Source organism: Paenibacillus xylanilyticus, assembly GCF_009664365.1.
Lineage (GTDB): Bacteria > Bacillota > Bacilli > Paenibacillales > Paenibacillaceae > Paenibacillus > Paenibacillus xylanilyticus_A.
This window is the reverse complement of record NZ_CP044310.1, coordinates 1,331,714-1,562,399: the sequence shown is the minus strand read 5'-3', so window position 1 is coordinate 1,562,399 and position 230,686 is coordinate 1,331,714. Positions and strand designations below refer to the sequence as shown.

198 protein-coding genes, 6 tRNA genes, 2 riboswitches and 2 other annotated features (2 of these 208 cut by a window edge) are annotated in these 230,686 nt (G+C 47.0%); of the genes, 47 read left to right on the top strand and 157 right to left on the bottom strand.

Annotation, left to right across the window (positions count from 1 at the left end; genetic code table 11):
* Positions 1 to 893, bottom strand: the 5' portion of a protein-coding gene (locus tag F4V51_RS06950) for an L-cystine transporter (protein WP_153977398.1). It extends 505 nt beyond the left edge of the window; only the first 893 of its 1,398 coding nucleotides appear in the window; it begins with the start codon at positions 891 to 893; its stop codon lies beyond the left edge, outside the window.
* A 333-nt stretch (positions 894 to 1,226) separates the two neighbouring features.
* On the opposite strand from F4V51_RS06950, the gene F4V51_RS06945 reads away from it, so the two are divergent.
* On the top strand, positions 1,227 to 2,927 hold the full coding sequence (locus F4V51_RS06945) for a methyl-accepting chemotaxis protein (protein WP_153977397.1): 1,701 nt from the start codon (positions 1,227 to 1,229) through the stop codon (positions 2,925 to 2,927).
* 181 nt (positions 2,928 to 3,108) lie between these two features.
* Here F4V51_RS06945 and F4V51_RS06940 read toward each other — a convergent pair whose 3' ends face one another.
* The 11 genes from F4V51_RS06940 to cobD all read right to left on the bottom strand — a co-directional run bounded on the left by F4V51_RS06940 (position 3,109) and on the right by cobD (position 14,650).
* The gene (locus F4V51_RS06940; protein WP_153980599.1) at positions 3,109 to 4,671 is read right to left on the bottom strand and encodes a cobyric acid synthase; all 1,563 of its coding nucleotides are present in this window, start codon (positions 4,669 to 4,671) and stop codon (positions 3,109 to 3,111) included.
* A gap of 95 nt (positions 4,672 to 4,766) precedes the next feature.
* Positions 4,767 to 5,753: an adenosylcobinamide-GDP ribazoletransferase gene (cobS, locus tag F4V51_RS06935; RefSeq protein ID WP_268893531.1), complete on the bottom strand. Its 987-nt coding sequence runs from the start codon at positions 5,751 to 5,753 to the stop codon at positions 4,767 to 4,769.
* Positions 5,750 to 6,310: a bifunctional adenosylcobinamide kinase/adenosylcobinamide-phosphate guanylyltransferase gene (cobU, locus tag F4V51_RS06930; RefSeq protein ID WP_153977396.1), complete on the bottom strand. Its 561-nt coding sequence runs from the start codon at positions 6,308 to 6,310 to the stop codon at positions 5,750 to 5,752. Before cobU ends, cobS begins: the two co-directional genes overlap by 4 nt.
* On the bottom strand, positions 6,307 to 7,434 hold the full coding sequence (cobT, locus tag F4V51_RS06925) for a nicotinate-nucleotide--dimethylbenzimidazole phosphoribosyltransferase (RefSeq protein WP_153977395.1): 1,128 nt from the start codon (positions 7,432 to 7,434) through the stop codon (positions 6,307 to 6,309). The genes cobU and cobT overlap by 4 nt, the downstream gene beginning before the upstream one ends.
* 48 nt (positions 7,435 to 7,482) lie before the next feature.
* A complete protein-coding gene (locus F4V51_RS06920) occupies positions 7,483 to 8,316 on the bottom strand; it encodes an ABC transporter ATP-binding protein (RefSeq protein WP_201281186.1) in 834 nt (277 codons plus the stop codon).
* Positions 8,313 to 9,359 (bottom strand): FecCD family ABC transporter permease, encoded by a 1,047-nt coding sequence (locus F4V51_RS06915; RefSeq protein WP_095360590.1) that lies wholly within the window; start codon positions 9,357 to 9,359, stop codon positions 8,313 to 8,315. Before F4V51_RS06915 ends, F4V51_RS06920 begins: the two co-directional genes overlap by 4 nt.
* A complete protein-coding gene (locus F4V51_RS06910; RefSeq protein ID WP_390583509.1) occupies positions 9,356 to 10,357 on the bottom strand; it encodes an ABC transporter substrate-binding protein in 1,002 nt (333 codons plus the stop codon). The genes F4V51_RS06915 and F4V51_RS06910 overlap by 4 nt, the downstream gene beginning before the upstream one ends.
* Positions 10,358 to 10,764: 407 nt before the next feature.
* Positions 10,765 to 10,895, bottom strand: a riboswitch (cobalamin riboswitch).
* A 170-nt stretch (positions 10,896 to 11,065) separates the two neighbouring features.
* Entirely contained in the window at positions 11,066 to 11,713 is a 648-nt protein-coding gene (locus tag F4V51_RS06905) for a histidine phosphatase family protein (protein WP_153977393.1), read from the bottom strand.
* Positions 11,704 to 12,684 carry an adenosylcobinamide-phosphate synthase CbiB gene (gene cbiB / locus F4V51_RS06900; protein WP_153980596.1) on the bottom strand — a complete coding sequence of 327 codons (981 nt, stop codon included), beginning with the start codon at positions 12,682 to 12,684 and terminating at the stop codon, positions 11,704 to 11,706. Before cbiB ends, F4V51_RS06905 begins: the two co-directional genes overlap by 10 nt.
* A gap of 41 nt (positions 12,685 to 12,725) precedes the next feature.
* Positions 12,726 to 13,523, bottom strand: a complete 798-nt coding sequence (locus tag F4V51_RS06895; RefSeq protein WP_153977392.1) for an adenosylcobinamide amidohydrolase — start codon at positions 13,521 to 13,523, stop codon at positions 12,726 to 12,728.
* The gene (cobD, locus tag F4V51_RS06890) at positions 13,523 to 14,650 is read right to left on the bottom strand and encodes a threonine-phosphate decarboxylase CobD (RefSeq protein WP_153977391.1); all 1,128 of its coding nucleotides are present in this window, start codon (positions 14,648 to 14,650) and stop codon (positions 13,523 to 13,525) included. The genes F4V51_RS06895 and cobD overlap by 1 nt, the downstream gene beginning before the upstream one ends.
* A gap of 211 nt (positions 14,651 to 14,861) precedes the next feature.
* Between cobD and F4V51_RS06885 the strand changes: the two genes are divergently transcribed.
* Both F4V51_RS06885 and F4V51_RS06880 read left to right on the top strand, forming a co-directional pair.
* Entirely contained in the window at positions 14,862 to 15,863 is a 1,002-nt protein-coding gene (locus F4V51_RS06885; RefSeq protein ID WP_110821339.1) for a lipoate--protein ligase, read from the top strand.
* A 242-nt stretch (positions 15,864 to 16,105) separates the two neighbouring features.
* Entirely contained in the window at positions 16,106 to 16,909 is an 804-nt protein-coding gene (locus tag F4V51_RS06880) for a Cof-type HAD-IIB family hydrolase (protein WP_095289219.1), read from the top strand.
* 90 nt (positions 16,910 to 16,999) lie between these two features.
* On the opposite strand, the gene F4V51_RS06875 is transcribed toward F4V51_RS06880, so the two are convergent.
* From F4V51_RS06875 to F4V51_RS06860, 4 genes are all read right to left on the bottom strand, one after another.
* Positions 17,000 to 18,354 (bottom strand): IS3 family transposase gene (locus F4V51_RS06875; protein WP_153977390.1). Its coding sequence is split into 2 segments (ribosomal slippage): positions 17,000 to 17,901 and positions 17,901 to 18,354, totalling 1,356 coding nucleotides; the frame shifts between segments, so codons are not numbered across the junction.
* Positions 18,355 to 18,470: 116 nt separating this feature from the next.
* Positions 18,471 to 18,881, bottom strand: coding sequence for a hypothetical protein (locus tag F4V51_RS06870; protein WP_153977389.1), 411 nt, complete (start codon positions 18,879 to 18,881; stop codon positions 18,471 to 18,473).
* A 24-nt stretch (positions 18,882 to 18,905) separates the two neighbouring features.
* Positions 18,906 to 19,241: a hypothetical protein gene (locus F4V51_RS06865; RefSeq protein ID WP_153977388.1), complete on the bottom strand. Its 336-nt coding sequence runs from the start codon at positions 19,239 to 19,241 to the stop codon at positions 18,906 to 18,908.
* Positions 19,242 to 19,278: 37 nt separating this feature from the next.
* Entirely contained in the window at positions 19,279 to 20,217 is a 939-nt protein-coding gene (locus F4V51_RS06860) for a DMT family transporter (RefSeq protein WP_153977387.1), read from the bottom strand.
* A gap of 120 nt (positions 20,218 to 20,337) precedes the next feature.
* On the opposite strand from F4V51_RS06860, the gene F4V51_RS06855 reads away from it, so the two are divergent.
* Entirely contained in the window at positions 20,338 to 21,762 is a 1,425-nt protein-coding gene (locus F4V51_RS06855) for an aminotransferase-like domain-containing protein (protein ID WP_236146707.1), read from the top strand.
* 158 nt (positions 21,763 to 21,920) lie between these two features.
* Here the strand turns inward: F4V51_RS06855 and clpP are convergent, their stop codons facing one another.
* The 13 genes from clpP to cysT all read right to left on the bottom strand — a co-directional run bounded on the left by clpP (position 21,921) and on the right by cysT (position 34,660).
* On the bottom strand, positions 21,921 to 22,505 hold the full coding sequence (clpP, locus tag F4V51_RS06850; protein ID WP_153977386.1) for an ATP-dependent Clp endopeptidase proteolytic subunit ClpP: 585 nt from the start codon (positions 22,503 to 22,505) through the stop codon (positions 21,921 to 21,923).
* A 17-nt stretch (positions 22,506 to 22,522) separates the two neighbouring features.
* Positions 22,523 to 23,392 (bottom strand): RNA polymerase sigma factor, encoded by an 870-nt coding sequence (locus tag F4V51_RS06845; RefSeq protein ID WP_153977385.1) that lies wholly within the window; start codon positions 23,390 to 23,392, stop codon positions 22,523 to 22,525.
* 158 nt (positions 23,393 to 23,550) lie between these two features.
* The gene (locus F4V51_RS06840) at positions 23,551 to 24,333 is read right to left on the bottom strand and encodes an MBL fold metallo-hydrolase (RefSeq protein WP_153977384.1); all 783 of its coding nucleotides are present in this window, start codon (positions 24,331 to 24,333) and stop codon (positions 23,551 to 23,553) included.
* A 188-nt stretch (positions 24,334 to 24,521) separates the two neighbouring features.
* Complete coding sequence (locus F4V51_RS06835) at positions 24,522 to 24,971, bottom strand: hypothetical protein (protein ID WP_236146706.1); 450 nt, start codon at positions 24,969 to 24,971, stop codon at positions 24,522 to 24,524.
* A 47-nt stretch (positions 24,972 to 25,018) separates the two neighbouring features.
* Positions 25,019 to 25,954 carry an ABC transporter ATP-binding protein gene (locus F4V51_RS06830; protein ID WP_153977383.1) on the bottom strand — a complete coding sequence of 312 codons (936 nt, stop codon included), beginning with the start codon at positions 25,952 to 25,954 and terminating at the stop codon, positions 25,019 to 25,021.
* Entirely contained in the window at positions 25,951 to 26,976 is a 1,026-nt protein-coding gene (locus tag F4V51_RS06825) for an ABC transporter ATP-binding protein (protein ID WP_153977382.1), read from the bottom strand. Before F4V51_RS06825 ends, F4V51_RS06830 begins: the two co-directional genes overlap by 4 nt.
* Before the next feature lie 54 nt (positions 26,977 to 27,030).
* A complete protein-coding gene (locus F4V51_RS06820; RefSeq protein WP_153977381.1) occupies positions 27,031 to 27,876 on the bottom strand; it encodes an ABC transporter permease in 846 nt (281 codons plus the stop codon).
* 6 nt (positions 27,877 to 27,882) lie between these two features.
* Positions 27,883 to 28,833, bottom strand: a complete 951-nt coding sequence (locus F4V51_RS06815) for an ABC transporter permease (RefSeq protein WP_127538232.1) — start codon at positions 28,831 to 28,833, stop codon at positions 27,883 to 27,885.
* Between the two features lie 271 nt (positions 28,834 to 29,104).
* On the bottom strand, positions 29,105 to 30,712 hold the full coding sequence (locus tag F4V51_RS06810; RefSeq protein WP_153977380.1) for an ABC transporter substrate-binding protein: 1,608 nt from the start codon (positions 30,710 to 30,712) through the stop codon (positions 29,105 to 29,107).
* Positions 30,713 to 30,896: 184 nt separating this feature from the next.
* The gene (locus F4V51_RS06805; RefSeq protein WP_201281207.1) at positions 30,897 to 31,949 is read right to left on the bottom strand and encodes a sulfate ABC transporter substrate-binding protein; all 1,053 of its coding nucleotides are present in this window, start codon (positions 31,947 to 31,949) and stop codon (positions 30,897 to 30,899) included.
* A 35-nt stretch (positions 31,950 to 31,984) separates the two neighbouring features.
* On the bottom strand, positions 31,985 to 33,049 hold the full coding sequence (locus F4V51_RS06800) for a sulfate/molybdate ABC transporter ATP-binding protein (RefSeq protein ID WP_153977378.1): 1,065 nt from the start codon (positions 33,047 to 33,049) through the stop codon (positions 31,985 to 31,987).
* A 1-nt stretch (position 33,050) separates the two neighbouring features.
* Positions 33,051 to 33,848, bottom strand: coding sequence for a sulfate ABC transporter permease subunit (locus tag F4V51_RS06795; protein ID WP_153977377.1), 798 nt, complete (start codon positions 33,846 to 33,848; stop codon positions 33,051 to 33,053).
* A complete protein-coding gene (gene cysT / locus F4V51_RS06790) occupies positions 33,845 to 34,660 on the bottom strand; it encodes a sulfate ABC transporter permease subunit CysT (protein WP_153977376.1) in 816 nt (271 codons plus the stop codon). Before cysT ends, F4V51_RS06795 begins: the two co-directional genes overlap by 4 nt.
* A 303-nt stretch (positions 34,661 to 34,963) precedes the next feature.
* Between cysT and F4V51_RS06785 the strand changes: the two genes are divergently transcribed.
* On the top strand, positions 34,964 to 35,365 hold the full coding sequence (locus tag F4V51_RS06785) for a secondary thiamine-phosphate synthase enzyme YjbQ (RefSeq protein WP_153977375.1): 402 nt from the start codon (positions 34,964 to 34,966) through the stop codon (positions 35,363 to 35,365).
* 179 nt (positions 35,366 to 35,544) lie between these two features.
* Here F4V51_RS06785 and F4V51_RS06780 read toward each other — a convergent pair whose 3' ends face one another.
* The 5 genes from F4V51_RS06780 to tkt form a co-directional block, all read right to left on the bottom strand.
* Entirely contained in the window at positions 35,545 to 36,126 is a 582-nt protein-coding gene (locus tag F4V51_RS06780) for a TetR/AcrR family transcriptional regulator (protein ID WP_095289205.1), read from the bottom strand.
* Between the two features lie 5 nt (positions 36,127 to 36,131).
* Positions 36,132 to 36,764: a YigZ family protein gene (locus tag F4V51_RS06775; RefSeq protein ID WP_153980593.1), complete on the bottom strand. Its 633-nt coding sequence runs from the start codon at positions 36,762 to 36,764 to the stop codon at positions 36,132 to 36,134.
* 168 nt (positions 36,765 to 36,932) lie between these two features.
* Positions 36,933 to 38,288: a glucose-6-phosphate isomerase gene (locus F4V51_RS06770; RefSeq protein ID WP_095289204.1), complete on the bottom strand. Its 1,356-nt coding sequence runs from the start codon at positions 38,286 to 38,288 to the stop codon at positions 36,933 to 36,935.
* Between the two features lie 184 nt (positions 38,289 to 38,472).
* Positions 38,473 to 38,790 (bottom strand): pyrimidine/purine nucleoside phosphorylase, encoded by a 318-nt coding sequence (locus F4V51_RS06765; RefSeq protein ID WP_095289203.1) that lies wholly within the window; start codon positions 38,788 to 38,790, stop codon positions 38,473 to 38,475.
* Positions 38,791 to 38,935: 145 nt separating this feature from the next.
* Entirely contained in the window at positions 38,936 to 40,978 is a 2,043-nt protein-coding gene (gene tkt / locus F4V51_RS06760; protein ID WP_153977374.1) for a transketolase, read from the bottom strand.
* A gap of 423 nt (positions 40,979 to 41,401) precedes the next feature.
* Here tkt and F4V51_RS06755 point away from each other — a divergent pair, with 423 nt between their 5' ends.
* Positions 41,402 to 41,887 carry a hypothetical protein gene (locus F4V51_RS06755; protein ID WP_153977373.1) on the top strand — a complete coding sequence of 162 codons (486 nt, stop codon included), beginning with the start codon at positions 41,402 to 41,404 and terminating at the stop codon, positions 41,885 to 41,887.
* Between the two features lie 71 nt (positions 41,888 to 41,958).
* On the opposite strand, the gene purU is transcribed toward F4V51_RS06755, so the two are convergent.
* Together purU and F4V51_RS06745 are read right to left on the bottom strand one after the other, a co-directional pair.
* Positions 41,959 to 42,852, bottom strand: coding sequence for a formyltetrahydrofolate deformylase (gene purU / locus F4V51_RS06750; RefSeq protein WP_127538223.1), 894 nt, complete (start codon positions 42,850 to 42,852; stop codon positions 41,959 to 41,961).
* Positions 42,853 to 42,874: 22 nt separating this feature from the next.
* A complete protein-coding gene (locus F4V51_RS06745) occupies positions 42,875 to 44,002 on the bottom strand; it encodes a deoxyribonuclease IV (RefSeq protein WP_153980592.1) in 1,128 nt (375 codons plus the stop codon).
* Positions 44,003 to 44,169: 167 nt separating this feature from the next.
* Between F4V51_RS06745 and F4V51_RS06740 the strand changes: the two genes are divergently transcribed.
* Both F4V51_RS06740 and F4V51_RS06735 read left to right on the top strand, forming a co-directional pair.
* A complete protein-coding gene (locus F4V51_RS06740) occupies positions 44,170 to 44,640 on the top strand; it encodes a DUF2621 domain-containing protein (protein ID WP_095360610.1) in 471 nt (156 codons plus the stop codon).
* Positions 44,641 to 44,788: 148 nt separating this feature from the next.
* Entirely contained in the window at positions 44,789 to 45,700 is a 912-nt protein-coding gene (locus F4V51_RS06735) for a TIGR01777 family oxidoreductase (RefSeq protein ID WP_153977372.1), read from the top strand.
* On the opposite strand, the gene F4V51_RS06730 is transcribed toward F4V51_RS06735, so the two are convergent.
* From F4V51_RS06730 to F4V51_RS06655, 16 genes are all read right to left on the bottom strand, one after another.
* Positions 45,689 to 47,494 carry a DUF6382 and FHA domain-containing protein gene (locus tag F4V51_RS06730; RefSeq protein ID WP_153977371.1) on the bottom strand — a complete coding sequence of 602 codons (1,806 nt, stop codon included), beginning with the start codon at positions 47,492 to 47,494 and terminating at the stop codon, positions 45,689 to 45,691. The two genes, F4V51_RS06735 and F4V51_RS06730, sit on opposite strands and share 12 nt — an antisense overlap.
* A 55-nt stretch (positions 47,495 to 47,549) precedes the next feature.
* On the bottom strand, positions 47,550 to 48,062 hold the full coding sequence (locus F4V51_RS06725) for an A24 family peptidase (RefSeq protein WP_153980591.1): 513 nt from the start codon (positions 48,060 to 48,062) through the stop codon (positions 47,550 to 47,552).
* A 19-nt stretch (positions 48,063 to 48,081) separates the two neighbouring features.
* On the bottom strand, positions 48,082 to 49,113 hold the full coding sequence (locus F4V51_RS06720) for a TadE/TadG family type IV pilus assembly protein (RefSeq protein WP_153977370.1): 1,032 nt from the start codon (positions 49,111 to 49,113) through the stop codon (positions 48,082 to 48,084).
* A 30-nt stretch (positions 49,114 to 49,143) separates the two neighbouring features.
* Positions 49,144 to 51,372: a hypothetical protein gene (locus tag F4V51_RS06715; RefSeq protein ID WP_153977369.1), complete on the bottom strand. Its 2,229-nt coding sequence runs from the start codon at positions 51,370 to 51,372 to the stop codon at positions 49,144 to 49,146.
* A complete protein-coding gene (locus F4V51_RS06710; RefSeq protein WP_153977368.1) occupies positions 51,353 to 52,027 on the bottom strand; it encodes a TadE/TadG family type IV pilus assembly protein in 675 nt (224 codons plus the stop codon). The genes F4V51_RS06715 and F4V51_RS06710 overlap by 20 nt, the downstream gene beginning before the upstream one ends.
* Positions 52,011 to 52,199, bottom strand: coding sequence for a Flp1 family type IVb pilin (locus F4V51_RS06705; RefSeq protein WP_095289191.1), 189 nt, complete (start codon positions 52,197 to 52,199; stop codon positions 52,011 to 52,013). Before F4V51_RS06705 ends, F4V51_RS06710 begins: the two co-directional genes overlap by 17 nt.
* Before the next feature lie 11 nt (positions 52,200 to 52,210).
* The gene (locus F4V51_RS06700; protein WP_153977367.1) at positions 52,211 to 53,080 is read right to left on the bottom strand and encodes a type II secretion system F family protein; all 870 of its coding nucleotides are present in this window, start codon (positions 53,078 to 53,080) and stop codon (positions 52,211 to 52,213) included.
* A 12-nt stretch (positions 53,081 to 53,092) separates the two neighbouring features.
* The gene (locus F4V51_RS06695; RefSeq protein ID WP_153977366.1) at positions 53,093 to 53,854 is read right to left on the bottom strand and encodes a type II secretion system F family protein; all 762 of its coding nucleotides are present in this window, start codon (positions 53,852 to 53,854) and stop codon (positions 53,093 to 53,095) included.
* 21 nt (positions 53,855 to 53,875) lie between these two features.
* Positions 53,876 to 55,180, bottom strand: a complete 1,305-nt coding sequence (locus F4V51_RS06690) for a TadA family conjugal transfer-associated ATPase (protein WP_153980590.1) — start codon at positions 55,178 to 55,180, stop codon at positions 53,876 to 53,878.
* On the bottom strand, positions 55,180 to 56,400 hold the full coding sequence (locus tag F4V51_RS06685; RefSeq protein ID WP_153977365.1) for a nucleotide-binding protein: 1,221 nt from the start codon (positions 56,398 to 56,400) through the stop codon (positions 55,180 to 55,182). The genes F4V51_RS06690 and F4V51_RS06685 overlap by 1 nt, the downstream gene beginning before the upstream one ends.
* 181 nt (positions 56,401 to 56,581) lie before the next feature.
* Positions 56,582 to 56,965: a VOC family protein gene (locus F4V51_RS06680; RefSeq protein WP_095360620.1), complete on the bottom strand. Its 384-nt coding sequence runs from the start codon at positions 56,963 to 56,965 to the stop codon at positions 56,582 to 56,584.
* A gap of 234 nt (positions 56,966 to 57,199) precedes the next feature.
* On the bottom strand, positions 57,200 to 58,063 hold the full coding sequence (locus F4V51_RS06675; RefSeq protein WP_153977364.1) for a DUF6612 family protein: 864 nt from the start codon (positions 58,061 to 58,063) through the stop codon (positions 57,200 to 57,202).
* 95 nt (positions 58,064 to 58,158) lie between these two features.
* Positions 58,159 to 58,581, bottom strand: a complete 423-nt coding sequence (locus F4V51_RS06670; RefSeq protein ID WP_095289183.1) for a thiol-disulfide oxidoreductase DCC family protein — start codon at positions 58,579 to 58,581, stop codon at positions 58,159 to 58,161.
* Positions 58,582 to 58,730: 149 nt separating this feature from the next.
* Positions 58,731 to 59,009 carry a hypothetical protein gene (locus tag F4V51_RS06665; protein WP_095289182.1) on the bottom strand — a complete coding sequence of 93 codons (279 nt, stop codon included), beginning with the start codon at positions 59,007 to 59,009 and terminating at the stop codon, positions 58,731 to 58,733.
* A 150-nt stretch (positions 59,010 to 59,159) separates the two neighbouring features.
* Entirely contained in the window at positions 59,160 to 59,405 is a 246-nt protein-coding gene (locus F4V51_RS06660; protein ID WP_024629326.1) for a zinc ribbon domain-containing protein, read from the bottom strand.
* A 207-nt stretch (positions 59,406 to 59,612) separates the two neighbouring features.
* Positions 59,613 to 60,032: an organic hydroperoxide resistance protein gene (locus F4V51_RS06655; RefSeq protein ID WP_095289181.1), complete on the bottom strand. Its 420-nt coding sequence runs from the start codon at positions 60,030 to 60,032 to the stop codon at positions 59,613 to 59,615.
* 429 nt (positions 60,033 to 60,461) lie between these two features.
* Between F4V51_RS06655 and F4V51_RS06650 the strand changes: the two genes are divergently transcribed.
* Complete coding sequence (locus F4V51_RS06650; protein ID WP_153980589.1) at positions 60,462 to 61,757, top strand: Nramp family divalent metal transporter; 1,296 nt, start codon at positions 60,462 to 60,464, stop codon at positions 61,755 to 61,757.
* A 164-nt stretch (positions 61,758 to 61,921) separates the two neighbouring features.
* On the opposite strand, the gene F4V51_RS06645 is transcribed toward F4V51_RS06650, so the two are convergent.
* Both F4V51_RS06645 and F4V51_RS06640 read right to left on the bottom strand, forming a co-directional pair.
* Positions 61,922 to 62,605, bottom strand: coding sequence for an HAD family hydrolase (locus F4V51_RS06645; RefSeq protein ID WP_162009909.1), 684 nt, complete (start codon positions 62,603 to 62,605; stop codon positions 61,922 to 61,924).
* 170 nt (positions 62,606 to 62,775) lie between these two features.
* A complete protein-coding gene (locus F4V51_RS06640; RefSeq protein ID WP_095289178.1) occupies positions 62,776 to 63,171 on the bottom strand; it encodes a hypothetical protein in 396 nt (131 codons plus the stop codon).
* Positions 63,172 to 63,289: 118 nt separating this feature from the next.
* A riboswitch (cyclic di-AMP (ydaO/yuaA leader) is annotated at positions 63,290 to 63,462 on the bottom strand.
* A gap of 368 nt (positions 63,463 to 63,830) precedes the next feature.
* On the opposite strand from F4V51_RS06640, the gene F4V51_RS06635 reads away from it, so the two are divergent.
* Complete coding sequence (locus F4V51_RS06635) at positions 63,831 to 64,307, top strand: glutathione peroxidase (protein ID WP_095289177.1); 477 nt, start codon at positions 63,831 to 63,833, stop codon at positions 64,305 to 64,307.
* A 139-nt stretch (positions 64,308 to 64,446) separates the two neighbouring features.
* Here the strand turns inward: F4V51_RS06635 and F4V51_RS06630 are convergent.
* A tRNA-Leu gene (locus tag F4V51_RS06630) sits at positions 64,447 to 64,529 on the bottom strand.
* A gap of 424 nt (positions 64,530 to 64,953) precedes the next feature.
* On the opposite strand from F4V51_RS06630, the gene F4V51_RS06625 reads away from it, so the two are divergent.
* The 3 genes from F4V51_RS06625 to F4V51_RS06615 all read left to right on the top strand — a co-directional run bounded on the left by F4V51_RS06625 (position 64,954) and on the right by F4V51_RS06615 (position 66,831).
* The gene (locus tag F4V51_RS06625) at positions 64,954 to 65,655 is read left to right on the top strand and encodes an urease accessory protein UreF (RefSeq protein ID WP_162009908.1); all 702 of its coding nucleotides are present in this window, start codon (positions 64,954 to 64,956) and stop codon (positions 65,653 to 65,655) included.
* A 258-nt stretch (positions 65,656 to 65,913) separates the two neighbouring features.
* Complete coding sequence (locus F4V51_RS06620; RefSeq protein ID WP_095289174.1) at positions 65,914 to 66,117, top strand: Rha family transcriptional regulator; 204 nt, start codon at positions 65,914 to 65,916, stop codon at positions 66,115 to 66,117.
* A gap of 57 nt (positions 66,118 to 66,174) precedes the next feature.
* On the top strand, positions 66,175 to 66,831 hold the full coding sequence (locus F4V51_RS06615; RefSeq protein ID WP_153977361.1) for a nitrogen regulation protein NR(II): 657 nt from the start codon (positions 66,175 to 66,177) through the stop codon (positions 66,829 to 66,831).
* Positions 66,832 to 66,866: 35 nt separating this feature from the next.
* Here the strand turns inward: F4V51_RS06615 and urtE are convergent, their stop codons facing one another.
* The 5 genes from urtE to urtA all read right to left on the bottom strand — a co-directional run bounded on the left by urtE (position 66,867) and on the right by urtA (position 71,728).
* Positions 66,867 to 67,562, bottom strand: a complete 696-nt coding sequence (gene urtE / locus F4V51_RS06610; protein WP_095289171.1) for an urea ABC transporter ATP-binding subunit UrtE — start codon at positions 67,560 to 67,562, stop codon at positions 66,867 to 66,869.
* Complete coding sequence (urtD, locus tag F4V51_RS06605) at positions 67,540 to 68,349, bottom strand: urea ABC transporter ATP-binding protein UrtD (protein ID WP_153977360.1); 810 nt, start codon at positions 68,347 to 68,349, stop codon at positions 67,540 to 67,542. Before urtD ends, urtE begins: the two co-directional genes overlap by 23 nt.
* Positions 68,312 to 69,403 (bottom strand): urea ABC transporter permease subunit UrtC, encoded by a 1,092-nt coding sequence (gene urtC / locus F4V51_RS06600; RefSeq protein ID WP_397332446.1) that lies wholly within the window; start codon positions 69,401 to 69,403, stop codon positions 68,312 to 68,314. Before urtC ends, urtD begins: the two co-directional genes overlap by 38 nt.
* 21 nt (positions 69,404 to 69,424) lie before the next feature.
* Positions 69,425 to 70,330 carry an urea ABC transporter permease subunit UrtB gene (gene urtB / locus F4V51_RS06595; RefSeq protein ID WP_095289165.1) on the bottom strand — a complete coding sequence of 302 codons (906 nt, stop codon included), beginning with the start codon at positions 70,328 to 70,330 and terminating at the stop codon, positions 69,425 to 69,427.
* Between the two features lie 147 nt (positions 70,331 to 70,477).
* Positions 70,478 to 71,728 (bottom strand): urea ABC transporter substrate-binding protein, encoded by a 1,251-nt coding sequence (gene urtA / locus F4V51_RS06590; protein ID WP_095360630.1) that lies wholly within the window; start codon positions 71,726 to 71,728, stop codon positions 70,478 to 70,480.
* Between the two features lie 238 nt (positions 71,729 to 71,966).
* Here urtA and F4V51_RS06585 point away from each other — a divergent pair, with 238 nt between their 5' ends.
* The 6 genes from F4V51_RS06585 (at position 71,967) to F4V51_RS06560 (ending at position 76,929) form a co-directional block, all read left to right on the top strand.
* Entirely contained in the window at positions 71,967 to 72,290 is a 324-nt protein-coding gene (locus F4V51_RS06585) for an urease subunit gamma (protein WP_371859961.1), read from the top strand.
* An 18-nt stretch (positions 72,291 to 72,308) separates the two neighbouring features.
* Positions 72,309 to 72,698, top strand: coding sequence for an urease subunit beta (locus tag F4V51_RS06580; protein ID WP_153977358.1), 390 nt, complete (start codon positions 72,309 to 72,311; stop codon positions 72,696 to 72,698).
* Positions 72,695 to 74,413, top strand: coding sequence for an urease subunit alpha (gene ureC / locus F4V51_RS06575; RefSeq protein WP_153977357.1), 1,719 nt, complete (start codon positions 72,695 to 72,697; stop codon positions 74,411 to 74,413). Before F4V51_RS06580 ends, ureC begins: the two co-directional genes overlap by 4 nt.
* A 156-nt stretch (positions 74,414 to 74,569) precedes the next feature.
* A complete protein-coding gene (locus F4V51_RS06570) occupies positions 74,570 to 75,265 on the top strand; it encodes an urease accessory protein UreF (protein ID WP_153977356.1) in 696 nt (231 codons plus the stop codon).
* 64 nt (positions 75,266 to 75,329) lie between these two features.
* Entirely contained in the window at positions 75,330 to 76,052 is a 723-nt protein-coding gene (gene ureG / locus F4V51_RS06565; RefSeq protein WP_095360634.1) for an urease accessory protein UreG, read from the top strand.
* On the top strand, positions 75,967 to 76,929 hold the full coding sequence (locus F4V51_RS06560) for an urease accessory protein UreD (RefSeq protein ID WP_153977355.1): 963 nt from the start codon (positions 75,967 to 75,969) through the stop codon (positions 76,927 to 76,929). Before ureG ends, F4V51_RS06560 begins: the two co-directional genes overlap by 86 nt.
* 117 nt (positions 76,930 to 77,046) lie before the next feature.
* On the opposite strand, the gene F4V51_RS06555 is transcribed toward F4V51_RS06560, so the two are convergent.
* The 4 genes from F4V51_RS06555 to F4V51_RS06540 all read right to left on the bottom strand — a co-directional run bounded on the left by F4V51_RS06555 (position 77,047) and on the right by F4V51_RS06540 (position 78,012).
* Positions 77,047 to 77,463 carry a helix-turn-helix domain-containing protein gene (locus tag F4V51_RS06555; protein ID WP_153977354.1) on the bottom strand — a complete coding sequence of 139 codons (417 nt, stop codon included), beginning with the start codon at positions 77,461 to 77,463 and terminating at the stop codon, positions 77,047 to 77,049.
* A gap of 212 nt (positions 77,464 to 77,675) precedes the next feature.
* Positions 77,676 to 77,758: transfer RNA gene (locus tag F4V51_RS06550), tRNA-Leu, on the bottom strand.
* A gap of 17 nt (positions 77,759 to 77,775) precedes the next feature.
* A tRNA-Lys gene (locus F4V51_RS06545) sits at positions 77,776 to 77,851 on the bottom strand.
* Between the two features lie 89 nt (positions 77,852 to 77,940).
* Positions 77,941 to 78,012: transfer RNA gene (locus F4V51_RS06540), tRNA-Glu, on the bottom strand.
* Between the two features lie 320 nt (positions 78,013 to 78,332).
* On the opposite strand from F4V51_RS06540, the gene F4V51_RS06535 reads away from it, so the two are divergent.
* The gene (locus F4V51_RS06535; protein ID WP_095360636.1) at positions 78,333 to 79,109 is read left to right on the top strand and encodes a DeoR/GlpR family DNA-binding transcription regulator; all 777 of its coding nucleotides are present in this window, start codon (positions 78,333 to 78,335) and stop codon (positions 79,107 to 79,109) included.
* Positions 79,110 to 79,113: 4 nt separating this feature from the next.
* Complete coding sequence (locus tag F4V51_RS06530) at positions 79,114 to 80,010, top strand: Cof-type HAD-IIB family hydrolase (RefSeq protein ID WP_153977353.1); 897 nt, start codon at positions 79,114 to 79,116, stop codon at positions 80,008 to 80,010.
* A gap of 31 nt (positions 80,011 to 80,041) precedes the next feature.
* Here F4V51_RS06530 and F4V51_RS06525 read toward each other — a convergent pair whose 3' ends face one another.
* Together F4V51_RS06525 and F4V51_RS06520 are read right to left on the bottom strand one after the other, a co-directional pair.
* On the bottom strand, positions 80,042 to 80,713 hold the full coding sequence (locus F4V51_RS06525; RefSeq protein WP_153977352.1) for an MgtC/SapB family protein: 672 nt from the start codon (positions 80,711 to 80,713) through the stop codon (positions 80,042 to 80,044).
* A gap of 260 nt (positions 80,714 to 80,973) precedes the next feature.
* Positions 80,974 to 81,618: a flavin reductase family protein gene (locus F4V51_RS06520; protein WP_153977351.1), complete on the bottom strand. Its 645-nt coding sequence runs from the start codon at positions 81,616 to 81,618 to the stop codon at positions 80,974 to 80,976.
* 109 nt (positions 81,619 to 81,727) lie between these two features.
* Here F4V51_RS06520 and F4V51_RS06515 point away from each other — a divergent pair, with 109 nt between their 5' ends.
* Positions 81,728 to 82,426 (top strand): ArsR/SmtB family transcription factor, encoded by a 699-nt coding sequence (locus F4V51_RS06515; RefSeq protein ID WP_153977350.1) that lies wholly within the window; start codon positions 81,728 to 81,730, stop codon positions 82,424 to 82,426.
* A 223-nt stretch (positions 82,427 to 82,649) separates the two neighbouring features.
* On the opposite strand, the gene F4V51_RS06510 is transcribed toward F4V51_RS06515, so the two are convergent.
* From F4V51_RS06510 to F4V51_RS06500, 3 genes are all read right to left on the bottom strand, one after another.
* Positions 82,650 to 82,738 (bottom strand) — tRNA-Ser (locus tag F4V51_RS06510).
* Positions 82,739 to 82,744: 6 nt separating this feature from the next.
* Positions 82,745 to 82,820: transfer RNA gene (locus tag F4V51_RS06505), tRNA-Asn, on the bottom strand.
* Between the two features lie 153 nt (positions 82,821 to 82,973).
* Positions 82,974 to 83,444: a SprT family protein gene (locus tag F4V51_RS06500; RefSeq protein WP_095289073.1), complete on the bottom strand. Its 471-nt coding sequence runs from the start codon at positions 83,442 to 83,444 to the stop codon at positions 82,974 to 82,976.
* A 121-nt stretch (positions 83,445 to 83,565) separates the two neighbouring features.
* Here F4V51_RS06500 and F4V51_RS06495 point away from each other — a divergent pair, with 121 nt between their 5' ends.
* Together F4V51_RS06495 and cmpA are read left to right on the top strand one after the other, a co-directional pair.
* Positions 83,566 to 83,922, top strand: coding sequence for a hydrolase/acyltransferase (locus tag F4V51_RS06495; protein ID WP_095289072.1), 357 nt, complete (start codon positions 83,566 to 83,568; stop codon positions 83,920 to 83,922).
* A gap of 212 nt (positions 83,923 to 84,134) precedes the next feature.
* A complete protein-coding gene (gene cmpA, locus F4V51_RS06490) occupies positions 84,135 to 84,278 on the top strand; it encodes a cortex morphogenetic protein CmpA (protein WP_153977349.1) in 144 nt (47 codons plus the stop codon).
* 145 nt (positions 84,279 to 84,423) lie between these two features.
* Here cmpA and F4V51_RS06485 read toward each other — a convergent pair whose 3' ends face one another.
* The 6 genes from F4V51_RS06485 to F4V51_RS06460 form a co-directional block, all read right to left on the bottom strand.
* Positions 84,424 to 86,643 (bottom strand): Tex family protein, encoded by a 2,220-nt coding sequence (locus F4V51_RS06485; protein WP_153977348.1) that lies wholly within the window; start codon positions 86,641 to 86,643, stop codon positions 84,424 to 84,426.
* A 277-nt stretch (positions 86,644 to 86,920) separates the two neighbouring features.
* On the bottom strand, positions 86,921 to 89,110 hold the full coding sequence (locus F4V51_RS06480) for an alpha-galactosidase (RefSeq protein WP_153977347.1): 2,190 nt from the start codon (positions 89,108 to 89,110) through the stop codon (positions 86,921 to 86,923).
* 232 nt (positions 89,111 to 89,342) lie between these two features.
* A complete protein-coding gene (locus tag F4V51_RS06475; protein WP_024630714.1) occupies positions 89,343 to 89,693 on the bottom strand; it encodes a type II toxin-antitoxin system PemK/MazF family toxin in 351 nt (116 codons plus the stop codon).
* Positions 89,694 to 89,696: 3 nt separating this feature from the next.
* Entirely contained in the window at positions 89,697 to 89,978 is a 282-nt protein-coding gene (locus F4V51_RS06470) for a CopG family ribbon-helix-helix protein (protein WP_056699650.1), read from the bottom strand.
* Positions 89,979 to 90,237: 259 nt separating this feature from the next.
* Positions 90,238 to 91,428: an alanine racemase gene (alr, locus tag F4V51_RS06465; RefSeq protein ID WP_153977346.1), complete on the bottom strand. Its 1,191-nt coding sequence runs from the start codon at positions 91,426 to 91,428 to the stop codon at positions 90,238 to 90,240.
* 439 nt (positions 91,429 to 91,867) lie between these two features.
* Complete coding sequence (locus tag F4V51_RS06460; RefSeq protein WP_153977345.1) at positions 91,868 to 93,079, bottom strand: outer membrane lipoprotein-sorting protein; 1,212 nt, start codon at positions 93,077 to 93,079, stop codon at positions 91,868 to 91,870.
* Between the two features lie 289 nt (positions 93,080 to 93,368).
* Here F4V51_RS06460 and F4V51_RS06455 point away from each other — a divergent pair, with 289 nt between their 5' ends.
* Entirely contained in the window at positions 93,369 to 94,883 is a 1,515-nt protein-coding gene (locus F4V51_RS06455; RefSeq protein WP_153977344.1) for a serine hydrolase, read from the top strand.
* 34 nt (positions 94,884 to 94,917) lie between these two features.
* On the opposite strand, the gene F4V51_RS06450 is transcribed toward F4V51_RS06455, so the two are convergent.
* Positions 94,918 to 96,777: an ABC transporter substrate-binding protein gene (locus tag F4V51_RS06450; RefSeq protein WP_153977343.1), complete on the bottom strand. Its 1,860-nt coding sequence runs from the start codon at positions 96,775 to 96,777 to the stop codon at positions 94,918 to 94,920.
* 122 nt (positions 96,778 to 96,899) lie between these two features.
* On the opposite strand from F4V51_RS06450, the gene F4V51_RS06445 reads away from it, so the two are divergent.
* A complete protein-coding gene (locus tag F4V51_RS06445; RefSeq protein WP_153977342.1) occupies positions 96,900 to 98,168 on the top strand; it encodes an MDR family MFS transporter in 1,269 nt (422 codons plus the stop codon).
* A gap of 126 nt (positions 98,169 to 98,294) precedes the next feature.
* On the top strand, positions 98,295 to 100,472 hold the full coding sequence (locus F4V51_RS06440) for a serine hydrolase domain-containing protein (RefSeq protein ID WP_153977341.1): 2,178 nt from the start codon (positions 98,295 to 98,297) through the stop codon (positions 100,470 to 100,472).
* Between the two features lie 99 nt (positions 100,473 to 100,571).
* Here the strand turns inward: F4V51_RS06440 and F4V51_RS06435 are convergent, their stop codons facing one another.
* Together F4V51_RS06435 and F4V51_RS06430 are read right to left on the bottom strand one after the other, a co-directional pair.
* Positions 100,572 to 101,627, bottom strand: coding sequence for a hypothetical protein (locus tag F4V51_RS06435; RefSeq protein ID WP_153977340.1), 1,056 nt, complete (start codon positions 101,625 to 101,627; stop codon positions 100,572 to 100,574).
* On the bottom strand, positions 101,627 to 103,462 hold the full coding sequence (locus tag F4V51_RS06430; RefSeq protein WP_153977339.1) for an HSP90 family protein: 1,836 nt from the start codon (positions 103,460 to 103,462) through the stop codon (positions 101,627 to 101,629). Before F4V51_RS06430 ends, F4V51_RS06435 begins: the two co-directional genes overlap by 1 nt.
* 454 nt (positions 103,463 to 103,916) lie before the next feature.
* Between F4V51_RS06430 and F4V51_RS06425 the strand changes: the two genes are divergently transcribed.
* The 3 genes from F4V51_RS06425 (at position 103,917) to F4V51_RS06415 (ending at position 106,561) form a co-directional block, all read left to right on the top strand.
* A complete protein-coding gene (locus F4V51_RS06425) occupies positions 103,917 to 104,822 on the top strand; it encodes an ABC transporter ATP-binding protein (protein WP_153977338.1) in 906 nt (301 codons plus the stop codon).
* Positions 104,815 to 105,648 carry an ABC transporter permease subunit gene (locus F4V51_RS06420; protein ID WP_153977337.1) on the top strand — a complete coding sequence of 278 codons (834 nt, stop codon included), beginning with the start codon at positions 104,815 to 104,817 and terminating at the stop codon, positions 105,646 to 105,648. The genes F4V51_RS06425 and F4V51_RS06420 overlap by 8 nt, the downstream gene beginning before the upstream one ends.
* 115 nt (positions 105,649 to 105,763) lie before the next feature.
* On the top strand, positions 105,764 to 106,561 hold the full coding sequence (locus tag F4V51_RS06415; protein WP_153977336.1) for a MurR/RpiR family transcriptional regulator: 798 nt from the start codon (positions 105,764 to 105,766) through the stop codon (positions 106,559 to 106,561).
* Here F4V51_RS06415 and F4V51_RS06410 read toward each other — a convergent pair.
* From F4V51_RS06410 to F4V51_RS28940, 3 genes are read right to left on the bottom strand one after another with little or no spacing between them, the layout of a single operon-like run.
* Complete coding sequence (locus tag F4V51_RS06410; RefSeq protein ID WP_153980588.1) at positions 106,558 to 107,544, bottom strand: Gfo/Idh/MocA family protein; 987 nt, start codon at positions 107,542 to 107,544, stop codon at positions 106,558 to 106,560. The genes F4V51_RS06415 and F4V51_RS06410 overlap by 4 nt on opposite strands.
* A gap of 30 nt (positions 107,545 to 107,574) precedes the next feature.
* Positions 107,575 to 108,174, bottom strand: a complete 600-nt coding sequence (locus F4V51_RS28945) for a Gfo/Idh/MocA family oxidoreductase (protein WP_201281185.1) — start codon at positions 108,172 to 108,174, stop codon at positions 107,575 to 107,577.
* Positions 108,158 to 108,586 (bottom strand): Gfo/Idh/MocA family oxidoreductase, encoded by a 429-nt coding sequence (locus F4V51_RS28940; protein ID WP_201281184.1) that lies wholly within the window; start codon positions 108,584 to 108,586, stop codon positions 108,158 to 108,160. The genes F4V51_RS28945 and F4V51_RS28940 overlap by 17 nt, the downstream gene beginning before the upstream one ends.
* Positions 108,587 to 108,824: 238 nt before the next feature.
* Here F4V51_RS28940 and F4V51_RS06400 point away from each other — a divergent pair, with 238 nt between their 5' ends.
* Together F4V51_RS06400 and F4V51_RS06395 are read left to right on the top strand one after the other, a co-directional pair.
* Entirely contained in the window at positions 108,825 to 110,111 is a 1,287-nt protein-coding gene (locus F4V51_RS06400) for a DUF5050 domain-containing protein (protein ID WP_153977335.1), read from the top strand.
* 148 nt (positions 110,112 to 110,259) lie between these two features.
* Positions 110,260 to 111,888 (top strand): helix-turn-helix domain-containing protein, encoded by a 1,629-nt coding sequence (locus F4V51_RS06395; protein WP_162009907.1) that lies wholly within the window; start codon positions 110,260 to 110,262, stop codon positions 111,886 to 111,888.
* A 90-nt stretch (positions 111,889 to 111,978) separates the two neighbouring features.
* Here the strand turns inward: F4V51_RS06395 and F4V51_RS06390 are convergent, their stop codons facing one another.
* Positions 111,979 to 112,554: a GbsR/MarR family transcriptional regulator gene (locus F4V51_RS06390; protein ID WP_153977333.1), complete on the bottom strand. Its 576-nt coding sequence runs from the start codon at positions 112,552 to 112,554 to the stop codon at positions 111,979 to 111,981.
* 494 nt (positions 112,555 to 113,048) lie between these two features.
* On the opposite strand from F4V51_RS06390, the gene F4V51_RS06385 reads away from it, so the two are divergent.
* Positions 113,049 to 114,278: a quaternary amine ABC transporter ATP-binding protein gene (locus F4V51_RS06385; protein ID WP_153977332.1), complete on the top strand. Its 1,230-nt coding sequence runs from the start codon at positions 113,049 to 113,051 to the stop codon at positions 114,276 to 114,278.
* Positions 114,244 to 116,832 (top strand): glycine betaine ABC transporter substrate-binding protein, encoded by a 2,589-nt coding sequence (locus F4V51_RS06380; RefSeq protein WP_153977331.1) that lies wholly within the window; start codon positions 114,244 to 114,246, stop codon positions 116,830 to 116,832. The genes F4V51_RS06385 and F4V51_RS06380 overlap by 35 nt, the downstream gene beginning before the upstream one ends.
* A 186-nt stretch (positions 116,833 to 117,018) precedes the next feature.
* On the opposite strand, the gene F4V51_RS06375 is transcribed toward F4V51_RS06380, so the two are convergent.
* The 26 genes from F4V51_RS06375 to F4V51_RS06250 all read right to left on the bottom strand — a co-directional run bounded on the left by F4V51_RS06375 (position 117,019) and on the right by F4V51_RS06250 (position 158,169).
* A complete protein-coding gene (locus tag F4V51_RS06375; protein ID WP_153977330.1) occupies positions 117,019 to 117,231 on the bottom strand; it encodes an immunity 17 family protein in 213 nt (70 codons plus the stop codon).
* A gap of 213 nt (positions 117,232 to 117,444) precedes the next feature.
* Positions 117,445 to 123,000, bottom strand: a complete 5,556-nt coding sequence (locus tag F4V51_RS06370) for an S-layer homology domain-containing protein (RefSeq protein WP_162009906.1) — start codon at positions 122,998 to 123,000, stop codon at positions 117,445 to 117,447.
* Between the two features lie 548 nt (positions 123,001 to 123,548).
* Positions 123,549 to 125,216 (bottom strand): OmpL47-type beta-barrel domain-containing protein, encoded by a 1,668-nt coding sequence (locus tag F4V51_RS06365; protein WP_153977328.1) that lies wholly within the window; start codon positions 125,214 to 125,216, stop codon positions 123,549 to 123,551.
* 1,698 nt (positions 125,217 to 126,914) lie between these two features.
* Positions 126,915 to 133,055 (bottom strand): RHS repeat-associated core domain-containing protein, encoded by a 6,141-nt coding sequence (locus F4V51_RS06360; protein WP_153977327.1) that lies wholly within the window; start codon positions 133,053 to 133,055, stop codon positions 126,915 to 126,917.
* A 261-nt stretch (positions 133,056 to 133,316) separates the two neighbouring features.
* Positions 133,317 to 134,681, bottom strand: a complete 1,365-nt coding sequence (locus tag F4V51_RS06355; protein ID WP_153977326.1) for an ABC transporter substrate-binding protein — start codon at positions 134,679 to 134,681, stop codon at positions 133,317 to 133,319.
* Positions 134,682 to 134,973: 292 nt separating this feature from the next.
* Entirely contained in the window at positions 134,974 to 135,795 is an 822-nt protein-coding gene (locus tag F4V51_RS06350) for a carbohydrate ABC transporter permease (protein ID WP_153977325.1), read from the bottom strand.
* Positions 135,792 to 136,754 carry a carbohydrate ABC transporter permease gene (locus F4V51_RS06345; RefSeq protein ID WP_153977324.1) on the bottom strand — a complete coding sequence of 321 codons (963 nt, stop codon included), beginning with the start codon at positions 136,752 to 136,754 and terminating at the stop codon, positions 135,792 to 135,794. Before F4V51_RS06345 ends, F4V51_RS06350 begins: the two co-directional genes overlap by 4 nt.
* A gap of 428 nt (positions 136,755 to 137,182) precedes the next feature.
* Positions 137,183 to 139,000, bottom strand: a complete 1,818-nt coding sequence (locus F4V51_RS06340; protein ID WP_127538171.1) for an APC family permease — start codon at positions 138,998 to 139,000, stop codon at positions 137,183 to 137,185.
* A gap of 271 nt (positions 139,001 to 139,271) precedes the next feature.
* Positions 139,272 to 141,152: a beta-glucoside-specific PTS transporter subunit IIABC gene (locus F4V51_RS06335; RefSeq protein WP_153977323.1), complete on the bottom strand. Its 1,881-nt coding sequence runs from the start codon at positions 141,150 to 141,152 to the stop codon at positions 139,272 to 139,274.
* A 207-nt stretch (positions 141,153 to 141,359) separates the two neighbouring features.
* On the bottom strand, positions 141,360 to 142,190 hold the full coding sequence (licT, locus tag F4V51_RS06330; RefSeq protein WP_127538299.1) for a BglG family transcription antiterminator LicT: 831 nt from the start codon (positions 142,188 to 142,190) through the stop codon (positions 141,360 to 141,362).
* Positions 142,191 to 142,556: 366 nt separating this feature from the next.
* A complete protein-coding gene (locus F4V51_RS06325) occupies positions 142,557 to 143,996 on the bottom strand; it encodes a 6-phospho-beta-glucosidase (RefSeq protein ID WP_153977322.1) in 1,440 nt (479 codons plus the stop codon).
* 299 nt (positions 143,997 to 144,295) lie between these two features.
* Positions 144,296 to 145,156, bottom strand: a complete 861-nt coding sequence (gene rhaD, locus F4V51_RS06320; RefSeq protein ID WP_153977321.1) for a rhamnulose-1-phosphate aldolase — start codon at positions 145,154 to 145,156, stop codon at positions 144,296 to 144,298.
* Positions 145,157 to 145,479: 323 nt separating this feature from the next.
* The gene (locus tag F4V51_RS06315) at positions 145,480 to 146,037 is read right to left on the bottom strand and encodes a GNAT family N-acetyltransferase (RefSeq protein WP_153977320.1); all 558 of its coding nucleotides are present in this window, start codon (positions 146,035 to 146,037) and stop codon (positions 145,480 to 145,482) included.
* 124 nt (positions 146,038 to 146,161) lie between these two features.
* Positions 146,162 to 146,851 carry an MORN repeat-containing protein gene (locus F4V51_RS06310; protein WP_162009905.1) on the bottom strand — a complete coding sequence of 230 codons (690 nt, stop codon included), beginning with the start codon at positions 146,849 to 146,851 and terminating at the stop codon, positions 146,162 to 146,164.
* A 168-nt stretch (positions 146,852 to 147,019) separates the two neighbouring features.
* Entirely contained in the window at positions 147,020 to 147,307 is a 288-nt protein-coding gene (locus F4V51_RS06305; protein WP_153977318.1) for a hypothetical protein, read from the bottom strand.
* A 179-nt stretch (positions 147,308 to 147,486) separates the two neighbouring features.
* Positions 147,487 to 147,975, bottom strand: a complete 489-nt coding sequence (locus F4V51_RS06300; protein ID WP_153977317.1) for a DinB family protein — start codon at positions 147,973 to 147,975, stop codon at positions 147,487 to 147,489.
* Positions 147,976 to 148,019: 44 nt separating this feature from the next.
* Entirely contained in the window at positions 148,020 to 148,907 is an 888-nt protein-coding gene (locus tag F4V51_RS06295) for a helix-turn-helix domain-containing protein (RefSeq protein ID WP_153977316.1), read from the bottom strand.
* Positions 148,908 to 149,290: 383 nt separating this feature from the next.
* The gene (locus F4V51_RS06290) at positions 149,291 to 151,102 is read right to left on the bottom strand and encodes an ATP-dependent nuclease (RefSeq protein WP_153977315.1); all 1,812 of its coding nucleotides are present in this window, start codon (positions 151,100 to 151,102) and stop codon (positions 149,291 to 149,293) included.
* Between the two features lie 341 nt (positions 151,103 to 151,443).
* The gene (locus F4V51_RS06285) at positions 151,444 to 152,559 is read right to left on the bottom strand and encodes a DNA cytosine methyltransferase (RefSeq protein WP_153977314.1); all 1,116 of its coding nucleotides are present in this window, start codon (positions 152,557 to 152,559) and stop codon (positions 151,444 to 151,446) included.
* 259 nt (positions 152,560 to 152,818) lie between these two features.
* The gene (groL, locus tag F4V51_RS06280) at positions 152,819 to 154,450 is read right to left on the bottom strand and encodes a chaperonin GroEL (RefSeq protein ID WP_095289026.1); all 1,632 of its coding nucleotides are present in this window, start codon (positions 154,448 to 154,450) and stop codon (positions 152,819 to 152,821) included.
* A gap of 71 nt (positions 154,451 to 154,521) precedes the next feature.
* On the bottom strand, positions 154,522 to 154,803 hold the full coding sequence (groES, locus tag F4V51_RS06275) for a co-chaperone GroES (protein ID WP_153977313.1): 282 nt from the start codon (positions 154,801 to 154,803) through the stop codon (positions 154,522 to 154,524).
* Positions 154,804 to 155,196: 393 nt separating this feature from the next.
* Entirely contained in the window at positions 155,197 to 155,979 is a 783-nt protein-coding gene (tatC, locus tag F4V51_RS06270) for a twin-arginine translocase subunit TatC (RefSeq protein WP_110821396.1), read from the bottom strand.
* Positions 155,980 to 156,056: 77 nt separating this feature from the next.
* Entirely contained in the window at positions 156,057 to 156,311 is a 255-nt protein-coding gene (gene tatA / locus F4V51_RS06265; protein ID WP_153977312.1) for a twin-arginine translocase TatA/TatE family subunit, read from the bottom strand.
* A gap of 189 nt (positions 156,312 to 156,500) precedes the next feature.
* On the bottom strand, positions 156,501 to 156,986 hold the full coding sequence (locus F4V51_RS06260; protein WP_095289023.1) for a MogA/MoaB family molybdenum cofactor biosynthesis protein: 486 nt from the start codon (positions 156,984 to 156,986) through the stop codon (positions 156,501 to 156,503).
* Positions 156,987 to 157,023: 37 nt separating this feature from the next.
* Positions 157,024 to 157,530 carry a cyclic pyranopterin monophosphate synthase MoaC gene (moaC, locus tag F4V51_RS06255; protein ID WP_303621385.1) on the bottom strand — a complete coding sequence of 169 codons (507 nt, stop codon included), beginning with the start codon at positions 157,528 to 157,530 and terminating at the stop codon, positions 157,024 to 157,026.
* A gap of 15 nt (positions 157,531 to 157,545) precedes the next feature.
* Positions 157,546 to 158,169 carry a 5-formyltetrahydrofolate cyclo-ligase gene (locus F4V51_RS06250; RefSeq protein ID WP_153977311.1) on the bottom strand — a complete coding sequence of 208 codons (624 nt, stop codon included), beginning with the start codon at positions 158,167 to 158,169 and terminating at the stop codon, positions 157,546 to 157,548.
* Positions 158,170 to 158,451: 282 nt separating this feature from the next.
* Here F4V51_RS06250 and F4V51_RS06245 point away from each other — a divergent pair, with 282 nt between their 5' ends.
* The 3 genes from F4V51_RS06245 (at position 158,452) to F4V51_RS06235 (ending at position 161,719) form a co-directional block, all read left to right on the top strand.
* The gene (locus F4V51_RS06245) at positions 158,452 to 160,407 is read left to right on the top strand and encodes an ABC-F family ATP-binding cassette domain-containing protein (RefSeq protein ID WP_153977310.1); all 1,956 of its coding nucleotides are present in this window, start codon (positions 158,452 to 158,454) and stop codon (positions 160,405 to 160,407) included.
* A gap of 161 nt (positions 160,408 to 160,568) precedes the next feature.
* The gene (locus F4V51_RS06240; protein ID WP_153977309.1) at positions 160,569 to 160,895 is read left to right on the top strand and encodes a helix-turn-helix domain-containing protein; all 327 of its coding nucleotides are present in this window, start codon (positions 160,569 to 160,571) and stop codon (positions 160,893 to 160,895) included.
* The gene (locus F4V51_RS06235; RefSeq protein ID WP_236146705.1) at positions 160,883 to 161,719 is read left to right on the top strand and encodes an IS3 family transposase; all 837 of its coding nucleotides are present in this window, start codon (positions 160,883 to 160,885) and stop codon (positions 161,717 to 161,719) included. The genes F4V51_RS06240 and F4V51_RS06235 overlap by 13 nt, the downstream gene beginning before the upstream one ends.
* A 543-nt stretch (positions 161,720 to 162,262) precedes the next feature.
* On the opposite strand, the gene F4V51_RS06230 is transcribed toward F4V51_RS06235, so the two are convergent.
* The 7 genes from F4V51_RS06230 to F4V51_RS29000 form a co-directional block, all read right to left on the bottom strand.
* Positions 162,263 to 163,819 (bottom strand): 2-isopropylmalate synthase, encoded by a 1,557-nt coding sequence (locus F4V51_RS06230; protein WP_153977307.1) that lies wholly within the window; start codon positions 163,817 to 163,819, stop codon positions 162,263 to 162,265.
* Between the two features lie 191 nt (positions 163,820 to 164,010).
* Positions 164,011 to 164,319: a binding site (T-box leader), on the bottom strand.
* Positions 164,320 to 164,371: 52 nt separating this feature from the next.
* Positions 164,372 to 164,730, bottom strand: a binding site (T-box leader).
* Between the two features lie 86 nt (positions 164,731 to 164,816).
* Positions 164,817 to 165,872, bottom strand: coding sequence for a tRNA (adenosine(37)-N6)-threonylcarbamoyltransferase complex transferase subunit TsaD (tsaD, locus tag F4V51_RS06225; RefSeq protein WP_397332466.1), 1,056 nt, complete (start codon positions 165,870 to 165,872; stop codon positions 164,817 to 164,819).
* Positions 165,869 to 166,390, bottom strand: coding sequence for a ribosomal protein S18-alanine N-acetyltransferase (gene rimI / locus F4V51_RS06220; protein ID WP_167301687.1), 522 nt, complete (start codon positions 166,388 to 166,390; stop codon positions 165,869 to 165,871). Before rimI ends, tsaD begins: the two co-directional genes overlap by 4 nt.
* An 18-nt stretch (positions 166,391 to 166,408) precedes the next feature.
* Positions 166,409 to 167,260: a tRNA (adenosine(37)-N6)-threonylcarbamoyltransferase complex dimerization subunit type 1 TsaB gene (gene tsaB / locus F4V51_RS06215; RefSeq protein WP_095360854.1), complete on the bottom strand. Its 852-nt coding sequence runs from the start codon at positions 167,258 to 167,260 to the stop codon at positions 166,409 to 166,411.
* Positions 167,260 to 167,745 carry a tRNA (adenosine(37)-N6)-threonylcarbamoyltransferase complex ATPase subunit type 1 TsaE gene (gene tsaE / locus F4V51_RS06210; protein WP_153977306.1) on the bottom strand — a complete coding sequence of 162 codons (486 nt, stop codon included), beginning with the start codon at positions 167,743 to 167,745 and terminating at the stop codon, positions 167,260 to 167,262. The genes tsaB and tsaE overlap by 1 nt, the downstream gene beginning before the upstream one ends.
* 195 nt (positions 167,746 to 167,940) lie before the next feature.
* Positions 167,941 to 168,117 carry an H-type small acid-soluble spore protein gene (locus tag F4V51_RS06205; protein WP_095289132.1) on the bottom strand — a complete coding sequence of 59 codons (177 nt, stop codon included), beginning with the start codon at positions 168,115 to 168,117 and terminating at the stop codon, positions 167,941 to 167,943.
* Positions 168,118 to 168,121: 4 nt separating this feature from the next.
* On the bottom strand, positions 168,122 to 168,418 hold the full coding sequence (locus F4V51_RS29000) for a hypothetical protein (protein WP_236146704.1): 297 nt from the start codon (positions 168,416 to 168,418) through the stop codon (positions 168,122 to 168,124).
* A 196-nt stretch (positions 168,419 to 168,614) separates the two neighbouring features.
* Between F4V51_RS29000 and F4V51_RS06195 the strand changes: the two genes are divergently transcribed.
* From F4V51_RS06195 to ligD, 5 genes are all read left to right on the top strand, one after another.
* Positions 168,615 to 169,526 (top strand): non-homologous end joining protein Ku, encoded by a 912-nt coding sequence (locus tag F4V51_RS06195; protein ID WP_153977305.1) that lies wholly within the window; start codon positions 168,615 to 168,617, stop codon positions 169,524 to 169,526.
* A 279-nt stretch (positions 169,527 to 169,805) separates the two neighbouring features.
* Positions 169,806 to 170,675: a VOC family protein gene (locus tag F4V51_RS06190; RefSeq protein WP_153980585.1), complete on the top strand. Its 870-nt coding sequence runs from the start codon at positions 169,806 to 169,808 to the stop codon at positions 170,673 to 170,675.
* Positions 170,676 to 170,848: 173 nt separating this feature from the next.
* On the top strand, positions 170,849 to 171,952 hold the full coding sequence (locus tag F4V51_RS06185; RefSeq protein ID WP_153977304.1) for a GerAB/ArcD/ProY family transporter: 1,104 nt from the start codon (positions 170,849 to 170,851) through the stop codon (positions 171,950 to 171,952).
* 60 nt (positions 171,953 to 172,012) lie between these two features.
* On the top strand, positions 172,013 to 172,969 hold the full coding sequence (locus tag F4V51_RS06180) for an ATP-dependent DNA ligase (protein WP_153977303.1): 957 nt from the start codon (positions 172,013 to 172,015) through the stop codon (positions 172,967 to 172,969).
* A gap of 46 nt (positions 172,970 to 173,015) precedes the next feature.
* Positions 173,016 to 173,906: a non-homologous end-joining DNA ligase gene (gene ligD / locus F4V51_RS06175; RefSeq protein ID WP_153977302.1), complete on the top strand. Its 891-nt coding sequence runs from the start codon at positions 173,016 to 173,018 to the stop codon at positions 173,904 to 173,906.
* A gap of 76 nt (positions 173,907 to 173,982) precedes the next feature.
* Here ligD and F4V51_RS06170 read toward each other — a convergent pair whose 3' ends face one another.
* Together F4V51_RS06170 and cls are read right to left on the bottom strand one after the other, a co-directional pair.
* Positions 173,983 to 174,891: a YitT family protein gene (locus F4V51_RS06170; protein ID WP_153977301.1), complete on the bottom strand. Its 909-nt coding sequence runs from the start codon at positions 174,889 to 174,891 to the stop codon at positions 173,983 to 173,985.
* A 345-nt stretch (positions 174,892 to 175,236) separates the two neighbouring features.
* Entirely contained in the window at positions 175,237 to 176,676 is a 1,440-nt protein-coding gene (gene cls, locus F4V51_RS06165; RefSeq protein ID WP_153977300.1) for a cardiolipin synthase, read from the bottom strand.
* A gap of 368 nt (positions 176,677 to 177,044) precedes the next feature.
* On the opposite strand from cls, the gene F4V51_RS06160 reads away from it, so the two are divergent.
* Positions 177,045 to 178,391: a hemolysin family protein gene (locus F4V51_RS06160; RefSeq protein ID WP_153977299.1), complete on the top strand. Its 1,347-nt coding sequence runs from the start codon at positions 177,045 to 177,047 to the stop codon at positions 178,389 to 178,391.
* 103 nt (positions 178,392 to 178,494) lie between these two features.
* Here F4V51_RS06160 and F4V51_RS06155 read toward each other — a convergent pair whose 3' ends face one another.
* From F4V51_RS06155 to F4V51_RS06030, 26 genes are all read right to left on the bottom strand, one after another.
* Positions 178,495 to 180,084, bottom strand: coding sequence for an alpha/beta hydrolase family protein (locus tag F4V51_RS06155; protein WP_153977298.1), 1,590 nt, complete (start codon positions 180,082 to 180,084; stop codon positions 178,495 to 178,497).
* A 49-nt stretch (positions 180,085 to 180,133) separates the two neighbouring features.
* The gene (locus tag F4V51_RS06150) at positions 180,134 to 181,234 is read right to left on the bottom strand and encodes a DUF1648 domain-containing protein (protein ID WP_153977297.1); all 1,101 of its coding nucleotides are present in this window, start codon (positions 181,232 to 181,234) and stop codon (positions 180,134 to 180,136) included.
* 23 nt (positions 181,235 to 181,257) lie between these two features.
* Positions 181,258 to 181,653 carry a GntR family transcriptional regulator gene (locus F4V51_RS06145; RefSeq protein ID WP_095289006.1) on the bottom strand — a complete coding sequence of 132 codons (396 nt, stop codon included), beginning with the start codon at positions 181,651 to 181,653 and terminating at the stop codon, positions 181,258 to 181,260.
* 217 nt (positions 181,654 to 181,870) lie between these two features.
* Positions 181,871 to 182,944: an AI-2E family transporter gene (locus F4V51_RS06140; RefSeq protein WP_153977296.1), complete on the bottom strand. Its 1,074-nt coding sequence runs from the start codon at positions 182,942 to 182,944 to the stop codon at positions 181,871 to 181,873.
* A 176-nt stretch (positions 182,945 to 183,120) separates the two neighbouring features.
* A complete protein-coding gene (locus F4V51_RS06135) occupies positions 183,121 to 183,915 on the bottom strand; it encodes an ABC transporter permease (protein WP_153977295.1) in 795 nt (264 codons plus the stop codon).
* Positions 183,908 to 184,816: an ABC transporter ATP-binding protein gene (locus tag F4V51_RS06130; RefSeq protein ID WP_153977294.1), complete on the bottom strand. Its 909-nt coding sequence runs from the start codon at positions 184,814 to 184,816 to the stop codon at positions 183,908 to 183,910. The genes F4V51_RS06135 and F4V51_RS06130 overlap by 8 nt, the downstream gene beginning before the upstream one ends.
* Positions 184,817 to 185,369: 553 nt before the next feature.
* Complete coding sequence (locus F4V51_RS06125) at positions 185,370 to 185,888, bottom strand: hypothetical protein (RefSeq protein WP_153977293.1); 519 nt, start codon at positions 185,886 to 185,888, stop codon at positions 185,370 to 185,372.
* Between the two features lie 103 nt (positions 185,889 to 185,991).
* Positions 185,992 to 186,543 carry a VanZ family protein gene (locus F4V51_RS06120; RefSeq protein ID WP_268893542.1) on the bottom strand — a complete coding sequence of 184 codons (552 nt, stop codon included), beginning with the start codon at positions 186,541 to 186,543 and terminating at the stop codon, positions 185,992 to 185,994.
* Positions 186,544 to 186,585: 42 nt separating this feature from the next.
* Entirely contained in the window at positions 186,586 to 187,503 is a 918-nt protein-coding gene (locus F4V51_RS06115; protein WP_153977291.1) for an LCP family glycopolymer transferase, read from the bottom strand.
* Positions 187,504 to 187,538: 35 nt separating this feature from the next.
* A complete protein-coding gene (locus F4V51_RS06110) occupies positions 187,539 to 188,870 on the bottom strand; it encodes a UDP-glucose dehydrogenase family protein (protein WP_153977290.1) in 1,332 nt (443 codons plus the stop codon).
* Positions 188,867 to 190,261, bottom strand: coding sequence for a sugar phosphate nucleotidyltransferase (locus F4V51_RS06105; protein ID WP_153977289.1), 1,395 nt, complete (start codon positions 190,259 to 190,261; stop codon positions 188,867 to 188,869). Before F4V51_RS06105 ends, F4V51_RS06110 begins: the two co-directional genes overlap by 4 nt.
* A gap of 60 nt (positions 190,262 to 190,321) precedes the next feature.
* Positions 190,322 to 191,323 carry a polysaccharide pyruvyl transferase family protein gene (locus F4V51_RS06100; RefSeq protein WP_153977288.1) on the bottom strand — a complete coding sequence of 334 codons (1,002 nt, stop codon included), beginning with the start codon at positions 191,321 to 191,323 and terminating at the stop codon, positions 190,322 to 190,324.
* Positions 191,289 to 192,674, bottom strand: coding sequence for an oligosaccharide flippase family protein (locus tag F4V51_RS06095; protein WP_153977287.1), 1,386 nt, complete (start codon positions 192,672 to 192,674; stop codon positions 191,289 to 191,291). The genes F4V51_RS06100 and F4V51_RS06095 overlap by 35 nt, the downstream gene beginning before the upstream one ends.
* Entirely contained in the window at positions 192,674 to 193,570 is an 897-nt protein-coding gene (locus tag F4V51_RS06090) for a glycosyltransferase (protein ID WP_153977286.1), read from the bottom strand. The genes F4V51_RS06095 and F4V51_RS06090 overlap by 1 nt, the downstream gene beginning before the upstream one ends.
* A gap of 31 nt (positions 193,571 to 193,601) precedes the next feature.
* Positions 193,602 to 194,747, bottom strand: coding sequence for a glycosyltransferase family 4 protein (locus F4V51_RS06085; RefSeq protein ID WP_153977285.1), 1,146 nt, complete (start codon positions 194,745 to 194,747; stop codon positions 193,602 to 193,604).
* A 39-nt stretch (positions 194,748 to 194,786) separates the two neighbouring features.
* Entirely contained in the window at positions 194,787 to 195,869 is a 1,083-nt protein-coding gene (locus F4V51_RS06080) for a glycosyltransferase family 4 protein (RefSeq protein WP_162009903.1), read from the bottom strand.
* Entirely contained in the window at positions 195,862 to 197,016 is a 1,155-nt protein-coding gene (locus F4V51_RS06075) for a glycosyltransferase (protein ID WP_236146702.1), read from the bottom strand. The genes F4V51_RS06080 and F4V51_RS06075 overlap by 8 nt, the downstream gene beginning before the upstream one ends.
* A gap of 5 nt (positions 197,017 to 197,021) precedes the next feature.
* A complete protein-coding gene (locus F4V51_RS06070) occupies positions 197,022 to 198,326 on the bottom strand; it encodes a hypothetical protein (protein WP_153977283.1) in 1,305 nt (434 codons plus the stop codon).
* Between the two features lies 1 nt (position 198,327).
* Positions 198,328 to 199,521, bottom strand: coding sequence for a glycosyltransferase family 4 protein (locus tag F4V51_RS06065; protein WP_162009902.1), 1,194 nt, complete (start codon positions 199,519 to 199,521; stop codon positions 198,328 to 198,330).
* 25 nt (positions 199,522 to 199,546) lie between these two features.
* Positions 199,547 to 200,509, bottom strand: a complete 963-nt coding sequence (locus F4V51_RS06060; protein ID WP_153977281.1) for a UDP-glucuronic acid decarboxylase family protein — start codon at positions 200,507 to 200,509, stop codon at positions 199,547 to 199,549.
* Positions 200,510 to 200,528: 19 nt separating this feature from the next.
* On the bottom strand, positions 200,529 to 201,200 hold the full coding sequence (locus F4V51_RS06055) for a sugar transferase (protein ID WP_236146701.1): 672 nt from the start codon (positions 201,198 to 201,200) through the stop codon (positions 200,529 to 200,531).
* Positions 201,197 to 202,105, bottom strand: coding sequence for a UTP--glucose-1-phosphate uridylyltransferase GalU (galU, locus tag F4V51_RS06050; RefSeq protein ID WP_153977280.1), 909 nt, complete (start codon positions 202,103 to 202,105; stop codon positions 201,197 to 201,199). The genes F4V51_RS06055 and galU overlap by 4 nt, the downstream gene beginning before the upstream one ends.
* Before the next feature lie 255 nt (positions 202,106 to 202,360).
* Positions 202,361 to 203,044 carry a CpsD/CapB family tyrosine-protein kinase gene (locus tag F4V51_RS06045; RefSeq protein WP_095360708.1) on the bottom strand — a complete coding sequence of 228 codons (684 nt, stop codon included), beginning with the start codon at positions 203,042 to 203,044 and terminating at the stop codon, positions 202,361 to 202,363.
* Positions 203,025 to 203,774, bottom strand: coding sequence for a YveK family protein (locus F4V51_RS06040; RefSeq protein WP_095360709.1), 750 nt, complete (start codon positions 203,772 to 203,774; stop codon positions 203,025 to 203,027). The genes F4V51_RS06045 and F4V51_RS06040 overlap by 20 nt, the downstream gene beginning before the upstream one ends.
* A gap of 57 nt (positions 203,775 to 203,831) precedes the next feature.
* Positions 203,832 to 204,596 carry a tyrosine-protein phosphatase gene (locus tag F4V51_RS06035; protein WP_153977279.1) on the bottom strand — a complete coding sequence of 255 codons (765 nt, stop codon included), beginning with the start codon at positions 204,594 to 204,596 and terminating at the stop codon, positions 203,832 to 203,834.
* A gap of 153 nt (positions 204,597 to 204,749) precedes the next feature.
* Positions 204,750 to 205,184 carry a hypothetical protein gene (locus F4V51_RS06030; protein WP_153977278.1) on the bottom strand — a complete coding sequence of 145 codons (435 nt, stop codon included), beginning with the start codon at positions 205,182 to 205,184 and terminating at the stop codon, positions 204,750 to 204,752.
* Between the two features lie 331 nt (positions 205,185 to 205,515).
* On the opposite strand from F4V51_RS06030, the gene F4V51_RS06025 reads away from it, so the two are divergent.
* Entirely contained in the window at positions 205,516 to 205,884 is a 369-nt protein-coding gene (locus F4V51_RS06025; protein ID WP_095360712.1) for a helix-turn-helix domain-containing protein, read from the top strand.
* Between the two features lie 103 nt (positions 205,885 to 205,987).
* On the opposite strand, the gene F4V51_RS06020 is transcribed toward F4V51_RS06025, so the two are convergent.
* The 4 genes from F4V51_RS06020 to F4V51_RS06005 form a co-directional block, all read right to left on the bottom strand.
* Entirely contained in the window at positions 205,988 to 206,140 is a 153-nt protein-coding gene (locus F4V51_RS06020; RefSeq protein WP_153977277.1) for a hypothetical protein, read from the bottom strand.
* Between the two features lie 227 nt (positions 206,141 to 206,367).
* Positions 206,368 to 210,966 carry a glutamate synthase large subunit gene (gene gltB / locus F4V51_RS06015; protein WP_153977276.1) on the bottom strand — a complete coding sequence of 1,533 codons (4,599 nt, stop codon included), beginning with the start codon at positions 210,964 to 210,966 and terminating at the stop codon, positions 206,368 to 206,370.
* A gap of 670 nt (positions 210,967 to 211,636) precedes the next feature.
* Complete coding sequence (locus F4V51_RS06010; protein WP_153977275.1) at positions 211,637 to 213,928, bottom strand: YhgE/Pip domain-containing protein; 2,292 nt, start codon at positions 213,926 to 213,928, stop codon at positions 211,637 to 211,639.
* A 215-nt stretch (positions 213,929 to 214,143) separates the two neighbouring features.
* Positions 214,144 to 214,725, bottom strand: coding sequence for a TetR/AcrR family transcriptional regulator (locus F4V51_RS06005; protein ID WP_095288977.1), 582 nt, complete (start codon positions 214,723 to 214,725; stop codon positions 214,144 to 214,146).
* Between the two features lie 353 nt (positions 214,726 to 215,078).
* Here F4V51_RS06005 and F4V51_RS06000 point away from each other — a divergent pair, with 353 nt between their 5' ends.
* Positions 215,079 to 216,299, top strand: a complete 1,221-nt coding sequence (locus F4V51_RS06000; protein WP_153977274.1) for an MGDG synthase family glycosyltransferase — start codon at positions 215,079 to 215,081, stop codon at positions 216,297 to 216,299.
* Positions 216,300 to 216,599: 300 nt separating this feature from the next.
* On the opposite strand, the gene F4V51_RS05995 is transcribed toward F4V51_RS06000, so the two are convergent.
* Both F4V51_RS05995 and thpR read right to left on the bottom strand, forming a co-directional pair.
* The gene (locus F4V51_RS05995; RefSeq protein ID WP_153977273.1) at positions 216,600 to 217,460 is read right to left on the bottom strand and encodes a cell wall hydrolase; all 861 of its coding nucleotides are present in this window, start codon (positions 217,458 to 217,460) and stop codon (positions 216,600 to 216,602) included.
* A 131-nt stretch (positions 217,461 to 217,591) separates the two neighbouring features.
* Positions 217,592 to 218,197 (bottom strand): RNA 2',3'-cyclic phosphodiesterase, encoded by a 606-nt coding sequence (thpR, locus tag F4V51_RS05990; protein ID WP_153977272.1) that lies wholly within the window; start codon positions 218,195 to 218,197, stop codon positions 217,592 to 217,594.
* A gap of 187 nt (positions 218,198 to 218,384) precedes the next feature.
* On the opposite strand from thpR, the gene F4V51_RS05985 reads away from it, so the two are divergent.
* Positions 218,385 to 219,341, top strand: a complete 957-nt coding sequence (locus F4V51_RS05985) for a D-2-hydroxyacid dehydrogenase (RefSeq protein WP_153977271.1) — start codon at positions 218,385 to 218,387, stop codon at positions 219,339 to 219,341.
* A 125-nt stretch (positions 219,342 to 219,466) separates the two neighbouring features.
* Here the strand turns inward: F4V51_RS05985 and F4V51_RS05980 are convergent, their stop codons facing one another.
* The 4 genes from F4V51_RS05980 to F4V51_RS05965 form a co-directional block, all read right to left on the bottom strand.
* Positions 219,467 to 220,456 carry a TRM11 family SAM-dependent methyltransferase gene (locus tag F4V51_RS05980; RefSeq protein ID WP_153977270.1) on the bottom strand — a complete coding sequence of 330 codons (990 nt, stop codon included), beginning with the start codon at positions 220,454 to 220,456 and terminating at the stop codon, positions 219,467 to 219,469.
* A 41-nt stretch (positions 220,457 to 220,497) separates the two neighbouring features.
* Positions 220,498 to 222,210 (bottom strand): methyl-accepting chemotaxis protein, encoded by a 1,713-nt coding sequence (locus F4V51_RS05975; RefSeq protein WP_153977269.1) that lies wholly within the window; start codon positions 222,208 to 222,210, stop codon positions 220,498 to 220,500.
* A gap of 331 nt (positions 222,211 to 222,541) precedes the next feature.
* Positions 222,542 to 223,588, bottom strand: coding sequence for an MsnO8 family LLM class oxidoreductase (locus F4V51_RS05970; protein ID WP_236146700.1), 1,047 nt, complete (start codon positions 223,586 to 223,588; stop codon positions 222,542 to 222,544).
* 18 nt (positions 223,589 to 223,606) lie between these two features.
* Positions 223,607 to 225,022, bottom strand: a complete 1,416-nt coding sequence (locus tag F4V51_RS05965; RefSeq protein WP_153977268.1) for a deoxyguanosinetriphosphate triphosphohydrolase family protein — start codon at positions 225,020 to 225,022, stop codon at positions 223,607 to 223,609.
* Between the two features lie 265 nt (positions 225,023 to 225,287).
* On the opposite strand from F4V51_RS05965, the gene F4V51_RS05960 reads away from it, so the two are divergent.
* Positions 225,288 to 225,446, top strand: coding sequence for a hypothetical protein (locus F4V51_RS05960; RefSeq protein ID WP_153977267.1), 159 nt, complete (start codon positions 225,288 to 225,290; stop codon positions 225,444 to 225,446).
* Positions 225,447 to 225,717: 271 nt separating this feature from the next.
* Here the strand turns inward: F4V51_RS05960 and htpG are convergent, their stop codons facing one another.
* The 4 genes from htpG to F4V51_RS05940 all read right to left on the bottom strand — a co-directional run.
* Positions 225,718 to 227,598 (bottom strand): molecular chaperone HtpG, encoded by a 1,881-nt coding sequence (gene htpG / locus F4V51_RS05955; protein WP_153977266.1) that lies wholly within the window; start codon positions 227,596 to 227,598, stop codon positions 225,718 to 225,720.
* 573 nt (positions 227,599 to 228,171) lie between these two features.
* The gene (gene nikC, locus F4V51_RS05950) at positions 228,172 to 229,068 is read right to left on the bottom strand and encodes a nickel transporter permease (protein WP_153977265.1); all 897 of its coding nucleotides are present in this window, start codon (positions 229,066 to 229,068) and stop codon (positions 228,172 to 228,174) included.
* A 255-nt stretch (positions 229,069 to 229,323) separates the two neighbouring features.
* Positions 229,324 to 230,328 (bottom strand): ABC transporter permease, encoded by a 1,005-nt coding sequence (locus F4V51_RS05945; protein ID WP_095360724.1) that lies wholly within the window; start codon positions 230,326 to 230,328, stop codon positions 229,324 to 229,326.
* 177 nt (positions 230,329 to 230,505) lie between these two features.
* Positions 230,506 to 230,686, bottom strand: the end of a protein-coding gene (locus tag F4V51_RS05940) for an ABC transporter substrate-binding protein (RefSeq protein ID WP_153980581.1). It continues 1,469 nt past the right edge of the window; the window shows 181 of its 1,650 coding nt (coding positions 1,470–1,650); its start codon lies off the right edge, out of view; its stop codon occupies positions 230,506 to 230,508.

Here is a 230,686-nt window from a genome sequence, read left to right as displayed (position 1 = left end):
GGCAGAACCTTTTTCACATACGTCAACGGATTGAAACCGAACAGCGCGATAATAATCAGGTGGATGATAAACATCACAATCAAGGCAACGTAGGAAGCAATGACGAACTTGATGAGTTTCAGGATTTCATCCGGATTCGTGGTGGCCGTTACTTTCGTAATGAGCGCCAGAATCCCGTATGGAGTCAGCCTGAGCACCAGCGTTACGATCCGCATGACTACAGCATATACCGCATTCACCATGCCTCGGAACGTTTCCGCCTGCTGTGGTTTTTTGCGATCCAGTCCAAGTACTGCCACACCAATAAATGCCGAGAAGATAACAACAGCAAGCGTAGACGTACGGCGTTCACCGGTCATGTCTGCAAATGGATTGGAAGGAATGAATTCCAGAACCTGCTGCGGGATCGTCTGATCCTGTACATCAACAAGACGTTCCTCCATCTTCTGCCCCTGCGCGAGCTCTCTGTCCCCGCCTTCGATCTCAATGGAAGTCAGGTTGAAGCTCAGACTTGTTACGATACTTACACTTGCCGCAATAGCCGTCGTAATGAGCAGGATCGCAATGATCGAGAAGCTCATTTTGCCGAGGTTTTGCTTGCCTTTCAAATTCATGATGGCCGAAATAATGGAAACCATGATAAGAGGAATCACGACCATCTGCAGCAATTTAACATATCCTGAACCGACGAGATTAAACCAGTCAACAGACTTGGCAACAATGTCAGAATTAGACGAGTATATCAGTTGAAGAATGACGCCATACACAACCCCGATTCCGAGACCCGCGAATACACGCTTGGTAAAGGAAATATGTTTCTTTTGCATCCAATACAGGACGCCTAGAAGAACGAGCATAATCACTACGTTCAGAATGACTAGAAAAGTATCCATCTTGTAAAATCCTCCTCAGAATGTGCATACCGACTGAACGGTTTTCTATTCGCTTTAAGCGATATTGAACAATATATCATATAACAAACTATTCTGGTAGGTATTAATTGATATTATGTAATATGCATGTAATACATTCATGGATTTCTGAAAAAAATTCACCGATTAATGAAAATTTTTCTATTCAACCCCCGGTTAATTTTGTAATATAGGTATATCCGCTTATTCCCAAGTTTTCTCAACGTGAAAATTAGGCCTTTTTTCGTTGGTACATAGTCTTACGATATGGAAAAGCGACAAATGTTAATGAACATGACGTGAAAGGATGATCCTATGTTTCGTAATCGTACGGTTGCCGGCAAAATAAGAGGCACGCTGTTCCTCGTTCTACTGGTCGCTTCCCTGTTGTTTAGTATCAGTTTCTATGCTGTATCCATGAATATTATGCAGAGCTATGTGCTTCCACAGTTCGACAAGGTCCTGAACACGTCCATCCAGGATATATATAAGAACGTCTCCTCCTCCAAGATTTTGCAGGTGCAGAGTGGCGGTGCGGGTTCTGAAGGTGCCGCTCTGACGGTTGAATCCTATCTAGCTCAAAAAGCAAAAGAACATAACTTAGATGCAACCTACGTTGTATCCATCCAGGAAGGCAAAGCGACGGTTGTTATCGCTAACGCTGCATCAGAAATGAAAGCCGGGGATGAAATCAGCGTGCAATCCGCGATGAATACGGCGACTGAGAGCAAAGAAATGGTCATCAGTGATGTTTATTCCGATTCCTTCGGCGTACATAAAGCAGCCTTTATTCCGATTGCGGGCAGCAATATGATCATGGCAGTAAGTATGGATGCCCAGTTCATTCAGGATAAAAACGTTCAGATCTTCTGGTTATGCCTGGGTATCACAGCACTCGTCTTTGTGCTCGGTTGGCTGATCTCAGCCAGCATGATCAAAAGAGTAACCAAACCGATCATCCAGCTCGTACAACACAGCAAACAGATCTCCCAAGGTGACCTGACCGCCCAGCTGCAAATTAAGGGCAAAGATGAAATTGCTCAGCTCGCGGCAAGCTTCCAAACGATGACCCACAATTTGAAGGAAATGATCAGCCGTGCACTGTCTACCTCCAATGAAGTTGTTCAAGGCTCCGATGATCTGTTAAGACGGGTCGAGTCCATGTCCGGTATGGTCAAAAACTCCAGCCGCTCTGCGGAAGACGCGGAGAAAGGCAGTGTGACCATTGCTTCAAGCGCTGCCGAGAATGCAAGAGCCATGGAAGAAATTACGCAGGGTATTATGCATATCGCTTCTTCTGCTGCTGAAGTATCGGAGCAGATTGGTGAAGCTGCAAATGAAGCCGTCAACGGTAACCGTCTCGCACAGGATGCTGTGCAGCAAATGGAACGTGTCGGCCAGACAGCAAACGAGTCACTGCGTTACGTGGAGACGATGAATGAACGTTCCGTAGCGATCGGCACGATTGTTACATCCATTTTTGAAATTACAAAACAGATCAACATGTTATCCCTTAATGCTTCCATTGAAGCAGCACGTGCCGGAGAGCATGGCCGGGGATTCGCTGTCGTAGCAGGTGAAGTCCGCAAGCTGGCGGAACAGTCCAAAACAGCCACGGAGGAAATCGCCGATTATCTCGGAACCATTCGCGAGGATGCGGAACGTTCGGTGAGTGCCATGAACCGGGTAACCCAGGAAATCGGGTCTGGTACCCATGTCGTTCAACGAGCGGGAACGGCCTTCCAGCAGCTGAACGAACTGATCCAGAACGTCAACCTGACCATCCAGACCGTCTCTGCTTCCACAGAGGAAGTCTCCGCAGGTGCAGAGGAAGTGAGTGCATCCGTTGAAGAGACAGCACAGATTACATCCAGATCACGCGAGAGCATGCAGCAGATTGCTTCTACCGCCGAGCATCAGCTCAGTGAGATGGATTCCCACTCAGGTACGGTTCGTCATCTGCATGAACAGGCCATGGAACTGCAGTCTGCGATGAAGAAATTCAAAATCAACTAAAATACCAATCCAGGTATAACATTAAACCATCATTCCCTTAGGTGAACCACAATTAAACCACAGACAAGCAAATACCCCCATGCGTAACAGCAGCCCGTTTCCGGGTACTGTGTATACACATGGGGGTGTTTTTTTATTATATAGAAAGTTATCAATGGCTGATCATACACCAGCTTGCTAATCAATCATTAACAGTTGAGGCTGTATCTCCGTACTGGATACCCATAATTTCGTATACACGTTTCATGTCCAAGGCTGAGCGCAGAGACTCGGCCACCCGGTCGAATTCCATCTCCTTGCGTTCATGAGCACTATAGGTTTCCTGAAGCGGAGCGAGTCCTTTCCCTAGCCGAAGGCCATTAAGCCAGGAACGGCGGAACTGGTCACTTTCAAACAAACCATGCAAGTACGTTCCCCATACTTTGCCATCCGGGCTTCCCCAGCCCTCCTGAAAAGGCTGACCACCTGTATGAGCAATCTCAAACAGCGCAGTCACCTGCTTCGCATCGTGGCACTCGGTCACGCCCATATGAATCTCGTACCCATTCACCGGCATGGAATCAACTGAATCTTGATCCCCGTATAGACGAATCGGATGTCGCTGCTGCACTCGCCCCGAAGCTCTTACCGTCTGTTTATGTTCCAGAAAAGTGGTCGACAGCGGCAGCCATCCCAGACCCCGCGCCTCCTGAATCTGGTTCGCTTCCACTGCAAACGGATCCTTCAAATGCTGGCCCAGCATTTGATAACCACCGCATATCCCCACAAGCTGTACATGATCACGTTCGGTCTGACTCGCGATCGCTTGCTCGAGACCCGACTCTCTCAGGAATGCGAGATCACCAATCGTATCCTTCGTACCCGGAAGCAAAATGGCATCCGGCTGGCCCAGCTCTTCCGGTGAAGTCACATACCGTACATTGACATCCGGTTCACGGGACAGCGAGTCAAAGTCCGTAAAGTTGGAAATCCGCGGATAACGAATAACGGCAAGATCCAGCTCTCTTATCCCTGATCTGCCATGACGCATGGAGTCCAGCACCACGGAATCCTCAGCTTCAATCTGAATATCTCTTATGTATGGCAGTACGCCCAATACCGGAATGCCCGTCCGCTCTTCGAGCCAATCGAGTCCAGGCTGCAGCAGGGACAGATCCCCCCGGAATTTATTAATGATAAATCCTTTTACACGCTGGACCTCATGCGGCTCCAACAGCTCAAGTGTACCTACAATGGAAGCAAACACGCCTCCGCGATCAATGTCCGAGATCAGAATGACTGGCGAATCCGCCCAGCCTGCCAGATTCATATTGACAATGTCCCGGTCCTTCAAGTTAATCTCGGCCGGACTGCCTGCGCCTTCCATCAATACAATATCATAGGTTTTGCGCAGCCGATTCAGCGCATCCATGACTGTCTGCTTCGCTTCCGGCAGGAAATGCTGACGATAATCCGAAGCGCTCATCTGGGCAAAAGGTACACCGTGCACCACGATCTGCGAGTGCATATCCCGCACGGGCTTGATCAATATCGGGTTCATATCCGTTGTTGCTTCAATGCCGCACGCTTCTGCCTGCGCTCCCTGGGCTCTGCCAATCTCCTTGCCATCTTCGGTTACGTAGGAGTTGAGCGCCATATTTTGTGATTTAAACGGGGCCGGTCTGAAGCCATCCTGCTTGAATATCCGGCATAATGCCGTAGTAATAACACTCTTCCCCACATCCGATGCCGTACCTTGCAGCATCAATACCGCCGCTTGTCCTACAGGCGTACCCTGCACGTTCCAATCACCTCAGCTCTTTCGCGTTATGCTCCACATTACTCATTTCCGTTCGTTCCCTATATCAAAAATAATCCCTGCAGCAGACTTAACACCGTCAACAGAGCGGCTTCCAGCAGCTCATTCATCGCACCATAAGTATCTCCAGTAAGTCCGCCTAACCTCTCGCTAATGCGTCCGGCAACGAACTTGCCGATAAGATATGCCGCCAGCGGTACCAAAATGGCAGCTGCAATAGGATATAGCCACCAAGGTAATGTCCCAAGGCCCCTATCCATCGCCAGCATTTCTACCATACTGCTGCCTGGCTGAAAGATCCACACCGCGGCAAGTGTAATGACAGCCGCCAGGATGGTCAATCCAACCGCAGCACTTCGTGCCCGCTGGACTTCTTTTCGTTCACCAAGGCCCTTGAACAGGACAGCAAGTCCATCGTCCCCCCTGGCATTCGGCCAAGCCGAAATGGCATACACCATAAACCAGCGGCTCCAGATCATGGGCAGAATTAGCAGCGCTCCATACAGCCAGTTACCACGTGCGATAAAATCAGCAATTAAGGCTGCTTTCATCATGAGCAGCAGCACGCAGGCAATCACGCCCATAGCTCCAACGCGGCTGTCTTTCATAATCTCCAGCATTCGCTCACGGGTACGATAGCTGAGCAGGCCATCCGCTGTATCCATCCAGCCATCGAGATGGAGTCCCCCCGTAAGCCACACCCAAAGGGTCAGGGTTAATACGGCCGCCGGGAACGATGGCAGCAGTGCACCGGTAAGCGCGCCTCCAATCCAGACACTTAAACCAATGGCCGCACCGACCAGCGGATAATAGACTACACTTTCCCGCAGCAGTGGCGGAACGAAATCAATCTGCATTTTCACCGGGAAACGGGACAAAAATTGAAAAGCGGCCGCAGCCGCATGTTTTTGATCCAGTCGGTTTACATATTCCGCACCCTGAGCAGGCCCCTCGTTTACCTGATTTAGGTGGTCTTCATGGGTCATTTCCTCACGATTATGCTGGCTATCGTTACCGTCATGGCTCATAAGCGATACTCCTTGCTCTTCAGCTCCATTGCAATCCCTACCGTTACCAGGAAAACCTCGCGGCTAATGGCAGCAACTCGCTGATTCAATATGCCCGCCAGATCCCGATATCTTCTGCCAAGTGCATACTCCGGTACGATGCCGTCACCCACTTCATTCGTAACCAGGACAAGCAGCCCGGGATAGGACTCGATGGCGGTTACCAGTGCATTCATATGATCCTGAATAACTTGCTCAGGCTCATGCTCGTGGGTAAGCAGGACATTAGTCAACCAAAGCGTCAGGCAATCCACCAAAATGGTCGGAGCAGACGATCCTGTATGCGATTCCCCCATTCGGGTGATGAGTTCTGGCAGTGCCAAGGGTTCCTCCACGGTATGCCACAGGTACCCCACTTCATCACGCTGATTCTGATGCAGACGTATCCGTTCACGCATCTCGTCATCATACGCCTGTGCAGTTGCGACATACCAGGCTTCGGAGGAGCGCTGCATGCAGAGACGCTCGGCAAAGGAGCTTTTGCCGCTCCTTGCCCCGCCCGTTACAAGTACACTCATGGAGATACCTCTCCCCGAACTGCTCCAGCAGTTGTCGATGAGTCATCCACGGTCTCATTCTCATTCGAACTTCCCGATACACCAGCGCTTGCAAATGTGGCCATCTCATTCAAAATACGGCAAGCCGCATCGATTAAATGAAGACTGAGCACACCACCTGTCCCCTCACCCAGCCGCATGTCCAGATCCAGCATCGGTTTGAGGCCAAGTTCGCGCAGAAGCGCAGCATGCCCACTTTCATGCGAGGTATGGGAAGCAATCATATATTCCACACTGACCGGAGCAAGCTGTCTCGCAATCAGTGCAGCTGCAGTGGAGATAAACCCATCCACCACCACAGGGCAGCCATGAGCTGCCGCTGCGAGGATGACACCTGTCAGTCCGGCAATTTCCAATCCGCCCACTTTGCCAAGCACATCCAGGGCATCGTCTGCATCCGGTGCGTTCACACTAAGTGCCCGGCTGACTACAGCGGCTTTGCGCTGCAAACCTGCGTCATCCATTCCTGTTCCCCGACCAACCGCAGATGCAGGTGCCGTTCCGGTTAAAGCACACATGACTGCGGCACTCGCCGTAGTATTTCCGATACCCATTTCACCGGTGACAAACAACCGGGTTCCCTTTGCGACTTGAGTCGCTACGACCTCGGCTCCAGCAAGAATCGCCTGGATCGCCTCATCACGGCTCATGGCTGCGCCCTGCGCCATGTTGGCTGTACCTTTGCGTACTTTGCGGGAGACCAGGTCCGGGTGTTCCAGATCGGCATTCACACCAATGTCCACACAGATGACATCTGCCCCTGCATGGCGCGCCAGAACGTTGACGGCCGCTCCTCCTGCCAGAAAATTATGAACCATCTGCGGCGTTACCTCTGCCGGGAACGCACTGATGCCTTCGGCAACGACGCCGTGATCGGCAGCCATAACGATGACGGCCCTGCGATCCAGACAAGGCCGAGCCTCGCCGGTTATCCCCGCAAGTCGAATAACCAGCTGTTCCAGTTTGCCGAGACTGCCCGGCGGTTTCGTTAATGAATCCACATGAGCAGAGGCCTCTGCCGCCACTTCTTCATTAGGACCCACGATCCGATCAATTAACTGTTCCAACGTCTGTTCATTATTCATACCGCCAGCACTTCCTTCATCAAAATATAGGGTCGCCCCGCTTAACGTTCACTCGTGTTCTCGCCGCAGCAACAATTGCGGCAGTCCAGTATCGGGATGATTGACCATGGCCGGGTTCACCCGGAAGATATCCCGAATGTTCACTTCCGTCATCAACGAATGTGGTGTTCCACTGCTTACGCACATGCCCTCGCGCAGAGCGAGAATCTGATCGCAGAATTGCGCAGCGAGGTTCAGATCGTGCAGTACAGCCACAATGGTAATGTTGTTTTTTTGCCGCCAGGAAGATAATAGCTCCATGAATTGCAATTGATATCGGATATCAAGAAAGGTGGTTGGCTCATCCAGCAATAACAATTGGGGCTCCTGGGCCATCACTTTGGCGAGCGCCACCCGCTGCCTCTGCCCGCCGCTGAGTGCATCGAGCGGCCTGTCGGCCATTTCGGTTAGACCCAGTTCTTCCAGTACCCGGTTCACCACTTTCGCTCCGTCCGCCGATTCCCTGCCTAACCAATTCTGATAAGGATAACGTCCCATCTCCACCACATCCCGGACGGGATAGGAGATGGCAGGCAGGCCGTCCTGCTGTAATACTGCAATCATGCGGGACAGATCTTTGCGAGTGTATGAGGTAATCTCCCGTCCTGCAATCCGAATGCTGCCTGCGCCAGGCTGTTCGGTTCCTGCAATGAGCTGAAGCAGCGTTGATTTTCCGCTTCCGTTTGGACCAACGACACCCCACCATTCGCCCTCTGTGACATGCCAGTCCACGTTATGCAGCGCCCGGTGCTGACCATACATTTTGCCTGCTCCCGCAATTTCAATCAGCGGATCGTTTAAGGTAACGCTTGTACCCATGCTTGTACCCATGCTTTTACTCATGGCATCACCCCTTTTCGCAGCTTTTTATTCCGATGCAGCAGATACGCGAAGAAAGGAGCCCCTACAAAGGCCGTCACCACACCAAGCGGAATTTCGGTCGGGGCCAGCAGGGAGCGTGCTATCGTATCGGCCCATACCATGAAGATGGCTCCGCCAATCGCGGACAAGGGAACTAGCAAACGATAGTCAGGCCCAACGATCAGCCGAAGAATATGCGGGATGACAAGACCTACGAATCCAATGACACCCGAAACCGAGACCGCCCCGGCGGTAAGCAGTGTTCCTACGGCAAGGACGGATAGCTTCAGTCCATCCACCTGGACACCGATATGTGCAGCCTGCCGTTCCCCCAGTGCAAGCACATTCAAGGAACGGGCACGGCTCCAGAGGAAAATCAGACCGAGTATAAAATACGGGAAAAGGATGGCCGTATACGACCACCCACGCAGAGCCAGACTTCCCATCGTCCAGTATATAATTTCGTTAATTGTCTGTTTCGACATGGTCGACAGGAAGGAGACCACCGCTCCCAGAAAACTTTGCATCACCACACCAGCCAGAATCAGGCTGTGCGTCGGTATTTTGCGCCCTTCACGAGCCAGGGCGAGCACAAACCATAATGTGAGCACGCCCGTCAAAAACGCAACGAGCGGCAAGGTCCAGATTCCGATCAGTGCATACTGCAATCCGAAGAAAATCAGAAAAGCAGCACCCACCGATGCGCCAGACGATACGCCAAGCGTAAACGGATCTGCCAGCGGGTTACGAAGGACCCCCTGGAAGCCCGCTCCGGCGATGGCCAGCGATGCACCCACGAGTACAGCAAGCAGCACCCGCGGGAACCTGACCTTCCATATAATCTGCTCGGCTGCCGTACTCCAGTCGGGCGTGATCCAGTCTCCAATCCATGGCATGTGATGAAGCAGAATACCTGCAATGTCACGGACAGGCAGAGCCACTGAACCGATGCCCGTACAGATCAGCACAGTCAGCACAAGCAGCAGAATTCCGGCTGTTCCGTACACTGCCAGCTTTTTACTCATTGGAACAGGTCAGGATAGATCGCTTTGGCTACAGCTTTCAAACCTTCTGTTACACGTGGACCCGGACGGCTTAGCAGATTGGCATCCAGGCCAATGACTGCATCGTCTTTCACTGCTGTGATTTGATCCCAGCCGCTGCGCTCTTTGATGATCTGATCCAATGTTTTGGAGTTCTCATCAATAACATCATTGGCGTACAGAATGACATCCGGATTGGAAGCAATAATGTTCTCTTCGTTAATTTCATTCCAGCCCACGAGGTCGGAAGCAACGTTGATTCCACCGGCTACCGTAATCAGTTCATCCATGAATTCGCCTTTACCCACAGTCCAGCCTGGGGAGAATTCAACATATACCTTTTTCTGATCTTCCGACTTCACAGCCTTAACCGCTTCGGTTACGTCCGCTACATCTTGTTTCATCTTCGTGATGAGCTCCTGTGCCTGCTCCTGATGATCCGTGATTTTTCCGAACGTTTCGATGTTGTTCATGACATCGTCTATCGATTTCGGATCTGTTTTGAAAATGGTGATACCCAGCTCGCGCAGCTTGGTCACAGCCTCTTCGCTCATGGAGATGCCTGTAAATACGATGTCTGCTTCAGCTGCGATAATTGATTCTTCATTGGGCTTCGACACACCGCCCATTTTCGGTTTGGTCGTTGCAGCTTCCGGATAATCGTCATAGTCGGATACGCCTACGATCTGCTCGTCCAGTCCAAGGGCGAACAATGACTCAGTTTCTGCCGGAGACACGGATACGATTTTGGCTGGCGCTTTCTCAAACGTGAAGGATTCACCAGTTGCATCCGTTACCGTAAGTGGATATTGTGTTTTGAGATCCGTCTGCTCCTGGCCTTGGGATTGCTCCTGTGCCGGCTGCTGCGTAGACGTACCTGTTCCCTCGTTCGTTGTTGCATTTCCACATCCGGCCAAAGCCAGTGTGAGCATCGCTGCTGTCAGCAGGGACGCCATGCCTTTCCAATTCTTGATGTTCATTCTGTTCATTCTCCCCTTCTCTATTTGTACTATTTCTTGCGACATGCTCAAACTCTTACTCCCCATACTTTGGTGTTCCTATATAAGGTTTGAACTGCAACATTTACACGTTAACGGAGAGTGCAGAACCGATCTGGAGAAACGAAGTGTTCGCCTTTATCACCGGATTTCCCCTTTTAATAAGGGGATCAAAGAAATCTGGGGATAACAGCGATCGGAAGACGGTACTGCAATCGTAGTGGTCTAGTGTAAAGCTTACAGGTTCATCCTATATGAACAAAAAAATCCCCGATCCTTACGTCAGGATCAGGGATGACGTCTCGCATATGGCGATCTGCACATCTACAGCGTACCCGCTGTTCATGCACATAGAATTGCCCGAAACGCTGTCCTTTCCTCGAAGGAACACCGGTTTGTACGTCCAGGGCAGGTAACCTGACTTACAGGACTGCTTGTCCTGATTTACAGTGGCGGGACCGTGCCGGATTCACACCGGCTTCCCTATTTCACCCTTTGTGCCGTTCATCGTTTGCATTAACTCGATGAGCTCTTCTTGCGCACAAGGGACCCGTGGTCGCTGATATAGTAACCATTCAAGTGAGCATGTCCCATCCCTCAGCGCTTAAGCGCATAACGAGATATGTATTCATGCTGAAGTCACACTTCTGTTGTGATTATAGGTTATATTGCACATCCTTACAACCCGATTCACGGAAAAGACACCCTGCTTGAAACCCAGCGATTTCCGCTTTTTTCAAGCCGAACCTTAATGGCTTGCCCCGGAATGACCTGCGTATCCCAGAATCCCAGTTCCGGTATGAGACGTGACATGGCATACCGAATGACACCGCCATGGGTAACAACGGCAATCGCAGGAACATAATTTTCTTCGATATGTTCCTCTGGCGAAACGGACACAAGACACTCCTTCACGAAAGAGTCGATCCGCGCAGCAAAAGCCTGCCAAGGCTCGCCGCCCGGTGGCGTCACATCCTGCGGTGCATCAATCCAATTCCGGTAGAGCGGATTGCCCTTGAGCTCATTGTAAGTCATCCCTTCCCATTGCCCAAAATCAATCTCACGCAGACGCGGATCATACTGTACTTGTCCTGCTTGTACCGGAGCAATTCGTTCCACGGTCTGCCGGCAGCGCAGCAGATCACTGCAATATAGCGCATCCCATGTGATTCCGCGAATGGACTCGCGAAGCGGCGCCAGTTCCCGCTCTGCATCCGGCAGGAGACCGATATCGGTATGTCCGAGATATCTCTTTTCCACATTCCAAGAAGTTGTCCCATGACGGATAAACACGATCTCCCGCGCTCCTGTTCCATGCTTCCCGGATTCTACTTCCATAACAGCGCACCTCCAGCTGTCCAGATGCCGAACGTTACCAGCCAGCATAACAGCACAAAAGCTCCCGCCGACCAGAACATCAAACGCGTGGTCCGCACGATATCCTCTGCTTCCATTAGCCGTGTCTGATCGCCCATATAGGCTCGAAAAGAAGCCACACCGTGATAGACGTTATGCCCGCCAAGCCTGATGCCCAGCGCTCCCGCAACGGCCGACTCCGGGAATCCACTGTTCGGGCTGGGGTGCAATCGGGCATCCCGGCGAACCATGCGTGCAGCACCTTTTGCGTTCAATCTCATGAACCATGCACCCGTAATGAGCAGCAAGGCGGTAAGCCGCGCCGGAATCCAGTTCGCCCAATCATCCAGACGAGCAGAGGCCCAGCCGAGATGCAAGTACTTTTCATTTTTATAACCAACCATGGAATCCAGTGTATTGACGGCCCGATAGGCCATCGCAAGCGGAGCACCGCCAATCAGGGCATAGAACAGCGGTGAAACGATGGCATCCACGATATTTTCCGCTACAGTCTCCACAGTTCCCCTCACCACTTCCGGTTCATCCAGATGTGCTGTATCCCGCCCCACGATCATGCCGAGTGAACGTCTAGCCGCAGGCCAATCCCTTTCTCTCAGATGACGATACACTTCCATGCCTGCATCCTTCAGTCCTTTGGAAGCAATGGTGGTGGCAATCAGTACCACTTCAGCGATAACGGCAATCACTGGGTGAACAAGTCCCAGGATGTACAACACTCCCCAAGTAAGCACAAATGCACCACCAGCAATGACGATCGGAAAAAGCATCCCTGCCCGTTTAAGCCCCTGATCACTGCTCACTCGTTTTCTGATGGTCCGCTCCAGTGCAGAAATTCCTTTGCCCATGCCAATCACCGGGTGGGGAATCCAGCGCGGATCTCCTATGAGGCGATCCAGTATGTATGCTGCCAAAATAATCCATGCCCCTGTCATTCCTGCCCATATGGGCCAGTCTGCCCACTGACTCAGAGATATCATCGCTTGCTATTCCTCTCTTTCCACGCCTGTCCAGCTTGTAAACTTTCGGTAACGGCATCATAGACGACACGCCCAATGCCTGCCCCAATTACTGTGGCTGTACCCGCGTAAGAGATCAGTGGTTTACCCTTCACCTGACTTGTGGCCAGCACAATGGCATCTGTCGTCGTTCCTGTTGCAGTCAGTCCGTTTTCCGAATCCATTACACCGCAATCCGAGAGCGCTGCCGTTTTGGCTTCCACCGCTGTCTGAACGGCATTGACCATGGCTCCGGGCGTCATGCGGCCGTTGATCCATAACATGATATTAATGGTACCGGGAGTGTAGGGTGACTCTGCTGCTATTCCCTCTGAGCTAGTTATGTTCCCTGCAGCATCAAATACGGTTCTTGCGGAACCTGCCCGGGCAGCATTGGATACACCTGCCGTCGTACAGCACAAGATCCCTGCTTCATCGCCCACATATTCCTGAACCGATGTGTGCTCAAGCTTAACGGCTGTCAGTAATCCGGCACACGTTGTTGTGCGTTCCTCCCATCCTCTCAGGAGGTCTGCAATATCACGCGGCGGGTCGTCACAACGATAATGCCTGTCTACATAAATATTGAATATGCGATCCAGCTCGATCATACCCCCGCCGTACACAGCACTCGAAATGGCACTTACCCGGTTAGGGATGGCTGCTCGAATATGGCGTTCATGTGCGCTGATGGTTAACCCGGGCCATGCAGAAGAAGTATATTCATTTGGCTCTGCATTTGCATGGGTAAAGTACTGAAAGAATGGCAATGCCATTACTCCACCCCCTCACCCGTTGGCACCGGATTCATTTGTCCGCTCACACTTCTCATTTCGTTCACCAGACGAAGATTCGACTTCGCGTCCTTCACCGCCAGTCGGATATGTCTGTCCCCAAGTCCAGGGTACATGGCACAGCTTCGGATCAGAATTCCCCGCTCCCCCAGAGCCGCCTGTATGGTTGACGCTGTCCATGGCTGCGGCACACGTGCCAGCAGGAAGTTCGCTTCCCCGCGTGTCACTTCGCATCCACAGGCCTTCAGGCCGGATGCCAGTTTCTCTCGTTCAAGCGCCACCTGTTCCAATGTCTCCCGTTCAAAAGCTTCCCCGCTGCTTAGACAGGCTTCTCCCGCGATTAGTGCCAGTCCGTTGACACTCCAGGTTACCTGTTTCTCCGTCATGGCACGAATCAGATCCGGGCGTGCCATCGCATAGCCAAGCCGAAGACCCGGAACGGCATAGAACTTGGTCATCGAGCGAATGATGATCACCTGCGGGTAAACCTGTAACCGGGAAGCCAGGGATTGTCGCTGCGTTTCAGGAATGAAATCCATAAATGCCTCGTCGATCACCAGGACCGTATCTGTCTTCTCGGCATGACGGGCCAGCCGCTGCAATACTTCAACTGGATACTGTACTCCATTAGGGTTATTCGGCTGTCCAAGAAACAGCAAGTCCACCTGTTCCATCAGCCTCTCGATATCTTCAGGAGCTGCTCGCCATTCAAGCTCCTCCTTTCCCAGAACATGATGCATTTCAGCCCCAAATTGCTTGGACAAGGAACGATACTCCGAGAACCCCGGTTCCACAGTGCCCACCTTCCGGGGAGAGAGTCCGAGCAGGATCAGAGCCATGCTTTCCGCAGCTCCATTCCCTATAGATATATATTCCTCTGACAGGCCGAGGCGTTCGCCAAGCAATGATTTGAATGTCCGATGTGCAGGATCAGGATAACGAAGTATCGCCCGCATCCCTTGCTCCAACGCCTTCAGAACGTCCTTGGGTGGACCCAGAGGGTTAATGTTTGCACTAAAATCAAGGAAATCCTCAGGACTCCCGCCAAATCTTGACGCAGCAGTCTCCACGTCTCCACCATGTCCAAAAACTTCAATGATACCGCTCATTTTGTCCGTCATCCTTTCTGCATGTCATTTTTATTATGGATGGCGTAACTGTCACGGGTCAATCCTGATTTGCCTACACCATCCATTCCCTGCTTCAATTCCTTTGTGTCCAATCGACAATTCGATTACAATAGAAGAGGAATTTTGATTCGCAGACGCAACACTACATAAGGGATCATCGTCCCTCACATACATTAATGGAGGAATGACCATGCTGTTTGTTGATAACCAGGGCATTACAGATCCTTCTGTAAACCTCGCGATTGAGGAATACATTTTGAAGCATCTGCCGATGGATGACAGCTATCTGCTGTTTTACATTAACCGCCCTTCCATAATTATTGGAAAACACCAGAATACCATCGAAGAGATCAACATCGAATATGTTCAGGATAACGGTGTACAAGTTGTACGTCGTCTCTCTGGAGGCGGCGCAGTCTACCATGATTTGGGCAACCTCAATTTCAGTTTTATTACCAAGGATGACGGACAATCTTTCCACAACTTCCGCAAGTTCACCCAACCTGTCGTGGAAGCTCTGCAGGAGCTGGGTGTGAATGCCGAGCTGACCGGACGCAACGATCTGCAAGTCGGGGAAAAGAAAATCTCGGGTAATGCCCAGTTCTCCACCCGCGGACGCATGTTCAGTCACGGAACGCTCATGTTTGACCTTAATCTGGATCATGTTCAGGCATCCCTGAATGTTAATCCCGAGAAATTCAAATCCAAGAGCACCAAATCCGTACGCAGCCGGGTCGCCAACATTCGGGATCTGATTGACAGCAATCTGACCATTGAACAATTCCGGGACGAGCTGCTGCGCCACATCTTCCGCATGGAGCCGCAGGATGTTCCCCAATATGAACTCACGGAGAAGGATTGGGACAAGATCAAGGAAATCTCCGCTGAGCGTTACAGCAACTGGGACTGGAACTATGGGTTGTCTCCGGAGAGCAATGTGAAGCATACCCGCAAATTCCCTGTCGGCATTATCGATCTGCGCATGAACATCAAGGACGGACGAATCGAGGATATCAAAATCTTCGGTGACTTCTTCGGTGTAGGCGATGTGGCGGATATCGAAGATATGCTGCGCGGCAAGCGTTATGAGGAATCCGAGGTGCGCACGGCACTTGAGGGCCTTGATGTGAAACATTACTTCGGTAACCTGGAGCTGGAGGACTTTATCGGCCTCGTTTTCCTAGAAGAATAGATTTAGATGTAAGTATAGTTTTAGAACGAATTCCATTATTACACTTTAACGGGAAAAGCAGAATCAATCTGGAGAAACAAAGCGTTCGTCTTTATCCCTGGATTTCCCCCTTTACATAAGGGACTCAAAGAAATCTAGGGATAACAGTGATCGAAAGATAATTCTGCGTTTGGAGTGATCTGGTGTAATGATGGATCCATTCGTTCGTGTTTATAGATACAGATAAAAGGAGAGAAACTCAAATGGCTTACAAATTAATGGCAATTGACATCGATGATACCCTCATCAACGACAACAAGGAAGTAACTCCTGCAACACAAACGGCATTGGAGCAAGCGGTTGCTCATGGTGTAGTCGTTACCCTGGCAACAGGACGTGCCTATGCTTCTGCACAAGCACTTGCTCGCCAAACGGGATTGAACGTGCCAATCATTACGTATCAGGGTGCTTTGGTCAAAAACCTGCTGGACGAGAAAGTACTCTATGAGCGCTATGTACCGCAAGACGCTTCCCGCAAATTGTACGACTACTGCCTGGAGAACAATCTCCATCTTCAAACGTACATTGATGACAAACTGTATGCTCGCGAAGAGAACGACAAACTGCGTGATTATGCGAAGCTGAATGGTACCCAGTACCATATCGAGCCGGACTTCATCAAAGTTATTGAACAACAAACACCAAAATTGCTTATCATCGATGAGCCAGACTATCTGGATAAAGTGGCCGTTGACCTGCGTGAATTGCTTGGACCAGAAGTCCATATCACCAAGTCCAAACCATACTTCCTCGAGATCATGCATCGCGAAGGAACCAAAGGACATGCCCTTACCTTCCTGGCCGATCACTTTGGTCACCAATTGAGCGAGTGCATTGCAATCGGTGATTCCTGGAATGACCATGAAATGCTGGAAGTTGCCGGCCTTGGCGTGGCCATGGGTAATGCAATCCCTGCTCTCAAAGAGCTGGCAGATTACATTACGGCAAGCAACAACGAAGACGGCGTAAAACAGGTCATTGAGAAATTTGTGCTGAACGCGGAGTAACACGATAACGCTAAGCATACGGTAAAACAAAAACAGCCCCGGGTAGCGAATAAATGAAGTGACCCCTAAAAGTTAGACACGGTTATTTCATTAGGCAGCTTGATTAAAATGAGTTCGGTATTCTACCGGGCTCATTTTAAATTTTGCTTTCATTCGTTTCGTGTTGTAGTATTCGATATATTTTTTAAGTTCTTTTTTGAAATACTCTAAGCTTTCAAATTCCTTCAAATAGAGGAATTCTGATTTCATTATCCCGAAGAAATTTTCCATCACTGAATTGTCGTAACAATTACCTTTACGAGACATACTTTGTACAATTCCTCTAGATTCAAGCTTTGTACGATAGGGCTTCATTTGATAGTGCCAGCCTTGATCAGAATGCATCAGTAGCTGATGGTCCTCTGGCAAACGTTCTAAAGCTTGATCTAACATCTCTGAAACAAGGGAATACGTTGGCCTTGAGCCAATGGTATACGTAATAATTTCCCCATTAAATAAATCTAGTACAGGCGATAAATAAAGCTTCTCACCAAATAATTTAAACTCAGTAATATCGGTGACCCACTTTGCATTAGGTACTTCCGATGTGAAGTTTCTATTTAAAATGTTTGTTGCGATTTTACCTATCGTACCTTTGTACGATTTATATTTTTTCATGCGTACTAAGCACTTTAAACCTAACTCTTTCATAATGCGCTGGACCCTTTTATGATTCACTTTTTGCTGGCGATTCGCTAGTTCATCACAAATGCGTCGATAGCCATAACGACCTTCATGTTCATCATAGATTGCTTGAATCTCCACTTTTAAGTCCAGATCTGGATCTAGTTGATCCAACTTCTTTACTACATTGTAATACGTGCTACGTGGGATTTGTGCGAATGCTACAAGCGCCTTCACTGGGTACTTCTGCCTTAATTCATAGATGACCTTTACTTTGTCTTTCTTGGTGATTTTTTTTTGCTTTGAACTAAGGCATTTAACTTTTTTAAGTATTCATTTTCCATACGTAGACGTTGGATTTCTGCTTGAAGGGCTTCTGTAGAGTCTTCAGTTCGTGTTGGCTTTGTTGGTTTACTGGATTTTTTCTTCAAGGATGGACGCCCCTTTTTCTTCGAAATGAGCGCATCTAACCCTACCGTATTAAGCTTTATCCTCCACGTTCGAATTAATGCTGGAGAGGAAATATTAAAGATGACTGCAGCTTCGTTAGGAGATATCCCCATTTCGTTCATATTATTAAGTACGTCCATCTTAAACTGCATAGTGTAGGAAGTATAGGACTTTTTAAAGGCGGCTAACCCGTGATACTCAGCTTGTTTAATCCACATCCGTACAACTTCTTGATTCGCCCCAAGTGAATTAGCAATTTCCCTTACACTTTCCGATTTGCTTTGATATCTAATAACTGCATCCATTTTTTGTTCGTTTGTAAATTTAGCCATAGAAAAACTGCACCTCCAATTGTTGATAATGTCTAACAATTGGGGTGCAGTTCAAAACTCGCTGAACCAGAGGCTGTTTTTGTTTTGGTTTTATCTTCGGAATCATAGTATCATTACTATTGATATCGGGAATTCAACCATATTTTGCGAAAGTAACCCAATAATGAATTGAACATTAGAAATACCAGAGCTCCGACACCAAACAGCAATGCAATCATAATCGATTCGCTATGGGGACCTTTAATCTGCAGAAGCATTGCCAAGATGCCTACGACAGTACCAACAAGAAAATAAACGACTGTTTTCGATATCCCGCTTTTTCGCTTGAGACAACGGTCCAACACTGCCATGAGCGGCAAACCTGCAAACAGATAGAATGCCCACAAAATCAAAAAAACAGTCAGGAACTGATTGCGGAAAGGCACCATTACTGCTGCCGTTTCAACTTCATTCGGATAGCGATCCACCCAGGCAGCAAGGAGCGAGAGAGTAAATGCCGAACAGATCGTTGCGTAAAATTTGATCATGCTGCTCTCCCCTTTGACCTTCTTTTATCGATCTTGGCCGTCATATGAACTTCGTATGTTGCTTCCGTACTGCTCATCAAACTCACGGTTCCGTTCCCGGATCTCTTGTATCGTCTTCCCCATGTTCATACCCGGAATCAGACCTGTCAACAGAAGCACCATGCCAACAGTAAACAATAAGATCGCCACAACCAATCCAATGAGGCCACCTGTCTCGGACACAGCTTCCAAATAACGTCCCCATCTGGTGGACCAGACAGTCACTAAAGGAATGTGTATAACAGCAGCAATATGAATAATGCCATAAAGGACAATCCCCGCGGACAGAAATATTGCACCGAGTCTTTGTCTGTTCAACATGATTCCTCACCTCATTCCTATGTAAAAAAGGTAATACCTATTTTACCACAGGTTTGGAAGTTTGCACCAATGAATTGGTTCGTTTACCTCTCTTCAGCCAGCTCATCACTTTCTCATTCATCGCCAGCAAACCGGATACCACAAGCACAACACCGATCCAGGTGATCCAGCTTACATGTTCACCATACACAACCGCTCCAAGACCGACCGCAATCGGAGGAGAAATGTACAGCCAGGTTGCCGGGAACAGCGGGTTCGTACGTGACATGATCCAGTAGAACAGGCTATGCCCTACCATTGATCCAATCACCGTCAAGTAGATCAGGGACAAGATCGCCGGAGCCCAATCAAGTGTAGACGTGCTCCACGATTCCGTCACTGCCGAGAGCCCGGATAACAGCAATCCCCCATACATCATCTGTACGGCATTAATCGCTACGGGACTTGCTTCCTTGAACTGATTGATCACCTTCTTGGAGTACAGGGCGCCTGCTGAATAGCATACTTCTCCCACAAGTACGGCGATACACCCCCATAACCACAGTGAACTTCCACCAATGGATACACCGGGTAAAACGACAAGCACAACGCCTCCAAAACCGATCAGGCAGCCTGCAATCATGCGGGCAGAGGTTTTCTGCCGCAGCAAAGCAGTCTGCATTACCATAATCATCAACGGCCCGGTAGCTGATAAAATAGCCCCAACGCCTGAGCTGACATATTGCTCTGCCCAATATAACGTGGCAAACGTACCGAAGGTCAGCCCTGCTCCGGTCAGGAGCATTTCTTTTCTCCACAGCAGGGACAGATTGACCTTCCCTTTCATCCACATCCATGCAAACATCAATGCCCCTGCAATGATAAAACGTAATCCGGCCGATAGAAAAGGCGGCATGCCTGCCTCGACCCCAATTTTAATCGCCAGGAACGTTGTTCCAAAAATAAGACACATTACTGTAAATGCTGCTGCAACCATGCTAGCCCCTCCTTCATCTGCTCTCCATCATATAGCACTGTCTACAGAACAGAATGACGAAAACAGAACAGAATCTACTCATTTCCTGTTACAATAGAGTCCAAAAGGAGCGTGAGTCGGGTGGGCAAAGCCATGTTGATGACAGATAACAGCCTTAAACTATATGAACAGGTGGTTCATTATCTCGTGGTGCGTATTGAGGCGGGAGAGTGGGCGGAACATGAAAAGCTCCCTTCGGTGCGAAGCCTGTCCGAGCAGCTCGGTGTACATCGGCTTACGGTGTTCAAAGCCTATCAGGAGCTGAAGGAACGCGGGAATGTGTACGTGAAGGACAAGTCCGGTTATTATGTCAGTCCTGCTGACCCGTCGCCTGTAGCGGACCAGGCAGATGACCCTGCTGTATCCGCCTGGCTGCACTGGGACTCACTCGCGCGCGTGCAGTCCCTTGAAGCCGAATATCAATTTTCGAAGTCACTGATTGATCCTGCCCTGCTCCCTAACCGTTACTGGGGAGAACTCATGCGGGATTTGCTGGATCAGTATCCCCGGCTGCTCGGTACATATTCAACCATTCAGGGTGATATGGAACTGCGTAGTGCGCTGGCAAGCCATCTGACACTGAAAGAACGATTTTACATTTCAGCGGAAGAAGTACTCATTACTACGGGAGCCCAGCAGGCCATTGATCTGATCTCCCGAAGCCTGGTCAGACCAGGCGACCGTGTCCTGATGGAAAGGCCGACCTATGGCCCTGCCATGGAAATTTTCCGCAAACAGGGTGCACGCCTGATCTTCACGGATATACACCCGGCGGGTTATGATCTGGAACAGATTGAGCATCTGATGAAGACGGAGAAGCCCCGCGTATTTTACATGACGCCAACCTTCCAGAATCCGACCGGTATTAATATTCCAACCGAACAGCGGAAACAGCTTCCCGAACTTGCCGAACAATATGGATGCTTTCTCGTTGAAGATGACAGCACGTACGATATTTATTTCAAGGAGAAACCTCCGGCGCCAATCTTTACGTACGATACGACAGGACACACGCTCTACATTCGCAGCTACAGCAAATATGTTGCTCCGGGTCTGCGTATTGCGGCAATAATGTGCCGTCCCCGGTTTATGCCAGGACTGCAGGCGGTTAAAGCACTGGCTGATAACGGAACTCCCCTTCTGAACCAGAAGTTGTTTCTCCGTTACTTTCAATCTCCGCGCATGCATCAGCACCTGTCGAAGCTGCGTACCGCCATACAATTACGGATGGAAGTCATGGAAAAGTGTTTGCAAGAAACAGACTGGAATTGGACCCGGCCTGAGGGCGGACTCAACATCTGGGCGGAGCTTCCGGAAGGCATCGATACAGGACGACTGCTTCACCAGTGCATGGAGCATTCTGTGGCGTTTGTCCCCGGAACGGTATTTGATCCTTCGGAAGCTTCCGCAAGTCGCAAGCTGCGTTTGTCCTTCTCCTATACACACGAACAGCAGATTCGCGAAGGAATGAACAGACTCATGGAACTAGTTAAAAGGATGGATTAGCTCCCGGATGTTTCCACTAATGAACGGAAAACCACAATGGAATTACAATGGCATTACAGTGGAATTACAATAAACGAATCAAAGAGAAGAGCCCGGAAGATCATATGACCTTCCAGGCTCTTTAGATGTTTTAAGGTGTAAATTATACGGCTGCTTGCTTAATCTGTTCTGGATATGACTTTGTCCACCAGTCCATATTCCACCGCTTCCGCTGCGGTCAGGAAATAATCGCGATCCGAATCTCTCTCGATGCGCTCCAGTGGTTGGCCCGTATGGTTCGCTAACAGCTCGTTGAGCCGCTGGCGGTGCTGAATGATTCGGTTGGCATGAATTAGCATATCCGATGCCTGCCCGCGCGTACCCCCATGGGGTTGATGGATCATAATCTCACTATTTGGCAGAGCGAACCGTTTTCCTTTAGTTCCACCGACCAGCAGAATCGTACCGAAACTCGCGGCCATGCCAGTGCAGATCGTTGAAATATCCGGCTTCACAAATTGCATCGTGTCATAGATTGAGAATCCGGCTGTAACAGATCCACCCGGACTGTTGATGTACATCTGGATATCCTTTTCGGGGTCCTCTGCGGTCAGAAACAGAAGCTGGGCCACAATGGCATTTGCCATCTGATCCTCAATCTCCCCGGACACCATAATGATTCGATCTTTCAGCAAACGTGAATAAATATCATAGCTCCGCTCACCGCGGGCTGTCTGTTCAACTACATAAGGTACATGGTTCATGCCTGTCGCCTCCCGGTTTACGCAACCATGAGAGCGGCACATCCTCCTCCATACATCATTGAAGTCATGCCGGAATTGGAATATCCGTACATCATTGGCTGCGTTGATGAAGACGGCAAAGACTGCTGCAGAATCGTTCCTGCCACGGCCACCGGATCATCCGTACGGTTCAGGCACAGATCAATCAGACGCGCCGTATCTCCACTGCGAAAAGCCATCAAATAGCTTCGCAGCTGTTCTGCGCTCACTGAATCTTCATCTGCGCCACTCACTGCTTCGCCTTCCGTTTCCAGGCGGCTTCGTCTGACGCGTTCCAGAGCAGATCTGGCGCGATTCAGCGCGGCTTTGACCGCTCCTTCCGATGTATCCAGCATCTCCGCAGTCTCTGCCGTCGTGTAACCCATTAAATCACGTAATATATATATCGCTCGCTGCCACGGCGGCAGCTCATTGACAAGGATCTGAACAGCAGACTCGATCTCCTCGAATCGCTCCTCCTCCGCACATTCTTGCATAAATGGTTTCAGGCTATCCAATTTGCAAGCGAGCTTCTCCCGCTTGCGAATGACGTCAATCCATGTGTTGCGCGCAATCCGGATCAGATAGGCTTCCCAGTTCATCTCTTGCTTTGTATTACAGGACTGCATAGCCGAAGAAGCCAGCATTTTTACGCAGGTATCCTGAACCAGATCCTCGGCCTCCCAGGTTGAACCGGTCAGAGACAGACAATAAGCGTAGAGACTGCTTATCAGATCCGGCAGTACACTTTCCATCATCTGTTCCACGCTGTATTCAGCTTGATGACCAGTCTGGGTAGTTGGCTTGAGTTGGTTACGATGATCATGTGGTCTGTTGATTCTGCAATCCACGGACTTCACAAAGGCCATGTTTGGGGCCCCCCTTTGTTGGTTCCTGATTGATCTTGCTTCATGTCATGCTTTTTCGATGACTTGCTCTTGTGGTCTTACACTATGTAAACGAAGAACCTCCGGTAAAGGATACGCTCTTCTGTATTTATTTTTTTATATTCCAAATAGGTTCTAACTTAAACGCTGCCCAAAGGTACCTTCATGCCTGTAGCTGCCAGCGTAATACCTGGATCCAGATCGTAGTTTTGCTGTACATCCACGTCATGAGACATATGGGTAAAATAGGTGCGCCCCGGTTTCAGTTCCCGCAGCAGCGCCTGCGCCTCACGCATGTCGTATACGGATCGTGTGGAGAATTCCGCAAGCTCATGGACAAAGCTCGTTCCGAGCACCAGCAGATCCAGCCCGTGCAGCGGCTTCTTCTCTGCTTCCTTCAGATCGATGGCATCCGAACAATACGCCCAGCTGTACCCTTCCCGCTCAAGCCGATATGCATAGGAATAACCGTTTTTACCATGGCAGACCTTCCAGGAGTGCACGTTCCAACCGCCAAGCTGGATATCATCGTCCGTTTCCATAAAGTTCATGTGCGCGCTTAGCCAAGGAAATTGCCCCTGAATGGTTGTGATTACTTCGCGCGGTGCGTACAAGCTGCCCTTAACCCCCAGCCAGCGGCAGGCATCCGCCCATTCCGGCAAACCTCCAATATGGTCAAAATGCGCATGTGTCACCAATACTGTATGAACCATACGCAATCCCTGATCCTCCATCTGTGATCTCCAGTCTGGTCCGCAGTCAATCATAAACGGTTCGGATGTACCATCTGAATGGATCAGAACAGAAGAACGTTTACGCTGGTTGATCCCGGTCAGACGGGCCTCCGTACAGACTGCACAATCACAGTATACACGCGGTACGCCCATGGCATCCCCGGTTCCCAGAAATGTTAGCTGATTCAATACAGTGATCCCCTCTCTATCCGATGCTGTACTTTCCAAGAAGTTCTGTTTCCTAAATTGTATATCCTCGCCCCCTGCTTTTGCAAAAAAAAACTCTCCCTATGCAGTTCCAATCCTGCAGTAGGGAAAGCCTGATCTCTGACTACATGTAGTCAGCGTATGTAACTTCGACTTGGCCCGCTTGTCGCCTAGACCAAGGCACGTAATTTCAAGGTCAATTCCTGACCCTCGGGCACATCTCTCGAATCGGTAATGACCCAGTTTGATGCCAGGCGCTTCGCCAGCACTTCTGCCTGCTCCGGCTTCAACTTCAGGCCGGTTACTACGCCCTCACCGACCGTGAAATCACGCTCCGGTCGCAAACCAAAAGCTTTCTCGATCCAGATACCCAGCCCGCCCCGGGTATTGAATGTAATTCGGTAGCCCTCTTGAACGGCTGCCTCCAGATTTTCTCCATGCTCCTCCGCATACGAGATAAAGTCATCATACCTGTAGTGCTCTTCGGAAACCGCATCAAAAGCAGCCACGTCCTTGGCCTTGATAGCCTGTAGTATTTGGTCTTCAGGCATGCCTTTGCCACGGGCCTGTTCCAGGCGAATGGCCGTACTTTGGGATAATTTGATCTCTGTACTCATCATCTCTCACCTTCCTGTTCATCCATTCGGATGCTAGAATTATAACCCAATTATATCCTGTCCCGATATCCGGATACAAAGTGTCCCGGCGACACTTCCATCCATTCCGGTTCTTCATCCCCGCGACGTGCTGATGGGTCCGTGTCCCCGCTATAGATGGGTGGCATCTCGTTGCGAACGCTTGGATCCGGAACGGGTATTGCAGCGAGCAAGGCCTGGGTATACGGATGTACCGGATTGCGGTACAGTTCTTCGGTTGGAGCCACCTCAACCAGTTTGCCGCGATACATTACCCCAATCCGGTTGGAGATATGACGTACCATCGACAAGTCATGGGCAATGAACAAATAGGTCAGACCCATCTCTGCCTGCAGGTCTTCAAGCATGTTGACCACCTGGGCCTGTACGGATACATCCAGCGCAGACAACGGCTCATCACACAGTATAAACTCCGGATTGACCGACAGAGCCCGAGCAATGCTGATCCGCTGACGTTGTCCACCGCTGAACTCATGCGGATAACGTTCGGCATGTTCCGGCTTCAAGCCTACGCGGTTCATCAGGTCATACGCTCTCCCCTTCATTTCTGCCTTCGAACCATAGTTATGAATCTCCATTGGTTCACTGATGATTTGCAAGACATTCATGCCTGGATTCAGTGATGAGTACGGGTCTTGGAAAATCGTCTGCATCCGTTTGCGAAACGGCTTCAGCTGTCTTTCGTTCATCTTGGCAACGTCCTGTCCGCCAAACAGGATACTTCCATCCGTCACATCATAGAGTCTTACGATGCTGCGTCCAGTTGTTGATTTGCCGCAGCCGGACTCACCCACGAGTCCGAACGTCTCCCCCTTATGAATATGGAAGCTAACGTTATCGACAGCCTTAACGACTTCCTGACCCTTGTTTCTTCCACGCACGGGGAAATATTTTTTTAGTCCACGCACGTCCAGCAGCACTTCACGCTGATCTGTTATTGCACTCATTTCTCCACCTCCTCTGTACGTGTTCCAAGTTGTGCCTGGTGTTGGTTTCGATCTTCGTCATTCAGCAGCCAACATAAAGCGCGATGGCCCGGTGCTGTTTCGGTATACTCAGGCATCTGCTTGCAGACTTCCATCGCATGTGGACAACGTTCCATAAACGGACATCCCGTTGGCGGGTGCAGCAGGTTCGGCGGTGTGCCTTCAATCGTAGCGAGCCGTTGTCGTCCCCCTTCTTCACCCGGCTTCGGAATGGATCGCAGCAGTCCCTGCGTATAGGGGTGCTGGGGATGGGCAAATATGCGTTCTACCGGCCCTTCTTCCATAATCAATCCACCATACATCACGATCACGCGTGTACAGACCTGCGCGACGACACCAAGGTCATGCGTAATCATTAAAATAGATGTCTGTGTGGATTCCTTCAGCTCCTGCATCAGCTGCAAAATTTGCGCCTGGATCGTCACATCAAGTGCCGTCGTTGGTTCATCGGCAATGAGCAGCTCGGGCTTGCAGGACAAAGCCATGGCAATCATTACACGTTGGCGCATCCCGCCGCTGAATTCATGCGGATATTGGTCGATGCGTTCCTCTGGTGAAGGAATACCTACCTGGCGCAGCAGCTCAATGGCTTCCTTGCGAGCCGCGGACTTATCCATTTTCCGGTGACGGCGAATAACTTCAATCATCTGTTTGCCCACACGGACTACAGGATTAAGCGAAGTCATCGGATCCTGAAATATCATGGAGATCCGGTTGCCCCGAATTTTGCGCATTTCACTATCCGATTTGTTCAGCAGATCTTCTCCTCGAAACAAAATCTGTCCATCCGTAATCCGCCCCGGCGACTGGATGAGCCTGATCAATGAACGGGCTGTTACACTTTTGCCGCTGCCCGACTCACCAACGAGTCCAACTACTTCGCCCTCATTCAGGGTAAAGCTTACCCCCCGTACGGATTGCACCTCTCCTTCACGGGTGGCAAAGGACGTTCTCAGTTCTTTGACCGATAATAAATCTGTCATTGTTGTATTCACCCCGCTGTGTAAGTTCAACCAAAGAATATTAGTTAATATTATCTATCTTTTGTTTGCTTTAGGTTCAAAGGCTACACGGAATACATCACCCAGGAAGTTGAAGGATAGTACTGTCAGCAAAATGAACAATCCAGGGAAAATGGCCATATACGGCGCTTCACTGATGAAGCCCTGGGCATCATTCAGCATGCTGCCCCAGGAGGAATTCGGCTGTTTGACTCCCAGGCCGAGAAAGCTCAGGGACGATTCCATAAGAATAGCTCCTGCAATATTGATGGTTGCGGCTACGATAATGGTCGGCATGATGTTGGGGATGATGTGCTTCATAATGATGCGGAAGGGCTTCTGCCCCGATACCCGCGCATACAGAACATACTCCCGCTGCTTCACCGACATGGCTTCCGCCCTCACAATCCGGGCAATGTTCATCCAGCTTAACACCCCAATAATGACGATAATCGTGCCAATTCCCGGTTTGAGGTACGCGTTCAGGATCAACATGAGGAAGAATGACGGAATGGACATCAGTACGTCCACAATACGCATCAACGTATTATCCACCCAGCCTCCAAAATAGCCACTCACCGTGCCGACGAGTGTACCTACTATAACTGCGATGGCCATCGACAGGAAACCTACCGCAAGAGAAACACGGCCTCCGTACAGCGCACGAGCCAAATAATCTCGTCCATAATCATCCGTCCCGAACCAGTGATCCGCACTCGGCTGCTGCAATCGCTCCATGACCACAATCTCATTGGGATCATGCGGGGATAAAAACGCAAACAGGGATGCGAGCACAAATATGCCCAATATAATGACAGCCGCAATGCCCAGTTTCTGATGCCTGAACTGCGTCCGTAAGTTACGCCAGCGCATTGAATTCATGTTGTCTCACCCCGTTGTCTTAATTCGTGGATCTACCACGCCATATAGAATATCGGCTACCAGGTTACCGACCACCAGCAGCACGGAGGAAATCATCGTAATGCCCATAATAATCGGATAATCCAGACCATGCACGGCTGAGATTCCCAGTGAACCCATCCCTGGCCATGAGAATACAGATTCCGTAATAAACGCTCCGGCAATCAGCTCAGGCAAGGACATGCCGAGAATGGTGATGACCGGAAGCAGTACATTTTTGAGCACATGGCGAAGCAGTACTGTTCCTCGGGTAGCTCCATAAGCATACTGAATCTGAACATAGTCCTCTTCCAGCTGACTGATCGTATTTGAACGAATATAACGCATGTACACCGACACATTCATGAAGGTCAGTACGGTACATGGCAGAATACCATGTTTGATAATATCCCACGCCGAATCGACTCCGACGGTCCGCATGCCCATGCTGGGCAGCCAGTGCAGCTGTACGGCGAAAAAATAAATCAACATCATGCCGAACCAGAAGCTCGGAATGGAAATCCCAATGTAGGAAAGAAGACTGAGACCACGGTCAAACAAACTGTTCTGGCGCGAACCCGCAATCATGCTCAGTGGAATCGAAATAAGTAATGATAACAATAGCGACGCTCCCATCAATCCAAACGTAGCGGGAAGACGTTCAACAATTAATTCGGCAACCGGGCGGTGATTGACCAGTGAATAGCCGAGATCACCTGTCAGAACATTTTTCAGCCACACCACGTATTGCACATACATGGGCTGGTCCAGTCCAAGATTTTGCCGAATACGTTCCACATCCTCTGCTCCCATATTGGGAGTAACAAAGGAAAGCACCGGATCGCCCGGCGCCAGCTTGATCAAGGTAAAGGAAACGATGGAGATAACAAACAAAAGCGGGATCGCCTGTACGATCCTTCGGACAATATAGTTATTCACACGGGCACCTCCGAATCAACGCCGGCCTCGCGGCCGGCGTTATTGGCTTGTTATATAGAATGAACGCATGTGGATGGAACCAAGGATTCACAACAGCCACTCCGATGACAGAACAACCTTCCGATCGCTGTTATCCCCAGATTTCTTTGATTCCTTTATAAAAAGGGGAAATCCGGGAATAAAGGCGAACGCTTTGCTTCTTCAGGTTATTTCTGCTCTCTACGTTCTTGGTGAATCTCAAAGGTTCAAACCATGTTTTCATTCGATATAATTATTTTTTATAGATTTTAGACAGGTCTTCCAGCATAACTACCGGTTTCGGATTGGCATCCTCAACACCGCCGTACGTGTTGTCCACTGCTACCACTGCTTTTGTGTATGCAATTGGATATACGGTCATTTCGTTTGCTACGGTTTGTTGAATTTGTTTGTACAGCTCTCCACGTTTTGCTTCATCAATCTCAACCGCTGCATCACTCCACAGCTTGTCGAAATCAGCGTTTTTGTAGTGGGAGTAGTTATATGCTGCATCGCTCAGGAAGAGGGATTTGTAAGCATCCGGCTCATAACCCATGATGTATCCGCCAAAGGACAGTTCAAAGTCTGTATTGTTCATATCCAACGTACGGTTACCATAAGCTGTTCCGTCCATCGGCAGCAATTCCACTTCAATACCCACATCTTTCAGCTTTTGCTGAATGTACAAGGCTTGGCTTGTTTGTGGTTTATTTGTGTTTGTGTAAGCCAGGCGCAATTTCAGATTGCTTACGCCTGCATCGGCCAGCAGCTGCTTGGCTTTCTCGAGGTTGTAGTCATACTTCTCCACATCGTCGGTTTGATACAGCGTGTCGGGTGTCAGAATGGACGCAGCCGGTTCAGCAAAATCAGCCGAGGAATACGAAGCTGTGATCAATTCATTTTTATCCAAAGCATAGGCAATCGCTTGACGCACTTCTTTCTTTTGCATGGAAGGTACGTTCAGGTTAAACACCATGTACTGCAGGCGGCCTTCCGGATAAGTCAGCATGTTGAATTTGCCTGTATCATTCAATTTGTTGTAATCCTGTGTATCGACCATACGCATTTGAATCTCGCCATTTTGCAGAGCCAGGTTCGCTGCATTCGGGTCTTTGGCTACACGGTACGTCACGCTATCCAAGTGAGCTTTGCCTGCAAAGTAATCGTCAAAACGTTCCAGTGTCACATATTCACCTGGGCGGTATTCCTTGAATTTGAACGGACCGGAACCGATTGGGTTGTTGTTTTTGTCGCTTTTCTCAATATCCGCTTCGCCTTCAAAAATGTGTTTCGGGATTGGGGAGAAGGAAACCAACGCGCCTTCAAAAGCTGCTGATACTTCCGGCAGTTGGAATTCCACGGTGAGATCGTCCACTTTCGTAACTTTCACCGGTTTGCCATTGAAAACATATTGGCTGCGGGAAGAGCTATGCTGTTTCTCATCGAGAATGCTGTCCATGGTAAACACGATATCATCCGCCGTCAGCGGTTGTCCGTCATGCCATTTCAGTCCATCCTTAAGCTTCAATGTATACGTCAGGTGATCTTCCGAGAAGCTGTCGCTTTCGGCGAGCACATATGTTTTTTTGCCATCATTCACGTTAAATAGTGGAGCATATAAGGACTGATCAATCGTCAACGTGACACGGTCTCCCGCGTAGATCGGATTCATCACTTTGGGATCATCCTGTACTGCAATAATAATGCTTCCGCCATCTTTCGGCTGTCCATTATCCGTAGAAGCAGTACTTCCCTCGTTATTAGAAGAAGTATTTGCTCCATCACCACTGCTGCCGCATGCACTCATGATTGCAACAACCAGAACCAGCATCAATGACAGCCACATTTTTTTAGATTTCATTATGATATTTCCCCTCGCTGTAATTTATCTTCTGTTAGCTAGTATATCAAGGATTCGACAAAAAGCAATGACTTTTTCCAACTTAACCTATCGGATTTTATTTAAATCGCTTTATTGTCCAACAATGCAAAAAACCTCCAATTCGCTGACTCCAGCAAATCGAAGGTCTTTGTTTGTAATTCTTTTATAGTCCCGCTAGCACCTGATACCAGACTCCGCGTTTGGAATATAGCGTACTGCGCACTTCGTCCCAGCCACCAAGGTAGTTGATATCAAACAGTCCTTCAGGTGTTGGAAACGAGGATTCCGTCTCGGCAAATACTTTCGGATCTACCGAACGAAAACCATGCTTGGCAAATATGCGCTGAGCCTCCGGAGTTCGCAGGTAGTCCACAAACGCCTCTGCCAACTCCCTATTCCCATGTTTATCCGCATATTTATCTACCACAACGGCCGGATTTTCAATCAGGATTGTATTCTTCGGTACAACGATATCGTACTTAACACCCTGGGCAATACGGGCAAGCAATTCATTCTCATACGTCACGATGACATCGCCGACGCCATATTCAAAGGCTGCCATGGAAGATCGGCCGCTTTTATCCAGCGATTCGACATTTTCATGTACCTTCTCCAGAAATGCTTTGGCAGCGGCAGGGTCCTTCTGGCCCTTTTCTTCCGACATCTTCAGCCCAGCTCCGTAGATTGCATTGATATCCCACTGGGCTCCGCCTGACGTTTTGGGATTGGGGTACAGCACCTTGACGCCCGGCTTGGTCAAATCCTCAAAATCACGAATTCCAAGCGGGTTGCCATCCCTTGTTCCAAGAACAACAATGGAACGTGTAATCATGCCATCATTCGGCGTTTGTTTCCAATCGGAGGTCACGAGGTCGGCTTTGACCAGTTTATCGATGTCACTTTCCATGGCGAGCAATGCCACATCAGCCTCGAATCCGCCAACAATGGCTCTTGCTTGGGTACCTGAAGCTTCATAGGACTCCTGGAAATTGACCGTCTGTCCGGTTTTTGCTTTCCATTCCTCCTTGAACTTGGGCAGCAGCTCTCCGACAGCATCCTTGGCTACACTGTATGCACCAATGACAAGTGTATTGGATTGTTCAGCCGCAGAGGGTCCGTTCTGTTCGCCTTCCGCTTCCTGATTGCTGCAGCCTACGGTCATGCAGACGAGCAGAAGCATAAGGGCGGCGTATAAGGGGGTTCTTTTCTTCTTCATCGTCTGCATGGGGCAGCCTCTCTTTCGAGTGCATTTTAGATCATGACCGGCATTGGATCTTCCTTCAGGCGATTCTCGACAACCCAGCTATCCGTGTCATTAAACAGATAAGCGCGGTGTACAAGCACCCGAATCTGTTGACCAATCTCCAGTGTCGTTTTCTCAAGTGAACGATATGTGATCAGTTTGTGGCCCTGTACCTCGACTTCCACCATCCACTCACTACCACGGAAGTGAAGATGCTTCACTGTACCCTTTTCGGTAGCTGACAGCATGGAGAATTCGTTTTTCAGACCAATCTCGATGTACTCAGGCCTGATTAAGGCACGCGTGTGATCTCCTTGTACTGCATGTTCAAATCCTTTAAGCTGCGAGGCATCCTCTACAACGGTGGATTCACCAATAAAGGTTGCCACAAATGGAGTCTGCGGATTTTTGTAGATATCCCACGGTGTTCCTTTTTGCTCTAAACGACCTTGGCTGATAATCATGATCTCATCTGCAACTTCGATCGCTTCATCCTGGTCATGTGTTACAAATATCGAGGTAATGCCGACACGCTCAATCAGCTCTCTCAACCATGAACGCAGCTCTTGGCGAATCTTGGCATCGATGGCGGCAAAAGGCTCATCCAGCAGCAGCAGCTGCGGCTCAGGAGCCAAAGCTCTGGCAAATGCGACACGCTGACGCTGTCCACCGGACAGTTGATGCGGATAGCGCTGTTCAAAACCTTTTAGCCCGGTCAGCTCAACAAGTTCCATGACCCGATCGCGAATCTGGGCTTTGGGTGTCTTTTTGACCTTAAGTCCAAAAGCGATATTATCAAAAACTGTCATGTGTTTGAACAAGGCATAGTTCTGAAAAACAAACCCGATTCCCCGCTCCTGCGGAGGCAGATGATTCACAACCTTGCCGTGAAAGCGAATCTCTCCTGAGTCCGGGTTTTCCAGACCGGCGAGCATGCGCAAAATAGACGTTTTGCCTCCTCCACTGGGCCCTAGCAGACCGATCAGATGGCCTTTGGCAATATCGAACGAGACATCTTTTACCGCATGAAATTGACCGAAATGTTTGTTCAGATCACGAACTTCCACATGCATATCAATGCACTTCCTTTCGCTTCTTGGCCCATTCCATCATGAGCAGCAGCCCAACGGAAAAGGTAACCAGTACCAATGCCACACCATTTGCAGCAGAGACATTAAAATTCTCAACATCCTGATAAACAAGCGTTGTTGCCGTCTGTGTTTTGTTCATAATATTGCCCGATACCACCAGCACTGCGCCGAATTCTCCAAGCGATCGTGCAACGGTAAGTACAAGCCCGTATACGACAGCCCAGCGGATGGAAGGCCAGGTGACACTCCAGAACGTTCTCCACCCATACGCGCCAAGCGTTGAAGCTGCCTCTTCCTGCTGCGAACCGAGCTCCTGCAGGACCGGCATAACCTCCCTGACCATCAGCGGGAATGTGACAAACAGCGTTGCAATGACCATTCCAGGGAAGGCGTACACTACATTGAAGCCGATTCCTTCAAAAAAGCCACCCATAATGCTGTTCGGCCCGAGCAGCAATACAATCATTAACCCGCCAATGACGGGGGACACCGCATAAGGCAGGTCGACAATGCTGTTTAACAATCCTTTGATGCGATCACTAAGCCATCCGGCACGAACCAGGTAAATGGCCATCATAATGCCAAACAATGTATTTAACAGCGTGACTACCAGCACCACAAGTCCGGTCATCATCAAGGCATGCAGCGCCTCAGGGCGCATCAGCCCATCCAGAAAGCCTCCTGCACCATCTTCAAATGCTCCGATCAATATGCGTCCCAAAGGAATAATCAGAAGCACAATAAATACTGCAAACGTAAGTCCAATTAATAGCCGTCTCATCGTCTTCTCCCCCGCATCTGCACCAGATTAATCAGCCAGAGGATCAGGAAAGAAAGCGTGAGGAGCAGCACGGATACAGCAGCTGCACCCGTAGGATTGTCACTTTCAATCTCGCCGTAGATAAATACGGAAGCCGTCAGCGTTCTGCCCGGGATGTTGCCCGCCACCAGCACAACTGCTCCAAACTCTGCAAGTGCTCTGGAGAAAGCAAGCATACCACCGCTAATCATGCCTGGAGCCATAGAAGGCAGAATGACCTGCCTGAACGTACGCGCCTTCGATGCACCCATGGTATAGGAAGCCTCTTCCTCCGAAGGGTCGATCTCCTCCAGCAGCGGCTGCACCGCACGAATCACGAATGGAAACGTAACAAAGGTCATCGCAATGACGATCGCAGGCTGATGAAACACAATTTCAATTCCTATGGTTTCAGCCAGCTTGCCTACAGCACTGACCGGTCCAAGCAGCAGCATAATCATTAATCCGCCAACTGCAGTAGGAAGTGCAAAGGGCAGATCTACGAGACTGTTGAGAAACGATCTCCCAAAGAAACGATAACGCGTGAGCACCCAGGCAATCATGGTGCCAATTACCACGTTAATCAGTGTGGCGATAACAGCCAGTCGAACGGTCAGCAATACAGCTTTCCACGCGATTGGATCCATGATGCTCTCGGCAAAATTGCTCCATCCTTCAGAGAAGGAATTGACGTACACACCGATAATTGGAAGCACGATGAGTACAATAAAATATAGCAATACAGTACTGCGGAATCCCCAAGTCCATCCCTTGTGACGAAGAACGGTATTCATTGCTGCATTCCCTCCCAGCCTCCGGCTCCATATCCGGTCGGCAGTCTCCCTGCTTTGGTACATTCATTTTTCTAAGTTGGATTATATCACTTTAACATTATTCCCATTAGTCTACTTGGTTTTTTTGCTTATCTGATACTTTACCAGTTTGCAGTGCTAACCGTCAATGTTTTTATTGTATATCATTTGGGCGTTTAGCAGATGATTGGTTAACCATTTTACCCGTGAATTGTGGTTTGTTTGAATTGGAGTGGTTAAGGTACAATTTAGAAGAGAATTTACGAGGATAAGGAGTGCTGTTAGATGTTATATACGAAAAAAATATCAACCTCCAGACGGGATGAAATCAAGGATATCACAAGAGAAGTAGAGCAGGTTGTCCGCAATAGCGGTGTACAAAACGGAACTGTCCTTGTCTATTGTCCCCATACGACAGCAGGTATCGCCATTAATGAAAATGCCGACCCGGATGTTAAACATGATGTGCTGCTTCGTCTAGACGAAGTGTATCCTTGGGAACATCCCCAATATCGACATGCTGAGGGGAATACCGCTTCCCACCTGAAATCAATCACAACCGGTCCATCTCAAACGGTGATTATTCATGAAGGCCGATTATTACTCGGCAGATGGCAGGGGATTTATTTCAGCGAATTCGATGGCCCTCGTGAGCGGGAATATTTTATCAAGATCATGGAAGGCTAATTCAGCCAAACGCAAACAGGCGGACAACCCTGATTTAGGGCTACGATCCGCCTGTCTTGGTCTTTCGCGCCAATAAACTTTCGCGAGACAACGTTATAAAGAATTAATGTTATGACAATTCACCGCCCTGAAGTATAGGAGTGCGACAAAAGCGCCTTTTATAGGACGCCAGGCTGGTGTTATAGATTGCGGCATAGTACTTTGACATGAGACAATGCCGACGATTCAATCTCAGCAAACGTTACACGATCCTGAATATAATACGATATAAATCCGTGCATGGACAAAAACAGTGTGCGCGGCACACATTGGATATCTTCATCCGTACAGCCTTCCTCGTTCATGTACTGCCTGACAATGGAAGCAAATAATTCGAAGCATCTTCCCTGCTCCGTACGACAATAGGATAACAGCTCCTCATCCCGAATCATGAACATAATCTCGTATTGATACGGATTCTCCAGACCAAAACGAATGAATTCCAACATGATATGCTCTACCTTGCTCATACCGCCCACGACTGGCCTGACCATGGCTTGCAGCAGCAAATGTCCCAGATGATTGAAATCTTCTACCACAATGGCATAGAACAATTCTGCCTTTTCCTTGAAATGATAATACAGCGACCCATGACTATAGCCCAGATGCTGGCCGATGCTTCGCATCGAAATGGCGCGGTATCCTTTGGTAATAAAAAGATGTCTCGCCGCCTCCAGGATCCGCTCCCTCGACAACTCTTGTTCGACTGCTCTTCTAGCCATATATTTTATTCCCCTTCAATAAAATAAAGCCGCTGTCCCTCCGTGATCCGGGATTGCCCTTGCGTCAAATCCGTGATCCAGGCGATGAATGCCTCGGTTTCACTATCCGGCGGAAGACAAGTCAACGTAACCTTATCGGTGAATCCAGTTTCACCCGTACGGACTTCCCGGCTTCTTAATTCATTTTCCACTTTTCCCAGCCACGTATAATCCAGTTCCACAAACACTTCACGATGAAGCACTTTGGTTATGGCCTCTCCAGCTTCAATAGCCGCTACAGCGCCATCCGTATATGCACGGATTAAACCGCCAGCTCCAAGCATGATTCCCCCAAAATACCGTGTAACCACAATAGCCACATTTTTCAGTTGCTGATTTTTGATGACTTCAAGAATGGGTTTCCCAGCAGTTCCGCTTGGTTCCCCGTCATCGGATTGCTTCTGGATCTCATCTCTTTCCCCTATCATGTAGGCGGAGCAGTTATGAGTGGCATTCCAGTGTTTCTTCTTGATTTCATCAATAAAAGAAACTGCTTCTTCTTCCGTTGTAACTGGCATAATGTGACCGATGAAACGCGACTTCTTGATGACAATTTCCAGATTGCCCGGTCCTCGAACCGTGCGGTAACGTTCAAGCATTTCAATCCAACTTTCCGATTTAATCCATTTTACAAGAAAGCAGTTCCCCGCGCGGACGCGGATGAACTGCCTTGGTTTAAACATCCGGGGATCACTGCATTCAACCTCACAATGAAACCCGGGCGTCATTACACATGCTTTATTTAACTATATGAGTCAAACCAAGAATTATTCGGAAAGTCTCGCTTCAAGCGCAGCTTTCTCTTCTTCAAAGCCTGGTTTGCCCAGCAATGCGAACATATTTTTCTTGTAAGCTTCTACTCCTGGTTGGTCAAACGGGTTGACGCCCAGCAGATATCCGCTGATGCCGCATGCTTTTTCAAAGAAGTATACCAGATATCCGAAAGAATATGGAGACATATCCGGAATATTCACAATCAGGTTTGGAACTTGGCCATCTGTATGTGCAAGCAGCGTACCTTGGAACGCTTTTTTGTTGACGAAGTCCATTGTTTTGCCTTCCAGGAAGTTCAGACCATCGAGGTCATCCGGATCGGCTTCGATCGAAATATGCTCGGATACTTCAGCTACCTGAATGACGGTTTCGAAAATGTTCCGGCTTCCTTCCTGGATGAATTGACCCATGGAGTGCAAGTCCGTGGAGAAATCAACAGATGCAGGATAGATTCCTTTGTAATCTTTACCTTCACTCTCTCCGTAAAGCTGTTTCCACCACTCGGATACAAAGTGCAGGGATGGCTCGTAGTTAACGAGGATTTCTGTTCCTTTACCTTTGCGGTACAATGCGTTACGAACAGCAGCATATTGATATGCTTCATTCTCAGCTACATTCGGGTTGCTGTATTCTTTGGATGCGTCAGCTGCACCTTGCATCATTTCTTCGATGTTAATGCCAGCTGTAGCAATCGGCAGCAAGCCTACTGCTGTCAGTACCGAGTAACGTCCACCTACATCATCCGGAATAACGAAAGACTCGTAACCTTCTTCGTTCGCCAGTTTTTTCAGTGCGCCGCGCTCTTTGTCTGTTGTCGCATAGATACGTTTGCGAGCTTCTTCTTTACCGTATTTTTTCTCCAGTGCAGCGCGGAAGATACGGAAAGCAATGGCTGGCTCGGTTGTCGTACCGGATTTGGAGATAACATTCACGGAGAAGTCTTTGCCTTCAACCAGATCCAGCAAGTGAGTTACATAGGTGGAACTGATATTGTTACCTGCGAAATAGATTTCAGGCGTTTTGCGTTTATCTTTTGGCAGGTTGTTATAGAAAGAGTGTGTCAGCATTTCAATCGCTGCGCGTGCCCCCAGGTATGAACCACCGATACCGATAACGATCAGCACTTCGGAATCACTTTGGATTTTGGCAGCCGCTTTTTGAATGCGGGAGAATTCTTCCTTGTCATAAGCGGTTGGCAGGTCAATCCAGCCCAGGTAATCGGATCCGGTTCCCGTTCCGTTGTGGAGCTGCTCGTGAGCCAGACGAATCGGTTCAGCGAAATAGTCCACTTCATGCTGGTTTACAAATTGCAAGGCAGTGCTGTAATCAAACTTCACTTTTTTTGCCATGATCTAAAAACCTCCTGATATCGGTAGCTTATTTTTCCGTTTTCCATTCAAACAACTTAGCATAAGGATACTTCAAATCCACGGGGCTGACAAGCTTGCAGCTTGAACTTTGTCACTTCAAATTCAAGAAGCAAAAAGGGTAAACCAAACCCGCTGGTTGCGGGTTTTGGCTACCCTTCTTGTATTATTCCGCCGGGTACGAGCAGCAGTAGTCGGTAACGCTGCGTATCTCCAGTTTGAATTTGGATTCGGCAGGCACGTGGAACGTAGCTTGACCTTGAATCTCTTGCCAATCTTCTTCTCCGGGAAGCAATACTCTCAGATCGCCGGACAGAATCTCCATGATTTCACGGGAATCTGTACCGAACTCATAGCTGCCTGGGAGCATGATGCCCAGAGTCACTTTGCTGCCATCCCCCAAAATAACCGTTCTGCTGGTTACCTGGCCATCATAATAAATGTTGGCCTCTTTTACTACACTGACTTGATCAAACTGTGACATGCGTACCCGCTCCCCCTGAAGTTAATGAAAACAAAAGGCAAAACAGATCAGGATATATCCTCATCCTTACTCTGTCGGAAATAACTTTGCTGCCACGAACAGAACAGATTGGGCTGTTCCATTCGCAGCAGCGTTTTTCAAGCTATTACAGCAATGCTTTTACGCGGCTAACCACGTTATCAACTGTGAAGCCATACTCTTCGATAACACGGTCGCCAGGCGCGGAAGCACCGAATGTGCTGATTCCGAGAATGTCGCCTTGATCGCCAACATATTTCTCCCAGCCCATTGGATAAGCCATTTCAATCGCCAGACGAGCTTTAACATCCGGAAGCAGGACGGATTCTTTGTAAGCTTTGTCCTGTTTCTCGAACAGATCCCAGCTCGGCATGCTGATTACGCGAACTTGGATACCTTGTTCAGCCAGTGCAGCTTGAGCTTTGACAGCCAATTGCACTTCGGAACCTGTAGCGATGATTTGTGCTACTGGTTTGCCGTCTTTTGCATCCGAAACAACATAAGCACCGCGTTTAACGTTCTCACGGGAGCCTTCTACTGTTCCTTCCAGGATCGGCAAGTTTTGACGAGTGAGTACGAGTGCTACCGGGTTGTTCTTGTTCTCAAGCGCATAAGCCCATGCAGCAGATGTCTCATTACCGTCAGCCGGACGAATTACTGTCAGGTTAGGAATGATACGCAGGGACGCAAGTTGCTCAATTGGCTCGTGCGTAGGACCATCTTCACCAACAGCGATACTGTCGTGAGTCAGAACGTATGTCACAGGCAGACCCATCAGGGCAGCCAGACGAACAGCCGGACGCAGGTAGTCAGTGAACACGAAGAATGTACCACCGAATACTTTCACACCGCTGTGCAGTGCCATACCGTTCATTGCTCCAGCCATACCGAATTCACGGATACCGAAGTAGATGTTGCGGCCAGAGTAATCTTCTGGTGCAAAGTTTGCAATGTTGTTCAGGTGTGTCATTGTGGAGCTTTCCAAGTCAGCAGATCCACCAGTCAGATGAGGCACGTTGTGCGCCAAACCGTTCAGTGCATTACCGGAAGCAACACGAGTGGAAAGAGCTTTGTCTGTTGCAGCATATTTAGGAAGATCGCGGTCCCAACCTTCTGGAAGGTCACCGTTGATTGCTGTTTCGAACTGAGCTGCCAGCTCTGGGAATGCTTTTTTGTACTCGGCGAATTTCTCGTCCCAAGCTTTGTTTGCGGAGATACCACGATCTTTGACTTGAGCAAAGTGATCGCGAACTTCAGCTGGTACGTGGAAATCTTCCTCGTAAACCCATTTGTAAAATTCTTTGGTCAGTTTCGCTTCGTCAGCACCCAGTGGGGAACCGTGAGTACCGCCGTGGCCGCCTTTACCTTGTTTGTTCGGGCTACCATAACCGATAACCGTTTTCACTTCGATCAGTGTAGGACGCAGTGTATCTGCTTGTCCTTCCTGAATTGCTTTTTCGATTGCAGGCAGATCGTTACCATCTTCTACACGCAGCACTTGCCAGCCATAAGCTTCGAAGCGTTTTGCGATGCTTTCGGAAGAAGACAGGTTCAACTCACCATCAAGCGTGATGTCGTTGGAGTCGAACAACATGATCAGTTTACCCAGGTGCAGACGTCCAGCAAGGGAAGCTGCTTCGTGGGATACGCCTTCCATAAGGTCACCGTCACCACAGATTGCATAAGTGTAGTGGTCGATAACGTTGAATTTATCCTTGTTGTATGTCGCGCCCAGTTGCGCTTCAGCCATAGCCATACCTACAGCCATTGCAATACCTTGACCCAGTGGTCCAGTCGTAGCGTCAACACCTGCAGTATGTCCGAATTCCGGGTGACCCGGAGTTTTGCTTCCCCATTGGCGGAATTGTTTCAATTCTTCCATAGGAAGATCGTAGCCGCTCAGGTGCAGCAAGCTGTACAGCAACATGGAACCATGTCCTGCAGACAGCACAAAACGGTCCCGGTTAACCCAAGTTGGGTGGTCCGGGTTATGTGTCATCGTTTTTGCAAAAAGTTGGTACCCCATTGGAGCGGAGCCCATAGGCATTCCCGGGTGTCCCGATTTTGCTTTCTCGATTGCATCAATTGCCAGAGTACGTACAGTTGTAATCGACAGGTTGTCGATTGTGTTGTTCTCGTCCTTTTGAATCGCTTCGTTCTTGTCAGTCATGGTTTGTCCTCCTCATGTCTTTAGATAAGTCGGGTGCGCAAGCGAATCCCTCTCATCATACAAGCAAACCGTATATAACAATAAGTGAATCCGCTTGAATGTTTCATTTTGACTTATTCACTTTTGTATTGTATCACTTGGCGTGAAGCTTTTCCATAACCTTCTTTTAGAAGTTCCGGAAAATTCGGTTGTTTGTGGGTGAGGCGGGTTTATTCCAGCGCAGAATAAAAGGTGTTCGGTAGAGCATCTAAGCCCATGTCCGGCTTGGCAAGCCTCGCTAATCCATCGGATGAAGTATAACCTTTAACCGGAAAACCATACACTTTTTACAGCTCGAAGTTTTTTTTCATAGGGTATCGTTCATGTTTCTGATTCGAAATCCCCACGGTTGTGTTACTCTCAGAAAGAAAGGAGGCTTGCCGCATGTCAGGACCACAAGCTGTAGAGCCAAAGTCGTCAATTCATCCATTACCCTGGATTGCAGCAACGTTAACAGGCATCATCACCGGTTTATTTCTTGGCTTATCTCTTAAAGTGGTTCAGGCTTACACGGGTGAAAAGGTGTATACCCTGCTGCTGAATGTTGATTTTGTGCCCTGGCTTCCGCCCATCTTGCCTGAATGGTTCGAATTTACGCTCCATCTTCTTGTTTCTGTCATCATCGGCCTCTTCTACTTCTGGTGGATTCAACGTTCCGATTTCCCTTTGGTTAAAGGCTTTTTGCTCGGTGCGTTCTCTTCCCTGCTATATATTCCGCTCTCTCTGTTATCTGTACGAGTTCCAGGCTTATTGGATTTCAAGGCCATATCGCTTTGGATTATCGGACACCTTCTATTTGGCATTCTCCTTGGCGTCTGCGGACGGATATGGAAACGACAAAAAGGCGATTCCCATTCAGCTCGCAAATAGGAAGTCGCCTTTTCTTAACCGGCCGATTCACATGGTCCCGAATCAACCTTGCACAGTATTAAAGCATCAAGCTAAAATACAACGGTCTTGTTTTCGTGAACCAGAATCCGGTCTTCAACATGCCATTTAACCGCACGTGCAAGTACAACGCGCTCAATGGTACGTCCGATCCGTTTCAATTCGGTGACGTCATCTCCATGGCTTACACGCTGAACGTCCTGCTCGATAATCGGCCCGCCATCCAGTTCTTCGGTCACATAATGCGCTGTTGCTCCGATAATTTTAACACCACGATTATACGCCTGAGCATATGGCTTACCACCGACAAAAGCCGGAAGGAAGGAATGGTGGATATTAATAATCCGATTCCGGTAATGCTCAATAAACATTGGAGAGATAATTTGCATATAACGTGCAAGAATAATGACATCAATATCGTTACCGATGACGTCCAGCTGACGCTGCTCCGCTTCCTTTTTCGTATCAGCCGTTACCGGAATATGATGATAAGGAATGCCGAATGATTCCACGTAATCCTTCATATCCAAGTGGTTGCTTACCACGAGAGCGATATCGGCATCAAGGTCTCCGGCCTGCCATTGCCACAGCAATTCAACCAGACAATGATCTTCCTTGGATACAAAAATAGCCAGTTTCTTCTTGCGGCTAACCGCAGAGAGAGACCACTCCATCTTGAAGCGCTCGGCCACTTCCGCAAAATCAGCTTCCAGCTTGGCCAGACTCGCTGTCAGTTCCGGAAGATCGAATTCAATGCGCATGAAAAACATGCCGCCAGCCGGATCCATGGTGTACTGGTCAGACTGAACAATGTTTGCACCATGCTGGTGCAGGAAATGTGATACGGCAGCTACAATTCCTGGACCATCCGGACAGGAAATAAGCATCCGCGCCCGATCGGCGCGGTTTTTGGAATCAGGACGTGCTTGTTTTGCATGAATCTCCATCGGGCTATTCTTCCTCCTTCAATTAAGCCGTGACCAGCAGTTCTTTTCCTGCAAGCCAGGCGATCAAACGATGATTCAGTTGCTCTTCGTTCAAATGCGGGAACAACGCTGCTTCCGCTACCAGATCATACAACCGCTCCAGCGGTTCACGTGGATCAGCCTTTTTGGCTTTTGCATCATTCTTGAGCAGCGTCCAAACGTCGAGAATATAGGAACGCGAGTCAATCTCTTTCCCGTGGAAGAAGTGCTGCAGCTGCTCTACCTCTGTCAGGAATTCCGGACCAAACCGGCCACTCACATCTCCACGAAGCAATGCAATTTCCACCTCGTACATCGGGCGTTGTGTCTTGGCTTCCTTCCCGATCCAAGGTGTCTCCAAAATAAATGGACGTCCTTGAAGCGCCTCGTGATGAACGATGCGGTTAATCGCTTCAAAACCAATCCAGCCGGAACCAATCGGTGTATGACGGTCCTTGCGTGCACCTACTGCATTCTTACTATCATTAATATGCATTACGGTAATGCGGTCAAGCCCTACTGTGCGATCAAACTGCTCAAGCACACCATCCAGATCATTCACAATATCATAGCCTGCATCATGAATATGGCATGTATCCATACATACCGCGAGACGTTCGTTATGCGTAACCTTCTCCATGATTTGTGCGATCTCTTTGAAGCTGCGGCCCATTTCGGTCCCTTTTCCAGCCATTGTTTCAAGAGCAATCTTCACATCGGTCTCTTTGACACCGTCGAGCACTTCATTGAGCCCTTCGGCAATTCGTCCAATACCATAATGAGCATCCTTATCCGTAAAGGCGCCGGGATGCAGCACAATATTTTTGACACCAATGGCATGCGTGCGGCGGATTTCTTCCTGAAGGAAGCTTACAGCCAGTTCATACGTGTTTTCTTTGTAGGAACCAAGGTTAATAATGTATGGCGCATGGACAACAATATCTTCCATTCCGCCCTCTTGCATGGCAAGCTTGCCTTCCTCGATATACATGGACTCAATAGGCTTGCGGCGCGTATTCTGCGGTGCACCCGTATATATCATAAACGAACTGGAACCGTACGAGGACGCTTCCTTCGTTGCACTCAATAATCCCTTGTCCGAAAAGGACACGTGGGAGCCGATTTTCAGCATCATTGATCCCCCTTTTTCTGAATTATCCCTTATTCTAACGCGATTATCGAAATAAATCTAGAAATGCGCTATAATTCGGGTTACAGGCTATTTTTTACAGCTAATTTGGAACATGGTGGGCGGAATCCGTCTTTCCGTGAAAATCAATGAACCGAGGTGACTCCGCAATGATTTTCGGCTCCTACGCTATGACGTTAGTCAGCAGTTCCCCCAGCAATTGGTTTATGAATACGATCGCATTCTGGACGTTTCTTTTGCTTGGCAGCATGTGTATCGGTGGATTCTTTATGATGCGCAAGTTTTTGAAAGTGCTCCCAAAAGCGGACGGCAAATCCAAACTGGATTGGCAAAATTACTGGGTAGAAACAAGCCGCCACCTGTGGACGGACGAAGCCAAGGCTTTTCTGGATCAACTCGTAGAGCCTGTGCCCGGTCCGTTTCGCGATATCGCCAAACATTCAATTGCAGCAGAGATTGGTAAAATTGCTGTTGAAAACAAGGCAACCGAGGTGTCCCGAGATCACTGCATCAAAGGATACATTATAGCCACACCGAAGCGTGATAATAAGTTTTTGGTCAAATTTTTGGAGAAAAACCAAATTGATTACTCGCCTTATAAACATCTGATGAATAAATAAAAGAAGTTTCCATTATGGACGGAATCGCATACTCAACTCCAACACACGAGCTCCATCAGGTAAGTCATTTGCAGTCAGGCATTACTTACCGCCGGGGCTGTTTGTTGATCCGCCATATAAGAAATTCACAATACAGGAGGGCTGAAGCATGAAAATCGCCATATGTGGAGGAACAGGTTTTGTAGGAAGTGCACTTGTGGATTACTGGCTGCAAGCAGGTCATCAGGTTCAGATTATCACGCGCAAACTGCCTGATCTTCATGATCCCGGTGAACGCCTTACATATATATCTTGGGAACAGCTTGAAGAAAGGCCTCATCTGCTGGAAGGTTTGGATGCTCTGGTGAACCTTGCCGGGGAAACGCTGAATCAGCGCTGGACGACCAAGGCCAAGCTGGAGATTGTGGAATCGAGAGTAACGACAGTCTCCAAGGTAGCCCGGCTGCTGGCTAAACTTGCACATAAACCGGAGGTTGTCGTGCAGGCATCCGCCATGGCTATATACGGAACCTCTCCGTCGGAGACATTTGATGAAAGTTCCCCGCAAAAATCAATGAACTTTCCGTCCCGGGTTGCCGAGCAATGGGAGATTGCTGCAGATGCCATCCAGAATGTGAGACTGGTCAAAATTCGTGTCAGCCTCGTACTTGGTCATAAAAGAGGAGCCTTTCCGTTAATGAAGCTGCCCTATATGCTTGGTGTAGGTGGCAAAATTGGCAGTGGCAAACAGTGGACGACCTGGATACACATATTGGATATTGTAAGGCTCATTGATTTTACGATACATAATAAGGAAATCTCGGGTCCGGTGAATGCATCCGCTCCGAATCCCGTAACCAATGACGAGTTTGGACGCACAGTTGGCAAGGTCTATCATCGTCCACACTGGTTCCCGGTCCCCGGTTTCCTGATTAAAGCAGTGGTCGGAGAACTCTCTGTTGTATTGCTTCAGGGGCAGCGTGTCATCCCCCAGAAGGCGCTGGATCACGGGTTCGAATTCACCTTCCCAACCTTAACCGATGCCCTGGAAGATTTGAAACATCGCGGATTATCCGACTGAACGGTAGGTATAGACGGATTCTGCCAACATGAAGGTATCCCCGTCTTCCAGCGGATATTCTTTATAAGGTGCAAGAGGCTTCCCCTGCAGAATGGTGCCATTCACAGAACCCAGATCCTTAATGACATAGCCCGATTTGTTTCGGCTCAATTCCACATGAGCACGGGACACACCGGTTGTTGAATCCACCCATTGAACCATCTCTGCCGATCTGCCTATGACAAAAGAGGCTCCCTGTACATCCATCCGCTCATTCCGGTTACTTGCCCCTAAACGGCGTTCCAGATAATAGGATGGTGTTACTGGACCGACGCCCTTTGCTGCTTTCCCAGTCATACTTTGCAGATTTACTGTTGCCTCCGTTCCAGATTCAGTCCGAATCAGCTCAGACGTTGGTGCAGTAATGTGATCAAACTGCTGTTGGATCAGGGGTGATGATTCTGATTCTGGTTCGGTATGTAATTGTTGAAAGCGGGAATTCAGAGTTGTACTGGCAATACTCGCATATCCCTGTGCAGGTGGGTTATTGTCAGTTTTCGGCTCTGATTGGTTCCAGCGCCAGCTCTCCTGATATAGTTCTTCTGATTCCTCTTCATTTTCAGTTCGCTTATGACCTAATTTAAGAAATGAAGCTTGATCAATCCTTTTGAGCCCTGCCGCTTTGGATATACCGAATTTCCCTTTGCTAATCCACGCCCAGCAAGCAACCGCAAGTAAGGCAACACTTAGAACGATGGATATTATCATAGGTGTCTGACCGGGCTGCTCCATATATGCGAATCTCCATACCAGGGCTATACCGACCATGCAAATAAGAATAATATACGTCACTTTCGATGTCCCCGTCTTTTGTTCCATTTCCATGTTCTCATCAAATGAAGCTTCGTTAGAATTGTTCACCTCTGGGTCCGTCCTGTCTGTAAAAGGAGATGAGACTCCTCTAGAAGAACGTGTGCTCAGGAAGTTTGGACTTAACCTGTTACTGTTTGCCCCTTCCTGCTCCAATACTTGATCCGGCTGTTGACGTGAATTGGAGTAAGTTTCAGCCCGCATGTTGTCTTGGTCAGGCTTCGATCGGTCATGTTGTCTATGTAAACGTGGCAATTGTGCAAACTCAGATTCAGATTGAACATAAGCAGAACGTTCGTTCACATTCCCATTCTCTCTTGATTCGTTCACACGAGAAGACAAAAATGTAGAGCTACCGGGTCCTGCTTGTTCATCCGCGTATAGTTCCAGTAACAATTCCCGCAGCTGTCCAACATCCCACCGTTCGTCATCACATAGCTGCAGAACCCGCTGAATGCCTTCACCCTGCAACTCCTGCACATGAGCCATCAGCCGGATGACCAGTTCACGGAATTGCCCCGGGGTAGGATCCACAACTACTGAATCCTGAATCGGTACATAAACCATGCCCAGCTCCCCTTGTTCCAGTGAACCTTTTACAAATATGCTCTCTTCCTGCAGCATCAGCTTACGGGGTTCGAGCATGTATTGACGGCATTCCGTGAAGGTGTCTGCGAGTTGAAACAATAGACCGTACAGCACACGCAGTTTAATTTTGCCTGCCTTTAGGAACTGGGATAACATTTTATACCCGGAAATATCATATTGAAGAGTCACATTGCGATCCATCTCACGAATGTGGAGTGGAAGCAGGCGAGGAATATCATTTGAGGACATCATCCCCGTCTGTACACGGCTTAATTCATCCATCCGTAATCCTTCGGCTTTTTCCAGAACCATAAATGCTCCGCCGTTCCGTATAAAGTCTTTCGTTAATCCATACATGCCAATCCTCTCTTTCCGGTGTAAATTCAACTTCAACTTTCTTTCTTGTATTGATCTATGAAATCATATAAACATAGGCACTGATAAAACCTGGCAGTACAGCGAGCATAAACGGGAACTTCAGCGTTTTCTCCTTGCTGACCAGTTTGAGTGAACCGAGCATGAAAAAGCCTGCAAGCCCACCGGCCATGTTACGAATCCGTTTGGCTGAATCCCTCCGGAATAACAGAATAATTAAACCGATTGCGCCGGCATATAGAACGGAATACACAACAACGTGAATTCCAAAAGAAATGCCTGTCCATGCTCCAATCCCGCCAAACAGTTTTACATCTCCAGCTCCTACTGCTCCGATCGCGTACATCACTAGCAAAATGCCAAAACAGGCTGTAAACCCGGCGGCAGAGAAGATCAAGCCTTCCCATCCATCCCATATCCCATGGGCCAGCACACCCAGAGCGGTTACAGGCAACGTCAGCCGATTTGGAATTTTCATAGACCGCACATCGGTTACAAAGGCAATCAGCACGTATAGGCCACAAGCTGCAATGAACCATTCCACCCCCATCACTCCTCTATCCATGTCACTATTTTCTTGATGCTACATTAAACTCTGTTGTTGTCTTGCTGCCATCCGCAGTCTCCACTACAAATGTCCAGGTCCCTTCCGTCGTGCGAGTACCTACAAACCAGTTCCACTCGATCACGCCATTCTCATCGGCTGTAGCCCAGCCAATATGCTTCGCTGTACTTTCTCCCGACTTATAAAATATGGTTAGGTTTGCAGTGGCCCCTGGTTCCACCTGAACCTTGATTGTTGCATTATTCCCTATGTAGGCAGGCTCTGGCTTGGATAACACGGTTATTGAACCTGCAGCGTCTCCATCGCCCTCATTACTATTAGAACCCTCTCCCGTATCTCCGATCCATATGCGCTCAGCGGCAGCAGCCTGAATCCGTAGTGGTTTCCCGAGGAAAGGCACTTTAATCGGCAGTTCATAACTGAGCTCCAGCCTGAAATACGGATTCGTTTTGTTCTTGAGATCCGGCACAGATATCCCGTTAACATGTATACGCTCCATATCCAGCAATTCCGGATCTATAAAAGGTTGAAGCAAGGGTTTTATAGCTGGATCAAGTACAGTCTCGATAACGGAAGTCTTAATCTCCTGCAAGGGCTGCTCCCCACTGGCTGCTGCCGCACGCACCCAATTACTTAGCGGATCCGGCAGAGACGAAGCATACTCTTCAGCCCATTCCGTAAGAGACAACTCTGGTATGCTCCAGCCGCTTCCCTTCTCTCCACCACCAGCGGAATCCGATGGAGTGAAGACAAGCGAGACTGGATAGATTTTGGTGGAGAGCTGCTTTACGGCTTCGCCCGCTGTGCTTTGCAGGGCTGTCGAGATCAGTGTCATTTGTACGATGTAGACAAGGAACATGACAAAGAACAGAAACACAGGCAGAACGAGCGAAGCTTCCAATACGATGCTTCCCTGTTCCTTTTTCGAAGAGCTTGCCTGCTTCGGCAGAGATTTCAATTGTTCCATTTTGCGCAACCGTGTTAATCGAAGCAGCCATCGCGCATATTCTTTTGGGTATAGCTCCTGCTTCTCCATAATCCCTCCACCTGAAAAGGTACGGCTTATTCAATAGGAATAGTCCGTCCTCCGGTCTATGAATAATCGCCCATCTTCAACCTGGTCTGCATTCCCCATAACTGCACCTATACTTTTGATCACCCCTGGCAAAAACCATAACTTCACACTGCTGCGTATGTTCCCTGATGCATACGTTTGTTTTTCATCAGGATTAACGCCTGTATTCAGCCGAATCAATGCCAGCATTCTGGACATTTTCCGTTCATTGTTACTGTGCATTAAAAGGAATAGTCTTAGATGGTCCCTGTATGTAAGCTTAACCTTGATAAATTTGGACAACTCCACACTGCCCTCTTTAGAGAGCTTCACCATATCCGCTATGGCGTGGGTAATTCCGTATAAAATTGCAGCCGATAACACCAGAAGGGGATTACCGAGTTTACTGTTCTCAATTAATCCTTCTGCGGTTCGAATCGCCAAACGCATACCAAATATCTCTGCGTATGCAGCCGCAATGTTGCCTGAAGGATTGTGAAACCCGTAAATGATATATTCCAGCTCCTGATTCTCCAGTTTGAAGACCTCACTCGAATTCCCGCTCCCTTCAGTCCAATCGAGCAGCTGCCCAAAATCCATGGAATTGAAATAAGCGAGTGCGTATTCATTCTGGAATAATTCATCCCCGAGACTATCCAGCAGGCCAGACATCCCGCCAAATAAACTGTCCATTCCATTCATGGCGTCACCGCCTGAATCATAAGGATCGCCTGCAATCTCCGCCTTTTTGGACTCCTCCCGGCTAGCCTGGTTAAATGCAATGTTGGCATTATAATATTGCTCCAACTGCTTGAATGCTTCCGTTGATCCGGAATGTCCATTTTCAATCTGTGACAATATGCGCTTTAAGTCCTTTAATTTTGCCTTGGACTCCTTATCGTTGGCCTTGCGCTGCGCATCAGATCCCCGACCTTCCTCAAGCAGCTGTTTGCTCTGAAGAATGACATTGGAGGCACCACTTCGTACATAAGAGTCCATGTATCGTTCTGTGACCTGACTTGCCTGTCTCACAGCAGGCTTAACAGGCACACCGCTCTGACCCGTCACATTGCGAAGCTGTGTATTCAGGTCAAGGCTGTCTTTTCTAACCTGATTAAAGTCTGAGGTTTGGGAGCGGATCTGTTCTTTTAACTGATCAAACAATGCATCGGCTCTCACCAACTCAGAGGCAAGTGATCGTGTATCTTTGGCTTCGCTGCCTGATCCGGTAGATGGTGGACTCTGCCCAGGGAGGTTTGAATTCCCGACTTTTTCATAACTCGCATTCTGCGAACGGCTCTCCCCTTCAGCGATCACCCGCTTCATTTCCTCGTTAAGATTACGCGCTTCATCAATCAGAGTGTGTGCTGCCTCAAGCTTCGTCTGATGCACCTGTTGTGCCGGCTGCAGAACCATACTTATACCGGTGACCACATTACCAACGCCTGTCCGGTAACGAGCCAGCTCCAGGATATACTGCTGCTGGTTGAATGGTAGTCCTTCATCTGCTTGTTTCTTGCTTAGATAATCCGTATAACGTGCTGCGATCTCGGCAGCAGTCTCCGGCGTTTCTTCCATCATTTCATCGTAAATGGCAGGTGAGGGAGGGCTCATGATCTGGGCAGGGAGGTCTTTCAATGTATTGGCTGAATCGGTCTGATTGGCTATCGCCTCATCCAGCAAATCCTCACGCTTGTCATATAGCTTCTGTAATTTTTTGAGCAAGTCTACGGTATGCGCGGCTTCTTTCATTTCCTCCGACATTGGCTTGAAGCGATTCACCACCTCTAACGTAAAATCAACCGGAGCCCGATATTTCATGTCCTCCTGAATCTGGCGATTGAAAATATCATACCTGCCCAATTCCCGTTCCATGCTCAGGGTGCTTGTATCCCACTGTATATCCAGAATGGGGAATCCGTCCTTCACAGCCGATGGCTTCACACTATCATTCAGCACCTTGGCCATAATGGCTTCACCACTGCTATCTCCATAACCAAACAAGCCATACTCCCGGAGTGAAGTGTCGTATGCAGACATCACCGATCTCAACGCTGCATGAGCCATGCGTTCTGACTGAACTTTGAAGGCGGCTATTCGGGCATAATCGATGAATACCGCGACAAACATGTAGATTCCCGCCAGGATTAAGATCAAGAACAGGGTCACAGCACCTGATTCACCGTCTTTTTTTCTGAACAGCGCTGTTCTCCTCCTCTCTCTACTTTTTGGCTTTGCCAAAATGCTGCAGGACCTGTCCTGCTTCAGCTGCTGTACCGGTTGCCACGCCGCCTTTCCCTTTGAATTTGGCAGCATAATAACTTACCAGATCCACCGTTCGGATAAATTCCGCCGGCTCGACAACCGCTGATGAACCTTGTGTCAGAACACGGTTACCCGAATCAAACAAAAAAGAAGGAAGAGGCAAAGAAATAACCTGCTCCAGCTTGGTCGTAACCTTTCGCTGTATCAAGGAGTTCTGATACTCAATCGTTCCACGCATCCCACCTGGCATGTTCTGAACGGCTTGGGATAACTTCTGTTCAGTCAAACTCCCACCTTCACTAGCAGGCACGGGAACACTAATCTGATTATCCGCACCAGCCCAGCCAAACAGTGCTCCGAGCAATCGGTCATCCGTTAATCTCCAGTAGAGATTGTCATGTTCGCCTGCCGCTACTTCACCTGTCATGGCCTGCTTGTGACTGTTATCCCAACTGTAGGCGGCTCGTTCCGATGCAGCATAGGCATGCTGGTTCAAAAAGGTTTTTTGATACATGTACATCGTGAAAAACAGAATTAACACGAGAATGAACAGCACCACCGGGAAGACCAGGGAAGCCTCGATCGTGAAGCTTCCATCTTCCCTTTTGAATCGTTTACTCAAAGAATTCATCACTCTTCTTGCTAACTTGACCAAGTAAACGAGTTACCAGGGTTTTAATTTGATCTTTGAAAATCAAGGCGATAATAATGATGACGCCAATAATCAGAATTAGCTCCAGCGTACCCAGACCGTCCTCTTCGTTCCAAAATGTACTTGCTTTGCTTTTCAATATCTCCTGCATTTCCATTCCTCCTACATATTCATCATCATAAAAGCAGGTGCTCCGATCATAACCACAATCGTAAAAAAGATCAGAACCATCGGAAACACCAGTTTGGAAGATGCCTGTTCTCCCTTTGCCCGACTGACAGCCTTGCGTTTCTCCCACAACACATGGGACAGATCCCGCAGCGCGAGTACAAAGTCACCTCCCCCACGGCGGAAATTCAGCAGAACTGTCGTCGTAAAAATCGTAACTTCCTGCACACCACAGCGGCGGCTGAACTGTTCAAACGACTGTTGAAAAGAATACCCGTTATTCCAATCACCGACTGTTTTTCGCAGCTCGTTGTAGAGCGGATGGTCACGCTCCCCTTGACTTGCAACACAGTGAACGATAGCCCTTTGGACGGTTTCCCCCGCCCCAACAAGCAGCACAATCCGGTTTAACAGCTCGGGCAGCTCCATAAGAATATCCTGGTCTCTTCGCTGTACCTTGGTATGAAGATCTTTATAGAGCGCAAAAGGCAGTGCAACGGCTAGGGCAAGCCCACCTAACAGACCTCCGTTTCCGATATCGCCAACGAGTGACAGCAGACAGCCCACTAGCAGCATCAGCCAGGCATACGTCAGCATTTCAGCACTATAGAGCATCGTTTTCTCTCCGCTGTGCTGGATGCCGTGCATTTTCTGGATGGCATGCTGCATGCGGTACATCAGCACAGGCAATCTTCGGCCTACCTCATATCTGTCCAGTAAAAACAGAAAGGGTCCATGCAGTTTGTTCAGACGCAAGCCTTCCATATGAAGTTGGCGCAGATGGCGGTAGGTTTGTCCTCGCGTTCGATCCAGCACCAGCCACCCTGCTCCGAGCACCCCTCCGAATATAACGGGAAGCAGCATCGAATCAGCTCCTTATACTTTGATATCCATAATGCGTGTAATCCACAGATAACAGCAGGCGAGCAATACCAAAGCCACGCTGGAGATCAGATATCCCATACCGCTATACAGTGGTTCCATGAAATCCTTGGCCGTCAAATTCAAAAAAATAAGAAAAATAAAAGGCGCGGCAAACATCGCCTTGGACTCAAACCTTTTCTGTGCCACAGCGACCATGATATCCTGCTGGATGTCCAGCTTCTCGCCAATCACAGCAGAGGTTCGGCGAACCACCTCGACCAGGTCTCCACCCGTCCGCTTGCACGTGATGAATACGTCTGCAAAATTCGTTATATCCTCGATGCCAGCCCGGTCAGAAAAGTCCTGCAGCGCCTCCTCAATCGGTTGACCATATTCCATTCTTGTCCGCAAAATAGTGAACTCCCGAATGAGATCGGTATCCGCTTCAGGGTTGAGCATCCGCAGATCTTCTACCGATTCCTTAAATCCATTTTCCACGGATTTCCCCGCAGCCAGTGCGGAGGATAACGCATATAACGCTTGCTTAAAATGTAAACTCAGTGTCATTCTTCTTCGTTCCAGCAGTACCTTTGTCCAGTGTTTTGGCACCCATATGCATCCCGCAGCCAAGATCACCCCTGCCAACCAGTGTTGATAGAACAAAATACCCACACCGAAAAATAGCAGTCCACTAATCAACATGCAGACGGTTCGTTGTCTACCGGATAGCCTGTATACGGTATAATCCGTTAACACCTGTCTGGACTCACCCAACCTAATCACCTTCTAACCGCTTCAATTTACCCTGTTATCCGAATCCTCTAACTCATTATGGTACCGATCTATGTATTCGCTCAGCCACTCTCCAAGCCCGGCCATTTGGATTTTCTCAACCTGCTTCAACTTTCCGACCTGTACCAACCCTCCAATGATCCTACCTTCCCTTTCATCCCGCTCCTGGAAACGAAAGAGCGGGTTCAGCAGTACTTCCCCGTCCTTCATGCCAATGACTTCACTGATTTCCGTCACTCGTCTTGAACGGTCTCTCAGCCGTGATAGATGAACGAAGATATCAATTGCCGAGCTGATCTGCTGCCGCACAACCGAAATCGGAAGCTCGGCCCCGCTGAGTACCATCGTCTCCAATCTGCTGATCATGTCCGAGATGTTATTGGCATGGCCTGTAGATAATGAACCGTCATGACCAGTGTTCATGGCCTGCAGCATATCCAAGGCTTCCGCACCCCGCACTTCTCCGATTACAATGCGGTTGGGTCTCATCCGCAGTGAAGACTTGATCAGATCCCGGATGGAGATCTCACCCTTGCCCTCGGTATTGGCGTTCCGCGTCTCCAGCGACACCAGATTCGGCACCGTGACAATCTGCAGCTCGGCGGAATCTTCAATCGTAATAATTCGTTCATCCGGAGGGATGAACTGTGATAATGCATTCAGAAAGGTCGTTTTCCCTGACCCGGTTCCGCCTCCGATGAAGATATTGAATTTGCTGCGTACCAGCTGCTGCAGCAGCTCTGCTGCCTCCTCATGCAGGGCACCTTTTCCAATAAGGTCCGACATGGTCATCGGTTCACTTGGGAACTTCCGGATCGTCATGGTAGGACCTTTTAGCGCAATCGGCGGCAGCACAATATTGACCCGCGAACCGTCCTTGAGCCGCGCATCCACAATGGGAGAAGACTCATTCACGATCCGGTTCACCCCGGAGACGATCATCTGGATGATATCCTCCAGCCGTTCTCTGGATTCGAATTCGAGCTGAATTTGGCTAACTTCCCCTTCCTGCTCGACAAAGATCTCCCGATGACTATTAATCATAATCTCCGTAATGTCAGGATGATCCACCAGAGGTTGAAGAATATCCAACCCGCGAAACGAATCAAACAGCCTCTGCACCAGCGCATGTCTTTCTCCAGATGTCAGGTCACCCAGTTCCGGATCTGATAACACCTTCCGTTCAATCCCCTGCCACAGCTCCTTGTCCCCCGCTGAAGACGTTAAGTCAAGGCCTGCCCTGACTTCGCGGCGCATATTCTGAAATTGATCTTCACGTTCCAAAACTCTACGGGATGCATCACTCATCATGCCCACCCATCTCCCTTATGGATGCGCCCCGTCTGCTTCAGATCATCCTCTCCGTCCTGTACAAGCATGGCACACAGCCTTTTTACCTCACGCTGAAATATGGGAGAGCTTAGCAGCACTTCCTCCTGGTGAAGCTGCTTCCAGGAAGGAATATAAGGCAGCACTGCATCCAGCTGCAGCTCAGGTCGTGGAACGGCATTGACTACGCTGTCTCGGTATTTGTTTACCACAAAGCGGGCACGATCCAGTACACGTTCAACCAAGTCAGGCTCAGTCCGCTCTGCATGCGCCAGCCATTGGCCCCACCGGTGCATGGCAGACAGGTCATCTTCAACCAGCCATACCAAGGCATCTGCCGCTTTCAAAATGCCTTGACTGCGTTCGTCCCAACCGGAGTCTCCATCCAGAATCAACACGTCATAGTGCCCGGAAGCAGACAAATAATGAACGAGCCCTGTCGTATCTTCACACGACATCTGCAGCAGTTCCTTCCGGTTAGATAAGGGCCAGAACACGTCTGCCTTCAGTCCATCATGACGAAGCACGTAACCATCTATGCCCTTCGAGGGAGCCAGCGTAGTCACCTGCCCGCGCTTGCCCGACTCCTTCCTCCCGACCTTAAGATCATACAGCAGCCTAGACAGCCCGGTTTCGGCATCCGGAACACGCTGTATACTTCGGGATAATCCCTTCTCCAGGAACGGCTGCACGCTATCCAGCGCTTCCAGATTAAGATAGAGTACGGTGTAGCCTGCCAAACCGAGCTGCTTGGCCATATGCAGTGACACTGCTGTCTTGCCGCTTCCTCCCGAAGCTGACACCACTCCAATGGAAAGGGTTTGCTGCCCTGGACGGTGTACCTTTTTGCGACGAGGCTGCCGACTTGCATTCAGAACGGTATCCAACAATGCAGGCAGAGGTTGATATTTCATTAAACGTCTGTCTTCCTCCACCTCCTCATGACCTTCACTGAGAAGCAGCCAAGGCACACCCGGACTTTCACCCATACTTTCCAGCCAGGGATTCAGAAACTCAGGTTCTGCAATAACCAGATCCGGCTGTTCCTGTCCTTCATGTTCATGCATATACTCGTGAAACGATTCCCATTGTGAAAAGGCAGTAAATCGCATTGCTGCACCAAATGAACTCTCCTGAACAAAATCAAGCCAGGCACTGACATACTCCTTGTCTTTTGAAGCAAGTACTGCCTTCAGCACGATCAATTTCTCCTCCCCTCCCTGTAGAAAAGCACAAAAAAACACCGACCATGATCCGCATGTATTATGCAAGATTATGGACGGTGCTTCCGTCACGTGCTATGAATGTATGGATAATATAGCATACAATTTCTGGACGAGCAAGAGATTTATACAATTAACATTCGGATGCTTCCATCCTTTATGAATGATAAGGTGCATCAAATTCAATAATGTTACGATCCGGATCAAGAACGAAAATCTGTGCGAACCCTGCAACACTATCCGGTCTCGCTTCATACTCAATTCCCTGCTGTTCCAGCCAGGCTATCGTTTCGTTGTGACTTTTCACCCAGATGGCAAAGTGACCATCCGTCGTATCAATTCCCGCCTCACGCAGTGTATGTCCTTGCGGGTGCTGGAGCAGATGCAGCTGCTGACTGCCAATCGCGTACCATGTGCCAGTAGAGCGGAAAGGCGGACGTTCAATTTCCTGCATACCTAGCAGTCCGGTATAAAATTGTTTGGCAACATCCAGATCACGCACAGCCAGGCTAACATGATGTATATGAGCATATTCAATCATCGCGTAATTCTCCTTCCAATCATATGATATTGATAAGAAACGTCAACCGCTTACACGACTATACTATACCTTTGTGCTTCCTGACCAGTTGTGGCAAACAGAAAAACACCTTCGATCCAAGCGGGTAACCTCTCTGGGGTCACACAAACTTGAATCAAAGATGTTTTCAAATAGAACCACGTTGCATGGATTCAAAAAAGGACGTTTTTTGCTTGCAGCAAGTTTGAACTTTTCCTATTTCGCGCTGTCCAATGCTTCCTGTGGAATCTCAATCTCTTCTACCTGGTTATGGTTGGAGAAGGTGCTGGTCATCTTCATGTCCATGGTCATTTTCTGGCCTTCCTGCTCCATCTCCATCACCATATTCACGTCGGTACCAACCGGAAGATACGTCTCCTTGTTCACCATATATTTCATTTGCATGCTTGTAATATTCATCTGCTCAAGCATCGCTTGTGTCTGGGCGTCCGTTCCATTCTGCTCCATGACGGATTGAGCCAGTTCCTTCACGTTATCACCAGATACGTCCGCGGTAATGACATAATTGTCGCCCTCTTCGGTGATCTTGGTATCTTCCGCAATTTTATTGAATTGGTCCAATTCTTCTTCAGGGTTCAGGCTTGATTGCATTTGCTCAATCAGCTGCTTCGTTTGATCATCAGGGATTTTAACCCATTGTTCTCCTACCTGCGAATAGATGGCATCGGAAGTAATGTACTGCTTCACATTTTGTGCTTCCTGCCCCGACATTTCCATGTTCATCTCTTGATAGATCATCATCGGATCCTTGATGATGTCCATCTTCATTATTGTTTTTACCTGCTGATCCTGTGACTGTTCGCCAGCCTCCAGCTTCAAATTCTGATCAATGGTTGCATCGCTCGAGAAGCTTTTCAATTCCTTGGCTGCTTCATTCGTTTTGGTAATCAATTCTTCCAGTGTAGGGATCTGTGTTCCCTGCTCTGCAGGTGTATTGCCCTCGTTTGTTGCTTCGTTGCCAGCCGGCGGCGTTACAGTAGTGTTATCCGCATCGTCACCGCATGCTGTCAGGCTTACTGCCAATAATGCCCCGATAATGAATGTCATCCACTTCTTCAACTGTTTGTCCTCCCAAAATAGATGTGATCCGTATTCATTACCCAAATGTTTCCTTTATTAATCATGTTTGTGGTACATGCGTTCTCAAGTACGATTTACAAAAACCGATTCTTGATCTCGGGTGTCGGCAGCATACACGCTTCGTCCTTGCCAAACCACCGGTAACGATTACGAGCCACCCAGTTATATACGGCATTACGAATGAATTTGGGCACAATAATAAAGACATATAATAATGGATACGGAAATTTCAGACCTTTGGCCAGCCGCAGTGCAGCTGTCGAACGTGTATAGTAACGGCCATTTTCGATAAGTACAAACGTATCCATGCTGTCTGTAGACAGATTTCCTTTCTTCAGCAAGTCCTTGGCTACATCGGATTGGAGCGATGCAAAATGATATTTCCCTTCCGGATCACGTTTGATAATCCATTTGGTTAATCCTTGGCAAAAGTGACAAACCCCGTCCACGAGTACAATCGGGTGTCCCTCATGCTCATCCGCTCGAATTGATGTCATAATTGAAGCCTCCTCATTTATGCTGTTAGATTAACTTACCCACTTTTCACCTTCACGTTCGGCTATCCTCCAAATTTATACGACTCAATAGGAATTGAATAGAAAAAGAGCGCAGGCTCTAAAGCCTACGCTCGTATCTGTTTGGGCAATTACTCAGCAATTGCCTTTTCCATCCACTCATCTTCAATCATTTGTTGGTGCAGGTCTCCTGCCCATTGGTCCATGCATTTGCAAATGAAATCTTTGCGGCATACGGGACAAGGCGTTTTCTGCAGACGGCTGATCGCTGTCATCTTCCATTCCGGAGATTTGGAGTAGAATACGCGGCACTGTGTGCCATCTACCAGCTTCATCGTAAATTCATACAATCCGTCATTTTCGTTTTTGCTGGCTACTTGCAATTTTGCAATACGTGGTCTATAAGACATGGATATCACCTGTCAATTCAAATTTGTTTCCTGCATGACTTTTCTCAGTACTAAGTCATATTAAAGAAATTTTAGTTCGATGTCAACTCAGGGAGCACGAACCTCCCAGGTTATTTTGAATTGATTCCATACCCACCAAGTTATGCCACACTATCCGCCGAACAAAATATCCAATATCGTGCCTACCTGCCCCTGCTTTTTGCCTTTCAGTACATCGGGGTCGAATACTTCCACATAACCACAGGAGGAACAGGCTACGAACAAATAATGGTTATGCTGAATATCGAACATTTTGCTAAGACCAGCCCCGGACATGGATACTTCCTTGATGTTGCAATCCGTTCCCCGACATTTCGTACATACAAACCTTCGCTCAATCATCTCTTCAATACTCATTTGCATTCCCCCTTTTTCAGATGCCTGGCATGAAGCAAGAGTATAATTATGTAAAAGAGTACGCGATTAAACCTGCAATCTCCTGCATGTCTTCTGATTTTAAATACAAAACCCTGCCGTTAGCCAGCAGGGCTTGTACCAAACAACAGGTATCCATGATAGCCTGCTTCATTTACCTCTCCCGTTACTTCAGCGGGTTTTTTCGGTTTACACCACGTTCAATACGACATCAATATTCCCGCGAGTCGCTTTGGAATAAGGGCAAAAATCATGAGCTTTGCGAGCCAGATCCTCTGCCTGACTATGATCCACACCCGGCATGCTTACATCCAGCCGCACCGACAACTGGAATCCGTCATCCGCAGGGTCTTTTCCAATGGATACATTACTTGTTACAGTCACATCTTCCAGTTTAACGCCAGCTTTACGTGCCACGTTGGCAAGAGCACTTTCGTAACATGCACCATATCCTGCGGCAAAGAGCTGCTCAGGGTTCGTACCTTCACCGCCGGATCCACCCAGCTCTTTTGGCATTTTCAGATCATGTTTAAGGACTCCATCCGATGAAGTTACCGAACCTGTACGTCCACCTTTGACTGTCGCAGTTGCTGTATATAAAGCTTCCATTAGAATCTCTCCTTTTACACCAATATTTTTGCTGCCTACAATTCAATTTAAACTTCTGGCTCAATTTGAAACGGATTTGGGTTACTTCATCAGCTTCTGCATCTTTGTCTTTTTCATGCATCTGGCTTTCATCAGCATAACGCCACCTATGATATACAGGTAATTTTTTTGAAGTTGGGTAATATACTAAGAGCCTGACTCCACCCGCTTCTCATTTTGTCCATCTACATAAAAGTTGCACTAGACAAAAATTATTGAATGAGTACAATGTAAGTAACAACATATATTTTTAGACATATAAAAGTGAATGACCCAGGTCTTCATCATACGGAGCATCAATACGATTATTATTAAGAAGTCAGGTGAACATTTATGAGTAAAAAAAATCCATTCAGCTCTCCTTCGGCTGAACAATTGGCCGCAGCAGGCATGGCTCCCTCCCTCGGAGAAGCACACAGCTCTATGAAGGTTCCGAAAAACGCTGCCTGGTGGAAAAAATTCCTCGCCTTTGTCGGCCCAGGTTATCTGGTCGCTGTCGGCTATATGGACCCGGGTAACTGGGCAACAGATATTGCCGGGGGTTCCCAGTTCGGTTATACGCTATTATCCGTTATTTTAATCTCTAACCTTATGGCCGTCGTACTGCAGTCACTTGCAGGCAAGCTTGGTATTGTAACTGGACGGGATCTGGCTCAAGCCTGCCGCGAACGGTTCAGTATGCCGGTTGTCATTATGCTCTGGGTCTTGTGTGAATTGGCCATTGCTGCTACAGATTTGGCTGAGGTCATCGGTTCAGCAATCGCACTGAAGCTTCTATTCAACATTCCGATGTTATACGGCGTCATTATTACGGCTGTGGATGTTCTGATTATCCTTTTGCTGCAAAATAAAGGCTTCCGCGCGCTGGAAACACTGGTCATTGTACTGATGGCAACCATCGCCCTCTGCTTCGGGATTGATCTGTTTCTTGCCAAACCGGATATGGGCGGAGTGCTCACCGGCTTTGTTCCAAGTGCCGAGATACTAACGAATCCAGCGATGCTGTATATCGCCATCGGAATCATTGGAGCAACGGTTATGCCGCACAATCTGTACTTGCATTCGTCCATCGTGCAGACCCGGCAGATCGAACAGACAACTCAAGGGAAAAGAGAAGCCATTCGTTACTCCACTATGGATTCAACGATCGCTTTGACCCTGGCCCTGTTTATCAACGCTGCCATACTCATTGTGTCAGCCGCTGTATTTCACAGCGCAGGCATGACACAGGTTGCTGAGATTGCAGATGCTTATCACTTGCTCACACCTCTGCTGGGCACAACCATTGCAAGTATCCTGTTTGGTGTCGCTCTGCTGGCCTCAGGTCAGAACTCTACGCTTACAGGTACACTGTCCGGACAGATTGTTATGGAAGGTTTCCTGAACATTCGGATTCCGGCTTGGCTCCGCCGGCTCGTGACCCGATTAATTGCGATCATCCCTGCCGTTATTGTGACGGCTATCGCCGGCGAACATGGTACGGAAGAGCTGCTGATTTTGAGCCAAGTGATTCTATCCTTGCAGCTGCCTTTTGCCGTTATTCCACTTGTGATGTTTACGAGTGACAAAAAAAGCATGGGCGCATTCGCCAACAAACTGTGGCTCAAAGTCGTCTCTTGGATCATCGCTGCCGTAATTGTGGTTCTGAACGTTTATCTGATTATCCAAACCATCATGCTGTTTTAATCTATATATGCGCTAAAACCGTCTCCCTCTTACTATAGATTTATAAAAAAAGGCTGATCCCTCCTCAAGAATATACTTGAAGGGATCAGCCTTTTAGCTTTGCCGTACACTTGCCTTGTCCTTTATTTAATGACACGAAAGTCATCTTTTTTTAATTTTATCCACTAACCCTCAGAAGGCACAAGCAGTGGAATAAGCTGTTCCAACGCTTCGATGGTCCAGTCTGCACGCTCTTGGCCCTCCAGCTCAGGCTGAAATCGTCCATAGCCCTGCAAAATCCGAATCGTTCGCATCCCCAGCTTCTTGGCAGGAATGATATCGTTATCAATCCGATCCCCAATCATGACTGCTTCCTCGGGTTCACATCCCGCCTGCTTCAAAGCCACAGCATAGAGTTCCGGATCCGGCTTCGATACACCTTCTTCTGCCGAACATGCCAGTACATCCACGTACTTCCGCAGACCGTAGCTCTCCAGGCGCTCAGCTGTCCCTGGACTCTGATTGGCAATAATGCCAATTCGATAATGGTGTGACAATTCCTTCAACACCGCGTCAGCAGAAGCGAAGGGCTTCTCCAGTTCCTTCCGGAACTTCAACTTCTCCTGGATCTTCTCCCTATGACGTTCATCGCTGATCAGCGTTCGAATGGCTACCCTCATGGGCCACTGCTCATAATTTCGGTAACAGGAGGCAAATATCTCTCGCACTTCCTCTATTTTCACCGGATAACCAAGCAAGCAGGCTTCTTTTACAAACTGCCCTATAATATCATCTACCGGCTCCCATTCGTCCACCAGCGTATCTCCTACATCAAAGAACAACCATTTTAACCCCCGTACATCCGGCACGCCTATTCCTCCTTGTTAGCCATGAACGCAATCTCTACATCAGCAATGTACATTAATGCTCAAATAAAAAAGAAGACCCACCATCAAGCATGAGTCTCCTCAGAATTCCGTTTTTCCACAAGTTCAATTATAACAGGCACCTTACACCGGATCAATCGGCAGCTATCACATTAACCATTAAGCAAGAAGCCAACTTCTCCATTAAGAGAATACACAATACGGTCAGCTCCCATCCCGCGGTAAATGCCTTTGGGGTGACTCTGTTCCGTGATCACACATAGTGATTTGGAGGTCCAGGAACGGCAGATCTGCAGGTAGCGGCAGGTCAGGTTCAAACTGTTCTCGAAAATAAAAACGTTGCCTACGCTCGACTGCGGTAGAAACCACTTCTGAGCTTCAGCTGTATTCATGCGAATGACGTTCTCCACTCCGATTCTGCGGAGCTTCCGTTCTTCCCCTGCACTGTTGGTCAGAACGGCAAACGGCATTTTTTTGTACATCAACAGCTTGATAAACTTGCGGCCCGCTTCATTCGGTGCTGTTACTAAAATCATCTCATTATCCATCGTTCGTTCCTCCCTTGGCGTGAAAAGACAACAAAAAAGAAGCGTGGGGGACCAAGGCCTCCCGAACGCTTCTTGAATAACCCATGACAAAAACGCCATGAATATGCGTACGGCTTGTTGCCTCTCCCTTTAACGCTTACGAGGTTAGCTGACGGATTCGGGCGCGAGAGTCGCCCTATTTCCGGCTTGCACCGAAAAATTCACCCCATGGATCAGCTGCAATGACAGCCATTCCGATTGGTTCCCCCGTTTCCCACCCATGAATGAATGGAAACTCAGCGATTAAAACATCGTTCCTGTTTCATATATTGACCAGAGCGATATTATCGTTTGTTTCGTTGTTCATGTTAAGTTTAATTGAATTAGAAATTACGATATGAATCATACACCCGCGACATGTTAGTGTAAAGTACGATCAGATCACCGAATGGACGAATTTAAGGCATTACATATCAATGATATCGCTTACAACCTATCCATTCTCCATCCATCTCTGTGAAGCTCGCTAATTCTCGTCCTTATGAAAAACGGTTGTAATTTTAGATATCTGTAAGTCAACATAGGAATTCAGTCAATTAGTTTTGCATTATCTAATTGTAAGCAATATAATATAACTATAGGAATCATTAACCCATTATACGATATGGAGGCGACTGATCATGTCCGTTTATGACTACAAAGTCAATACCCTTCGGGGCCAGGAAGTCGAGATGTCCGATTATCGCAACAAGGTGCTGCTGATTGTTAATACGGCGAGCAAATGTGGTCTGACCCCGCAATTTGAAGGCTTACAGGAACTCTATAACAAATTCAAAGACCGACAGTTTGAAGTACTGGGCTTCCCAAGTAACCAATTCGCTCAGGAAAAGGGATCTTCCGATGATATTGCAGAGTTCTGCCAGATGAATTACGGTGTAAGCTTCCCTATGTTTGAGAAAATTGATGTCAATGGCTCAAGCGCTCATCCTCTATTCCAGCACCTGACAACAGAGGCACCGGGACTGCTCGGATCCAAAGCCATCAAGTGGAACTTTACCAAATTCCTTGTTGATCAGAACGGACGCGTTGTGAAGCGTTATGCTCCAAAAACAACTCCTGATCAAATTGAGGCTGATATTGAGAAACTTCTGAAATAGATCTACATGGAGAGGCCATCATCAACAGGGAACCAGAGAAAGTCCGGTTCTGTGTGAATGGCCTTTCTTTATGTTGTTCCAAACGCAAAAAAAAGAGGCTTTCCATATTCGGAAAACCTCTTCTTGTCGTACATTATGATGCGGTCGAGAGGACTCGAACCTCCACGGGCATACGCCCACTACCCCCTCAAGATAGCGTGTCTGCCATTCCACCACGACCGCATGTCGTAAATAATCGGCAACAAAATTGATTATACAGGATCACATTATAAAAGTAAAGCACTTTTATTAAAACTACTTTTGCACCTGTGTTTTTCCTCCAAATATCGGTTTTTATCGTCATGATCTTTTAACTGCCGCATACATTAAATTTCAAATCTTTTATACATCTTCATTTTCAATTTGAGCTCTTCATGAGAAAACATATCATATACATAACATTATTTTTATGTGGTTAACTATTTTCAGTCATATAATGTAACATTTAAATATAATTAAAACTTAAAAACAAGAAACCATTGACAGAATACGGATATTTATGTGATTATATATATCATATAATTCGGATTTTAAACATAAAAGCATTCGGAAATCAATATTAATGTTATATAATATAACATTTTACGAACATAGGAGGCGAAAGACCGTGAACCGTGGGAATAAGCTGCTCGATTATGTCAAACTGCTTGATTCCTCCATTCATGTCGGAGGTTTTACCCATTCATTTGGTATGGATGTACACATTGCTGAAGGCAGCATCCGAAATGCCGATGATCTGGAGTCCTTCATGCGCTGCCAGCTGCATCCCAGTATCGTTCGACTTGAGGGCATGGCGATTAAAGGTATCTACAGCGCAACAGATCATAATGACACATGGCGAACAGCACTCATTGACAAGTTGGTTCACGTTCAGCGGACTCCTTCTGATCAAAGGGAGCAAGCTGCTGCCATGGGTAAAAGACTGATCAAGCTGGCCCGGGCTCTCCACCCTTGGATTGAATTCAGCCAGCTCGAACACACCCTTGCCAAATACGAGTCTGTAGGCTGCCTCTCTACTGTTCACGCCTGGATTAACCACTACCTCGATATCCCCGTCGAGGAAGCGGTAATGGGTTACTTGCACTCAGCCATGAATGCATGCATAACCGAAGCTTCCAAAGTTCTCCCCATGCATAACAATACCACCCAGGAACTGCTGGTTCGCCTGGCCGCAGACCTGGAGCATGAATGGAACACCGTTAGCGCCTCCGCTGCGGATGGACCGGCACAGCCAACCTCCATGTCCATGAAATCGCTGTTCCCCAGCTTCCACATGCTTGGCGCAGGGCTGCATGCTTATCGCGCCTAATCTTACCGACTCCAAGCTCCCCTCATATTTCCCCAAACGAAAAAAGCACGCAGCAACCTCCTTGCTGACGTGCTTTTTCTTGTATGTCTATAGAACATCACGTTTTTACGTCATTATTTAATATTAATACACTATTTTTCATTGTTTCTAATTGTTACATGACGTAAATACGTATATAATGTAATGAACAGCTCGCATCTCCCACTATTATACACAGCCGAAGGCGGGTTGAAATACTTCTATGAGGGGTGAACCCTTTTGAACAAAAAGAAACCCGTAACTCCGTTCGGATGGGCCATCAAACGCCGCTTAACGGAGCTTCAGATGGACCAGAAAACGTTCTGCGAGAAGCACGACATCCCGCCGTATCGTTTATCCAATCTCATCCATGGCACACGAAAAGCCACCCGTTTCCGAAACCAGGTCGCAGACATTTTGCAAATTTCGGATGAACTTCGATGACACCACCATTACCCTGCCGTCCCGATCCTTTAACTGATTGCCAAGGAGGGCCTATTCATGAGCTTCTTTACAACCGACCTTGAAAGGTTATCCTTTCAATCCTTACGTCATCAACTCATCATCGTTGACCGCGACTGGAGAATCCGCAGCTGCAATACCGCATGGCAGAACGGACTCGGGCGATTGCATCTCTCGAAATATAAAAAATCCGACACCCACCGATCTTCTTGCGAAGCGTTTCATTATCTTCAGCTCCTGGAGATTTGGGCAGCCCAGGAAGAGGAAACGGAGAACTCATCGATTATTCAGAAGTTAGAGAAGATTCAATATCCCTTTGTTCACTGCCATACATATGACATATCCGTACAGTCTGCGAACCCGGACCTTCGATGGTTTCGACTGGAGCTTACCCCCTTGAATCAGACGGATCCTCCTTCTCCGATGGGACTAGCTCTGATCTCGCATACAGACATCACGGAACAGAAGCGAATTGAACAGCAATTGAAGCTTGCCCTATCCGAAGTGCGGACACTACGCGGACTGCTTCCCATTTGCGCTGTTTGCAAACAGATCAAGGACGAGCAGGACGTCTGGAATTCAGTCGAAGGTTATTTGGAGAGACATACCCATGCAGAATTTACACACGACATCTGTCCGGACTGCATCCGCAGATTATACCCGAAGTACTCTAATATTTTGGATAAACGCTCCTGAGCAAAGCAAAAAAAAGCAAAAAATAACCACCTCTCCTATACGGACAGGTGGTGTTCAAATTGAGACATATCCAGTTCCTCCGGCGATCCCTGCAGCGCAATTGCTCCCTTGTCCATGACATAGATAAAATCCGCAGCCCCGCGCACGAAGTCAATACTCTGCTCGACGAGCAGCACGGAAATATCGCCCTTCGCCTTGATTTGCAGAATGACCTGCCGAATATCCTCGACAATTGAAGGCTGTATGCCTTCCGTTGGTTCATCCAGCAGCAATAGTCCAGGTCTTGAGGCAAGCGCTCGTGCGAACGCAAGCTGCTGCTGCTGGCCACCACTCAAATCACCGCCCTGTCGTCCATACATGGTCGCAAGGACCGGAAACATCGCGAGCACATCTTCAGGAAACGTCTTCACCCCAGGCGCAGATGTCTCCAGACCGAGCAGCAGATTTTCCTTTACCGTGAGCTGAGGGAAAATCTCACGACCCTGAGGAACATATCCAATGCCCGCCTTGGCACGTTTGGCAGGCTCCAAAGCGGATATATCCTGCCCTTTCCAGTGGATGGCCCCCTTCCTTGTTTTGAGCAGGCCCATCAACGTTTTCATCAGCGTTGTTTTGCCGACACCATTCCGGCCCATGAGGCAGACCACCTGTCCCGGCAGGACATCCAGATTAACACCACGCAGCACATTGCTTTCCCCGTAGCCGGATTCAATTCGTTGCAGCGACAGCATGATCATCTCTCCTTTTTCCCAAGTAGACTTCGGCCACCCTGGGATCTTCCTGCACCTCAGCCATGGTACCTTCCTTCAACAGCTTGCCTTCATGCATCACGGTCACTTTTGCTGCGTACTCGCGGACAAACTCCATGTCATGCTCCACAACCACGACCGAACGTTCACGCGCTATCCCCTGTAACAACCTGCCTGTTTTATGCGTTTCCTCGTCCGTCATCCCGGCAACCGGTTCGTCCAGCAGCAACACGCGCGGTTCCTGAAGCAGCAGCATGCCAATTTCCAGCCACTGCTTCTCGCCGTGAGATAGCGCCCCAGCCCGTGTATACACGCGGTCTTGCAGTCCAATTTGCGCTATGACCTGTTCCATTGCCGTGTTGATTTTCCCAAAGCGCGGAATACCAAGAGTCCGAAGAGGTGAACGCTGATTTTCCGCCGCCAAGGCCAAATTCTCCTGTACGGTAAGACCTCCGAAGATGGATGGAGCCTGGAATTTGCGTCCCACACCCTTCCGGACGATCTGATGCTCCTTCAGACGTGTCAGCTCTGTGCCATCTTCCAGCCGCACCGTACCGGAGACGGGTTTGGTTTTTCCGCAAATGACATCCAGCATTGTCGTTTTCCCCGCACCATTGGGGCCGATCAGAAAATGCAAATCATGCTCAAGCAGCTTCAGGTTCATGCCGTTAACTGCGACGAATCCGCCAAAAGCTACGGTAATACTTTCAGCCATCAATACGGGTGAAGCTTCAGTAGACTTCAGGTTTTTCCTTACTGACAGGGACATGCACAACCTCTCCTCTCCGCTTCAGCAATCGAACGACATTTCGATAGACTCCAACGAGCCCGTGAGGCATGAACAATACTACCGTTACAAACAGCCCGCCGAGAACAAACAACCAGCCTTCAGGGTACGCCTCACTTATCCCGGTTTTGGCCGCATTCAGAACCACTGCCCCGATCACTGCCCCAATCAACGTGCCGCGACCACCCAAGGCAACCCATAACACCATTTCAATGGATGGAACAATCCCCATCATGGACGGCGAGATAATCCCCACCTGAAGAACAAACAGCATACCAGCTATTCCTGCAAGAGCCCCGGAGAGGGCAAACGTCAACGTTTTATAGCCCGCAGGATCATAACCCAGGAAACGTACCCGGTTTTCTCCATCCCGCGAAGCTTCAAGCACCTGACCAAACCGACTATTTACTATTCTTCTGCAGAGCAGGTACGTGAGCACCAAAATGGCAAGTGTAATATAGTAGAGCACAATTGTTGTTCCTGCAGAATGCAGCGTGAAGCCAAAAATGGAGTTATAGCCGGTTATACCGTTAGTCCCCCCGGTCCACTCCTGTTTGCCAATAAACAGGGTAACCGTGATTAATACAAGGGCTTGTGTCAAAATCGTAAAATACACCCCGGTAATTCGGTTGCGAAACGTAAACCACCCCAGCACAAATGCCAGCAAAGCCGGCAGAGCAATACCCAGAATTAACGCCACTGGAAATGAACGAAATGGTTCCCAAAACCACGGAAGACCTGACAACCCGCTCCACCCCATGAAATCAGGCAGGGATGTGCCGCTCGCCTGCAGTTTCAGATACATGGCCATGGCGTAACCACCAAGACCAAAGAACACCCCATGCCCCAGACTCAGAACCCCGCCGTAGCCCCAGATCAGATCCAGTCCGATGGCCAGAATAGCCAGTGCCAGGAATTTAGCGAGCAAGCTAAGCCGAAACTCGGTAGAGATCAGCGGGGCAAGACACATTAGAATCAGTACGACCGCCCAGATGATTCTCGTTTTTAAACTGCCTGACTTCAGAAGTGCTGACATCATATAACCCCCTTCTTCCTGTTAGTCGAGACTGCGGGTTCGCATGGCAACCAGCCCCCGCGGCTTCCATTGCAGAAAAGCAACGATACATACGAACACCAGCACCTTGCCGATGGAGGCAGATGTGTAGGTTTCAAACAACGTATTGAACATGCCAATCCCGAGCGCTCCGCATACCGTTCCTACCAGTTTGCCAACCCCGCCAAGAACGACAACCATAAATGCATCTACAATATAGTAGGTTCCCAGCGAAGGGCCAATTGGCCCAATGAGCGTCAGGGCACAACCCGCGATACCCGCGATTCCTGAACCAATGGCAAAGGTCATGCCATCTACCCGTCTGGTCGAAATCCCGAGACAGCCCGCCATGCTCCGGTTCTGCATGACAGCGCGCATCCGTCGTCCGGAAGAAGTGCGGTAGATGTACAGATACATACACAGCAGGACAACCGCGACAAGTGCGATGATAAAAATCCGTTTATACGGAAATACGATACCGTCAGAGATCGCAAGACCGCCGTTAAGCCAGGACGGACTGGACACCCCCACATTCGGCGCTCCGAAAATGGTACGTGCCAGCTGCTGCAGCATCATCCCCACTCCCCATGTAGCCAGCAAACTGTCCAGGGGTCTACCATATAAATGCCGGATCAAAATCACTTCAAGCAGCCAGCCGATAAGTGCTGCTACACCAAACGCGATCGGCAATGCCACGATAAAATAAACTTCGAACCACGCTGCCGGAGCATAGGAAATAAACAGATTTTGAGTCACATACGTTGCATATGCACCAATCATAATCAGCTCTCCGTGAGCCATGTTGATGACATTCATAAGACCAAACGTTACTGCAAGCCCCAGCGCAATCAATAACAGGATCGAGCTGATGCTAAGGCCATTGAACATTTGCAGAACAAACATATCCATCCCGATCACCCTTTCACATGCTAAAAGCCTCTTTCCGATCAAACACGTCACCAAGACTACGCATCAACGCTTTATCGCAATATTGGATGAGGGTGCGCTGTCCCACCCTCATCCGTAATCTAAGAAGTTTGGACATGAAGGAATTGCTTATTGATTGCTTAGGGAAGCTCCCCATTCGTAGGTTTTCAAATATGGATCTGGCTTGACAGGAGAACCGGAGTTCCACAATTCCTTGAATTGACCATCTTCCTGCACTTCTCCGATTCGGACGGTTTTGTAAATATGCTGATTCTCTCCGTCCACGGTTACTTTCCCCTCCGGAGCATCAAATTCCAATCCTTTTGCTGCTTCTCTGACCTTCTCCACATCGGTTGAACCCGCTTTTTCCACAGCTGCCTTCCAGAGGTACACTGCTACGTAACCCGCCTCAATCGGGTCAGCCGTCACCCGGTCAGCACCATATTTTTCTTTATATTTCTCAACAAATGTTTTGTTTTCTGGAGTATCTGTTGTCTGATAATAGTTCCATGAAGCCAAGTGCCCTTTCAGCACATCTGCTCCAATGCCCCGAATTTCTTCTTCCGCCACACTGACCGACAGCGTCGTCATCTGTTCTGAAGTGATTCCAGCATCCTTCAGCTGTTTGAAGAAGGCTACATTGCTGTCTCCGTTAAGCGTGTTATACACCACATCCGGCTTCGCAGCTTTGATTTTGCTTATGATGGTACTGTAGTCGGTATGGCCCAGCGGTGTATATTCCTCGCCAACCACTTCTCCGCCTTCAGCTGCCAATTGAGCCTTGATCACCTGATTGGCCGTTTTCGGGAAAACATAGTCTGAACCAAGAAGATAAAAGGTTTTGCCCCTATTCTCCAGCAACCAGGTTACAGAAGGAACAATTTGTTGGTTCGTTGTTGCACCTGTATAAAAAATATTGGGAGATGACTCCAATCCTTCATACTGCACCGGATAAAATAAAAGCCCTTTATTCTGCTCGAACACGGGGAGCATGGCCTTTCGACTCGCCGAGGTCCATCCGCCAAAAACAGCGGCCACCTTATCCTGTTGAAGCAGCTTTCCGGCCTTTTCCGCAAAAGTCGGCCAATCCGAGGCCCCATCTTCAATGACAGGCTCAATCTGTTTGCCAAGGACACCACCCGCTGCATTGATTTCTTCAATCGCAAGCATCTCGGCATCCTTGACAGACACCTCGCTTATGGCCATCGTTCCACTCAAGGAATGAAGAATGCCTACCTTGATCGTCTCATCGGACGCAGCAACTTCCCCGGTTCCACCGGAATTTGAAGTTTCAGGTGGCGTCCCACCTTCCACACATCCCGTCAAAGCAATGACCGCCCCAAGCAAAATTCCCCATAATCTGACCGACCTCTTCTTCAATAGCCTACACTCCCTTTTTTTGGTCTATTGACGAACATTAAGGTCATTTAACTCCGAAATGTTCGTTGATCCAAATTATGGAGGCTCCAACTCTTCATGTCAATAATGCTTACATAATTTTATTTTACGCCTACTTGTTTCATGCATGCTGCTAATATGTTTCAAACCTTATTGACAAAGGGTCACCCTGTGTGAGTATATTTAACATATAATATGATTCATGAAGATATATACTTTTATGGGAAAGGTCGGATGGCCCTTGCACTGGACGGAGCAGGAAAAAGAAAAACTGCTGATTACCGTAGCCGCCAATCTCGCCCGCGAACGCAGAGGACGCGGATTGAAGCTAAATGTTCCCGAAGCCATCGCTTTGTTAACCTCCGAGCTCATGGAACGAGCACGGGATGGAATGAGCGTAGCGGATTTGATGAGATATGGCGGTACAATCCTTACACGGGATGATTGTATGGAGGGAGTCCCCGATATGATTCCCGAGGTACAGGTGGAAGCTACATTCCCTGACGGGACCAAGTTGGTTACCGTGCATGAACCCATACGCTGAGAAAGGCAGGAGAATGCCATGATTCCAGGCGAATATCGATTGAAACCGGATGAGATAGTCTGTCATCCCGATCGCCAAACGATACGATTAATTGTCTTGAACCGCGGTGATCGCCCCGTGCAGGTCGGTTCTCATGTTCACTTCTATGAAGTAAATGCCGCTCTGGACTTCGACCGCACCGCAGCGTTCGGACATCGTTTGCATATCCCTGCAGGCACCGCCGTTCGTTTCGAGCCTGGGGAAGAAAAGCCAGTAGAACTCACCACTTTTGGCGGTAAACGGCAGATTTATGGATTTAACGGATTAACGGAAGGGTCGGCAGACCAGCCTCCAGATCCGCAGAAGCTCGAAGCCTTCCTGAAGGCTTTTGCCCCCACGCCATCAGAGGATGGAGGAGATCCAGCATGAAACGCATGTCTCGTGAACAATACGCTTCCATGTTCGGCCCAACAACCGGGGATGCCGTAAGACTGGCAGATACGGAGCTCTGGGCAGAGATTGAGCATGATTACGCAGTATACGGGGATGAGAGCAAATTCGGAGGCGGGAAAGTCATTCGGGACGGCATGGGCCAGTCCGCAACCGCTCTTCGCAGCCATGGCACGCCGGATACCGTCATTACAAATGCTATCATTATTGATCATTGGGGAATCGTAAAAGCAGATATTGGCATCCGTGACGGAATCATCTGTGCGATTGGCAAATCCGGTAATCCGGATACGATGGACGGAGTCGATCCACTCCTTGTGATTGGCGCTTCCACCGAAATCATCGCCGGCGAAGGCATGATTGTCACCGCAGGCGGAATCGATACCCACATTCATTTCATTTGTCCGCAGCAGATTCAAACTGCCCTGTCTTCTGGAGTAACTACCATGATTGGCGGAGGTACAGGACCAGCGACAGGCACCAAAGCAACCACCTGCACACCTGGAGCCTGGCATATCCATCGCATGCTGGAGTCCGCCGAAGCCTTTCCTATGAATATTGGTTATCTGGGTAAGGGCAATAGTTCAACCACCGCTCCACTCATTGAACAGATCGAAGCTGGTGTCATCGGCTTGAAATTGCATGAGGATTGGGGGACAACCCCAAGTGCCATTGACGCGTGCCTGACTGCCGCCGGAGAACATGATATCCAGGTAGCTATTCATACCGATACCCTGAACGAGACTGGTTTTCTGGAGAATACCCTTGCCGCCATTAACGGCCGCACAATTCACACGTATCATACGGAAGGCGCAGGCGGCGGACACGCCCCAGACATTATCCGCGCTGCCGGTGAATCGTACGTGATTCCTTCTTCAACCAACCCCACGCGTCCGTATACGCGGAATACAGTTGAAGAACACCTCGATATGTTGATGGTGTGCCACCATCTGGATCCGGCCATTCCGGAGGATGTTGCTTTTGCCGATTCCCGGATTCGCCCTGAGACCATTGCTGCAGAAGACATTCTGCACGATCTCGGTGTGTTCAGCATTATCAGTTCCGATTCCCAGGCCATGGGCCGGGTAGGCGAAGTCATCATCCGCACCTGGCAGACCGCAGACAAAATGAAAAAACAGCGCGGCAAGCTGGAATTGAATTCTGATTCCCCTTCCGACAATGACCGCATCAAAAGATATGTCGCCAAATATACGATCAATCCCGCCATCGCTCATGGCATCAGTCATATCGTCGGTTCTGTGGAAGTGGGCAAGCTAGCGGATCTGATCGTCTGGAATCCAGCCTATTTTGGGGTCAAGCCCGAAATGGTGATTAAAGGCGGTATGATCACTTTCGCTCAGATGGGTGATCCGAACGCCTCCATCCCGACACCTCAGCCCGTGTTCGGCAGACCGATGTTCGGGTCATACGGTGGAGCTATCGCCAAAGGGTCTATTACTTTCGTCTCCCAAGCTGCTGCTGATGCAGGCATCAAGGAGACACTTGGATTAAACAAGCGCGTGGAAGCCGTCAAAGGCTGCCGCGCGGTGAGCAAAAAGGATATGATCCACAACGATGTGACTCCTCACATTGAAGTGGACCCTGAGACGTATGAGGTTCGAGCCGATGGGGTACTGCTTACCTGCGAACCTGCAGATGAGCTGCCGATGGCACAGCGCTACTTCATGTTTTGACATCTAGTGATAAAAGCGAACGTTTCATTTTTTCAGGTTCGTACTGCCCTCTTCGTTATCGTGTAAAATCACGTCCAACCTGTATCCTTACACTATTTTTATATCGGATTTTGGTTGGAAGGGAAATAAGACAGAAGCAAAGAAAGGACGCTTGGCATGATGCAAAGTGGTACGAAGCTGCTTCGATATGTTCAACTGCTCGACTCGGCCCTGCCCATCGGCGGGTTCTCCCACTCTTTCGGTCTGGAAGCATACACGCATGACGGCACCATTCGAACAATCACCGAGCTTGAACAATTCATTCGCAGCCAGCTTCACTCCAGCCTGATTCGGCTCGATGGACTTGCTATCAAAGGCGTTTACCAAGCAATGGAGGAACAAGACTCCGCTCTACTCGCTCTCTATGATAAGCGGGTACACGCCCAGCGAACCCCCCGGGAGATCAGGGAAAGCGGCCATAAGATGGGAAAGCGACTGCTGAAACTTGCCCGTTCTCTTTATCCTTGGATGGACTTTTCACTTATAGATGAGGCTGTGCAAGCGCATGGTGCCTATTGCGGGATTACTACCATTCACGGTTATATCCTTTATCAGTTGAAAATTGGATTAGACGAGGCCGTTACCGGTCATTTGTATACTTCAGTGAACGCTTATGTCAACAGCGCACTGCGCCTCCTGCCGATCGGGCAAACCGAGGCACAGATGCTCATTCAGAAACTGCTCGATGATATCGAATCCGAATGGATTCGTATTCGGGATGACGACCCCGAAGATATGCACAGTTTCGGTATTGCCCAGGAAATCTACGCCATGCGGCACGAAAACTTACCTGCACGCCTGTTTATGTCCTGATACCCGTATTTATAAGCTACAACTTTCTGTTAAAATAAGCCGATAATCCAAGGAGGAATTTGTTATGTGTGGAGGAGCTAATCATACGCATCATCCGGAGTGGGAACGTAAGGCATTTGATCGCAGCAGACCAATGCGAATTGGTATTGGGGGTCCTGTAGGCTCCGGCAAAACTGCCCTTGTGGAGAAGCTGTCGAAGGCGCTGCGTACTCGCTATAGTCTGGCCGTCATTACGAACGATATTTATACCAAGGAAGATGCCGAAATCCTGCTGCGCCAGAACGCTCTTGCGCCAGAACGCATTATTGGCGTTGAAACAGGCGGATGTCCGCATACAGCCATTCGAGAAGATGCTTCAATGAATTTTGAAGCCGTAGACGAATTGGTCGAGCGTTTTCCCGATCTGCAATTAATCTTCATTGAGAGCGGCGGCGATAACCTCTCTGCTGCATTCAGCCCGGAACTTGCAGATGTGTTCATCTACATCATTGACGTTGCCCAAGGGGAAAAACTGCCTCGTAAAGGCGGTCCAGGCATTACCCGCTCAGACCTGCTGCTGATCAACAAAACAGACCTCGCACCTTATGTTGGCGCAAGTTTGCAGGTAATGAAGGATGATACCGAGCGCGTACGCGAAGGTCGCCCATATGTAATGTCGAATCTCATGAGCGGTGAAGGGGTATCCGAGATCATTCACTGGCTTGAGCACCAATACATGGATGACGATGCTGCCGCTGCGCATCTGCATTCACACAGCCATGACCACGGCTCAGCCCACAGCCATTAATTCATCTCCCGTATCGGAAGGAGCCGAAACAAAGTTGGGCATTCGTGCTGAAGGAGCGGTGATACGACGCAGCGAGCTTCGAGCCACATTTGCCCTTCAAGAGGGACGTACGATCATGACAGATCGTTATTACAGCGCCCCTCTCCGGTTCAGTCGCTCCTTTCGCCCACCGGGGAACAGCAATGGGTTATGCCTCTACACATCAGACGTCTCTCCCGGTGTTCTGAACGGGGATCATTACCATTCCGAGTGGCATTTGGGCGAAGGCACCCATGTGATGCTGAGCAGTACATCAGCGACACGCCTTCACCCTACGCCTTCACTTCCCTCGTCGGTCAACCATCACTTCCAGATCAGGAAAGGCGCAGTGCTTGAATACTTCCCGGAATGTGTAATCCCATTCAAAGGTAGTTCTTCTTCGCTTACTGCCACCTTCCATCTGGAGGAACAGGCCATTCTCGCTTATGCAGATGTCTGGTCAGCCGGACGAATTCACCGGGGTGAGGCTTTTGAGTTCAGCAAATATCGAAACTCAACCGAAATATGGCAAGGGGAGCAGCTTGCTGTGTGGGACCGATTCGGAATGGAACCCTCACGCGATGATCCACAAAAATCAGCTGCATTGCTGGATTTCACCCATACTGCAGCCCTGTGGATGATCGCTCCTGGGCTGGGGACAGCGGAACTGGAAAGCATCAGGTCTGCACTGCCTCCGGATGGTCGAATGCTCGCTGGTGCAAGCCTGCTCGCGAGCGGAGGGATCGGCGTCCGTTTGCTTGGCATGGCTGCCTGGGAACTTCAGGAACAATGCCTGCACATTTGGAACACCATTCGACCGCAGCTGTTAGGCAACGAGAATCTTACGTTCCGCAAATAAACCATATATCATGATTTCATGAGCCAAAGATGAAGACGACTGTAGTCATCTCACATGAACACAAAAAAACCTCTGAACATTTCCGGAAATCATCCGGGTTGGTTCAGAGGTTTTGCATTAGGGCGATTCATCCGTTTCGGGTTTATCATCTTCCTGATATCGAAAGTCAGCAGCATTTCTACTTTCCTTGGACTTGCGATAACGGGTAAATTCAATATATTCGCTGATAAAAGACTGCTCTTCGGTCGATAATTCACTCTCCTGGCAATCCAATTGCCGCAACACGCCAAAAAAATAATCCTCCCGTTTTTCCCGTACCATCGCTTCCTTGGATGGACGTCCAATCATGAGCCAGTCCAGACTCACATCAAAAAACGCAGCGATCTCAATCAGTTTATTCGTGCTCGGAATCGACTTTCCACGTTTCCAATCACCCAGATTCCCGGTGCTGATCTTCAGTTGTTGACAGAATGCTTTCTTTGTCATCCCTCGCTCGGCAATCAGGTGTTCAATTCGCTCATATATCGACTGCATACAGGACCGCCTTCCAACCATAATATCTAAAATCCATATCTTGCACCATAACGTAATTCTCCGGCGACATTATATAGACAATTATACCACAACAGATATCAATCCTCAGCCCTTCTTCATCCATGAGCAGTTTTCACATAGATATATATAAAAATAAAAATAGACTCTCATGGATATCCACGAGAGTCTATTTCCCTAACGTTTACATGTAATGCGGTCGAGAGGACTCGAACCTCCACGGGTATACACCCACTACCCCCTCAAGATAGCGTGTCTGCCATTCCACCACGACCGCATATTCAAATGTATAAATGGTGAGCCATGAAGGGCTCGAACCTTCGACACCCTGATTAAAAGTCAGGTGCTCTACCAACTGAGCTAATGGCTCTTGCTGTAACTTCACCGATGTGCCATATCATCTCTTGTTTTAAGAACAATGACTTGCGAGGTTTCCTTATTAAAAAGGTGGTGAAGATATGACCCGTAGGGGATTCGAACCCCTGTTACCTCCGTGAAAGGGAGGTGTCTTAACCCCTTGACCAACGGGCCTTGTTAACAAGTTGTCTTTCTTGGCGACAAGAATGAGTATACCACACCATATAAAAATAGTGCAACACTTTTTTTATTTTTTTATCTAGCGCTTTTTCATAGATCATTTTTCAAAAAAATTTAGGATCGTTTAACTGGCATATACTATCTGAGAGATCTGAATTTCATATCAATGTCATCAGAATCCTTACATCCTGTTGAAATAATATCAAAACACTTATAAAAACTTATGTTCACTTAAAATATTGCAAACTAAATTGCAAATACTTATACTTAGGTTATCAGTATTACGGTCACTCATTAGCAAGGAGGCGGCATGCTTGTTTCAGGAAGAACGAATGCAGCTCATTATCGAACATCTTCGCAAACATAATCGGATCTCGGCAGACGAGATCGTTACCCTTTTTGACGTCTCGCGGGACACGGCTCGAAGGGATCTGATCAAGCTGGAAGAACAGGACGCCATTATCCGAACACGGGGCGGCGCAATCCTCCCCTCTCCTCCCCGTGAATATATCTCATACAAGGATCGCCTGCTGCATGTTTCGGAAGAAAAAAGGGCTATAGGCAAACTCGCTGCAGCCATGGTCCGCCAAGGTGAAAACATCATTCTGGATTCTTCCACAACGGTGCAGGCTTGTGCTGAGCATCTGAATGGAAAGTCCTGTACAGTCATCACCAATTCCATTCATTCCGCAGATCTTCTCTCCAATCACTCGGCTGTCCATATTCGTTTACTTGGCGGCAAAGTCGACAAGGAACAACGCTATGTTTACGGTGCCTCGGTGATCGAAACACTCTCTCATTATTACGTGGATAAAGCCTTTATCGGTATTGGCGGGATTACGATGGATGGATTCAGTGCTTCCGAAGAAGAAGGCAAGATTAAGCAAAAAATGATGCAGGCGGCCAAAGAGGTCTTCGTGCTCGCAGATCATTCCAAATTTGATAAACGTTACGGGTACCGTTTTGCCGACTGGTCACTGATTGATGTACTGATTACCGACCAATGGCCATCAGACGAATGGCGTAACTTTTTGAATGAACAACAGGTTGAGATTCTCATTCCTGAACCAACAGAAGATAAGGAGTTGTAAAGTGATGAAATTATTTGCTACGGACTTGGATGGAACGCTGCTAAACAGAGACAGTCAGATTAGCCCGGAAAATGCTGCTGCCATTCACCGGGCCCAGCAAGAAGGATTGAAAGTTACCATTGCAACAGGGCGCGTCTATTCGGACGTTGTCGGCATTTGCCAAGAAGGCGGGATTAACACGCCTGTCATTGGGTCCAATGGAGCCACGATTCATGATGCTGACGGGAACCGTCTGTATCATCTTCCGCTCGAACGTGAGACAGCAGCATCCGTCATGCAGTGGCTCGAAGATCATGAGTGCTATTATGAAGCGTCCACTCAGCAGGGAATATACGCCCCGATCAGCAGTCATGATACGATGCTTGCCGAGATGGATCGAATCCTGGGAACAAGTCCTGGTGAGGACGTTGAGCGCCTGATTCGTGCCGTTAAGAAGCATTATGACAAGAAAGACTACCATCGCGTTCAATCCCATCAGGAGATTCCTGCAGAAGCCTACATTTACAACATTATGGCCTTCTCCCTCGACCCGGATCAATTACAGACAGGAAGAGCTCACTTTGCCTCCAGATCGGATGTCGCGATGGTCGTATCCTCTGAACACAACTTCGAGATGCAGCATCCCGATGTGTCCAAAGGTAATGCTCTCACTAAACTGGCTGCCCATCTCGATATTTCCATGGAAGATACGGCAGCTATCGGCGACAATTTCAATGATGTTTCCATGTTAAAAATGGCAGGACTCGGCATCGCCATGGGCAATGGTGAACCTGAGATTCAAGCCCTTGCCAAGGCTATAACATTAACCAACGTAGAACACGGTGTCGCCCATGCCATTCACGCTGTACTGGACGGCAAACCGATCTCCCGGCCCGAAATCGTTGCTGAAGGCGGTCAGTAAATTCGGTGCTGTTAGGAAATCGCACGATCTCTCACTTCAACTCGACGGATCTCACATGCGGTACGTCCTGCAGCAGTACAATCAACTGTTCTCCCCGGAAGGACCCGGGCATCTGAACGGTGAATTCAAGCACAGTCTCCTGAGCCGAGTCTGTGCTTGTTTGTTGTTCCGTCCTGAATCCGATGACCGAAATCTTCTCCTGCCCCAGCAGTGCCAATATGGCTTTCAGGCTGTCTGCTTCCTGCTCCAGGCGAATGGTTAACGTTTCGGTTCTCGCGGAAACCAACCAGCGTGTCGGCCGATGCAGCAGCATCTGTGCGAGCACGATTAGCAGGGTTACACCTACTCCTGTCCAATAGAGTCCCGCACCCACTGCCAGTCCCATACCTGCCGTTGCCCAGATGCCAGCGGCTGTCGTCAATCCCCGGACGGTATGGCGCTGCGTGAAGATCATTCCGGCCCCAATGAAACCTACACCGCTAACCACTTGCGCTGCGATCCGGGAAGGGTCAAGCGACAGATTAGCCCAGCCTGCCTGATCCTGAAATCCATACTTTGAGACAATCATCATTAACGCTGCACCAACAGCGACCACAAAATGAGTGCGTATTCCCGCTTCTTTCATCCGGTTTTTGCGTTCATACCCGATAAGGACCCCGCAGATCCCTGCTATGAGAACTCGCATCAAATATTCCATTTCCATTCTCAAGCCACCTCTCTTATGTCAGCATTTTGCAGATGGACCGTCACTTCCTGAATTAATGCAATATGCTTATGTATATGCTTACATGTATCCTCCTTTACTATTTACCCATTTCCTCTCCAATAATTAATCCACACAGCAACTTCCTGCTATATCAGGCGGCACAAAAAAAGAGACCTGTACGGTCTCCACTTCAATTTCCCTTATTACCCACCATTACAAAAATGGTCTGTTTCTATCCTTTCGGATTGCACTGATCCCTATTCAGCACGAAAGTTCTCCCCTTGTCGCTCTCCTAATCCGTAATAATGGCGGAAATTATAGATTAACGGGTTCCACTTTGCCGGATCAATTTTATTCAGTCCAGAGATAAGCTTCTTATGTGCATGTACCTCCAGCGATTTCACTTCGACTACGGCCATAAAAGGCGTATGCTCCGGCGTACGGATGTGCTGTACAGATGCCTCAATCTGAAGCGGACACTCGGCTATTCTCAGAGGTTTAACCCGATGCGAATCCTGAGCGGTCAACCCGGCTGCTTCAAATTTCTCCGAACAAAATTCATAACCCATCTGTCTTTTCTCCTCAGGAACCGGATATGTACCCGTATAACGCCCCAGAGATTCAACAGATCTCCACATGGACGCATCCGGCAAATTTATGACACATTCAGAATGTCTTTTTAAGTTCTCATAGGCTTTCCCCTGGATGCCCAAGCCGAGGACAAGACAATCCCCCAACGCCCAGGAAGAGGACAATGGCGACAGGTTCGTTGACCCATCCTCGTTTAAGGTGCTTAAGAGAAGTACGGGTGTTCCATAATATAAAATGCTTGGGTTTATCGTCTCATGCTGGTCCGTTACTACCTCCTCAGCAGATCGTTTACTCGCGTTCTCGAAATTCATCGGTTTGCTCCATCTCCTGTCTCACATACTTGGCCCCTCAATGCAAGTTTGAACTCCGCGGTGGCTTGTCCCAATTGTAATACGCCAACAGTTCAAGTATCATCGAAGTATGAATGCATATCCAAATATATCTGTTATCGCGTCATTAATTGCCGATCCGAGTCGCGCTGTCTTTCTCGAAGCACTACTGGGTGGACAGGCCCTGCCTGCAGGTGAGCTTGCCTATATGGCTGGTGTCACACCTCAAACCGCGAGCAACCATCTTGCCAAACTTGTGGACGGCGGGCTGTTAGTTGTTGAACGGCAAGGGCGGCATCGCTACTTCCGGTTAGCTGGCCAGGAGATTGCCTTTCTGATTGAAACGATGGGCAGTATCGCCCCTCCTGTTCAGGTGCGGTCACTCAAACAGTCCAATCAGCTCCAGCATTTGAGCTTTGCTCGCACCTGTTATGGACACCTTGCTGGTAAGCTAGGAATTGCTCTGTGCGATGCATTGTTGCGGGAGGAATACCTGCTGGAGCCGGAAGCAGATCAGGCCAAGGATTATCACATTACGGAGAAAGGAAGACAATGGTTTACTTCATTCGGAATTGATCTTCAGGTTAAACCGGGTTCAAGACGTGCCATTGCCCGCAAATGTCTGGACTGGAGCGAGCGGCGTCACCACATATCCGGACTGCTGGGTGAACAAATGGAACACAGACTTTCGCAGCTCGAGTGGACCCGGAAGAAGCCTGGCAGCCGCTCTGTTGAAGTTACGGATGCTGGCAAGAAGGGTTTATACGAGGTTTTGGGAATCTTGCTGTAGGCAGGTAACGATGCAGCTTTCACCGAAGGAAGATCTATACCAAAAAATCCCCTCCACGACAAACCGATCAACGGTTCGTGTGAAGGGGATCCTATTCATGTATTCAATACGGAGAGAGAGGGATACTCTCACTTCGTTCGAGACTGCGATGTATCGCTATCGAAGGCTATGCTCCGACGAACCTTTAGGGTTCTCATCCCTTTGCGGAGAAGTATAATCAGAACGGAGAGAGAGGGATTCGAACCCTCGCACCGCTTACGCAGTCTAACCCCTTAGCAGAGGGTCCCCTTATAGCCACTTGGGTATCTCTCCAAGAAATGGCTCCCCGAACAGGACTCGAACCTGTGACAACTCGATTAACAGTCGAGTGCTCTACCAACTGAGCTATCAGGGAATAATCTCGAATAAACATAATTTATCATGATTAATAAGCCAAGTCAACATCTTAACTATACTTTCTTGCTAACTGTAAAAAAGGGAGAAATTACAGCTCATAGAGGCATATTGCATCCCCTCTTCAAGCCGGCTATATCCACTAGGATAAACACTACTCGTTAGAGATGGTTTGAAGAGCCAGCTTGCCGGCGCATCGGCCGCATCTATAACGTTTGGGATCCATTTTTCGTTTACGCAGATATTCCGTTCCACAGCTCTTGCATACCAGCTTGTACCGATAAGGCTGCGGCTTCCTGCCCTTGCCATCCGGAAGGGACTGACAGAACCTCGAACCGCCTACCTTTTGCAGAAGAGCCTTGAATTCCGGGTCCCTGTGGCGATAGCCGCGTCCGCGAATATGCAGATGGTAGTGGCACAATTCGTGCTTTATAATTTTCTCGACCTCATCCCGCCCGTATGCCTCGAGCTGATGTGGATTAATCTCAATTCGGTGACTCTTCAGCATATATCGGCCGCCGGTTGTCGTCAAACGTCGATTAAACAAGGCCTCGTGGGTAAACGGAACCCCGAAATGATCCAGCGATACCTGCTCAATCCACTGCTGCAGCTCAGCATTATCCACCCGGTTTCCCCTCCTTTCTCACCCCTTGGACCGTTCCTTTTTCCGGTATAATACTTGAATTTTAACCGTTTCGTAGGCTACACTGTCAAGTAGAATGTATGAGGGGAGATTATTACACGTTATGCCTACAATGCGTTATGTCATCCTGCAGCAGGAACAGCAATTAGAGTTTGTTGAAATGCCCGCTGATTACGCCTATCAACTCAGTGCACTCAACCTGCGTCTGCACAAAGAGATTGATAAACTTACTGCAGCGGATGTACCTGTACTGCCCTGGGCCATCGCTGAATGTGACGACCTTGATCTTCTGAACGAGCAGCTCAGTATCACCGGAGGGCTGGATTACATCAATGCGCTTGAGCATAGCTTCGCCAAACTGCGCGAGACGCATTATCCCTTGATTTCCTTACTCACCGAGATTCGGGCGCTTCAAGCCCAGCTGGAACAATGGTACGAAGAAGAAATGGAAACACGCTGATTTATTTATCGTTTTCCGAAAGTGCACATCCTAACCTGTAAGCGCATTTCCGTAACCGGATTTGCGCTTTTTATTTTTCTTTCAATCGACAGGTCGTCGGTTGACAAGCCGGACATTGTTTTTACACGTTCCGCACGGCTTAATCCGCACAGTCCAGGCTATTGCCACATATGCTAACGTACAGATGAATTATGCAAGAGGAGGAGATCCCTTTGCCTCAATGGCTTTGCAATCAACTGATGCGTGCATTTCACAAGAAAGACAGCAGACAGATCAAGCTGCTGAACGAGTGCTGGTTCTTTTACCGGAACAAACCTGCTAATGGCACACCGCGCAGCGCGGAACGTGAACTCTAGAATTTAACCCCACTCTTCATGCATACAGCCCATTCTCTCTTCCTACATTAACTCATTCGAAGAATATGGAACGGTCGACAACACCATTCGAGCCGACAACAAACAGCCTTCCCGCAACTGGGAAGGCTGTTCTCGGGTCATGGGACTAGGAAGTCTGCTTCGACGCAGGCTTTTTCATAGTCAGGCCGACCCGGCCTTTTTTGGTATCCACATTCATTACCCATACCGTTACATTATCACCAACAGAAACAACATCCATTGGATGCTTGACGTAACCGTTGCTCAGCTGTGAAATATGGACAAGTCCATCACTCTTGATCCCGATATCGACAAAGGCACCAAAATCAATTACGTTGCGAACGGTACCTTGGAGCTCCATGCCTTCAACCAGATCCTCAATTTTAAGGACATCCGTACGGAAAATAGGCAGTGGCATTTCTTCCCGAGGGTCACGTCCCGGGCGCTGTAAGCTGTCGAGAATGTCGCGCAGTGTAGGCACACCCACGTCCAGTTTCACAGCCAGTTGTTCAGGCTGCTGTTCGGATAGAAGCACGGACAGCTCCTTGCTGCCCAACTTGTCCAGTTCCACCTGAAGTTCTTTGAACAACTGATCGACGACCTTGTAGGATTCCGGGTGAATCGGTGTACGATCCAGCGGATTCTCACCTTCACTAATGCGCATGAAACCTACGCATTGTTCATAGGTTTTGGCACCCAGACGCGGCACCTTCTGCAGCTGACGACGGTTCGTAAAGCGTCCGTTTTCCTCGCGGTACTTCACAATGTTTTTGGCAATCGTCGCATTCACGCCGGCCACATAGGACAGCAGCGATGGCGAAGCCGTATTCACATCCACGCCTACATGGTTAACCGCAGATTCCACGACCGCTTTCAGACTTTCCTCCAGAATCTTTTGAGAAACGTCATGCTGGTATTGGCCTACACCAATGGCCTTTGGATCAATTTTCACCAGTTCAGCCAGAGGGTCCTGTACACGACGGGCAATGGAAGCTGCACTGCGCTCGGCCACATCCAGATCCGGGAATTCCTCCTGCGCCAGCTTGGAAGCGGAATACACACTTGCTCCTGCTTCATTAACAATGAGGTACACCAGGCTCTCGTCGCCATTTTCCTGAATGATCTCGGCTACGAACTGTTCCGTTTCACGGGAAGCTGTACCATTACCGATAACGATCAGTCCAATGTCATACTGCTTGATCATCCGGTGGAATACCTCGGCTGCTTCGCGCTTTTTGTTGTGAGGTGGCGTCGGGTACGTAACAGCGACTTCCAGCAGTTTGCCCGTATCATCCACTACAGCCAGTTTGCAGCCTGTACGATAAGCAGGGTCGACACCAAGCACACGTTTGCCATGAATCGGCGGCTGAAGCAGCAGGTTACGCAGATTGGCAGAAAACACGGAGATTGCCTGGCTCTCTCCCTTTTCCGTCAGTTCTGCCCGGACTTCGCGCTCAATGGAAGGTGCAATCAGACGTTTGTAGGCATCTTCAATGACAGCCCGCAATACATCCTGTACTGCAGATGCACCCTTGATGACCTGACCTTCCATATGACGATGGGCCGGTTCAGGCGGAACCTCCAGACCTACTTTCAGAATGCTCTCGCGCTCCCCGCGGTTAATGGCGAGAATCCGGTGCGGAGGCATCTTTTTGGCCAATTCACGATAATCATAGTAGTTCTCATAGACCGATTCCTGATCCGCATCCTTCGCTTCCGAAGTCAACATGCCATGATCCAGCGTATAGCGACGAATCCACGCACGAATGGCAGCATCATCAGCGATGTTCTCGGCAAGAATGTCTTTGGCTCCCTGAAGGGCTGCTTCTGCATCGTCCACTCCAAGCTCTGCATTGATGTAACGCGCAGCTTCTTCGAGCACATCCCCCTGTTTCGGTTGACTCCAGATCCATACGGCTAAGGGCTCAAGACCTTTTTCCTTGGCTACGCTGGCACGCGTTTTGCGCTTCTGGCGATAAGGACGATACAGATCCTCTACCTCCTGCAGCTTCACAGCCTGGGTAATGGACTTTTTCAGTTCTCCCGTCAATTTACCTTGTTCTTCTATAATACGGATGACTTCCACTTTGCGATCCTCAAGGTTACGCAGATATACGAGACGTTCCTCAATCAGTCGCAGCTGGTTCTCATCCAGCTCTCCAGTCATTTCTTTACGGTAGCGGGCGATAAACGGAATCGTATTGCCTTCTTCCAGAAGCTCCGACGTCGTGCGCACCTGCTTCAAGGCCAGTGACAGTTCCTTGGCTACCTGTTTGATGATTCTTTCCTGGCGTTCCGCCTTTATTGTTTCTTCATTGGGTTCCAGAACCGTTCCCTGTTCAGACAAATAAATCCCTCTTTCCTTCCTGAATCGTTTCAGCTTAAGCATGTTCAGGGCAGCTATGCTGCTGTAATCACAGTATCGAATCTGCACTCAGGCAGATTGCTCTTCCCTATATTATCACAAAATTCCGTTCAGTTTTCCAGCATTCCTACTGGTTACAAGTTCTTACAGTGAGTTTTTATGGTTCATCGCTTCGCGTAACTCATAAGAAAAGACCGAAAACGTCACCCCGACGTATTCCGGTCTTCCCCGAAAAGCACTGCATTAAACGCAGGATTACCTATACCCGTTCGAAACGGAACATCTCGCTCAAATAATCTCCTGTGGCACGACCTACAGAAATTCCGCCATACATCAATGCATCGCCCGTGTACGTCTCGGTGCCGCCCTTCAGGCGGTAATCGGCGTCAGGATCCAATCCTTTCAGCTTCAGACGTTGGAGAGGCGCATTAGGCTCGGACAACACGCGGAAATAAAATACCACTGCTTCGCTTCCATCGGGTGCGATAAACATCCATGCCGTTTCGTTACCCTCAAACGGACTGAGCAGACGACGGAACGTGCCATACTGAATGGTGCCCCGAATCTCCTTGTACAGCTCCACTTGAGCCTTCACAATCGCATTCTCTTCCTCGGTGAAACGTGTCAGGTCAAGCTCGTAGCCAAAGTTGCCCGACATGGCAACATGTCCACGGATCTCCAGCGACGTAATACGGTTAACCTGATGATTCGGTACGGCCGAGATATGTGATCCCATGGAACTTACCGGATACACGAGACTTGTTCCGTATTGGATGCGCAGACGGGATACAGCATCCGTGTTGTCGCTTGTCCACGTTTGCGGCATGTAATACAGCATGCCCGGATCGAAACGACCGCCACCACCTGAGCAGCTTTCAAACAAAATATTAGGGAAGGATGACGTAATCCGTTCCATCACCTCATACAATCCAAGCATATAGCGATGAGCTGTCTCACGCTGTCTGTCCGCAGGCAGCTGTGCAGAGCCGATCTCCGTCATATTCCGGTTCATGTCCCATTTCACATACGAAATCGGCGCAGAACCCAATACGTCGCTCAGCATGCGTACGATTTCATCCCGAACGTCTTGGCGGGAGAAATCCAGCACCAACTGCTGTCTGCCCTCTGTCCGGCGACGGTCAGGGACATGCAGGCACCAGTCCGGGTGCTTGCGATACAACTCACTATCCGGCGAGATCATCTCTGGCTCGAACCACAATCCAAACTGCATGTCGAGTGCGGTTACACGGTTCGCCAGGTCATCCAGACCTTGAGGCAGCTTGTTCTTGTCCACAATCCAGTCACCCAGCGAGGAGTCGTCGTTGTCACGATGTCCGAACCAGCCATCGTCCAATACAAACAGCTCGATGCCGAGCTGCTTCCCTGCACGCGCAATCTGTTCAATCTTGTCTGCGTTAAAAGCAAAATACGTTGCTTCCCAGTTGTTCACCAGTACCGGACGCTCTGCATTGCGGAACTTGCCGCGAGCAAGCCGTTCCCGATAAAGTTCGTGATAAGACTGGGACATGCCGTCAAGTCCTGCATCCGAATAGACCATGACCGTCTCAGGTGTTTGGAAAGCTTCTCCGGATTCCAGCTTCCAGCTGAACTCAAACGGGTTAATGCCGAGTGATACACGCGTGGTGTGGAACTGATCCACTTCTGCTTGCGCTGTGAAACTTCCGCTGTATACGAGACTGAAGCCGTACACTTCTCCCTGATCTTCATCCGTACCTGGCGTCATCAATGCGATAAACGGGTTTTGTTGATGGCTGCTTGAACCACGTCGGCTTTCCACGCCTTGCAAGCCAGAAGCCAGTGGGCGACGAACAATATCGCGTTCCCGCGTCCATGCACCTGACAGCTGCAGCAGTTCATAATCAGCATGCGGGAAATCTACGGATGTGCTTAGTGCACGAGCCACATTCACCGAGGTAGCGCTCTCATTAATGATACGCATCGAGCGCGTAATTGCATTAAAGGACGAATAGGCTGTGTAGGAGAGCTCAATGCGGACTCCTGCCACGCGATCCTCCATTTCAATTACGAGCGTATCAGCTTCATCTGCAGCTTCCACATAAGTCGCTGGCAACCCTTGAAGAGCAGGTTTGCCTTTCTCCAACCGATGACCAACATACGTGAATTCCGAGACACTTGAACCATTCTCCAGTTGAAGCTGTACGGCCGGGTTACGGAAATCACTTGTTCCATAAACAGGCAGCTCCAATGGAAGTGTATCAAATGAGATCGTCCGGTCCTCAGGTACCGGATTCGGGCTGAAGGAAGCGCGTTCCGTCCGAACATGGAGCCAGCTCAGATCTGAGTTGCGTAATTTTTTGCCATAATACAGATGTACCAAATATCCCGAAGGAAGCACCTGGAATACGTAACTTGCCTTGCGAGTTTGTAAATGAAATTGTAGTTTCTCTTCATGGATATAAATGCTCATATGTCTCCTCCACCTCTATATACATCTTTGACGTAAACGGTTTCTCAGGTTCCATTATAGCGAAAAGCACGCCAATGTTCTACGCTTTCATTTTTGTTCAGACAAAAGAGCGTACCGCAGCCCTTGGGCCGCGATACGCTCCTCTGAAATGTTGTCTGCAATTGTGTGTTCCCCGCAAGGAACATCCCGCTACGGGCGGATTGCTGGCAGCCCAAACCCGGTGCCAGGCAACTTAAAAATCGATCAAACCCAGACTGATCTGCAACGCCTCATTGACCAATTTCATGGTCTCCTCGTCCAGATGGGTAATCTTGTCAGTCAGTCTTTGTTTGTCAATCGTCCGTATTTGTTCGAGCAAAATCACAGAGTCCCGGTCAAAGCCATGAGCCGCAGCATCAATCTCGACATGCGTCGGCAGCTTTGCCTTCTGAATCTGGGCGGTAATAGCCGCCACGATACACGTTGGACTGAACCGGTTACCGATGTCATTCTGGATGACCAGCACCGGCCTGACTCCACCTTGCTCCGAACCGACAACGGGAGAAAGATCCGCAAAAAAAACGTCACCGCGTTTTACGATCAATGTCTACACCCCGCTAACTAAGCGGTCCAGAGTGCTGTCCGCATCTTCCTCCGCGTGAAAGGCCTCGGATGCCATGGTCAGATTAATTTTTGCCATCTCCATGTACCCGCGCTGCATGGACTCACGGATGTAACGCTTCTTCCGTTCGGTCAAATACAGCTTCATGGCCTGCCTAATCAATTCGCTGCGGTTGGAATTCTCCAGCGCTACGATGCCATCCACTTCCTGCAGGAGATGATCAGGCAAACTGATCATAATCCGCTTGGTGTTCTGCAAGTTGGCCACCTATCTTCCACCCCCACAAACCTTTCGCCATTGTGAACCAGTATTACGTTTTTCCAGAACTTTTATACAAAGGAATATATATGCCCCGAGTATATCAAGTATGCTGTACTCCATTATAAACATGGGGGGCAATATTCGTACAGACCAAACATCTCTTTTCAGGATTTTTCATCCTCGTCAATATAACAACATTCGAGATGCTCCGACACTTTTCCTTCCGTTCCGAAAAAAAGTTTATTGGTAATAGCGTCCAGTTAGACTACCAGGATGTCAAAAGAGGATTAACCTTGGCGACTTCAACACCGTTCCGGAAATAGATTCGCGGAATCCGATGAGCCATCATGCAGATCACCTCATAGGCAATCGTATCAAGCTGGGAGGCCACTTCATCTGCGGTAATCACACCATCAGATTGGTGACCGATGAGGACAACCTCTTCGCCGGCTTGAATTTCTTCCGCCTCTTCAGCGAAAGATTGCAGCGACACCATACACTGATCCATGCAGATCGTACCGACGACGGGAACGCGGCGGCCACGTACAAGCACTTGAGCTTTACCTGTCAGCATTCTTGAAAATCCGTCTGCATAGCCGATAGGCAGGGTCGCAATTCGTTCGTTCCCTTGTGTCACATAACGGGTTCCGTAGCTGACCCCCCAATGAGGCGGCAGCGTTTTGACCAGAACCGCTTTCGTCTTCAGTGTCAATACCGGGACCAGTTTCACTACCTGATGATTCACCTCGGCCGAAGGGTACAGCCCATAGAGACTGATACCCACTCGTACCATATTGTAGGATAATTCCGGTGTATCAATGGCAGCTGCACTGTTCGCCGTATGTATAATCGGGATGACACATCCCTGATCCCGCAGCGCTTCAACCACGCTTTGAAACCGTCGATACTGCTCCAGTGTATAGGTCTTGTCTTCTTCATCCGCCTTGGCATAATGAGTGAACATGCCTTCGAGCAGGACCTGTTCCATTGCTGCTGTTTCCTGGATGAAAGCAATAGCTTCATCGCCGGGCAGCAGACCCAGGCGTCCCATACCACTATCAATTTTGATGTGAACCTTCAATGGGTTCTGAGACGATCCTGTATCCAGAGCACGAATCGCTTCAAGCACTTCCCTGCTGAACAGGGTTATGGTCACATTATGTTCCCTGGCTACAGCAACACCCTCAGGCGGTGTATAACCCAATACCAAGATCGGAGCCTTGATTCCGTGTTGTCGCAGTTCAAGCGCTTCGTCCAGAAAAGCGACACTCAGATAATCCACTCCGATTCGTTCCAGTTCTCTGGCCGTCTCCACAGCTCCATGTCCATAAGCGTTCGCCTTGACACAAGCTAGAAACTTCATGCCTTGGGGCAGAACCGAGCGGAAAGCATCTACGTTGCTACTCAAATGATCCAAGTTGATCTCCGCTTGGGTCGGCCGATATTGTCCTTGCACGTTCTGTCACCTTCTCTAGTCATCTTAATCCGGCTCACATATCAGACTCCATCGTAATGCTCAAGCATGTGACTGTCAAATGAGCAGAGGAACGGTGACTCAAAAAGTGTGCCCAGCATAATGTCGAAGCCGGAAGCGGATGAAGAAACAGGCTGATAAGCGATAGGGACATGAGTTCAAAATGCAGCCTCACGCCATCTCTCTCTGCCTATACCGATTACTTACCCGGTTCATCCCGCATATAAGCGTGTTTTGTATTTATTGGGTCAACCTGCCCATTTCACTGTTCAGTTTTCAAGCAATACCCATTACGAAACGTCCTGCTTTTCCTCTCCATCATATGCTGCGGCAGCCTAACTGTGTACATCAAAAAGCACCGGAGAACAAGTCCCCGATGCTCCTTAGCATTCCTAATGCCCTAACGACTATACCTATTACATCATTTGCCTGACTGCTCCTGCATGGATGTTGCAATCTGAACCATTTCACTCTCCGGCAGATCCGCACTCGTGATTCTGTATTCTATTCCATCGGTCATCCATGTTAACGTTTGTAACGCGTCTCCACTAATCATTCCCAAAGTGAATCCAAGATCCACTACGCGAGATGGTGCGAGTGAAACAGCTCTATCCTGCGGTCTGGCTTCGAAAATCGTATAATTATACGTTCCCTCGTAGCGAAGCATGACCGAGTAATCGCCGGATTCCTCCACAATTTGATCATCCTTCAGCTTGACGCCTTCCGGAGCGTATGTCGGTTCGATCACACCAAAGCTGCCGGCTCCTTCCGGTTCAGTCATGGTAGGCTCCTCTGTGCCTGGTTCACCACTCGCCGGGTCCTGAGCTCCCTGTTGTTCCGGGTTCTCGCTCACACCGGTTTGTCCATCAGTGACCCCTTCAGCAGAACCTGTAGTCGGTTCTTGACCTGGAGCTGTCTCGGAGCTTGCTGGCTCCTTGGTGCCATTTTCTCCTGCTTGCTCGGCCGGATTCGTTGCGTCTGTTCCGCTGTTTCCTTCCGTGCCTGCTGTCATGTTGCGCTGCATATCAAAGGCATCTTTGCTGAATTCTGCACCGAATTTGAAACTGTCAAATTTAACATCTACGACGACGTTTGCATTGGAATCTGAAACCTCCACCTGTTTGGGTGCATAATCACTTTTGTTCAGCCAGATTTTTTGTCTGACCAGTGCGTGCGTATTATAATTGGCAGCTACATCAAATACGTAGCTCTCCTTCTCATCTGCGAACTGACGTGTTGTATCACCTGTAATGCTGCGAATCAGTGTCTCATAGAGATAAACTTGACCCTGGTTATCCGGCCAGTTGCTCTGGAACCGGAAGCTTTTGTTCTGGCTTGGTGTCAGGACGAATACGCCCTCATCGTTGCGCAGTACAATCTGGGTGACATCCTTTTTGGCGTTGGTAAGCGCAATTCGGTAATACGAAGGCTTCTGATGCCACACCTCGACCTTATACTGCTGCGGCGTATCTCCGGTATGCAGTGTCATAACACCTGCTCCCTGGTAACTCTCCATCTCTCCTACGACTTCATTCAGATCTTTGACCACGGCTGCCGCATCCTTCTTCCCGCAGGCGGCAAGTAAGGTCGATAAGACCAATACCATGGCAAGCATCCATGATATTCGGCGCATGACATCATCCCCTTTAGCACAATGTTTTCACTTCAGGATTGTGCGTACGCAGAACCCCTACTTGATTAGTACATGTCTATGAGGGACTTGTTCGATTTATGCGGACTGGTTTGACAAGCTTTCTATCCCCTTGTTAGGACAAGTGATCATAGGCAAATCAGTCTCGGGTCCGATGTTAACTTTATCCAGAAAAGGCATAGTTGTAATGAACACTTCTTGGATGACAGCTACATACGAGTTTTGATGTCTTGATTGGAACTCACTTCATATTTTCATTGGAGGGATCATAATGACTACCACAAAACATCGATCATTACTGGACGGACTGGATGAATTTGTAGCTGAACAGCTGCAAACCTGGAAGGGTGTTGGCGCAGCGGTCGCTGTAATTCACAAGAATGAGGTCATTTGGCAAAAAGGCTATGGGTATCGCGACCTGGAATCCAAACTCGAAGTAACACCAAGCACTCTCTTTGCCATCGGGTCCAGTACAAAAGCTTTTACGGCAACAACTGCTGCCCTGTTAGTCGATCAAGAACTGCTGAACTGGGATAAGCCTGTTAAAACGTATATGGATGATTTTAAAATGTTCGACCCTGTGGCTACGGAACGTCTGACCATTCGTGATATGTTATGTCATCGCTCCGGACTGCCCCGGCATGAAATGGCATGGTACAACTCTGCACGGACCAGAGAGCAGCTCGTAAACGCTCTACAGTATCTTGAACCAAATGAGGATTTCAGAAATAAGTGGCAATATCAAAACCTGATGTACATGACTGCGGGCTTTCTCGTCGGGAAGTTGAAGGAAACAACCTGGGAGTGCGTCGTTCAGGATCACCTGTTTGAGCCGCTAGGGATGACATCCAGTTTGTTCTCTGTGGAGGAAATGCAGCTCCAGCCTGATTTTGCTGTTCCTTATATGGAGAAAGACGGCGAAAATGTGCGTATTCCGTATCGAAACATCGATGCAATTGGTCCGGCAGGCTCCATGAACAGCAATCTGGAAGACATGATAACCTGGTTGCGATTGCAATTGAATCAGGGGCAGCATGATGGACAGCAGCTCGTCTCCAAGGAACAAATGGAAACATTGCACAGCCCGCAGATGCCATGTGATACTCCGTTTCATGGTCCAGAGATGCCTGTCTGCACTTACGGACTGGGTTGGTTCATTGAACCTTATCGCGGACATTCGTTCATTCATCATGGGGGCGCTATTGATGGTTTTAGTTCGCAGGTCGCCTTTTTGCCGGAAGAAGAAATCGGGATTGTCGTACTGTGCAATACGAATGGAAGTATTGTCCCTTACACAGTCACCTTTAACATCATAGACCGATTGCTTGGAATGGAGCCTGTGGATTGGAGCAAAAGGATGGCCAAATTAATGAGTGGCGGGGAGTCAGCGGAATCTGCAGTTACGGATACGCCAGAAACGTTGGACCCCGCGGCAACACCAGTCGCTGATGCTGATGAAAAAATGGATGATGCACAAGATGATACAAAAATTATGCCCCTTGAGCGACCTCTAATTACCTACGCAGGTAATTATGTTCATGCCGGATACGGAGAATTGTCCATTCAAATGAAAGATGACGGCTTACAAGCGATATTCAACGAGATTGAAATGCCCATGGAATACACAGGCAATGATACCTTTTCCGTTCTGCTTGTTTTATTTGGACTCAAAATCACGTTTACTTTCCAGGTCGATCAGGAAAATAACACTCATTCCATTTCCATTCCTTTCTTGATGGAACCGGGGGCGAAACCTATTGAGTTTATGAGGAAAAACGAAGAATAGCGGCTCACTATAGGCTCATCCCGCTGTGTATCACTTACCACAGCGGGATGTAGGCCGGATAACTTGCTTCCTTATGATCAGCGTCCGGTTTGCGTTTCACCCACAGACGGCGCAGATCAGGCATCCCATACCCTACCACATTGTAATCACGAAGTGAGGCATGATGGGTATGCTCCTCCCTGAAACGATAGGCGGGCAGCAGCAGCGCATCCTCGATCAGTTTGGCCTCTAACGCCAGCAGCGCTGCCATTCGTTCGCCGCCTTCCCGAATGCCTACGATGCGCCTACATTCCATGTCTAAATCCTTTTTCCGATCATCATCCATGGCAACCAGGAACAATGTATTCTGAAAGGTAAACATGATGAACAGGCTCAGCAGGACATGATCATCAAACACTTCCCCCGTATACACGAGATCACATGACCTGAATTCATCATGGTACACCGCACTTACGGGATCACCTGGAACGATGTCGATATGCAGTCCGATCCGTTCACAGCGTTGTACAAACCAGAGCATGTCCGTCTCCATTTTCTGCCCATCCTCTACCCATAACCGCAGCGTCTGGCCCGTGTAGCTGCTTCGCTTAAGCAGTTCTTCCGCTAAGGCCAATGAGGAATCTGTGATGAAATCCCGTGTCCTCATTCGTTTCTCTCCTATAGGCAAGCTGCCCATCTCCACTTCCCTCGTATCCCCATAATTATCCCGAACCAGGCTGTATGCAGGCTGATTACGCGTATCCCGGAACGCATCCATCATCTCCTGTTGATTCAGCAGCTGCTGCACAGCCTGGCGGAAATACAGATCCTGCTGTGGGCCTTCTTTGCGCATATTAAACGTCATATATACTCCGCCCTGAACTTCATGCTGTACCGCATGAGGCGCTCCATCCGGAAACAAATCCTGCTTGATCACCGACTCTGCGAGTGCGGACTGCGGGAGCTGCCACACCTCAACTCGATCAATGTAGGCACGTCCTCTGAAATAGGAAGGAAATACATCCAAAACGAGCAGTCTGGGGTGATTCTTCGTTAAACGATAAGGACCTGTTCCAACAGGATGCATTCGGTCGAACGCCACATCCCACGGCAAAATCGAAGCACACATGCTGCTCATCAGATCCGGGAACATGAAGTTTGAGCTAGATAACATAAAGCGTACCGTCAGCTCATCAAATGTCTCGATCTTCGCAATGGTGCCAAACAGCGGCCGGCTGGGATTGCTGGTATCCTTAAGGATTCGTTCAAATGTGAATTTCACATCCTCTGCATCCAGTATTCGGCCATGATGAAATAGAACACCTTTGTGCAGATAAAATGTCCATTCTGTTCCTTCAAGATTGCTCTCCCATGCCACGGCAAGACTTGGCTCACAGATGCGACGCTCAGCATTATAGCGTACCAGCCGATCGAATACCTCTGCGACAATGCCCACTTCTCCCCACATGGCAGCCCGGGTAGGATCCAAGGTCTCAAACGGAAAGTTCTGTGGGATCCGCAGGATATCCATCCTTCCCATGGTACCCTGGTCTGAACGAAGACCAAACTGTTCCTGCAAACCCTGCATTAACATTTCCCGCAACGAAAAAGGCAGACTCGCGGCCAGCTGATAGGCTTCTTCCAGTCTGTTGCCCTGCAGCAGGCGATCAAAACGTTCACGGGCTATATCAAGCAGCGGTGCCTGAAAGACCAGCAAGGACTTTTTCCCTCTACCACGCCTCGGGCTCCACTCAATCCAGTCGTTATCCATAAATTTGTTCATAATCAAATTCATGTTACGCATCGTGCAGCACAACTGCTGTGCCAGCTCTCCAATCGTCGTTGGCCATTCTTCATCATCCTGAACGTTCGGAAACGCCATACGCAATTGAATATAATGGTCAGCTACTTCCACGACATTCCCTGCCTTCCCACTCTGCTAAAATACGAAATTCATTCATCCGCTTCTACAGTTTTTCTTCAGGTTTTCCTCCATTATACTCAGTAACATCTACATGACAATCCAGGAAGGAAGAAATGCAACTGATGAAATATGCTGATTTGCACCGCAACATTAAAATTCGTATCATCACTGACTTTTTTACAGACTTGACCCAGAAATCAATCATTCCGTTCATGGCCATTTATCTGAGTGTCCAGATGGGAGCTGGCTGGGCTGGTGTACTGCTGACAGTCAACATTGTATCCTCCATGATCGCTGGGCTGGGCGCAGGATACTGGTCGGATCGGATTGGACGCAAAAAAATGATGGTCATCGCTCAATGTGTGCAAGTAGTCGCCTTGTTCTGGCTGGCTGCAGCGAATTCGCCCTGGCTGAACTCGGTAGAACTGACCTGCATCATGTTTTTTCTTAGCAGTCTTAGCTCCGGTATCACTGTTCCCATCGCAGGTGCGATGATCGTGGACGTAAGCAGTGAACATGAACGACATTATGTATATGGATTACAGTATTGGACGACCAATGTAGCCATTACATTTGGCGCACTGATGGGCGGATTGTTATTCGATTCCTTCCGATTCATTCTGTTCAGTCTGGTGTGCATGGAGAGCTTGGTAACCTTGTTCATTTTGTTGTTTTTCATTCAGGAAACCATGGAAAGAACAGCAAAAACGGGCTCGGTGCAGACCATCGCGCCTGTCAGAAGAAATATGCTAAAGACCTATGGAAGGGTACTCAGGGACAGAAAATTCATGGTCTTCTTCACCGCCTCGGTTCTGGCTGTCTCTCTTGAATTTCAACTGGATAAATACATTGCTGTCCGTCTGAAAAGTGAGTTCAGTGCCCAGCTGTTCCACTGGAACATTTCGGGTCTGCAGATGTTCAGCCTAATCATGGCGATCAATACAGTACTGGTTGCCTTGATTGCTATCCCATTCTCCAAATGGATGGCACGTTTACAATCCAGTTCCATCATGACGGTTGGCATGTGTCTCTACACCGCCGGATTCGCTGTACTTGCATTTAGCAACTGGGCCTTACTCCTAATCGGCTCTGCCGTCCTGCTGACGATTGGCGAATTGATGTATTCTCCAGTTCGTCAGGTGCTTCTTGCCGGGATGATCCCCGATTCGGATCGAGCAGCATATATGGCTGCAGATGGCATGAGTTATAATGTCGCTGCCCTGCTGGGCAGTGTGGGGCTAATGATCGGAGCAGTGCTGCCTTCATATGCCATGGCCAGCCTGTATGTCATCATCGGGGCCTTTGCTCTTGTATTTTTCCGCCAATCACTCAGGCCGTCAGCCGAACCGAGCGAGTCCCTGCGATGTGCAGACGCCTCATAAGCTCCTCACCGTTAGGAAACCCTTCTAGTTTCGTGACTGAACTAATCATGAAACCTATTGAGCCGATTGGAAGTAATACATAGTGAACATGCTTTATTGCCAAAATTTGAGCAAGGGAGTGTTTACATGCATTTATTCAATCGAAGGAGCCGCTTCAAATTCACCTCACTAACGGGTGCATTTATGGCTTTCGTCCTGTCGCTAAGTCTCTGGGCACCAGCGGTTCATGCGGAAACCACATCACCTCAGGTCAATGAAAAAGGACAAACCAAAGCTCTCACCTCTGAATCAGCGGAGGCATTTCTGGACACGTTTTTTGATTCAGCCGAAGCCAAGGCACAATATGTAGGTGCTTCCGTTGTTGTCGTCAAGGATGGCAAAGTCCTGGCAGAGAAAGGCTACGGCTATGCTGATCAGGAGAGCAAAACGCCTGTCGATCCGAAGAGTACGGCTTTTCGCGTAGCCTCCGTCTCCAAAACATTTACGGCAGCAGCCGTCATGCAATTGGTGGAGCAGGGGAAGGTAGATCTGCAAGCCGATTTTCAAACGTATGTGAAGGGCCTTGAGTTTGATAACCCTTTTGACAAACCTGTCACTGTGGAAAACCTGCTTACGCACACTACCGGATTCGAGATTCGTGATCCGCAGCAGGAAGATATTCACGCCGACTTCGACAAAACAGTCTCCATGGAGGATTATGCACAGCAGCACATGCCCCCTGTCGTCAGAGAACCTGGCAGTGCCTATATGTACGACAATTTCTCATTCCTGCTGCTCGGCATGATTGTGGAGAATGTCAGCGATGAACCATTTGAGACGTACATGCAGCAGCACATTTTCAAACCACTCGGTATGGATAACAGCAGCTTCGTGCTGAATGACAAGTTCAAGGATCAGCTCGCGACAGGCTATGACGCGGTACATAATCAGCTCGATCTGTACACCCTCTCCCCAACACCGATGCCTCAAGGAGGCATGTTGTCAACGGCCGAGGATATCGGGAACTTCATGATCGCTTTCCTGAATGATGGTGTGAAAGATAACGAGCGTATACTGAAGGAATCCACCGTCAAAAGCATGGAGCAGTATCGCTCTTCCATTCATCCGGTACTCCCGGACACAACGTATGGATTTGAAGCAGCATTTCAGCTGCCTGGTGCGGGCAGCAGCCCTGAGATTATTACCAAGGCAGGCGACCTGATCGGTTTCAGCTCTTATCTCTTCCTTATTCCGGAGCAAAATACAGGCGTCTTCCTTACGTACAATCAGTCGGGAGCTCTTCGTAATCTGTTCTACCCGGCTTTCATTCAGACCTTCTTCCCGCAATATGCGGAGCCGGTCGTAATCAAGGATTTTACGCCTCAATCTACCAATGACCTACAGCGCTTCGCCGGACTCTATGCTGACCTAAGACTAAGCACGATCGTCAGTTCTCTCAAAAACGGTGGCACAGAACTCGGTAAATTGAGCATTTCAGATGCCTTCCTGGGCCCACGTACCCTGATTCAGGTGGATGAGAATCTGTTCAAGGATGAGTTAACAGGTCAATTCACAGCCTTTAAGGAACAAGCAGATGGAACAATCTACATGAAAGAACCCTATCTCAATCCGCTGGGATATGAGAAAAAGGGAGAGCAGCCTCAGGGATTCCGGGACGTTCGTCCGGATAGCCCTTATGCCGAGGCCATCTATGGATTACAGTCGCTCGGTCATTATGACAATGATGCAACTGAAGCATTCCAGCCCAAGTCGGCCGTTACACGCGCCGAATTCATAGAGAATGTACTGAAAATGAGCGGTCTCAAACCAAGCCAAACAACGCCGCCTTCGGATAGCGACTGGGCCAGTCACCCTGCAGCAGGCTACATTCAGCTCGGTTATGAAGCCGGCATGATTACGGGGGCGGATTCCAAACAATTCAAGCCGGATCAAGTCATTACCCGCCAGGAAGCCATGGTCATGATCTGGAGATCGCTGCAGGTGCAGTATCCGAGTGAGCTGTTCCAGGATGTGAAGCTTGCCGGACATGCGGATGAGTGGGCTGTACCTGCTATCCAGATGATGGTTAAGCTCGGCATTCATGGTCCGGAAGTGAAGGTATTGGAGGATGGTTCTGTGGATGTTCTTGCCCGCAAACCGCTTATTCGTCAAGAAGAGGCTGCCATTATGTATCAATTGTTTACTCAACCAACGGATAAGATTGTGGCTGAACTTATGGCTCAGCAGCCTCAACCAGAAGCCTCCTATGTGGATGATGCTGATGAGGATCAGCCTTCACCCACCAGTACGGAAGAAACACCTTAAATGACCGAAGTGTAGTAACACCATTCCAGACACGTCAAACAGGCTTGTTCGGAAGGAGGATAACCTTCTTCGAACAAGCCTGTTTTTTACCATGTTACGTTACACGTTGGCGAGCAACGAAGAGACATGATGGTTACCATTCCGTTGATCGTATTTCTCTGCTGCCGCCTTAGCATAACCCTCAAAATAATCAGCCATAGCATGCAAGTCTCCAGGGTCTCCTTCATACGGGAAAGAAGCAGGAAGGCGCAATCGGTACCCTGGCGATTCCTCTGCCCAGCGGCGCAGCAGCTGAGCTGCTCTGGCGTAGAACATCATTTTGGCAAAAGGATCTTCATGATCGGCAGCCAGTACCAGACTTTCTTCCAACACATCAATTCCCTTTGACGGGTTGGTTCGTGCCAGATAATCCATCTGTTCTGCAAAGCTCTGTACAAAATCATTTTGGCCCTTGATCATCCGGTAGCCCTTCTGCTGATGCTTGTTCGCTTCCTCAATCCGTCCAAGACGATATAGCGGCATCAGGACTTCGGATAACGTCAGGTGCGGAATTTCAGCGCAGCTCATCCGACCCTTCAAGATCGGTTTGGCCGCCTCCAGAACCTGCTCATCGTCTCCCTTGAGAATCCAGTAACGCATGATTTCATCCTGTTCGCAAGCTTCACAATCACTCATAAAGTCACGGTCCATTGTTCTGAACTTGGCATAACTGCTTCCTGCTTCCTCCAGGTCACCAAGATCCATGAATATGCGGAAACGGTAATACCAGTATGAACGATCACTATAGCCAAAGGATTTGAAACGTCGCCCAAAGTCCTCCAGCAGCTCCATCATCTTATCGCGAGAGACCTCGGGGAAACTGGAGAGTTCGCCCAGGATCCATTTGTACGACCACATTAATGTCTCTTCATCATAGCGTTCAGGCTGCTGGTCAAACTTGCCGAGCTGCCAGGAAAAAGCGATAAGTGCTTTCATGGGATATCCGCAGAACGTGGCTGTTTCCACAATCTCAGATCGTGCTTCGTATGCCTCTTCCTCCATGCCATTTACGTCGGCCACTCTGGCTGCTTCTTCAAGCATACCCAGTTTCGCTGTACCGTTAGGCAAGCCATAGGCCTCGTCCATCAATTCCTCAAAATCCATCTCTGTATTCATCAGGCATCCCCCTTACGATCCGTATTTGCGCGTAAACCCCAGTCAATAAAACGAACGATCCCTTGATTCAGCACCTCAAGCTCCTGCCGGTTCATGGCATAGTGGCCCATCATTAGCGCATTCACATAGAGCATCTCAATGGCAATCGGCGTCATTTGGCTATCTGGTGTCGTTAACACGCGCTGAATGATTGGATTATTTACATTCAGATACAAGGTGGAGTAGCCAGCAGAGCTGATGCCCGAGGATAATGAGCCCAGTACGGAAGAGAACAGTTCTGTACTCTCCTCACTCGCCTTTTCCAATGCACGAAGGGTAGAAGATTCCTGCGATAGCGTGAACAGTACAGGCAGGTCTTCCGGTTTAAACCCTTTCACCTCGGCACGGCAGCGAAACCGCTGAAGAGCCGAATCCGCCAGACGCAGTGCATCATAGTAATCATTGCGCTGGGCTGGAGACACATCCGTGAAGCTAAGCGAAACCTGATCCGGTTGCAGTCGCTCTGTATGCACATTTTGTACCGCAAGTGGCAGTGTCGCCATTAAATCGTTGTCATAGATGTATCCGCCATTAATAACGAGCAGGGATTGCGCAGACGCGACGTGGTGAATCTGACGATACTCATCCACCGTAGTCGTGAAGTATAACGTCTCTCCTTCCGCCATTAACTCTCCCAGTTCCCGGTGGCCCCGTGTGCTCTCAAATGGCAGCCAGCGATATATCATTGCATAAAAATCCTGATCCTGCACAGCCAGTGCCTTCATGGAGAGTGCATGCAGACGGATGAGCTTCTTCAGGCGCTCTGTCTGGTTCTCCGCCATATCAGACAGTCCTTGACGAAGGGCGTCGCCAAGTTCGGAGCGTACTTCTTCCAGCTTTTCATTCTCATAAAAATGTTCACGCGAAGCCGTTGGTTGAAGCTCATCGGTCCAGATCAGACATTTCACAAAGAAAGCCCAATCCGGCAAAATATTCTCTGCCTTCTCCGAGATCAGCATCCGCTTCAAATACACCCGGTGAGAACGCTTGGCATTCAGATTAACGGCATGTGGAAGCACAAATGCAATCCCTCCGGTACGCCCGGAAGCTGTCGTCAGTGGGATGAAATCTTCAAACGTCTCTCCAAGCAGGCGTCCACCAAATGCAAGCACCTCCGCTTTGCGCCCTTTGGCAAGTTCCGGCTGCGTAAGCCACACAGGCGAATCGGCATTGACGATGTCCTGTACACCTTCGCTCCGAAGCGTCACGGGATAAGGTAACAAGGCCCCATAATAGAACAAAGCTTCCTTTACATATTCCGGTTCGAAATAATGGGCGGCATCCGGCGTACAGCGCAAATATACTTTGGTCCCCGGGGATAACTGGGTCTCAAGCTGGCGAATGGTATAGGTTCCATCCGGCTTGCCGCGCCATTCCATCGAAGGTCCTCCCTTCGCCGATTGGGTCAGCATGACGATCTCATTGCTCACCATGAAGCAAGACAACAGTCCGATCCCGAATCGTCCGATAAAAGAAGTCTCTCCATCCAGCAGGGCTTGCTGCCCACGCTTCGAGGATTGTCCGATCATCGCCAGAAATTCATGAATATCAGCTTCGGTTAAGCCGATGCCGTTATCCTCCACCATCATCGTTAACTGCTCACCTATGCCTGTCAGCTCTACACGAACTTCGCCTTGAAATCCGGGCTCCGCCTCACTTCGTGCTGTAATGGCATCGGTCGCGTTCTGCATCAGCTCACGCAAGAAAACTTTGGGACTGCTATAGAGATGATTCGATAAGATCTGAATCATGCCACTCAGATTGACCTGAAAACGATACTCATTGGATGCTGCCATTTTTGTTCACCTTCCTGGTCCAACACACACAGAACCTCGACTTCATATGTGTACATACAATGTGTTAGACGAATTATAAAATATCAAATATGTAACTCTAAGACATCGGCATTTCACACCTGAAAATGCCAAACGACCACGCCAAGCCGGCCCTGGTGGTTACCAAGACCGGCGTTAGATGAATATTCAGGCATACATCATATGTATAAGGCCTTCCCTTTTATTACCTCATTATGGATGGCAATGAAACGGGATATTGCATCCTTTTTACCACAATACAATGAACAAGAGAATGAGAAAACAAACCTGAGACCCGATTTGCCCGGACTTTAGGGCGGAAATGCCCTTTTTCTCCGTGGGACTTTGGACCGAATAATATTTTTTACAATCCATTTGAACGATATTGTCCTGTTAAACGTATCATCTTCAAATGGAGAACGGATGGTGAAGGCATATGATTGAAGTTCGCAGCATATCCAAACAATTTATGGAGCACCAGGCCCTGCGTGATGTCAGCTTCACGATTGAACCAGGCAGTGTGACCGGATTAATCGGCCCCAACGGTTCAGGCAAAACGACACTGATCCGTATTATGAATGGTGTCCTTGGGGCAACAAGCGGATCTGTAACGATTAACGGATTGGATCCCTCCACCCATGCAGAGAAGGTGCTGGCCATGTGCGGCACACTCACGGAACAGAGTGGACTGTATGAAAATATGAGCGGACGCGACAATCTCGTTTTCTTCGCAGATGCCTTTGGTGTACAGCAGCAATCCAAACGAATTGACGAGCTGGTAGAGCTGTTCGAATTACAGGAGTATCAGCACCGCAAAGTGGGCACCTACAGCACAGGCATGAAGAAACGGCTCGGCCTTGCCCGAGTTCTGCTTCATCGCCCTTCCATTCTATTTCTGGATGAGCCGACCAATGGCCTGGACCCTGATGGGATTCAGATGGTACTCCGGATCATTCGCCGGATGAACCGTGAGGAGAATATGACCATTCTGGTCTCTTCGCATGTCCTGTCCCAACTCTCAGCCGTATGTGATCGATATATTTTCATGGAAAAGGGACGCAAGGTTGAAGAAGGCTCGGAGCAGGAGATTATACATCGTTATCTCACTGCGCCACGGCTTGAGGTAGAGGCCGTCCTGGATGATGGATGGAGTGCGGCTGCTGAGTTTAATCCGGAGATCCTCTCGGCGGACAAGGCTATTTTCCACCTCCAGTCCCGTGAGGAAATCCCCATGCTGCTCAGACATTTAACCACGAACGGCCAAGTCTATCAGGCTCGCCTAATCGGCAGTGATCTGGAAAGCATCTATTTTGCCATCAGGGAGGCACACCATCATGAATAATCGTCAAGCCATAAAAGCACTGGTACGCAAAGATATTCGGGCCATTACAGCCAGCATTCAGCTATGGCTCCCCATGCTGATCGTTCCGCTCATTATCGGGGTTACCATGCCCGCCATACTCATATGGCTCGCTTCCCGCGTTGAACTTCGTTCCATCGGAAATATCGGATTCCTGCTCGACAGTCTCGATATCTTAAGCAGCTCAGGACAGATCCCGGAACTGGCCTCCATGGCTACAGACAACCATCGCATTGTCTATTATCTGGCCTTATATATGTTCGCACCGCTGTTTCTGATCATTCCGGTGATGGCCTCCAGCATTCTGACAGCGAACAGCTTCGCAGGGGAGAAGGAACGCAAGACGCTCGAAGGTCTTCTCTTCACACCCATCAGCATGGATACCCTGTTCAAAGGCAAAGTACTGGCTGCTCTTATCCCTTCCATACTGCTGTCCTGGATTACCTTTTTCATCTATGGGATCATTGCCAATATTCTGATGTACCCCATGTTCGGAGCCATGATGTTCCCAAACTGGAATTGGATCATTCTTGTGCTGTGGGTGGTTCCGTCATGCAGTCTTATGGTCATTCTGCTCAATGTGTTGATCTCGGCCAAAGTTCGTGGATTTCAGGAAGCTTATCAGCTGGGAGGACTTATCGTTCTTCCTCTGCTGGCACTAATTGCTGGTCAGGCAAGCGGAATGCTGCTTATCAGCCCGGTATTGCTGCTGCTGATTGGAGCTGCGCTTCTGCTCATCAGCCTGGTCCTGCTTCGTCTGGTTTCACTCTGGAATAGTCGCCAGCAGCTGGCTGAGAGTCAGATCTGATCATGGTGACAGCAGTAGTGTTTCTATTCAACTGGCGCCCGATTGAGAAAACAAAAACGACAGGTTATGATAGGGAGACATGCACTTGGGGATGACCGGAGAAAGGATGGAATGAATGATGGAATACAGTCTGCTTCAGAAAATGAAATATGCACAGCAATTAACGGCACAGGAGAAGCATATTGTGGACCACATTCTGAACAATCCCGAAGTTGTTTTTGAATCTACGGCTCAAGAACTGGCTCAAGCCACCTATACAAGCTCATCAACCATTGTCCGTTTATGCAAAAAGCTGGGTACCCAAGGGTACCCAGACTTTCAATTAAAGCTTGCCCTCGATTATCAGCGGGCTCCTGCCACGCTTCCACCTGCGGATCATCCCTTTACCGAAATGGAGGATGTACGTTCCGCGATGGATTCCGTACCTTACCTTTATCATCAGGCATTGGAGGAAACACGTCGTCTGCTGAACGTTTCTGTGCTGCAGCGAGTCGCCAAGTGGGTGAAGGAATCCGGCCGGATTGATATCTACGGCAGTGATATGAACTACTACCTTGCACAGCAGGCCTGCACCAAGTGGAATGAACTGGGCATCTCCGCTATCGCGCACAACGGTCCGAATATGCATTATCTGAACACAATGAACCCCAATGTATCCACACTTTCCTTTGTCATTTCACATACCGGTGAGAATCAGTCGATGGTTGATGTCGCCAAAATTCTGAACGAGATGAACAAGAACGTCATTGCGATCACAGGTAATAACCATTCCAGTTTGTCCAGACAATCTACCGAAACCCTTCTCAGCTATGGCTACAATGAGCAAATGAGGCTTTCCAAAATGTCCTCTATGGTTTCTGTACTTTATCTCTTCGATATCCTGTACATGAGCAGCATTCGTGACAGCTATTAAACCCGATCGGCAGCAAATACAATCCCCGCATCCTTGCGCGCTTCTGTCAATATGTTCATCACAGATTGACTGTGGCTGAGGAGCTCATAACATTTCGTGTAATCCTTATTATTATAGATATTTCTAAAGGCTTCCCATTCGTAATAAAGCCAGTTTGACTGTGCCTGCACATTAATGATCTCCAAGGGCTCCTGCCCAATCTGGACCTTGATTTCCTGACACCCGTTGGCTCCTCCCACAACTTGAATATATCCCTTCTCCCCCTGGATCAGGACAAAATTAAAGCTGCTGGTATCTTTGCATCCCACACACTCCGCAATAAACTCGGGATACTTCAGAACCACCACCCCTGATGTATCAATTCCATTGACTTGTCGGTTGGCTGTATAGGATACGGTTTGCGGGCTGCCAAACATCTTCATGACAAAATGAAGATTGTAGATGTTGATATCCATCAGTGCACCACCGGAGAATTCGGGGTTAAATACATTGGGTGTCTCCCCGGCAAGCAGCAGATTGTATTTACTCGAATACTGGCTGTAATTGCACTGAATGAACCGGATGTTCCCCAGTTTGGACAGCTGCTCCTTCACTTTGTTGTAATTAGGAAGATGGATGTTTGAGATCGCCTCAAACAGGAACAGATTTTTTTCCCGGGCCAGCTCAATCAGCGTTTGGGCTTCCAAGGCCGTTGTTGTAAATGGTTTTTCACAGACGACATGCTTGCCATGTTGAAGCGCCTGATAGGCCTGCTCATAATGCATGCTGTTGGGTGATGCGATATAAATAAAGTCCACATTCGGATCAGCATAGAGCTCGTTCAGATCCGTGTAGATGGTCTGCACTCCATACTTGTCTGCAAGTGGCTCTCCTGTTTCCCTTTTTCGAGAATAAATGGCTGTACATTTCACTCCATCCACTTCATTGATTGCCGATAAAATGGCATCCACAATAAATCCTGTCCCAATCGTTGCTATATTCATCATTGTTCCACTCCTCTTCTTTATATCCATTCATCTGGCCTTTTTCGCGGCTTCGACTCCAGCATACAAAATGTCCAGTACATATAAAACCTCATGATCCTTGACGGGCTTCTCACCGTGATGACGGATAGCCTCAAGCAATTTCTCATATAACATGCCATAGTCCGTCACCTCAGACGGTACGTTCTCCGTATGGGCCCCCCCTTTCTCGTCCACATAACTCAAAGTTCCCCAATTCGTTTCGGGTTCAATGTCATAGGATACCGATGTTGGTCCGGCTTCGTTTTTCGATTGATGACCACTGCTGTGCTTCACAAAACTGCCTCGGTCTCCGTGTATGATAAATTTCGGATATTCGATTTTCACAAGCAGGCTGCACTTAATGGTCGCTTTCATCCGGCCGTACCTGAAATCAATATCGATATAGTCATCCGATTCCCCAGGCGCCACCAGACTTCGGACATCAAAATCAATCCAGTCTGCTTCACCGTATAACGATATTAACTGATCAATGGTATGCACCGCCAAACCATGCAATAACCCAAATCCTTTGCGATTGTATTGCGGATGAAAATAATCATAGTGGGACTGGATCTCTACAATATTGCCCAGCTTACCGCTCTCGATCACTTTTTTTCAAAGTAAGAAAGTCCCCATCATACCTGCGGTTCTGGTTTGCCATCGCGATCAGATGTTTACGTTCTGCCAGTTCAAAAATCTCCTTGGCTTCAGCCGAAGTTGAGGCAAACGGCTTCTCGACCAAAACATGTTTGCCATGTTCCAATACCAGTTTGGCGTATTCAACATGACTGTCCACATGAGTTGCGACGACAATCAGTTCGATATCTGGATCATGCAGTATATCATTAAGAACTGTAGTAAACGTAATTCCCGGGTAATAGCCTTCTCGCTCCGTATCACCCACCCGGTCTTCCTCACGTCGGTAGATTGTCTTCACCTGGATCTGCTCTCTTCCCTCCAGATAAGGCAGATGATAATTCACTACGGCATTTCCAAATCCAATGATAGCGATCTTCAACATATGGAATCACTCCTCTACTTTGGTAAGCGCAATGTTATCATGCAGCAGACTTGTGGTGAATGCTTCGGAGAAGGAATGGCCGCAGCATTCGAAAATGGATTCAAGGCTTGGGATAGCGTGAAATTCAATTTCAAACTGTGGGCATTGGCCAGCTGAGATATAACAATTTTTCCCTAGTTTACCGATATAACTTAAGAAACGAACTACATACATATGGATGAAGGGTGTCGATGGAGACATGAGCAAATGGTTTACAGGCATGCAGCGCAAGATCAGTACTTTCCTATTGTTTACACTGATCACTGCAGCAATGTTGGGTGGAGGTAATGCAGCACAGGCAGCTTCCCTCAATCAATCTACTGTGTATTACGAGTCAGACGGCGTACTGTACAAAGTATCCGGGGATGGCAGCAATACGACAGAAGTTTTACTTGATTTTCAGGGTGTGGACCTTGTAGCAGCAGGTTCTCACCTCTACTACACTTCATCTGAAACTTCCACAACACTGCTTCGGGTCCCCAATGACGGATCGCGCGATACCGCCGAGACGTTTGCAACCGAGGTTCTGCGTTACGATACGGATAACGGATTCATATATTATATGGATGCCAAAGGTTCGATCTATCGTGCGAGTGGTGATGGTGAGCCAACTTCCGTAAAAAAGATCGCGGACAAAGCAGATACGGATTTCCCGCTGCTGGCTGTCATTAAGGGCCGCGTTTATTACAACGCCCTCGTTAACGGCAATACCTGGATCGTCTCCAAAGCTACAAATGGCAGCGGAACGGTACAACGGATTGCTGAAGGCGCAGTGGAAAGCACTTATTTTATGAATCCGGCAAAAAACAAACTGCAGCTGATGGTTAACACCAATCCTTATGAAACCTACTACTCCACCAATGCTGTGGTCATGTACACCGTGAACTACAGTACAGGCAAGGCGAGTGCTGTGAATCCAAAAGCCAAGCTGGACGTGAACGCAGTATACTCCGGTGGCTGGAGCAGCTCGTTTTACGTGTATAACAAAGGAATCAGCTTGGACAGCAACAAGGATTATAACTACGCAACAGGCAAAGCCTTTGCCCTTACGACTTCAGGCAAGACATTCCAGCTTCATAGCAAAAGCATCCGAGAAATAAGTGCACTTGGCACAGACAAGGCAGTTATCATTGATGCAGACAAAAAAGCGTACGCAAAAACCGTGTCTGGCAGCAAGGTCTCCAAAACGACCAATCTAAATTTGTCTAACGTCAATTACGTTGGGGATCAGCTGACCAATGGCACAGCAACACTTGCCTACATTTCTGGCGACAATGGCCTCTACGCCGTAAGTTCGGCGCTCAAAGTAACCAAACTGGTCGGGGATGAATGGGACACCTTCCATTTCAGAGATGACGTTCCAGGCATCTTCTACATTAACGCCAAAGACCTCTATCGTTTGTATCATATCCAGGCGAATGGCTCAGGTAATAAAGTGTTAAGCGAAGTATTCCTGGACGACATTCTGTTGGTAACACCAAACTGAATTTCTTATTAAATAAAGAGGATTACCTTGCAGCCCTGCAGCTCCCGGTATCCTCTTTTTATATGTTCGCAACTATTTTTGAAAAACGTCTTCCATATGAGAATGATAATTGTTATCATTAAGAAAATGAGACAAAAGGATGGTCCGTATGAATGAACAGCTTCCCTTCATTTCTGAAACGTCAACTCTACCACTCCTCTCTTCCATGTGCCGTGTACGCCGTGGAGAGAATTTCCGTGTGCATGGCAAGACGGTTTCCCGGCCTATGCTGTGTCTTGTTTTGCAAGGAGAAGGTGTCCTGATTCTTAATGATCAAATACATAAAGCCCGCGCCCATCAACTATTTGTACTGGAAAAGGGGACCACGATTGAGGCTGCCTCCCGCTCCGGTATTACGGAATGTATTCTCCTATCGATGAACACGGTCCAGTTGAAGCAAGTACGTGGTGAATGGAAAATGATTTCTGATCCCTGCCTACCCTTCCAATGGTCAACGGGTCCTATGCCTGTTCGTCATGAACAGCAGATGGTCGCGCGCATGGAACAATTATATACAGCCTATCAGGGGGTTCAGCAGGAACATTTTATTAATATACACACGCAGCTCCACGAATTGTTGCAGTACATTTCCGAGAATCGTCTAGAAGCCAATCATGAGAAAGTCGACCCTGCCCTGGAGCGAAGCATTATGTATATGCACCGATTCATGGGTGAAGGCATAAGTATGGACCAGCTGGCCAAGATCGCCGGCCTGACTCCGAGCTCATATTCCCGCAGCTTCAAGAAGGCCAAAGACATGTCACCAACAGATTACCTGAATCGACTGCGGATTGAAGAAGCCAAACAACAATTGCAGCTGGATCTGTGTTCCATTAAAGATGTCGCTGAATCTGTAGGTTATGGCAATGAGTATTATTTTAATCGCAAATTTAAACAAGCTGTCGGTATCTCACCCACTATATATATGAAGAGAGAACAATTGCGAGTAGCAACGGCTTCCGTTCTGGGCCTGGAACATAACTTGTCTTCCCTGGGGCTTGAAGCGATTGCGACGCTAAACGGATTCACAGATCAGGAACTGAGCGAGAACGAACACCAGCATAAGCTCACTTTGCAATTCAACAAGCTTCGCCAATCCAAGCCTGATCTGATTATTGCTGACACCCATCATGAACCCTATTACGATAAACTGAAAAGTATTGCGCCAACCGTGCTCCTTGAGCCTGTTCAGGACTGGAAACACATTCATTTCCGTATTGCCGAGCTCGTTGGGCGGGAAAAACAAGCCTTGGATCATTTCAAACAGCTTGAATTCAGAACGCTGGATGTGGGCAAACGTCTGCAGCAGTTTTTTGACCATGAACGGGTTACACTAGTGGAGGTTAAGCCTCCAATGATCCGGTTGCAGGGTACGATCAATCATCCCCTGAGCCAATTGTTGTATACCGAATTAGGGCTGCAGCCTGCACAGATTGCTCCGCCAGAACACCAGTGGGTCGATTACCCTGCTGAGCGCATCCCTCTGCTGGATACGGATCACTTGTTCATCCATCGTCTCTCCATGCATCCTGCCAGCGAAAAACTGCTGCGACGGTTAAAACAGACGTCTTCATGGAATCGTTCGCCTGCTGTACTTGGTGGCAATGTACATGATATTTCAAGCTGGCTGATGATGAGCTGGACACCTTCGGGACGTCACCGGATTATGGATGAGCTTATACACATCGCAGAGCAGCACGCAGCCCTCTCTCATGCCGGACTGATCGGGCAATTCTAATGCATTTGGAACGAAATCTGATTTTTTTTCTTCATTATAAATACACAGCAAAAAGGCGCCTCCAATAGGAGAGCGCCTTTTGGGTTCTGCTTAAGAGTTATCTTGAATCTCTTCCCGCGGAACCAGCTTATAGATTTCTTCATCTTCCATGGTGTCGATCAGTCGGTCCAGCCATTTGTAATATGCTTCCGCTTGCAACACTTTATTTTTGTCTACCTTTAGAATGTGAAGAAGTTCGGCATCTGCTTGCTCGTCCAGGTCTTTAATCAAACGATTCAGCTCCTCAATGGACTTGCGCAGCACCTGAAGGTTACTCTCCACAGCTTTTCTCCATTTAATCGCAAAATAATCCGTAAACGTCTGATGCCAGTCATACTCCACTTCATATAGGTCTTTCCGAGAGCCCTTGCTCCATACCTTGTTTACCATTTTCAGATCCAGCAGTGTACGTACGCCGGTACTCATGCTCGTTTTGCTCATTTCCATTTCCCGGCCCATATCGTCAAGGGTCATTGGTTTGTCTGCAAAAAAAAGCAATCCATATAAGTGTCCCGTGGACAGCGTAACACCGTATAGATCCATATTACGTCCGATAGCTTCAATGACGCGTTTACGGATTCTAAGAACGGTTGCCTGCTGTTCTTCTTGTAAATGGTCCAAGCCCATGCTTGCAACCTCCATTCTGAACATTCCCAGTCTTGGCACAAATAATTGCAACCATACAAGATCCTGCTTACATGGGAAAGCATCCGGCCGGACATCCTATACGCCAGAGGGCTTTCATTCACCCAATGTATGAAAATGGAACCTTACCAGGTTGCATCTGCCTACGACTATCTTTAACCAAAAAACAGCTTAAATTAGCTCATTGTCTATTGTAGGAAAAGCAATATCAAATGTAAAGCTGCCTCATTAGGCAGAATAAGGAGTAAAACAGAGCATTTGGACGGAAAACTTTGTACAGTTTTTACTGTACAAACATTATGTACTGTTTATTCAGTTGATATACTGGTTAAGTATTGATACAATACAAAACGTTACCCAGAAAGACGGGAAGCGAAGCAACAATTACCGGATTTCGTGGCTGGGCGCACAAGTGTATGGGCTTGTGGATGCTGAAAGCCGTTCGAAGTGCACAACACATCAGAAGGGGTGAAAACATGACCATACTTGAAGTAAAAAATGTAAGTAAACTGTTTGGCCCCCAAACCGAGCAAGGTCTGCAATTACTGGAGCAAGGTTGGGGCAAAGAAAAGTTGGCCAAAGAAAAACAGATAACGGTTGGTGTCAACCGGGTCAACATGGAAATTAAGCAAGGTGAGATTTTTGTCATCATGGGACTTTCAGGAAGTGGTAAATCCACACTGGTTCGAATGTTCAATCGACTGATTGAACCAACATCCGGTGAGATTCTCGTTCATGGCAAGGATCTACGTAAAATGAACAAAGAACAATTGCGCGAAGTACGCCGGAAAACAATCAGCATGGTATTCCAAAAATTTGCGTTGTTCCCGCACCGTACCGTTCTTGATAATGTGGAGTATGGACTTGAAGTCCAAAAGGTGGACAAAGCTGTTCGCCGGGAAAAAGCGAAAACCTCACTTGAACTGGTTGGCCTCAAAGGCTGGGAAGATAAGATGCCAGATGAACTGAGTGGTGGTATGCAGCAGCGTGTCGGCTTGGCTCGTGCGCTAGCCAATGACCCGGAAGTACTTTTAATGGATGAAGCGTTCAGTGCACTAGATCCACTGATCCGCCGGGATATGCAGGATGAACTGATTGAGCTTCAGGATAAAATGAAAAAGACGATTATTTTCATTACCCATGACTTGGACGAAGCGCTGCGCATCGGTGATCGTATTGCCCTCATGAAGGACGGCGCTGTCGTGCAGATCGGTACTCCGGAAGAAATTATGATTCAACCGGCCAACTCTTATGTGGCCCGCTTCGTCGAAGACGTGGATTTGTCCAAAGTCCTCACTGCATCACATGTTATGCGGCGCCCTGAAACAATTACGCTTGACCGTGGTCCTCGTGTTGCCCTCGAATTAATGCGCGAACGTGGTATTTCCAACCTGTTTGTCATTGACCGTTCGAAGAAATTGCTTGGTGTCATTACAGCAGATGATGCATCCCGTGCGATGCGTGAAAACAAAGTACTGAACGACATTCTGATCACGGACGGCCCGACTGTGGCACCTGAGACCCTGATTCATGAATTGTTCGAAATGGTAAGTTCAGCACATGTGCCTCTCGCGGTTGTAGGTGAAAATGGCCGCCTGCAAGGTGTTATCGTCCGCGGTGCCCTGCTGGGTGCGCTTAGCGGAGAAGTTGCAGTAAAGGAGGAACTTGTGAATGATTCCCAAAATACCACTAGCGTCGTGGATTGAATCCATCGTTGACTGGATGAGCTCCTCGCTCTCCGGATTGTTTAGAGTTATTTCTGTTGTTATTCAGGAGGTTGTCGGATTTTTCTCCGGGCTGTTCATGCTCCCGCATCCGCTCCTGTTCATTGCGATACTGGGTGTTTTAGCGTTCCTCGTGGGTCGCCTCCCATTGACACTATTTACAGTGATCGGGTTCCTGCTCGTGGATAACTTGGGATACTGGTCCCAATCGATGGACACACTCGGTCTGGTTATCACATCAGGACTGATCTCCATTCTGATCGGTGTTCCGGTCGGAATCTGGCTGGCTTACAGCAAAACTGCAGCACGCATTATTACACCGCTGCTTGACTTCATGCAGACAATGCCTGCATTTGTTTACTTGCTGCCAGCCGTAACCTTCTTTAGTCTCGGTGTCGTTCCGGGTGTTATCGCATCTGTTATCTTCGCGATTCCGCCAACCATTCGTCTGACTCATTTGGGGATCAAACAGGTTTCTGGCGAATTGGTTGAAGCAGCTGATGCATTTGGTTCGACTTCCATGCAAAAACTGTTCAAAGTACAGCTTCCACTCGCCTTGCCTACCGTCATGTCGGGGATCAACCAAACAATTATGCTGTCGCTGTCCATGGTTGTCATTGCATCCATGATCGGTGCACAGGGTATTGGTGCGGAAGTATATCGTGCGGTAACACAGCTTCAAATTGGTAAAGGTTTCGAAGCAGGTCTGGCTGTCGTAGTACTCGCGATTGTACTCGACCGTTTCACGCAAAATCTGTTTATGCCTGGTCGGAAAAAGACCTCTCGTGTATCTTCTAAACAGAAAGCTTGGATTGCCGCAGCAGCTACACTGGTGGTGCTGGTTGCCGGTTTCTCCCAATACTTCACGGGCGGTAATACTACATCTGCCGGCGGTAACAACACAGCAGCCAATGCTGTAGGTGAAGAAGTCAATTATCAGATTATTGGTATCGATCCAGGGGCTGGTATCATGAAGTCCGCTGCCAAAGCGATCGAAGACTATAAACTGACTGACTGGACTCTTATTGAAGGCTCTGGTGCAGCCATGACGGCTACGCTGGACAAAGCGATCAAAAATGAGGAACCAATCATTATTACAGGTTGGACTCCGCACTGGATGTTCAACAAATATGATCTGAAATATCTGGAAGACCCTGAGAAATCTTTCGGTGATGCGGAAGAAATTCATACCATCGCCCGTAAAGGTCTGAAAGAAGATCATCCTGTAGCTTATGAATTCCTATCCCGCTTCGAGTGGTCTTCGGAAGATATGGGCGAAATGATGATTGCCATTCAGGATGGCACGTCTCCAGAGCAAGCTGCCGAAGACTACGCTGAGAAACATGCAGATCAGATTAACGAATGGACCAAAGGGCTGACTCCTGTTAACGGCGACACATTTAAACTCAGCTATGTTGCTTGGGATTCCGAAATCGCCAGCACCAACTTGCTGAAATATGTGATGGAAAACAAACTGGGTTATAAAGTAAACGCCCTCCAAGTTGAAGCTGGACCGATGTGGACCGGTGTCGCTTCAGGTGATGTAGATGCTTCTCCTGCAGCTTGGCTGCCACTTACGCATGCCGACTACTGGGAACGTTACAAAGACCAAGTGGAGGATCTCGGAGCCAACATGACAGGTGTACGTACTGGTCTCGTTGTTCCTTCATACATGACGGACGTAAATTCGATTGAAGATCTCGAAACAGGTGCTGCTTCCTCCTCCACTCCAACGGCTAACGTTGGAGAGGAAGTTAATCACCAGATTGTAGGGATCGACCCAGGTGCAGGTCTCATGAAAGCTACCAAAAATGCCATTGAAAATTATGAGTTGTCCAACTGGAACCTGATCGAAGGCTCTGGAGCAGCGATGACTGCTTCACTGGACAAAGCCTACAAAAATCAAGAGCCAATCATCGTTACAGGCTGGACTCCGCACTGGATGTTCAATCAGTATGATCTGAAGTATCTGGATGATCCTGACTTGATCTTCGGTGATGCCGAGGAAGTTCATACTGTAGGACGTAAAGGGATCAAAGAAGATCATCCCGTTGCCTATGAATTCTTCTCTCGTTTTAATTGGACTGCAGATCAAATGAGTGAAATCATGGTCGATATTCAAAAGGGCATCTCACCTGAAGAAGCTGCCAAGAATTATGCAGAAAAGCATCCGGACCAAATTGATGAATGGACCAAAGGGCTAACCCCTGTTAGCGGAGATAATTTGCGCCTTGGTTACGTTGCTTGGGACTCGGAAATTGCAAGTACGAATCTGCTGAAGTATGTGCTTGAGACGAAACTTGGCTATACAGTCAAAGCACTGCAAGTTGAAGCCGGACCTATGTGGGCAGGCTTGGCAGCAGGTGATATCGATGCATCCCCAGCCGTCTGGCTCCCACTTACACACGGAGACTACTGGGAGACATATGGAGACCAGATCGAAGATATAGCCGTCAGCATGACTGGCGTTAAACAAGGGCTGGTTGTTCCGACTTACATGGATATCGACTCAGTTGAAGATTTAAAAGATAATTAAACCATTTTGAGATGTTTAAACCTGATTATGGTAAAAAGACCACCGATAAATTTATCGGTGGTCTTTTGTATATACTTGTTTTTTCTGGAATTAGAGCAAACTGATTTCCTTAAGGCTGGATCTACATTTGAGATGCATTTCTAATGGAGCTATGCAGGTATGTATACTTTAAACTGAACTACTACCTTATCCAATAAGCAACAATAAGACACCAATTGTAATGAGTACGATACCCAAAATGCTATACACTACCCTTGCTGCCTGTCGCCCAATCGTTTTCACGAAAAGCCCTGCCTGAAAGGTACTCATAAACCAATCCCAATTCTTCATACCGCCCAACATGCTGAAAATTCCTGCGATTATGGCAACCAATGCAAGTAAAATCGGTTGATCCTGCACATCATCACTCCTTCCATTATAATCCTGTTTACTATACTCGCTCATGGTGAAAATGAACAGTAATTAAATAGTAAAAAAACGGCTTACAGATTGTGATCTGCAAGCCGTTCAAATCGAGTGCTAGAAGTTAAACTCATTCGTGGTTTGTAGGGATTTGAACAAACCTGATTTGTTTCTGATTGGGAAGCTTAACTTCTTTAATACAGATTCTAATTATAGTTCACTTGCCGAGATCAACAACGTCACCACTTCTGCACGGGTTGCATTCGCAAGCGGATTAAACATGTTATTGCCTGAGCCCTTAACCAATCCGGCTTCATAAGCTACAGCAATGTAAGGAACTGCCCATGCCGGAACTTTATGTGCATCTGTGAAGCTTAACGTTGCATTGGATTCAATCGGAAGTCCCAGTGCTCTTACCAGCATGACTGTCATTTCCACGCGTGATACTTTGCCTGATGCACGGAATGTCTCATCAGTGTATCCGCTGATAATGCCTTGTTCAACCGCCTGAGCTATAAAGGATTGTGCCCACGCCGGGATTTTATTCGCATCCTTGAACGTTAACGCCTTGTTGCTGGCTGGAAGTTTGAATGCTCTTGCTAGCATGACTGCAAATTCAGCACGTGTAGCCGGAGCATTAGGACGGAAATTACCGTCTGCATACCCGTTAACAATTCCCCGGGAAATGGCTTCCTGGATTGCAGCAGCTGCCCAGTGATTACCGATATCCTTAAGAATGACACCCGGATTCGGTGTTGTCGTTCCATCGCCATTTCCATTACCCGGAACAGATGGCGTTGTTGGTGTCGTTGGTTCTGTCGGATTGGTTGGCGTTTCCGGTGTCGTTGGTGTAGTCGGTGTTGTTGTGCCCCCACCACTATTGCCACTGCCCGGATTGCTACCATTGTTGCCTCCACCATTACCAGGATTACTTCCGTTTCCTTCACCCGGAAGCGGAGATCCTTTCAGATCCGTACTGCGTCCTTCTGTTGTCTGATTAACTACACCCACCCGATCCAAATGCTCATGGAAAATCTCATAGTCCACCAGATTCAGTTCATAGAAGCGGTTGTCATCCTTCGCTGCTCTCATGGCGCGGTAGAAGTCTCCGCCGCCAGCCATAAAGGAGTTGGTCGCCACAATGTAGTATCCGTTTGGATCAATATCTGTGTACGTACCATCCGCATTTTTGATTTGCACTTTCACTACGCGTTGACCTTCTTGCGTCACGGTATTGGTTGCAGAATCAATTTTCTCACCTGGTTTGGTGGAATCGTAGTAGAAGCGCATGCCCGATACTTGCGGGAAGCGTCCCTCTCCTGTTTCCACACCGCTCACACCATTTTCCAGAGCAGCTGTAATTTCCTTACCTGTCATTTTCAGTGCAGACAGGTTGTTACCGAATGGCATAACGGTGAGCAGATCACCCAACGTAATGTCACCTTTCTGGAACGATGCCCGGATACCGCCGCCGTTTTGGATGGCCACATATCCTTTCACGTCGTTTTCCTTGACGATGGCTTTCACTTTTTCCAGCATGCCGTCTGTCATCAGGTTACCCAGGTTGGTTTCCTGCTTGCGTACGTTACCACGTTCTCCATCGAGGAATACGTTCGTTTTGCCGATGACTTCTTTCTTGAACTCTTCCAGCTGTGGTGCATATTCTGCCAGCTTTGCTTTTGCTGCCGGGTCATCTTGATATACATAATTACCCGCAGAATCTTTCGCATCCAGACTCAGCAATTTGCCGTTCCACGTTTTCAACACACCTTCTGCATCGAACGTGACATCCAATTGACCCAGGGAAACATCATATTCTCCCGTTTGGACAACCAAAATCGGTTCAGCATGAGTCTCGACCACTACCGGCTCGCTTAGAATCGTGTGCGAGTGACCTCCGACTACAATATCGATGCCCTCCACAGCTTCAGCCAGCTTCAGGTCTTCCGAGTATCCCAGGTGAGTCAGTGCAATAATTTTGTTAATGCCTTCTTGCTCCAGCATGGCAACGGTTGCCTGTGCACTTGCAATGTAATTCTCGAACTTCAGATCATCTCCCGGTGAGGACAGAGATACGGTATCTGTCGTCGTTAAGCCGAAGATTCCCACCTTCTCGCCGTCTACTTCCGTAATGATAGCCGGATAGATCTCAGCCTTTTCAGCCGGTTGACCAATGGTATCTTTGTATAAGCTGCCCAAGTTGGCATCCTTCGTAAAGTCGATATTGGCACTTACGAATGGGAATTCCGCTTTCTCAATGAATTGCTTCAGCACGCCAGTCCCTTTATCAAACTCGTGGTTACCAAAGGTCATTGCGTCATATCCGATCATGTTCATGAATTCCAGATCCGCTTGACCGTTGAAGAGATTGAAATACAAGGTTCCAGAGAACACGTCCCCGGCATCCAGCACCAAGGTGTTATCGTTACGTGTTTCTTTGATCGCCGTTACGCGGCGAGGAATGTTATCCAAGTGCGCGTGCGTGTCATTGGTATGCAATACACGAAGGTTGAAGTCACCTTCCTCTGCGTTACTTCCAATGCTCAGCTGTGCAAGCAGTGGATCATGGTCACTGACGCGTCCATCAGCTGTTTCAAAATCCGCATTCACATGCACCACTTCAATGGCTGCTGTTTCAGACAGATTTTTGCTCACCAAAATGTGGTCCAGTGTTTGTGAATTACCGTCATAGATGTAGGAGTAACGTTTATTTTCTGGCAGCTTATTCACCAGATTGTCCAGTTCATTGCCTTCAATAATATTCAGTGTTTTTGAGAACTGGAAGTCGTTGAAATCTCCAAGTACAGCTACATTAACGTTAGGATCTTTGTTTATCAGTTCGGTTACAAAATCATTAACTATCGTCGCTTGCAGCGCTCGCTGTACTTCACTGCTGCGGGTTACAGGCTGAATATTTCCAAATGGCGCTAAATCCCCACCCTTAGAATTAAAGTGGTTAGCTATAACAATTACACGCTCACCATTAAATTCAAACTCTGCTGCAAGTGGTTTTCTGGATGCATCGAATGCAATATCATTCGGCTGAATTCGTCCTGGATTAAGCGAAAGATTCCCATTTGAATCAATAGCCAGAGCCCCAGTTGCATCACCCTTGGCACCTGTTTTTAATGATACCCGTTCGGGATTGAACAGAAAACCTACACGGATATTTCCGCCAGTTGAGCCGCCGTCCATATTATTTAGCGGTGCAATATCGGTATATTGATAACTTGGGCCATTATTACTTTTAATTGCTTCAAGAACTGTTTTGAAACTTTCACTCGCCTCTGTGTTTCCGCTATCTGTTGCGCCATCGTTATCCTGAACTTCCATTATTCCTATAATATCAGGACTTTTTAGATTGTTAACGATAATCTTACCAATTTTACTTCCACGTGTTGCATCCTTTTTACTGAAGTTCTCTACGTTGAACGTAGCAATAGTCAACTTTTCTTGTTGCGGCTCAAGTGAGGTTATTGCCTGCTTCAAACCACTGGACGTAATTGGAGGCAAGTCGCCTTCCAAGGTGACTTTATAATTACCACCTGAATAAGAAAGCACACCATTAATCGGCCCTGTAAATTTATCACCCGTAGTCACAGCTTGAGAAGGCTTTTTATTAATGAACAAGCGTTGAGGATTCAATGAACTCTCAAATTCTCCCGCTCCGTCTCCACGCAAGATCAACCCTCCTGCCGGAGTCTGCATTGGATTATTAGGTTCGTTATCAACCGTCACTGCTAGTCCAGGATTGTAGGAATAAGGTCCAAGAATAGTAGCATCATTTAACTGAATAAGCATGCCTTCCAGACTTTCATAAAAATCTATGGCATCCACATCCGGATTGAATTGACCCAATCCATCCGAATCAATGATATTAGGAATAACACGGCCGCCTTTCCCAATAATTACAGGTTGCGGTAATTCAGCATCGGGTTGTTCCAATGTAATCTCAGAAGCCACAATTTCAGTGGTTGGCAAATCAGACGCACTTGCCGCATACTCTTTGACTTGACCCGAAACTTTTAGTTGATGCCGGACTTTCATTCCATGATCTTTCTTATAGATTAGGATCCCCTCAGAAGTTGCTGGATTTCCATCTTCCTGACCAGGTAAGGATTGCATATAGAATGAATCTGCGTTAACTACAGAGGTAACCACACCTTCTACATTCTGAACTTTCAGACCATCATAGATAGAATGATGAGTTGCACCTTGAATTTCGTGAATACGTACACCATTCAATCGATCCACCGCAGTATACTCAAAAGAAAAGGTGGCGCTTACTCTGCTATCCGCAACAGCAACAGCTTTTATAGTCTGATCTTCAATTATCTTGATCGGTTGCGTGTATGCGTTCGAATCAACAGTTGGTTCAGAACCATCCAGTGTATAAAAAATTTGTGCACCTGCATACGGCGAAGACAACGTGACTTCAGTTCCCTTCACAATCCCCCCCGAAGGTGTGCTGGCTGTTACGGAGAGGAGGTCTTCCAGAATATCCGACGCCGTTCGAGGAATCAATTCCAGACCATACGTAGAATGGTAAGTCAGGACCCCTGTCACTTTATGATATGTTTTGCCTACTAAAAGAGCCGAAGGGCTATTTTTGGCATAGATGAGCATTTCCCCACCTTGTTCATCTGTCGCAGTGTAAGTTGGTGTGTTGCTTTTTGTCACCTTAATATTGTTTACTTCGACAAGCATTCCTTCATACTGTCCTCCAGAACCCGGAGTAAAATGGGATGCGTTGATTGTTACAGGTGAAGGTATGCTCTGTGATTTTTCGACAGTTTGAATATATCCAACCTGAAATCCGGATTTACTTGCTTCTACTTGTACAAGGCCGTTATATATCGTAATTGGACCGCGGGCTTCAATTCGGTCACCGACTTCCACACCAGAAGCATTGCCCCGAACTACGATCCCGGCATCGTCGTCCTGAATGTATAGGTTCGATACACTTCCAGATAACTCGCTGTAGGTTACAATCCCTTGAACGGTAACCGGAGTGTTCTCCAATTGGTTCCTGGCACTGGAGATGGAGATCGGAGTATTATTCACGATCGTATAATCGAAATTGGTAACATCACTATTTTCCAGACCGTCTTTTGCTGCGTAAGTTTCAATATAAGTTGCATCATTTACTGTAATGGGTACGGTGTATGGGAGATAATCGGTGTCGCCATTTTGCTTGTAGTAGACTGCGGCACCAACTGTAGTTGTTGCAAGAGTAACCTTTGCTCCAGCCGGAACCGTACCTGAGGAGGGATTAGCGGTGACGTTTGCCACCTTGATTTCAGGCGTCTCATCAATAAGTTGGAAGGTAGTTGAGTTATTGTAGTGTATACCTATCGAGCTGAAATACTCAGCTATGTTACCATTGCTAATACGAACTTTGGATTTATGCAGGGAAGGATTACTTTTCAGGCCGAAGATACTTCGGGGAGCAGAGGTGGGTACCTGTACAGGCATCATTTTGCTGATATTTGTTTCTTCGGGGCTATCGGCTATAGCAAAATTGGTATCCAATGTGAAATCAGGGTTCAGCCTCACATTTGGACCATTACTGTAAGTTCCTACGACATATCCTTCGATTGAAATGTTTGACACTCCGAAATCAAGTTCTAGTGCCTGAGCAACCGTTAACGGCTCGTCCGCAGCAGTTGCCTTACTGCTGAATAATCCAGCCGGAATAGCCCCTGTGATCAGCAGAACCATAGCCAAGAATAATCTGAGCAAACTCCTTATTTGCTTAATATGCATCCTTTTTCCTACCCCCATGTATTGAATTTGCAATCATTTGTTCAAAGAGCTTGTACATTGGTTCAAATATAAGATAACTGAACTTTTACTGGGTGTAAATAATAATTACGTATTTTGACATGAAATATTTCATAAGGAGATCTCATTTACGAAATATATTTTAAAAACTACTGATTCCCACATGAAAACAAATAATATCTAACTTATTATGTTATATTTTTAAACTGAATACGCTGCGCAAAACTTAGACACTACATAATTATCAATTCAAAACGAAAGGATATCTAGTCTGTTCCTAATATTAGTCCATCCACTTTTTTCAATATTCCAACAAAAAAGCATTTTGATTTTCCATACAAATTTCATTTTATAATTAGAGTATTAAAAACAAAGTCAAAACTCATCAAAAGGATGTTAATTTAGATCCTTTTACTAAAAAATAAAGAACCTACTACCATTTCCATCTCAGCATTATATAAAATATTAAAAAAAGTTAGCCTCTCCTATAAAAGAGAGATTAACTTTTTGTCAAGAAAAATTTAAAACATCTAAAAATTTTCAATTACTCTTATTAAATTCCCATTTTTGTCATAAATATATTTATAAATACTCTTTTTGCTATCATCATCTATAATTGCTGTCAACTTCCCATTCTCATCATATTCATAATTATATTGAAATCGAAGTTTAAGATTATTAGTGCTACTAATATTGCCGGCTTTGTCTATTGAACGAGCGTAAATTGCCTCTACCGACCCTCTCTTTATTTCAATCGTACCTTTATACTCTTTCCAATCACCATTCATTCCCATTTTGTACTCATTTCGTAAGATTCCACTCAATTGGTCATCACCCGATGTAAGGGATAACCTTGTTTTATTCTTAACTAATGATTCAACTAAAATTTTCGGAGCGGTAGGAGGTGTTAAATCAATCATGATTTCTGTGGTAGCTGAAACGCTTGTGTTTCCCCAGTAATCCATCGAAGAAGCATTAACCTTAGTAACTCCTTCTTTATAGATAGTTATTGGTCTACTATATGGGAATGAGTTCTCACCATCAATTGATATATAACTTACACTCACTCCGCTCCCAGTGTCATTTCCATGCGTCAGATTTATAACAACAGGTTCTTTACTCCATCCATCCTTTGATAGAATAAGCTTGGGAGGAGTAGGATTAATTTCATCTTCGCTATAAGTAACAAGTACTCTTACATCCATTGCTCTTTTTCCATACCCCTCTACCCTAAGGAAATATTTTTCCTTAGGGGAAAGCGAAGTACTTATTTCTGAAAAAACATTTGCCTGATCCACTTTGTCAGAGTTTGCTGCTAATAACTTATGATTGCGATCATAAAGTAATATTTCCGTATCCATCTGACTATTTCCTATTATTCCCCCATAATAATCTGTTAAAAAAGTATACATGCCATATTCACTTGGAATAAAACTGAACTCTCTATATTTCCCATTACTTATGGAGATATCCGTTGGTATTTCTTCAAATAGTACTTCCGTCTTAGGGTCAGTACTTAAATCTAATCTGCCACTTAGATATTTATAACTGTTATTCAAGTCTTTAATTTTGATATAATACTTTGTATTTTTTGTTAGAGTGAGATTTATTTCGGAACCAGATTGTATTATATCTTGAAAGTTTTCATTCAACGAAATGGATAATTCAATGTTTCCTGAGAATGTACCTAGGCCTCCATATGGTCCATATGTTAAAAAATACTCGTTCGTTTCTGAGGGAGTGTATTCAATAATTTTTGACTTCGCATTTCCTTCAAAGATATTCCAGCCATTATGTAATTGATAGTTCGGATTTTTCCCAAGTAATGCAATTGAAGATATGACAGGCGATATTTCAATATATACAGTCTCTCCTTTGACCATATAGAAAACAATTTCATTATTGTATGCCATCTGTTGTGCGATAGGATTCTTTCTACTACTATCGGGATATATTGTGACGGTTGAATAACTTTCTTCATCCAAAGGGTAGTTAGGGTTAACTAAAAGAGTGTACATTCCTTCTTCCATAGCAGTAAATTTATGCAAGTTCGTGGCCCCACCTCTATTTTCAACTATGAATGGGTTGTATGCATAAATTTCTATTTTATTACTAGCATTTAAAGCACTAACAGTACTCGCTTGAACTATATATGATAATAATGCGAATAAACCTAGCAGTTTTATGATTTTCATCATTTGCCTCATTCCTTTGAGTGTAGAATATGTTATCTAGAGAGAGCCTATATCTATCTAATAAGATAATTCATTGCCAATAAAGTTCAAATTAAGCTATTATGCCACTTCATATTTTCCACAATTAAACATTTGGTTCAAAAAAATGATATTTAATGTGTAAATGTATAAAAAAGAATATTTATACTTTCCGATTGCAATTCTTAAGGATTTCAACTTATTTCATCCTTAGCAATACTTTTCAGATACTGTGACTATTTTTTTGATAGTCGATTATTCACTCATAGTTCTAATAGGCTGTAATTTGAGTAGTATCCGTTGTAACCTCCTCACTCAACTACTCTACTTACTTTTTGTTAAGAATATTGGAGATATTGAGCCGCACACAAAAGGATTACGATTAAACTGATATATCCCTATACTAACTAGGAAATTATCCTTATTCTAGAGGGGCACTAGTCAATAAATTCAACAAAAATGATGGCGCGCCATGATAAAATAATAAACCGTTGAGACTAAATCCATATCTTTAAAATTTGCAGTTGTAGCAAAGATGAACCATAGAACAGCAGAGATATTAAAAGCAGACAGGTATTCATAACATTTTGATTTTGAAACTTTGTTTCTATATTATGTCATTCCCTTACTATAAACTTTTCCGGCGATCTCGAATTACGTTGAAAATTCCCACACCTATATTTTATATATCTTTCAATTAAATTGAACTAAGATAATTAAAAAAAATTTCCAATTATAAATTCGAAGTTTAAGTTATACGCGGGCTATTAATTATGCCCATGTATAACTTAAACTTAGAGGGTGGTCTGTTCACCCTCATATCTTTCCTCATTGTAAAATTTACCGGGTGAGGATCATACCAACATACTCAAAATATTGCAGATCCGTAGTATCGTCTCATAGTTCACCTGCATACCGGGATGGATTGTCCTCGGACAAAAATTTCGCCTCAGACATTATACTCATACCATTTCTGCAATATTCTCTGCTCATCTCGCAGTTCAGTGATATCACCTTGTCCGTTGGACTGCACAAAGACTTTACTTTCATCTTCATATTGGAAAAATCTCGAGTAGAGATCAACGAATTTGGTTCGCTTCAAGTGTAGCAACACCATTACAGTTCAACTTACGTAACAATTTGTGCGTTATCATCGGAATAATTAATAACGTTACTGTTTTCGGCACACTTCACCATAAACCACATCTGCCGTCTTTCAGATATCAATATCTAGAGTAGTGATTCCATCTATTTTCGCTAAGTCTCTTTTTATTCTATCGAAGTCAACCGTTTCGCAAGTTATAATACTTAACAAGTAATCATCACAATCTTCAAAGATTCTAAAAGAATATTTAATGGTGTCGCTAGCGCATATATTATCAAAAATTACGCAATTTACCGATCCCATTTCTTCCTTTAAAATCGTGTCAATCTCTTTTAAATCCTTAACTAAAAAACAGTCAACATTACCTGTTCTGGTACACAACTCGTTAAAATAGAGCTTGTCGGTTTGTAAAACCAGGTCCCTATCCCTACCTAATTTTCTGCTTAGTTCATAGGTATTATTATAAAAAATGAAGGCAATTTCTAACTCATGATTATGAAAACATTGAAGAACCTCAAAAACTTTCTCTGATATGTTCTTATCAACAGCAATTGAATATTCTATTGTTAACAGTATTGTTACCCCCCGTAATAATGATGATTATCATTATTATAATGAAAGTGCTTGAAAAACGTACCTATTCTCGTTTTTGGATTCCGTGTATATTGCGGTTGTTGTACGTGCACTTCTCCAACTTTTACCCCATCCATATTAACTACTCGGAACTTATACATATCACCAGTCCAAGCATCACCAGAATATACTGGGTAGTAACCATTTCTGTTGAGCCATTTATCAACATCACCGACATTCGTCCAATTATTAGGGTTAATACTAGCTGTTAAAATCAATTTTACATTAGTGATATTTCCTTCCGAATCTTTAAACACATCTATTAAACTTGTCTTACCACCACTATCCAAATAACTAATAGTGAGAGTACTTGTACTTCGATTGACAATTTTAGCTGATCCTCCATTACAACCATCAATAAGATAACTACAAGCATCATTTCGAAGTGCAAGCCCTTGAAGCTCAATTACTTTATTAAGACTAGCCCCACCCATATTAAAGGCTTTCTTAAGGGATTCAAGATTAGACTTTTGTGTACCATTTAAAAGTCCATCATAGCCAGAAAATTGATTTATCATAGCCTTCTTAAATAAGTATTGTAATTGACCAATATATCCTTTATTTTTCGAAAGTTCTCTTAATTTGTCGCCACTCGGAATAGAATAATCATATCCCGTTGGGTCCCAACGTGTTAACGGATTATTTCCGACATAGGTATATCCATTCAGACTTAAAGGATCATTTAACCCTCCTTCGTAAGGATCCTCATTTATGAATCGGCCTAATGCTGGATCATACCAACGTGCTCTCAAATATTGTAATTCCGTAGTATCATCCCAAAGTTCGCCAGAATAGCGGAATGGATTGTGAACTGTTTCTTCCTTGAACAGAATATTGCCCCAGACATCGTACTCATACCGATTCAGCAATATCCCCTGCTCATCTCGCAGTTCAGTAATATCACCATGTCCGTTGAACTGCACATAGGCTTTGCTACCATCTGCATACTGAATAGCCTCTAGCCTAGTACCACGAATGTAGTTCGCTTTCAGTATCGCAACATCATTACGAACTTCAGCTTCCGCAATAATCTGTGCGTTGTCATCATAATAATAACGAGTAACATTACTGTTTTCCACGCGCTCTACCAGTAAATTATCACCATTGTACTTATAATTTACTTGAACACCATTTTTTTCAACAGTAGTCAAACGATCCCTCATGTCATAGGTATAATCGCTATCCACTATATTTAAGTTCAAGCCGCTTGACAACGTCAATCTGTTCCCTTGTTGATCATAAGTATACTTTTCTTGATTGACGGTAGATGTGAGAATCCGATCAAGTTTATCATACGAGAACTCGTCCATCGTATCACCTTGAACCCGAGTTACGATATTTTTATTACTATCGTAGTCATAGGTAAAACTGTCCAACGACATCTGATTTCTCACCTGGTTTATTCTCACCAGATCTAAGCCCTGATACATTTTCAGATCTTGAACTCCGTTTTTTGCAGTCACTTCTCTTGTTAAACCGTTCAAGTAATAACTGTAATGTTTATCTGGATTGTTTTTTGATGTTCCTATAGAAGTAAGGCGGTTCATTGTATCATATCCGTAGTATACAATGATACCGAAGGGACCAGTCATAGAAGTACGATTACCGTTGACATCATATTCAAACGTCGTTTGCAAACCATCCGGATAGGTTATTTGCTTTAACTGTTCGGTGGCTTCATAGTATGCATAAGTTGTCGTTCCTGTTTGATCAATCATACTTGTCCGCTTACCCGCTCTATCTACAGTAAAGCGAATGCTTTCTTTAGAGCTGCTCTTTGCCAACAAGTTACCAAGCACATCATATGCATACGTAAATGTATTACCATTTCGGTCCACAAAGCGGTCCAACGTACCATCAGGGTTATAATAACTCTTCGTCGTATTCCCCTGTTTATCGGTTGTCTGAATACGGCGCCCCATTTCATCAAAACGGTTTTGTTCAACATTACCGGCCGCATCTGTTGTTGTAACGAGATTGCCTGATACATCATAGCTATAACGCGTTTGCTCACCGTTTGCGCTTGTTACAAGCGTTAACTGCCCCTGAATGTCATAGTCATATGCGGTTACTTGGCCTTTACCGTCCGTTTCTTTCAGCAACTTCCCACTAATCGGATCATAGGTCAATTTTTGCAAGACACTAAGTTCACTTTCTTGCTGTGCTTTTTCTTGTATCTGAACTACATGTCCCCACGGATCAAAAGTTTGTACTTGCATATACCCTTCTGCGTCCGTTATGGTTGCAGCCCGGTTGGCATCATTGTGTTTTACCGTTGTAGTTGAACCATCAGCCTCTATTGTGGACATAATTCGGTTCCACACATCATACTCTAAGCGTGTTCGGTTCCCCGAAGCATCCTCACTCCAAGTTGGACGTCCGTATGGATCGTATCCAATCCGTGAAAGGATTACATAGTTATCGCCTTGGTAATATCCGGTTTCGATTTGCTGGCCAAGAGCATTCCATTTCGTGACTCGTCTCTGACCATTTTCATCCGTGACTGTAATCCGGTTCACGACATCATCATAGGAAGCGCGAAGAACACTACCGTCTGTTTTAGTCACTTTAACGGTTCGTCCAAGGGCATCATATCTATATTCGGTTGATCTCCCAGATTCATCGGTTGAGCTGATCAAATTACCGGTTGCCGCTTCATATAAAGAAGATACCTTTATCGTACTTTTGTTACCGTCCACATCTGTTACAAAGGTACTTGTTTCGGTTGGGAAAGCTTGCTGATAAAGCGAATCGTATTGAATCGTGACGGCCTTCTCCTGGCCTTCTTTCTCTAATCGCTGCGTGAGCAGATTGCCATACTTATCATACGTATAATTGGCTTGATTGATAATATCACCGCTATTGCTATTTTTGCGGCTTATGATTTGCGTGATATCCCCTTGTGGATTATACGTCAGGATACTAACTTGTTTATTGCTTTGATCCACGGATTCCGTTACGCTGGTCAACCAGTGTCTTGACATATCGTAGGTAGCTATCATTGTTTTCCCAGTAGCATCTGTCTGCGATGTGATATTGCCATAATCATCATACTGGGTTGTTGTGGTCAAGATGTCTTTAGTTTGATTATCCGTTACCGTCACTGTTGTTGGTTCAGCTGCAGCATAATTGCGTCCTATAACCGTTTTTCCGTAAGTATAGTTTGTCGTTTGAGTTTTTCCTTCCCCACTCACGGTCGTACGATCCAGATAATATGCAGCTGGTGTCTCCGTGCTATGAACCTCTTTACGATACGTATATTGCGTCTCAGTCAATCCGTTACGAATCGTCGTTCCCAAGGTCGCCTTTTGTCCGAAACTAGCGCCCAGGTCAGAGGTGTAACTTACAGTTTGACGGTTATAGTCCTCGGTATTGCCATTTTCATACGTCAACTGATCTCTACGAGTCAGCACGCGATAAGCTTCATTTAATGAATCTGCTCCAATGTAGCGTTTTACTGGAGAGTTTTCATATTCATAAAAGGTCTTGGCCCCCGTCTGATGCTGGACAGATGTAAGCAACGCATATGGATTGGAAATCGCTCGTTCGGGACTGAAAGCAAGCAAGTTAAACTTGGCATCTGACAGTTTATAGGAATAAGTCGTTTTACGGCCAAGTGGATCAATTACTGAATCAAGAAGCTCAACTCCGTTTTGAGTCTTCTTTTGATATATAACGGTGCGCTCACTTTGCTTGATTGTTACAGCCGAAGATGTATAATCGATCCGGATAGTATTACCAATGGAATCCCTTACTTGCGTGAGTAACTTACTTTGATACGTAGCATTCTGTTCATAGAAGAACTGAATATCATTTTGATGAGAATCCGAAATCTGCAACAAACGTCCGTCTGCTGTATAGTACTGTTTGGACAGTCCATCCGCAGAGGTAATCACTTGCTGAGATGTCTCACCGTTTACCGTTACCGAAGAATTCTGTGTTACTGTTGTCCCTTCCCAATCGATCCCTTTAAGGGTATTACCTGTAATTTCGTACCGGCTTCCATCCGCAAGAACGGCGAATGATTTTCCTTTCTCTTTTTCAATATACGGTAGCTTCCAGGACCAACCTTTTCCGAGTGGTGCGCGTTTGTCGATAGCAGCAGGCACTGTTTTATTGTAATAGGTTACATCTGTACCGTTGCCCACTTGATATGCCCGTATTTCTGCAGCTGGATTGGAGGCGAAATAGTAGTTATACCCCTCGTCATAGGCGTAATATAATCCTGGATTAGAGTTAACAAATGTTTTCATGTCATTTGCTTCTAACCAGCCAGTTCCATCAGTAGCTAACGTCGCCGCCTCCACATTTCCCTCGGTAATTTCAATTTCAACCCAAGGTTTTTCGTTCACATTGTATACTCTACGCTGCTTAGCACCGTTCCCCAAATTCACCCAGGGGTCATATCTCCGAGATGAGTAGGATCCAGGCTTTTCTACAGTACCAGCATAAGCTTGTGAATAACTACGTGTATCAGAAGCGGGTATAATCACGGATCCATTGTAATAGGCTGTCCAAGACTTGGTGCATGGATAATTTGCCCCCGCTTTATTGGGTGAAGGACAAGCCTTAGTATTTGTGACGGAAGTACGAGTTAACGTAATAGTTTTTCCCTGCACCGTTGCGGTTTTCGTTTGTGGACATGGACTTTCCGTTCCAGTTTGTACCCAATTACCTTTAGAATCATACTTTCCTGCAATTTCATTGGTACATGTCTGTTGTGGCGCTGTGATTGTTTGGGCCGGTGTATATTGGCCAGAAACAACTTTTGAGCTTCCATATTTGCTCAAAGTACCAATAAATCCACCCTCGTTATAGGCCAAACTGGTAGGGAAGTTATCTTGGTTGTTGTATTGCGTCTTTTGTACGAAAAGCGTTTGAGGCTCAGTAAAGTACACGATTCTATGGCTGGCTACTTCATTTGCTTCAGCTTCTGTTGTGTAGGTTCCCTTCTTAAGTGTATTTGTTTCAATGATTGCCGTTTCGGAATCGACTATGCCATCCCCATTGTTGTCCCATTGAATCCACATATTCTCTGTGTACTTGACATGATAAAGTGGAATTATCTTTTTCTTAACAGCATTATACGTAACGAAGTATTGGTATATGGGATAGTCGTACGTATTATAGCCTACGTCCATATCATAAAATTGTGCTGAACCTGAGTTGTATTGCCTTTCGAGAGAAAACGACATACCCCCTCGTCCAGGCAAAGTAGCATCGGTATGCTCCAGAATGAGACCTCCGCTAAGTGTCGATATCGTTTCACCGTTTTGGCCTACCGTATATGGCGCTTCGTTAAACGACTTCCTATCAAAGACAGGTGCCTTTTCAGATACATGTTTTCCAGGATCGGGTACGCTTGTAGAGACGGCAAGAGACTGAATAACTGGTGCTTCTTTCTTCATCAATACCGAACTCTCTGTGTTATCCGTCGTTTGTGGTTCTTTCACATTTTCTTCTTTGGGCTGATATTCATTAGTTTCTGCAATCCTTTCTTCATCTGTTGAAGGAGACGGTTCCTGTAATGGCTCTGTTGAGGATTCATCCTCTTCCTCTGAAGTTTCTGTCGCAGGGTCCACGGGTTCCGAAGAATCTGGCTCAGTCACATCTAGTTCTTTTTCGTCTTCCACAGATGTACTGGGATCTTCCGCAGGTTTGGTATAAACTTCTTCAGTGACCGCAAACGTTTCGTAACGTTGCATAATTCCCGATTGATTTGCTTCAACGCTTACCATCGGCACCTCATTTTCAACAAGCAAATCTGTATAGACATCACTGGTCACGCTAGCTGACTCGTTAACTTCTTCGGGATGAATAGCCCGCAAAGCCTCTTCGAATGATATTCCGTTTTCTCTTGATTTGTAAAATGCTGCTACTACTTCATTAAGTTTATATCCTTTATTTAAATAGTCCTGAATAAAGAATTCTGTGGTATCAAATTCGTCGATGAGAATTTGAATAATTTCGGGCGACAGACTTTGCTCTTCGGCATATGTAATCATAGGTAAAATGTTTCCAATTAACTCCAATATAAGAATTGCACTAAGAATGATAGATAGCGTTTTTTTTATAAGAAGCTTCAAAATATTCCTCTCCGTTTCAGTTAGATAAATACAATAAGTAGATTTATAACAATTCCCATCTCTCCTATCCTCCTATTTTGTGCTAATCACCATTTTGATTATGGATGATTTACTATACTTTCGTAAATAGAATTTTTTGTCTATATTTGTCGTTTGTATACTTTTAAACAAAATTTAACACAATAATCCATTTTATTTTACTCAACAATAAAGAATGGATACAGCATTGTCGCCGCATCCATTCTTCTTTCCCATACGATCTTACTTCTTCACCGTGCTGTTATACTGCGCAATCTTGTCTGTAATTTGTTTCGCAGCTGCATCGAGTGCTTCTTGCGGTGTACCCTCTCCGTTCAGTACGGTCTCAATCGCTCCTTCGACAAGTTGTCGAGCTTCCGGGAATACGCCCATTACCGCCCCGGATGTTGCTGTCGAATCAGCGGAAGCGTGCAATTGGTCGACTGCTGTCTGGAATTGCGGGTACTTCGCCATATTATCCTTTAATACTTGCTGATCGTAGGCTGCTGTCGTAATTGGGAAGTATCCTGTCGCAACACTCCAGTTGGCTTGTACTTCAGGTGTCGCCAAGTACTTGATGAATTCCCAAGCAGCCTGCTGCTGTGCTTCCGACTTGTTGTTCATGATGTACAGGCTTGCACCGCCTACAACCACACCGCCTTCTTTGGCATCTGCCGGACGAGGCAGGAAGCCTGTTCCCAGTTCAAATTTGCCACCAGCACCTTCTACAATTTTGCGCAATCCAGCGGTGGAATCCAGTGTCATACCGATTTGCTCTGCGGTAAATGCCGCCGTGGTATCATCTGTGCTGCGCCCCAGATTGGAGAGTGTCTTCTCATCAATCATCTTTTTCCACCAAGTCAGCGTCTTCACACCCGCTTCGGAATTTAAGAGAGATTCCGTTGCAGCGCCATCTCTTCCGTTACCATTGTTTACATAATCTGCATTCTGGTTTGCGAAGAACTGCTCCATGAACCAGCCGTAGATGGCCATGGATGCACTCGGCTTGCCGTCTTTCGCCAGTGCTTTCGCCGCTTGTTCAAACTCTTCATACGTCTTCGGCGGATTCTCTGGGTCAAGACCTGCTGCCTTAAACATATCTTTGTTGTAGTATAGAATCGGGTTCGAAGTGTTAAAAGGCATGGCGTTCAGTTTGCCATCAATCGTGTAATAACGGATGATATTCGGCTCCAGTTGGGACAGGTCGAACTTGTCTTTGTCGATAAAATTCTGTACTGGTGTGATCATGCCTGAATCGATCATAAACTTGCTGCCAATCTCGTATACCTGGATGATATCCGGACCGCTGTCTGATCCCATGGATGCTTTCAGCTTGTTTAGACTCTCATCGTATTTCCCTTGATAGATTGCTTTAACCTGAATATCCGGATGGCTTGCATTGAAATCGGAAGCGAGCTGGTTAATGGCTTTCTCCCCTGCTCCGGACATGGAATGCCACCACGTCAGTTGAGTCGGCTCAGCAGCTGCCGCATCCGCTTGAGCTCCACTTACCGGACTGCTTGTATCTGTTTTGCCGCCGCAGGCGGATATCACCAACATGAGTGCAGCCAACATCAATGCAAATGTGCCTCTTTTTTTCAAACGCATAATCTCTCTCCTTTTATTTGTGGCTCATTTCAAAAATCAAGTGCTTACGTCCTGCAATTTAGTCGTTACGGTTACGAATCGTTCTTTCGATCGCTGTTGTCTCCAGATTTATTTGAATTAGTTTTAGTTGTTTAAATTTCGAGACAAAGGCGAACGCTCCGCTTCTACAGAATCGATTTCGTTCCCTTCACTAATTGCAGCCGTTGAAGAACTTAATTTTAAGAGTGCGCCTTATTTATTCGCTCCTGGGTAACAAAACCCGCCATCCTGAATGCACAACATATTTACTTAACTAACCCTTCAGCGCGCCTGCAGCCATACCCCGGACAAGCTGTTTCAACCCAAAAACAAGCAGCAGCAGCGACGGCAGGATAACTAGTGCCGTTCCGGCAAATACCAGGTTCCACGCCGTGGATTCCTGGAACTCCAGCATCGAAATTCCGATCTGTACCGTTCTCATCTCTGGGGTGTTGGTTACAAGCAGTGGCCAGAGATACGAGTTGTACATATTCAGGAATGAATAGATCGCCAGCGTTCCTAATGCAGGACGGGATAGCGGCAGAACATGGGATACAAAATAGCGGATATGTCCGCACCCATCGATCTTTGCCGCCTCAAATAGCTCCTTCGGCAGCTGCATGAAAAACTGTCTTAACAGGAATGTGCCGAATGCCGTGGCCAGAAATGGTACGGTAAGCCCTTGATAGCTATCCAGCCACCCCCAACTGCGGATGGTCAGATAATTGGGAATCATGGTGACTTCCCACGGGATCATCATCGTTGCGACAAACATGCTGAAGACAACGTTCTTCCCTTTAAACTGCATTTTGGCAAAAGCATACGCAGCCATACTCGCTGTTATCAGCTGTCCGAGCATCGTCAGACCTGCAACCAGGAATGTATTTCCGATGAAGGAACCGATGGGAACGATATCAAACACTTCGGTAAAGTTGGATAAATCGATCGACTTCGGAATGATATGCGGCGGATAGGCACTGGCATCCTCAGGCGTCATGACGGCCATGAAAAAGGTGTACAGCACCGGATACAGCACTAACGCCGCACAGATGGTAAGCAACACATACAATAGCGATTTCGTCCACGGTGTCTTCATTGGTAATGCACTTTCCTTTCCACCCACTTGAACTGAATCAGGGTCAGCAGCATAATGACCGCGAAGAGAATGAGTGCCTGTGCACTTCCCGTTCCGAAGCGGAAATTCACGAAGGCTTCCTGATAGATCGAATAGACGAATACATTGGTACTATCCATTGGGCCCCCACGGGTTAATATGTTAATCTGTCCAAACGACTGAAAGGCTCCGATAATCGAAACGACTGTAACAAAAAACAGCGTTGGTGAAAGCAGTGGCATGGAGATTTTGCGAAACGTAACCAGAGGTCCTGCACCATCAATCTTCGCACTTTCATAGATCTCATCCGGGATGCCCTGCAATCCGCTGGACAAGATAATGTAATTGAATCCAAGATTCATCCAGATCGTCATGATGGAAATGGAGACTAGCGCCCAATCCGGACTGGTCAGCCAGGGGATTGGATCGATACCCACCTTGCTAAGCAGATAATTCAACATGCCCAGAGTCGGGTGGAACAGGAACTTCCAGATGACAGCCGATGAACCAACCGATAATACAACAGGCAGAGAGAACACAAACTGGAACAAGCGCATGCCCTTGAAACGATTGTGAGTCAGCGCGGCCAGAATCAGGGCAGCCAGTATGCCGGTTGGCACCGTAAACAGGACAAACAGCAGCGTTACTTTCATGCCCTGTAAGAACAGTCCCGACTGAAACACAGCCTTGAAGTTGTCCAGTCCCACATAAGCCGCGATTTGGCCGGTTGGATCGGTTGAGTGCAAGCTCAGATAAACAGACTTGAACATCGGGTAAAACAGAAACACTGCAAACAAAAGCAGCGATGGTGCCAGGAAACCATAGGCCAGCAGATTCTCCCGCATCCGCTGTACTCGCAGCGAAGCTGTCCGGCGCTCTTTGGTATCGGATACGCGCCGTCTGGCGGCGGGCAAGCTGATCCGGTTGTCAAGCTCACTCATCGGATTTTCTTCCCCCTTGGTCTATGCATTCGGTGTGTGAATGTAACTTAAGCTTCATCAACACCACGTTATCTAGTGTAAAAGTCAAATGTCACAGCAGGATTCACTCAGAATCAACTTCACGTTAATCGTGGATTAGGGACTTTACATATGAACGATCATTCAGATCGACAGGTTGAAGGCTTATAAACGAACGAAAAAAACCGCAGTAATCCCCATTACGGGATATTGCTGCGGTTCGTTGTGTAAACGAAATATAAACAGGTATGCTGTAATATTACCATCCTTTTTTTACAATAATCTACAATACGTCCAAATGAACTTGTCGATTAGTTAAGATCATTGGCTAATTGCGATAGCATGGTAAAGGCAAAGTCATCGGTAGAATTCAGATAAGGCGCGACTGCCCAAAAGGCAGTGGCACAGCTCTATCGATTAAGATGATAAGGTACCGTCGTCACAATCACGTCTTTATAATTAATCAGATAAGCCCGGATCATGAAGCTGGTCTGGTTATGCAGTACATTTTGCCACCAATGCTTGGTGATGAACTGCGGAATCAAAATGGTGATATGGTCGGTCTCGGCCGTTTTCCACTCCACAGTATCGATGAATTTCTTCAGCGGGCCCATAATGCTGCGGTATCTCGATTTGATAACAACCAGTCGCACACCCGGGTTCCATTCCTCCCACTTCTGCTCCATCTTGCGGATGGACTCATCATCGAATCCGATATACAAGGCCACCACATGATCCGACATCGTCTGTGCATAACTGATCGTGTTCATGACCACCCGTGTAATCCCAGCAACCGGAATGACGATCGTATTGCCTTTTTGGGCTGGCTTATCAAGCTTAATATCAATGCGCAGCTCATCTGCGATATTGCAGTAATGGCGGTGAATACGCATAAAGACATATACAACAAGCGGCAAAAAGATAAAGATGACCCACGTTTGCGTGAACTTGGTGAAAATGAAGATCAAAGTGATCGACAGTGTGGTCAGCATACCAATCGTATTCACCAGCAGCTTCATCTGCCAGCCTGACGGCTTCACTTTGATCCAGCGAATCATCATGCCGAGCTGCGACAGGGTGAATGGGATAAACACACCCACCGCGTAGAGCGGGATCAGGCTTTCCGTATTTCCTTTGAATCCAACAACAAGCAAGGCAGACATGACACTCAGAAAAATAATCCCGTTCGAGAAGCCCAGCCGGTCTCCCCTAACCATAAACATATGAGGCATATATTTGTCCTTGGCCATCATGAAGGACAGCAGTGGGAATGCGGAATACGCCGTATTTGCTGCCAGGAACAAGATGAGTGCCGTTACACCTTGAATGATAAAATACATCCACCCTCTGCCGAAGGTTGCTTCGGCAATCTGTGATATCACCGTAGCATGGGGATCCGGCTTCACTCCGTAACCGAAGGCGAGCAAGGTGATCCCGATAAACATAACCCCGAGAATGCATCCCATGAGCATCAGCGTGCCAGCTGCATTTTTTTCGGCAGGCTGCTTGAAGTTCGGGATGGCATTACTAACGGCCTCCACACCGGTTAGAGCAGAGCAGCCGGAGCTGAATGCCTTCAGCAGCAGAAATATACTCACATGCGACAGACTTGTTCCGAATTCAGGCGCGGCTGCTTCCATGCCGCCTGTCAGAAACTTAATGCCGCCCGATATAATCAAAACCGCAATTGAAAAGATAAACAGGTAGATCGGAATGGCCAGTACGGAAGCCGATTCCGTAACCCCCCGCAAATTCATAATCGTCAGAAAAACAATCATTATTAGTGCAATCACTACGCTGTAATCATGAAGCACCGGAAAAGCCGATGTAATGGCATCCGTCCCTGCAGATGAACTTACAGCAACCGTTAGAATATAATCGACCAGCAGAGATCCTCCAGCAATTAGGCTGGATGTTGTCCCCAGATTATCCTTGGCTACGATATACGCACCGCCACCTGTAGGATAAGCAAATATCGTCTGACGGTAGGAAAAAATTAAAATGACGAGTAATCCGAGTACGGCGATGGAAATGGGCACAGAATACCACAAGGCGGCAAATCCGGCCGCTACGAGCACCAGCAAAATCTGTTCCGTTCCATAGGCTACAGAGGATAGCGCATCGGAGGACAGGATGGCGAGTGCCTTCCATTTCCCCAACTTTTCTGCATCCAGTTCAGCCGATTTCATCGGTCTGCCGATTAAGATTCTCTTCATTTTGCCAAGCATGATCATTACTTCCTTCCATCTCTCATCTGTGAAGCATTGTTATTATGCAAAATCCAAAGCTCCCTGACAATACGTCATTTCACCCGAAAATCGCCAGCGTGTGATAATGCATCCTACGATTCAATAATGGATAACAAAGCGGTTCTTTATCAGTGTTTTGAATTTTTTTGAACCAAAATGACGTTTGTTAGCCGAAAAATAAGAAATGGCCCTCGGTTCATTGAACCAAAGGCCATTCATTTTTAGAAGGTAAATGCATGTATTGATGAAGTTACTTTGTACCGTAAAGGCTCAGCAGCGAATCTTGGGCATTAACCTCTCCCTCTGCTTTTAGCGGCTGCACTTGCTGGTAATTAGCAGAGTTCGTCACAATAATCGGCGTTACCGTAGCATATCCGGCAGCCTTGATCTGGGCAATATCGAACTCTAGCAGCAGATCTCCAGCATTCACCCGATCGCCTTCCTTGATATGCGAGACAAAATGCTGCCCATCCAATTTGACGGTGTCCACACCAACATGAACTAATATTTCCGCACCACTGTCGGATACGACAGCCAGTGCGTGTTTTTTCTTGAAGGCCACCGTAACCGTACCATCAAACGGAGCTACCACTCTTCCTACACTTGGCTCAATGGCAATCCCCTGCCCCATAGCACCGGACGAAAAAGCCGGGTCCGGAACTTCCGTCAGATTAACGATTTTGCCCTGGATCGGGCTGAGCACCAGTTGGTCTGCTGCCTGCGTCGAAGGTTCCAATTGAGCGGCTTTCTCGGCTGTAGCGCCCTTGTTCTCTTCTTCACTCACCGGATCTTCGAAGCCCATAATATACGTTAATACGGCCGATACGATAAAGGAAACAACAATTCCGATAATTAATCCCGGGAAACCTTGACCGCCTGGGCCATAGAAGATCGGCAGGGTCAGCAACCCCGGCGCACCAGATGCGAAAGCTTGCGTCCCCGCTTGCCCGATAATCGCGCCTCCGATCGCACCTCCGATAAGACCTGCGATAAATGGGCGTTTCAGCGGAAGCGTAACCCCATAGATCGCCGGTTCAGTGATCCCGAACAAAGCCGTCAGCGTGGAGGACCCTGCAAGGGTTCTCAGCTTTTTGTTCTTCGTTTTAAGCATGACCCCAAATGCAGCTCCCGTCTGAGCGAATACTGAAGCTGTTGCAGCAGGCTTAATGCCATCACGGCCGTGAACCGCGACATTGTTGATGAAGATTGGCACCAGGCCCCAGTGCACCCCGAAAATGACGAACAGTTGCCAGCCCGCACCCATAACGGCTCCCGCAAGCAAAGGACTGAAGCCAAATGCGGCAACCAGAGCTGATGCGATGGCATTACCTATGTATACACCGAATGGTCCAAATGCAATTAGCGTCAGCGGAACCATGATGACTAAGAGCAATAGAGGCGTAATGAAGTTTTTGACACTCTGGTGGATCACTTTACTGAACCATTTCTCCAACAAACTCATCACGATAACCGATATGATGATGGGAATAACAGTCGATGAATAACTCATCATAATTACCGGAATGCCAAAGAAATCAGTTTGTGTACCTTCATTTTTCAGCGTAATAATGGTCGGATATATTAATGCGCCCGCAATGGTCAGCGCAACGAAAACATTCCCCTGGAATTTCCGCGCAGTTGTAACCGCTAACAGCATCGGCAGGAAGTAAAACAGACTATCTGCAGCAGCATAAAGGATAATATAGGTTGTGTCCGTTGTTTCAAGCCATCCTGCATTGCTGGCGATCAGCAGAAGTCCCTTCAAAATCCCGGCTCCCGCCATGACACCCAAAAGTGGAGCAAAGATGCTTGAAATCACGTCGATAATGCCGCCAAGACCTTTGACGGATTTCCCCGTTTTTTCCTTGGTTGAGGAATCATCCAAAATGTTGCTCACTTTTCCGATAGCACTGTAAACCTCGGGTACCGTATTGCCAACGACAACCTGGAACTGTCCACCGTTCTCCTTTACGGCAATGATACCATCCAATTTTTCCAACTTGCTCTTATCGGCTTTGGCGTCGTCTTTTAATACAAACCGCAAGCGTGTTGCGCAATGCACCAGAGAAACGACATTTTTCTCCCCACCGACCAGCTGAACGATATCTTTGGCCAGCTTTTCATGACTCATATTCTGCACCCCCATGTTTATTGACGACAGGTCTTTGATTTTTTGCACGCAAAAAACCTAAGCCTTGAAGAAAGGTGCACAAACGATGCATCCTTTTCATGGCTTAGGTTTTGCCTGCATAACCAGTAACAATCCCAGTTAAATCATATGTTTTTCCTGTTAATCACATAATATAATTATAAAACCATTTTTGTCAACATTTATTTATTAACGATTAACTACTCTTTCAATATGCACCGTCAGATACAGTTTTTCCTCGTTCGTCAGGTCGTGATCGTATTCCTTTTTGACAAACATTTGGATTTTTTCCGTGCAGGCCGCTGCTTCTTGATGCTTCTCTTTAATCATGTCGTAGATATGGTCATAGTTGTTGTTATAATGCGTTCCATTTAATACTCGCTGCGAGAAGAACTTCAGATGGGTGATGAACCGAAAATAGCTAAGGGATTCCTCGTCAAATTCCATCTTGAAATGATATTTCGCAATGTTGATGATTTGCTGAATGAATTTGGTCATGTTCATCGTGGTCACAACTTCTTCATTCATTTCTGCATTCACGATATGCAGCGCGATGAAGGCAGCCTCATCTTCGGGAAGCTCGTATCCAAGCCTGGATTTGATCTGTTCCAGCGTGTTCAATCCTAGAATAAATTCAGACTTATAGAGCTGTTTAATCTCCCATAACATCACATTTTTAATATCGACACCCTCGCGATAGCGTTCGATTGCAAAATGAATATGATCCGTCAAGGAGACGTAAATATTTTCATTCAGGCTTCTCCCCATGTTATCCTTAGCGTGGGTGATGACCTCCTCGACAATTTCGATCAGTTCGATCGGAACTTCACGCAGCAGCATTTTGAAATTATCAGAAGTCTGCTTATTCTTAAGGGCAAATACCTTCTGGATGCGGGTCTCGTCTACTTTATCTCCCGGTTTCTTCTTGAAGGCAATTCCTCGTCCCATCACGACAAGCTCAGCCCCGTCTGTCTGATATGTGCTGATTACATTGTTGTTAATGACCTTGGCTATTTTCACTTCCATCCCCCATTCACGATCCACTCGTAACTACAACCTATCGCATTTTGGAGATGCAAAAAAAACCTGAAGCAGTACAAAACGGAAAAACGTCCTGAAACGTTATTCTCGGAAGACGGACAGCTTTTTGCCTAAGGCAATTAACGCCCTTGAGAGCGTAACTACCCGGTACGAACGACAAATAAACCGACGCCTAATTTTGCATGCTTAGGTTTTGCCTACATGATATGTAGTAACAATCCCAAAACGATATAATTGCGTAAAGTATATCGCGAACTCACAGATATGTCAACGCTTTCACAGGAACCCTGTTACTCCGAAGATCCACCAGCCGAGGTGAACCTTCGGAATGAATAAGGTATTGTCTTACGCCTCCAAATCCGTACCTCCGGATGCAATGACTTTCTTATACCAATGAAAACTTTTTTTCTTGATTCGCTTCAAATCACCATGTCCTGTGTTGTCGCGATCTACGTAAATATAACCGTAGCGCTTTTTCATCTCGCCAGACGATGCGCTCACGATATCGATTGGCCCCCAGCTAGTGTAACCGATAATTTCAACGCCATCCTGCAGCGCTTCACCCATCTCGGCAACATGCCGCTTCAGGTAATCAATGCGATAGTCATCGTGAATTTCTCCGTTTGGCGCAACTTCGTCGTTGGCCCCAAGACCATTTTCGACCACGAAGAGTGGTTTTTGATAGCGATCATGCAGTTGATTGGCCGTTATGCGGAATCCCTTCGGATCGATCGTCCATCCCCAATCGGATTTCTCCAAATAAGGATTGGCGACTGATCCGAATACATTACCGCTGGTCATGTTCTTGACCACTTCCGGATCAGTACTTGTTGTTCGGCTGGAATAATAGCTAAATCCGATATAATCTACGGTATGATCTCTCAGAATGTCCGCATCCCCCGGTTCCATCACGATGTTCAGACCATGATCCTTAAAGAAGCGTTTCGCATACCCGGGATATGCCCCCCGCGACTGCACGTCGATGAAGAAATAAGACTCCCGGTCCTTCTCCATACCCTGGAACACATCGTCTGGATTGCAGGTATACGGATAGAAGCTGCCCGCTGCAAGCATACAGCCAATCATGGCCCCAGGAATGATCTCATGGCAGGCCTTAACGGCTAATGCGCTTGCGACCAACTGATGGTGAGCTGCTTGATACTGAATTTCTTTTATATTATCTCCTTCCTTGAAAGCCAAGCCCGCACCCAGAAACGGCAAATGCAACAGCATGTTGATTTCGTTGAATGTCATCCAGTATTTAACCTTATCCTTGTAACGTGTAAATACGGTTTTGGCATAGGTTTCGAACAAATTCACCAGCTTGCGGTTTCTCCAGCTCCCGTACTTCTCAATCAGGTTGACTGGTACATCGAAGTGGGCAAGTGTTACAACCGGTTCAATTCCGTGCTTCAGCATTTCATCAAAAAGATTGTCGTAAAACCGCAGCCCAGCTTCGTTTGCCGCCGACTCTTCCCCACTCGGAAAAATACGTGCCCATGCAATGGAAACCCGGAGTGCCTTGAATCCCATTTCAGCAAATAGCGCGATATCCTCCGGATAACGGTGGTAAAAATCAATTGCTTCATGTGAAGGATAAAATTCTCCGTCCTGTGGCTTAAATCCCTGTACGTTCCCCTTCATGATGCTTCTGCGATTCTCTCCGGAAGGCAGGAGGTCCACGATGCTTAGTCCTTTGCCATCCTCCAGGTAAGCCCCTTCGGCCTGATTGGCGGCAATGGCACCACCCCACAAAAAGTTTTCAGGAAATTTGAAATTGCCCATAACGAACTCTCCTTTCATCTGCATTAAGTAATGTACAACCACCTCTCCGATTCAGGGCAACAAAAAAACCCGAACCAGCCTGTCTACACACGTAGCGTAAACAAGCCAGCTCAGGTTATGCCCATATCGGTAACATTCCCAGAATGCATTATGCGGTTTTATAGAACTTTACCAAGATTTAGGACGGTTGTCAATTGCATTAATTTAGATGTTCTCCTAATGCTTTTCTCTTCAATTAGAAGCTTCTTAGGTATTTCCTGAGAGCCGTCCTTTCCATGTGCATCGCAATCTCTTTTGGTCTATCCGCTAATTTTTGTTGAATTCAGTATACCTGCACGCGGGGTAACCCCGAAGGCCTGGGCCAACGTGGTCAGCTGTTCATCCGTAATTCGCTGCTGAATCTCATGGCCCGCAACCAACATGTAAACCTGAGCTGCTTTCTCAATCGTCTCAATGAGACCGAAGGCCTCATCGATGGTTGTTCCGGTCCCGAAGATCCCGTGCTGTGGCCAGATGACCGCTTGAACTTCCTTCATTTTCTCCGCCGTCTCACGGCCGATCTCATTCGATCCAGGTATCATCCACGGGATGATGCCAACGCCGTCCGGGAAAACGACCACGCATTCTGTACACATCTGCCATAGGGTTTTCGTGAATTTCACTTCATCCAGTTCGTGGATAAACGTCATCGCCAGCACGTTAGTCGCATGGTTATGCATGACCACCCGGTGGTTCGGGTCCACTTTCAGACGCTCAATATGGCTCATAAAATGCGTTGGCAGCTCACTCGTTGGATTCGCCCCATTCTTCAATCCCCAGAGCACTTCCAGTTCTTCTCCATCATTCGAGACACGCAGCAAGCCCAGATTGCTCTCCGGATCCGCAAGTACATTTTTGAAATATTTGCCCGATGCGGTTACGATCACATATTTGCCTGCCAGTTCATGGACCGAAAACGCGGGTTTAATCCGCCTTATAACCTGATGAACATCAATGTATCTTGCCACTTCTTCTTCTTCCAGCAGATAACTGACATTCCCTCCGTTCCGCTCATCCCAACCATTTTTCCACATATGCTGCGTAATCTCCGCCATCTCACGGATAAAGGGAATATTCCATCCCGGTGCTTGCGTCGCTTCGTTTCTAAGGGTCACGTTCATGATCATTCTCTCCTTGTTTGGAAAATGTCGATACCATTCACGTACAAAGTAAGTTCCTTTTTTCACATTCATTATACCTTTGTTTATCTTTACTAGTCAATAAAAAACCACATTTAATCTTTATTTATTTTTGTTTATATTTGATTTAATCGATTATAAAACTACAACAAAAAAATACCCTGCCGGATTCCGGCAGGGCTAGTCACACATCTATCTAACACGAGAAGGGGTTTACAAGAAATATCTTACCCCCTCTACCTTAATAGAAGCTGAAAATCGCATAAAAAAACAATGAAAAACGGAACGTCGCCATTTAGGTACAACTACTTCATGTCTGTTTCCGACAATAAGTAAGACGGATGCATCTGGCCTGTCGGCTCGTAGAATTCATCTTTTTTATAAGTAAACCCCAACTTCTGCAGCAGCCGTTTGGATACGCCATTCTCTGGATGATGTCCTGCGAAGAGTGCATGAACACCCAATTGCTCAAATGCATAGCGGATAACGGCCTTCCCTGCTTCGAGTGCATACCCTTTCCCCCAGTGATCTCTGGTCAGATGCACACCAAATTCATAGATTTTCTCCTCTGGTGCATAAGGACGTAATCCGCAGCACCCTACGAACACACCTGTTTCCTTATCAAAAAGCGGCCAGTACTGCACCTCCATCTCCCGCTGCCGTTCCATTTCCTGCGCGAGTCTGGCTTCGATCTCATCCTCGCTCATGAACCCCTTGCTGCTAACCCACTTCGTCACCTCGGGATCTCCCCAGAGTGCAGAAGCCAAAGGTCGGTCCTCCTCGCTCCAGGTGGAGAATTGAAGACGTTCCGTTTCCAGAAATGTTTCTCTGCTTTTCACGCCTGTTTTATTGGTTCGATCCATATTCCTACCCCTCCTGCTTCTATGCATGCTTCTACGAATGACTCTACTATAAATTACTCGTATAGCTTCCCTCATAAACAGAACGATGTAATATGGTAGATTAAAACACCTAGTATCATAGTATCTATAGTTTCATAGCTAGCTTCTCAAAATGATCAATATAAGGTTTTATTTCTTTTTCAATATTCTTAATAAAAGAACTGAACTGCTTTTGGCTATATTCATCTCCAACACCAACGTCTCTAAACACTTTTCCTTTCTGATATGTAAAAGAGAAGAAATACCCTTTCTTTAAACCATTCAGTATATCCCCTGCTTCTCCTAATATTTTGAGACTCATTTTTGAATCTTTGTAAGCAAAATAATATGGGGGATCATATTCTCCATGTCGAACATCGTATCCTGAGATCCACTGATCTTTGTTAAACGTCCCGGTTTTTATTTGATCCTCCCTCATCTCACCTGTTAAAGAGGTTTCTGTAATACGCAGTTCTCCCTTCCCCTCTTTTTTATCATTCGACCAATACCCATCATATACAAGGTTTGTAAGACTATCTTCACCACGTGTAACAACTTTATAGGTACCCTTTCCCGAACGTTTGCCATCTACCCAGTTTCCTTTATAGGTTTTGCTCTTCCCCCAGGTCATCACACCGTACCCATTTGGTTTTCCATTTTTGGTCTCCCCAAAATAAGTGATCCCGTTACCATACTCTAATGTAGTCCTTAGAGCATCCGCATGAATCGATTGAGAAGAAAGTAGCAAGGACACCCCCAATGCCACTCCAAGAACACGAATGGAGATTTTTCTCAAATTTATCCTTCCCTTCGTACGCATAAGAAAATCATTACTTATGCCATCTTAATTTATAAAACCCGCTATAATAATATCACTATGAATCCAGATGTTTCTATACAATAATAAGAAAAGCCCCTGTCGACATCTTGTCCGACAAGGGCTTATCAAAGCATGCTGCGTTCATTAGAAATCAGATGTTGCGATTTGGATCGTACCAGTCGAAGCACCTGCAACCGTAGTTAACAAGGCAGCAACGAGCAGCAAATGAACCGACAACGTGAGGCTGTTACCTGCAGGAATCGAATACGTGATCACGGGTGCATCGACACGAGTTACAACCAGATCTACCGGAGCAGGTCCAAAGTTGTTCACCGTGATGCTGGCATTAGTACCTCCAAACAGATTTTCGTAATACGATTTCCCTACGCCAGCAGCCAAGTTGTAAAACTGTTGTGGTAAAAGGATGGCCATTGAAATCACCTCCTTTTGCTTTGATACGGTATTCTATGTTTGAAATCTAGCATTGTAACGGTAAATTGACCGTGGAACTACGTCCATTTTGATAGAATTCATAGTTTATATAGGCTACTAACACAAAAAAAGCCCCAAAGGGATCGACACAAGATGTGTCCGCCTTCAGGGCCTCATGATTATGCATATAACATGAAAAAGTTTAACTCATGTCCTTGTTGCTTGAGATAGTTGTACAACTGGGAACGATGATGGAACACATGGGTTACCGTCTCAATTTGCCATTTCACCTGTACATGTCCATGCTCCATATAAAAGGCAGTGGTAGACCGATTCAACAGGTCCTCTTCACTCAGTGATACGATGTACGCTTTGTATGTTTCAAAATTGCGCCACAGGACCGCTTCAAGCTGTTCAATATCCTCGATACCAGATAGACTATTCTCTATTGTTCCAACTTCCGCTTCACTTTTCTCCTGCATGATGGCAAGGTCAGATGCCGTAATCTGAATCCAGTGGTGAACCAGCTCCACCAGTGAACGCATGTTTTCCTGAGGGCGATAAGCCCAGTCTTTCGGACGAATTAGGCGAATCAGAGAAGCTCCGGTCCTTACGCCTGTCTCCAACTCATCCAACAAATGATCCCGAATTTGCATTGTTCCATTCATAGGTTAATCCCCTTTATTTTAAAATCTCACATGTCCAGTATAGACTATAGCTCGCCTGATCTATTGTACAATTCGGACAACATGCGGCGATGCTCGCTCGCAGCGGTCAGCGGAGTTTCTCCATAAAACTTGCGAAATTGCCGAATCAGATGGGCCTGATCGAAGAATCCATGATTCTGAGCCAGTGCCGACCAGTCCATACGATGCCCCTGATGGATATCTCTCAGAACACAGTGAAATCGAACGACCTCGCTAAACCGTTTGGGGCTGATTCCCACCCATTCACCGAACTTGCGATGCAGCTGCCGCTCACTGACAACCTCACAGCTGGCCAGCTCTTTCACACTCATCTGCCCACCATGAACAAAGATCCGGTGCATCGCATTCTTCATCAAATCTTTCTCATATGTACTTCCATCCCCAGATAATAGGCACAAATACGTCTCCATGACCTGCACCCTTTCTTCAAAATGCTTGGTCCCAGCCATTCGTTCGCGAAGCTCGTCGATGTTAGCTGGCCAACATTCCTCCAAGGGGACGCGCCTGTCCGTAAAGGATTCTAGTGGCAAACCGTGAAAGTGACGTGCCCCACCGGGGAAAAATCGAACACCAAAGGTATAGTCTGCAGGCGGGTTGATCTCTACACTCACCGGAATGGCAAACGGCTCTGTATAATTGCCACAGTAGGCAAAAGAATGCTGCTGAAGAACAGCATCATATGTTATCAGGATATCCGTACAACCATCAGGTAATACTCTACCGGGCACACTCTCTAAAGGATTATAACCAGTATAAGAAGTAGTCCCCGATTCCCAGAAGCAAGCGATATAGGCTGTCATCGGGTAAGACGGTGGTTGTTCTATGTAATAGGTGTGTACATCGGTCCCATTCATCTGGATTGGCCTGAACAACGGGTGCAGCCTGGCGTCCACTGATAACTCCCCTCCAAAACCTAAGGATAACTAACTATTTCAATCACTCTACTATTTTCTCTATCATATCATCTCAAGGATAATTCAGGAAAAAAAGTGCCCTACCGGAGGACAATCCGATAGGGCCATTCACACATCTATTTAACACGAGAAGGGGCTTACAAGATCGATATTACCTTCATTACCTTAAATGAATCTGAAATTGAGATGAAAGGTAGTTCAAATTTTAGATTAAGTTAACTGCAACCATGAATTCTTGCTCCCTATATTCTAGTTTAACAGCACATAGAATAATCTAGTTTTTTAATATATAAAATATTTCATAGAGATATGCACACAGAAACAGCTTTGCAAGAACAGATTTAAACTTTGCTTAAATCTTATTATTGATTTATAACAGGAACACTGACGTTAATTTTGTTTATTTCATCCAGAATTTTAAATAAAATATTAATTATTTCTTGCCTTTCTTTCGATTCTTTGTCAATCCAATTATTTATTAACAGGTCCTCAAGAGCATTAACGTTTGAAGAGTTCCCAAAAATATGATTTGATGTTTCATAAATTTTTTGTTTAGCATTTTTTCCTTTAATTGAACTCTTCCAAACTGTTTTATCCTTAATAAGATGTGAGATGTGGTTTTCATCCCAAATAATTTCATCTGGTATGTTTAATGGAAGGTAAAAAACATTATTGTTATAAAAGTTTATATATTTCTTTTGGAGATCTACTAACTGATCTGTTCTGCCCCCGGTCATTGAATTACCATCAACCTCAAAAGAGACTTTCCCTCCTGCAAAACCTTCTATCATTTTACTTAAAAACTCAGTACTTTCTGCTTCATGCAAAGTGAGATTTGCTACCCTCTTTACGGCCAAATTCGGTTTTTGATCACCATCAAAAATGACAAAATGTTGATTCGGAAACTCACTAGAGTATAACTTAATATAACTATTTTTTATAACACTAGCGCCACCAGGTGCAAAAAAAACATCCAAATTTCTAAATTTATCTCTACCTATATGATCTATCACTTTCTGAACTAACTTTTGCGCAAGTCGATCTTCAACTTGAATACGATAACTTAACGAGTACGTATCACCAAGTCTATAAAATGCTTCATTATACCAGCACTCATCCTGCACCTTTATTTTGTTATTACTGACTTGTTGATAGAACAATTTGATTGCTTCTTTTGGTAAGTTCTCGACAAAGTTTGAAGAATGGGTAGAAATAACGATTTGATGTTTCTTCTCTAAAGATAATTTTAGAAGTAAAATTTTTAATCTTTTCTGTGCTCCAGGATGGAGTGAAACTTCTGGTTCATCTAGTAATATCAAACTTCCATTTGGAGCTTTAAGTAATTCATGAACTAATTTAACAATAGCTATTTCACCACTGCCTGCGTGAGCTTCTGAATATTTAAATCCTTCTCTTTCAAGTACAACAGATGTTCCCCAATTTCCAAATAACTTGTGTCTTGCGATTCTTCCAGAATTATATTTTCTCCCTAATATATAGGAGATCAAATTTAATTCAGTTTTTGTTAAATTAACAATTCCCTTGTTTTGTTCTTTTGCACCGGATGTGTAGATTTTATTTTCATCAAAAACCCTTTTAAGCATAGCTGATTGATTTCTTAAATAGTCTTGTTTGGTTTTTGAGGCTAAATATTCTTTTAATTCTCCAAAATAAAAAAATTGGTCAAACGCACTTAGTTCTGATCGAAAATCTAGATACAGCACTTCCTTTTCAATAGGTCCATATCTATCTATTACTTTCATGTTGTACCGCTTAATAGGTCTGCTCGTTTCCCAGTAATCAGGATTCTTTTTTCTTTTCGCTCTAGTTTTTAGCACTTCTTTTAGTTCATTACCATCGTAGAAACCATAAAAAAAACAGTGACGGTTCTCTCCAAATTCCTCAATTGGATCAACACTTGTTGAAAACCAGAATTCTCCCGGAGACTTACCTTTTGGCGCACCATATAATGCTTGCAGCAATGAACTTTTCCCTGCCCCATTTTCGCCCACAAACACTGTTAGAGGGAAAGAGAAGTTTATTTCAGTATCTTGCTCCAGATTTTTAAAGAAAGGAAATTTTATGTACTTTATAAAATTTTTAAAGGCCCCTCCTTCGAATGCCTTTATGTTTTTTTCAATTAGACTTATATCATCTGTATCAAATATCTCCATGTATGAACACTCCCTTTTACTCACTTTCTTAAATTAAAGTATAAATACTAATTTGCGAATACTTCTCTAGAAAATCAATTGACAACATACTATTACAAATTCCAGGAAATTATTTCTAATTTTAATTAAATTATCTTTATGTAACAGAAATAAATTTAATGAGAGCAACATTGCTGTATAACTAATAAATAACCTAGTTAGCACTAAGGCGCACGCTTTTCTGGCACTAGCGTTGCGCCAATTCAACTACGATTAGCTCAATCTTAATACTGATAATCGAGTATCCAATTTAAGAGCTAATCATCCCTCTTCAAATATTTTAATTCAAATACATTTGTTTGTTATTTACTAACTACACTCTTAATTTTGTGAATTTTAGTTACAGAGGTTATTTCCTTTTTTAATACCCTTTTATTCTTGTCTAAGAGTGTCTCAATAATATTTTTTCCGATTGCTTCTGCAAGAAGAGGCGGAACAGCATTTCCAATCTGACGCCTTACTTCACTTCGATTTCCATAAAATCTAAACCAATCTGGAAACCCTTGTAGACGAGCTGCCTCTCTAGGCGTAATTGACCGATTCTCAAATGGATGACCATATCTTCCACGAGTAAAACTATCGAAACCTCCAGTTATTGTTGGAGCATAACCATCCCATTTCAAACGACCATACACATCTGTCCAGCCACCTTTAGATGTATCTGCATTTTGATGGCATTTTAAGCGTAAATCCCAAGGAATATCTCTCCAACTTCCTCCTTGTGGTACGTACGAAAATCTTTCTATATTTCTTTGGGTGATATTTGATCTATAATGGTTAGCATAGTCTGGATGTTCTTTTTTTGAATCAATAGGTGGTTCAGGCAAACCTTCTAACACTTCACCTACTGTTTTCCATTTAGTAACAGTAGGCTGTGGGATTTGAAAAGAACCTTCAATATCCCTACGCTTTCCTATTATAATAAATCTCTCTCGAGTTTGAGATAATCCATAATCAGCAGAATTATAAAAATGGGGATATAATATATAGTCTGTTAGTTCCTCTTCAATAGCTTCAATAAATACTTTTCCCCGTTTGTGTCCCAACATTGATACATTCTCAAGCAAAAAAAATTTAGGGTTCAATTCTCTAACAAGTCTTGCATATTCTAATACTAATCGATTACGTTCATCACCTAGATGAGCCCCTTTTTTTTGTTTAGAAAAACCCTGACACGGTGGCCCACCAGCAAAAAGGTCTAGCTCTCCAACCATGATGCCTGCACGCTCCATTAAAGCTGTGCCTGACAATTTTGTTACATCTTCAACAAAACAATTATTAGAAAGATTACTCTTATAGGTTAAAACAGCTTCTAGCTGTGAATCAAAAGCAGCACCAATCTTGAAACCTGCATTGTGTAATCCTAACCCTAGTCCACCTGCCCCACAGAATGACTCTATACAAATAAATTCCTTCATGCTGAACCTCCATTATGATAACTACTATTTAATATATCACATTTCACCGAAGGTAAATTATGTTCATAAAACGGTTAATTAGAGTTTTAAGTGAGTATAGTAGCATTTTTAACTTAATTGGATTAAGGATTGTTATACTACTTCTTTGTTCATTAAATATTATATATATATTTATTTGTACTTAAAAGACCTCTCAGAATATTCTGAAAGGTCCTTTAACCTGTTTTATCACTTTAGATTGTTTTGAGAATCAATGACCTTACATCATGCCGCCCATTCCACCCATGCCGCCCATATCAGGAGCGCCAGCAGCGCCTGCAGGTTCTGGCTTGTCAGCGATAACCGCTTCAGTAGTCAAGAACATTGCTGCTACGGAAGCAGCGTTTTGCAGAGCAGAACGAGTTACTTTCGCAGGGTCAACGATACCTGCTTCGATCATGTTAACCCACTCGCCAGTAGCTGCGTTGTAACCTACGCCTACTTGCTCTTTTTTCAGACGTTCCACGATGACGGAACCTTCTTCGCCAGCGTTAGCTGCGATTGTGCGGATTGGTGATTCCAGTGCTTTCAGCACGATGTTCACACCTGTTTGCTCGTCACCGGACAGAGCTACACCAGCAACCGCTTGATATACGTTCAGGAGCGCAGTACCACCACCGGATACGATACCTTCTTCAACCGCAGCGCGAGTTGCGTTCAGGGCATCTTCGATACGCAGTTTGCGTTCTTTCAATTCTGTTTCAGTAGCCGCACCGACTTTGATTACCGCTACGCCGCCGGACAATTTAGCCAGACGCTCTTGCAGTTTCTCTTTGTCGAACTCGGAAGTTGTTTCTTCCAGTTGTGTACGGATTTGGCTAACACGAGCATCGATATCGGATTTGTTACCAGCACCGTCAACGATGATTGTGTTTTCTTTAGTTACACGAATTTGGCGAGCTGTACCCAGTTGTTCCACAACAGCGGATTTCAGGTCCAGACCCAGTTCTTCCGTGATCACTTGGCCACCAGTGAGGGCAGCGATATCTTGCAGCATTGCTTTACGACGGTCACCAAAGCCAGGAGCTTTAACCGCTACAGCGTTGAATGTACCACGCAGTTTGTTCACAACCAGCATCGCCAGTGCTTCGCCTTCGATATCTTCAGCGATCAATACGAGCGGTTTGCCTTGTTGTACGATTTTCTCAAGCAATGGCAGAATGTCCTGTGTGCTGGAGATTTTTTTATCTGTGATCAGGATGTACGGGTTGTCCAGAACAGCTTCCATTTTGTCCGTATCCGTGATCATGTATGGAGAGATGTAACCGCGGTCGAATTGCATACCTTCAACCACTTCCAGCTCCGTTGCGAATCCACGGGATTCTTCAACAGTGATTACGCCGTCTTTGCCCACTTTTTCCATAGCTTCAGCGATCAGTTCGCCTACTTCTTCGTCAGCTGCAGAGATTGCAGCAACTTGAGCGATGGATTGTTTGCCTTCTACCGGTTTGGAGATGGATTGAAGTTCAGCAACCGCAGCTTTAACCGCTTTGTCGATCCCTTTACGGATACCGATTGGGCTAGCGCCTGCAGTTACGTTTTTCAGACCTTCTGTGATCAGTGCTTGAGCAAGTACAGTCGCTGTTGTAGTACCGTCACCAGCAACATCGTTTGTTTTGGTTGCTACTTCTTTAACCAGTTGTGCACCCATGTTCTCGAATGCATCTTCCAGTTCGATTTCTTTAGCGATGGTTACACCGTCATTCGTGATGAGCGGGCTTCCGAATTTTTTCTCCAAAACCACGTTACGGCCTTTAGGACCGAGCGTTACTTTTACTGCGTTAGCCAATGCATCCACACCGCGAAGCATGGAGCGACGAGCATCTTCACTAAATTTAATGTCTTTAGCCATGGTAAGAAAACCTCCCTAGTATATTGTAAAATGATCTTGCTATATGGTTCGGTTAACCGATTAAATTTGAATTAGTCGAGAATCGCGTGGATATCGCTCTCTTTCATAATCAAATATTCTTTACCTTCGAATTTGATTTCTGTTCCGGCATATTTGGAGAAGATTACGCGATCTCCTTCTTTCACTTCCAGAGCTACACGTACGCCGTCTTTCAGTGCACCCGCTCCAACGGCAATAATTCTGCCCTCTTGCGGTTTTTCTTTAGCAGAGTCCGGAAGTACGATCCCGAAAGAAGTTGTTTGCTCTTGCTCCAGTGGTTCTACCAATACGCGTTCACCTAAAGGTCTGATCATGAAAAATAGCCTCCTTTTGAAATTATATAACGTTGCATTGTAGGTTGTAGCCATATGTATTAGCACTCGACAGTGTTTAGTGCTAACAACCAACTTTATGATACTCAACTTGAAGCATGATTTCAAGTCCTTTTGAAGAATTCGTGCGAGAATTTACGCTGCATTAACATCAGGACATCAAAATGGTGTGTTCAGCACTGCACCTCTTGTTGCGTAACCCTCTTACCGAGTCACCAATTAGCTGTAACCGAATCACTAAACAGCCCTTCACCATTGTATCCATTGCTGGCCAAAATATGCCTGCCTGTCCCAGAACGTAGATTTCTCCGCAATTCTTTATACCGCGCATACTCTAATTGAAAGGTGCAAGAACAAGAGCACAGGAAGGTTCACTTAACCTGCGCTCTGCTCATTGTTGGCACGTACATATCTCGCCTCTGCCGCTTCATCGGCCGCAAGCTGCTTGCGGTATACGATGGCCGACAGAAACACACTGATCTCATATAACAGGAGTAACGGAATCATAACAAGCAGATCGGAGATGAAATCCGGCGGCGTCACCACAACTGCGATAAAGATCAGGACAAAATAAGCCACTCGCCGCATCTTTCGCAGACGGATTGGATTCAATATCCGAAGCCCTGTCAGAAACATGATGAGCAGCGGAAGCTCGAATAACAGCGATACCGGCAGCACAATTCCAAACAGGAAACTGAAATACTGTTTCATTCCATAGGTCTCCACAAGCCCCATCTTCTCCGTAATCGTGGAGGTGAAAGCGAGTGCCATCGGAAATACAACATAGTATGCAAAGGCCAGTCCAACGAGAAATAACAGAAATACATAAGGTACATACTTTAGCGTCGCTTTCCGTTCACGGGGCCGCAAGCCTGGACTTACAAACTTCCAGATCTGAAACACCGTAAAAGGCAGCGTAATAATCAATGAAAACAGACCGGCAATCTTCATATAGATCCCTATTCCATCCCAGAAGGAGAAGGCATGCAGCACAAACCCCTGAGCCGATTCTGCCTTCGTCAAATAGCGGTACACCGGATCTGCTACGAAGAATCCTGCCACCAGGCCCAGCACAAAAACGCTTAACACATAGATCAGCCGCTTGCGCAGCTCACTCAAATGTTCCGTAATGGTCATTTCTTCATTCTGCTGCGTCATTCCTGCCCTCCATTATTGCCAGCTTAAAATACAAAACCCTTCCGGCAGGAAGGGATTTCTCATTCATTGCCGTCAGGTTACTCCGGCAGACGCTTGTCTACAGGCTTGGAAGCGGGCTCAGGCTCACTGTCCACTGCCAGCGGCTTGGATTTCTCCTGCTCTTTGCGATTGGATGAATCATCCTCAGAGATGATTTCACGTGCGCCCTCTTTGAATTCACGGAAAGTACGTCCAACAGCACGTCCCAGTTCCGGGAGCTTGTTAGGTCCAAACAACAATAAAGCGATCACGGCCAGCAAAATAAAACCTGTTGGTCCAATGGAACTTAACATTGATATTCCTCCTCGTCTCAAGCTTCGAAGATGCGTACACTTGGCCCTACACTCATAGATGCCTCTGCTGTAATTTACAATTAAGCCCATCATACCACAGATGTAACCACTTACATAACCCGCAAAATAAACTAAGGAGTACAAAAAGAAACGATTTTTAACTCTACATCTTTCCGGGTTGATTGCCCGTTATTGCTTAAATTGCCCTGTAACCATCAGGAGCGCTTCGGGAAGCTGATCCATAATCGCAGCCAGATGCTCATGCACACCCTTCGGTGTACCCGGCAAATTGACAATCAACGTACGTCCGCGAATCCCGCACACGCCCCGGAACAGCATGGCGGAACGATTTTTGCTCATCACGCTGTATCTCATCGCTTCTGCCATTCCCGGAACTTCACGTTCAATGACCCGACGCGTGGCCTCCGGTGTAATATCACGAATCGCCAGCTCCGTACCTCCGGTCGTTAGTACAAGGTCTGCATGAAAATAGTCTGTCATCTCAATCAAGGCCGCAATAATCTCATCGGGTTCATCCGGAACGATGCGGTATTCCACGATCTCCCCACCCAGTTCTTCTTCCACTAGCTCCCGGATTACTTGTGCACTCGTATCCTCACGTTCCCCGCGGGCCCCTTTGTCGCTGGCTGTCAGGATTGCTGTTCTCCACACCATAAAGATCACCCTTCTCCTCTATGAAAATAAATGTCCCTTATCGGTTGAAATCACCGTTTTTGCCACCACTTTTGGATTGCAGCATCGTTGGTCCGATAATCATGTCTTTTTGCAATGCTTTGCACATGTCATAGATCGTCAGTGCCGCTGCTGAAGCCGCCGTGAGCGCCTCCATCTCGACACCGGTTTTGCCTTCTGTTTTGACCGTGACCTGAATTGATAGTTCGTCCAGTCCGTTGTCCTCGAAACGAATATCCACACCATTCAGTGCCAGCGGATGGCACATCGGAATCCAGTCTGACGTTTTCTTCGCGCCTTGGATTCCTGCGATTTGAGCCACGGCGAGCACATCGCCCTTTCCGATCCGACCCTCCCGAATGGCTTCCAGTGTGGAGGGATTCATCGTCACCTTGGATACGGCCACTGCCGTACGCACCGTTACCTCTTTGCCCGAAATATCCACCATACGGGCACGTCCCTGCTCGTTAAAATGTGTCAGCTTGCCTTCGCTCGAATCCGATCCATTCCTTGCATTGGAGTTCAATACCATCACAACCCTTTATTCGATATGTAGTATACCTTCGGTTGTCATCAACAGATCCATACGCAGATCAAACGGGTCCATCGGAATGTCATCCTGCAGTTGTCCCGGCAAGACGAGTGCAGCGAGAAGCGGCCTTTTCCCTGCCTTGAAGCACTCTGCTTCAAGCTGCTCGGCAAATCGGTCATAATAACCGCCGCCATAACCAATTCGTCCGCCGTGAAGATCGTATCCAAGGCCGGGTACAATGACGAGATCGATATTGGGCCATTCCTTTCGCTGAAGCACCTCGCAGGTGTCTTTGGGCTCAGGGATCCCCCATACGCCAGGCTCAATATCGTGCTCTCCGGCCACCCTCCTTAATTCCATACGGGCCGGATTGGCTAGTACTTTCGGTGCAAACATTCTGTCGCCATGCTTCCAACCATCCTCAAACAGAAAGGTCGTCGATGCTTCGCTTCTATAAGACAAGTAGCTGAAAATCGTCAACCTCTGCTTGTCCTGCCGAAGTCGCTGCAGCTCCTGTTTAGCCACAAGACTAACTTCACTCATGGCGTGCTCCCGAATTGCTTCATCCATCAGATCACGACTCTTCATCAGTCTGGAACGAAGCTGGCTTTTGGGTTCCGTCCGGTCCTGCATGTTCCTGGATAACCTCCTGTTGATGTGGAAGGTAGTAAAAAAGCGTCAATTCAAAACAATTCATTATATGTTAAGACCAGTTGTCGTCTCGTTGAAAAAATTAAAATGAGTGATTTTCTGCAAAATCCTCATATATTCACATGTCTTCTTTCAGTTTATCATTGATTGAACAAAAAGACTACACGCCGGGGCGCTCGTTATCGGTGCATTTGATCTGTATTTCATGTAAACTGGAATGTAGTTGATTAATCAAGAACTGGACCTATGGAGGAACTTAATTATATGCTGCTGCAAGTATCCGGAATTATTAAACGTTATGGTGTCGATCCGATTCTGGACGGCGTGAACCTACAAATATTAGAACGTGAACGTATCGGACTCGTGGGCGTGAATGGTGCGGGGAAATCCACCCTGCTCAAAATCATTGCGGGCGAAATGTCCTATGACGGCGGACAGATTTTCAAATCCAAAGAAACAACACTGGGTTATCTCGCCCAGAACAGTGGTCTGCAATCCGACCGCTCCATCTGGGAGGAGATGATGCATGTATTCTCCCATCTAACCCAGGCTGAGGCTGAACTGCGGAAGATGGAACAGGATATTGCCGATCCAGCCCAGATGGAGGACGAGAAAAAGTACACCGACCTCCTTGAACGCTACGCCCAGCGATCAGACTGGTTCAAGGACCACGGGGGTTATGCGATGGAAACGCGCATTCGCAGCGTCCTGCACGGAATGGGCTTTGGCGAGTTTTCACCCGAGACTCCGATTGCTACCCTAAGCGGTGGACAAAAGACACGTCTTGCACTTGCCCGCATCCTCCTTCAGGCACCTGACCTGCTCATGCTGGACGAGCCTACCAACTATCTGGACATTCCAACCCTAACCTGGCTGGAAGATTATCTAAGAGGTTATTCAGGAGCCCTGCTCGTTGTATCTCATGACCGGTATTTCCTTGATCGGCTGGTGACCACCATTGTGGAGATCGAACGGCACCGCTCCAAAAAGTACACAGGGAACTACAGCCGTTATATGGAGCTGAAGGCAGCCGAGTATGAAAGTCAGATGAAACAGTACGAGAAACAGCAGGATGAGATCGCCAAGATGGAGGACTTTGTACAGAAAAATATTGTACGTGCATCCACGACAAAGCGTGCTCAGAGCCGCCGTAAAGCGCTGGACAAGATGGAACGATTGGACAAGCCGATGGGTGACTTGAAGAAAGCTCATTTTTCTTTTGAGACAGCCGTCATGTCGGGTAAGGAAGTGCTTCGTGTGGACGATCTATCCGTCGCTTACGATGAAGCTTCGCCATTATTTCGCAATGTCTCATTCGATCTCAGACGCGGGGAAACGGTAGCGCTGATCGGACCGAATGGGATCGGGAAATCCACGATGCTGAAATGCCTCACCGGAAGCTTGCGCCCGGTAAGCGGCCAGATCCAGTGGGGAACCAAGGTACAGATCGGCTATTATGATCAGGAGCAAACGGGCCTAAACCCCAATAATACGGTTCTGGAGGAACTGTGGAGCGCTTATCCCGGCATGGAGGAAGCAAGAATTCGTACCGTGCTTGGCAACTTCCTGTTCAGCGGAGACGATGTACTCAAAAAGATCTCCTCGCTGAGTGGCGGTGAGAAGGCTCGTGTCTCCCTCTCCAAGCTCATGCTCAAGGAAGCCAACATGCTGATTCTCGATGAGCCTACCAACCATCTCGACCTTTTCGCTAAAGAAGTATTGGAAGCAGCGCTCATGGATTATGAGGGCACACTGCTGTTCATCTCTCATGACCGGTATTTCCTCAACAAAATGGCTGAACGGATCGTGGAGCTGCATCCTGGAGGAACCGAGCATTACCTTGGAAACTATGATGACTATATTGAAAAGAAGCAGGAGCTTGAGGACATCGCACGCGAAGCTGAAGAAGCAGCTCTCTCCTCCTCTAAGCGGTCTGTGAAACCAGATCAGGAACCCACCGAGAAATCTGGAGCCGCTTCATTCGAAGCAGACAAGCAGGCCAAGCGTGAGGAGCGTAATCGGCAGCGGAGACAGGAAGCGCTCGAACAACAGATTGCCCAGCTGGAAACGGAAATTACGGAGCTCGAAGCCCAGATGGCCCTTCCAGAGGTGTATCAGGATTACATGAAGCTGCAGGAGCTTCAGGGAGACGCGGAAGCACGGAAGCACCAGCTGGCCAAAGCGTATGAAGATTGGGAAATCCTCGCGCTTGAGTCTTGATTTCACACCTCTTCAGCATCGGTACTTGGCTCATGTGCAAGTTCAAGTTAGTAAAAACAGAAATCGGAAAAGCCGACTCCTTGACTGAAGCGCACCCCTTAGAATAGACATTGGAAAAACCCCTGGGTTTAGCCGATGAAATTCTAGGGGGTGCATTTTTTATGGCGATTAAAGGGCAAAAGTATAAAACGTATTCGGACAAGATTAAAAAAGAAGCTATTCGTCTGCATACGGTTGAGGGGTGGACTTACCGAAAGATCAATGAACATTTGGGAATTCATGACCCAGGACGAATGAAGCGCTGGATGCGAAAACACCGGGAACAAGGCGAGTTTGGACTGATGGATCAGCGAGGTCGACGGAAAGAATACTTGGATCAAGATCGCTATGTGCAACAACTGAAACGGGAGAATGAGTTGCTAAAAAAGTGCTTGGTCATCTGGAAGGAGGAAGCAAACAAGAAAAATTTCAAATCATGGAAAAGGTAGCGGGGTACGGTGACATCCAGAAACTCTGCCATGTGTTTGGCGTGTCTCGGAGTGGATTTTATGCCTATGTAAAACGTAAACGATTCGATCGCGATGCAAAGGCAAAGAGACAGGTCCTTCAAACGTATCAACGATATGAAGGCAAATATGGCTATCGACAGCTCCAGTTGTTCCTTTGGCAAGATCAAGGCATTTGGATGAACCACAAGAAGGTGCTCCGCCTCATGCAAATGCTCGGTATCCAATCTCGAATTCGTCGTAAACGGCGCTCCAGCAGTTCGTATGCACCTGCTCAGCGCGTAGCAGAGAATCACTTGAAGCGGGACTTCAGTGCAGAAAAACCCAATCAGAAATGGGTAACTGACATTACCCAGTATCGTGTAGGCGAGCACTGGGTATATCTTTCAGCCATAAAAGATTTGTATAATAACGAAATTGTGGCTTACGAAATAGGCGAACGCAACGACAATGAACTGGTGCTCAGTACATTCAGAAAAGCGTTTGCGAAGCAAAAAGACGTGACCGGACTGGTCGTTCACAGCGACCAAGGGTTCCAGTACACGTCTCATGCTTATCACGACATGCTGCCAAAGGTTGGCGCCCGAATCAGCATGTCTCGCCGAGGAAATTGTTATGACAATGCCTCTATGGAGAGTTTCTTCTCGCATCTCAAAACGGAAGGACTCTACCCTTATCATATCCGAACGCTTACCGAAGCACAAAGCAAAATCGAAAAATACATCCGTTTTTATAACAGAAGGCGGCCACAACGGAAACTAAAAAAACTGACGCCGGTAGAGTACCGACGTCAGTTTGCCGCCTAGGGTCTTTTTTCAATGTCTACAAAATGGGGTCTTGACCAGACCGGATCGGCTTTTTTGTTTTAATATGAATCGCTTCAGAGATTAATTTAGAGATTTTGCATTTGTCAAATTTACTCGAATTGTGAAAAATATTTTTACTCTGCTCCATTTCATATTTATCCACAGAAAAGCAAGATAGCAAGCAGTTTAATGAAGTTAATTATACAGCGGTAGAATCGCATTTTTGAACAAAAACCATATTTATCCACCAAGTTATCCACGTTATCCACAACTTTGTGGATACAAGGGGTGGATACTATCCCCTAAACCCTTTTAGTTTCGAAAACATTGCTGGATTGACTTTGGTTCAGTTACCCACAAATTATCCTGAATATGTGGATAACTATAATCACACCTTGACAGATCGCTTTTTACTTATATAGATTATCTCACATAATCAGACAAAAGCAGACCTTCTGATCTAAGGTCTGCTTTTCGATTTCTGATAAGTCACTTTACTCTTTTACCTTGCTTATTCAACCTTTTCTCGCACTGCGTGCAGATCTATACGTGTACCGACTTGTCGCTTTCCGTTGACTCTGCCTTGAGTCCCGCAGCGTTACATGCTGCCACATAAGCAAGACCTGCTGCCATAACAATATCATTGTGCGTAGCCGTTCCTCTGAATTCCCGTCCTGCACGTTCCACAGCAACAGCCGCCTCTGCTGTCGCCTCTTCTCCTCCGCTCAGCGCATGGATTTCCATATCCACGAAGCTGATATCATCGGAAATACTCTGACCGATCGCACGGATGGCTGCTTCTACCGGTCCGCTGCCAACGGCAGAATACGTCTGTTCGCCCGCACCTGTCCGGATCCGAACGGCTGCCATCCGATCTGTCATGCTGCCTGCCGTTACCTGCAGTTCAACCAGCTCATAATCCTGCGCAGGAATGTTCATCGTCTGGCTGACCATTTGAAGCAGCTGATCGTCACTGACCACTTTTTGCTTGTCGGCCGTTTCCTTGAACACTTCGTACAATTGTTCCATTTGCTGCTCATCCGGTTCGAAACCGTACTTGCGAACACGGTCTTTCAGGGCGTGACGACCCGAATGTTTTCCCAGAATGATCATGCTGCGCGGAATACCCAACGCTTCAGGGTCCATGATTTCATAGGTGTTCCGATTTTTCAGCAGTCCATCCTGGTGAATTCCCGATTCATGCTGGAACGCATTGCGTCCGACCACCGGCTTGTTATAAGCAATCGGGAAGTGCATGGCGCGGCTGATCTGGCGGGACGTCTCGTATAGCTGATTCAATTTGATATTCGTTGTAGCACCAATGGCATCTCCGCGTGTCTCCAGTGCCATGATCAGCTCCTCCAATGCACAGTTACCTGTACGCTCCCCAATTCCGTTGATCGTTACTTCGATCTGGGAAGCCCCGTTCGCGATCGCAGCCAAACTGTTGGCCACTGCAAGTCCCAGATCATTATGACAGTGGGCGCTATACCGTACTTGATCGCCACCTCTGGCCCCCTCGCGGACACGGCGGAACATCTCTCCGTATTCATGGGGCAGCGCGTAACCGACGGTATCCGGCAGATTGATGATGCTGGCCCCAGCTTCAATAGCTACCTCAATCATCTCGATCAGGTCATCCATTTTGGTTCGGGCTGCATCCATCGCCGTGAATTCCACAATGTCGGTAAACTGGCGTGCATAGGACACCATCTCCCGTGCAGTAGCGACAACCTCACTGCGTGGACGGCGCAATTGGTGCTCAATGTGGATATCTGAAGAAGAGATGAACAGGTGAATCCGGCGTCGTGCAGCATCAGCTGTTGCTTTCACTGCAGCGTCTATGTCTCCTTTGACCGCACGGGCGAACCCGCAAATTTCCACGTTTTGCAGTTGTCTGGATATCGCCTGAACCGCCGCGAACTCCCCTGGGCTGGAGATCGGGAATCCAGGCTCAATGACGTCAATGCCAAGCGCAGCCAGCTGGTGAGCCAGCTCAATTTTTTGTTCCGGCTGCAGACTGGCGCCAGGTGCCTGTTCTCCATCACGCAGTGTGGTATCAAAAATCTCAATTTTCCGCTTGTTCATTTCCGTTGTCATTATACTCCGCCTCCATTAATTTCAATGTATGTGTATTCCATGATAAACATTATCCATGCTGTTTTTTTCTCTCCTGAGTGCACGTCGACTTGCACTCCTGAATTCAATTCCTGCTCACCATTCTTAAACGATACCCTTCCATACCCCACCCATTTGCTGCCGGCAGCAAAACAAATAACCCGCCATCTCATCTAAGAGACGGCGGGTTATATCCCCTCCGCGGTACCACTCTTGCTTGACGATTCCGGCTTGCGCCAGACATCATCCACCTCGTCGTCTCCAGACTCACCATCACTGCCCTGTTGTTCATAGCGCTGCTTGATGGAGCAATCTGGAGAAACACCTTATAACGGTGGTCAGCCGTTGCTGTGTACACAGGACTTCCTGGTTCCACAGCTCCGTTCCCGGGCGAGATTCAAACGATTCCAGCCACTGCGTCGCACCACCCCGCAGCTCTCTGAGCGCTTCATCGTTTTACTGCTCCCGTTCATTACATTTATCGTATGTAACCCTTTTGTTCAATCCAAAAAGCCTGCCATCTCTCGCAATAATGCAAGAGACGACAGGCTGTAGCCATCGCGGTACCACTCTTGTTGACTTTCCATGCTCCCAAGGCAGCTTCCGTATGCGTCCATACGGATCTATTTCCTCAAGGATGAAAAATCCCCTTCGTTATTGCCGAGTTCCTACCTGACATTCAGGTCATCTGCACGGCAACGGCCCAATCACGGAGGCAATCCGTAACGATGTACTTTCTCATGACCGATTCGGCCTTCGGATCCTCCTGTGGAGTTTCCGTGTTCCATCGTTCCGCTTCCAGGCGAGTTTCTGGTTTCCTTCGACTGCGTTGCACCACCCCGCAGCTCTCTAAGACCCGGATTAACCTTACTATTCCTGTTCATTGCGTTTTCGGTTCAGGACTTCAATATCCTGTTTAAATTTGTAACTAATATACATTCTTCATATGCTGCTGTCAACTCTAAAATTCCAACATTGACTACACAGACTGAACAGACCATGCCTCCAAGGATAATCCCGGATCTGCCTTGGCATCGAATTCCGAGATTTCACCCCGCTGCCATTTCAAATAAGCGGCAGCTCCGATCATCGCTGCATTATCTGTACAGTACTCCATCGGCGGAATCAGCAATTCGAGCCCTTCCTTGGCACATCGCTCCTGCAGAGCCGAGCGTAAACCGCGGTTAGCCGCAACACCTCCGCACAGCAAAAGCTGGCGTGATCCGTATTCACGAACGGCTCGCACCGCCTTCTCTACCAAAACTTCCACTACAGCTTCCTGGAACCCACGCGCCACAGCAGACGGTTCCAGCGTTTCTCCACGCATTTTGGCCTGATTGAGTGCGTTCAGCACAGCCGATTTCAATCCGCTGAGACTGAAATCATAAGAACCGGCTTCCAGCCATACCCGAGGTAACGGCACCACCTGTTCTGCTTCAGACGCCATCCGGTCCACATGAGGGCCCCCCGGATACGGGCATCCCAAGGCACGTGCCACCTTGTCATAAGCCTCACCTACCGCATCATCCCGCGTACGACCAATCAGCTTGAACTTACCCTCGGATTCCATATGCACAAGCTCCGTATGTCCACCCGACACCACCAGAGCCATCGCAGGATATTGCAATTCATGTGTAAGCCGGTTGGCATAGATATGGCCAGCAATATGATGCGTGCCAATCAGTGGTTTGCCCAGTGCCATGGCAAGCGTTTTGGCCGCAACAATACCTACGAGCAATGCACCCACCAGACCAGGTCCCTGCGTTACGGCAATCGCGCTCAGGTCTCTTGGACGGATACCGGATTGTTCAATCGCCTGTTCCATCATCAAGGTAATCACTTCAACATGTTTACGTGAAGCGACCTCAGGCACCACTCCGCCAAACGCCTTATGTGTCTCAATCTGACTCGAGATCAGGTTGGACAGCACTTCCTGCCCATCCTTGACCACGGCAACCGATGTTTCATCACAGCTGGTCTCCACCGCCAAAATATAGGATGGACCTGATTGTTGTTGTTCACTCATTTCGCTCATGAATCCGTTACGCTTCCTTCCTCTTCGCCGCTCCGGCCTGCAGGCGGCAAATTCGCCCACATAATCATCGCATCCTCCTGATTGTCGGAGTAATACCCTTTGCGAAGACCTGCCGATTCAAACCCTTTTTTCTCATACAAACGCTGGGCAACCAGGTTCGATACCCTCACTTCCAGCGTCATTCGCTCCATGCCAAGATATGCCGCTGTTCTCATAAGCTCATCCAGCAGTTTCTCGCCAAGCTTGCGACCCCTGTAGGCCTCTCTTACGGCAATGTTGGTAATATGGGCCTCATCCATGATGGTCCACATCCCTGCATATCCGATAGCTCTGCCTTCCAGTTCCATGACCATATATTTGGCAAAATGATTATTCGTTAATTCGTTTCGAAATGCTTCTTCCGTCCAGGGCATCGTAAATGCCTCATGTTCAATCACCATAACATCCGGAATGTCGTTCAATGTCATGAGTCTGAACTGAAGTGCTGCATCCTGTCCGTAACCTTCCATCTCGTCCATCCGCTCGCCACCCTTCTTTCAGCCTTTGCGCAGTAGATTGGCTTCCGCCTCGGCCAGCTGGGTGTAGTTCGGCACCAGCGCATGCACATCATCGCGCTGCCCTGCAAGCAGCGCTTCGGCGCCAAGGCGCCCGATCCAGCGGCCTTCCAGCTCATAGGGAACGAGCTGGAGCGCCGTACCTGCTGGGCAGCGGAGCTCAGCCGCTGCTGCCGCATGCGGGCCCGTCTCGCCGACAATCCAGACGGCTGCGGGCCGCTCTTCCGGCGCCGCCTCCGCCATGCGGGCGGCGAGGGCTTCCAGCCATCCGTCCATCATGCGGATGGCATCTGGCGCAAGCCGCCGGGGCGCATCGCTCCCGGCGGAGGCGAACAGCGCGGTGTACGCCTGACCGCGCCGCGCATCCACGAGCGGAACGATCCAGTGGACAGGGGCGGCACCTGTGCCGCCCTGGTCCGCGGATGGCGTTCCACCAGCCCCTGCTGCGGCAGGTTCATCTGCCGCAGCTTCGGCTTTGGCCGCGAGGCCGCGGTGCCAGCCGCCCCAGGCCATCGCCTGCAGGCTGGACACCCCGGCAACGGGGATGTCCCATGCCCAGGCGAGTGTCTTCGCCGCCGTTACCGCAATGCGGATACCTGTGTATGAGCCTGGGCCGATGCCTACGGCAATGCCGTCCAGCTGGCCAGGTGCAGTGCCGCTTGCTGCCAGCAGCTGCTCCATTACAGGTACAACGTGCACGGAGTGATTCCGTTCGGCACGTTCATTGCGCTCCTCCAGCAAGGCGTGATCTTCCATCACCGAGGCAGCCATCACCGCGGTGGACGTATCCAACGCCAAAAACCGCTGACGCGGCTTTTTTTGTAAATCTTCCATCATCTATTGACTCCATTCTGTCTGAACTGCCGGCACATGGCGGCATAAGTCTCACCGTATCCATCCAGCGTAATCTTGCGATCCTCGGGACCGGTTGTTTCAATCTGTACATGCAAATGGTCCTCCGGCAGCAGTTCGGGAATGATACTGGACCACTCCACCAGACTGACTCCGGCTCCATAGAAGTATTCATCCAGTCCAAGCTCGTCCGCTTCTTCCAGTGAAATACGATATACATCCATGTGATATAAAGGCATACGCCCTTCATATTCCTTAATTAACGTAAACGTGGGACTGTTCACCACTTCACGGATACCCAAATGCCAGGCAAACTTCTGTGAAAATGCCGTTTTGCCCGCGCCCAAATCACCGTCAAGTGCAATCACCATTCCGGCAATTGCCTGTTCAGCAAGTGCGGACGCAAGCGCCTCTGTATCTGCAATGCCATGGGACTCAAACACCCACTGCTCATGCGTTTTGTTCAATATACGCCCCACCTTTGGCGGTCAGCCGCCTGAGTTCACTTTGAACCTTATTATATCGGTCCCTTTCTCCCCCCGCAAGCATCAGGGATGAACAGCAAAAGCAATATTGGCAGATCATAAAATCAAATAAACCGGCACCTGACGGCACCGGCCTTCCTGCAACATCCTGTATTTAACGTTATCTTCGTTAAGTTCCTACTCTTCCAGGCGGTCCACACGCACGGTCTGCGTATTCCCCGGGTTGCTGCCTACCTGAACGGTTGCCATTCCGTTCGCTTCGTCCACATGTTCGATCCAAACCGGATCTCCCTCCAGAGTAACCGCAATCGTATCTTTGGAATCGTAAATTGCCTTGGCACGTTTTGCATCCATCATGTTATTCATACTCTCCTTCCGGATCATCATGTGGTTCACGAATCATCGTGTCCGTCGTACTCTCACCAATATACCCGTTGTCCTCAGTAACCTGGCCTCCACCTAACCCTTCATTCACCATCCGGTCAATGTCGAGCATGAAGGACTCCCGATCAAGTGGCAGCTTCTCGGAAGTCACCGCTTCCCAGTTCACCGCAGCAGCTGGTGTGTAAAATTCTTCAGAATCCTCTGCCCCGTCAATGGGATATGGAGAAAAGGCATGTTTGTGCGCTTCTTCTTCATCCCTACTGTTCTTCATTTCGGCACCTCCCAGCTTGTTCGATGGCATCCACTACCTGACTCACATGCTTAAGACTCAATACCGTGTTCAAGCATGTTTCTGTTATCATCCCCCAGTCAGCTCGAACCATACGAATTCATCCTGTAAGCGATTATCCAGTCACAGAAATGCCCATACTACATCATAAAAAGGTACCTCGGAAAGGAGCCGACCCATGCATACGGTCTGGAAAGGTGCAATCAGCTTCGGTCTCGTGCACGTCCCTGTCAAAATGTTCTCGGCTACTGAAGACAAAGACATCTCCATGCGCTACATCCATAAAGTCTGCGGCAGCCCGCTCGCTTACGTCCGTCAATGTCCTTCCTGTGAAGTGGATGTGAAGTGGGAAGAAATTACGAAGGGTTACGAATACGAAAAAGGAAAATTTGTGCTCTTCGAAAAAGATGAGCTGGAAGCCCTGAATGATTCAGCCAGCAAGACCATCACCATCCTGGATTTTGTGGATTTGACGGAGATTGATCCCATCTATTTTCAAAAAACATATTACCTCTCCCCCGACCAGGCTGGCGGGAACGCTTATCAGCTGCTAATGACAGCCATGCGGGATACAGGCAAAATCGGCATCGCGAAGGTCTCCATTCGTTCCAAAAGCAGCCTCGCTGCCATTCGGGTACTGGAGGATTGTCTCTCCATGGAAACCATCTTCTATCCGGATGAGATTCGTCCGGTCTCACAAGTACCAAACTTGCCGGAAGCTCAAAATGTCAATGACAAGGAATTGACGATGGCGAAGCTGCTGATTGATCAACTGTCCACACCTTTTGAACCCGGCAAATATACAGACGATTACCGCAATAAATTGCTGGATCTCATCAATCACAAAGTAGCGGGTGAAGAGATCAAGATTGCGCCGGCTAAACCGGAAGCGAATGTCATGGATCTGATGGCAGCCCTTCAAGCCAGCATTGAGGCGGTCAAGCCCATCCCTGCAGACCCGGGAACAACGACTGCCAAACCCAAAAAACGCGCACCCAAAAAGACAGCTGTGCAAGCCGTGGTCGGAGGCGATACCGACGAAGCAGCTCCAGCCAAAAAGAAAAGAGCCGCTTCCAAGTCCAAATCATAACGAACAAAAATGTTTACGATATGACCCATCCGGCTCCGTTAGCCGGATTTTTATTTTTTTATAAGCCCTCATGTCCTAGTTTAGGTTTGCTCGAAACGTGAAAATACAATTGACGAAAGGAGATTTATATTTTATATTAACTTATGAAAAGTAACTTATTTATCATTATAAAGTTTAGCCTATAGGATCCGAAGCGAGAATGGTCTAACGTAACTATACTTGTTAACGCAATTTAGATGAGATGATCTCAAACTTATTTTATATGAGGAGGAAATGATGATGACTACCCCATACCAGATCCCTGCAATTACTCACTTGGGTGAAGTGAGCCTGCGAATCAGCAACCTGGAGCGATCCATTCAATTTTACACCGAGGTGGTTGGACTTCGATTACTGGAACGGCAGGATAAGGTCGCAACGATGACCGCTGACGGCAAAACGTCGCTGCTGCGCCTGGAAGAACTGACTGATGCGGTGACATTGCCTGTTCGTTCTCACGCGGGCTTGTACCATTTTGCCATTCTGCTGCCTGATCGCAAGTCCCTCGGGCTTGCACTCCGCAACCTCGCCGCCTCCGGCATTGAAATCGGCCAAGGGGATCACCTGGTTAGTGAGGCCTTTTATATTTCCGATCCGGATCAAAATGGCATTGAAATCTACGCCGACCGTCCGCGTGATACCTGGAGACGTGATACAGACAACAACTACATCATGGCGAGCGATCCGGTGGATGTACAGAGCTTGTTCGATATCTCGGAGAATGAGCCATGGCATGGTCTGCCGGCCGGAACCGTTATTGGTCATGTACACTTTCATGTACGCAGCCTGGAGGAATCCCGTCGTTTCTACACGGGTGTGCTCGGCTTTGACGTGGTTGGCAATTTTGCCGGCATGTCGGCGCTGTTTGTTTCTGCAGGTGGATATCACCACCATATCGGCCTGAATATCTGGGCAGGCACAGGCGCTCCTGCAAATCCGAACCAGGCTACGGGAATTGACTACTTTACCATCGTATACGCTGGACAGGAACAACTGCAGCAAGCACTGGAACAATTGCGTAAGCAAGGTTCCACACTTGAGGAACTAGGCGGTCAATGGTTTACCATCGATCCGCAGAATATCCGTATACGGCTGGTTACAGCAGAATAAACGTGTTACTCCATTATTTAATTTCATGGCATACCGTGGAAGCTCGGACAGTGTACATCTCTTGATCCTTTGTTTAGAGATGATGCCCTCGTCCGGGCTTTTTTTATTATAAATATGGTGAATTTGGCGCATCCTAACCTAATATCCAGTCCGTTCGATGAAGGAGAACCCACATGGTTGAAAAGGGACGTCTGACTGTAAGGCAGCTTGCCGCCTTAATGTTCCTCTGCACAATTGGTGAACAAATACTTGTATTTCCGGCCATGATCACCTCATTCGCCCACGAAGATGCCTGGATATCCGGTTTACTCGGTGTCGCCGGAGGTATGGGGATTCTGTTCATTTTTTTGGTCACCTATAAGCTCCACCCCAAACTCAATCTGATCGAAAATGCACTTCGTACATTCGGACCTTGGATCGGGGCCTTGTTCAGCTGCTTTTATTTGTTTTATTTTCTGATTGGTACGTCCACATTCGTCAGGGAAATCGGGGATTTCATGTCTACCCAGATCCTGCCTGAATCGCCGCACTTGATTTTGCACCTGCTCTTTGTTGGCACTCTCGTATGGGGGCTCATCTGCGGCCTCGAATGTATAGCCAGGAGTGCAGAGCTTTGGCTTCCCTTGATCGTCTTGTTTTTGCTTATTCTAACGATTTGTCTGCTCCCTCACGTAAAACTGGATAATATCCAGCCTGTTCTTGCCCAAGGCTTCGCTGCTCCATTCCGAGGTTTTATTGCCGTGCTGACCTATCCTTACTGTGAGTTATGCATCTTCATGATGTTACTCCCTTACGCCAAGAAGGAACCTCATTTGGAGAAGGATTTTCTTCTGGCAGGATTCATTGGCGGCCTGATGCTTACACTGACGCTGACCATTTGTCTTCTGGTTATGGGGCCGTTTATGACGCAGCATCACTGGTTCGCCTCTTTTCAACTGTCGCAAGAGATTAATATAGGCAACTTTGTGCAGCGAATCGAAGCCTTTATGGCCTCCGTCTGGATTATCGCCGTTTTCTTCAAAAGCATTCTGTTCTTCTACAGCTTTATCCTGGGGATCACGAACCTGTGCCGACTTTCAAGCTACCGTATGCTTATTCTGCCTGCGTCCCTTTTGATTTTGGCGATGTCCATCCTGGTGGCTCCGGACGAGGTTTTTTATCTCAAAGTCATTATCCCCTATTGGATCGACTGGGATCTTACGTGCGGAATCGCACTTCCTGTGCTGCTTATTTTGGTACATAAATTAAAGTCTCGTGCTTCAAAACGAGAACGTTAAAGCAGGTAACCACTTCTGGTTACGATTGCTCAATACTGCCACCCGAAAGGAGCCCTGTACATGTTTAAGCCTCTGATCCCCTTTGAACCCATATCCCGGGACAGCATTCCAAGCGGACCTAACTGGATTGCCCAGGTGAAATGGGATGGGGTTCGCATGCTTGCGTACGAAGATGGCCATGAACTCAGGTTGATTAACCGCAGACTGCACGACCGGACAGTTCAGTATCCAGAGCTGGTCTCTGACCGCAATCTGTGCAGCGTCCCCTCCTACATTCTGGATGGCGAAGTGATTGCGCTTGACCCCGAAACGGGAAAGCCTTCTTTTTACCATGTGCTGCGCCGGGACCGCATGAGCAAACCAGACGCGATCGCCCAGGCCTTGTACCGGATTCCGGTGACTTATATGGTTTTCGATATTTTATACTGTGATGGAAAATGGGTCACGGATCAACCGCTTGCCGAACGCCAGCGTCTTCTTCATCGTGTTCTTAACCCGGGCTCACACGTTCAGGAGGTGACCAATACCTCCGATGCGGCTTCTCTGCTCACCGTTATGAGACAGCATCAGATGGAGGGAATTGTCTGTAAAGACCTCACAAGTACCTATGGCATCAATGGCAAGGATCAGCGCTGGCAAAAGGTTAAAATCATGCATGATCTATATGCCATGATTGGCGGGGTTACCTACCGTAGCGGCGTCGTTAACGCCATTGCGGTTGGTGTATATGATGGGCCTCATTTTGTCTATATTGGTCATGTCGGCACAGGTAAGCTGAACTCAGCCACCTGGCGTAAACTGACCGAGGAAGTTGAACCTTTGATTCAAAAGGAGCGGCCGTTCCATAACGTGCCCGAACGAAGCTCCGAAACGACATGGATCAGGCCCCAGATCGGAGTCAAAGTGCAATACATGGAACTGACCCAGCATCGCACTCTCCGCCATCCAAGCATACAAGCATTTGCTGAAGTATCTCGTGAAGATTGTCTTGCCAGCCAGCTCAACATCGAGGTGTAGTAGGTGTGTTTTATTTTTTTAGACTCATGAAAAGGGAGGTGTTCATATGCCCCGTACGATCAAAGGTACCATTACCATCGAGGGAGTAGAGCTTACTGTAACCAATCCCGACAAATTACTGTGGCCTGAAGCAGGAGTAACGAAAGCCATCTATCTGCAGAAGCTTGCCGCTATCGCTCCCTTTCTGCTGACGTACACCAGGAACCGCCTCCTGACAACCATCCGATATCCGCATGGTGCAGGCGGTGAATTTTTTTATCAAAAAAATGCTCCTGAACCCATTCCTGAGTTCGTACGTACCGAAATTCATGAGGGCATCCGCTATATCGTCATGGACGGTCTTCCGGAGCTGCTGTGGCTCGGCAATCTTGCCGCCCTGGAATTCCATCCCTCGTTACATGCTGTAGGCAGTCATCTCCCATGTGAATGGATGATTGATCTCGACCCCTCTCTTGAAGAGGAGCCGCGTATTATGCAGGCTGCTCTAATCGTAGGCGAAACGCTGACTTCCCTTGGCCTCCGTTCCGTACCCAAAACTTCCGGTGCCACAGGCATACAGATCATCGTTCCCATCCGACAGGGCGTCACCTTTGATGAGCTGCGGGATATTGGTCATTTTGTCGGCAAGTACGTCACCCAGAAGCATCCCGACCTGTTTACACTGGAGCGGCTCAAAAAGGACCGCGGAGACCGCATATATTTCGATTACCTGCAGCATTATGGCGGCAAAACCCTGGCAGCACCGTATACACCGCGAGCTAAACCCGGAGGTACCGTATCCACCCCGCTCACATGGGATGAAGTTCGGAACAATGTGTCGGTTAAGGATTATCACTTGATGAATATTGTGGAACGGCTGCAGCAGGTAGGCGATCTCATTGCCAGCGTGGAGCCGCAGCCCGTAGAACTCATTACGCAGCACCTCAAAAAGAAATAGCCGGCAGCCCTCAAACCGAGGACGCCGGCTATTTCTTCATTTCTTATTATAAGCTTCTCACATCGGGTAAGACTCGCTAATGGATACCTTTTTTCTTGAAACGTCCGCCCTTCACGTCATGAATGTTACCGATCGCCACAAAGGCATGCGGGTCCCAATCTTCCACGATCGACTTCAGCTTCGCTTCTTCCAGACGAGTAATGACCACGAAGATAATTTTCTTCTCATCCCCGCTGAATCCGCCTTCCCCATCCAGGAAAGTAACCCCACGACCGAGACGGTCTGTCAGGGCTGAACCGATATCCCGATATTTCTCACTGATGATCCATACCGATTTGGACTGATCCAAACCTTCATTGACGATATCAATCATCTTCATAGCAATATAGTACGCGATCATTGAATACAGGGCGTTCGGCCAACCGAATACAAATCCTGCGCCTGCGAAAATAAACACGTTAATGAACAAAACAATCTGTCCGACAGACAATGGTGACTTCTCACTCAGCAGGATGGCTACGATCTCCGTACCATCAAGCGATCCCCCAGACCGGATAACAAGGCCGACACCGACCCCCAGGATCAATCCGCCAAAAACAGCTCCGAGCAGCGGCTCACCCGGTGTCAATGCAGGAACATGGTGCAATAAAGAAGTTCCGATGGACATGGCCACAATGCCAAGCAATGTGGATAACGCGAACGTTTTACCAATTTGTTTGTAACCCAGGATCAGAAATGGCAAGTTGAGCAAGGTCAGGAAAATCCCGAGCGGCAGATGCGTAAGCTCTGACACCATAATCGAGATCCCCGTAATCCCACCATCAATGACGCCATTAGGCACGAGAAATATTTCAAGTGATACTGCCATCAGTGCGGCACCAACCAAAATCATTAAAATACGTTGCAGGAGCTTCAGTGTAAACACCGAGCTTTTTACATTCCGATCCGGCTTCGATGTTAATTCTTTAACCGTTACATTGGACATGGTTTCCCCCCCGTTTGATCAATATGTGAATCAATTTCATAAATCATTTAAATACCGGACGGGGAAACTACATATAGAAGATAATGATCTCGATCGACCCTATACGTACCCTGCTTATAAGCATCTAAAAGCAATATGAAATGGATTCAAATATGTCTTAATTCCGGTTTACACTTCGAAAAGAGAGCAAAAGGGAGCCTGTTTCCCGCAGACTCCCCTCCTTCGCCAAGACATGATTTATATATTTATTATATCATAAAAGATCAAATTTGAGCAAAATAGTTAGCAAAAAGAAGATAAATTCAAAAAAAGTGAATTTATCTTCAGAAATCGAACCTAAAACGGCTAAAGCAGCGGAGAAAGCATGCGAGAAAGTATTTCTGCCCCTTTTTGTCCTCGTGATCGACCCTGAAAGACTTCCAGATCAATTTTGCTGCATTCCTGCAAATCCCGTTCAAAATCTTCAATAAGCCGATTCATGGAAGAAGACTCAAACAAGACAGCGGTCAACTCAAAGTTGCAGAAAAAACTCCGCATATCCATGTTGGCAGTACCTACGGTTGCAAGAAGCTCATCCACAATCATGACTTTGGCATGTACAAATCCTTTTCGATATTGATAAAACTCCACGCCCGCACGAAGCAGTTCCTCAACGTAAGAAAGGGAGGCCAGATGAACAAGCCGGGAATCCGACTGGTAAGGAATGATAATCTTAACATCCACTCCGCTTACAGCTGCCGTCTTAAGTGCTTCATACAGGGCAGGGTCCGGAATAAAATAGGGACTTGTAATATAGATGCGGTTACAGGCTACCGAGATGGCACCAAAACACATCTCCTGAATGGCATCCCACTCCTGGTCGGGACCGCTGGCGAGAATTTGAATGCGTTCTTCACCGCTGCATATGTGGGGTGGGAACAATTCGGTCAATTGAGGTTCGGAAATCTGCTCTCCAGATGCCAGCTTCCAGTCATTAAGAAATGTATTCTGCAGGAAATAAACGGCATCTCCCTCAATCTGCACATGAGTATCCCGCCAAAATCCAATATTCGGATACTGCCCAAGATAATCATCGCCTACGTTAATCCCGCCTACGAATCCCACCTTGCCATCCACAACGACAATCTTGCGGTGGTTGCGATAGTTCACCCTGCGATCAATCGTAGCGATCAATGGTGGAAGAAAGAAGTGAAACTCCACTCCCGCTTCCTTCAGCTTGCGGATAAAGCTCCAGCTCATTTTATGACTGCCCAGGCCATCACAAATAAATCGAACCTTAACCCCTTCCTGTGCCTTACGAATCATGACTTCCTGGAATTGGGTACTGATCACATCATCACGGAAGATATAAAATTCCACGTGCAGATGATGTTTCGCCTTCTCCATTTCATGCAGCATTGCAGAAAATGCCTCTTCTCCATTTGTGAGCACCTTGCTATGGTTACAACCGGTTATCGGGCTTTCCGACAGATGGGTTAATAAATTAAACAACCGTTGCTGATGCTCGAAGCCGTGGTCCGGCATCTGCGAAGCATCCTCCACGATATGGGCTTGTTCCCAAATGGTCTCTCTGATCTCCCGGAAGATTCGTGATCCTGCCTTGCGGACCTTTTTACGCTTGTTATAGTCCTGCGCGACAAAGTAGTACACTACGAACCCAACAAGTGGAACGCAAAATAAAATAAACAGCCAGGCCACTGCCTTGGACGGATTACGGAATTCCAGCACCAATATTGTGGCTGCCTGAAAAATAAAAACAACTAAGATGATGACCAGCCAAATCATTCGGCTTCCCCCTCGATGACGTTCTACTGCCTTTCTCTCTCTCTTCATCAGTTTTGACGATAAAGGATATAGCTAATCATAGATACCCAATGTTAGGCACATTCGTAACGTTCGCATAGATAAAACATTACATACATAAACTAAACCTACGTTTTTCGGACGGGTCTTCCTTTGAAAGGGTTGTCTATACTGACTGTGTTTGCATCTACATATTCTTTGTCATGTCCAAAAAACCGCATTACAGCGCGATTTTCAGGCATTTCACCTTCCATAGTCTTCCTCCCTGGCACCGCAGGAGGTGGTCTTCTGACGTTAAATTCGATATAATATTCGTTAAAAACTTATTACCTAAAGGAGAAGAGTAGTGAATGGACAGTGAGAGGTATGCGTTAAATTTAGTATTGGTTGCGATTTTGATAGGATTTTCAGCATTTTTCGTTGCGGTTGAATTCGCCTTGGTACGAATTCGTCCAAGCCGGATTGACCAAATGATTGCAGAAGGAAACAAGCGTGCTCTGGCTGTCAAACAGGCTGTTGCCAACCTGGATGGATATCTGTCCGCATGTCAGCTCGGGATTACCATTACATCCCTCGGACTTGGATGGCTTGGTGAACCGACGGTAGAGAAAATTCTCCACCCTTTGTTTGAAAGTTTAAGTATGCCTGAGGCGCTCTCATCATTCTTATCGTTTGTTATTGCCTTTGTTGCCATTACATACTTGCATGTTGTGGTTGGTGAACTTGCTCCCAAAACGATTGCAATCCGCAAAGCTGAAACGGTTGCGCTCCTGACGTCTACACCTATCATCTGGTTTAACCGAATTATGTATCCTTTTATCTGGCTGTTGAACGGCTCGGCGAATCAACTGGTCAAATTGTTTGGAATCAAGCCTGCGTCCGAGCATGAAGAGGCGCACTCAGAAGAAGAACTGCAAATTATTATTAATGAAAGCTTCGAAAGCGGCAAAATTAATCAGGCCGAGTTCGGATATGTTAGCCGGATCTTTGCTTTTGATGAAATGCTCGCCAAAGAAATTATGGTACCCCGGACCGATATGGTCTGCCTTTATGTCAATAAAACGAATGAAGAAAACCTGGAAATTATCAGGGAGGAGCAATATACCCGATTCCCGGTTGTCAATGAGAGCAAGGACGATATCATTGGTATCATCAATACCAAACAGTTCTTCCTGGAGCTCTACGGGAACGACGAACCGGTTGATCTGTCTTCGCTGATTCAGCCCGTATCTGCTGTTCACGAAACGACTCCGGTGAAGGATCTGCTCAAGAAAATGCAGAAGGACGGCGTGCACATCGCGGTGCTGGTCGACGAATATGGCGGTACATCAGGGATTGTAACCATTGAGGATGTACTTGAACAGATTGTCGGCGAAATTCGTGACGAGTTCGATGCGGACGAAGTGGAAGATATCCAGATCATCAATGAGAACTATGTCATTATGGATGGCAAGGTATCCCTGTCGAAGGTTAACGACATGTTTATGTCGAATCTCGATGCCGATGAATGGGACACTATTGGTGGATGGCTCTACAGCCATCGCCCGGAAATGAACGAGCAGGATGAGTATGAATTTGAGAACCTGACGTTTGTACTTCTGGAAAAAGACAAAAACCGTTTCTACAAGGTGGCTGTTGTACCTAAAGAACCACTTGTCATGTCTGAGTATACGGATGAAGACGAGAAAGAGGCCTAATTAGGCTAAATGAAGCAACTCCATATTTAATAAGAAGAGCACTTACCAGCATTGGTAAGTGCTCTTCTTATTATTCCCGCTCAATGTGTCACTCTCCATATTGTCACTCCACTTTTAATACCCAACTCGCAATATCATCGATAATGGCTTTGGAGACATTGGATGGCTCAGCGTACTCTTGACCAATTGAAAGTCCACCATAGCTGGATAAGAGATGATTCACCTTTGGATAGCTATTGTACGTTACATTGGAATGACCTTGAAGAGCGGATTTCCAATTCTGGAATTGATCCATAGACACTTGCACATCATTTTCACCTTGTAGAATAAGCATGGGGATATGTTGTGTTTTAGCCAGTTCCGCAGGTACATAATCTCTCTGCTCAAACCACCAATAAGCAGGTTGAAGTGGAAACGCCTCAGGAAGATGATCTACGGAATAGTTAGGATCTTTAACGATTGCAGCAACATTTTTGTAAAAATCAACTTGTTTTTGAATGATCTCCGTGTCTAAACCAAGCTGCTTCATCCGACCGAACAATTCGTCCTGCTGCTCGGTAAGCACATCCACAAAGCTGCTACTTGGTGCAGCAAGCAGGATACTTCCCACAATATCATCTTGTTTATCCTCAGCAATGATTAACGGTACTGCAAACCCGCCTTGACTATGTCCAGCTACAAAAATCGCTGTAGAATCAATATGTGCATTCTTTTTAAGTAAGGCTACGGCATCGGTTACCTGATCCACACTTTCTTGTTTTAATGTGAATTTAGGCTGTGAAGCCACTTTATAGGTATGCTCATAGGTGACCTTATCGTATCTTAATACAGCAACGCCTTGTGAAGCTAAACCTACCGCAAGATCGCGAAATGGCTTTGCCCCACCAATGGCAGCGTCTCGATTGCTAGGCCCAGAACCGTGTACCAGAATGACAACCGGGAAAGGTCCCTCTCCCTTGGGCAAGGTCAATGTCCCTGGTAAAGCTAAATCTCCCTGACCAACCGTAATGTCTTGTTCTGTATAAGCAGATGGATCGTCGTAACTTGGTTTTTGATAAACATCTGGAGCAGCCGCGGCAACATACAAGTCATCCACCAGTCCGTCCTGATTCATTCTGACGGTAATATTTACACTGGTAAGCTCTGTTTTAAAAGTATATGTGACATTGCGATGCACGGAGTTGTTCTCTACGTGTTTCGCTACGGCTTTATTTGTGATTTTCCCATTTTGACCTTCTAATGCTGACCATAGCTGACTCAATAACGTGGGTGACAACACTCCACTCACCGAGGTATGAACATACTTGGCTGCCTCCTTGCCATCCCCTTCACTTATAAGTGAAATGAATATATCCTCAGGTGCCACCTTCAGTGCCTCGGTAAGAAATCCCCCATCCATATAGGTAACCCCTTTCGTTAACTGAACAGGGTGGTCTAAGGGAATGACTTGCCCATTCACGATCGCCTGTTTCTCCCCTACCTTAACTACAATGGTAAGCTCATTTCTTGTTATTGTAATTTGTCCTGTGTTTTGCTGCCAAGATACCTCTGCCCCATTCTTTATTGCAATCTCACGAACAGGAACTAGATTTTCATGATCAACAGGTTTCTCGGCAGCTGCTGAGATGGATGTTACCGGCAGGATAAGGCATACGAAAGTAAGAGAACATAATAGCTTTTTCCAATTGTTCATCGCAATAACTCCTCCTAATCATTTTAGGATATGCATAGATCTATGAGCATTATTGGCTCAGAGCTCTGCTTATAACAACAATAGCAATGATAAGTAATAACAGGCCCCAAGATAGTGGACGAGCGAAGTTAATCGTCCAGCCTATTCCATAACGTTTCTCTACAGTAAAAGAAGGATCATTGGGATTGAAGTAAATAAAACCAAGCTTCCAATACTCATCATCATTCACAGGCTGCTCCTTAGAGCGTTCGCTATCCTCTAGATGATTACGAATTTTCCCGCCGCCTTGTCTGCCTGTGAGAGACAGCAATATAGCGCCTAATAAGATTCCCACTGAGGTGATCAGACTAATCGCGGTTAACAAGACCTGATTAGGAACGAACATATTGATCTGAATGAAGGCAAATAAGATGGTTAGAAGCAACCCTGTAATGATCGTAAATAGGGACCACTTACGGCGGAATCGGATATGTTCAGCAGCAAATTGGGCAGGATTGGATGGAGTAAGCTGTTGTTTGCTTGTTTTAATACTCCAGTTAACCAGCATCAGGAGGGCAATTACTCCTAGCTGTACCAGATTAATAGCGAGTACTGAAAGGTAGGTTTTAGGCACACTGGAAGTGACATTGCCCTGAAGATCGTATTTCATTGGAATAACGTTAGGTAGTGCATCATAATTCAGGATCGAAATGATCGCAACGGCTACAATAATAGCCAGATGAATTAGAAACCAATAGTTGGAATACGTGAGCTTATTTTGGCGGAAGGTGGTATCAATTTTAACCCGTTGAGGTGCTTCTGCAGGTGGAAGTGTACCCTTTAACCTTTTCATCTTGAAATGAAAAATTAAATGTAGTGCTACCCAGTACACAACGAACATCATGGTGCAAACACCGGTGATTATTGCCGTAGACTCTTCATTGGCAGATCGGAGTAAAAATAGGCAGACAACTATAACCAACCCGTTCCCGATCAGACTTACTGCAGCAAACGTTTTACGTAACTTACGTAGAATGGGTGTGTAATAATTATATTCACTTACCGTAACCCCAAAGCTAATGGTTTCCCTTGTTAGATAAGGTGTAAAGGATAGAAGTACGGCTAATGGAGCAAAGATTAAGATGACAGATAAGATACTAAATAGTTGCATACATAACACACTCCCTTATTCGTTTATTCCTTGTTGTGCCCCATCTTCACATCATCATAGATTTGATCTAATACCGCAGACAATTCCTCTTTGGTCATGCCTCGACATATCGCTTCGGCAATAATCGGTCTTAATTCTCTTTGCTGCTTTTTCAAAAAATCATCCGTTAGACCAGGCATCCCATCAGGGTTTACGACAACTCCCTTTTGTCTGTGAATTAGTATGTATCCATCTTGCTTGAGTAGCGTATACGCCTTGTTGACCGTATGAAGGTTAACACCAATATCTGCTGCCAAATTCCGAACTGAAGGTAGCGCTTCACCTAGCTGCAGTTCACCACTAGCAATGCCTTCGATAATTTGATAAACCAGTTGAGAATAAATGGGAAGTTCGGACTGCATGTCGAGTTGAATAATCAAGAGTTCACCTTCTTTTGTTGTCTGTTATATACCAAGTATAACAGATATAACATTGTGGAGCAATGCGCATGGAAATAAAGCCGCATATCCATAGCAAGGGAAGTCTTACCTGACCCTTCACCATTGATACGCGGCTTATCTTCAAGAGCTTAGTCTGATGTGATTCAAGAGCAAATAATTGTGGAGGCACATGACCGTGCTGTCTTTTACATACCATTCATAGTTCAGTCTTATCTTCGACAATCCGATAATGGATTTTGCGAACGATAATTTTCAGGATCATATATAGCGGAATAACGATAATCATACCCAAAATGTTCCACAGGTCGGCACCCACTAGCAGCAGAATAACTGTTGTCAGCGGATGAATATCCAGCTGCTTGCCATATACATAGGGAGATATCAGGTTATCTTGAATCTGCTGGGCAACGACAATAATGATCAGCGACCAGATCGCCATCGACGGAGATTCAATAAAGGCCACAATCACGACAGGTATCGCTGCCAATATTGCACCCACATAAGGAATAAAGTTCAATATGATGGATGCAGCCGTCAGCAATAGCGCATATGGCAAACCAAGGATAAGAAAACCAATGTACATCAGGATCCCGAGTGCAACATTGACAATAACTCGCCCAACAATAAAATTGCTCAGCGCTTCATCGATTTCATGAACGGTCTCTTCTCCATCCTTCCGATAACGTCTCGGCAAAAGCAAGGTGAGATTGGTGCCAAACTTGCTGCCTTCCTTAAGCATGTAATACAGCATAATTGGAAAGGTGGCCAAAATGATGACCAGATTGGATACAACCGAGAACAGACCTGACAGATAATCACTTACCTGTGTAATTCCCTGTGTCAGGAATTCGGAAAATCTTGACACAAGATCCGAGTCCTCCGGCAAGTATTTGGACAGGAATCCGTTTCTCTCCAGTTCATTGAGCTGTTCACTAAGTGAGGCTATCAAAGCTGGCGTATTTTCAATAAAGTTCCACAGCTGCTCACGAAGTGACGGCCATATGAGCACGCTAAACCCGGCAATCAGCAGGGCAATCACAACATAAATAATTAGAACGGATAAGGCCCTTTTCAACCGATGTCGTTCCATGAAATCAACGAGCGGCCGAAGCAAATAATAGAAAAAGCCCGCGATTAACAGCGGAATAATAATGATATGTATTAGTGAAGTTAACGGGCGGAAAATAAAGTTCACCTTATCTCCCAAATACACAATGAGCAGCAGCAATATAATGGCTGTGCAAATTCGGTAGAACTTGTTATTTATCAAGAAAATGATCCCTCCATACACTGCTCTGCCAGCACCGGGCTATAATCTGGTGTACCTTCTTCAGTCACCTGATTATATGTACCCTTAAATGCAAGTATTGCCACATTGCATGTCAGTTAACGTGAAGGACCTTTCTCTTGCCGATGAAAAATGAGCAAAAAAAAAGAAGCAGGCGGTTAGCCTGCCACATCTCTTTTGCTGAATACAACCCATGAAACAACCATGAAAATCACATAGTACACAGCGAGTACGGCAACCGAGAAGCCAAGGGTCATGCCCGTGTTACCCCCTCCGAACAATCCGAGGTCCATACCCGAATTCATATACCGGCTGAGATCCATGTTATTAAATAGTACATATTTGGCCCAGTCATAGCGAGCCGGATTGAAGATCAAGGCAAAGATACTCTGGGTAAACATGATAAACAGTGACAGGCCAATCGCCAGTGCTCCCGAACGAAACACGGAGGAGACCATAAAGGCTATGGCCAGCGTAATAAACAGATCAACGTACAGGTATGCCCATAACGTAAAGGCATATGATGCCGAGGTTACGCCGCCAGCTGCACTTCCATCATGGGAGAACAGAACATAGGACATTCCCGTTGCGAGCAAGAGAATAAGCACTGTACTGAGCAGACTGAATCCCAGAACCGTAATGTATTTGGAAGCCAAAATTTTGCTGCGTGACCACGGACGAATAAGCAGCAGTTTAATTGTGCCCCATGTGAATTCACCAGCTACCGCTTCAGCCGCAATGACCACACAGAAGATGGTATTCAGGAAAAATACGATCTGAACCGTTGTTATTGCCGCTTCCCAGAAGTAAACGTCACTGCCTCCCATGCCTTCTCTCAACAGCACCGGAAGCAGCAGCGAAATTAGAGCCAAAAATGAAAGCATAATCCAGGTACGGGGACGCCGGAAGATTTTCATATTTTCATTCAACAACAGATTTCCAAAGTTAGGCAATACCTCCGCCCCCAGTCACTTGTAAAAATTGATCTTCGAGTGTATGTGTCACGTTGCGGATACCGTATACCTGTATTCCTTCGCTTACCAGTCTGGCATTGAAATCCGGAATCTGTTCACGCGACAGGCGCACCACAAGCATGCTGCCTTGAACAGTCGCATCCTGAATGAGTTCTGAAGCACGCTGTGCATCATTCACCTCAAAGGCCACTTCCGTCAGTGCATCTGCTCCAGCTTCAGCTTTGAGGTTTCTCACGTCAATCAGCTTACCATTTTGGATAATGGCGACCGTATCACACATAAGTTCCATCTCTGACAACAGGTGACTGGACACAAAAACCGTAATGCCTTCTTCACGGGTGAGCTGACGAAGATAATCCCGTAGTTCCCGAATCCCTTGCGGATCAAGACCGTTGGTTGGCTCATCCAATACTAGCAGCTTCGGCTTATGTAATATGGCTTGGGCGACACCAAGACGCTGACGCATGCCCAAAGAATAAGTTTTCACCTTGTCATGAATACGGGCGGTAAGCCCTACACGCTCAATGGTTTCCGCAATGCGTTCCTTGGTAATTCCTGGCGACATGCGGGCAAAATGGACGAGGTTCTGATATCCGGTGAGAAATTTGTACATTTCCGGATTCTCTACAATGGCACCTACATGGGCCACCGCCTGCTCAAATTCATTTTTGATACTATGTCCCGAGATGATAATATCTCCCTTACTAATGGACATAAGTCCGACCATCATCCGGATCGTTGTTGTTTTACCAGCACCATTAGGCCCTAAAAAACCAAAAACCTGCCCCGGAGAAATATCCAGAGTCAGGTCGCTGACCAACGATCGGGAAGATATGATTTTGCTGACGCCCTGAAGTCGGACGACCGGCTCCTGCTGCATGCAATTCCCTCCCTCATCGACAGGCTAATAAATCATGCCCGCCTCTCATATGAACATAGTGTATCATAATCTTTGGTATAATGTCCCGTAAACTGGGTGTTCTCCTTACGCTTCATATGGATCTGACACGCTCCACAGCATCCAAGCGGCATCTCACTCCGGTAAAATCCGGTGCGAAATACGTGATTGCCTCCATAGCCCTCTTCCTTTAATTCGACAGAGCCTCTATCAACCGACACAATCATCCCACAACTGACACAGTAAAAGCGGCTCGTTTCGATCACAGAAATTCCTTCCCCTCAACAAGGAGCACTGTAGTCCCTGTTATTTGTCGTTAGAAGCTGAATTTTGATACATTTTGTATCTATCTCGTAATTTACTTGACCCCAGGACTATTGTCAAGCCCCTTCTGGCTTTAGAATAGAGTAAAACACAAAAAAAGCTCTATAAATGCGACAAAAGTCTCGCATTTATAGAGCTTAAAATAGGAGCAATGATACAATATGATGCAAAGTATAGGTATATATTAAACTGCCACCACACATCACGAGGATCACTCGCTGCTCTCACTTGAATGCTGTTCCTCGCCCTTGTCAGGGTAATACCAGAGCAGTGTCCACTCCTGTCCATCCTGCACGACGTAACAGGTCTGTACAATATCCAATTGCCCAAAGGTACTTCTGTACTTCATGGTTATTCCGACCTTGTACGCCTCGGGAAATGGCTTTACGCCATCCATCACCGTAACATCAAATTCCCGCTCGGGCTTTTCCATCTCAAACTCAAAGGTTTCCACGCCGAAATGCTGCATGAAGATATGAGCTCTGGACTGTAAATAGGCACTTTTGGAGAAACGCTCTTTCATTAATGGGTGAAACAGTTCCCATGAGCTGCCGAAATCACCTGCCTGCTCATACTTGTAAAACTCTTCAACCACCGAAGCAGCGTCGTCCGGCGCATCTGCCCGAAAGAGATAGGGGATCGTTCTGCCTATTAACCATAGCAGCAACAGCACAAGTGCGATGAATCCGATCTTTTTGAACAAGGCATTACGATTGCGTCTTCGCAGCATGTCCGTCCCTCCTGTCCTACTCCATTCTTATGATGAATAGCCGGAAAGTAGAAGCTGGAGGAAAAAGAGCATTTCCTGGGAAATCCCTTTGTTCAAGATCATCTCAAGAACTCGAATGTCCGCGAGACCTTAATTTACGAATCACAGTCTTCGTCATTACATATGTTGCAATTCCGAAGCAGCCTCCGATCAGATCCACGCCGATGTCACGGATCGAACTTGTTCGATTAGGGCTGAACTGTTGTATATATTCATCGATTGAGGCTATTATAGCCACCACAACCAGCGAAGCAGCGATACAGGTCACCATTCGCATTTTCCTGTATCGCAGTCCACCGTAGACAAGTACTGCGAGCACAGCGTAGACAAACAAGTGTGCACTCTTTCGAAAGATAAACTCGGCAAAATCATACGGTCTCTGCCTCAATGAATAGTCATTCTCTCCGTAAGTGAACTGTATATCAGGCAAAGCGAATCCGATTTTGACTTTGTCGGACAATTGATGCAGCCAAGGCTGAATGGTTTGCTGCTGGTATGATTGTTTGGACATGGACCAAATCACCAAGATCCAAACTGCAGCCAGCAGCAAGGACAAGATAAAACCGAATAATCTCCGTTTGCGTCCGTGTCTCCTTTTTCTGGAGCCCTCCTCCATCAGTATTGTTATCACCACTTTCGTTACCCAATCCAAAACCTTTTATTTCTGCAAATTCTCCCGAATTATTCCATGAATGCGATCCCGTTCCTGTTGTTCCACAATGTAATAGTAAATACCATTGATTTTTTCGCCCTTGCCCTTGATTTCCACTGTATCAATATGTTCAAGATCACTGCGGTAATCCAGAATGAGTTCCTTCATTTCATCAAACGTCAGATCCGTCCTAACGTGTGTCCCGAGCTCATCCAGCATATTCTGAAGATTAAGTACACTGGAGAACTGCATTGTATTTTTCATCATTTGTTTCAATACTTCACGCTGTCTTCCATTACGGCCTAAGTCTCCTTGGGGATCATCATACCGCATCCTTGAAAAACCAAGTGCAGCCACACCATCCAGATGAATATTTCCCTGTTCGTACCGTCGGCCGTCATAATCGAATGCAAACGGATTATTTACGTCCACACCACCGACCAAATCAATGATTTTCGCAAAACCTTCCATGTCCACCTTCATGTAATAGTGAATAGGGGCATCCAGAAACTGTTCCACGGTTTTCACCGACATGTCTACGCCCCCGAAGGCATACGCATGATTGATTTTGTCTTCTGTGTTGTGACCTACAATCTCGGTTCGTGTATCCCTCGGAATATTAAACATAAGCACTTGTTTTTTGCCAGGATTCACACTTAATACGATCATCGTATCCGAGCGCCCTGGATCGTTCGGGCGTTCATCCACCCCGAGAATAAGAGCATTGAAGGGCTCTTTACTATTAATATCAACAGGCAGCCCGCCTCTACTGTCCGATATGGACACGGGCTGAGCCGGATCACGCGGCTCATAGATCTGATCAGCCGTAGATTTGACGGACTGGTATAGATACGTCGCATACCCAAACACTGCAATGACGAAAATGGAAACGACCCAGATCGAAATTTTCATCCACTTTTTCATGGTATTTCCTCACTCACGTTATGATGATCTTCCGTTTAGATGATTGCTGCCGCTTTGCCTTCAGCGTGGTTAAGTCCAGGACGGCCTACAGAATAATACTGAAATCCGGAGGCTTTAATTTGTTCCTTGTTATACACGTTACGTCCGTCAATCATGATTGCTTCATTCATCATGCTTGCAAGCTCTTTCAGATTCATCTGGGAGAATTCTTTCCACTCGGTTAGCACGCAAAGGGCATCGGCTCCTTTGGCAGCATGAAGGGGGTTTTCTTCCCAAACAATCGAGGCGGCATCAACTTCTCTTCGGAAGTTGGTTGTGGCAATTGGATCATACGCCTTAACCACAGCCCCGGCTTCTGTCAAATATTTAATAATATCAATAGCTGGTGCGTCCCTGACATCATCTGTATCAGGCTTAAAAGCAAGACCCCAGATAGCTATGGTTCTACCGTTAAGGGTTCCAAAAATCTCCTCAAGCTTGCGAATCACATTGAAACGTTGATCCTGATTCACCTGAACTACAGATTTCAATAATTTGAAATCATAATCCACTTGGCCAGCAATCTGAATCAGTGCCTGTGTATCTTTCGGGAAACATGAACCACCGTAACCAATGCCAGCTTTCAGGAATGAAGAACCAATCCGTTTATCATATCCCATGCCTTCTGCTACACGTGTAACATCTGCGCCAACCTTCTCACATATATTCGAGATTTCGTTAATAAAAGATATTTTCGTTGCGAGGAATGCATTGGATGCGTACTTAATCATCTCTGCCGACCGAATGTCCGTAATGATCAAGTTTTCGGTTAATGGGCGATGAAGTTTCTTGAGCGCTCGAATTGCTCGTTCACTGTCCGTACCAATCACGATACGATCCGGGTTCAGTGTATCCTTCACAGCCGAACCTTCCCGTAAGAATTCAGGTACCGAAGCTACATCAAATGGTTGAGTGGAGATACTCTGGATGAGCTCTCTTACGCGATCATTAGTGCCCACAGGCACTGTGCTCTTGGTCACCACAATTTTATAGCTCTCCAGATGGGTACCAATCTCGATTGCCACCTGCTCAACAAATCCCAGATTGGCCTCGCCGTTTGGCAAAGAGGGGGTTCCGACTGCGATAAAAATAATATCGGATTCACGAATAGCCTCTGCGATATCGGACGTGAAGGATAACTTGCCTGCCCGTTTGTTGGCAACCATGAGTTCCTGGAGTCCTGGCTCGTAAATGGGTACTTCCCCTGCATTCAGCATTTCAACCTTGTCCTGATTGTTATCTACACAGATGACCCGATTGCCGAGTTCAGAAAAGCAGACTCCCGATACAAGACCTACATACCCTGTTCCAATAACCGCAATATTCATCTTGTTTTCCCCCAGTTCACACAATTTTGGATGATGTCCGCCCATTCCATTTCAATTCTTACAATATCCTCTTCGATCAGCTCGCTGCCCATCTGGACTTCGATAATTTCCAGTTCTGTAATAGCTTTCACACTATGTTTTCCGCCAGACGGAATTGAAATGGTATCGCCCTGATGAATCCGTTGTAAATCACCATCCAGAATGAACTCACCCTGTCCGGAAACGACCGTCCAAACTTCGTTTCGTTTCAGATGATATTGATAGGACAGATTTTTATCGGCTTCAATAATAATGCGTTTCGTTAATACCTCTTCGCCCTTGGAATTCCGTGTATAATCGAGCACTTTATAGCAGCCCCAGCGCCGTTCTTCATACATAGGACGTTCCGCACTATCTTTGAGGACTTCTTTGATCTGTGGACTTGCCTCTTTCTCGCTGACCAGAATACCATCCGGGCTTGTAGCCACAATTACATTAGAAACGCCCAGTACGCATACCGGGATGTTCAATTCGTTGACCAGATGTGTATTTAATGAGCTGTCTGTAACAACTCCCTTGCCTACAATGTTAGTGCTCATTTCATCTGTCAGCGTATTCCACGTCCCCAGGTCTTTCCAGTATCCATCGTAAGGTGTAACGACAATCCGAGATGCTTTTTCCACGACTTGATAGTCGAAACTGATTTTCTCCAGTCTGCCATATTGCTTAAGCATCTCTTCATACTGGATGGGCAACTCAAGCTCGATCAGCAGATTAATCAGATAATTAAGCTTGAACGCAAAAACCCCGCAGTTCCAAAGGGCAGATTGCTCAATCATCTCTGCCGCTTCAGCCTCGCGAGGTTTTTCTTGAAAACGGGATACCTTGGCGTACTCCATAGGTTCATCCTTAGTTCCTATTCGTTGTTCTGGCACAATATAACCGTACTTTTCAGAAGGGTACGTAGGCTGGACGCCAATCAAAGCCAATTCAGCACCGGAATTTTCTAACACCTGGTCTAGCTCGGTAACCTTGTAAAAGAAAGATTCCTCCACATATGGGTCTACAGGAAGTATAGCTACCGTTTCATTCAGCCCTACCCCTTGCACCGAATAGAGATATGCAGCCGTCAGAGCAATAGCCGGGAAGGTATCCCTGCGTTCTGGTTCAACAACCAGATCCACTTCTTCTCCCAATTGGCTGCGTAAAATTTCCACTTGAGGCTTACTCGTAGCAATCGTCGCCTGTTCACTCAACCCCGTTTGCTGCAGCTGTCTCCATACACGCTGTACCATTGATTCCGATTGCCCTTGCGGTCCTTCAAGCACCTTGAGGAACTGCTTCGAACGTGTATCATTGGATAAGGGCCACAACCTTTTGCCTGATCCTCCGGATAGAAGTACGATTCGCAATATGATCACTCCACTCTATATTTTTCAAAAAACGGATGCTGCTTGAAAGTGATGTGCAGGCTACACAGACACGGTTGACTCCATGTAATTATGATCGATCTTTGCACTTTTCTTAGCAGAAGATAAATCCAGTGTGGCCGTGTTGACCTGGTGGGTCCATATTCGATAATATCCGGAGTTTTTGCCGTATGAATTATCGATTAGAAGATTGGGCTTCGCCATCAAACAAGACAAGATATGTCCATGCAACCTAGAAGAATGAATCATCTCATATTCACTGAAACAACGAATTGCTTTGTTGACCAAATAATCACTGTAATTCATCCAGATCTTCTGAAGCAGCCGTCTGCCTCTTCCTTTACGAAGTCCAAGCCCTAGCCAATACACCAGTTTGCGCTCGTAGCGATTATACAGAGTAGGCCAATCCAGAAAATCCCCTTGCTGATCTGCAGCCATATGAGAAGGTTCTGCCGCTTTTTCGATATCTGTTCTATAAAAATTCAATCGTTCTTTGCGCGGTGAGCTAGTTCTCTCGATCGGCCACAATTGATGAGCCATATCTGGTATCAATGAAACGTGGCACCCTTTAAAGTTCTCCGTTGCGATCTGATAAGAGGGTTCATCTCGTACAAACAGATGAAGATCGGAATGTTGGCTGAATACTTCGGCCGTTTTACGCAGAGCGGTTTCTTCCTTGAAGAAGATCGTTTGAGGAAGGATAATGATCCGATGCTCGGGATATTTTCGTATTATGTTTTCCCTGAGACGTTGATGTGCTTCGTATAAATCACCGAAATTCCCACCACCATGAAGCACAATAATATGGTCTTTGGGGATTACTGTTTGTTCATTGAAATCGTGAACACTGTAACGTTCAGCAACTTGTATTCGATAGTCATTGAAAAAGGCTTCCGTCCCTTTCATAATCAACAGATCGCCGCAATTGCTATGCACAGGATAATCAATATAATAGATTTTGGACTCAGGAGGCATGATCTCCAATATCTGCTCAAGCTTCTTCTTCAACTCATCCATGCGATGAGTCCTTTGCAAGTTTGGCATCTTTTCCGGCTCCTTTGAGTATATTTTTCTCTCTTAAGCGATCCTTTAGAAATGAAATATCTGCTCGGTCATAGAGCATTTTGCGAATTGGCATTTTAAAAATGACAGATATAGATATGAGCGACATCAGAATGCGTACAAATGACCCCAGTAATAGGGCAAGGCCAATCCCAAACAGTCCGAACAACGGAGTTAACACAAAAAACAAGGTAATCGTCACACCAAGAGCTATAACCTGACGTAAAACAATTACGCCTGGTCGACCCAGTGCATTAAAAGCCGAAGCCAGAATCCATGATCCCCCGCCTACAATGCACTCAAGAGAAAGCAGATAAAAGGTATTGCTCGCCTGAAGAAACTCAGGTCCAAATAGTAGGCCAATAAAAAAACGACCAATCAACATACTAGGTATGATGATGATCGTCATAAGAACCATACTGATTCGAAAAGCTCTTCCTACGAGTGTCAGTACTTTCTCCTGTTCCATTCCTGCAACTTTGGGAAAGATCACATTTGTGATTGCCATCTGTACTACATTGAACATGCGGGACAGCGCATAAACAACAGAATATAAACCAAAATCCATCGGTGTTAAAAGGGCCAAAATAATAATTTTGTCGAACTGGTTATACAACGTGCCTAACAACTCTACTCCATACACTCGAATGCCGTAACTAAACAGGTGAATGCAGGTTTTGAATTGAGCAACTAATTGATTGATCGAACCGAAAATCTGTTGTCGCATCATGAACATGTAACCGAGCAGAACCAGAATATTGGCTGCAAAACTGATCATGATGGCTTTCTCCACAGTTAATAACCCTGAAGCCCATAGCGCAACAAGTCCAAACAAATTAAAAAGAGGGGCAAGTAGTCGGGAGAGATTATAAATATGGAACTTTTCCGTGCCTTGAGCTGATGCCGCCAGCACTCCCATAAGTAACAGAACAGGTACCATGGAGACCGTATACCAGCGTGCAATGGTAACTACGGATTCAGAGTATCCGGAGAGCCATAAGGGAATACCAAACCAACTGATTATGCCAGCAATTAAACTAATGGGAAGCTGAACAGCAAAACTCATGCTGATGTATGTCGGCAATTGATCACTGTGTTTTTTCACATTGTAGATGAGTGAAGTCGGTAACCCGAGAGCTGCAAGTCCTGATATAAATGCAGGCCAGAACAGCACGGCGGCAAGCTCGCCTTTGCCCGTAGCCCCAAACATGCGGGCTGTCACAATGGACGTGAGTGTTGTAACACCCATAATAAGAATATTGGCAAAACTGGTCATGAGAATGTTTTGAATCATGCTGTAATCACGTCTGTTCTTGGCAACGGCCATATTCATTAGGCGTTCAATCCTCTGCCATTACGGAAGGAACCGACAATTGTTCCGTTCCGGTATGATATTTTTGCCATTTCGCTCATCACCTTTTGAACATTATTGAATGATATAACAATTAATAAGGCTGCCTGTATTATTCTAGCTGCATGCTTAAAAATTCCCCACCCGCTTTTTTGATAACGGGTTGCATCGCTAATTCCTTGCCAGTAAACTCTTCTTAACAACCAACGTTTTGTAAGCCTACTTTTAGCAATTTTATGCTCAACAACTGCGTATGGATTGTAAAATACTTTATACTCTAATCGAACCCGGCCAATAAGCTCACTTTCTTCGCTAGACATCAGATTGCTTCCTACACGCCCTAAATCTTCTCTGAAGGGCTGCATCTGCTCAAAAATGCTCATTCTGAAGGCAACATTTGCACCAAATGGAATAGCTGGCGCCTCCATTTCTACTATATCACCAGAGAAATCCATAAGAGTATATAAGCTGATGATATCGTTCGGTATCCATTCGGGCTTGCCACCTTCCCAGATCGGTACGATTTTCCCACCCACACAGCCAATTTCTGAGTTCATGTCAAATATGCGAATAATCTCTCTGATCCAAGAAGGACAGGCCAATGCGTCGTCATCTAAAAATAAAATAAACTCCCCTTTAGCTTCCTTGATAGATCTATTTCGTGCATAGGACAGACCCAATTGAGGTTCGAAAATATACCGAACATTCTCAGGAAAATGATGTGAGTAAAAAAGTTCCTTGGTGTTGTCTGACGAGTTATTATCTACTACCAAAATTTCATAATCTTTTGATTCGGCATCCCCATTCAAAATACTTTCCACGGCCTGCATGGTGTCAACAGCCCTATTGTGTGTACAGATGGATATTGAAGCCCTCATAGTTCCCCTCCAAAAATACAATTTAATGAGGTTACGCCAACTTGTTCAGCAATTGACTACGATGTGACCATAGGCAATGATTGACAACCCAATCATGCCCATTATTCCCCATTTCTTTAGCCAACTTCTCGTTCAGAACTAACTCTTCAATACGGTTGGCAATTTCGATATCATCCATAGGATCAACCAAGTACCCTGTAACTTGATCCTTCACTGCATCAGGTATTCCGCCACTGTTACCTGCAATGACAGGCAATCTGTAATAATTGGCTTCAAGGAACACGATGCCAAAGCCCTCAACGTCACCCTTTTCCTTAATATCACGGCTTGGCATAATGAATATATCCGAGCATTCATATAACTGATGAAGCTCCTGATCGGTTATGCCACCTGTGAAGACAACTATCGAATCCAGACCATACTTGATGACAAGACGCTCTAATTCACCTCGATAAGGACCATCACCACATATCAGATATTTAAGATTCGGGATATGCTTCATGACTTGGCGGATTGCTTTGAGTGTGACATCATGCCCTTTGCGCTCCACCAGACGAGAGACGGTGATCATCACTTTTTTTCCATGCAGATCATACTTGTCTCGAACATCTTCGACGGATTGGTCTGCCCCACTTAACTTACTCACATTCAGGCCTGGAGGAATGATCACGATCTGATGTTCATGTATTCCCAGTTCTATCAACTTGGATTTGGTATACTGACTATTCGCTATCACCTTGTCAGACCGCTTAAGAATCATCATTAGGAGTGGAAATAGCCTGCTGTTTACCATCCCCATAACATCCAGTCCGTGAACGTAAGGGAAATATTTCATTCCAAAGAATGCTTTCATGAAAGGCCCGGCAACGCCTACCGGAAACACATTAACAAAGTGAATCTCACTCGTCTTTCTACGCCATTTCAGAATAATAAGCTGTAGAATCAAAATAACTTGCGATAGGATCAGCAGAACCTTGTTGGAGTTCCAGTATATTCGCTTCCGAATAATCTCAAAGTCTGCTTTCCGGTCAAACTGATTCGATTCCACCTTATCTTTGATTTTATTGGTTAGAACCGTAACCTCTTCTGAAGGAATCTGAGAGATAAGCCCGTAGGCATAATCATGAATCCCTCCTTTTTCTGGCGGAAAATCAATTGCGACAAAAACTTTAGTCATGCGATTTATCTCCCTTGAAAGACCATATGGGTTCAATATTCACACTGTGCTCATAATGATATTCACCGTGTCTTTTGCACATTTGTTCCAGGAAAATAGACCTGAATGATTTTTGCCTTTATACGACAATTGCAGGCTTAAATCTGGATCTGATGTAATTTCAATTAACCGGGAAGCCGCTTCTTTTGGGCTGTTAGGATCAAAATACAGAACTGCATCCCCGCATACTTCAGGAATGGAAGCACGAGAAGATACAATGACTGGGCAGCCTGTTGCCATTGCTTCCAGCGGCGGCAAACCGAAACCTTCATATAAAGAAGGGAAAATAAAACCGGCAGCATCTTCATAAAGTGCCTTTAGTTCTTCATCCGTAACATAGCCCACCCAATTCACTGCATCAGATTCAGCCCATGCTTGTTCACCAAAAACCTTGCTGTTTTTGGAGCCGACAATAACTACGTTCAGCTGATGAGCCTCGATCTCGGGCAAAACATCAAAAATCAAATTAAAATTTTTATAGGGGTTCATCGTGCTAACTGCCAGGATATACGGCGATTTAATCCCATATTTTTCTTTTGTACCTTCAGCGGCCTTTTTCCGATGAATATGGTCGATACCCAGATGAGTGACAGCCAGCTTATGCTCCGCTATTTTACAGTGCTGCATGAGCTCTCCCTTGGAAAAGTGGGATACTGTAATGATTTTTTTTGAGGTTTTGCCCAGACGAACCATCAGGAATTTGTACCAGGAGCGGAATGCAAATGAAAATGCGTTAGGATAATTGAAAACGGCAGCATCATGAATGGTTACGATCTGATTCTTGTTAAAAGCCGGCCCCGTGTTACATAGATTAATTAAGAGGCCATTCTTCGCGTGAAAAGGTAGCTCCAGCTGTTCCCACAGGTGCCCCTTTAGTTTACCGACCACTTTGTGACGAACGTGTTTGAAATCCGGCTGGGTAACTATGTTGGAGGGTGACAATAAACAGAACTCGTACTGGGAAGAATCGATTTCTCCCTGCTCAATCATTGCATCAATTTCTTTTACAAGTTCCAATGCATATCGTTGTACTCCAGTAATCGTTTGAGTAAGAAACCGGGCATTAATATATATTTTAGTCATGTACATCTCCAGCTCTCTTAGAAAGTTCAAAATGACCCGATACAGAGGATCCTATCGCCATATGCCCTACATGGGTATGGTGATAGAGATTCACAATCTCCTCATTCATTCGTTCCGCGTGAAACTTATTCTTATACAAGACATATCCCGCTTCACCCATCTTCTTCAACTCATCCTTGTTAAGGTTTTTGAGAATGTTCAGCAGTTCATGAGAATGTTCAATGTCAAATAAATATCCGCTATCTCCGTGCTCAACCAGTTCTGGCAGAGCTCCGCGCCGGCTTGCAATAACGGGTTTTCGATTCTTCATGGCCTCTACAGCGACTAGTCCAAACCCTTCCCAGCGAGATGGCATGATTACTGCATCACACTGTTGATAATAACGATCAATATCTGCATTATTTACCCAACCCAAACGGATAACATTGTCCGGAAAGCTCCATTCATTCTGTTCCAGCACACTATCCCCAATAACATATAAACGGAGATAACGCTGTAATTCAGGATTATCATTTAATATTCGTAAGAGCAGATCCAACCCTTTTTGCCGATCATATCTGCCTACAAACAATAACTGAATAATTTCAGAATCACGATCTATTTCGCTTATTGAATTCATACCATTATCTTCACGCTCGCGTACACCGTTATACACCAACTTGGACTTGGAGGCAGGTAAACCCAATTTTATGGAACTTTCCAGCTCGTGCTTAGAGATATTAATTATTACATCCGTTCGATAGGCCATAATTTTCTCGATGAATGCATATCCCTTCTTGTACAACGGCTTCGTATCCATAAGAAAAGCCCATCCATGAGAACAATAAAAGATACTGACTTTTTTGGGCTGAATAAAAAATAAGCTCCTTGCAAGTAAACCGGCAAATGAGCTGTGTATGTGAATAATATCCGGTTGTAATTTGCGAATGGTCTGATGAATCTGCCACATCGCCGAAAGAAAATGCTTGGGGTGACGCTTGTATTTGTATTGCAAAATATGATCTGGATCCAAATCAAAACTTGTGGCGCTATTATAAGCACTCATTAGCAGATAAACGTCGAAATGTTTCCGCTGGTATGCTACAACCTCATTAAGATAGGTTGCCATCCCCCCAACAACGTACTCTCCAATATGCAAAACCTTCACTGCGCTCACCCCACTTTCTGTGGCTTATCATATACATCATGAGAACCTACAAGAGCCATACCAATGACAATCCAGAAAAATATATTGGCTGGAAACATTTCAAGTACATTTGTAGTTAAACTAGAAGCTGCAATTCCGGCGAGTAGTGCGGTAGCCATTTGTGGTAAACGGATTTTATCCGAAGATGGTAGCATATCCATTTTACGCACAAGGACCACGACAAGCAGAACAAACAAGACAACAAAATAAAGTAAGCCTATCCATCCGGTCTGTTCATAAAAGGAAAAAATCTGATTATCCACAGCAAAGTTATTGGAGTTCAATCCGATCATGTGCGTTCGCCGACTAGCAGCACCAACCGAGCCAATACCATTACCTACCACCCCATGCATGGACAACGGAGATGTTAGTCTGCTTCCCCAGGTGTTGAATCGATCAAGCATGGAAGAGACAGACAGCAGGTTATAAGAATCCAACAAGCGGGTACCAGCAAATACACCAATGGGCAACAACATAAACGTGATACCAAGTATTAATGTGTTCTTTTTGTTGTACTTTCGAATTTTCAGAAAAAACAGTACAACTTGATATACGATCCACAGCACCAAAGCCGAACGAATAGTCGACAGTAACAAGAAGCTTATCGTCAAGAGTTGGATACTTATTCGAAACATGTTGTATTTAACAGCTGCTTTCATGCGCTCTGCAATTAGACCCGTAATTAGTAAGGTATAGGCATAACCATCAGGTGAATAGGTGATGGAAGACAGCCGAGGTACACCTTCCAGATAGTTCTTGATATTTACACCATAAACAAACCCCATCGTTATTAATTTCTCTATGCCTAATGAATACTGTATTAACCATCCTGCAATCAACAAAATGAAAACAATAAAGTTCGTTCTGGCAAATGCATAGAATCCGCCGTATTTAGCGAATAACATACCTGCGAACATCATCATTAAAGGTAAGAATGTTATCTTCAGACCATAGATGAGTGTAACCACACTCGAGCCCATGAACAGATTCAAAGAGCCCAGCGCTATGACTGAACCCATCACAAACAAGAACGGATTTAGAAAGGAGGTTTGTTCTCGATACATTTTGCTCAGTGCAAAAAGAGAAACCAAGATCATACCTACATCTTTCAACGTTCTAACCACGATATTATCCACGTAAATGGATACCAAACCATAAAAGGATAAATACACGATCAAAATATGCATGGAAACCAAAAATAGCGAGGATGGGGCATCCGATCTCACCTGAACGAGTGGATGAGATCTGGCATTCAGGGATATCATTTGCATGTTAACCTCCACGCCTGATTAGCTTTTCATAAATATCACTATGTTCTTTAAGAAGGTAATCTTCATTAAAGGACTGGCAGTGCTCGAAGCATTGATTCTTCAACCGTTGTTTCGCTGACTCAGACAGATTGTAATAATGTAGAATGGACTTCGTAATTTCTTCTACACTGTGGGGGGCAAAAGAGAATTGTTCGGCATCCAGTAGAATTTCTGGCATCCCTCCCACCCTCGAAGCATAAATAGGCGTGCCCACTTGATAAGATTCAATGACTACTCTGCCAAATGGCTCATTCCAAGTGGAAGGGACAATAGTCAGGTCCATATCCCTCATCTTCAGGGGAATTTGTGATTTTTCCAACTTCCCCATAAATTTAATTCTTGGGTCTGACTCGGATCTTCCCTTTAACTCCCCCACCATTGGACCATCTCCAAAAATAAACAGTGTACCTACAATCTGATCATTCAGTTGTTTTACCGCATCAATTAAATATTGAACACCCTTCACTTCCGTCAGTTGCCCAAAATATCCAATTTCCAGCGGCTGGTCATGATGTACCTGTTTACTGGCATACAGATTCTGTACCTCTTCATTGTTCTCGACAATATTATGAATCACATGTTTGGAAGAACGCTCGAATAACCCCAGACCTGTATGAGTTCTAAGGATATGTCCTGATATGCCGATGACTGCCGAGATCATCCGGCTATATCTTTTGGAGATTTGTCTATATATTTTGGAGTATGCCTCGATCTTAATGGGTTCAATCAGTGAGAAATCCCGCAACGTGTGCACCACAGGAATATTAAGTTCATAGGCTGCCTTCCAGATCGCCAGACTGAGGCCCGGAATATTCTGAGTATGAATTACCGAGGGCTTAGTCTGTAAAAGATATTGTTTTATATGCTGATACTGCTTCCTATTAAATATATCCTGTACTCGCCATAGCACTTTATCCGGAGCGGATACTTGTTTGGTTGAATCACCGATCCAATACCGATTGTTAAACGGTAATCGTAATATCTCAATCCCATTAATCGTATCTGTAATCACTTCGCCATTTTTATGGCTGCCAACAGTCATGACTTCCACGTGATAACTGGGGCTCAGCGTCTGTGCTAGGATCTGTGTTGATATCTCTGCCCCGCCAATGACATGCGGTGGATACAAACTGTGGGCAATCAATATTTTATGCACGTATCTCATCTCACTTTGATTAGCTTCATGGAGTTTCCTGCAATGTGGCACGAACATTCTCAATCGTTAACTTCAGTCCTGTTTCCAGTGATATTTCAGGCTCCCAGCCGAGCACGGCACGTGCCTTATCAATCACAGGACGACGAACTTTGGGATCATCCTGAGGCAAAGGCTGGAACACCAGCTTACTATCGGATTGGGCCAACTTTTTTACCAAATACGCCACTTCAAGGACAGTGTATTCCGTCGGGTTGCCGATATTAATAATTTCTCCATTCGCCTCTTCGGTTTCCATCATTTTTTGCAGACCACGAATATTGTCATCCACATAGCAGAACGAACGGGTTTGAGAGCCATCCCCATAAACGGTGATGTCCTGTCCGGTCAGTGCCTGGGTCACAAAATTAGAGATGACACGGCCATCATCATTCCGCAAACCGGATGAATACGTATTAAAGATGCGCGCTACTTTAACGGGAACTCTGTGTTTCGTGTAGTATTCATAACAAAAAACTTCGCCCAAACGTTTGGCCTCATCGTAACAGGCTCTCGGTCCCCATGTGTTTACATTCCCTCGATAACTCTCAGGCTGTGGATGCACCTCAGGATCCCCATAAGCTTCACTTGTACTTGAAAATAGAAACTTCGCTCCCTTGGTTCGGGCCAGCTCAAGCATGTGATAAGTTCCCTGCGTGTTCACCCATATCGTACCGATGGAATCAGCTTGATAGAATTTGGGTGAAGCCGGCGACGCAAGATGGTACACCTCATCCACAGGCTGATCAATCAGAAAATCGAGTGAAGCCGCCAACGTGACATCAGCTTCTTGAAAATGGAAAAGGTGGCTGCTTGCCACCTCTTCCAGATTACTGGACACGCCTGTCGACAGATTATCAATTCCTGTAACCCGATGTCCTTGATGAATTAAAGATTTGACCAGGTGTGAGCCCAAGAAGCCGGCTGCCCCCGTCACTACAATATGTTTCAATACGTTCACGCTCCATCCGTCAAAATGTATTGCTTTTAATCATTACCATGGCCGTTCTGAAGATAATTTTAATGTCTAACTGCAGCGAGACGTTGGAGATATAATGGAAATCATATTGCAGATTGTGATGGATGGGCTCTTTGCGAGCTTTACTCACCTGCCATAATCCGGTAATACCTGGCTTTACCAGAAAACGTCTGCGCTCCAGATCCGTGTAACTTTCTTCTACAATTCGCTTCATTTCAGGTCTGGGACCCACAAAGCTCATATCACCCTTGATAATGTTAAGCAATTGTGGCAGCTCATCCAGACTCGTCTTGCGTAGCAAGCGACCCAGACGGGTGATTCTGGGATCATGACTTGTCGTTGGAGATAACCCATATTTCGGTGCGTCCGTACGCATCGTTCTAAATTTATAAATATTAAACTTAATTCCATTTTTTCCGTAACGCTCCTGTTTAAAGATCACAGGTCCTTTGGAATCGAGTTTGATCATTACCGCAATGACAAGCATGATCGGAGATGTTAGCAGTAATAACAGAGCAGCCACAAAAAAATCGATGAATGGCTTCATAACATCGGCGTACCCGCCAACACGTTTAGAGTACGGCTGTTCAAGCAGTTTCCCATGACCTTCCTTGGCAATGGCCTCTCCGCCGCTTCCATAATACTCTGGTCCCGAGAGATTCACAGACCATCCCCTCCTGCTACAAGCACTTCGTTCAATTTTTCCTTCATTAAGATCTCTTCAATCGCCATTAAGACTGGTGCACGAAGCTCATTATTTTTCAACGCAAAATCTAGCGTAGTCAGGATATATCCTAGTTTCTCGCCCACGTCGAACCGGGAACCTTCGAAATCATACGCGCTGATTCCTTCATCGTGATTAAGCATTTGCAGAGCATCGGTAAGCTGAATCTCACCACCAGCTCCAACATTTTGCTCTTCCAGATACTCGAATACCTTAGGCGTCAAAATGTATCGGCCCATGATTGCAAGATTGGAAGGAGCAGAACCGAGTGGCGGTTTCTCTACCATACTATTTACAGAAGAAAGTCTTCCATCAGTATGCAGTGGATCAATAATTCCATAGCGATAGGTTTCACTTGGACTTACCGTTTTCACACCAAGCACCGACTGGTTAACCTTCTCGTATTGTTGAATCAACTGCTTCGTGCACGGTACTTCGGATACGACAATGTCATCGCCAAGCAACACGGCAAAGGGCTCATTGCCGATAAAATTCCGGGCACACCAAACGGCATGCCCCAATCCCAGGGCTTCCTTCTGCCTTATGTAGTGAATATCAACGTTGGAGGATTTCCTAACTTCTTCCAGTAAACCCAGCTTGCCTTTCTCCAGCAAATTGTGCTCCAATTCAAACGCACTATCGAAATGATCCTCAATTGCACGCTTCCCTTTGCCAGTTACGATAATAATGTCTTCAATACCGGAAGCTACTGCTTCCTCCACAATGTATTGAATGGTCGGTTTGTCTACGATAGGGAGCATCTCTTTAGGCATTGCCTTTGTAGCGGGTAAAAATCGGGTCCCCAAACCTGCTGCGGGAATGATTGCTTTCCTCACTTTAGTCATAAATACCACCCTATCCTTCTTATTTTTATGGTTTAAAAGTATGAGTTGAACCACTTAAATCCATGAAACCTTGAAATAAATTGATGCAATTCTTACTTTCAATTTCATAAAGGGGCATTCAACCCAACCTCACGTCACACCCTTGACGATTAACGTCTAAGGTACACTACCCACAGTGTGACCGAGTGCCTACCTTGATAAAGGTATAGTAGACATGACCTGACAGTGCTATTTGGGATTTATAATGAAAGCCACTTAAACATTCTCGACATAATCAGCATTCCGATTTTTCGGCACCTGTACATTGTTCAGCACTGCTCCGAGAATCCGAGCATTTACATGTTCGAGATGTGCCTTTGCCTTTTTGACCAAATCTTTCTTCACCTTGCCTGCACTTACGACAAGAAGGACGCCATCGCACAATGAACTGATAATCAATGCATCTGTCACGGCCAGAACAGGCGGAGTATCAAATAGAATGACATCGTATTCTTCCTTAAGACTTTCCAGCAGGGCTGTCATTTTACGGGAACCCAGCATCTCGGAAGGGTTGGGCGGAATCGGACCGGAAGAGAGAACATGCAATCCTTCCACATCCGTTTCTCTCAATACTTCCGTCACCTTATATTGACTCGACAATACACTGGTCAGTCCTACATGGTTGGGCACATTAAACATGCGGTGCACGGCAGGTTTACGCAGGTCCGTATCCATAAGCAGAACCTTTTTCCCTTCCTGTGCATAGGTCACGGCCAGATTTCCGATCGTTGTGGTTTTCCCTTCACCCGACAAAGCCGAAGCGATCATGATCGTTTGAATCTGACTATCAATAGATGAAAATTGGATGTTGGTTCTCAGCTTACGATAAGCTTCAGATGAACTGGACTTGGGATTAGCCATTGTAACTAGGCTTCCTTTATCATTGGTTAACCGTGGCATACTGGCCGTCACCTACCTGTTTTTGAGATGTAGTCTGTTTGGAGCTGCGGACTTCTTCCTTTTTGATTTTGGATATGACAGCGAGTGCCGGAATTCCCAGCTCCTTCTCCAATTCATCTTCGGTTTTCAACGTATCATCCAAGTATTCCAAGAGGAATACAAAACCTACTGCCAGCAGAAGTCCTACGAGAAAACTGATCAGAATATTAACGGTTGGATTTACATTGATGGGTCTGGACGATTCCGTGGGTTTGGCTTCACTTAGAATGGTTACATTATCCACTTTCATAATTACGGGGATTTGGGATTCAAACACTTTGGCAACGGCATTAACTGTTTTGGCCGCTTTTTCCGAAGACAAGCCCGTAGCGGTTAAACTCATAACCTGGGATTCATTCGCTGTGGTTACCGAGATGTTCTGTGCCAGTTGATTGCCGTTCATGCCTAGATCGGGGTATGTAGCAGCTACTTTGTCGAGGATTGCTGAAGATTTAATGATTTCCATATACGAGTTAATCACTTTAATGTTGGTTTGAATGGACCCAATATCCAGACTGGGAACACCCTCTGCGTTATATGCCTGATTGACGATCAATTTTGCGTTCGCTTCATAAATGGGGACGGTAAAAAAATAATTTTTGACACCTGCTCCAATGCAAGCAACTGCAACAAAGGCTACGATGATCCAAATTCGCTTGCGTAAAATTTGCATGTACTCTTTCAGTTCCACCTTGTATTCCTCCCATTCAATTCAGCGATTATGATGACATTCTATCGATCTGACTGCTTACCAGAACAACAACCTGCGTTTGAGAACCTTCGGTTTTTCTTGCTCTATGTCTATACTTTGGTTGTTCCATAACGACCAAGCATTATTTTTTAAGCGTGAAACCAGTTCTTTGCCAAATCTGCGGCCTAGCTGCTCATACGCAGCATTCATAGCAAATGAACGAATATGAATGTCATGAGCATCTGATGAAATGAAATGAAACGGGTTTTCTTTGCAAAAATGAAAACACCATTTCTGAACTTTTCGTCCGAAAAGTCCTATGATGGACTGGGCTGTGAGCTGAATCAGTGCGCCCTGTTGAATGTATTCAACCAATAGTCCAGGATTATTCTGGATTGGGTGATTCCTTTCGGGATGAGCAATGATAGGTACGATACCGGCTACTTTAAGTTCGTGAAGTATTCCGGTGAACTGCGAGGGAATATAGCCAAAGGGCAATTCCAGCAACATGTAACGACTCCCGGCAAGTGTGCAGCATTTGCCTGCGTGTAAGTCTCGAATCAGAGCTTCATGAACCCTGATCTCCTGTCCGGGGCGGACCTCCAAGCGAATGTTGCGTTTGCGAAGCTCTGCACGAAGCAGTTCCACGGCCTGATTGACCACAATCGGTTCATTATTGTAATGCCCGTTCAGGTGATGCGGAGTTGCAATGATCGAGGTAACTCCCGAGGCTGCCGCCTTCTCGGCCATGTCGATGGACTGTTCCATGTGAACCGGACCATCATCAAGACCTGATAAAATGTGGCAGTGTATTTCAACCATATCCAAACTTCCTCAATGTATGATCCCCCTCGCCCTTTTATTCATCGCGCAAAATGCTTTTGGTGTTAAAGAACTAATGCATAACGCTATGAAATATAGTAAAATGGCGTTAAGTACATGCTTGTTCAGAAAATGTTTAGAATTTGTGATGCTTCATATGGTAAAATCGATGTAATGATAGGGTTTTTGCAGATCCGGTTGTTCCGCTGCTTTTTCATAGGCGAATCGGGATACCGTAGGAAACTGCACGTCACGAAGCATCTGATTTAACTGTCCAGTTATATATAGTGTCTGCTCTTGCTGAATATGCAGGCTTGAATGATACAATGTAAGCTCGCCGAATGGCTGTTTCCATTCCAAGCTTGCCTGAAGCCTTACACATACTTGTCGATCTTCTACATCCAAACCGATCAACATCGTTGACGTTACCGGTAAAACCAGGTCACTCAGGAAGGTAATCGCTTTTGTGTCCATCCCAAGCAAGAGAACGGGACGTCGTTTGCGGTCTACTGTGTTACCCTGAAACTCCTGAATGTACATATGGACATTTAATTCTAGATCGGCCCATTCCTGAATCACTGAATTCATCGTTTCATTCCTTTAGAATGGATTAGACTCCAAGTGTTGCCATTATTCCTTCTCACAGGTATATTGCATAGGCAACGGGGAGACACTTAAATTATTCCAAATGATACATTTTGTAACTTCCATACGTCCAATTTACGATACAAATTGTATCATGTCAAGCAGTATTTGGACATGGTTCTTTTGATTTACGACAATATGAGATGTCCTTAGACAGACCTATTCAGATATAGGTCTGTCCAAGCGTCATCTTTTTGCAGGAAAGCTGCCCTGATCAAAAAATAGCTCAGGATTGGTTTAATATATTTGACATGGCGTTCAGGGGGAAAAGCGTATGAACTACGGAAATCGCATTGCTGAATTAAGGGAACAGCGGGGACTTACTCAAGAAGAACTTGCGAGCTCCATTCATATTACCAGGGCCGCTCTCTCCCATTATGAGAAGAATCGACGCAAACCGGACTTTGAAGTATTAACCAGGCTTGCTGATATTTTTAATGTATCCATTGATTACCTCATAGGGCGTACGAAGCAGAGCGATGTGGTTATGGATGAGGATGTTCGGGAATTTGTGGACTCGCTTGAATTATCGGATAAGGAAGTGTTGGATCGCTTCGATCTGATGATCGATGGCAAACCCTTAACAGAAGAAGAGGCACGTCGTTTTATTGCTTTTGTCCGAATGGAACGCAGTATGGATTAACTCCAACCAAGGAAGACCCAGTCCCGAGTAGTCATCTCTTCGGTACCTGGGTTTTTTTGCGTCTTAACTCCCTCCAATACATTTTTGTGTATAATTCTGGTTATTAGTGCTCATTGTTGACGGAGGATATGAACTCGTTCCAACGCTCCGGGTCGATTCCGCATTGCAGTAAAACCTTCATGATGTCCATCTCGGTTGCTTCCACTTGTTTACCTGTCGGCTTAAGTTCGCCCCTGTTTGGATTCTTCATATTCATTCCGCTAACCTCTCTTATCTATATATACTTTCTCTGCACTCCAAAACTAGCCTTATTATACTTGAGAAAGTTCCTCAATGTTGTCGTCTCATGGCGATAGCGTTTTTGGTACGGGTTCTAATTTTGTCGAAACACAAATAGGAGCTTCACAGCGCCTCATCGGCAGCCATAAAGCTCCTATTATTTCTTCATACAACCCATTCACGCAATCCTGTTAAAAGAGGGACTTAACCTCCCGTACGTGCAAGCTCACGCATATTGGCTTCAAATGCAGCCAGCAAAGCTTCCTCTCCAGTCAAGCCTGTCGCCTGAACACGTTCGATCTGCTCTGTCATCCGTTTGAAGTCTTTCGGAATAACCCGAACGAACTGGTTCACAGCATCCTGCCAGTTATCCAAAATACGCTCACCTGCAGTACTGCCTGTATAAGCCACATGACGTTGAATCATGCCGCGCAGGTCTGCACTTTCCGATACATCTTCAATCCGCTCCAAAAGAACCATTTCCAGGTTACAACGCTGCAGGAATGTGCCTTCCGGATCATATACGTAAGCAATACCTCCGGACATCCCGGCTGCAAAGTTACGACCTGTATCACCCAGTACGACGACACGTCCGCCGGTCATATATTCACAACCGTGGTCACCCACACCCTCGACAACGACTTTTGCACCCGAATTCCGTACGGCAAACCGCTCACCTGCAATCCCGCGGATATAAGCTTCACCACTGGTTGCTCCATACAGAGCAGTGTTACCAATGATGATATTATCTTCCGCTTTGAACGTTGCTTTCGGAGAAGGCATAACAATCAGTTTACCTCCGGATAACCCTTTACCAACATAGTCATTGGAATCCCCTTCAACCGTCAGGGTCATCCCTTTAGGTACAAAGGCCCCGAAGCTTTGTCCGGCAGAGCCGACAAACTTGAATTGAACGGTGTCTTCCGGTAGTCCAGCAAGACCATATTTCCGTGTAATCTCACTACCCAGAATCGTACCTACTGCCCGGTTAACGTTGGTAATCGGAAGAACAGCCTCAACCGGTTGGCCAGATTCGATCGCAGGTTGAGCCAACGTCAGCAGCTGCTGCATGTCGAGCGTCTCTTCCAGTTGATGATTCTGGTGCTGTGTACGATAACGTGCAGAACCTTCCGGCATTTCAGGTACATGCAGCAGCACAGACAGATCCACACCTTTTTTCTTCCAATGATCTACTGCCTGAACCGTTTCAAGACAGTCTGTACGTCCAACCATTTCCTGAATGGTACGGAAGCCAAGCTCAGCCATAATTTCGCGTACATCTTCAGCGACAAAACGCATGAAGTTCACAACGTGAGCCGGATCACCCATGTAATTTTTGCGCAGCTCCGGATTTTGCGTTGCTACACCTACCGGACATGTATCCATCTGACAAACACGCATCATGATACATCCCAGTGCCACGAGTGGTGCTGTGGAGAAACCATACTCCTCCGCTCCAAGCAAGGCAGCAATCGCAAGGTCGCGACCATTCAGCATTTTACCATCCGTTTCCAGAACAACACGATCACGCAGATTGTTCAGCATCAGCGTTTGATGTGTTTCGGCAAGACCAAGCTCCCAAGGCATACCCGCGTGACGGATCGAGCCTTGTGGAGATGCCCCCGTACCGCCGTCGTATCCACTTACGAGGATAATATCGGCACGACCTTTGGCTACACCTGCAGCAATGGTACCTACGCCGACTTCGGAAACCAGCTTCACGTTGATTTCCGCACGTGGATTTGCGTTTTTCAGGTCATAGATCAACTCAGCCAAATCCTCGATAGAGTAGATGTCGTGATGCGGTGGCGGCGAGATCAGACCCACGCCAGGCGTTGAACCACGAACTTCAGCAACCCAAGGATATACTTTACGTCCTGGCAGCTGTCCACCTTCACCCGGTTTCGCACCTTGTGCCATTTTGATCTGGATCTCGTCAGCATTCACGAGATAGTTAGACGTAACACCGAAACGTCCGGATGCAACCTGTTTAATGGCACTGCGGCGCGAATCACCGTTGCTATCTTTAATGAAGCGAGCCGGATCCTCCCCGCCTTCACCTGTGTTCGATTTACCACCGACACGGTTCATGGCGATCGCCAAATCCTCGTGTGCTTCCTTACTGATGGAACCGAAGGACATCGCACCTGTTTTGAAGCGGCGCATAATACTTTCAACGGATTCCACTTCCTCCAGCGGAACTGCCGGCCCTGCCGGTTTCAGTTTTAGCATGGAACGAATCGTCAGCAACTGATCATTCTCACCCTGCACCAGTTTGGCATACTTTTTGTACAGGTTGTAATCGCCTGTGCGAACGGCGTGCTGTAACGTATGAATCGTTTGCGGGTTGAACAGATGTTCCTCCCCGTCATTACGCCACTGATATTCACCGCCAGAATCCAGCACTTTGTCATTGCCGTCTTTGTCCGTAAAGGCACGATTATGATGAGTGAGCACCTCTGCTGCCACTTCTTCCAGACCAATACCACCGATCCGGGATGGTGTCCAAGTAAAGTAACGATCAACGAAATCAGACTTCAGGCCAACCGCTTCAAAAATTTGAGCGCCCCGATAGGACTGAATTGTCGAGATTCCCATTTTGGACAATATTTTAATAACGCCTTTGGTTGCGGCTTTAATGTAGTTTTTGACAGCTTTCTCATGCGAGATGCCGCGCAGCAGTCCTTGCTGAATCATATCATCCAGTGTTTCGAATGCCAGATAAGGGTTCACGGCACTTACGCCGTAGCCCAGCAGCAATGCATAGTGATGAATATCACGAGGCTCTGCCGATTCCAGCAAGATGCTGACTTTGGTTCTTGTACCCTGACGGATCAGGTGGTGATGCAAACCTGCCACTGCAAGCAGTGCAGGAATGGCCGCATTCTCCGCATCCACGCCGCGGTCAGACAAGATCAAGATGTTATGACCTTTGTCGATTACACGGTCTGCTGCTTCAAAGAGCAGATCCATCGCTTTGCGCAGTCCTTCCGCACCTTCCGCAGCCGTGAAGAAAATCGGGATGGTCATCGAACGGAAGCCTGGACGGCGCACGTGACGAATTTTCGCGAAATCTTCATTGGACAATACCGGTGTATCCAGACGGATCTGGCGACAGCTCTCCGGTTCAGGATTGAGCAAGTTGCGCTCTGGACCAATCGTTGTAGCCGTAGACGTGACGATCTCTTCACGGATAGCATCAATTGGTGGGTTGGTTACCTGTGCAAACATCTGTTTAAAGTAGTTATACAAACGCTGCGGACGATCCGACAGCACTGCCAGTGGTGCATCATAACCCATGGAACCCGTAGCTTCCATCCCTGTGGATGCCATTGGCTCCAGCACTTTGCGAAGTTCCTCAAATGTATATCCATAGGCCAGCTGAAGCTGGGTTACGTTATCGTGTTTTGGATCTGGAAGTTCCGGCGCTTCCGGCAGTTCATTCAGATCCATCAAGTGCTCATCGAGCCATTCCTGATACGGATTCTCGGCTGCAATCAGAGCTTTTACTTCCTCATCCGAGATGATGCGTCCTTCTTTCGTATCCACGAGCAGCATTCGACCTGGACGCAGACGATCCTTATACAAAATTTCTTCTGGAGCAATATCCAGCACTCCGACTTCAGAGGACAAAATGATACGATCGTCTTTCGTTACATAATAACGTGCAGGACGCAGACCGTTACGGTCCAGTGTTGCACCAATCTGCAGACCATCCGTGAAGGCCATTGCTGCCGGCCCATCCCAAGGCTCCATCATCGTGCTGTGATATTCATAAAATGCTTTTTTGGCCGGATCCATTCCCTCATCCGTGCTCCACGGCTCAGGAACCATCATCATCGCCACGTGTGGCAGGGAACGTCCGCTCAAATACAAGAACTCCAGTGTGTTATCAAACATCGCCGTATCCGAACCGTCCGGATTGATGATCGGCTTCACTTTGGAGATGTCGTTGCCAAACACTTCGCTCTCAAACAGCGATTGACGTGCATGCATCCAGTTCACGTTACCACGCATCGTATTGATCTCACCGTTGTGGATCATGAAGCGATACGGGTGGGCACGCTCCCAGCTTGGGAATGTATTGGTACTGAAACGGGAGTGCACTAATGCAATCGCCGATTCAACCAGATCTTCCTGCAAATCGAGATAGAACTGTCCAACCTGCTCGGTAGTCAGCATGCCTTTGTAGACAATTTTACGACAGGACAAGCTTGGCAGGTAGAATGAACCGCCTTCTTTTTCATCAGCCGAATACCGGATCGCCAGCTCAGCACGTCTGCGAATCACATACAGCTTGCGCTCGAACGCGAGCTCATCGTTGATATCCGCAGATCTGCCAATGAACACCTGACGAACATAAGGCTTCGCAGCCAGAGCGGAACGACCAAGCATCTCATCAAAGGTCGGCACATCCCGGAAACCGAGGAATGTCTGTCCTTCTTCTTCAATGATTTTCTTCAGGCTTTCTTGGTGAGCATCACGAATCTCAGCATCCTGAGAAAGGAACAGCATCCCCACGCCATACGCTCCCTGCTCTGGCAGCGCAAAGCCGAGGCGCTCTGCTTCCTGTGCAAAATAACGATGTGGAATCTGAATCAAAATACCGGCTCCGTCACCGGAATTCGGCTCACTGCCCTGTCCCCCGCGGTGCTCCATATTACTGAGCATGGTCAGTGCCTGACTAACGATATCGTGTGAAGGTACTCCTTTGATGTTGGCAACAAAACCCATTCCGCATGCATCTTTTTCGAACTGTGGGTCATACAAACCCTGTTTAGGAGGTAATCCGATGTGTCTCATGGAACGCAACCTTTCTATAATGAAGTATTTCGGAAAGATCAAGAACATAGGCAACAAGCAACAATGAAACGGGAGGAGCGGGCCTACAGGTTGAGAACCCTGCTGAATAATCGGGGTGACCACAATCGGGTCATTGGATTCAGAGTACTTCTACTGCTGGAGAAGAAGTCATTCTTTTGTAGTGCTTCCGGATGAGCCGGTAAGAGCACAATTATAATTACTCGCAGTCGCTGGCACGACCGCTGATATGGAGCGACGTTTTTTGATATAGTTCTATTATTTTAACACCGACCTAACATCAGCGCAATTTAAACTTTTTAATACCTCTGATAAGAAATGTTTTGCAGTACAGCTTTAGTGTGATGACGTTTAAATTCATCTCTTTTTCGAATAATTATACACATTTTAAGACAGAGTACAACTGATTTTATCTGCTGACAAAAGAAAAACATTCCATATGCAGCCTGTGTTTCTGCTTAATATCACCAAAATTCCATTCCGTTTCCGAGCAAAATGCAGCCCGAACATGCATTTGTATACAAAAAGAGCCTGTGGCCCATTTTGGGGTCACAAGCTCTTTGCACTTTTTGACTACTATGTTGCATAATTTTGATACTGGTTAACAAACTTTATTTTTCCATCCAAGCCATTACTCTGCATTACTTCAGACTTATGCTGTCACAACTTGACCCGATTCGGCCGCATCAGTCATTTCAGCTTCTTTTTTCGGGCGACGGCCACTCCAGAGGAAGTAAGCCAGCGTCAACAGAATGGATACCCCTGCATAGATAGCCAGGATTCCAGCCTGATGCCACATCACATCGAAGTTTCCACTGGATACGACTGCTTTGAAGCCCATAATGCTATGCGTCATCGGCAACCATGGGCTAAATGCCTGGAGCCAGGACGGAATCAGTTCTACCGGGAAGGTTCCTGCACTTGCCGCAAGCTGGAATACCAGCAGCAGAATGACCACGTAGCGTCCAGGCAGATCAAGCCAGGTAACAAGCGCCTGAACAATCAACATGAACGTCAGCCCCGTAATAATTGTGAACAGATAGAACAGTCCCACACTGTGCGTTTCCAGACCAAGACCATACAGCATAAAACTCGCAACGATAACCGATTGGAAAATGCTCATGGAGCCAAATACGAGTGTACGGCTTACAAAACGGCTCCAGCCGGATGCGCCCGGTACGGATGTATCACGCATTTTCAAAATAATGGTTGAAATAAGGGATCCGACAAACAGTCCAATGGACAGGAAGAATGGCGTCAATCCTGTACCGTAATTGGACACGGATTCTGCTTCATTCTCAGCCGAGTTAATCGGTTCAGCAAACATGTTGACCACATCATCAGTCTTTTTCACTTCAGACGTTTTCTGAGCGGCATCATTCAGCTTGGTTGCCAGTTCACTTGAGCCGTCTTTAAGCTCAGTCAAACCATTAGCCAATTCGCCTGCACCATCACCAAGCTGTTTGGAACCGTCTGTCAGCGAACTCACACCACCGCTCAGCTTGCCTACGCCGGTTTGCAAAGCACTTGTGCCTGTGCCAAGTTGTTTGGCGCCGTTCACCAGCTGAGTGCCTCCGCTTGCAGCTTCACCCAACTTGCCGCTAAACTGCTTCAGGCCTTCGGAGAGCTTCGCTCCGCCTTCGCTGAGCTGATTGGCTCCAGCCAGCAGCTGCTGCTGTCCATCAACCAGCTGGTCGGCTCCAGCCAGCAGCTGCTTTTGTCCGCTGTGAAGCTCTGTCGCACCTGCTGCAAGCTGCTGGTTGCCCTCGTGAAGCTGATTGGCTCCCTGCGCCAGCTTCTGCTCGCTCTCGTGCAGCTGCGCGCTGCCTTCTGCCACAGCCTCACTGGCTGCCAGCAGCTTCTGAACATCCTCACTGGCTGCCAGCTCCGGATTAGATGCAGCCAGCTGTTTCAAACCGTCCGCCACACCTTGGGCACCGTCCGCAACTTTACTGCTTCCATCAACGGCAGACTGTAAGCCTGACGCCAGCGTTCCACTACCCTGCACTGCACTTTGCAATCCTTCAGAGAGTTTTGCGCTGCCTTGTTCGGATGATTGCAGCCCTGCCTGCAGCTTGCCTGTACCATCAAGTGATGATTGAAGACCTGCCTGCAGCTTGTCACTGCCATCCTTTAACTGGTCTGCTCCGCTTTGAAGCTGATCCGAGGCTGCAGTCTGGAGCTGCTGAAGACCGGATACCAGACTGGTTGTTCCGCTTTCCAGCTGGGTTGCCCCGGTATGCAGCGCATTAACGCCATCGCTCAATGGAGATAGTCCATCCTGAAGCTCCAGCGTTCCGGATGCCAGTTTGGCCAAATTGTCTTTCAGCTTAACCGCACCATCATCCAGTTTGCCTGCCCCCGTATTCAGCTCACCCGCACCATCGCCGGCTTCCGCCAGTCCGTCAGATACTTCGGAGAACTTGTCGAGCAGCGTTTCGGCATAAGCCTCTGTCACCTTCGCAGATACTTTCGCCTTAAGATCCTTGATTGCCGTCTTGCCGATCTGTGCACCTACGAAGCTGTAATTACCGTTCGGTTCGTAGATCAGTTCAGCCGGCTGCGGTTGATCATCCAGCAGCGTGGTGGCCTGGGAAGAGAAATTTTCAGGAATCGTAATTTGCATATAATACTTGTCGTTCTGCATACCCTCTTTGGCTTGAGCTGCATTAACGAATTCCCATTCAAAATCTTTATTTTTCTTCAGCTCATCCACCAGATCGTCGCCCACCTGCAAGGATTTGCCTTCAAGCTCTGCTCCCTTGTCGAGGTTGACGACAGCAACCGGCATCTGGTCAACATGGCCATACGGGTCCCAATAGGCAGCCAGATAAATGCCGCTATACAGGATCGGAATAAACATTACTGCAATGACGGGGATCAACACCTTCGGGTTTCTCACGGCCGATCCCACATCCTTGAAAAACACGGATAAAGATTTCATGTCATTTTCTCCCCCAACTCTCTGCTTCGTGAGCAGGAACTAACTTAATGTAAACATATGAATAAATTCAGCAATTTGCTGAAATACGAAATGACCACTTTCCTCAAACGGTCAATTCAGGGCAAAAAACAAACCTGCCTCTCGGCAAGCCTCACTGCCTTAATGCAAAAAGATACTCCATATTCTCCCTATATTATAGTAGAGAAATTTGGAAGCTACATGACGGCAGCAATTCCTTCCATTAAGAAAAGACGAAAGTAATTTTTGATTTCCTCTTTGCTGAGCGGTTCGTGCTGTTTATTCCAATCCGAGGTGAGCGCAATATACAGACGGATCATCATAAAGGCTACGACTTGCGGATCACAATCCCGAATCTCACCGCTGTCTCTGGCTTTCTCCAGCTCCTTGGACAAGAAGTCGGAAATGACCTTCTCCACCTTGTCCAGACCCTCCTTGGCCTGAAGTGTTCCAAAATCCTTAAGTTCCTGGGATAGCTTCACCAATAAATCATGATCACGTCGGAATTCCAGCAATGAATCCAGCACACGAAACAGGTTATCAAAAAAGGCACTTTCCTGACGCACTTCACGATGGGCAATATTTTTCATTTCCTGGATCACTTCCACCAGAATCTGATCAAAGAGCTGCTCCTTGTTCGTGAAAAAAGTATAAATTGTCCCTTTGCCTACATTCGCTATCTTGGCTACCTGATCCATCGTGGTAGCTTTGTATCCAAACATGGCGAACGACTGAGCTGCTGCATGAATGACCTGCTGCCTCCGGTCAATCGGAGCCATCATATCCCCTCCTTCACTGATCTTCTCTTATAAAAATGACCAAAAATACAATTTGGTCACTTGGTCAAAACTTACATTATCACCTTCGACAACAGATTGCAACCCTAACATTTCAAATTTGTGTTAATTTATTTTAACCGAAATGCAGTGGAAAGTGATTCATTCGTCGTCTATAGTGTATGATGGTTCCAATAATACGGATTAAACGAAGATGGGCTGTCTCAGAACATCAACTTTCGTGTAAATATTTATGGAATGAACATGATTTTCCGTTTCGCTGTATATTCATGTATTGAAGGGTACGGCAGAACGGTGAATTGATCAAATTTAAACTTATGAATAAAGGTGAACTCATGCGAAAACCAAGAGTGCTCTTATTATCCGAAGGTTTCGGCACCGGTCACACCCAAGCCGCACATGCACTGGCAAGCGGCATCAAAAAGGTCAGTCCACACGTCCATAGCCGCGTTATCGAACTTGGCAAATTCCTAAATCCGACGGTGGCTCCGCTTATCTTTTCCGCCTATCGAAAAACATTATCCGTCCAGCCCAAACTGGTCAGCTTGCTGTATCGGACACAATATAATAAATCGTTGAACGGATTTACCAAACTCGCCTTGCATCGGATTTTCTATACTCAGACGGCGCAGGTCGTATCCCAGTTGAAGCCGGATGCAGTAATCTGCACTCATCCGTTTCCGAATGCGGTCATTTCAAGACTGAAACGACAAGGGCTGAACATCCCACTGTATACGGTCATTACGGATTACGATGTGCACGGTACGTGGATCAATCCTGAAGTTAACCAGTATCTGGTCTCTACCCCACAGGTTAAGGCATTACTTGAGATTCGGGGAGTCGACCCCTCTCGAATTCAGGTTACGGGAATTCCCGTGCATCCTGATTTTTGGGAAGCAGGTGACAAAGTACGGTTGCGTCAGGAAATGGGGCTTCAGGATATGCCTACCGCACTGCTTATGGGCGGTGGATGGGGGCTTTCCTTCGATGAAGAACATATGAAACTATTAACCTCCTGGGCCGATCGGATGCAGCTTGTTTTTTGCCTTGGAAGCAACGAGAAGATGATCTCCAAGATGAAAGAGATGGCTTGCTTCCAGCATCCAAACATCCGCATTCTCGGTTACACAAGGGAAGTCAGCAAGCTGATGGACGTATCGGACGTCCTTATTACGAAACCGGGCGGCATGACTTGCACAGAGGCTCTGGCCAAAGGGCTGCCGATGTTGTTTATTCCACCGCTTCCAGGCCAGGAAGAAGAGAATTGCGAGTATTTTGTACAAGCCGGATACGGCCAGGTGATACACTCAGCAGACGTCATTACCACAAGGTTCAGAGAGCTGTGTGACCAGACAAAGGCACCGAATGAAGCTGAAAGCCAGCTGAAAGTTGTACGCAAACCGTGGAACAAACCATCCTATGACCCGACGTCTTGTGCACAGGCTGTTCACGAATTATTGTGTCCGGCTGCAGCCGGGTTCCCCTCCACGCCTAAGGAACGCTTCAAGGCCGGAATTCCTGCCACAACGCTGTCAGGTACCAGAATTCCATTCTAAGGCCTCTAAGGGCCCTTGGAGCTCTTCTAGGAGGGGGTTGAATGTAGATAGACATGTCTTATGATTATCATCAACTCATTTGAAACGAAATGCATACAGAAAAGGTTCCCTTCTCATTTTGGAAGGGAACCTTCTTCAATTTCCTTTAAAATAAACGTATGTTTTACCAGAAAAAAGGGTAATTTATAGGAAAGAGATCCATGTAAATACCGAAATAAAACTCTGTTTCAGGTGTTTTCAAAGGTTCGTGTAATGTGAATACATTAACTACCCTGCCTGTTTGCAGAATTTTCAGATCAATTACTTGTAAAAAGTATGATGACCGATCGTTTTCACTTTTTTCTTCGAATGGGCAACAGTCAGATCATCGGCAAGCGTTAATGACAAGAAATAATACGTATCATCAGCGACTTCCTTCCGTCCATTCAGTGCAGCATTCACTGCCTTCACGCTGTCCTCATTGGGAACTACACGCTTCAGACGTCCGTTGGCTACCGGGCTGAATTGAGACTTCTGATAGATTACCTTATAAATAGTATCGGGAAAATTGGCTGACCGCAGCCGGTTTAAGACAACATTGGCAACTGCCACTTTGCCTTCGTACGGTTCACCTTCCGCCTCTGCCATGACAATTTTTTGCAGCAGAAGCAGCTCTTTATCGGACACACTGTATGACCAGGTTGCAAGTTTTGAGTCCTCCTGGTTCAAAAGCTCAGTCCGCGTAAAGTAAAGTTTTTGGGGGGGAGTTGTTACAGCAGCAGCCGCTTTGGCCTTCTCTATTTTGGCCAATTTCAAGGCAGCTTCTTTTTTGGCTTTGGCCGCAGCAGCAGCTCTGGCCTTATGCTTGGCCTTGGCTTCTTTCAATTCCTGTTCTTCCTGAGCATCCGTAAGCCAGTCCTTGGCTGGCAAGGAAGCCGTCCAGTTTGCCGTATGATTCGATGAATCAGCAGACAGACTTGTCCCGTCTGACATCATCCGCCTGTCCCCAGCAGAAGAAGATGATGCGCTATTTTGCACAGAAGCCGCCAGATCGGTCATCTGTTTACTATCACTTGCCTCGTTCCATTTCCCAGTTGCCTGGACTACATTAACCCCCACTATACATACAAGCAGCACAGATAACATCGGTGCTACCCAACGATTCTTGCTTATAATATCCATTCGTAAGATTCCTCCTGTCGCAACAATTCCCTTAACTAAGTAACCCAAAAAAAAGAATTTGAATAACGATGGCTAATATTACATAGGGATAAACGTAATGTCAATGTGATTTTATGTCATAAAAACGAGTTTCAGGAAAATGAAAACGTATCCACAACCTCATACATCGGCGATTGTCCAAGCCTGGTCACATAAAGTACAAAGTCCTCCACAATCCATGATTTAGCACCCAAGGAATGTTCCGGAAGCACCCCATAAATCCCTTTATCTTCATTTCCTGGGGCTAAACCCAGAAATTTGCGTGCAATTGTAATGTGCGGAGAGTAAGGTCTCAGCTCTGCTTCATATCCAAGTGTCGATGTGGCCTCCAGAATCCGCTTGTGAAGAAGATTCAAAGACTCCCGTTCGCCGTCCACACCCCTCCACAACACCTTCGGAGCATCTTTCAGACCGAAAGTTCCCCACCCGGAAGTTTGCAGTTCAAACGGCTGAATCCCTGTACTCGCCATGCGCAGCGCTTTCCGCAGATGCCCAATATCACTCACCAGTGTATCTCCCAGAAATTGCAGCGTGATATGGTAATCCCGATGGTCTGTCCATTTGCGAAAATCAAGTCCGTTCTTCACCATTTCTGCATCGAGTTGAAGGGATTCCTGAATAGGTGCCGGAAGACGTATTGCCGTAAATAATCTTTCCCGCCGTGATGGTAGATCCGTATATGAATAGTTATTCATCATCGTATACACCTCTCTAAAGTTCGTTCTATTATTTCATAATCATATGTCCTGTTTCAAGTTGGGTAATTATAGATTGACACAAATGTCAGCACTTGCACATGAGGCTGCACTCCTGCCTTTCTGCAGCATTTTCTCAAATCTGCTACACTTATCTCACAACTCAATTGAATTCAGGAGGTTACACACTATGGGTAAAATTGTATGTTTTCCATCTTTATCTGCGGAGCAGCAGCAGCGCATTTTAGACGCCGCACCCGGCTATACGCTGACCGTCAGCAAAGCCAAGGAGATTGACCCTGCCGAGTTAACAGAAGCCGAAATCATTGTTGGCTGGTCTCCACTCGTCACCGAACACGCCCTGAAGAAGGACAGCCTCCTGAAATGGGTACAGGTCTGGTCCGCAGGTGTGGATAACCTACCCTTCTCGGATTTGGAGCAAAAAAATATTCAGGTGACCAGTGCCAATGGCGTACATGCCATCCCGATCACTGAAATTATTGTAGGCATGATGTTATCGCACAGCCGCTGGCTGAGACAAGCCATGCTTCATCAACAGCAAGCCGAGTGGAAAAATCCCGGCAAACCACTGCCAGAGCTGCACGGCAAAACGGCTGTCATTGTTGGTGTAGGAGAGATCGGCACCGAAGCTGCCCGTATTCTCAAGGCGTTTGGCATGAATGTCATCGGGGTTCGCCGGTCCGGCAAAGACGTTCCTAATGTCGATCATATGTACGATATGTCCGGACTGCATGAAGCTTTGGGCAAAGGTGATTATGTCATCAACATCTTGCCCCTCACAGACGAAACCCATCATTTGTATGATCAAACCGCATTCGAACATTTCAAGAAAGGCTCCTGCTTCGTCAATGTAGGACGAGGTCCAAGTGTAGACACTGAAGCACTGATTCGTGCACTGGATAGCGGTCAGGTCGCCTATGCTGCATTGGATGTTTTTGAAGAAGAACCCCTTCCTGCGAAGCATCCATTATGGCAAAAGGATAATGTGTTAATTACCCCCCATATCGCGGGAAGTACGGAGCAATATACGGATCGGGCACTTGATATTTTTGTAGAAAATTTGGAAGCTTACCTGGCGGGCAAAACATTGCCGCTCAACCTGGTCGACTATAGTCATAAATACTAATTCGTCCTCCATTTTCCATGCGTAATTGTACAAATACCTTATCATTATTTCTAAAAATGGATATAAAAAACCTCCACACCCGGAAATCATTTCTTCCGAGTTGGAGGTTTTCTTCTACTATATAACTATGTGCATAACCAAACGTGACGTATAAACGTTCCTTTCCGCACAGCGCAATACTGATTCACTTCCCACCCCGCTGCAAGCAAATGCTCTTCCACCCATTCCGTGGAGACAACTACAGCCCGTTTCGCCAGCCTGCGCAGACTTGTGAGCATGACGCGCTGGTCTTCATCCGGAAGGACGGAACACAGATTATAGGGCATATCCAAAATCGCTGCGTCGTAAGATCCCTCTAATTCATTCATGTCACCCAGCGTAAGGCAAGCCGGATCATAACCAAAGTGCGGCAGATTGATGCGTGCTCCCTGAATGGCCAGCGGATTCAGGTCGTTCCCTCTTGCCTCGATCCCCATGGAGAGTGCTTCGATGACTACCGTACCCATGCCGCAGCATGGATCAAGCAGCCGCTGGTTCAGAATGTTTGGTACGGCAATGTTAACGAGAGATCTGGCCAGCGCAACTCCGAAACCCGTGGAGTAATTTTGCGGCTTCTGCTGATGACTGTGCCACGATCGATCCGCTTCTGTCCACTGACCCAAGATCCATTTTCTACCTGTTTGTATTAGTCCAAAGGTCACTTTCGGGTGCTTCATCTGCGCCTTGCCCTTGATGCACATTCCCACTTCTCTTTCCAGCTGACGGGAATGTTCATAATCAGGCATATGGTCTCCTTCTTTCAGACATACCACTTTGAACGTTTCTTCCGGAAGCAATTCAATCTTCGCTGCAGCCGGAAGCAAATCATTCACGCTGTCCGCTTCCGATATCACGTCCAGCCTTCCATGAATAAACGGACTTCTGCCTGGTGGAATGCATATACTGGACCGGACATATGAGCGTAAATTCGAATTCATTTCCAGCCTGGAACCAAACAATGCATGGAGCTCGAGCGAGCATAATTCACGCTCATTCTCATGACAGGCAAACGTGTAGATGTAATCTTGGTTAATTGAACTCCTTGTGATGTCGGTCGAATTGCTTTCAGTCAACATTGCAGCCGTCCTTCATGTTTCTTCTATTATAAGAAGAAGGTTTATATTTTTAATTTTTCGATGGAAGCAAGCAGGTCATCCGACAATTCCTTCAGTGATTGAATGCTGCCGCTAATCGTTTCCATGGAGCTTACCTGTTCTTCAGCCGAAGCCGAAACTTCCTCTACGCTTGCTGCAGATTGCTCCGATACTGCCGAGATCTGTTGGCTAAAATCATTCATGCGTCCACTTGCATCCTGCATGCCTTCCAACCCGGCTGTCATCGTGCCAATCACGTGAACCATTTCCTCCACAGATTCATTAATATTCCGGAATAGATTCCCCGACGTTCGTACATGTTCCTGCCCCAGTTCAGTCTCCCGGACACCTGTACGCAATTCAGCCACAACTCCCTGGGAATCCTGCTGGATATCTTCCGTAATCACTGTAATTTCCTCCACTGAAGTCTGCACCGCTTCCGATAACTTCCGTACCTCGGATGCCACCACGGCGAACCCACGACCACTCTCTCCAGCACGGGCCGCCTCAATGGAAGCATTCAATGCCAGCAGGTTGGTCTGCCTTGCGATGTCACGAATCACTTGGACCAGCTTGGAAATATCCTCGTTTTTACGGTTTAGCTGCTCCATCCGCTCCATCGAAGCCGAGACAGCCCCGGAAATTTGCTGCATTTGCTGCACGGATTGCTCCATGGCCTTGCGTCCATTCAATCCCTGCTCCAGCACACGTTCTGACATCGCACTAAGCTTGCTCCCTTGATTGGCATGCTGCTGAATGTGCTCGTTCAATCCCTCAACCGCACGTGCTGATTCAACTGCCGTTACGGCCTGACTCTCTGCAGCCTTAGCTGACTCTTCCATCGTAATGGCAATCTGCTGACTTCCAATTTTGACTTCTTCCGAAGAGATGGCCAGCTCGTTGCTCTGACGATTCACCGCTTCGGCAACACGTCTGACATTCAACACCATGGAAGTCAGATTTCCTTTCATCGTGTTTACCGCTTTAGCCAAGAGCCCTACTTCATCTTCGTGCTTGGTATGTATATCCTGCACATTCAGTTGGCCTTCTGCAATCAGCTTCACTGCACTAATAACCCGGAGCAGCGGTTTCACGACCTGCGAACGGATAATCGGAATCGCGATCGCCGTGATCGCAATCATGATCAGCACCCCTACAATAATGATCATTCGGCCATTCTGCACCGACCTGATGGTTTGCGCTGCCGAGAGATCCGACTGATTCTGATTGTATTCGACCAGATAGTCCAGATCGACCTGCATGGCATCGAAGGATTCAGCCCCTTTTTCCGAAACTTCCTTCGCCAGCTGGGATTGTCCTTGATCACTCAAATTGATCGCTTGGGTATTCAGCTTAAGGTAAGCCGCCCACTTCGTCTTGAATGCGTCCCAGTGCTCCTGTTCGTCTGTCGCCTTATCCTGCTGATCGTATATTTTGATCGCCTGTGTCGTTTCACGAATATAGTTGGTACGCTCTTCAGCGAGTTCTGCCTTGTCTCCATCCTGAGCATCAAAGTGCCGGTAACTCAATGACAAAATATGTTCGGTGGTATAGTTCAACCTATTGATTTGCTGAATCGAAGGCATCCAGTTCCCCGTTATCTCATTGGTGTTGGCTTCCATAGAGTTTAACCGGATAACAATGGTGACACTAAGGAGAATTAAACAGAGGATTAACAAATAGAACGCGATGCTGATACGCAGACCGATACTCCTGATCTTGAATCTGCTGAACATGTGATTTCCCCCTTATACCGGATTCGGCCTACCTCCGAATTTTCGGTTCTTTGGTCTTGGTTTTACCCTTCTTTTGGCATCTTGCAAAATACTCTTTTATCATATATCTATGGGTAAACTGACGTAAAGTATTATAACATTATTTTGTTTAAGACATGCTTCGTTTTGTAAAAACTTGTGCCTCGTAAACACGTTGATTTCATAGGAATACATGCGAAAGCATCAGCGAGATAAAATGGAAAAGAGCTGCAGCATGCGGAGAATACCGATCTGCAACCCTTCAACATGTTAAATTGTGAGGATTATCCTATGAAAACAGGAACTGCACCGCTTACTTCACCATGGTTTTACCAAACTCGGCAAGTAACCGATAAGACGCAAGTCTTCGCTCGTAATCAGGTCCGGCTGTAACTACCAGAAATTGCTTCGTCCCCAGTCGTTTGCTTACCTGCCCGAATTGTTCCCAGATCTGCGGCGCTGTTCCTGCAAAATGTTTGCGCGCTTCGTCCTCACCCTCGCCCTTCTCAATGTTGATCTGACCACCAGTCCCCGTACTAGAGTTAGATTCCTTCTCTGGAGCGTTCAGGGCTGGCACATCTTGTCCACTCTTCCTTCGCCGATCTGCTATTTCGCGGCTCCAGTCCCGAGCTTCCTCCTCAGTCTCTGCACACATTGCACTGACCGCAGCCATCACTTGGGGTTCATTCATTGTTTTACTGGGAATAAACCCATCCCGATACCGCTTTACCGCTTCCGTACCATCGGCGTCACTCATAAACTGCCCAAACACATACCCCATGCCAAACCGTGCAGCAAACTCGGCACTCTTGACGTTGGTACCCAGCATCCACAGGGATACGGGAAGTTCAGGGATTGGACGTGCCGTTACCCGATGCTCCTCATAGCTGTACCGATCCTCGAGCAATTCAGTAAGTGCCGCGAGTGATTCAGGCAATTTGGACACATGCTGCAAATAATTGCCGCTTAGCGCCATGGTGGCATGCGGCCCACCTCCAGGCGCGCGTCCCAGCCCCAGCTCAATTCTGCCTGGGTACAGTGCAGCCAGCAGCCGAAACGACTCGGCCACCTTCAGCGGACTGTAATGCGGCAGCAGCACCGCACCCGATCCCAGCTGAATGGTTGCTGTCCTCGCACCAATATGCGAGAGCAAAACTTCAGGCGATGCGGATGCAAGTTCCTCCATATCATGATGCTCGGACGTCCAGTACCGGGTATATCCCCAAGCTTCGGCATGTTGAGCCAAGGATACAGACTGCTGCAATGCCTCTTCCGCTGCAGCTCCTTTCAACCTTGGCACAAGGTCGAGCACGCCCAGACTGAACGGCTCACTTGATCCTGTGCCGATGTTTGTATCCAAGCTCCTCACTCCTTATTTTTAGTCCAGATCGTAGATGGAGCCTACCTTCAGACCGTACAATTCATTGTATATTTTCTCGGCAAACGCATCCGTCATACCTGCAATATAATCAATCACCATGTGCTCCCATGTCCAGATCGGATGAGCCTTCGCCTGATCCTTCTCATAGCGCTGCAGCCAGTCGGATGGAATGATGGATTTGGACGTTTCCGGGTCCAGGAACGCATCCCACAGGCGCTTGATCATCCATTCACTGCGTTTTTGCAGACGCTGTACGCGCAGATCACGAATCATGGTCACCCAGGCAAAACTCTTGAGCACACTCACCGTACGCAGCATATCAAGATCCTCTGCATCTTCGCGGACAAACGTCACCTTCTTCCAATCCCCGTCGTCAATTACGCCCAGGCTGCCCACAAAGAGGCTTACCCAGTATGCCTTGACCTCGCGGCGGGTTCGGGAGTAATCATGCTCGCAGAACGGCATCTTCTCATTCCAAACGCGCAGGAACGAAGCAAGCACTTCTTCTACCTTTTGCCCAATCGCCTCTCTCGTCCATCCATTCCAGAACAGATCCTCGAGTGTAGTAATTTTATCCACAATCAGGCGATGAATGTGCGGATCCTGCAGGAAATGCTCATGCACTTCGATTTTGCCTGCCTTAATGCCATCCTCCAAATCATGTGCGGAGTACGCAATATCGTCACAGAGATCCATGAGCTGTGCTTCCAGTGTCTTTTTGCCAGCCGGCATGTTCCAGCGATTACGTATCTCGTGGATATATTGCCACTCATGATGGTACATGCCCTTCTTGCTCTCCGTACCTGGATAAGGATATTTGTTGATACCAAGGAGCACCGCATCGGACAAATTCAATCCATCGATGTCCTCCCGCTTCTCCAGGAACATGATGAGACGGAAGTTATGTGCGTTGCCTTCAAAATGCTCATATTTCCGCTTCAGCTCTGCACGAACCTCTGGCTCCTGCTGGGGTGATTTCGCACTGCGGTTCTTCTTCATGATCTTCTTGACCTCGGTGTTGATCAGGTCATCCAATATGCCGTCCAGTACTTCTTCCCCTTTATGTCCAAACGGCGGATGTCCGAAATCATGTGCAATTGCGGCACATTCCACCACTTCTGAATCAATAATAAGCCCCGGGCTGTCCGCCTGACTCCAGTCCACCTGTGGGTATCGACGAAGCAGACTTCTTGCCGCCTCTCGCGCGATCTGCGCAACCTCAAGGGAGTGGGTTAACCGGGTGCGATAATAGTCGCCTGTTCCGGCACCAAACACCTGGGATTTGCCCTGCAACCGGCGGAAGGTCGGTGAATGAATTAGTCTGGAATAGTCCCGCTCATATGCTGCACGAGCTCCATCCAGTTTGGTAAGTTCGGGATATTGTCTATGTTCTCTCAAATCGTTCCATTGCATGTGATCACTCCTAGCCGACTGTCTCTATTTTGAGTGATTATACACAACATCCGTCGTTTCGAAAAGCAAAACCTGTCTGTGATTGTCATCTCTTCTCACATCAACTTGTGATGTACAGTCTTCTTCTTTTATTATACCCCGACAGACTATCATCCGTGCACCTAAATGATTAATGATATACATCGAAATACATCAAAATATGAAACCATTTAGAGTATTGTAGAGATCATTCCGATAATTCAAAAAGATAGGATGAAAATTACTGATGAGCATCAGTGGCCGTTCCGGTTACGGATCGTTCTTCCGATCGCTGTTGTCTCCAGGTTTTCTGAATTTCCCTTGGCAAGGGGAAAACCCGGAGACAAACGCGACCGCTCCGCTTCTTCAGAATCGATTCCGTCCCCTCCACTACTTCGCTGCTTAACGCTATGGATTTCATTAAAAAGTAGTATTCTTAGAATTTAAATCAGTAGGAAGTTGCTAAAGACAAACTCAATCTTAATTCAATTGCGACCTTTCATGATCCTCTGTCTCCTATTTGTTTCTTTGGAGGGAGAGAAACTAAAAAAAACGACAGGGACGGAGTCGCCCTGTCGGGTGGAGATGGTCAGCGTCTCGCTTGCTGGCCTCTTACTTTTATAGATGCTGATAGCGTGAAACTACACGCTACTTAAAAACTCAGCTCGGTGATGCGATTACACCATCACTTTGCAGATGTCGTTTGTGAACTCTACCGGATCTTGGATTGGCAATCCCTCAATCAGCAAGGCCTGGTGATACAGCAAGCTTGTGTACAGGGTCAGTTTTTCCTTATCCTGTGCGTAAGCATCTTTCAGGGATTTGAAGACATCGTGGTTGACGTTGATCTCCAGCACCTTATCTGCCTGTACATTCTCACTGTTCGGCATGGCTTTCAGGATTTTCTCCATCTCGATGGTCAGTTCACCTTCGGTGGACAAACATACCGGATGGCTTCTGAGGCGTTTGGAAGCTTTGACGGCTTTTACTTTGCCTGCGAGCTGTGCTTGCATCGCTTCAAACAACTCTTTGTTATCGTTGTCTTCTGCTTCGTTTTTCTCTTTGTCCTCGCTGTCTTCGATACCCAGGTCACCGCTGGAGATGGATTTGAACTCTTTTTCCTTGTAGTTCATGATCATTTTGATCGCGAATTCATCGATGTCCTCCGTGAAGTACAGCACTTCATATCCTTTATCCAGTACACCCTCGATCTGAGGCAGCTTCTCAATCCGCTCAATGGACTCACCCGATGCGTAGTAGATATACTTCTGATCTTCCGGCATTCTGGAAACGTACTCGTCCAGGCTGACCAGTTTCTTCTCTTTGGAAGAAGAGAACAGCAGCAGATCCTGCAGTGTATCCTTGTTTACGCCATAGTCGCTGTATACGCCATATTTCAACTGACGTCCAAACGCTTGATAGAACTTCTCGTAGCTCTCGCGATCGTCCTTCAGCAGGCTTTGCAGTTGGCTCTTGATTTTGTTTTTGATATTTTTCGCGATCAGGCTCAGCTGACGGTCATGCTGCAGCATTTCACGGGAGATGTTCAGGGACAGGTCTTCCGAATCAACCATACCTTTGACGAATCCGAAGTAATCCGGCAGCAGATCGCCGCATTTGTCCATGATCAGGACACCGTTGGAGTACAATTCCAGGCCTTTTTCGTACTCTTTGGTATAGTAATCAAACGGCGTGCTCTCCGGAATAAACAGAATGGCATTGTATACCACAGCGCCGTCCGCGCTGATATGCAAGTGTTTGAGCGGTTTGTCAAAACCGTACCGTTTTTCCATATAGAAGTTGTTGTAATCTTCTTCGGTCAGCTCGCTTTTGTTTTTGCGCCAGATCGGCACCATGCTGTTCACGGTTTGCTCTTCCTTGTACTCCTCGAACTCGTTCTCCGTACCTTCCTTCGGACGCTGACTTGTCACATCCATCTTGATCGGGTAACGAATGAAGTCGGAATATTTCTTGATGATGGATCTCAGGCGATACTCTTCCAAAAACTCATCGTAGGAATCCTCTTCGGTATTCTGTTTAATCGTCAGGACGATTTCCGTACCTACGGAATCTTTCTCAGCTGGAGTAATTGTGTATCCATCCGCACCTTCAGACTCCCACTTCCAAGCTTCGTTGCTGCCCAGCGTTTTACTCGTTACGGTCAGCTTGTCCGCCACCATAAACGCGGAGTAGAAACCAACTCCGAACTGTCCGATAATGTTATGGCCATCTTTGGCCTCATTTTCCTTTTTGAACGCCAGCGAGCCGCTCTTCGCGATAACCCCGAGATTGTTCTCCAGTTCTTCCTGGCTCATCCCGATTCCGGTATCAGTCAACGTAAGTGTACGATTCTCTTTGTCGATGGTCAGCTTGATGTAGTAATCCTCTTTGTTGAAGACAAGCGTATCGTCGGTAAGAGCTTTGTAATATATTTTGTCAATGGCGTCACTGGAGTTGGAGATCAATTCTCTCAAAAAGATTTCTCTTTGGGTATAGATGGAGTTGATCATCATATCCAGCAAACGTTTGGATTCTGCCTGGAACTGTTTCTTGGCCATGAATGGGTGTTCTCCTTTCAATTTGGGATATAGAATGATTGATTTGCAGTTATAGAACAAACCATTTACCTTTACACGAAGCCACTTCGCTAACCAGAACCATTTTCCGATCGCTGTTATCCCCAGATTTTTTTGATTCCAATAGTATAAATGGAAAATCCGGTGATAAAGGCGAACACTTCGCTTCTCCAAATTGGTTCTGAACGCTTCGTTCCCGTGTAGTCTCCAAGTTCGTTCTATGAAACAAAATTAATCATTCCATATGTAGTCGCTGTAGTATAAAGCATCATTTGTTAGCACTCAGGTGACCGGAGTGCTAAACCCTTTCTTTTATATAACATATGGCAAAATTGGGTGTCAATACGCCGGGCGTTATTTTAACAAAATGGATGCTTAACACATCGTTTATACACACTTATTTGATTTTAACGTAATCCATCTGCCAATACAAAAGCCAGCTCGAATCGACGTTCGAACTGGCTTTTCCCGGATTGGTATAGCTGAAATAATCAGCCTGGCTAGTAAGCTGGGTAAAAAAGTAGGTCAATGGAAGAATAGAACACATTCCTTCATTTACTTCACCATCTTTGGATCAAGGGTATCACGCAATCCATCCCCGAGCAGGTTGAAGCCGAGTACCGTCAGCATGATGGAAAGGCCGGGAAAGATAAGCGTCCACGGCGCCTTCTGCAAAAACTGACGTGAATCCGATAGCATTTTCCCCCATTCCGGGTCAGGCGGCTGTGCACCCATGCCGAGGAACCCCAGTGCGGCCGCCTCAATAATGGCTGTCCCGATGCCCAGTGTTCCCTGAACAATCAGCGGGGTAAGACTGTTCGGCAGGATATGGCGAAACAGAATACGCATATTATTTGCGCCCAGTGTGCGGGCAGATGTAATGAATTCCTCCTGTCTCAAGCTAAGTACACGCGAACGCACCAATCGTCCGTAGGTCGGAATGTTGACGATAGCTATGGCGAGTAATGCATTTTGCAGCGAGGGACCCAGGATTGCCACAATGGCAATCGCGAGCAGGATGCCCGGAAAGGCCAGCAGAATATCGAATAGACGCGAGATGAGCATGTCTGCCCATTTTCCATAAAACCCGGCAACTAGTCCAAGCAATGCTCCCGCAATAATGGAACCGATCACCGAGAAGAACCCCACCCACAAGGAGATACGCGCTCCGTAAAGCACTCGGGAAAATACGTCACGCCCCAGATCGTCGGTACCAAACCAATGCTCTGCCGAAGGGGCCTGAAGCCGATCCGTCAGCACTTGTTCCTTGTAATCATAAGGAGAAATGTATGGCGCAAGGAAGGCCAGCAGGATGAAAAACACAATAATGATCAGTCCGGCGAGCGCCAGCCGATTGCGGCGAAATGTTCTCCAGGCTTCCCGCCATGGACCGGATGCACCTGCCGATACTGCTTCTATGGATTGTCCGGTGTTGGTTGATAATTTGGCCATGCGGCGTCTCCCTTCTTTAGCTATGAATGAAAGATAAGAAGAATGATTCCAATAACACTTCGGACTACGATTGCTGAACCATCTTCCGATCGCTGTTATCCTCAGATTTGTTGATCCACTTTTTTTAAGGGTAAAAATCTGCTGATAAATGCGAACGCTTCGCTTCTACAGATTAGTTCTGCACTCTTCGTATCGTGTAATTTCTGATATCTATCTTATTTAAAAATTCATTCATCAAAACAAATGATGGAGTTCCTACTTATAGCTGATTCGTGGATCAAACACAGCATAGAGTAAGTCGACAATCAGGTTGATCAATACGAAAAAGAAGGCAACGATCAGAATGCCACTCTGAATGACCGGATAATCCCGCGAACTAATCGCTTCATATATATAGCGTCCCACACCAGGCCAAGCGAAGATTGTTTCAGTCAGTACCGCGCCGCCGAGCAAAGAGCCGGTTTGGATGCCGATAACGGTCAGGACCGGAATAAAGGCATTTTTGAGTGCATGTCCATATACGACAAAAAACGGACCGAGTCCCTTCGCCTTTGCGGTGCGGATATAATCCGAACTCATGACCTCAAGCATGCTGGAGCGAGTCATCCGGGCAATAACAGCCATCGGAATTGTTCCAAGCGCAACACTTGGCAGGATGAGATGTTTGGTTACAGTCCACAGCTGGTCCCAACGACCGGCAATCATCGTATCCAGAACATAGAGACCGGTGATAGCATCGACGGGATCACGTGCGTTCATTCGTCCAATGGACGGCAGCCAGTGCAGCTTGTTGGCAAACAACCACTGTTCCATCAGACCGAGCCAGAAGATTGGCATTGATACACCAACCAAGGCAATAACCATACAGCAGTAGTCGAACCAGGAGTTATGTTTCCATGCGCTGACGATCCCCGCATTTACGCCAATAATGACGGCAAATAGCATACTTGCCATCGTCAATTCGAGCGTCGCTGTCAGGTAAGGTACGATTTCCTGGGCAATAGGCACCTTGGTACGGATGGATGTGCCCAAGTCTCCTTGGAGCAAATCGCCAAGATAAGCGAAATACTGCTGGAACCACGGTTTATCAAGTCCGAGCTGGTCCCGAAGGGCTTGCTTGGACTGTTCGGTTGCCTTTTGCCCAAGTATCGTCTCCGCCGGGTCGCCCGGAATGGCATGAATGATGGAAAAGACGATCAGGGTCATGCCGAGCAGTACGGGCAGCAGCACGAGTATGCGTTTGACAATATAACTGTTCAATCCCTATTCACCTGCCTTTGACGTATCATGCAACATGCAATTATAAAAGCGCTGGTAGACAAGAATGCTTTAGATTGTTATGACCAGATGCGGATTCTCTTCTAAGCATTGCGTGTTCACCAGCGCCTTGAAAGATGTAACGATAAAATGATGATGATTTTAGATCACATAAATCCGTTATTCAAAATAAGCATTTGCATAGGATTCGCTGCCCAGTGGGGAAGGCACAAAACCTTTCAGGTTTGCTTTACCTGCCAGAATAGGTGTCGTGTGCACAAGTGGAATCCACGGTGCATCTTCCTTGATAATGACTTGAGCCTGTTTGTACAGCTCGGCGCGTTTGTCCTGATCCGTTTCT

Bases quoted from the DNA above. Each gene is read 5' to 3' on its own strand.
- F4V51_RS06945 (WP_153977397.1), top strand. From the start codon at position 1,227: ATGTTTCGTAATCGTACGGTTGCCGGCAAAATAAGAGGCACGCTGTTC.
- F4V51_RS06940 (WP_153980599.1), bottom strand. From the start codon at position 4,671: ATGCTGCAAGGTACGGCATCGGATGTGGGGAAGAGTGTTATTACTACG.
- cobS (WP_268893531.1), bottom strand. From the start codon at position 5,753: ATGAGCCATGACGGTAACGATAGCCAGCATAATCGTGAGGAAATGACC.
- cobU (WP_153977396.1), bottom strand. From the start codon at position 6,310: ATGAGTGTACTTGTAACGGGCGGGGCAAGGAGCGGCAAAAGCTCCTTT.
- cobT (WP_153977395.1), bottom strand. From the start codon at position 7,434: ATGAATAATGAACAGACGTTGGAACAGTTAATTGATCGGATCGTGGGT.
- F4V51_RS06920 (WP_201281186.1), bottom strand. From the start codon at position 8,316: ATGAGTAAAAGCATGGGTACAAGCATGGGTACAAGCGTTACCTTAAAC.
- F4V51_RS06915 (WP_095360590.1), bottom strand. From the start codon at position 9,359: ATGAGTAAAAAGCTGGCAGTGTACGGAACAGCCGGAATTCTGCTGCTT.
- F4V51_RS06910 (WP_390583509.1), bottom strand. From the start codon at position 10,357: ATGAACATCAAGAATTGGAAAGGCATGGCGTCCCTGCTGACAGCAGCG.
- F4V51_RS06905 (WP_153977393.1), bottom strand. From the start codon at position 11,713: ATGGAAGTAGAATCCGGGAAGCATGGAACAGGAGCGCGGGAGATCGTG.
- cbiB (WP_153980596.1), bottom strand. From the start codon at position 12,684: ATGACAGGGGCATGGATTATTTTGGCAGCATACATACTGGATCGCCTC.
- F4V51_RS06895 (WP_153977392.1), bottom strand. From the start codon at position 13,523: ATGGCATTGCCATTCTTTCAGTACTTTACCCATGCAAATGCAGAGCCA.
- cobD (WP_153977391.1), bottom strand. From the start codon at position 14,650: ATGAGCGGTATCATTGAAGTTTTTGGACATGGTGGAGACGTGGAGACT.
- F4V51_RS06885 (WP_110821339.1), top strand. From the start codon at position 14,862: ATGCTGTTTGTTGATAACCAGGGCATTACAGATCCTTCTGTAAACCTC.
- F4V51_RS06880 (WP_095289219.1), top strand. From the start codon at position 16,106: ATGGCTTACAAATTAATGGCAATTGACATCGATGATACCCTCATCAAC.
- F4V51_RS06870 (WP_153977389.1), bottom strand. From the start codon at position 18,881: ATGATCAAATTTTACGCAACGATCTGTTCGGCATTTACTCTCTCGCTC.
- F4V51_RS06865 (WP_153977388.1), bottom strand. From the start codon at position 19,241: ATGTTGAACAGACAAAGACTCGGTGCAATATTTCTGTCCGCGGGGATT.
- F4V51_RS06860 (WP_153977387.1), bottom strand. From the start codon at position 20,217: ATGGTTGCAGCAGCATTTACAGTAATGTGTCTTATTTTTGGAACAACG.
- clpP (WP_153977386.1), bottom strand. From the start codon at position 22,505: ATGAACCATGTACCTTATGTAGTTGAACAGACAGCCCGCGGTGAGCGG.
- F4V51_RS06845 (WP_153977385.1), bottom strand. From the start codon at position 23,392: ATGGCCTTTGTGAAGTCCGTGGATTGCAGAATCAACAGACCACATGAT.
- F4V51_RS06835 (WP_236146706.1), bottom strand. From the start codon at position 24,971: ATGATGAGTACAGAGATCAAATTATCCCAAAGTACGGCCATTCGCCTG.
- F4V51_RS06830 (WP_153977383.1), bottom strand. From the start codon at position 25,954: ATGAGTGCAATAACAGATCAGCGTGAAGTGCTGCTGGACGTGCGTGGA.
- F4V51_RS06825 (WP_153977382.1), bottom strand. From the start codon at position 26,976: ATGACAGATTTATTATCGGTCAAAGAACTGAGAACGTCCTTTGCCACC.
- F4V51_RS06820 (WP_153977381.1), bottom strand. From the start codon at position 27,876: ATGAATTCAATGCGCTGGCGTAACTTACGGACGCAGTTCAGGCATCAG.
- F4V51_RS06810 (WP_153977380.1), bottom strand. From the start codon at position 30,712: ATGAAATCTAAAAAAATGTGGCTGTCATTGATGCTGGTTCTGGTTGTT.
- F4V51_RS06805 (WP_201281207.1), bottom strand. From the start codon at position 31,949: ATGAAGAAGAAAAGAACCCCCTTATACGCCGCCCTTATGCTTCTGCTC.
- F4V51_RS06800 (WP_153977378.1), bottom strand. From the start codon at position 33,049: ATGCATGTGGAAGTTCGTGATCTGAACAAACATTTCGGTCAATTTCAT.
- F4V51_RS06795 (WP_153977377.1), bottom strand. From the start codon at position 33,848: ATGAGACGGCTATTAATTGGACTTACGTTTGCAGTATTTATTGTGCTT.
- cysT (WP_153977376.1), bottom strand. From the start codon at position 34,660: ATGAATACCGTTCTTCGTCACAAGGGATGGACTTGGGGATTCCGCAGT.
- F4V51_RS06785 (WP_153977375.1), top strand. From the start codon at position 34,964: ATGTTATATACGAAAAAAATATCAACCTCCAGACGGGATGAAATCAAG.
- F4V51_RS06780 (WP_095289205.1), bottom strand. From the start codon at position 36,126: ATGGCTAGAAGAGCAGTCGAACAAGAGTTGTCGAGGGAGCGGATCCTG.
- F4V51_RS06775 (WP_153980593.1), bottom strand. From the start codon at position 36,764: ATGCTTGAACGTTACCGCACGGTTCGAGGACCGGGCAATCTGGAAATT.
- F4V51_RS06770 (WP_095289204.1), bottom strand. From the start codon at position 38,288: ATGGCAAAAAAAGTGAAGTTTGATTACAGCACTGCCTTGCAATTTGTA.
- F4V51_RS06765 (WP_095289203.1), bottom strand. From the start codon at position 38,790: ATGTCACAGTTTGATCAAGTCAGTGTAGTAAAAGAGGCCAACATTTAT.
- tkt (WP_153977374.1), bottom strand. From the start codon at position 40,978: ATGACTGACAAGAACGAAGCGATTCAAAAGGACGAGAACAACACAATC.
- F4V51_RS06755 (WP_153977373.1), top strand. From the start codon at position 41,402: ATGTCAGGACCACAAGCTGTAGAGCCAAAGTCGTCAATTCATCCATTA.
- purU (WP_127538223.1), bottom strand. From the start codon at position 42,852: ATGGAGATTCATGCAAAACAAGCACGTCCTGATTCCAAAAACCGCGCC.
- F4V51_RS06745 (WP_153980592.1), bottom strand. From the start codon at position 44,002: ATGCTGAAAATCGGCTCCCACGTGTCCTTTTCGGACAAGGGATTATTG.
- F4V51_RS06740 (WP_095360610.1), top strand. From the start codon at position 44,170: ATGATTTTCGGCTCCTACGCTATGACGTTAGTCAGCAGTTCCCCCAGC.
- F4V51_RS06735 (WP_153977372.1), top strand. From the start codon at position 44,789: ATGAAAATCGCCATATGTGGAGGAACAGGTTTTGTAGGAAGTGCACTT.
- F4V51_RS06730 (WP_153977371.1), bottom strand. From the start codon at position 47,494: ATGTATGGATTAACGAAAGACTTTATACGGAACGGCGGAGCATTTATG.
- F4V51_RS06725 (WP_153980591.1), bottom strand. From the start codon at position 48,062: ATGGGGGTGGAATGGTTCATTGCAGCTTGTGGCCTATACGTGCTGATT.
- F4V51_RS06720 (WP_153977370.1), bottom strand. From the start codon at position 49,113: ATGGAGAAGCAGGAGCTATACCCAAAAGAATATGCGCGATGGCTGCTT.
- F4V51_RS06710 (WP_153977368.1), bottom strand. From the start codon at position 52,027: ATGAATTCTTTGAGTAAACGATTCAAAAGGGAAGATGGAAGCTTCACG.
- F4V51_RS06705 (WP_095289191.1), bottom strand. From the start codon at position 52,199: ATGCAGGAGATATTGAAAAGCAAAGCAAGTACATTTTGGAACGAAGAG.
- F4V51_RS06700 (WP_153977367.1), bottom strand. From the start codon at position 53,080: ATGCTGCTTCCCGTTATATTCGGAGGGGTGCTCGGAGCAGGGTGGCTG.
- F4V51_RS06690 (WP_153980590.1), bottom strand. From the start codon at position 55,180: ATGAGTGATGCATCCCGTAGAGTTTTGGAACGTGAAGATCAATTTCAG.
- F4V51_RS06680 (WP_095360620.1), bottom strand. From the start codon at position 56,965: ATGATTGAATATGCTCATATACATCATGTTAGCCTGGCTGTGCGTGAT.
- F4V51_RS06670 (WP_095289183.1), bottom strand. From the start codon at position 58,581: ATGACATCAATTCGAGCGGATGAGCATGAGGGACACCCGATTGTACTC.
- F4V51_RS06665 (WP_095289182.1), bottom strand. From the start codon at position 59,009: ATGTCTTATAGACCACGTATTGCAAAATTGCAAGTAGCCAGCAAAAAC.
- F4V51_RS06660 (WP_024629326.1), bottom strand. From the start codon at position 59,405: ATGAGTATTGAAGAGATGATTGAGCGAAGGTTTGTATGTACGAAATGT.
- F4V51_RS06655 (WP_095289181.1), bottom strand. From the start codon at position 60,032: ATGGAAGCTTTATATACAGCAACTGCGACAGTCAAAGGTGGACGTACA.
- F4V51_RS06650 (WP_153980589.1), top strand. From the start codon at position 60,462: ATGGCTCCCTCCCTCGGAGAAGCACACAGCTCTATGAAGGTTCCGAAA.
- F4V51_RS06640 (WP_095289178.1), bottom strand. From the start codon at position 63,171: ATGGATAATGAGATGATTTTAGTAACAGCACCGAATGAAGCGGGCCGC.
- F4V51_RS06635 (WP_095289177.1), top strand. From the start codon at position 63,831: ATGTCCGTTTATGACTACAAAGTCAATACCCTTCGGGGCCAGGAAGTC.
- F4V51_RS06615 (WP_153977361.1), top strand. From the start codon at position 66,175: ATGAGCTTCTTTACAACCGACCTTGAAAGGTTATCCTTTCAATCCTTA.
- urtE (WP_095289171.1), bottom strand. From the start codon at position 67,562: ATGCTGTCGCTGCAACGAATTGAATCCGGCTACGGGGAAAGCAATGTG.
- urtD (WP_153977360.1), bottom strand. From the start codon at position 68,349: ATGTCCCTGTCAGTAAGGAAAAACCTGAAGTCTACTGAAGCTTCACCC.
- urtC (WP_397332446.1), bottom strand. From the start codon at position 69,403: ATGTCAGCACTTCTGAAGTCAGGCAGTTTAAAAACGAGAATCATCTGG.
- urtB (WP_095289165.1), bottom strand. From the start codon at position 70,330: ATGGATATGTTTGTTCTGCAAATGTTCAATGGCCTTAGCATCAGCTCG.
- F4V51_RS06585 (WP_371859961.1), top strand. From the start codon at position 71,967: ATGGGAAAGGTCGGATGGCCCTTGCACTGGACGGAGCAGGAAAAAGAA.
- F4V51_RS06580 (WP_153977358.1), top strand. From the start codon at position 72,309: ATGATTCCAGGCGAATATCGATTGAAACCGGATGAGATAGTCTGTCAT.
- ureC (WP_153977357.1), top strand. From the start codon at position 72,695: ATGAAACGCATGTCTCGTGAACAATACGCTTCCATGTTCGGCCCAACA.
- F4V51_RS06570 (WP_153977356.1), top strand. From the start codon at position 74,570: ATGATGCAAAGTGGTACGAAGCTGCTTCGATATGTTCAACTGCTCGAC.
- ureG (WP_095360634.1), top strand. From the start codon at position 75,330: ATGTGTGGAGGAGCTAATCATACGCATCATCCGGAGTGGGAACGTAAG.
- F4V51_RS06555 (WP_153977354.1), bottom strand. From the start codon at position 77,463: ATGCAGTCGATATATGAGCGAATTGAACACCTGATTGCCGAGCGAGGG.
- F4V51_RS06530 (WP_153977353.1), top strand. From the start codon at position 79,114: ATGAAATTATTTGCTACGGACTTGGATGGAACGCTGCTAAACAGAGAC.
- F4V51_RS06525 (WP_153977352.1), bottom strand. From the start codon at position 80,713: ATGGAAATGGAATATTTGATGCGAGTTCTCATAGCAGGGATCTGCGGG.
- F4V51_RS06520 (WP_153977351.1), bottom strand. From the start codon at position 81,618: ATGAATTTCGAGAACGCGAGTAAACGATCTGCTGAGGAGGTAGTAACG.
- F4V51_RS06515 (WP_153977350.1), top strand. From the start codon at position 81,728: ATGAATGCATATCCAAATATATCTGTTATCGCGTCATTAATTGCCGAT.
- F4V51_RS06495 (WP_095289072.1), top strand. From the start codon at position 83,566: ATGCCTACAATGCGTTATGTCATCCTGCAGCAGGAACAGCAATTAGAG.
- F4V51_RS06480 (WP_153977347.1), bottom strand. From the start codon at position 89,110: ATGAGCATTTATATCCATGAAGAGAAACTACAATTTCATTTACAAACT.
- F4V51_RS06460 (WP_153977345.1), bottom strand. From the start codon at position 93,079: ATGCGCCGAATATCATGGATGCTTGCCATGGTATTGGTCTTATCGACC.
- F4V51_RS06455 (WP_153977344.1), top strand. From the start codon at position 93,369: ATGACTACCACAAAACATCGATCATTACTGGACGGACTGGATGAATTT.
- F4V51_RS06445 (WP_153977342.1), top strand. From the start codon at position 96,900: ATGCAACTGATGAAATATGCTGATTTGCACCGCAACATTAAAATTCGT.
- F4V51_RS06440 (WP_153977341.1), top strand. From the start codon at position 98,295: ATGCATTTATTCAATCGAAGGAGCCGCTTCAAATTCACCTCACTAACG.
- F4V51_RS06435 (WP_153977340.1), bottom strand. From the start codon at position 101,627: ATGAATACAGAGATGGATTTTGAGGAATTGATGGACGAGGCCTATGGC.
- F4V51_RS06430 (WP_153977339.1), bottom strand. From the start codon at position 103,462: ATGGCAGCATCCAATGAGTATCGTTTTCAGGTCAATCTGAGTGGCATG.
- F4V51_RS06425 (WP_153977338.1), top strand. From the start codon at position 103,917: ATGATTGAAGTTCGCAGCATATCCAAACAATTTATGGAGCACCAGGCC.
- F4V51_RS06420 (WP_153977337.1), top strand. From the start codon at position 104,815: ATGAATAATCGTCAAGCCATAAAAGCACTGGTACGCAAAGATATTCGG.
- F4V51_RS06415 (WP_153977336.1), top strand. From the start codon at position 105,764: ATGATGGAATACAGTCTGCTTCAGAAAATGAAATATGCACAGCAATTA.
- F4V51_RS06410 (WP_153980588.1), bottom strand. From the start codon at position 107,544: ATGAATATAGCAACGATTGGGACAGGATTTATTGTGGATGCCATTTTA.
- F4V51_RS28940 (WP_201281184.1), bottom strand. From the start codon at position 108,586: ATGTTGAAGATCGCTATCATTGGATTTGGAAATGCCGTAGTGAATTAT.
- F4V51_RS06400 (WP_153977335.1), top strand. From the start codon at position 108,825: ATGAGCAAATGGTTTACAGGCATGCAGCGCAAGATCAGTACTTTCCTA.
- F4V51_RS06395 (WP_162009907.1), top strand. From the start codon at position 110,260: ATGAATGAACAGCTTCCCTTCATTTCTGAAACGTCAACTCTACCACTC.
- F4V51_RS06390 (WP_153977333.1), bottom strand. From the start codon at position 112,554: ATGGGCTTGGACCATTTACAAGAAGAACAGCAGGCAACCGTTCTTAGA.
- F4V51_RS06385 (WP_153977332.1), top strand. From the start codon at position 113,049: ATGACCATACTTGAAGTAAAAAATGTAAGTAAACTGTTTGGCCCCCAA.
- F4V51_RS06380 (WP_153977331.1), top strand. From the start codon at position 114,244: ATGATTCCCAAAATACCACTAGCGTCGTGGATTGAATCCATCGTTGAC.
- F4V51_RS06370 (WP_162009906.1), bottom strand. From the start codon at position 123,000: ATGCATATTAAGCAAATAAGGAGTTTGCTCAGATTATTCTTGGCTATG.
- F4V51_RS06365 (WP_153977328.1), bottom strand. From the start codon at position 125,216: ATGATGAAAATCATAAAACTGCTAGGTTTATTCGCATTATTATCATAT.
- F4V51_RS06355 (WP_153977326.1), bottom strand. From the start codon at position 134,681: ATGCGTTTGAAAAAAAGAGGCACATTTGCATTGATGTTGGCTGCACTC.
- F4V51_RS06350 (WP_153977325.1), bottom strand. From the start codon at position 135,795: ATGAAGACACCGTGGACGAAATCGCTATTGTATGTGTTGCTTACCATC.
- F4V51_RS06345 (WP_153977324.1), bottom strand. From the start codon at position 136,754: ATGAGTGAGCTTGACAACCGGATCAGCTTGCCCGCCGCCAGACGGCGC.
- F4V51_RS06340 (WP_127538171.1), bottom strand. From the start codon at position 139,000: ATGCTTGGCAAAATGAAGAGAATCTTAATCGGCAGACCGATGAAATCG.
- F4V51_RS06335 (WP_153977323.1), bottom strand. From the start codon at position 141,152: ATGAGTCATGAAAAGCTGGCCAAAGATATCGTTCAGCTGGTCGGTGGG.
- F4V51_RS06325 (WP_153977322.1), bottom strand. From the start codon at position 143,996: ATGGGCAATTTCAAATTTCCTGAAAACTTTTTGTGGGGTGGTGCCATT.
- rhaD (WP_153977321.1), bottom strand. From the start codon at position 145,156: ATGAACGTGACCCTTAGAAACGAAGCGACGCAAGCACCGGGATGGAAT.
- F4V51_RS06315 (WP_153977320.1), bottom strand. From the start codon at position 146,037: ATGGATCGAACCAATAAAACAGGCGTGAAAAGCAGAGAAACATTTCTG.
- F4V51_RS06305 (WP_153977318.1), bottom strand. From the start codon at position 147,307: ATGGCCATCCTTTTACCACAACAGTTTTACAACTTGGCTGCTGGCGTA.
- F4V51_RS06300 (WP_153977317.1), bottom strand. From the start codon at position 147,975: ATGAATGGAACAATGCAAATTCGGGATCATTTGTTGGATGAGTTGGAG.
- F4V51_RS06290 (WP_153977315.1), bottom strand. From the start codon at position 151,102: ATGGAGATATTTGATACAGATGATATAAGTCTAATTGAAAAAAACATA.
- F4V51_RS06285 (WP_153977314.1), bottom strand. From the start codon at position 152,559: ATGAAGGAATTTATTTGTATAGAGTCATTCTGTGGGGCAGGTGGACTA.
- groL (WP_095289026.1), bottom strand. From the start codon at position 154,450: ATGGCTAAAGACATTAAATTTAGTGAAGATGCTCGTCGCTCCATGCTT.
- groES (WP_153977313.1), bottom strand. From the start codon at position 154,803: ATGATCAGACCTTTAGGTGAACGCGTATTGGTAGAACCACTGGAGCAA.
- tatC (WP_110821396.1), bottom strand. From the start codon at position 155,979: ATGACGCAGCAGAATGAAGAAATGACCATTACGGAACATTTGAGTGAG.
- tatA (WP_153977312.1), bottom strand. From the start codon at position 156,311: ATGTTAAGTTCCATTGGACCAACAGGTTTTATTTTGCTGGCCGTGATC.
- F4V51_RS06260 (WP_095289023.1), bottom strand. From the start codon at position 156,986: ATGGTGTGGAGAACAGCAATCCTGACAGCCAGCGACAAAGGGGCCCGC.
- F4V51_RS06250 (WP_153977311.1), bottom strand. From the start codon at position 158,169: ATGCAGGACCGGACGGAACCCAAAAGCCAGCTTCGTTCCAGACTGATG.
- F4V51_RS06245 (WP_153977310.1), top strand. From the start codon at position 158,452: ATGCTGCTGCAAGTATCCGGAATTATTAAACGTTATGGTGTCGATCCG.
- F4V51_RS06240 (WP_153977309.1), top strand. From the start codon at position 160,569: ATGGCGATTAAAGGGCAAAAGTATAAAACGTATTCGGACAAGATTAAA.
- F4V51_RS06235 (WP_236146705.1), top strand. From the start codon at position 160,883: ATGGAAAAGGTAGCGGGGTACGGTGACATCCAGAAACTCTGCCATGTG.
- F4V51_RS06230 (WP_153977307.1), bottom strand. From the start codon at position 163,819: ATGACAACGGAAATGAACAAGCGGAAAATTGAGATTTTTGATACCACA.
- tsaD (WP_397332466.1), bottom strand. From the start codon at position 165,872: ATGAGCGAAATGAGTGAACAACAACAATCAGGTCCATCCTATATTTTG.
- rimI (WP_167301687.1), bottom strand. From the start codon at position 166,390: ATGGACGAGATGGAAGGTTACGGACAGGATGCAGCACTTCAGTTCAGA.
- tsaB (WP_095360854.1), bottom strand. From the start codon at position 167,260: ATGGAAGATTTACAAAAAAAGCCGCGTCAGCGGTTTTTGGCGTTGGAT.
- F4V51_RS06205 (WP_095289132.1), bottom strand. From the start codon at position 168,117: ATGGATGCAAAACGTGCCAAGGCAATTTACGATTCCAAAGATACGATT.
- F4V51_RS29000 (WP_236146704.1), bottom strand. From the start codon at position 168,418: ATGAAGAACAGTAGGGATGAAGAAGAAGCGCACAAACATGCCTTTTCT.
- F4V51_RS06195 (WP_153977305.1), top strand. From the start codon at position 168,615: ATGCATACGGTCTGGAAAGGTGCAATCAGCTTCGGTCTCGTGCACGTC.
- F4V51_RS06190 (WP_153980585.1), top strand. From the start codon at position 169,806: ATGACTACCCCATACCAGATCCCTGCAATTACTCACTTGGGTGAAGTG.
- F4V51_RS06185 (WP_153977304.1), top strand. From the start codon at position 170,849: ATGGTTGAAAAGGGACGTCTGACTGTAAGGCAGCTTGCCGCCTTAATG.
- F4V51_RS06180 (WP_153977303.1), top strand. From the start codon at position 172,013: ATGTTTAAGCCTCTGATCCCCTTTGAACCCATATCCCGGGACAGCATT.
- ligD (WP_153977302.1), top strand. From the start codon at position 173,016: ATGCCCCGTACGATCAAAGGTACCATTACCATCGAGGGAGTAGAGCTT.
- F4V51_RS06170 (WP_153977301.1), bottom strand. From the start codon at position 174,891: ATGTCCAATGTAACGGTTAAAGAATTAACATCGAAGCCGGATCGGAAT.
- cls (WP_153977300.1), bottom strand. From the start codon at position 176,676: ATGATTTGGCTGGTCATCATCTTAGTTGTTTTTATTTTTCAGGCAGCC.
- F4V51_RS06160 (WP_153977299.1), top strand. From the start codon at position 177,045: ATGGACAGTGAGAGGTATGCGTTAAATTTAGTATTGGTTGCGATTTTG.
- F4V51_RS06155 (WP_153977298.1), bottom strand. From the start codon at position 180,084: ATGAACAATTGGAAAAAGCTATTATGTTCTCTTACTTTCGTATGCCTT.
- F4V51_RS06150 (WP_153977297.1), bottom strand. From the start codon at position 181,234: ATGCAACTATTTAGTATCTTATCTGTCATCTTAATCTTTGCTCCATTA.
- F4V51_RS06130 (WP_153977294.1), bottom strand. From the start codon at position 184,816: ATGCAGCAGGAGCCGGTCGTCCGACTTCAGGGCGTCAGCAAAATCATA.
- F4V51_RS06125 (WP_153977293.1), bottom strand. From the start codon at position 185,888: ATGCTGCGAAGACGCAATCGTAATGCCTTGTTCAAAAAGATCGGATTC.
- F4V51_RS06120 (WP_268893542.1), bottom strand. From the start codon at position 186,543: ATGGAGGAGGGCTCCAGAAAAAGGAGACACGGACGCAAACGGAGATTA.
- F4V51_RS06115 (WP_153977291.1), bottom strand. From the start codon at position 187,503: ATGAAAAAGTGGATGAAAATTTCGATCTGGGTCGTTTCCATTTTCGTC.
- F4V51_RS06110 (WP_153977290.1), bottom strand. From the start codon at position 188,870: ATGAATATTGCGGTTATTGGAACAGGGTATGTAGGTCTTGTATCGGGA.
- F4V51_RS06100 (WP_153977288.1), bottom strand. From the start codon at position 191,323: ATGCCAAACTTGCAAAGGACTCATCGCATGGATGAGTTGAAGAAGAAG.
- F4V51_RS06095 (WP_153977287.1), bottom strand. From the start codon at position 192,674: ATGAATATGGCCGTTGCCAAGAACAGACGTGATTACAGCATGATTCAA.
- F4V51_RS06090 (WP_153977286.1), bottom strand. From the start codon at position 193,570: ATGAGGGCTTCAATATCCATCTGTACACACAATAGGGCTGTTGACACC.
- F4V51_RS06085 (WP_153977285.1), bottom strand. From the start codon at position 194,747: ATGACTAAAGTTTTTGTCGCAATTGATTTTCCGCCAGAAAAAGGAGGG.
- F4V51_RS06080 (WP_162009903.1), bottom strand. From the start codon at position 195,869: ATGACTAAAATATATATTAATGCCCGGTTTCTTACTCAAACGATTACT.
- F4V51_RS06070 (WP_153977283.1), bottom strand. From the start codon at position 198,326: ATGCAAATGATATCCCTGAATGCCAGATCTCATCCACTCGTTCAGGTG.
- galU (WP_153977280.1), bottom strand. From the start codon at position 202,105: ATGACTAAAGTGAGGAAAGCAATCATTCCCGCAGCAGGTTTGGGGACC.
- F4V51_RS06045 (WP_095360708.1), bottom strand. From the start codon at position 203,044: ATGCCACGGTTAACCAATGATAAAGGAAGCCTAGTTACAATGGCTAAT.
- F4V51_RS06035 (WP_153977279.1), bottom strand. From the start codon at position 204,596: ATGGTTGAAATACACTGCCACATTTTATCAGGTCTTGATGATGGTCCG.
- F4V51_RS06030 (WP_153977278.1), bottom strand. From the start codon at position 205,184: ATGAATTCAGTGATTCAGGAATGGGCCGATCTAGAATTAAATGTCCAT.
- F4V51_RS06025 (WP_095360712.1), top strand. From the start codon at position 205,516: ATGAACTACGGAAATCGCATTGCTGAATTAAGGGAACAGCGGGGACTT.
- F4V51_RS06020 (WP_153977277.1), bottom strand. From the start codon at position 206,140: ATGAATATGAAGAATCCAAACAGGGGCGAACTTAAGCCGACAGGTAAA.
- gltB (WP_153977276.1), bottom strand. From the start codon at position 210,966: ATGAGACACATCGGATTACCTCCTAAACAGGGTTTGTATGACCCACAG.
- F4V51_RS06010 (WP_153977275.1), bottom strand. From the start codon at position 213,928: ATGAAATCTTTATCCGTGTTTTTCAAGGATGTGGGATCGGCCGTGAGA.
- F4V51_RS06005 (WP_095288977.1), bottom strand. From the start codon at position 214,725: ATGGCTCCGATTGACCGGAGGCAGCAGGTCATTCATGCAGCAGCTCAG.
- F4V51_RS06000 (WP_153977274.1), top strand. From the start codon at position 215,079: ATGCGAAAACCAAGAGTGCTCTTATTATCCGAAGGTTTCGGCACCGGT.
- F4V51_RS05995 (WP_153977273.1), bottom strand. From the start codon at position 217,460: ATGGATATTATAAGCAAGAATCGTTGGGTAGCACCGATGTTATCTGTG.
- thpR (WP_153977272.1), bottom strand. From the start codon at position 218,197: ATGATGAATAACTATTCATATACGGATCTACCATCACGGCGGGAAAGA.
- F4V51_RS05985 (WP_153977271.1), top strand. From the start codon at position 218,385: ATGGGTAAAATTGTATGTTTTCCATCTTTATCTGCGGAGCAGCAGCAG.
- F4V51_RS05980 (WP_153977270.1), bottom strand. From the start codon at position 220,456: ATGTTGACTGAAAGCAATTCGACCGACATCACAAGGAGTTCAATTAAC.
- F4V51_RS05975 (WP_153977269.1), bottom strand. From the start codon at position 222,210: ATGTTCAGCAGATTCAAGATCAGGAGTATCGGTCTGCGTATCAGCATC.
- F4V51_RS05965 (WP_153977268.1), bottom strand. From the start codon at position 225,022: ATGCAATGGAACGATTTGAGAGAACATAGACAATATCCCGAACTTACC.
- F4V51_RS05960 (WP_153977267.1), top strand. From the start codon at position 225,288: ATGAGCATCAGTGGCCGTTCCGGTTACGGATCGTTCTTCCGATCGCTG.
- htpG (WP_153977266.1), bottom strand. From the start codon at position 227,598: ATGGCCAAGAAACAGTTCCAGGCAGAATCCAAACGTTTGCTGGATATG.
- nikC (WP_153977265.1), bottom strand. From the start codon at position 229,068: ATGGCCAAATTATCAACCAACACCGGACAATCCATAGAAGCAGTATCG.